Origin of the sequence: Janthinobacterium aestuarii, from assembly GCF_051380835.1 — a bacterium.
Classification (GTDB): Bacteria; Pseudomonadota; Gammaproteobacteria; order Burkholderiales; family Burkholderiaceae_D; genus Janthinobacterium; species Janthinobacterium aestuarii.
In genome coordinates this window covers 57,304-221,609 of the sequence record NZ_JBNYXU010000012.1, presented here as the reverse complement: position 1 = coordinate 221,609, position 164,306 = coordinate 57,304, and the positions used below count along the sequence as shown (strand labels likewise).

Below are 164,306 nucleotides of genomic sequence, written 5' to 3'. Positions count from 1 at the left end.
GACCATAGCAAGTTGGTCCCACCCCTTCCCATCCCGAACAGGACCGTGAAACAACTTTGCGCCGATGATAGTGCTGCAACCAGTGTGAAAGTAGGTTATCGTCAGGCTTGTTATTCGAAAAAACCCCTTCCGGTGATCCGGTTGGGGTTTTTTTACGTCTGCTGGTTTGATATGCCGTGGGTGGTGTCGGATTAGCGTAGCGTAATCCGACAAGTCAGTAGCCAAGTGACAAACGAAAAAAAGGCAGCGCTACGCGCTGCCTTTCTGTCTTTGCTTCCCTTTTATTGACCGGCCACCGCCGGCGTGGCGCCGCTACTGGCGACCCATTCGATCAGCGCATCGACAGCCGCGCGGCCGTTGCCGTTACCGACCAGGTCGCTATTGATCATGGCGACCACCACGCACAGCTGGTTGTTGGCGTCGGGGACATAGCCGGCGATGGCCACCACATTTTTCAACGTTCCCGTCTTGATGCGGGCCCGCGCGGCAGCCGGGCTGTTCAACAGGCGCTTGCGCATCGTGCCGTCCAGCGCAACGATGGGCAGGCTGGACTGGAACTCGGGCGCCCACGGGCTTTGCTGCATGGCCTGCAAGACGCCGGCCATTTGCGCAGGCGCAATGCGTCCCGTGCGCGACAAGCCGGAACCGTTGTCGACCAGCATGCCCTGGGTGTCGATCTGGTGCCGCTGGAACCATTCCTGGATCACTTGCCGCGCACGCGTAGCCGTGTCTTCCGGCGCCGCCATGGCGACGGGGCGGCTGCCCAGCCAGCCATCGCTTTGCAAGCTGCCCAGGCTCAGGAACAGGGTACGGGCCAGGGTGTTGTCGGATGTCTTGTTGATATCGCGTAGCACTTCCGGCAAGGCGCGCGCCACGTGGTCGGCCAGCATGCGCGTGCCGACCGGTTCGGCCGTCGGCGGCAAGCCTGTTGCCGGCGCTTCGCGCACCGTGCCCGTGATCGTGCCGCCCAAGCGTTTCCAGGTCGCACGGAACAAGCGGTCCGCGTAATCGTTGCGATCAAGCACATTGATGCTGGTGGCCTTGCTGCAATTTTGCGGAAAGGTGCCGTGCAGGATTACCTGCAGCTTGCCGCTCGCATCGCGCCGGTATTCGGGTGGGCGCCAGCCGTCTTCCCATCTGGCGCAATTACCCTTGATGAGTTTCATGTCGCTCGTGATGCTGACGTTCTCGAGCGCCGGTTGCATCAGGATGCTCAATTGCCGCTCCGTCGAGTTCATATTGATATCGATCAGATTGGTGTTCAGCAGCAAGGCATCGGGGATGACGTTGTAGCGGAACTCGGCCGATTCGTCGAAGGGCGGCGCACCGATATCGGGCCGGGCCGGCTGAAACAGCTGGCGGTCGAGGATCAGGTCGCCCTTGATTTTCACGATGCCCTGGTTGCGCAAGGTTTGCAGCATGTGCTCCAGCACGTCCGCATTAAAATCCGTGTCGGCGCCGCCGCGCAGGATCAAATCGCCCTTCAGTACGCCATTGATGACGTCGGCGCTGGTGCGCAACTCCGTGCGGCCGCGAAAGATGGGCCCCAGCTGCTCCAGGCCCACGGCCGTCGTCACCAGTTTCATGGTGGAGGCCGGCTGCATGCTGCGCTCGGCGCCATGCGACAGCACGGTGGTGTTGCCGCGCAAGACGATGGCGCCCATGGCATCTTCGGGAATATTCGCGCTGCGCAACAGCAGGCTGACGGATTCGGGCAATTGCGCCTGGGCAGTCGACAGGCCAAGACCCGCCAACAGTGCCGCCATCAGAACAGGACGTAACATGGTGCTCCTTAGTGGAAAAAGACGTAGGCGACAAAGACGGCGGTGATCACGCCAGCCAGATCCGCGATCAGGCCGGCCGTGATGGCATAGCGCGTCTTGCGGATGCCCACCGAGCCGAAGTACAGGGCCACGATATAGAAGGTCGTGTCGGCTGAGCCCTGGAAGACACAGGCCAGGCGGCCGACGAAGGAATCGACGCCGTAGGTATTCATGGCGTCGATCATCATGGCTTTCGAACCGGAGCCGCTGAGCGGCTTCATCATCGCCGTCGGCAAGGCGGGCACGAAGTCCGTATTGATGCCCAGGTTGGCGAAGAACCAGTTCATGCCGCTCATCAGGAAATTGAACACGCCCGCGTTGCGGATCACGCTGATGGCCACCAGCATGCCGACCAGGTAGGGAATCACGGTGATCGACGTCTGGATGCCGCCCTTTGCCCCCTCGATGAAGGCGTCATACACGTTCACTTTCTTGCGCAGCGCGCCAATAATAAATATGGCGATCACGCTGATCAACACCAGGTTGCTGACCACCTTCGAGACCAGCTCGATTTCCTGTTTCGTCAGGTATTGCGTGAAGTACCAGATCATGGCGACGATGGCGCTTGTCATGCCGCCCATCCAGCCCAGCACGACCCTGTTGAGCAAGTTGATGCGCTGCTTGATGGACACCGTGATGATGCCGACCATGGTGGCCACATAGGTGGCGATCATGCAGGGAATAAAGATGTCGGACGGGTCGGCCGCGCCGAGGATGGAGCGCTGCGCCATGATGGCCAGCGGAATCAGGGTCAGGCCCGAGGTATGCAGCACCAGAAACATGATTTGCGCATTCGTCGCCTCTTCCTTGTTCGGGTTCAAGGTCTGCAGGCTTTCCATGGCCTTCAAGCCGAACGGCGTGGCCGCATTGTCCAGGCCCAGCAGGTTGGCCGAGAAATTCATCACCATGTGCCCCGTGGCCGGATGGTCTTTCGGAATTTCCGGGAAGATGCGCGAAAAGAACGGTGCGATCACTTTCGCCAGCCAGCCGACGATGCCCGCCTTTTCGCCGATGTTCATGATGCCGAGCCACAAGGTCATCACGCCCGCCAGCGGCAGGGCGATATCCATCACGCCCATGCGCGCCGTCTCGAACGTGCCGTCGATGATGCGCTTGAAGATATCGGTATCGCCGAGAAACAGCCACTGCAGCACTGCGGCCAGGAAGCCAACGAGGAAAAAGCCGGACCAGATGTAATTAAGTGCCATATGCGATCAGTTCTGTGTGTCGGGAGTGAAAAATGTCTGCAAACAAAGTATAGGGGCAGCCCGATACGAGTTGATGAAAGAATGCAGCAATCGCATGCCAAAAAGTTATAAGCTGGCAGCCTGTTTTCATTGGCGCCCCGCAGCGTGCCCGCGTAGTGTGGGGGATGCCCGTCGCTTACCGCTGTTCCTTACCCTTGTCTGCACTGGATTACTGATGATGTTTTTACGCAAAACCGCCTGCGCCGCCGGCCTGGCCCTGTTGACGCTTCTTACCGTACCGGCCCACGCCGCCGCCGATGCCCGCGCGAACAAGACCTTGCACCTGTTCCTCAGCACCAGCGAGACGGGTCTGGACCCGGCCGTGGCGTCCGACCTGGCCAGCCTGAATTTGATGGAAAACATCTTCGATCCGCTCTTGCGCTATGACTACCTGGCGCGCCCCGTGCAACTGCAGGGCAATACGGCGCGCGCCATGCCGACCGTGGAAGATGGCGGGCGCACGTATACCTTTCACTTACAGCCCGGCATATTCTTTACGCCCGATCCCGCCTTCAAGGGCAAGCCGCGCGAAGTGACGGCGCAGGATTATGTGTACAGCCTGACGCGGCTGTATGACCCCAGCCTGAAGTCGCCGTGGCTGTTCTTGCTGGAAGACAAGTTGGTGGGCGATGCGGCCCTGAAAACAAAATTCAGTTACGACACGCCGATCGCCGGCCTGCAGGCGCTGGACAAATACACCTTGCGCATTCGCCTGAACGGCGTCGACCCGAACTTCCTGTTTTACCTGGCCATGCCGGCGACCGCCGTGGTGGCGCGCGAAGTGGCCGAAGCGTATGCGGCGCCGGGGCAGATCGGCAACCATCCCGTGGGCACGGGGCCGTTCCTGGTGAAGGAGTGGAAACGCAGCGACAAGATCGTGCTGCAGGCCAACCCGACTTTCCGTGCCACCGTGTTCCATACGGAAACCAAGGCGCTGGCCGCCTTGCCCGTCGATGCGCGCGCCATTGCCACAGCGCTGGAAGGCAAGCAATTACCGCTGGTCGAGCGCATCGAGGTGCGTATCGTCGAGGAATATCAATCGCGCATGCTGGGTTTTTTGAAGGGCGAGTTCGATTACCTGGAGCAGGTGCCGGAATCGATGACGGATATGGTGCTGGAAAACGGCGCGCTGAAACCGGCGCTGGCCGCCAAGGGCATGCAACTGACGCGATTTCCCGTGCTGCAAACATATTACATGTGGATGAACATGGACGATCCCGTACTGGGCGGCACGAGCAAGGACAAGCTGGCCCTGCGGCGCGCCATCGCCCTCAGCTACAACAGCCGCGAAGACATCGCGCTGCTGAAAAAGGGGTTGGCCTTGCCGGCCCAGTCGCCGCTGCCACCGAATGTGCTCGGTTACGACAAGAACTACCGCAGCCCCGTCGGCTACGATCCGGCCCTGGCGCGCGCCCTGCTCGACCGCTTCGGCTACAAGGCGGGGCCAGACGGTTTCCGCACCCAGCCGGACGGCGCGCCCTTGATTCTGACCATGCATACGGAGCCGAGTACGGTGGGCCGCTTGCGTGATGAATTGTGGCGCCGCAACCTGAATGCCATCGGCGTGCGCGTGGAATTTAAAAGCGACAAGAAGACGGAAATCATCAAGGCCTCGCGGCTGGGCAAGGTGCAAATGTTCGAGACCAACTGGATCGCCGACTTCCCCGATGGTGATAACTTTATGCAATTGTTGTACGGTCCCAACAGTGGCCGCGCCAACTATGCCCGCTTCAACTTGCCCGATTACAATAAACGCTATGAGGAGGCGCGCCTGCTATCCGATACGCCGCGCCGACGCAGTCTGTACTTCGACCTGTTTCAGCTGATCCACGCTTACACGCCGTGGGTGCTGCTGACGCATCCCATTTCTGCCGACCTGCAACAACCGTGGCTAAAAAACTACAGGCGCCACCCCGTGGAATTCACGTCCTGGCGCTATCTGGACGTGGATAAAGTCAAGGGTAGCCCCGCAGGCAAGTGACCATGTCACTGAAAAGGGCATTCATTCCAAAAAGTTATGGTTAGGAAAGCATTTTTCATTGGCTGGCCGCGGATGCATCGCGCTACTCTGAAAATGAAAACAAATAAAGTCATGCGCAATTGTCATAAAAAAATGTACCGCGAGACAGACGTTGCGACATATCTATACAGCCTGACTTGAGAACTCAAGTTTCGATTGCCCAACAAGGAGAAGACCTGTGAAATTGAAAAAGCTAGCGCAGTTGGTGGCATTGATGGGGGTGGTGGGACCGGTCTTCGCACAGGAAGCGGCGGCACCAGCAATGCAACGGGTCGAAGTGACGGGCAGCAGCATCAAGCGGGTGGCCAAGGAAGGCGCGTTGCCCGTGCAAGTCATCACCTTTGAGCAGATCGAAAAACAGGGCATTACGACGACCGAGCAACTGGTGCGCACCCTGTCGGCGAATGGCACGGGTGCCGATAACATGACTTCGGGCAATAACGTGTTTGGCGCCGATGCCGACAGGGTCAGCGGCGGCGCTTCGTTCGCCTCGCTGCGCGGCCTGGGACCGTCGAGCACGCTGGTGCTGTTGAATGGCCGCCGCATCGCCACGCATGGCGCCAGCGGCAAGTCGGTCGATCTGAACTCGATCCCGCTGGGCGCGATTTCGCGCGTGGAGATTCTCAAGGATGGCGCCTCGGCCATCTACGGCACGGACGCCATCGGCGGCGTGATCAATTTCATTCTGAAGACCAATTACAGCGGCGTGGAAGCATCCGTCTCCACCAACGACACGCAGGCAGGCGGCGGCGCCACACGCCGCGCCTCGCTGCTGGCCGGCACGGGTTCGCTTGAAAGCGACCGCTACAACATCATGGCCAGCCTGACCGTCGACAAGGCGCAGCAGCTCAATGGCCGCGACCGCTCTTTCGTCAACGGCTACCAGCCGGGCCGCGGCCTGTCGCCCGATACCACGGGCACGCCGTTTGCCAATCAGATGGCGGGTACCGGAACGGCGCTGGGCACCGCGTTCCAGCTGCCAGGCGACCCAAATAAATACCTGCAAGCCAATCCGCTGAGCTTCCAGGGCAAGTGCGACACCATCGCCGGCATGTCGCAGTACCAGACGGCACTGTGGAAAGACGTGACCTCGCCGCTGCGCACCACGTATTCGTGCGCCTACGACTATGGCGCCGACTATGTGCTGCAATTCCCCGTCGAACGGGCCAATCTGTTGTCGCGCGGTACGTTCCAGCTGGCGCCCGACCACCGCATGTTTGTCGAAGTGCTCGGTTCGCGCACCAAGGCCACGGCCATTTTGACGCCGATGCAGGTGCAGGCGACGGTTGCCAACAAGAATTTGTATCCGGTCGGCGGCGCGTATTACCAGGACCTGTCGGCCTACATCCCCTCGTTCGACAAGACCAAGCCGATTTCCTACAAATGGCGCGCCAATGACGTGGGCAACCGCACGCAGGAAAACACGACAGACAATGCCCGCGTGCTGGTCGGCTTTGAAGGTAACTTTGGCAAGTGGGATTACAAGGCCGGCATTTCGCGTGCCGAAAGCAGCACCAAGACCAAGCTGACGGATGGCTATTCCTACACGGACAAGCTGTACGCGGCATTGGCCAGCGGCATCATCAATCCATGGGTGGGCGCCGGTCAGAGCCAGACGGAAGCGGCCAAGCAATTGATCGAATCGACCAAGTTCCGTGGCGACTTCCAGCACGGCAAGACGACCCTGACGCAGATCGACGGTTCCGTTTCGGGCGAGCTGTTCCAGTTGCCGGCCGGTGCGTTGGCCATGGCGGCCGGTTTTGACTTGCGCCGCGAAGGTTACAGTTTTGCGCAAGACGTCGATGCCACGCAGATTTTGCTGTCTCCAGGCAATGCCGCACTAAAAGATGCCAGCCGTACCGTCAAGGCCGTGTATGCCGAGCTGCTGGTGCCGGTCACGAAGGACCTGGAAATGCAACTGGCCATCCGCCGCGACGATTACAGCCTGGTGGGCGCGACGACGAATCCGAAAGTAGCCTTCCGCTACCAGCCGACCGACTTCCTGCTGTTCCGTGGTTCGGCCAGCAAGGGTTTCCTCGCACCAAGCTTCCAGCAGCTGTATTCCGGTTCGCTGAGCCAGGAATTGCCGAACGGCGTGGTCGACCAGGAAGGCTGCGCCAAGCATCCGGGCGTGCCCGAGTATTGCGCCATCGACCGTCTCGACTACAAGACGGGCGGCAACACGAACTTGAAGCCGGAAACGTCGAAGCAGGGCAGCGTCGGTTTTGTCATCGAGCCATTCAAGGGCTATTCGGCCTCGTTCGACTACTGGGCCATCAATACCAAGGACCGCATCCTGAACCGCACGCCGCAAATCGTGCTGGCCAACTACCAGGCGCTGAACCAGTACATCCACCGCAATCCTGACGGCACCATCGAGTACGTGCAGGCGGGCTGGATCAATGCGGCAGGCAGCCGCGTGCGCGGCCTCGACGTGGGCTTGCGTGGCGAAGGCAAGATCCAGGACGCGAAATGGACGGCGACTCTGGATGGCACGTATATGGACAGCTTCAAGTTTGCGGAATATCAAGGCCAGGAATACCAGGAACTGGTCGGCAAGTTTTACACGCGCGATCTGTACCTGCGCTGGAAACACAATGCCAGCTTTGGCGTGTCGCGCGGCGACTGGAGCGGCTTGCTGATCCAGAGTTTTTCGTCGGGCTACAAGGATCAGCTGCCGAATGGCGGCAAGGGCGCGCCGCCACCGGGCTTCAAGCCGGACGTGTCCAGCTATACCACGTATAACTTGTCGGGCACATACACGGGCTTCAAAAATACGACGATTACCGTGGGCATCCAGAACTTGTTCGACCGCGACCCGCCGTTCACCGCGCACAACGTGGATGAAGTGGTGGGTGCCGGCTGGGATCCGCGCGTGGCCGATCCACGCGGCCGTTCGCTGTCGTTCCAGCTGAAGTACAAGTTCATGTAAGGCAACCATGCCGGCGGCGATCCCGCTGGCGTGCTAACCTCGTGCGGCGGCGCCTGGCGTCGCCGTTTTTATTTCAGGAAAGGGTCGCATGTCCAGTCAGACCAATCTCAGCCGGCGCCGCTTCGGCGGCTTGCTGGCCGCCACTCTGGGGGCGGCAGGCACACCGGCGTGGGCGGCGGCCACGCAAGGGAAGGGCAAACGCATGCAACAGCAACACGCATTGATCAAGCCGGCGCGTTTGCGCCAGGGCGACCTGGTCGCCATCATCGCACCGGGCGGCTTTACGGATGAAGACGCCATCGCCAAGGCCGTGCGCAATATCGAATCGCTGGGTTTGCGCGCCAGCCTGGGCGCCAATATCCGCGCCGTGCACGGCAACTATGCGGGCACGGTGCAGCAGCGCCTCGACGATCTGCACGCGGCGTTCCGCGACCCGGATGTCAAGGCGATCTGGGCCATCCGCGGCGGCTCCGGCTGCATTTCGCTGCTGGCGCTGCTCGACTATGCCTTGATCCAGCGCAACCCGAAAGTGCTGATCGGCTATTCCGACATCACGGCCCTGCACCTGGCCGTCGGCCGCCAGACGGGCCTGGTGACCTTCCACGGTCCCGTGGCTTCGTCCACGTTTTCCGACTACACGGTGACGCAGCTGCAAAACGTGCTGATGACGCCGCAAGACAGCTACACGATCCCGATGGCGCTGGAGAATCACCGCCGCGCGCAGACGCAGCCTAACTTCGCCATCCGCACCGTGCATGGCGGCCAGGCGACGGGCCGCTTGACGGGCGGCAACCTGTGCATGGTCAGCGCGCTGGCCGGCACGCCGTATGCGGCCGATTTCCGCGAGCATATTTTGTTTCTTGAAGAAATCAACGAAGTGCCGTACCGCATCGACAGGATGTTGTGCCAGCTCGACCTGTCCGTGGGCTTCAACAAGGCGGCGGCCTTGATGCTGGGCATTTTCGAGCATTGCGAGGCGGCCGAGGGCGACACGGCGCTGACCCTCGATGCTACCCTGGACCAGCATCTGCGGCCATTGAAGGTGCCGGCTGTCAGCGGCTACTCGTTTGGCCATATCCGCCACCAGTTCACGCTACCGATGGGCATATTGGCGACCCTGGATGCGGACCGGCAAACCTTGACCTTGCTGGAGTCCGGCGTCTGCTAGCGCACGGTGCAGCAGGGCGATTGTCAGTATGCTAGTGTGATTGCAGGCGTGGCATCAGGCTGCGCCGCCTTCTTCACCGCACCCGACATGATCAACCGCCACGCCAGTACCTACATCCTCAGTCATCCGCTGGCCTTCGTGCTGCAGGTGCTGAAGGGTTTCCGCGCCAACCAGGGCTTGCTGCTGGCGGGCGCCGTCGCGTATTACTCGCTGCTGTCCATCGTGCCCTTGCTGATGCTGGTGGTGGTGGCCCTGTCGCACGTGATCGCGCAGGACGAATTGCTGCAAACCATAGGTCATTACCTGGAATGGCTGGTACCCGGGCAATCGAAGGCCATCGTGGCGGAAGTGGCGCATTTCCTCAACAACCGGGGCGTGATCGGCTGGCTCTTGCTGCTGACCATGCTGTTTTTCAGTTCCTTGGCGTTTACCGTGCTGGAAAACGCCATGAGCGTGATCTTCATCCACCGCGTGGCCATCCGCCGCCGCCATTTCCTCATTTCCGCCGTGCTGCCGTATTGCTACATCCTGTGCCTGGGTATCGGTATTTTGCTGATCACCCTGGTGGCGGGCAGCTTGCAAGTGATGGGGGAGGAAAGCGTGCGCTTCTTGCGCCATGACTGGGGCCTGGAAGGGGTATCGGGCGTGCTGCTGTATTTGCTGGGGCTGGCGGGCGAAATCCTCGTGCTCAGCTCGATCTACCTGGTCATGCCGGTGGGGCGATTATCGATCACGCATGCGCTGATCGGCGGCGTGACGGCGGCCCTGCTGTGGGAAATCGCGCGCCACGTGCTGGTCTGGTATTTCTCCACCTTGTCGCAGGTCAATATCGTGTATGGTTCGATGACGACGGCCATCGTCGTCATGTTCAGCCTGGAAATCGGCGCCACCTTGCTGCTGCTGGGGGCACAGGTGATTTCCGAATACGAGCGGGTGGCGCGTGGTGGCGAGGAAGACAAGCCGCTGGCGCTAAGGACTTGATTTAAAAAGGTTGTTGCGTCGCACAAAACCGTGTGCTATAATTCTTTCAGTGGTTGAGATTTGCTTGCAGATACTCTCGCTATCCAGTTTCAGTACGGCGACCGACAGGTGTAATGTCGATGGCGTGACTAGTACGAAAGAGTGGATTTTGTAATTCCGGATACGTTGGTCGAATTTACACTTGGAGTCACCATGCAGATAGCATGGGAGTCCGAAAATCAGGAGGCACTTTGCAGATAGCACTGGCGTCCATGAAACGATTAAAGCATTGGTAATACATTGGAACGAAGCCTGCGACCGCAGGCTTTTTTTTCGTCCGTTTGAAACCCAACGGCAGAAACTGGGGTCGGACCCTCAGGGTCCGACCCCGGGGTTGCGCCTTTGGGTTTATAGCGCCCGCGCAATCAAAATCTTCTGAATATCGCTGGTCCCCTCGTAAATCTGGCAGACGCGTACATCGCGGTAAATGCGCTCGACGGGGAAGTCGGACACATAGCCATAGCCGCCATGCACCTGGATGGCGTCGGAGCACACTTTTTCCGCCATCTCGGACGCAAACAGTTTCGCCATTGCCGCTTCCTTCAGACAAGGCAGGCCGGCATCCTTCATGGCCGCCGCATGGCGTATGAGTTGCCGCGCCGCTTCGATCTGTGTCGCCATGTCGGCCAGGCGGAATTGCACGGCCTGGTGTTCATAGATGGGTTTGTCGAAACTTTCGCGCTCGCGCGCATAGCTCAGGGCCGCTTCATACGCGGCGCGCGCCATGCCCACGGCTTGCGAGGCGATGCCGATGCGTCCGCCTTCCAGGCCGGACAGGGCGATCTTGTAGCCTTGTCCTTCTTCGCCTATCAGATTTTCCGCCGGGATGCGGCAATTGTCGAACAGGATTTGCGCCGTGTCCGACGAGTGCTGGCCCATCTTCTGTTCCAGTCCCGCCACGATGTAGCCAGGCGTGTTCGTCGGCACCCAGAAGGCGCTGATGCCGCGCTTGCCGGCCGCCTTGTCGGTGACGGCCATGACGATGGCCACGTCCGCATACTTGCCACTGGTAATGAACTGCTTGGTGCCGTTGAGCACGTATTCATTGCCGTCGAGGGCGGCCGTCGTGCGCAGGGCCGAGGCGTCGCTGCCCGTGTGCGGTTCCGTCAGGCAAAACGCACCGAGCATCGCGCCTTGCGCCAGCGGACGCAGCCATTGTTCCTTTTGCGCGTCGTTGGCGTACATCATGGCGATGCTGCAGACGGGGCAATTGTTGACGGAAATGATGGTCGAGGTGCCGCCATCGCCGGCGGCGATTTCTTCCAGCACCAGGGCCAGCGACACATAGTCGAGGCCGGCGCCACCGAGCGCTTCCGGCACGGCCACGCCAAAGGCACCCAGCGCGGCCAGTTCCTGCAGTTCTTCTTTCGGGAAATGATGTTCCTTGTCCCAGCGGGCCGCATTGGGCGCCAGGCGCTCGCGCGAAAAACTGCGCAGCGCTTCCTGGATCATCGATTGTTCTTCATTGAGTATCATGGGACGTCGTCTCGTTTGTTTTTATGGTGTGTGGTGGAATTACCAGGCGATGGGTTTGCCATCGTAGTTGCGGAACACGGCCTTGTCCGTGGCCGGCAGGCTGGCCAGGGTGGCGCGGATGCCGGCAGCGCTTTCCTCTGGCGAAATATCGGCGCCGGCGCCGCCCATGTCCGTGCGCACCCAGCCCGGGTGGAAGGCGACGCAACTGACGCCTTGCGGGCCATGCACGAGGGACGTGTCGATCAGCACGGAATTCAAGGCCGCCTTGCTGGCGCGGTACAACGAACCGCTGGGGTTGCTCCGTTCGCTCAAGGAGCCCATGTGCGAGGACAGCACGGCCAGTTTCCCTTTGACATTGCCTACCAGCGGCGCCAGGAGCGGCAGCAGCCGCATGGCCGCCAGCACGTTCGTGTGCATGACGGCATCGAAATCTGCTTGCGTAGGGGTACCGTCGTGGCGCGGGCCATACACGCCCGCGTTGAGGATGGCCACGTCGAGTTTTTCATCGTCGAGCTTCCAGCCCAGGCCGGCACAGCCGTCCACGTCCGTCACGTCGAGCCGGTGCGCTTCCGCACCCAGTTGCGTGAGGGCGTCGCAAGCGTCTTGCGTGCGCGCCGTGGCAATCACTCTCCAGCCGTCGTGCCGGTATTGACGGACGATTTCGTGGCCGATGCCGCGCGAGGCGCCGATGATCAATGCGGTAGGCATGTCTTTCTCCCTGAGTAATCAATGAAAAGGCGCGCAGCGAACGTGACTACGCCGCGCGCGCCTGTCGTCAACAGAGCAGCTTATACCAGTTCGATTGCCATCGCCGTCGCTTCGCCGCCGCCGATGCACAGGGCCGCCACGCCGCGCTTGCCGCCGGTTTTTTTCAAGGCGCCCAGCAGGGTGACGATGATGCGCGCGCCCGAGGCGCCGATCGGGTGGCCCAGCGCGCACGCGCCGCCGTGGATGTTGATCTTGCTGTGCGGAATATCAAGGTCGTGCATGGCCGCCATCGGTACGGCGGCGAACGCTTCATTGATTTCGAACAAGTCGACATTGCCGCTGCTCCAGCCCGTCTTGGCGTACAGCTTTTTCACCGCGCCGATGGGGGCCGTGGTGAATTCGTTCGGCGCCTGCGCATGCGTGGCGTGGCCGTGGATTTTCGCGATGACGGTGCAGCCGAGTTTTTTCGCCGTCGATTCGCGCATCAGCACGAGCGCTGCCGCGCCATCGTTGATCGATGAAGACGAGGCGGCCGTGATCGTGCCATCCTTCTTGAACGCCGCTTTCAAGGTCGGGATTTTTTCCAGGCGGGCTTTTTGCGGGCCTTCATCGATGCTGACGACGGTGTCGCCGCCGCGGCCGGAAACGGTCACGGGGGCGATTTCCCACTCGAAACTGCCATCCTTGGTGGCCGCCTGCGCGCGCTTCACGGATTCGATGGCGAACGCATCCTGCGCTTCGCGCGTGAAGTGGTACTGGCTGGCGCACTCTTCGGCAAACGTGCCCATCGAGCGGGCATTGCCCTTTTCATCGCGGCTGTAGGCGTCTTCCAGGCCATCCATCATCATGTGGTCATAGATCATGCCATGGCCGATGCGGTAGCCGCCGCGCGCCTTCGGCACCAGGTAAGGGGCGTTGGTCATCGATTCCATGCCGCCCGCCACCACCACGTCGGCGCTGCCGGCCAGCAAGGTGTCATGCGCGAACATGGTCGTCTGCATGGCCGAGCCGCACATTTTCGACAGGGTCACGGCGCCCGTGGAATCGGGCAAGCCGGCCTTGCGCAAGGCTTGGCGCGCGGGCGCCTGGCCTTGGCCTGCCATCAGGCAATTGCCGAAATACACGTGTTCAACGGCGTCCGGCGCCACGCCGGCCCGTTCGACGGCGGCGCGGATGGCCACGGCGCCCAGGTCGCTGGCGGTGACGTTGGCAAAGTCGCCCTGGAAGGCGCCCATGGGGGTGCGCGCGGCACCGACGATTACGACTGGATCATTCATGTTGGATCTCCGGTTAAGGGTGGGGAGGGTGACTGCATACAAAAACGCAGGTGCTGCGGATACGGGAAGACGTCCTCGATATGGCCGTCTTCGATGCGCTGCTTGCGCGCCTGCCAATATTGCGCCGTCAGCAGGTCGGCATGGTGCTGCATGAAATAGCGGCGGATGCGGGGATTGCCCAGCAGGAAGGTGCCGAATTGTTCGGGAAACACGTCGTGCTTGCCGATGGGATACCACGGTTCGGCCGACATTTCTTCCTCCTCCGTGCGCGCCTCGGGGATGACGCGGAACTGGCAATCGGTGATGTACTCGATTTCATCGTAATCGTAAAAAACGACGCGCTGATGACGGGTCACGCCAAAGTTTTTATACAGCATGTCGCCGGGAAAAATATTCGCCGCCACCAATTCCTTGATGGCGTTGCCGTACTCCACGATGGCGTGTTCGACCAGGTCGTCGCGGCCGTCCTTTTCAGCATTGCTCAGCCACATGTTCAGCGGCACCATGCGCCGTTCGATGTACAGGTGGCGGATGATGATCTGCTCGTGGTCTTCTTCAATCAGCGAGGGGGCGAACTGTTTCAGCTCGGCCAGCAATTCCTCGGCAAAACGGGCGCGGGGAAAGGCCACGTTGGAATACTCGAGCGTGTCGGCCATGCGGCCCACCCGGTCGTGGTGTTTCACCAGCAAATACTTTTGCTGGACTTGCGCGCGCGTGGTTTCCTTGGGCGGCGGGAAAAAATCCTTGATGACCTTGAAAACATACGGAAACGAGGGCAGGGCAAACACCAGCATCACGAGGCCGCGGATGCCGGGCGCGCTTTCGAAGTGGTCCGACGAATGTTTCAGATGCTGCAGGTAGTCGCGGTAAAACAAGGTCTTTCCCTGTTTTTGCAAGCCCAGTATCGTATAGATTTCGCTGCGCGGTTTGCGCGGCAGTAAGCTGCGCAGGAATTGCACATAGGCCGACGGCACTTCCATATCGACCAGGAAATACGCGCGCGTAAACGAAAACAGCACGGCGATCTGCTGGTGCTCGAACAGCACCGTGTCGAGCACGAGCTTGCCGTGGCGGTTGTGCAGGATGGGCACGACGAACGGATATTCGCGGTTGCCATTGATGCCCTTGCCGACCAGATAGGCGCCCTTGTTGCGGTAGAACAAGCTGGTCAAGACCTGGATCTGGTGGTTCGGTTCAAGCCGCTCGCCGCCGAACAGCTGCTGCAGCCGCGCTTCCACCTGCGCCACGTCACGTTCGAGGTTGGCAAATGCGCAGTCCAGCTGGAAGTTGCTCACCATGCGCGTCAGGGTGTGGCGCAAGCCATCCTGGCCCGGGTAATACACGCGGTAGGTGGGGACGGGATCCTGCGTTTCGATGTATTCGGTGGAAACGACGGGGCGCACGAAAATATAGTCGTTATTGAAATACGTGCGGTGCAGGATGTTGCAGCAGACGGAATTGAAGAAGGTTTCCGCCAGTTCCGGCTGCTTGTGTTCCGTCAGCATGCCGATGTAGTGCAGCTTGAGTTCGCGCCACACTTCGTCGCTCAACTCCGACTCTTCGTACTCATCTTCGAGCATCTGCACGCATTCCTGCACGCGCTTGTCATAAAAATCGATGCGTTCGCGGGCCGCCGTCTGCGCCGCGGCCCAGGCGCCTTGCTCGAAATACTGCTTGGCTTGCTGGCTCGTTTCGCGGAACAAACGGTAATGCTTGTCGAAGCCGTCGCGGATGGTGCGCGCGATATCGAATGCAATCTGGGAAGAGAGCAATTTCGGGAAGGCAATGTGCGTCATATCTGTGCTCGCATGAATGGCTCATCACCCAGTCGATCGTCGCGCGCCCGTGCTTACTTGGTTTCCGCAAACAGTTCGCGGCCTATCAGCATGCGGCGGATTTCGCTGGTCCCGGCGCCGATTTCATACAGCTTCGCATCGCGCCACAGGCGGCCGGCCGGATACTCGTTGATGTAGCCGTTGCCGCCCAGGGCCTGGATCGCTTCACCCGCCATCCAGGTGGCCTTCTCCGCACTATACAGAATGGCGCCGGCCGCATCCTTGCGCAACTGGCGCACGGCTTCCGGTGTGGTGGCGCGGTCGCAGGCCTGGCCCACGGCATACACATAGGCCTTGCACGCCATCATGGTCGAATACATATCGGCCAGCTTACCTTGCATCAACTGGAATTCACCGATGGCCTGGCCGAATTGCTTGCGGTCATGCACGTAAGGTACGACCAGGTCCATACAGGCTTGCATGATGCCCAGCGGTCCGCCGGACAGCACGGTGCGCTCGAAATCGAGGCCCGACATCAGCACGTTGACGCCCTTGCCCAGGCCGCCCAGCACGTTTTCGGCCGGCACTTCGCAATCCTGGAACACCAGTTCGCCCGTGTGCGAGCCGCGCATGCCCAGCTTGTCGAGCTTTTGCGCGATGGAAAAGCCCTTGAAATTCTTTTCGATCAGGAAAGCCGTCATGCCGCGCGGACCCGCTTCCAGGTCGTTTTTCGCGTACACCACCAGCACGTCCGCGTCGGGGCCGTTGGTGATCCACATCTTGGTGCCGTTCAAGACCCAGCGGTCGCCCTTGAAGTCGGCGCGCAGCTTCATGCTGACGACGTCCGAGCCCGCGTTCGGTTCCGACATGGCCAGGGCGCCGATGTGTTCGCCCGTGATCAGTTTCGGCAGGTACTTGGCTTTTTGCTCGGCCGTGCCGTTGCGCTTGATCTGGTTTACGCACAGGTTCGAGTGGGCGCCGTAGGACAGGCCGACGGAAGCCGAGGCGCGCGAGATCTCTTCCATGGCGATGATATGCGCCAGGTAGCCCATGCCGGCGCCGCCGTATTCTTCGCTGACGGTGATGCCGAGCAGGCCCATGTCGCCCATCTTGCGCCACAGGTCCATGGGGAACTGGTCCGTACGGTCGATTTCGGCCGCGCGCGGCGCGATTTCGGCGGCGGCAAATTGTTGGATCGCTTCGCGCAAGGAGGCGATGTCGTCGCCGTGGTCAAAGGTCAAGCCTGGGAGATGGAGCATGTCGTCCTCGTCGTCGTTATAAGTGTGGCGGTCATGGGTGCCGGGTCAGTGAAGCTATGATACTCAGTTGTGACGTTTACGTAAACGTAAAGTGAGGCGTGTAAAGCGCTGTGTGTGGTAAGCGCCGCCGCATCGATTTAGTTTGTTTGCGCCTTATCAAGGTTCAAGTCCGCCAGCATGCGCGCGCACGCGTCTTCATGTGCACTGATTTCCGCCAGCGCCATTTCGATATCGATGCGTTGCTGCTCCAGGGTCTGCCGGTGCTGCGCCAGCACGCCCAGGAAGCGGTCCATCTGCGCGCGCGTGTCCTTCGGCGATTCGTACATATCGACCAGGCTCTTGATCTCCGACAACGCCAAGCCCAGGCGCTTGCCGCGCAGGGTCAGTTTCAAGCGGGTGCGGTCGCGCGGCGTGTAGACGCGGCTGCGTCCGCCAGCGCCTTCGCGTTTCGGGCTGAGCAAGCCTTGGTCTTCATAGAAACGGATGGCGCGCGCCGTGATGTCGAATTCCCGCGCCAGTTCGGTAATCGTATAGGTCGTCATGGGTGCGGGCGGTGTCGGTTGCATGGATGGTCGGTCGCTGGAAGGGGGCTGAGAGGCAATGGGTGGCAAAGTGCCGTTTACGTCAACGTCAATACTATTGTAGCGTGCCCTGCCCGTGCTGCAACAAAGAAAAGAGAAGGCGTGAACGGGAGAATTTGGCGAATCAGGCAACAATTACTGAAAATAAATTGATTCTTCTCGCACAAACGCGCTTAAGATCGAGAGTTGGTGGCCAAGATGACACCAAAAAGAGCTTTCCTGGCATAACGGCGACATTCTTTTCGCTGCGATGGCAGTAGAATTTTTAGGCGCAGATTCTTTCCAATAGGCACGGTCGAAAAACAACGTTTCACCATGAGCACGTTGTTGATGTCGTTTCTATATTGGAAACAAAATGGCCCTTCTGAAAACTTTGTCTACAAGAAATTGTATGACATGGGCATTGCATGTATCGGTAGAGGAGGGCATTATCCGATACCGTACGTTGTAATGCCAAACCGAGGCTTTGAATCGTGCTGCAGTGCGAAAATCAAGGCTAGCCGCGAATTTGACCCGAAGCCACGCAGAATCGCAAGAGAAAATTCGGCCCACTTTTTGACCTGAAAAGCCCGGCCGGAGTGTTAATTGTTAATTGATACTCTTTTCAAATGTAACAATCTGTATGGTCATTCAAGAAACTGACTTTCATGTTACAACATGAAATAGTACACCTATGAATTCTTCTAACGAACGCGAAAGCTTCAGCCAGCGACTTCAGTTGGCTCTCAAAAACGCCCATTATTCTCCAGACAGCCCGACCAGACTGGCCCGGGAATTCAATATCCGTTTCGACGGGCGCCCGATTACCGTGCATGCAGCTAGGAAATGGTTAGTAGGTGAAGCAATTCCGACGCAAGAGAAATTGCGCATGATTGCCCAATGGTTGGGCGTTCCGGCGGAATGGTTGCGTTTTGGCGGCCCGGAAAGCGCCACGCCGAATGGCGAAGCGGGCAGCGCTTTGTCGCGTTTTGAGTCCGCCGATGTGAAATTGATTGCCGATTTGCAAAGATTAGATGAACATCATCGTCAAATCGCGCGAGAATTTATTCGCATGCTGGTCCGAGTCAACTACCAAAAGTAAGCATCCAGGCCCTCCCCGGCCGGCGCCGTCCGCCTTTCGCTGGCGGTGCTCCTCCTGTCCTTTTATTTGCGCAAGGTCATACTGGAGACATGATTTTGCCGCACAATAAGACCTCGCATGTTGCGCTGCAGCGGAATTATTTGACAATAATCCCGCGTGCGGCGGCGCAGCGGCCAATACCAGCGCATAATCACATCAGAAGCAGCCAGTTCATCCACTACGGAGCCGAGCATTTGAGCCGTCTTATGAAAAGTAACTACAGCAATACCGCGCAGCTGAAGGACTTGATGACCGTGCCCCCCATGACTGCCGCGCAACATGCGGAAGTGATGCGCAAACGGATCGCCCACCGCAGGATGGTTGAAGAAGCCAGGGATTTGAAGCAGGCAAGTGCCCATCAGTTCGACAAGAGGTGAGGGGTGCCTGACCAAAGCTACTGCGCGTCGCGCTTTGCGGCCGGCGATGCTCACCGTGCTTCAGCACGGTTGCGCTTCTCGGCCACAAATCACTGACGCTCGCTACGCTTTTGTCACGCATCGTGGCGTGCGTAGTTGGTGATGTAGTCTGTTAGTTTGTTGCTGATGGGTCTGGCGTTTTCAAACCATTCCACCGCGGCGCCAAGGCGTGCTCGATGCCGAGCAGGTCGATGACGCGCGCCACCGTATGGTCGACCATCTCCGCAATGCTCTGCGGGTGGTGATAAAAGCTCGGTAAGGGCGGGAAGATGATGCCGCCCATTTCGGTCACGGCCGTCATATTGCGCAGGTGCGCCAGGTTGAACGGCGTTTCGCGCACCATCAGGATCAGGCGGCGGCGCTCCTTGAGCACGACATCGGCTGCCCGCGTGATCAAATTATCCGACAAGCCGTGCGCCACGGCCGCCAGGGTCTTCATCGAGCACGGTGCGACGACCATGCCATCCGATTGAAACGAGCCGCTGGCGATACTCGCGCCGATGTCGCGCAGCTTGTGCACCACGTGCGCCTGCGCTTCGACTTCCTTGCGCCCCACGCCCGTTTCCTGGTGCAGGGTCAATACGGCCGCATCCGACAAGACCAGATGCGTCTCGACGCCGGGGATGGCGCCTAGCAATTGCAGCAGCCGCAAGCCATACACGGCGCCCGTGGCGCCCGTGATGGCCACGACGATACGGCGCGGCCGCTGCGTTTGGCTATCAGGCATCCAGCAGGGACTTCAGTTCGCCCGATTCAAACATTTCATTCATGATATCGGAACCACCGATGAACTCGCCTTTGACATACAGCTGCGGAATGGTTGGCCAGTTCGAGTAATCCTTGATGCCTTGGCGAACTTCCGGGTCATCCAGCACGTTGACGGTGGCGATGTTTTCCACGCCGCACGCTTTCAGGATCTGGATGGCGCGGCCGGAAAAGCCGCACTGCGGGAACTGGGCCGTGCCCTTCATGAACAGCACGACTGGCGTGTTCGTCACGGTTTCTTTGATCCAGGTTTGTACGTCGCTCATAGCTGCCTCTGATGGGGTAAATAAATAGATGCCGTCATTTTATAAGAAAACGCCGGCACGGGTATGCGCTCAAGTCATAAATTGGGCAAGTCAGCCACGTTGACGCTTATAAGGTCTTGCCCAGGCAGGTCGATTGTGCCGCACCCACGTATTTTCCCCAGGCAATGACGGGTGCATAGCCGTGTTTGGCATAAAACGCCACGGCGCGGGTATTCGCCACGCGCGTGGACAGGTGCAGGGCCTGGTAGCCATGCTGGCGCGCCTGCGCCTCGACATGGGCCAGCAGGGCCGCGCCCACGCCAGTCGAACCCGGGCGCGCATACATACGTTTGAGTTCGCCTACGACGCTGTCCGCTTCGCCCAGCGGGCGCAAGGCGGCGCAGCCCAGCAGTTCTCCAGCCGTATCGCGGACCAGGTAAAAGCCGCCGCGCAAGGTTGCCGCCTCGACATCGAAGGAAGAACGGCCACTGTCGCCATTGAGGCGCAGCAGCGCGTCCGACAATGCGTCGAGCAGCAGCTGCGCTTCCACGCTGGCGGCGTCCACCGCCAGGATGACGAGATCATGCCTGGCGGCCATGGACTTAGCCGCGCAGTTTGGCGAACGCGGCGGCCATGCTGCCGGCAGGCTCGGGCGCGTTGCGCGATTGCGACTGGTGCTGCGCCATGCTGCGGCGGTCGTTGCGGTCGCCACGTTGCTCGGGCTTGCTGCCCGCTTGCGGCGCGCTGTCCGTCAAACGCATGGTCAGCGCGATGCGCTTGCGCTTCTCGTCGACTTCCAGCACTTTCACGCGCACGACCTGGCCAGCCTTGACCACCGTGTGCGGATCTTTCACGAACGTGTTCGACAGGGCCGAGATGTGCACGAGGCCATCCTGGTGCACGCCGATATCGACAAAAGCGCCAAAGGCGGCCACGTTGGTGACCACGCCTTCGAGAATCATGTCCGGGCGCAAGTCGCGGATTTCTTCCACGCCTTCCTTGAAGGTGGCGGTGGTAAACTCCGGACGCGGATCGCGGCCCGGCTTTTCCAGTTCCTTCAAAATATCGGAAATGGTTGGCACGCCAAACGTTTCATCCGCGTACTTTGCCGGGCTCAAGGTTTTCAGCAAGGCCGTTTCGCCGATGACGGCCTTGATATCCTTCTTGATGTCCGCCAGGATCTTTTCCACCAGCGGGTACGATTCCGGGTGGACGGCCGAGGCGTCCAGCGGATTCTCACCGCCCATCACGCGCAGGAAGCCGGCCGCCTGTTCGTATGTTTTATCGCCCAGGCGCGGCACGGCTTTCAAGGCTGCGCGCGAAGTGAACGCGCCCTTCATGTCGCGGTAGGTGACGATGCTTTGCGCCACGCTGGCCGACAGGCCGGACACGCGCGCCAGCAGGGGAGCGGACGCCGTATTGACGTCCACGCCGACGGCATTCACGCAATCTTCCACTACCGCATCGAGCGAGCGGGCCAGCTGGCTTTGGCTCACGTCATGCTGGTACTGGCCCACACCGATCGATTTCGGGTCGATTTTCACCAGTTCGGCCAGCGGGTCTTGCAGGCGGCGCGCGATCGAGACGGCACCGCGCAGCGACACATCCATGTCCGGCAATTCTTTCGAGGCGAATTCGGACGCCGAATACACCGACGCGCCCGCTTCCGAGACGACGATCTTCGTCATCTTCGCTTCCGGATGCTGCTTGATCAGGTCCTGCGCCAGTTTATCGGTCTCGCGCGAGGCCGTGCCGTTGCCAATCGAAATCAAGGACACATTGTGCTTGGCGGCCAGGCGGCCCAGGGTGTGCAGCGAGCCGTCCCAGTCGTTCTTCGGCTGGTGCGGGTAGATCACGGCCGTGTCGACCACTTTACCGGTGGCATCGACGACAGCGACCTTGACGCCCGTGCGCAGGCCCGGATCGAGACCCATGGTGGCACGCTGGCCAGCCGGTGCGGCCAGCAGCAGCGCCTTCAAATTGGTGGCGAACACGTTGATCGCGTCGAGTTCCGAGCGTTCGCGCAGCGCGCCCATCAGTTCCGTTTCCAGGTGCATGAAGCTTTTCACGCGCCAGGTCCAGCGCGCCGTATCAAGCAACCATTTGTCGGCTGGACGGCCGAGGCTCTTGATGCCGAAACGGGCGGCGATGCGGCCTTCGCACGGATTGTGCGGCGCATCCCATTTCGGTTTTTCCGCTTCCGTATCCAGGCGCAGGGTGACGTCGAGGATGCCTTCGCGGCGGCCGCGCAACAGCGCCAGCGCGCGGTGCGAAGGGACGGTCGAGATGGTTTCCGAGTAATCGAAGTAATCGGCGAATTTTTCGCCTTCGTCCTGCTTGCCTTCCACCACTTTCGATTCGACGATGCCGTGTTCCTGCACGTATTCGCGCAAGGTTTGCAGCAGGGTCGCGTCTTCGGCGAAACGCTCCATCAGGATCTGGCGCGCGCCGTCGAGGGCCGCCTTGGTGTCAAGCACGCCCGGGTTGTTGCCGTCTGCACTCGTAAACGCGTCGCGCAGGAACTTGCCCGCTTCCGTTTCCGGCGTCAGTTCCGGGTTCTCCAGCAAGCCGTCGGCCAGCGGCATCAGGCCCGCTTCGATGGCGATCTGCGCCTTCGTGCGGCGCTTTTGCTTGTAGGGCAGGTACAAATCTTCCAGGCGCGTCTTGTCTTCCGCGTGCATGACGGCGTCCAGCAGCTCGGGCGTCATCTTGTTCTGTTCCGTGATCGACGCCACGATGGCGGCGCGCCGCTCTTCCAGCTCGCGCAGGTAGCGCAGGCGCTCTTCCAGCAGGCGCAGCTGGATATCGTCGAGGCCGCCGGTCGCTTCCTTGCGGTAACGGGCGATGAAGGGCACGGTGGCGCCTTCGTCGAGCAGTTCGATGGCGGCGGCAACCTGCACCGGTTTGGCGGCAAGTTCAAGGGCAAGACGTTGTTCGATAGTGGGCAGCATGGTTGTTTCCAGAGCGATCAAGCCTGGAATGATACGCAATCGGCGCGATTGCGCAATCTTGACAGCGCAAATGGACTGTGCGTTGACAAGCGGCCTAGCGCGCCGGCAGCAGCGGACTGGCGGGCGCGGGAGCTGGCGGCCTCTGCGGCGTGACGGATTTGCCAAAGGCATTGCCCATGCGGTGTTCGAGGGCGGCGCGGTTGTACAGGCCCAGCTGGTTCGACGGGCGCTGCATGACCGCTTCCGCGCCGGACAAGGTGGGTGGCTGCCGGTTCATGGCGTTGCTATTCGGCAATAATTTTTCATTCAGGCAAGACATCGATTGCGCGCGCTGGCCATTGACTTCCACCTCCACGCAGCCCTTATCCGGTGCGGCGGCCTTCACGACGACGGTGTGCTCGTCCGCCTGCGCGGGCAGGGCGGCGCAAGCGAATAAAACAGTCAAGAACAGGCGTGCCATGGCGGCTCCCGGAACGGTGGAATCAGCGTCCAGCATAGCAAAGTCATGTGTCGCGGCGATGACACAGGCCGGGGTGCGGGCTGATGCCATGTCATGCAGTTGTCATTTTATGAAGCTACCATCTTGCCATTCTGCTTGAACTATTGCAGTCAAGACACTTCATGAGCAGGACTTTTCGTTGCGTCCCCTGGAAAATGACACTAAGCCACCGCCGCGCCGCAAAGGGCAATGCCCTGTCCGCCTGCTTGCTGATGACATTGATGACGTTGATGACATTCGTGCGGCCGGCTGCGGGCGCGGACGGTGCTGACGCCGCCGCGCACGCAACCCTGCGCTTCGACTTGCCCGCCCAGCCGCTCGATGCGGCCCTGGTGGCGTTTGGCGAAGTGACCGGATATTCCGTGCTCGTCAGCAGCGAGCTGGCGGCCGGCAGGGTGGCGGCGCCCGTGCGCGGCGACTACACGCCGGCCGAAGCGCTGCAGCGTTTGCTGGTTGGAACCCAGCTGGGCGCGCGCTTCAGCGGCAGCAATGCGTTCACCTTGCTGGCGCTGGCCGATGCACCGGTGACGCCGGCGCCCGTACAGGCCGAAGCTGCCCCCGCCACCGTACCATTGCAAGGCTATGCGGCCGTCCTGCAGCGCTCGCTCACGCGCGCCCTGTGCCGTCTGCATCCGGACGCCTTCGGCCGCTACCGCCTGGCCTTCCAGCTATGGCTCGACGAGCGGGGCAAGGTGCGCGCCGTGCACGTGCTCGAACCGAGCGGCGTGGAACAGCGCGACCGCGCCGTGCTGCAGCGCCTGCGCAGCCTGCTGATGGATGGCGCGCCGCCGGCGGGCTTGCCGCAGCCGCTGACGATTTTACTGACGCCGCGGCCCGACCCGGATGCCGATTGCGCGCCCTACCTCTTGCCTGGGGCGCTTTGACCATGTCGGATTTGCTGAAAGCCACTTTGCGCAAGCTGTTCCTGGAACGCTACGGACAGTTTCGCCGCCATTTGCAGCGCCGCCTGGGCTCGGAAGACCTGGCCAATGACGCGCTGCATGAAACGTATTTGCGGGTCGAGCGGATGACGGCGCCCGAGGCGATCAGCTACCCGTCCGCCTACCTGATGCGCATTGCCATCAACATTGCAGAAGATCAACGCCGCGACAATGCGCGCCTGCTCAGCCTGCCCGATATCGACGACCTGTATGAGATGGCCGACGAGCTGGCCGACCCGGCCCGCACCTTCAGCGCGCGCGCCGAACTGGAAGAACTGGAACGGGCCTTGCAGGAGTTGCCGAAACGCCGGCGCGCCATCGTCATCGCCGCCCGCGTCGACCAGTTGCCGCACCGCGACATCGCCGAACGCTTTGGCATTTCCGCCCGCACCGTGGAGAAGGAATTGCGCGCGGGACTCGAACATTGTTGCGAACGCATGGGACGCGATTTCATCCAGCGCTTCGGTCCCGGCGCGGGAAAAACGTCTAAACATCATGATTGAACAAACGGAAGACGACATGGGTGTCATCCAGAAGGAAGCGCAGGCGTGGGTCGTGCGCCTGGCCTCGGGCCAGGTCAGCGAGCGCGACGCGCAAGTGTTCCGTCACTGGTGCGCGCGCAGCCGCAGGCATGCGACGGCGTTTGCCGAAGCGCGCGCCGTGTGGGGCGCCATGGCGCCGGCCGCGCGCGCCGTCAAGCGGGGGCAGGCGCCTGTCAACGTGGCGCGGCGCGCCTGGCTCGGCGGCGCCGTCGCTGCCTCGCTGGGCTTGCTGGTGCTGCGCCCGCCGACGGACCTGTGGCCGGCCGTGGCGGGTCTGGCCGCCGACTACGCCACGGGTACGGGCGAGCAGCGCGAAGTGGCGCTCGATGGCGGCGTGCTGGTGCAGATGAATACGCAGACGCGCCTCGACGCGTCACCCGTGCAGGACGGCGCCGCATCGCTGGTGCTGCTGGCCGGTGAAGCGGAATTCCAGGCCGGCGTGCGCGGCGCGGCCAGCGTGCGCGTGCAGGCGGGCGACGGCACGGTGTCGGCCGGCAGCGCGCGCTTCAATATCCGCCTGTTCGGCCAGGAAGTGTGCGTGACGTGCCTGGCGGGCCGCTTGCGCGTGGCGCAGGCCGGCAACGACGCGGAACTGGCGGCCGGCCAGCAGCTGCGTTACCGGCCCGAGCATTTCGGCATCGCCCGCGCGGTGGCCAAGGGCGACGTCAGCGCGTGGCGTCAGCGCCTGCTGGTCTTCAAACAAAGCACTCTGGCCGAGGTGGTGGATGAAGTGAACCGCTACCGTCCCGGCAAGCTGATCCTCAATGGCGACACCTTGAAACACACACGCGTGCAAGCGAGCTTTTCGCTCGACCGCCTCGACGACGTGATCGCCCTGATCCAGGACGCGTATGGCGCACGCGTGACGCGTTTGCCTGGCGGCATCGTGCTGTTTGGCTGAGCCCCGCCTTGGCGTGCCGAGGTGCTCAGCCAATTATGACATTTTCATGACCTTTTGCAGTCCCGGACCTTGTTCCCTGTCAATGCTGCTGGAAGCCGCGAATCAGTGCCTGCCGCCCGCCCCTGTGCGTGCCGCGCGCCGCCTCGCGATATCGGTCAGCAACGGAACATGAAAAGGGAATGTCGCCATGCAGCGAAGCAAGTCGGTCACGAAACACGCATCCTCCTCCGCCATGGCGGGCAGCCACAACGGGCGCCCGGTGCGCTTGAAACCGCTGGCGCTGGCCATCGCCATGCTGCTGCAGGCGGGCGGCGCGCAGGCGCAGCAGCCGTTCAGCGGCGCCTGGTTCGCGGGCAAGGGCGCGCAGCAGGGCACGGCCGCCGCCACGGGACGCTTGCCGAATGGCCAGCCGGCTACCTCGCTGAACAATCCTTTGCTGCAGCAGCAAAAGGCCGAAGGCAAGCTGCAGCAATCGCTGAACAATCTCTTGCTGGCCGCGCGCGGCATCGCCGCTGAACAGGCGGTGCAGGCGGCCGCGCGCCAGGCGGCGCTGGCCGCTGGTGGCGCGCCCGACGGCCTCGTCAAGGGCGGCTTGCAGGTCGACAGCAACAGCCTGACGGCAGGCTGGCTCAACGCCCAGGCGCCCGTGCAAACCCAGGCCGATGGCAAGACCGTCGTGAAGGTCGTGCAGACGGACGACAAGGCAATCCTGAACTGGGAAAGTTTTAACGTCGGCAAGAACACCACCTTGCAGTTCGACCAGAAATCGCACTGGTCCGTGTTGAACCGCGTCAACGATCCGCTGGCGCGCCCCAGCCAGATCCAGGGCCAGATCAAGGCCGACGGCACGGTGATGATCGTCAACCGCAACGGTATCGTGTTTACGGGCAGCAGCCAGATCGATACGCGCAGCCTGGCGGCGGCCGCCATGGGCATGAGCGACAGCCAGTTCAAGAGCGGCCTGTACGGCAAGACGCAGGGCACGGGCGCCGTGCCGACCTTCGCGAATGACTTGTTGCTGGGCCAGAATACTTTTACGCATGCGGCGGCCGAGGCGGACGTCGTCGTCGCCGCCGGCGCGCGCATCGACACGCGCAAGCCGCAAACGGTGACGGAAGGCGGCGGCTACGTGCTGCTGGCCGGCCGCGCCGTCGAGAATGCGGGCGCCATCACCACGCCGAACGGCCAGACCACCCTGGCGGCCGGCGACGCCATCGTCGTGCGCCAGGGCATGGGCACGGACAAGAACCAGTATTCGAGCACGCGCGGCAATGAAGTCGAGATGCTGCGCGTGGCCGACAGCGGCGCCGGCAGCGTCGTCAACAATGGCTTGATCCAGGCGGCCACGGGCGACATCACGCTCAGCGGCAATAGCGTGCGCCAGGATGGCGTGCTGTTGTCGAGCACGACCGTCAATGGCCGCGGCACGATCCACCTGGCGGCGGCGGGCGAGAACGCCGGCGTCACCCTGGCGCGCGGCAGCGTCAGCGCCATCGTCATCGACGACAACGGCGCCACGGCGCTCGACGTGCAGCGCGATACCTTGCTGAAAGACACGGGCAAGGGCACGGATACGCCACAAGACCGGCGCGACCAGTCGCTGGTGCGCATCGTTTCCGCCGGCAACATCGAGTTCGAAGGCGATTCGCTGACTCTGGCCACGGGCGGCCAGGTGCTGGCCGATGCGGCCCGCCGCAGCCACGTGGCGCGCGGCGCCGCCATCGACGTCTCCGGTGCCGTCGGCGTGAAGGTCGACATGAGCAGCAACAATGTGCTGATCAACGTGCAAGGCAACGAACAGCGCGACGCGCCGGGCAGCCGCGACGCCAAATACCTGAACAACAGCGACGTGTGGGTCGACCGCCGCGACTTGGTGCTGGTGCCGGCCGGCACCAACGGCTACGCCACGGACCGCTGGTACACGGCGGGCGGCTTGCTGGAAGTGAGCGGCTACCTCAATACCAGCGGCCACGGCATCGGCGAATGGGCGGCCCAGGGCGGCACCGTCGGCTTTGGCGGCGGCGAAGTGGTGACGCAGGCCGGTTCGCGCATCAATATCGCCGGCGGCTCGCTGGACGTGCAGACGGGCATGGTCAAGCAGACGTGGCTGAAAGGCGCCGATGGCGCGATGTACAAGCTGAGCACTGCCCCTGGCGACAATCTGTACACGGGCTTGTACCGCGGCTATGAAAGCACGCATGCGCGCTGGGGCGCGAACACGACGGAAACCCACGCGAATGCCTTGATCGGTCCACGCGAGCGCCTGGAAAACGGCTACACGGTGGGCCGCGATGCGGGCCGTCTGATCGTTTCCACGGGCGCCGCCGTGCTGGAAGGCGATATCGACACGTCCGTGTTCCAGGGCGAACGCCAGCAGCGCAAGCGCGATGACGGCGTCGATAGCTACAAGCAGTCGCAGACGTCGGCCGCGCGTGCCGGTCAATTGATCGTCGGCAAAATGACGCCCGTCTTCGATACGAAGGCGGGCCAGTTGCGCGACAGCCCGCAAGCCGTGCTGGAAAACGTCGAGATCGGCAAGGTGGCGCCCGTCGCCGATGGCCAGCTGCTCAGTGAAGCCTTGCCTGCCGCGCGCAGCAAGACCTTGCAGCTCGACGCGGACTGGCTCAACGGCCTGGAACTGGGCGCCCTGAATATCTACGCCTACGACAAGCTCGACGTCAACGCGGACGTGCGCGTGGCCGATGGCGGCGACATTGCCCTGCACGCCACCGACGTGGCCATCAAGGCCAATGTAAGCGCGCGCAGCGGCAGCATCGCCGCCGGTGACATCGTCTCGCGCTACCTGGCGAACGCGGGTGTCGGGTGGGTGGAAGGGACCGTGTCGCCGGAAGGGCGCGCCACGGGAACGGCGGGCGTGCGCGTGGCGCCCGGCGTGCGTCTCGATGCGCGGGGGCTGTGGAGCAACCTGGAGCTGGACCCGGGCGCGGTCGCCGGCCTGCCGTACGTGAATGGCGGCAAGGTCACATTGAAGAGTTCGGGCGGCATCGAGCTGGCCGGCGGCAGCGTCATCGACGTTTCGTCGGGCGCGGCTTTGATGAGCAATGGCAGCCTGCAGGGCGGGCGCGGCGGCGACATCGCCCTGGCCGTCGACTTGCCGCGCGAAAAAACGCCGACGGGCGCCTTGCTCAAGCTTGACGGCGAGTTGCGCGGCCATGGCGTGAAGGGCGGCGGACGCCTGACGATCGACAGCGGCACGGCCGTCAGCATCGGCGGCAAACTGCAGGACGGGGATGTGCTGCCAGGAGGAAGCAGCGCGCCCGTCGGCCTGCGCCTGGCCGATGAGTTTTTGATTGCCAAGGGCGAGAAGATTCCCTTCGATTTTGCGCTTACCAGCAGCCTGATCAAGCCGGGCCAGATCCTGGACCAGCCCGTGACGGTCGACGTGTCGGCGCAGAAACCGCTGGTGCTGGGGAGTGACCTGCTGGTGCCGCCGGGCGCGAACGTCGTCATCGACGGCACGACGTATGTCTGGGGCGGCTCCGTCGCGCCGGCCGGCAGCGTGGTGACGGCCATCAATGGCCTCGCTACGGGATTCGAGGTCTCGGCGGCGGCTTTCCCGAACGGCTTGCCCATCTTGCCGATGACGACGCAGTATGCTGCCGGCAGCATCGCCGCCGACGACGTGCACGCGCCGCGCGGCGCGCTGCTGCCGACCGGCACCATGCTGGGCCGTGACGTTGCCGTCCAGCCCATGCTGGCGCTGGACGCCAGCCTGTTCCAGAGCGGCTTTGCCGACTACGCCGTCACGGGCCGCGACGGCGTCGTGGTGGTCAAGGATGCGTATATCGATGTGAAAATGCCCGTGCTGCGCTTCAATCCCGCTACCGGCCACACGGTGGCGAGCGGCACGGATCCGGCTGCCGCGCTGGAAGTGTGGACGCCAGAGCTGTACCAGGAAGATGCGCGCAAGGGCCGCTTGACGCAGCGCGCCGGCGCCGATCTGACGCTGGCGGCCGGCAGCCCGTACGTGAAGGGCGCTCTGGCCGTGGCGCAAGGCGCCGTCGTCACGGTCGATCCTGGCCGCCAGATCAGCATGACGAGCAATGGCCAGGTCAGCATCGACGGCCGACTCGACGCCTGGGGCGGCAAGATCGCCATCCTGCCCGGCACGTTTGGCACGGGCAGCGATGCCGATGTGCCGAACGGCAAGGGACAAGCCACGTCGATCTGGATCGGCGAACACGCCGTGCTCGACGTCGCGGGCCGCGCCACCGTCGCCACCGACATGCGCGGCGGGCGCTATGGCCGCGCCGACAAGGGCGGCAGCATCGAAATCGGCGCCCGCTACAAGGCCGACGCGGCCAGCGTCGACGCGGTCGATGCCTTTGTCGTCGTGCGCCCGGGTGCGCTGCTCGACGCCAGCGGCGCGCAAGCCACTTTGGACTTGCCGAACCAGGGCGCCGTCAACGTGGCCGGCAGCGGCGGCTTGATTTCGCTCAGTTCGTACAACGGCATCTTTGCCGATGGCACGCTGCGCGCGGTGGCCGGTGGCGCCGGGGCGGCCGGCGGCACCCTGGCGATGGCGCTGGACACGCCCAATTATGGCCAGGTGAACCGCCAGACGCTGGAAGGCGATGGCGTCGACAATGCGGTGCGGGTACCGCGCGAATTCGTGCTGGCGCAAGTGCAGGGCGACAGCGTCTTGCCGGTTGATTTGCGTGCCGGCCAGCAGGATGAAGCCTTGCGCTACGGCAGTGCGCGCCTGGGCGCCGACCGCGTGCGGGCGGGCGGCTTCGATAACCTGGCCATGCATGTGAACGGCATGCTCAGCGTCGATGGCGACGTCAGCCTGGCGCTGGGCCAGAGCTTGCGCCTGAGCGCCAGTTCGCTGGGCCTGGCGCAGCAGCCGCCGCAGACGCCACAGCCCGATGCGAACGGCCAGGACAAGTTGGCTAGCCTTGCCAGCCAGGTGCGCCTGGCGGCGCCGTATGTGCGCCTGGGAACGGCCGCGCGCGCGCAGAAAGACAATTACATCGTGCCCAATGCCGTGAAGGGCTCGAAAAACTCGGGTAAGGGGCGCGGCATGCTGGGTGTGCCGCTGGTGGCCGACGGCTCCCTGCTGCAGATCGATGCGGGCATGCTCGATCTCGCGGGCGAGGTCAACATGGGCACGCGCGGCGAAATCGTGCAGAGCAGCGGCACGCCGCTGGCCGTCGAACGCGATGCCTTCGAACAGCTGACCCTGAACAGCCGCGGCGACTTGCGCATGTCGAACAACGCCGCCCTGTACCAGCCGGGCAATGCCACTCTGGTCGCCGCGCAAATCTACCCGGCCACGGGCGACAGCGGCATGGTCACGGTGGGCCAGAGCAGCCGGGTCGACGAGTACGGCAATGTGCGCGTCACGCTCGATCCGCTGCGCACGCTCACTGTTGAGCGCAGCGCCGGCAGCGCCACGCCCAACCAACCGTTTTCAGTGTTCGGCAGCCTGAGCCTGGTCGCGCCCACCATCAACCAGCACGGCGTGCTGCGCGCGCCGCTGGGCCAGATCACCCTGGGGGCCGAAGGCTTTGAAGCCAATACGGGCCACGTCAATCTGCTGCCGGGCAGCCTGACGTCCGTCAGCGCGAAAGGCTTGGCGATGCCGTACGGCGGCACGCTCGATGGCCTCAGCTACCTGTATGACGGCAACGACGTCGTCTTCAAGGGCGTGGGCAACGGCCCCGAGATCGCCTTGGTCGGCGCCGCCGTCGACGTGCAAGCAGGCGCCGTGCTCGACCTGTCGGGCGGCGGCACCCTGACGGGTGCGGCCTTCCTGGCCGGACGGGGCGGTTCCACCGATGCGCGCCTCAATCCGCTGGTGCAGATGAAGCCGAATGGCGGCTTTACCTTGCCCGGCCTGAATACCAATCCCGTATACGCCATCATTCCCGGCGTGCAGCCGGACGTGGCGCCGTTGATGGCCGAGCAGGGCGCGGGCAAGCCGGCCGTGGGGCGCCAGATCACCATAGCCGCGGGCGTGCCCGGCCTGGCGGCCGGCACCTACACTTTGCTGCCGTCGAATTTCGCCTTGCTGCCGGGCGCCTTCCGCGTGGAGCTGAACGGACTGGCCGGTGCCGTCGAGGCGGGCGGCACGGTGGCCATGCGCAATGGTTCGTATGCGACGGCGGCGCAGACGGGCATCGCCGGCACGGCCATCCGCGACGCCGTGCCGAGCCAGGCCATCCTGACGCCGGCCGACGTGCTGCGTACCTACTCGCAATACAATGAAACGGGCTATGCCGCCTTTGCCGTGGCGCAAGCCACGCGCGACGGCGTGCCGCGCACCACGCTGGAACGCGACGCCAAGGGCGTGCGGGTGCAACTGATCGCCCCGTCGCTGCACAGCATCGAGAATAACCACACGCCATTGATGATGGATGGCAGCGCCCTGTACACGCCGGCCGAGGGCGGCTTCGGCGGCTCGCTGCTGCTGGGCACGGGTGGCCATGCGGGTACCCGCTATCAAGTGCTGGCCGACGGCACGGCAGCGCAGGCGGACTTCGATGGCGTCTCCGTGCACGCTTCGCAAATCAATGCCTTCGGCGCCCAGCGCCTGGGCATCGGCGGCTTGCCGCGCGTCACCTACAGCGATTTCGCCACGGGTACCAATCAGCGGGCCAATATCGCCGCCATCAACGAATCGGCGGGCGGCATCGTGCTGCGCGACGGTGCCGTGCTGAAGGCGGCCGAAGTGTTCCTGGTGACCACGAAAACCGACGACGGCATCTTCCTCGAGCAAGGTTCCGGCATCAATACGCTGGGCCGCGGCAAGGCGGCCTGGGATTCGCGCGACGGCTTTGTGTACCAGCCGATGGGCAGCGTGCTGGCCGTCTCGAACGGCTGGCTGGACATGCTGCCGGCCGTGCGCACGCCGTCCGATTCGGATGGCCCCGGCAGCATCGACATCGGTACGTGCGCCAAGGCGGGCGGCGCCTGCGCGGGCACCACCTCGCTGTATTCGGAAGGCACCATCGCCGCCGTGACGGAACGCGCGTTTACCCTGCGCGACAACGTGCGCTACGGCACGCGCAACCTGGTGCTGGGGATGGGGGCTATCAATATCGGCAGCGCCGCGTCGCTGGCCGACGCCAGCGCCCGCGGCGCCCTGCCGGACGGCCTGGCGCTGAACCAGGACGTGCTCGACCGCCTGCTGCGCGGCGACACGAGCACGGGCGCGCCGGCGCTGGAAAGCCTGGGCTTGACGGCGCGCAATTCCTTCAACTTCTACGATTCGTCGCAGCTGTCGACCATCGATGCGGCGACGGGCAAGTCGTCGTTGTCGCGCCTGGTGCTCAACACGCCCGCCATCTACGGTTATGGCGGCACGGACGCGCTGGCGCGCATCCACACGGACACCCTCGTGTGGCAGGGCGCGACGAACGCGCCCGGCGCCGTCGTTGCCAACGGCCCCGGCACGGGCAGCGGCCGCTTGCAGATCGACGCCAAGCGCATCGAGTTCGGCTTCACGCCGGACAGCCGTCCCGACACCATCCACAACCTCGACCGTTTGATACTGGGCTTCGGCCAGGTGGCGCTCAATGCCAGCGAGCAGCTGACCGCCAACAACAAAAGCAGCCTGTCCGTCTACCAGTCGCAAAGCGCGTGGGATACGGCCACCAATGGCTACCGCTACAGCGGCGGCGATCTGCTGATCAACACGCCGCTGCTGACGGGCGCGGCCGGTTCCGTCAACCGCATCACGGCGGGCGGCGACCTCAAGGTGAGCGCGCCGGCCGGCGCGGCGGCCGCCACGCCGACGAACGCGGCGCTGGCCGGCGCCCTGGGCGCCGAAGTGGCGCTGAACGGCAACAGTGTCAGCGTGGATACGTCCGTGGTCTTGCCAAGCGGAAAACTGACCCTGTCGGCCGAGCGCGATGTGCTGCTGGGCGACAAGGCCAAGCTGGACTTGGCGGGCCGCAAGATCGATTTCTACGACACCAGCAAGTACAGCTGGGGCGGCGACGTGATCCTCGACAGCCGCGCAGGCGATGTGCGCCAGGCGGCCGCTTCCGTGATCGACGTGTCGGCCGTGAACAACCGCGCCGGCAAGCTGAGCGTGATGGCCACGGGCGACGCGGCCGGCACTGCCGACTTGCGCGGCAGCTTGCTGGGCGGCGCCAGCGGCCATTATGACGCGGGCGGCACTCTCGTGCCGTACGCGGCCGGCGGCGTGGAAATCCGCGCCCGGCAGATCGGCGACTTCGCCGGCCTGAACCAGCGCCTGAACACGGGCAAGGTATTCGGCAGCCGCAGCTTCCAGCTCAAGCAGGGCGATCTGACCATCGGCGACGAGGTCAAGGCGCGCGAAGTGAGCGTCTCCGTCGATGGCGGCAGCTTGACCGTGAGCGGCCGCATCGACGCCAGCGGCGAGCAGGTGGGCAGCATCCGTCTGGCCGGCCGCGACGGCGTCACCATCCAATCGGGCGCCGTGCTCGACGCGCATGGCACGGTGCTGCGCACAGATAGCTATGGCCAGGTGATCGAGGCGCCGAACCGCGCCGTCATCGAACTGGCCTCGCCTGGCGGCCGCCTGAGCCTGGAAAACGGCGCGCGTTTCGACCTGCGCAGCGGCGACAAGGGCGGCAACTACGGCAACTACGGCAGCATCGACCTGAACGCGCGCCGCCTCGGCGGCGCCACGGGCGACGATGTCGATATCGATGCGGCTGGCGCGCTGAACATCGCCGGCGCGCGCACCATCAACGTCAACGCTTTCTGGCAATACAAGGATGCCCCGGCCGGTACCGGCAAGGATGCGGACGGCCGCAGCTACCAGGGCATCAACCAGGCCTATCTGGACGAGAAACACGGGGACAGCCAGCTCTTCATGGCCCACGCGCTGGCCAACGGCAACTTGATGGACAGCAAATTGCGCGGCTTGCGTGGCGATGCCAACGCTTTCCACCTGCGCCCTGGCGTCGAGATCGTCAGCGCCGCGCCGGACGGCGACTTGCACATCGATGGCGACATCGACCTGTCGGGCCACCGCTACGACGGCGTCAATCCGCTGGCGCGCCTGAGCGGCGTGTACGGCTCGGGCGAGGCGGGCGCGCTGGTCGTGCGCGCCGGTGGCAAGCTCAGCGTCTTTGGCAGTATCACGGATGGCTTCGATACCCGCACCTTGCCCGTCACGTCGGACGACAAGGGTTGGCAGCTGGTGAAGGGCCGCTTGCCGTGGGGCGGCGAAGTCGTCGTACCGCAAGCGGGTCTGGTGACCCTGGCCGAAGACACGTATTTCCAATCGGGCACGAGCGTCAATTTCGCCGTGCCGATGAAGGCCATGCAGCTGCGCGGCGGCACCTTGCTGGCGGCGCGCGCCACCTTGACGGCGGAATTGAACTTGCCTGCCGGTAGTGTGCTTGGCGGTGCCGTGCGCGATGCCGACGGCAAGGTGCTGTACGCGGCCGGTACGGTCTTGCCGAAGGCGCTGGCCTTATCGAGCGGCATGCAGCTCGATCCCGGCCTGCGCCTGCCCGGCGCGGCCAGCGTGGCGGCCATGCTGTGGCCGGCAAACGTGGCCTTGCCTTTCCCGGAAGGCAAGCCGCGGGACACGGGCGATAGCGTCAATCCCGTCAACGGCGTGGTGCTGGCGGCGGCGCTGGCGCTGGACAAGGGCAGCGTGCTGCCGGCCGGCACGCTGGTCAAGCTGCCTGGCGACGCGACCATGGTGGCGCTGCGCCCTGCCGACGGCGCGGGCAAGCAGGGCCGCAACCTGGCGCTGGCGCCCATGCTGGCCCAGGGTTCGCAAGCGTGGTCGCTGCGCCTGGTGGGCGGCGCCGATACTGCCGCCGCCGATACGCGCGCGCTGCGGCCGCATGCGAAGGACGCCCATCTGATGCTGGCCGATACGCATTACGGCATGGAGGAACGGACGTCGGTCAAGCCGGGTACGGGCTTGCCAGGCACTTATATTTTCAACGAGTACGCCACCATGTTGGGGTACCCGGAAGGCGAGGTCGATATCGCAACGTGGTTTGGTACCGAAGCGAACATGCTGGAGAGTTATGCGGATCTGGTGACCAAGATTGCCGACGGCACGCCGCCCGAAATGGTGACCAAGGATGAGCCGGCGCGCCAGCTCCTGTTCAGCGTGCTGCGCACGGGCACAGGCGACCTCGATTTGCTCGCTGCCGGCGATTTCGACATGCGTTCGCTGTATGGCGTCTACACGGCGGGCACGCAGTCGGCCTCGCCGCTGGTCGATGGCAAGGATCTGTTCAACCTGCCGCGCGGCCTGAACGCCAAGGGCAAGCTGCTCGGCGCGCTGGGCGACGACAAGTTGACGCGTTTCGTCGATGGCGGCAGCGAGAGCCTGTACCGCGCCTGGTATCCCGAGCACGGCGGTAACCTGCTGCTGCGCGCCCAGGGCGACGTCAAGGGCGACACCGTGGGCACCGCCCAGCAGCGCCGCGAGGATGCCATCGGCACCCTGGGCGCGCAGCAGGACACCAGCGACATCGGCGCCTGGTTGTGGCGCCAGGGCAGCGGCAGCACGGGGGCGGGCGTGCCGACGGCATGGTGGATCAATTTCGGCACCTATGTCGCGCGTCCCGAAGGCGGCGACCTGTTTGCGGGTCTGCCGGTCGTGTCGGGCTTTACGGGCATCGGCACCCTCGGCGGCGGCAATGTGCTGCTGCAGGCGGGCGGCAACGCCGGCATGCTGACCTCGCGCGCCGATCCGGGCGGCGTGTTCGCGCCGCGCAGCCAGGGCCTGAACGTGGCCGTGGGCAGCACGGGCAGGGTCACGCCGGACGGCAAGCTGCTGCTGACGGGTGGTGGCGACCTCGACATCCGCATAGGCGGCGGGCTCAACCCTGTCGCCGAAGTGCGCAGCTTCGATGCCAACAGCGATGCCCCGAATGCCGACACGCGCTTCGAGCGCCAGTATCCGACGCTCAACAGCACCTTCACCAATCTGCGCGGCGCGCTGCGCATGGAGGCGGGCGCCGTGGGCGGCGTCGAACTGCGCTTCGACCGCGCCGATCCGAAGGAATCGCGGCCGTATGAAACGTATACGGCGGGCACGGCCATTGCCAGCGGCGGGCCCATCCTCGTGCCGGGCGACAGCGGCGTGCGCATCGATGCGCGCGGCGACCTGGTGCTGGGCGGTACGGCCGATGCGGGCCGCGTCAAGCAGTTGGGCAATGGTTCGCCGTTCAACTACCAGGGCGTCGAGCGCCAGGGCGAAGGCTGGAGCTGGTTCTCGCTGTGGACGCCGGCCACCGCCATCGACCTGTTCAGCGCGGGCGGCAATCTGACGCCGACGTCCGCCTGGATACAATCGGACATGGGCGATAACCACGCGCCAACGGATGCACGTTTTGTCATGCCGTCCGTGTTGCGCGCCGTGGCCGCCAGCGGCAGCCTGTATTACGGCAATGCCAGCCTGGGCAGGCTGAGCGAGGGCGGCAAGGTCGACATGCCGCAAAACGGCGTGATCCTGGCGCCGTCGCCGGTGGCGCCGCAATTTGTCAAGACGGGCACGGGCCAGCTGGAAATGCTGGCGGCCGACTCCATCCATGCGGCCGGCTATCCGATCACCGCATCGGGCGCCGATCCGCGCCTGTTGCCAAGTCCATTCAACCCGGGCTTCGTCGGCGCCCTGGACCCGGTCTGGTTCGGCCTGCTGCCCTTGCATAACGTCAGCGCCAACGGGCTGGCGCCCGGTGCGCTGAAATGGTTCGGTTCGTCGTCGAATGGCGCCAGCGAGGGCTCGCAGCAACTGTATCCGCTGTTCAGCATGACGGCGCCGACGGTGTCGGACTACGTGCCGGTGGGCCAGGTGCCCGCGCATTTCTATGCCAACAGCGGCGACATCGTCGGCCTGCGTACGGGCGGCATCGTGTACCGGGGAACACTAAAGGGCGAAACGGGCCCGCTGGGCGTGTGGTACGAAGGCGGCGGCGCCGTGGCCGTGCGGGCTGGGCGCGATATCGTCAATTCGGGCACGCCGCTCGGCAGCGTCGAAGGCGTGCCGGAAGGCGCGGCCGGATGGACCAGCCAGGGCTTTGTCGGCCGGCCCGATTTTCCGGACAAGCCGGTGGTCTCCGGCGTCTCGTCCGCGCGCGGCAATCTGTTCGTGCACCGCAATGCCGACGACGTCTCCGTCGTCAGCGCCGGGCGCGACATCCGCTACAGCACCTTCTATGTGGCGGGACCGGGCCAGCTGAACGTGAGCGCCGGGCGCGACCTGTATATGGCCGACAAGGCGGAATTGCGCAGCCTCGGTGCCATCGTCAACACCGGCCCCGGCGAACGCGGCAACGGCGCCGGCATCAGCGTGGCGGCCGGCGTGGGCCGCAATGGTCCCGACTATGCGGCCTTCGCGGCGCGCTACCTGGATCCGGCCAAGCTGGCCGACCCAGGCCGCCCGCTGGCCGACCAGGCCGGCAGCGCCGTGTATGTCTACGGCGGCAAGCTGACCCTGGCCGACTGGCTGCGCGGTCAGTTCGCCTACAGCGGCGACGAGGCGGGTGCGTCCGCCTTCCTCGGCACGAAACAGGCTGAACTGGAAAAGGCCGGCCAGCAGACGGGCGCCGTGCGGCGCGACCTGGCGCGCGAATATGCGCAGGTCAGCCAGCTGCACCTGGTGAACTGGCTGACGACGCGCTTCGGCGGCGACAGCGGCCTGGGCATCCGTTACGACCCGGCCACCGATGCGCGCAGCTTCTTTGCCGCCTTGCCGAAGGAGCAGCAGCAGGTCTACCTGAGCAATGTCTACTTTGCCGAACTGAAGGCGGCCGGGCGCGAGTACAACGATCCGGACGGCATGCGCCGCGGCAGCTACCTGCGCGGCCGCGAAGCGATCGCCACCCTGTTCCCGGCACAGGACAAGGCGGGCCAGAAGATCGAGTACCAGGGCGACCTGACGATGTTCAGCAGCGCGCTGTACACGGTCAACGAATACGACGGCGTTTACACGAAGCGGCCGGTCGCGGGCGTGCGCTACCTGAGCCCGCAGGAGTGGGCCGAGGCGGGCCGTCCGACGGTCAACGTGCCGCACGTGATCGTCAACGACGCGGGCATCCACACGGATGTCGGCGGCGATATCGGCATCACGGTGCCGGGCGGACGGGCGCTGATCGGCGTCGATGGCGGCTATGCGCCGGGCGAAGGCTCGGGCGTGCTGACGCAGGGCGCGGGCGAGATCCAGATGTATGCGAAGGACAGCATCCTGCTGGGCCAGAGCCGCATCTTCACCACCTTCGGCGGCAACATCCTGGCCTGGTCGGCCACGGGCGACATCAATGCGGGCCGCGGCACCAAGTCCACCGTCGTCTACACGCCGCAGCGCCGCACCTACGACAGCATCGGCCTCGTCAGCCTGTCGCCGAGCACGCCGGCCACGGGCGCCGGCATCGCCACCCTGAATCCGATCCCGGAGGTGCCGCCCGGCGACATCGACCTGATCGCCCCGCTGGGCAGCATCGACGCGGGCGAGGCGGGCATCCGCGTCTCGGGCAACGTCAACCTGGCGGCCTTGCAGGTGATCAATGCGGAAAACGTCCAGGTGCAGGGCAAGTCGGCGGGCCTGCCGGTGATCGCTACCGTGAATGTGGGCGCGCTCAGCAATGCCAGCGCGGCCGCCACGCAAGCCGTCACGGCGGCGCAAGACGTGCTGCAGCGCGAACGGGCCGCCACGCGCCAGGCGCTGCCGTCGCTGTTCACGGTGAAGGTGCTGGGCTTCGGCAACGAGCAGGCGGACGAAGCCGGTGCCGGCAAGCCTCAGGGCGGCGAGCCGCAGGCGTCCAGCTACCAGCCGGCCGGCGTGGTGCAGGTGCTGGGCGCGGGACCGTTGACGGCGCCGCAGTTGCAGGCGCTCACGCCGAACGAGCGGCGCGGCCTGCAGCCGTGAGTTTTATGAACATTTGATGACATTCGGCAGTCGTCGCGCGCGGCGGCTGTCTAGGCATCAGTAGATCAGCATTAACAGAAAAAACGCCGGCCCAGCGCCGCAACACAGGGCAACCGTTTGATTTTAAGGTGAATGGAAGATGCGTGAAATGACAACCAAGGGCAGGGGCGTGCCGCCAGCGGCGCCTGCAAGGGCCTTGACGATGCTGTGCCTGGCCATGCTGGCGCTGCCCGGCATGGCGCGTGCGCAGGACGCTGTGCCGGCCGCCGCCCCCGTGGCCGCGCCGGAACGGCAGGTGACGATCGAGGAATACCTGGTGCGCGGCAATACCGTGCTCGACGCGCGTGCCATCGAAGAAGCGGTCACGCCCTTCCTGGGGCCGGGCCGCACCCTGAAGGACGTGGAAGGGGCGCGCGACGCCCTCGTTGCCGCATATCAAGCCAGGGGCTACCAGTCCGTCTACGTGGACTTGCCGGAACAGCAGGTGGAGCAGGGCGTGGTGGTGCTGCAGGTGAGCGAAACGAAGGTGGGGCGCTTGCGCGTGGTCGGTGCGCAATACAACTCGCCGCTCGACGTGCGCCAGCAAGTGCCGGCCCTGACGGAAGGCAAGGTGCCCGATTTTACCCAGGCGCAAGTGGAATTGACGGCCCTGAACCGGGGGCCCAAGCGCCAGGTGATGCCCTTGGTCAAGCAGGGCAGCCTGCCCGGCACCATGGACGTGGACTTGAAAGTGGAGGACAGCAGCCCGTGGCGCGCCAGCGTGGGCTTGAACAACGATTACAGCGCCGATACCAAGAAGCTGCGCAGCAGCATCTCGCTCGGCCACGACAACCTGTGGCAGATGGGGCATAGCGCCACCATCAGCTTTTTCGGCACGCCGGGCGATCTGAACCAGACCAAGGTGTGGTCCGCCTCGTACGTGGCGCCCATCGGCACGCAGGGCTGGAGCGTGGAAGCGACCGGCTACCAGTCGAACAGCAACGTGGCCAGCACGGGCGGCACCAGCGTGCTGGGCAAGGGCCATGCGCTGGGCATGAAGCTCAATTACACGGTGCCCAACAGCGGCATCTGGTGGCACAGCTTTAGCGGCGGCATCGATTTCAAGGATAACCAGGAAGCGCTGCAGCTGAATGGCGCCGGTTCCAGCGTTCCCTTGAAATACGTGCCGCTCAGCGTGGCCTACAACGGCTTTGCGCAGACGGAGACGGCGACGTATGGCCTGGGCCTGTCGCTGGTGGCCGGCACGCGCGCCGCGTTCGGCTATGGCAGCAACAGCGCCGCCTACGACAACAAGCGCTACAAGGCCTCGCCCAGCTTTCTCGTGCTGAAGGGCGACGCCAACGCCACCACCACCCTGGGCAGCGGCGCGCAGCTGTACGGCAAGCTGGCGGGCCAGTTGGCCGACGCGGCGCTCGTGTCGGGCGAGCAGATGGCCGCCGGCGGCGCCAATTCCGTGCGCGGCTACCTGTCGGCCGAAGCGACGGGCGACTACGGCGTCTCCGGCACCGTCGAGTGGCGCACGCCCCAGCTGACGTATTTCAGCCGCCTGGAAAACTGGCGTCTGTTTGCCTTTGCCGATGGGGCGCGCCTGCGTCTGCGCGACCCGTTGCCGGAACAGAAAGACCTGTTCGGCCTGGCCTCGGTGGGCGTGGGCAGCAGCTTCCAGTTTCTGCGCTACCTGAATGGCCGCATCGATTTCGCTTACCCGCTGCGCGATGGCCCGCGCACGCACAAGCACGTGCGCCGCATCAATTTCAACCTGTCGGCCAGCTACTGACGGGCCAGCTCACCAGCACCGCACTTTTTTAGACTTTTCTTCGGAGAATCACTGTCATGCAACGTTTTCTTTTCCTGCTCACGATCCTGGGCACGCTCGTTCCCGGCCTGGCGCATGCCTGGTGGCAGCCCGACTGGGCTTACCGCAAACCCGTCACCGTCGACGCCGGCCCGAAGGCGGGCGCCGTGGGCGGCGATCCCGGCCGCATTCCCGTGCTGCTGCGCCTGCATTCGGGTAACTTCAACTTCGAAGGCGTCAGCGACAACGGCGCCGACCTGCGCTTCGTGGCGGGCGACGATAAAACGGTGCTGAACCACCAGATCGAGCAATTCAACCCGCTGCTGGGCATCGCCCTGATCTGGGTCGACGTGCCGGCCCTGACGGCCGGTACGCCGCAGCAGCTGTGGATGTACTACGGCAATCCGAAGGCGCCCGCCTCCGGCAACGGCCAGCGCACTTTTGACCCCGACTACAGCCTCGTGTACCACTTCACCGAGCCTGGCGTCCCCTCGCGCGACAGCACCGCCTACGGCAACCATGCGCAGACGGCCGTGCCGTCGCTCGACGGTTCCGTCATCGGCGCCGGCGCCCGCCTGGGCACCACGCCGTTGATGCTGCCCGCCTCGCCATCGCTGGCGCTGGCCGCCGGTGCGCCGTTCACGTTTTCCGCCTGGGTGCGTCCCGATAACCTGGGCGCGCAGCAAGTGCTGTATGCGCGCCGCGACGGCGCCAATGAATTGCTGATCGGCATAGACCAGGGCGTGCCCTTCGTACAGGTGAATGGCCAGCGCAGCAAGCCGGGCCAGCCTATCCAGGCCGCGCAATGGTCGCACCTGGCCGTCAAGGCCGACAAAGCCAACGTGGCCCTGTACGTGGGCGGCCGCCCGGCCGTGTCGCTGGCCACCGCGCTGCCAGCCTTTACGACGGCCGCTTCGGTCGGCGCCGATGCGCCGCCGGTCGCTTCCGGTGCCTCCGCCCTGGCCAACTTCACGGGCGCCATCGACGAGCTGCGCCTGTCGCGTACGGCCCGTCCCGATGCCCTGCTGCTGGCCGACGCCGTCTCGCAAGGTTCCGAATCGCGCCTGGCCGTGTTTGGGGCAGACGAACAGCAGGCGGGCAAGAGCCATTTCGGCTTCATCATCGCCGCCATGCCGCTCGACGCGTGGATCGTCGTCGGCGTGCTGGGCCTGATGATGGTCTTGTCGTGGATCATCATGATCGGCAAGGGCCGCAGTTATGGCGCCATCTCGCGCGCCAATGCGCAATTCATGCAGTCGTTCCATGAAGCGGCCGGCGCGCCGCTCGACCACCTGGCGCGCAGCGGCAAGCTCGGTGCTTCCGTGAAGACGGATTCCTCGCTGTGGCGTTTGTATGACGTGGCCATCGACGAGATGCGCCGCCGCCATGACCGCGGCTATGACATGAACGCCGTCTCGAACGCGACGATAGGCGCCATCCGCGCCGCCATGGATGGCGTGATGGTGCGCGAAAGCGAGCGCATGTCCAAACGCATGATCTGGCTGTCGACCACCATCGAAGGCGCGCCGTACGTCGGCCTGTTCGGTACCGTGATCGGCATCATGCTGGTGTTCGTCGTGGCGGCCATGGCCGGCGCCGTGGACATCAACTCGGTGGCGCCGGGCATGGCGGCAGCATTGCTGTGTACGGCCGCCGGCCTGGGCGTGGCCATTCCCGCCCTGTTCGGCTACAACTGGCTGTCCTCGCGTTCGGACGCTATCGTTGCCGATATGGCCGTCTTCGTCGACGAGTTCGCCACGCGCCTGGCTGAAGAGCAGGGCGACGGACGCCAGATGCGTCCCGCGCTGCATCAGGCGTGAGGGGGGCATAGCCATGGCCACCTCCGCCAAGTTTACCCCCCGCAAGCGTAGCGGCGGCATCAACATCACGCCCTTCGTCGACGTGCTGCTGGTGGTGCTGGTGATCTTCATTTTGACCAGCAACGCCAGCATTCCCGGCATCAAGGTCGACCTGCCCAAGGCCAGCTCGGCCATGGCGCTGGAAAAACCGAAGACCAAGGCCATCACCATCGACAACGCGGGCCAGGTCTTCCTCGACGCCTATCCCGTCACCCTGCCCGAGCTGGAAGAGCGCTTGCGCACGGAAAAGGCCCTGACGCCCGACTTCCCCGTGATCGTGCGCGGCGATGCCGCCGTGCAATACGCGAAAGTGGTCGAAGTGCTCGATTTGCTGCGCCGCATCGACCTGAACCAAGTGGGCCTGGTGACCGGCAAGCCGGCATGAGGAGCGCAAGGTGAAGCGTGACGACATGATGAAGATGGCCGCCCCGGAATCGTCGGGTGCGGCGCAGTGGTGGCGCCGCTGGGGCGGCGTGGCCGGCGGCGTGCTGCTGGCCGGCGCGCTGGCCGCGCTGGTCTGGTATTTGCTGTCGGACACGGCCGCCACCAAGCGCGAAGTGGCGGCGCCGCCGATGCTGATGCTGCCCCCTCCTCCACCACCGCCGCCGGAGCCGGAAAAACTGCCGGAACCGACACCGGACAAGGTGGTGCCGGAAGTGTCGGAGCCGGAACCGACGCCGGCCGACAAGCCCATGGATGACGCGCCGGAAAGCCCGTCGCCGGACAAGGGCGACCCCGTCACCATCGATGGCGCGGCGCAGGCCGGCAGCGACGCCTTCGGCATCCAGGCCGGACGCGGCGGCGGCATGACGGGCGGCGGCGGTGGCGGCGGACTCGGCGCGGGATCGTATGGCCGCTATGTGGCCAACGCGCTGCAACTGGCCTTTGCCCGCGATCCGCGCACGCGCCAGCTGGCGTTTAGCGACATCCGCGTCGACCTGTGGCTCGATACGGAAGGCAAGACGACGAAAGTGCAGCTGGTGCAAGGCACGGGCAATGCGCAGACGGATGAGCAGGTGCTGGCCATGGTGCGCGATTTCCGCGCCGACGAGCGGCCACCGGCTTCCCTGCGTTTCCCGGCCCGCGTTTCCATTAAAGGTCGGCGCCCGTAAGCGCATGAACTAATTCCTCATTTACCGAAAGAAGCGATGAATTCCTTATTTTCTTCCCCACAGCGTGCGCGCCGCCTTCCGCTGGCGCTGGCTGCCCTGGCCCTGAGTGTGGCGGCGGGCGCGGCACAAGCCCAGGCCGCGGCACCGGCCGACAGCACCATGGTCAAACTGATCCGCGGCCTGATCCAGAGCGGCGCCCTGAACAAGGATGCCGGCGAAGCGCTGCTGGCGCAGGCGCAGAGCGAAGCGCTGGCCGCTGCGCAAGCCCGTCCGGCCGCCGCGCCGGCGGCGCTGGCGCAAGTGCAGCCGGGCGACGTGCGCGTGCCGTATATTTCGCAAACCGTGCGCGAGCAGATCCGCGACGAGATCAAGGGCCAGGTCATGGCCGAGGCAAAAGCGGGCGGCTGGGCGGCGCCGAATGAAACGCCGGCCTGGACCAAGCGCATCCGCCTGGAAGGCGACGTGCGCGCGCGCTACGAATCGCGCTACTACGACATGGCCAACAGCAATATCGAGATCGACTGGCGCTCGCTCAACAGCGGCAGCGGCTACGACGTCAATTCGAACACCAACCTGGCCCTGCCGGCGTTGCTGAACACGCGCGAAGACCGCAAGCACTTGCTGCGAGCCCGCGCCCGTCTGGGCATCCTGTCCGATATTTCCGACACCACGCAAGCAGGGATCCGCCTGGCCAGCGGCAATGACGACAGCCCTGTGTCCACCACGCAAACCCTCGGTGGCGGCCTGGGCAAGAAAAACATCTGGCTGGACCAGGCCTGGCTATCGTACCAACCCGCTTCCTGGCTGAAACTGACGGCGGGCCGCTTCGACAATCCCTTCGTCTCCGGCGACGAACTGTTTTCCAGCGAACTCAATTTCGACGGTATCGCCGCCAAGGTGCAGCAGCCGGTGGGTGCCAGCAAGGACGTCACCGTCTTCGGTACCCTGGGCCTGATTCCGCTCGAGTATTCGTCCGACAATGCGCCTAGCCGCAGCCAGGCAAAAATGTCGAGCGAAAACAAATGGCTGCTGGGCGCGCAGGTGGGCGCGTCGTGGAAAATCAATAGCGACCATCAGCTGCGCGGCGCCTTGGCCTACTACAACTTCCGCAACATCAGCGGAGAATACTCGCAGCCGTGCGCGCTGTACGCGGGCGCCGATGGGTGCAGCACGGACTGGTCGCGCCCATCGAGCATGCAAAAAGGCAATAGCTTGATGTTGCTGCGCAATATCGCCTTGAACCCGCTGGACCCGGCCAATACGCCGCAGCCGCAATTCGTGGGTCTGGCCTCGAAATTCCGCCTGGCCAACCTGAATGCGCGCTGGGATAGCAAGGTGGCCGGCGGCACGGACTTGCGCATCGAAGGCGATTATGTGCGCAACATGGCCTACGACAAGAACGAGATGTGGGCGCGCGCCAAGGGCGGCATCATGAACAATTTCGGCGGCACGGGTGGCGTCTCGCAAGCCGATTTCAAGAGCGGCGGCAATGCCTACATGCTGCAAGCGACCCTGGGCAAGGCCAGCCCGGCCGCGCGCGGCGACTGGAACGTCTTATTGGGCTACAAGCGCATCGAACCCGATGCCTTGCCTGACGCCTACAACGATTCCACCTTCCACCTGGGCGGCACGAATGCGCGCGGCTACTACCTGGGCGGCGCGTATGCGCTCGACAAGAATACGTGGCTGAACGGCCGCTGGACGTCGAGCCGCGAAGTGTTCGGTTCCGCACTGTCGATCGACACGCTGCAAATCGAATTGAACGCGCGTTTCTAAGGAGCCATGATGTTGATATCCAACAAAATGCGCCTGCCTGTGCTGTTACTGAGCTTGCTGGCCGCCGGCACGGCCCAGGCGCAGGCACAAAAGGGGCAAAGCATGGAAGAGCGCTTGCGGGCCGAATTGCGCAACGTCACGGCGCAATTGCAGCAGACGCGCGGCGAGCTTGAATTGCTGAAAGCCAAGGGCGTACCGGCCGCGAAGGCGGCGCCCGTTGCGGCCGAACCTGCCAGCGATGGCTTGAAAAAGGAGCTGGCGCGCAGCCAGTCGCAGCTGGCGCACGAGCGCGCGCAGCGGGAAAAGCTGGGCGAGCAGCAACAGCGCAGCACGGCCGCCGCGCAAGAGGCAGCCGCCAGCCTGGCGCAGTACCGCCAGGCCAGCGAGCAATTGACTGCCACGGGCAAGCGGCTGGAAGCGGAGCGTGCGCGCCTGGACGGTGAAGTGACGGCCCAGCGGGGCGCCCTGGCGCGCTGCGAAAGCAAGAATGCCCAGCTGTATGCGGCCGGGCAGGACATCCTGCAAGCGTATGAAGGTCTCGGCGTGCTGGACGTCATGAAGGCGCGCCAGCCGTTCGCCGCGCAAAGCAGAGTGAAACTCGAGCAAATCGCCCAGCAATACGGCGACCAGCTGTACCAGGGCCGCTTTGATGCGCGTCAAACAGAAACGCCGGCCCCCCAATAATTTTTTTGAAATGAATGGAATGACGATGGAAAACACCAACACCTTGCTGACCACCCTGAATGCGGAACAAACGGCCGATGCCATCAAGGCGGCCGGCTGCGCCGTGACCAGCATCGAACACGACGGCGTTGTGCGCCTGCACAGCGCCAGCCATGGCATCGGCTTCCAGGTGCTGTGGGGCAATGAAGCAGCGCCTGGCCAGTACGCGGATCTGACCCTGAGCTGCCCGCTGCGCGTGCAGGGCGGCGACTTGCCGGCCGGCTTGCTGGCCGAATGGCACCGCAGCAAGCGTTTCGCCCGTGTGGCCCAGCATGGCGATTTCGTCGTGCTGGAAATGGATGTGCTGGTCGCCGGTGGCGTCAGCAAGGACTACCTGAATATCAATCTGCAACTGTGGACGCAGATGATGGGCCAGTTCTTCTTGTTTTTGCGCAACTTTACGCCGGCCGATACGCGCACCGCACCGGTAGTCGAGGCCGCCAGCGTGGCAGAAGAAGAAACTGTGCCGGCCTGATAAGCCGTCCAGTGGTGGCAAAAATGGCCCGCAACGGGCCATTTTTGCCATCTGCGGGCCTCAAGTGTCGTATTAAATACTTATTTTTTAGGCATCGCGCATTAAAACTGCTCAAAGAGCGTGTGTGAATCAAGCCAGCAACGGCTGTATGGCGGATAATATTGCCTGTTGCCGATTTGGATACGACCTTTACACAAAAATGCGCCCCATGGATTTTACCCGCGACGAAACCAGTGAAACCCCAGTTGCCCCGGCCAGCGCGCCGGGAGCGCCTTTGCCGTATGCCGTCGCCACCTGGCTGCAGCGGGTGGAGGCTGCCGCCCATCCGAAGGCCGTGCTGACGATTGCCGAGCCTGATCCCAAACTCAACCAGCACCGATTGATCTACGTGCTGGCGCCCACCAGCGGCGGCCGCCACGTGGCCCTGTGCCTGTACAAGGCGCGGCTGCGGCCGAACGGCGACGTGGCGGCGGCGTCGCCCATCAGCGAAATCTTCTCGCTGCTGTCGGCGCCCCCCACGTTTTTGACGCCGGCCGACGAAGACCTCGTGCGTTTCTTCGTGGCCATGCGCAGCGGGCAGAATTCGCAGACGGGCAGCGCCACGGAGCCGAAGGGCAAGGTGGGCGCGGCCCTGCTGAAAATGCTGGCCGAGCAGGATAAACTGTTGTGGGCCAATTCCTGGGCCGATGTCGGCAATGGCCTCGTGTACCCGTTGAAGGAAGGTCCCGTGCGTCCGGCCCGCCTGTTCTGGCGCGACGAAGGCAAGACCATGCGTCTGGGCTGGCAAGTGGACCCGCCGGAAGGCGCGAAGCACCATGGCGCCGACCAGATCGACTACATGCTGCCCACCGATCCGCCGTGGTACATCGACAATCTGTCGTGCGGCGTGCTGGAACTGAACCAGGGCGGCTCCGACATTTCCCTGGCCGACTTGCAGGCGCTGGTGGCGCAGGCGCCGCCTCTGAACGCGAACGACAAGGTTCGCGTGTCGCAACTGCTGCTGGCGCAGGGCTTGCAGCATTTGATGCCGCTGCCGCAGCCGTTGCCGCAGCGCTTGCGCAAGGACGTGCCGGCGCAACCGGTCTTGCTGCTCGATAGCGCGATGCTGGCCGATGGCAGCATCCAGCGCTGGAGCGATTTTGCCGTGCTGTCCTACGACTACGATGGCGAGCGCGTCTCGTTCGATCCGTCGCAGCGCGTGGTGCGGCAAGTGGGCGACGTGACGGAAATCATCCACAGAAACACGGTTGACGAAGCGCGCGCGCTGGCCACCCTGGCCAAGCTGCAATTCAAGAAGCCGGGCTCGGCCCCCTTGAGCGGCTTGAAGGGTGCCTTGCAACTGCCTTCCCAGGCGGAATGGCTGCGTTTTGCCGAGTCCGGCATCGACGCCTTGCTGGAGCAGGGCTGGATCGTGGAAAAGACGGCCAAGTACCGCTACGACGTGAGCGACGTGGGCGACTGGTACGCGGAAATCGACGACCAGGACCCGGACAGCGGCAACGCCTGGTTCGAGCTGGAACTGGGCATCGTCGTCAACCACGAAAGAGTCCCGCTGCTGCCCGTGCTGGTGCAGCTGATCCGCAACGCGCCCAACGATTTCAACCCGAAAGTCATCGAAGCGCATGCGGACGATGACCAGATGCTGGCGACCTTGCCGGACGGCACGCGCGTGGCCCTGCCGTGGGGCCGTGTGCGCCCCATCCTGAACACCTTGGGCGAACTGTATTTCAGCGACAAGATCAAACATGCCGTGCGCATGTCGACCCTGGACGCGGCGCGCCTGGAAGAGCTGGCACGGGGCCTGGAGATGCAATGGACGGGCGGCGAGCAGCTGCGTGCCATGGGCCGCAAGCTGAGCCAGTTCGGTTCCGTGCAAAAAGTGGCGGCCCCAGCCGGCTTGCAGGCGACCTTGCGCGATTACCAGGCCGATGGCCTGGCGTGGATGCAATTCCTGCGCGACCATGACCTGGCGGGCATCCTGGCCGATGACATGGGTCTCGGCAAGACCGTGCAAACGCTGGCGCATATCCTGGTGGAAAAGGAAGCGGGCCGTCTCACACATCCGGCCCTGGTGATTGCACCGACAAGTTTGATGGGCAACTGGCAGGACGAGGCGGCCAAGTTCGCGCCTTCCCTGAAAGTGCTGCTGCTGCAAGGCAAGGACCGCGCCCAGCAATTCGACCAGATCGATCAATGCGACCTGGTGCTGACGACCTACGCCCTGTTGCCGCGCGATGAGGAAACCTTGCGCGAGCACGATTTCCACCTGGTCATCCTCGACGAATCGCACTACATCAAGAATACGCGCAGCAAGGCGGCGCAAAGCGCGGGCCTGCTGCGCGCGCGCCACCGCCTGTGTTTGTCCGGCACGCCGCTGGAAAACCATCTGGGCGAACTGTGGTCGCAATTCCACTTCCTGCTGCCGGGCTTGCTGGGCGACGAGAAGACGTTCAACACCCAGTTCCGCCATCCGATCGAGCGCCAGGACGACCCGCTGCGCCGCATGCTGCTGAACCGCCGCATCAAGCCTTTCTTGCTGCGCCGCACGAAGGACAATGTAGCCAAGGAACTGCCGCCGAAAACGGAAATGGTGCGCAAGGTGGAATTGACGGGGCCGCAGCGCGACCTGTATGAAACCGTACGTCTTGCGATGGATCAAAAGGTACGTGAAGAAATCGACAAGAAAGGCGTGGCGCGCAGCCAGATCGTCATCCTCGAAGCGCTGCTGAAATTGCGCCAGGTGTGTTGCGACCCCCGCCTGGTGAAGTCGTTGCCGTCGAAGAAGCAGTCGGCCGGTTCGGCCAAGCTGCTCGACCTGATGCAGATGGTGGAAGACTTGCTCGACGAAGGGCGCAAGATCCTCGTCTTCTCGCAATTTACCAGCATGCTGGAATTGATCGAGGAAGAGCTCGAATCGCGCGACATTCCCTACGCGCTGTTGACGGGCGAAACGAAGGACCGGGGCGCGCAAGTGGCGGCCTTCCAGCAGGGCGCCGTGCCGATTTTCCTGATCAGCCTGAAAGCGGGCGGCGTGGGCTTGAACCTGACGGCGGCCGACACGGTGATCCATTACGACCCGTGGTGGAATCCGGCGGCGGAAAACCAGGCCACGGACCGCGCCTGGCGCATCGGCCAGGACAAGCCCGTGTTCGTCTACAAATTGATCGCGAAGGGAACGCTGGAAGAAAAAATCCAACTGCTGCAGCAAAAGAAATCGGAACTGGCGCAATCGATCCTGGCCGAAGGCGAATCGCAGAAGATGGCCCTCACGCAGGAAGACTTGCAGCAGATTTTCGCCCCGCTGGAAGATTAACGCTGCCGCACGCTTATACTTGGCGATTCTTTCTTGCCAGGTATAACGCATGCTGCCTATTTTCCTCCTGCTGCTTGCCGGCGCCATCCTCATGGCGCTGCGTTTCGTCCAGTTGCGCCGCGCCCTGCTGCGCGCGCGGGCGGGCGAAGCGCAGTTCCGCCTGCTGGCCGAACACGGGCGCGACGCGGCTTTCCTGCTCGACGCCACCACCCTGGAATTGCTCTACATCAGCCCCGCCGCGCTGCGTCTGACGGGCCATGACGCGGCTGCCTTGCGCGCGCATGCGGCGCGCCTGGCGGCCGACGTGCCGGCCCGCTTGCAACGCTGGCGCGATGGCGATACCAGCCGCCTGACCCTGCTGCGCGAAGTGGAACTGCCGCACGCGGACGGCCACCAGCTGGCGCTGGAAATCAGTTCGACCATCGTGCCCGCGGCGGCCGGGCGGGGCGTGACCTTGGCTGGCACGGTGCGCGACGTCAGCGCTGCCCAGGCGCAGGAAGCTGAACGGGAGAAGGAGCAAAAGCGCTTCGCCTCGATGCTGTCGCATGAATTCCGCACGCCGCTGGCCACCATCGACGGCGCCATCCAGCGCCTCGTCTCGACTTCCACCGAGGCGGACGAGGCCACGCGCAAGCGCTACGTGAAAATCCAGACGGCCGTCGACCGCCTGCTGGCCATGATCGACGATTATTTGTCGCCCGAACGCATGGCGGCCATCGGCCGCGAGCGGGCCGCCGACGGCATCGCGCCGCTGGCCTTGCTGCAGCAGGCGGCCGCCACCGTACCCGCCAGCCACCGCGTGCAGCTGGAGCTCGATGAAGACTTGCCGGCCAAACTGCGCTGCGACGTGCCCGGCATGGCGCTGTGCCTGAAAATCCTGCTCGACAACGCCGTCAAGTTCAGCCCGCCGGGCAGCGCCATCACCGTGTCGGCCAGGCTGGTGCCCGAAGGCGGCGTGGCGCTGTCCGTGCGCGATGCGGGGCCCGGCTTGCGGGAAGAAGAACTGGCGCGACTGTTCGACAAAGGAAGCCGAGGAACCGATGCCACGCATCCCGGCGCGGGCCTGGGCCTGTACATGGCGCGCGCCGTGGTGGACGTACATGGCGGGAGTTTACAGGGGCATAATCTGCCCGAAGGCGGTGCACTTTTCCGGATTTGGCTGCCGCTTCCCGGCTAGACTAGAAAAAAGTTGCTTCCGCTGAAGGCAACCGTGATAATTCCTTGACGTAAACCTATTGTGCCGTCCATCATGGTGTAGAAGTGAATGGCATGGTTTGCCCACGGTAGCTCACTAATGGAAGAATGGCGTTGCAATGACGAAAATACTGATCGTCGAAGACAATCTGGACTACGCCGAAGACATGGCGGAGTTTCTCGTTGAGCTCGAACACGAAGTTCATATCACCAGCTCCGCTGGCGGGATGTGGACGGCGTTGAGCCATGGCAATGTTGGCGTGGTCGTGCTGGACCTGGGCTTGCCCGATGAGGATGGCTTCAACGTCATCCCCCGCATGCGCCAGCTGTATCCGCAAATCGGCGTGCTGGTGCTGACGGGGCGCGTCGCCTTTGACAGCCGCATCCTGGGCTTGCGCCTGGGCGCCGACCACTATCTGACCAAGCCGATCAAATTCCCCGAACTGGCCGCCCACATCGAGGCGCTCGACCGCCGCGTGGGGCCGCAAGACCCTGTACCCGAGCCGGGCAAGTGGACCTTGAAAGTAAGTGCTCGCCAACTGGAACTGATGGGCGCCGTCATCGCCCTGACGGAAAAGGAATTCAACTTCCTGCACCTGCTCACCATCAACACCCGCCCCGTGCCGCGCGATGTCATCGTGGCCGGCATGGGCGGCGAAGATCCCGATGCGGGCCGCCGGGTCGACATGCTCGTCTACCGCCTGCGCAAGAAAGCCAAGACGGGCCTGGGCCAGGACTTGCCGCTGCGCAGCGCGTATGGCGAGGGTTACAGCCTCTCGGCCAGTTTCAACCTGTCCTGATTTGCCGTATTGCGCCGTCCGCAAGTGGTCGGCGCAATAAAAGGGACAGAGTCAAGCGCTTTTTTCAGTATGTCAAATAAAACAGGGTCAGAGTTGCGTCTTGTGCTCGAAAGTGTGTAAAATCAAGGCCTTAGCTTATCTTTACCGACTCTTGCCATGGCCCGTTTGCCCCGCCTCATCATTCCCGCACTGCCCCATTACGTGATCCAGCGCGGCAGCAACCGCCAGCCCGTGTTCCAGGACGCGCTTGATTACGCCCAATTCCTTTCCTGGCTGAAAACAGGCGCGAAAATGTTCAAGGTGGCCATTCACGCCTACGTTTTATTGCCTGATCAGCTACATTTATTGGCCACGCCCAGCGATGCGACGGGCCTGGGGCAGCTGATGCAGTGGCTGGGACGCTATTACGTGCCGTATTTCAACCAAAAATACGACCGCGAAGGGGCCTTGTGGCAGGGACGCTACAAAACTTCCGTCATCGATCCCGACAATTTCTTCCTCCTGTGCTGCCGCTACCTCGAATACGTGCCCGTGCAAACGGGGCTGGTGGCACATGCACTCGACCATACGTGGTCGAGCTATGCCCATCATGCCGGTGTGCGGCCCGACCCCGTCATCACCGACCACGCGCTGTACTGGGCGCTCGGCAACACGCCGTTCGACCGCGAGGCGGCCTATCTGCGCCTGTTCGAGCAAGGCCTGGGCGGCAGCCAGGTGAAAGTGGTGGAAGAGGCTGTATTGAAGGGCTGGCCGCTGGGTTCCGACGTTTTCAAGCAGGCGCTGGAGCAGAAAATGCAGCGGCAAGTGCTGCCAGCCAAGCGGGGCCGTCCCCGCAAAATCGTGGCCGAAGCGGACGCCAATTGAAACACATTCGCATTTAAAACAAAAAATGATTCTTTTATGACATTTTATTGAAATCGCTTTGACTATGTCCCTATTAAATTTTTATGGCGACGGAATCGAATTTAATTCTACTCCGACCCTAATTTTTCTGGTTGAGTTTTTTGTTGCGTTGCACTACTCTAGTTTTTCGATAGTCATATGCAGCGGAGAAGCCCATGAAAGCGCAAGGCCTGTACGACCCAGCCAATGAACACGATGCCTGCGGCGTCGGTTTCGTCGCCCATATCAAGGGCAACAAGACCCATTCGATCGTCGAACAGGGTTTGCTGATACTGAAAAACCTCGATCACCGGGGCGCCGTGGGTGCCGACGCGCTGATGGGCGATGGCGCCGGCATCCTGATCCAGATTCCCGACCAGTACTACCGCGAAGAAATGGCCAAGCAGGGCGTGGAATTGCCGCCGCCTGGCGAATACGGCGTGGGCATGGTCTTCCTGCCGAAGGAACACGCATCGCGCATCGCTTGCGAACAGGAAATCGAACGCGCCGTGCGCATCGAGGGACAAGTCGTACTGGGCTGGCGCAACGTGCCCATCGATACGGACATGCCGATGTCGCCCACCGTGCGCGCCAAGGAACCCGTCATTCGCCAGATTTTCATCGGCCGCGGCCCGGACATCATGGTCACCGACGCGCTTGAGCGCAAACTGTATGTGATCCGCAAATCGTCGGGCCACGCCATCCAGGCCTTGAAACTGCTGCACGGCAAAGAATTCTTCGTGCCATCGATGTCGGCCCGCACGATTGTCTATAAAGGCTTGCTGCTGGCCGACCAGGTGGGCGTTTACTACAAGGACTTGCAGGACGCGCGCTGCATCTCGGCCCTGGCCCTCGTGCACCAGCGTTTCTCGACGAATACCTTCCCGGAGTGGCCGCTGGCCCACCCGTACCGCCTGATCGCCCACAACGGCGAGATCAACACCGTCAAAGGCAACTTCAACTGGATGCGCGCGCGCGAAGGCGTGATGAAGTCGGCCGTGCTGGGCGACGACCTGCAGAAGCTGTTCCCCTTGATCTATGAAGGCCAGTCCGATACGGCGTGCTTCGACAATGCGCTCGAGCTGCTGTTGATGGCCGGCTATCCGATCGCCCAGGCGATGATGATGATGATTCCGGAAGCGTGGGAAAACCACACGACGATGGATGACAACCGCCGCGCCTTCTACGAATACCACGCCGCGATGATGGAACCGTGGGACGGCCCCGCCGCCATGGCGTTTACGGACGGCCGCCACATCGGCGGCACGCTGGACCGCAATGGCTTGCGCCCGGCCCGCTACATCGTCACGGACGACGACCTGGTGGTGATGGCGTCGGAATCGGGCGTATTGCCGATTCCCGAGTCGAAAATCATCCAGAAATGGCGCTTGCAGCCTGGAAAAATGTTCCTGATCGACCTGGAAGCGGGCCGCATCATCGACGACCAGGAACTGAAAAACACCTACGCCAACGCCAAGCCCTATAAAGCGTGGATCAACTCCGTGCGCATCAAGCTCGACGAGATCAAGCTGGCCGAAGGCCAGGCAAAGCTGGACCGCGCTCAGGGCGAAAAAGCCCAGCCGTCCTTGCTGGACCGCCAGCAGGCGTTCGGCTATACGCAGGAAGACTTGAAATTCCTCATGGCGCCAATGGCCGTGGCCGGCGAAGAAGCGACGGGCTCGATGGGCAATGACTCGCCGCTGGCCGTCATGTCGAACAAATTGAAGCCTTTGTATAACTACTTCAAGCAGCTGTTTGCGCAAGTGACGAACCCGCCGATCGACCCGATCCGCGAAGCGATGGTGATGTCGCTCGTGTCCTTCATCGGCCCGAAACCGAACTTGCTCGATACCAACAACGTCAATCCGCCGATGCGCCTGGAAGTGGCGCAGCCCGTGCTGGGCTTTGACGACATGGCCCGTCTGCGCAACATCAGCGCCCACACGGGCGGCAAGTTCAAGTCGTATGAACTGGACATCTGCTACCCGCTGGCCTGGGGCAAGGAAGGCGTGGAAGCATGCCTGGCCTCGCTGTGCGCGGAAGCCGTCGACGCCGTGAAATCCGGCCACAACATCCTGATTGTCTCGGACCGCGCCATTTGCGCCGACCAGGTGGCGATCCCTGCTCTGCTGGCCACGTCCACCGTGCACCAGCACCTGGTGAGCAAAGGCTTGCGCGCGTCCACGGGCCTCGTCGTGGAAACGGGCTCGGCCCGAGAAACCCACCACTTCGCTTTGCTCGCTGGCTATGGCGCGGAAGCCGTCCATCCGTACCTGGCCATGGAAACCCTGGCCGACATGGCGCATGGCTTGCCGGGCGATTTGTCGGGCGACAAAGCCATCTATAACTACACCAAGGCTGTCGGCAAGGGCTTGATGAAGGTCATGTCGAAGATGGGTATTTCGACCTACATGTCCTACTGCGGCGCGCAAATCTTCGAAGCGATCGGCTTGAACAAGTCGCTGGTCGACAAATACTTCAAGGGCACGGCGTCGAACGTGGAAGGCATCGGCGTGTTTGAAGTGGCGGAAGAAGCGCTGCGCCTGCACGCGCTGGCCTTCGGCAACGACCCCGTGCTGTCGGACAAGCTCGACGCGGGCGGCGAGTATGCGTTCCGCGTGCGCGGCGAAGACCACATGTGGACGCCGGACGCGATTGCCAAGCTGCAGCATTCCACACGCAGCAACAATTTTTCCAGCTATAAAGAGTACGCGCAAATCATCAACGACCAGAGCCGTCGCCACCTGACCCTGCGCGGCCTGTTCGAGTTCAAGCTCGACCCGACCAAGGCGATCCCGCTCGATGAAGTGGAACCGGCCAAGGAAATCGTCAAGCGTTTCGCCACGGGCGCCATGTCGCTCGGTTCGATCAGCACGGAAGCGCACGCGACCCTGGCAGTGGCCATGAACCGTATCGGCGGCAAGTCGAACACGGGCGAGGGCGGCGAAGATCCGAACCGCTACACGCAGGAATTGAAGGGCATCCCGATCCGCCAGGGCGACACCATGGCCTCCGTCGTGGGCGCCGAGCAGATCGTCGTCGACATTCCGCTGCAGGAAGGCGATTCCATGCGTTCGCGTATCAAGCAGGTGGCGTCGGGACGTTTCGGCGTCACGGCCGCCTACCTGAACTCGGCCGACCAGATCCAGATCAAGATGGCGCAAGGCGCCAAACCGGGCGAAGGCGGCCAGTTGCCAGGCCATAAAGTATCGGAATACATCGCCAGCCTGCGCTTTTCCGTGCCGGGCGTGGGCCTGATTTCGCCGCCGCCGCACCACGATATCTATTCGATCGAAGATCTGGCGCAGTTGATCCATGACTTGAAGAATGCCAATCCGCGCGCGTCGATTTCCGTGAAACTGGTGTCGGAAGTGGGGATCGGCACGGTCGCCGCCGGCGTCACCAAGGCGAAAGCCGACCATGTGGTCGTTGCCGGCCATGATGGCGGCACGGGCGCGTCGCCATTGTCGTCCGTGAAACATGCGGGCACGCCGTGGGAGCTGGGTCTGGCCGAAACGCAACAAACCTTGGTGCTGAACGGCTTGCGCAGCCGCATCCGCGTGCAGGCCGACGGCCAGATGAAAACGGGCCGCGACGTGGTCATCGCCGCCCTGCTGGGCGCCGACGAGATCGGTTTCGCCACGGCGCCGCTGGTGGTCGAAGGCTGCATCATGATGCGCAAATGCCATCTGAATACCTGTCCGGTGGGCGTGGCCACGCAAGATCCGGTGCTGCGCGCCAAGTTCTCGGGCAAACCCGAGTATGTCGTCAATTACTTCTTCTTCGTTGCCGAGGAAGCCCGTCAATTGATGGCGCAGTTGGGCATCCGCACGTATGACGAGCTGATCGGCCGTGTCGACTTGCTCGATAAATCGAAGGCGATTTCGCACTGGAAGGCGCAGGGCCTGGACTTCTCGGCCATCTTCCACAAGCCGGAAACGCCAGATGGCCAAGCCTGCCGCCACGTGGAGTTCCAGGACCATGCGCTGGAAAAGGCGCTCGACCACAAGCTGATCGCGCAAGCGCGCGCGGCGCTGGAAAAGGGCGAGCGCGTCTCGTTCATCTCGCCCGTGCGCAACCTGAACCGCACGGTGGGCACCATGCTGTCCGGCGAAGTGGCGAAGAAATACGGCCACGCCGGCTTGCCGGACGACACCATCCACATCCAGTTGCAAGGAACGGCGGGCCAGTCGGCCTGCGCCTTCCTGGCGCACGGCATCACCATCGATCTGGTGGGTGAAGGCAACGATTACGTCGGTAAAGGCTTGTCGGGCGGGCGCATCATCGTGCGGCCCAATACCGAGTTCCGCGGCTGGGCCGTGGACAACATCATCATCGGCAACACGGTGCTGTACGGCGCCATCGCCGGCGAAGCCTTCTTCAATGGCGTGGCAGGTGAACGCTTTGCCGTGCGCAACTCGGGCGCCACCACGGTGGTCGAGGGCCTGGGCGACCATGGCTGCGAATACATGACGGGCGGCACGGTGGTGGTGCTGGGCAACACGGGACGCAACTTCGCGGCCGGCATGTCGGGCGGCATCGCCTATGTGTATGACCCGGCCGGCGACTTTGCCAGCAAGTGCAACACGGCCATGGTCAGCCTGGACAAGGTCGTGTCGGCAGCGGAACAGCACGTCGACCGCGATGCCTGGCATACGCAGCACCGCGATGGCGTGCCGGAAGCGGACGAGGTCATCCTCAAGCGCCTGATCGAGCGTCATTTCAAGCACACGGGCAGCACCCGCGCCCGCGTCTTGCTCGACGACTGGGCTGCGGCGCGCGGCAAGTTCGTGAAAGTCTTCCCGAACGAATACAAGCGTGCGCTGATTGAAATGGCCGCTGACGCCGCCATGGAAGTCCAAGCCGTCGCCGCCTGAGCCAGCCAAGCTCATTGCCAAATGAATGACCAGGGAGCGGCCCGGCCGCTCCCCGCCAGCCAAATACAAAGGAACTATCGTGGGTAAAATTACCGGCTTCATGGAATTCAAGCGCCAGGACGAACACTATCTGGAGCCTGCCGCGCGCCTGAAGAACTACAAGGAATTCGTGCTGCACCTGTCGGATGCGCAAGCGACCGTGCAAGGCGCGCGCTGCATGGACTGCGGCATCCCGTTCTGCACCACGGGCTGCCCCGTGAATAACATCATTCCCGACTGGAATGACCTGGTGTACCGCGGTAACTACCGCGAAGCGCTCGACGTCTTGCATTCGACGAATAACTTCCCGGAATTTACGGGCCGCATCTGCCCGGCGCCGTGCGAATCGGCCTGCACCCTGGGCATCCACGAAGATCCGGTCGGCATCAAGTCGATCGAACATAAAATCATCGACATGGGCTGGGAGCATGGCTGGGTCACGCCGCAGCCGGCGGGATTCAGTACCGGCAAGAAAGTGGCCATCGTCGGTTCCGGTCCTGCCGGCCTGGCGGCCGCGCAGCAGCTGGCGCGCGCCGGCCACGCCGTCACCGTGTTTGAAAAGAGCGACCGGGTCGGTGGCTTGCTGCGTTACGGCATCCCCGACTTCAAGATGGAAAAATCGCACATCGACCTGCGCGTGAAACAGATGGAAGCCGAAGGCGTGGTCTTCCGCACCAGCGTGCTGGTCGGCAAGGATTTCCCTGCCCACGTGAACAACTGGGCCAAGGAAACCATTTTCCCCGAAGACCTGGAAAAAGAATTTGACGCCGTCATCATGGCCGGCGGTGCCGAACAGCCGCGCGACTTGCCCGTGCCGGGCCGCGAACTGAAAGGCGTGCATTTCGCCATGGATTTCCTGCCGCTGCAAAACAAGGTCAACGCGGGCGACAAGCTCAAGGACCAGATCAAGGCCACGGGCAAGCACGTGGTGGTGATCGGCGGCGGCGACACGGGGTCCGACTGCGTCGGCACCTCGAATCGCCATGGCGCCGCCTCGGTGGCCCAGTTCGAACTGATGCCGCAGCCGCCGGAACAGGAAAACAAGCCGCTCGTCTGGCCGTACTGGCCGACCAAGCTGCGTACCTCGTCCTCGCACGAGGAAGGCTGCGAGCGCGACTGGGCCGTGGCAACCAAGCGTTTCGAAGGCAAGGGCGGCAAGGTGGAAAAGCTGATCGCCTGCCGAGTCGAGTGGAAAGACGGGAGGATGAGCGAAGTGCCGAACTCGGAATTCGAGATGAAGGCGGACCTGGTCTTCCTGGCCATGGGTTTTGTTTCACCTGTACAACAAGTGCTGGAAGCGTTCGGCGCCGATACGGATGCGCGCGGCAATGTCAAGGCGACAACGGATGGCGCCGGCTGCTACCAGACGTCGGTGGCCAAAGTGTTTGCGGCCGGCGACATGCGCCGTGGCCAGTCGCTGGTGGTGTGGGCCATCCGCGAAGGGCGCCAGTGCGCGCGCGCCGTCGATGAGTTCCTGATGGGGGCATCGCTGCTGCCGCGCTAAAAAAACGAGCAATTGTTTGTTTTTTGACAGGGCCACGGCGCGGATCGCGACGTGGCTTTTGTTATTTTTGCCTGTCAGGTCAATGGCCGTGAGCGCGGCTCGATGGGGACGCGATATGGCGGCCGAATTTCCACTACAATATCTGACTTTCGATTCATTAGTGTTGTATTCTTCCCCTGTCCCGGGCTGTAAGCAGGGGTGTCTCAGCAGAGGTTGGCGTTTCTGCACTACAATACGCCATTAAAATAGTGAGCTTCGTCGTGCCAAATCTTGTTGAGATCCGTGATTTACACTTTGCCTATGGAGAACGTTCGATTTTATCGGGCCTTCAAATGGATTTCCCACGTGGAAAAGTTGTGGCCGTCATGGGTGGCTCCGGCAGTGGCAAGACGACCGTACTGCGTCTGATCGGCGGGCAGCTGCGCCCCAGTTCCGGTTCCGTGAATGTGGACGGCCAGATCGTGCATACGCTGGGAACCGACGAGTTATACCAGCTGCGCCGCAAGATGGGCATGCTGTTCCAGCACGGCGCCCTGTTTACGGACTTGACGGCGTTCGAGAACGTGGCGTTCCCCCTGCGCGAACACACGGACTTGAATGAAGAGCTGATCCGCACCCTGGTGCTGATGAAGCTGCACGCCGTGGGACTGCGCAATGCGGCGCAGTTGAAGCCGGCCGAGATCTCGGGCGGCATGGGCCGCCGCGTCGCGCTGGCGCGCGCCATCGCGCTCGACCCCGAACTGATCATGTATGACGAGCCGTTCGCCGGCCTGGACCCGATTTCCATGGGCGTGACGGCCAATTTGATCCGCAATCTAAACGATGCGCTGGGTTCCACGTCTATCCTGGTATCGCACGATGTGAAGGAGTGTTTCGCCATCGCTGATTACGTCTATTTTCTGTCATCGGGCAAGATCGTGGCGCACGGCACGCCGGCCGAGATGGCCGTGTCGACGCATCCCTACGTCAAGCAGTTCGTCAATGCCGAGGCCGATGGCCCCGTCCCGTTCCATTATCCGGGCAAGTCGCTGGCCGACGACCTGGGTCTGCAGGCGGGGGGCGGCCGATGATCGCGCGTTTCCTGGCGGCGATCGGAGCGTGGTTGCGTCGTTCGGTACAAGACCTTGGCTTTGCCGTGCGTTCGTTTTTCATCATCATCGCCTCGTCGGGCGGCCTGTGGCGCCGTCCGCGCCTGGTGATTGAGCAACTGTTTTTTATCGGTAACCGCTCGCTGGTGATTACCGCCGTTTCCGGCCTGTTCGTCGGCATGGTGCTGGGCTTGCAAGGGTATTACACCCTGACCACGTATGGCGCCGAGCAGTCGCTGGGCTTGCTGGTCGCGCTGTCCCTGACGCGCGAACTGGGCCCCGTCGTGACGGCGCTGCTGTTCGCCGGCCGTGCCGGCACGTCGCTGACGGCGGAAATCGGCCTGATGAAGGCGGGCGAGCAACTGTCGGCCATGGAAATGATGGCCGTGAACCCGATCCAGCGCGTGCTGGCGCCCCGTTTCTGGGCCGGCGTGATCGCCATGCCGATCCTGGGCGCCATCTTCACGGCCGTCGGCATCATCGGCAGCTACCTGGTCGGCGTGGTGCTGATCGGCGTCGACGAAGGCTCGTTCTGGTCGCAGATGCAAGGCGGCGTGGATGTCTGGAAAGAAGTGGGCAACGGCACCATCAAGAGCCTGGTGTTCGGCATCGCGGTGACCTTCATCGCGCTGTTCCAGGGGTACCAGGCACAGCCGACACCGGAAGACGTGTCCGGCGCCACCACGCGCACGGTGGTCATTTCGTCGTTGATGGTGTGGTGGCTCGACTTCATGATGACGGCATTGATGTTTAGCAAGTAATTGCCAATAGGCGACAAAATTATCGGCCTGGGCAGTGTTCTGCGCAGGTGGCGGCAAGTAAAAATTATTTAGGATTGTTTATGCAACGTAAATCTTTGGATGTCTGGGTCGGCTTGTTCGTCTTGCTCGGTGTGGCGGCATTGATGTTTCTGGCGCTCAAGGCCGGCAATATGAGCTCGCTGTCTTTCAGCAAGACGTATACCATTAGTGCCAAGTTCGACAATATTGGCGGTCTCAAGCCGCAGGCGCCCGTCAAGGGTGCTGGCGTGGTGGTGGGCCGGGTCTCGGAAATCGTCTTTGACGACAAGACCTACCAGGCGCTGGTGAAACTCGACATCGAAGATGGCTACAAATTTCCGAAAGATAGCTCGGCCAAGATTTTGACGGCCGGTTTGTTGGGTGAGCAATATATCGGCCTGGAAGCAGGCGGCGATTTGGCCAACCTGGCAGAGGGCGACAAGATTGCCCGTACTCAATCGGCCACAGTGCTGGAAGACCTGATCAATCAGTTCATCTACAGCAAGGCAGCGGAAGGAAAGGACAGCAAATGAGCGAGTCGAACAAGCAATTCCAAGGCAGTCTGGTACGTATCGGCCTGGCCATGACCATCGCCGCCAGCGTGAGCGCTTGCGCCACCGGCACCAATCCGCGCGACCCGCTGGAAGGGTATAACCGCGCCATGTTCAAGTTCAACGACACCGTTGACCAGGTGGCCTTGAAGCCGGTCGCCACGGCCTACAAGAAGGTCACGCCATCGTTCGTGCAAACGGGCGTGGGCAACTTCTTCGGCAACTTGTCCGATGTGTGGAGCGCCATGAACAACTTGCTGCAAGGCAAGGGCGAGGCGGGCTTGCAAGATGTCGTGCGCGTCAGCATGAACTCGACTTTCGGTATCTTCGGTCTGATCGACATCGCCTCGCAGGCCGGCATTCCCAAGCATAACGAAGACTTTGGCCAGACCCTGGGCTGGTATGGCGTCCAGTCCGGTCCGTACGTGATGCTGCCGCTGCTGGGGCCATCGACCGTGCGCGACACGGCGGCCCTGCCGCTCGATATCGCGGGCGACCCATGGCGCTACAAGGATCCGGCTTATGTGCGCAATATCGGCACGGTGACGCGCGTGGTTGACAAGCGCGCCGCGCTGCTCGACGCGACGAACCTGATGGAAGCGGCTGCGCTGGACCGTTATGAGTTCATCCGCGACGGCTTCCTGCAGGCGCGCGAAAGCAAGGTGTTCGATGGCGATACGGACCGCCGCGACCGTAAAGTGCCAAAAAACGACACCAGCGATTACGAGCCGGAGTACGAGGCAAAACCGCAGCCTGCCAATGACGCGCCTGCGGCCACGGCCGCCGCCGATGTGGCGCCGGCGGACCTCGTAACATCTGGTAGCAATACCGTTGCTTCCCAGGCCAGGCCGCAGGAGTAAACTGGGCGCAAGAACACCACGGCTGCGATCAACGCCAGCCGGTGCATAGCAACACCATGAAAGGTAAAACCATGAAATTGATGAAACAACTGCTGGCGATGGCCACCATCGCCTTTGCCACCGCCGCTCAGGCCGCCCCTGCTGTCGAAGCACCGGACGTCCTGGTCAAACGCATCAGCCAGGACGTGATCGACACGGCCAAGGCCGACAAGGCCATCCAGGCTGGCGATATCAAGCGCGTCACCGAATTGGTGGAAAGCAAGATCTTGCCGTACGTGGATTTCCAGCGCATGACGTCGCTGGCCGCCGGCCGCCACTGGCGCGACGCCACGCCCGACCAGCAAAAGCAGCTGGCCGCGGAATTCCGCACCTTGCTGATCTACACGTACTCGGGCGCCCTGTCGCAGATCAAGAACGAAACCGTGGAATTCAAGCCGCTGCGCGCCGACCCGGCCGACACGGAAGTGGAAGTGCGTTCGCAAGTGAACGTGGCACGCGGCGAACCTGTGCCCCTGAACTACCGCGTGGCGAAAACTCCGTCCGGCTGGAAGATCTATGACATCAACGTGCTGGGCGCGTGGCTGGTGGAAACGTACAAAAGCAGCTTCGCCAGCGAGATCAGCAAGGGCGGCATCGATGGCCTGATCAAGACCCTGGCCGCGAAAAACAAGGCCCTGGCCAGCCGTCCCGCTGCCAAAGCCAAATAATCGGCTATCATATAGCTCCTGACCCAGCTCCAGACCAGCGCAGCCCGACGCCATGCCCGACTCTCTCGACACCTTGCAGTCCCTGACTTCCCTGACCGTGCACAATGCCACTTCGGCATTGGAGCAGGGTCTGGACGCCATCCGCTCGGGTCAGACGAAGTTTGACTTGCGCAACGTCAAGGCTGTCGATTCGGCCGCCGTTTCCGTCATGCTGACGTGGCAGCGCGCCGCGCAGGATGCCGGCGGCGTGCTGGAGCTGAAAAACCTGCCGAACAACCTGAAAAACCTCACCAAGCTGTATGGCGTCTGCTCGCTCGTCTCGAGCACGTTGACGGCTGACGACTGCGCCAGCGTCGGCGGCCACGCCGAACGCAGCCCGTCCGACCTGCATCATCATTGATCCTGTCCCACTCCCCGCATCAGCAGTAGCTTTCAAGCCGGCAGGCCACCAGCGCCGCCGGATTGATCTCCAAGTGTTCCACGAATTTTCCAACTATAATTGACTGTTGCGCCGTCCTCGCCTGAAGGTGGCGCCCTGCACCGGCCTGCCGGCCTCGATGTCTCCGGCAACTGGCGCATCACACCAGACGCATTACACTTGAAACAAGCACATGACCGCAATTCAAATAACGAATGTAGAAAAGAGCTATAAATCGCTCAAGGCGCTGGGCGGCGTGTCGCTGGCCATCGAAGAAGGCGAATTTTTCGGCCTGCTCGGTCCCAACGGCGCCGGCAAGACCACCCTCATTTCCATCATCGCCGGCCTGATACGCCCCGACGCGGGCACCGTCAAGATCCATGGCCACGACGTGGTCAAGGACTTCCGCAACGCGCGCCGCAACCTGGGCGTGGTGCCGCAGGAACTGGTGTTCGACCCGTTCTTCACCGTGCGCGAAACCTTGCGCCTGCAGTCCGGCTATTTCGGCCTGCCGAACAACGACAAGTGGATCGACGAGGTCATGGAAAACCTCGACCTGACCGGCAAGGCCGACACCAACATGCGCGCGCTGTCCGGCGGCATGAAGCGCCGCGTGCTCGTGGCGCAGGCGCTGGTGCACAAGCCGCCCGTCATCGTGCTCGATGAGCCGACGGCCGGCGTCGACGTGGAACTGCGCCAGACCTTGTGGAAGTTCATCTCGCGCCTGAACCGCGAAGGCGGCCACACGGTCGTCTTGACCACCCACTACCTGGAAGAGGCGCAAGCCATGTGCCAGCGCGTGGCCATGCTGAAAACCGGCAAGGTGGTGGCGCTCGACACCATGTCGGCCCTGATCCGCCGCATCGCCGGCTCGCAACTGCAGGTGCACCTCAAAAACGGCAGCCTGCCGGACGACCTGCGGCACCTGGTGCTGCATGCGGAAGAACAGCAGGCGCCGAACAAGTTCAGCCTGCGCGTCAACGAATACAGCGAAGTCGAGAAAATCCTCGCCCGCCTGCGCGAAGCGGGTGCCGAGATCGATGAAATGCAATTGCAACAAGCCGACCTGGAAGATATTTTCTTGCAGATCATGGATAAAGGTACCGTATGATTTCGACAGGATTTCGCACCCTCGTCTACAAAGAGACGCTGCGCTTCTGGAAAGTGGCGACGCAAACCGTGGCCGCGCCCGTGCTCACGTCGATGCTGTACCTGCTGGTGTTCGGCCATGTGCTCGACGGCCGCGTGGAGCCGAGCCCCGGCGTCAGCTACACGGCCTTTCTGATTCCCGGCCTGGTGATGATGAGCGTGCTGCAAAACGCGTTCGCCAATTCCTCGTCCTCGCTGATCCAGTCGAAGATCACGGGCAACCTGGTGTTTGTGCTGCTCACTCCCCTGTCGCACTGGGAAATCTTCTCGGCGTATGTACTCGCTTCCGTCGCGCGCGGCCTGGCCGTGGGCTTTGGCGTGTTCGCCATCACCTGCTGGTTCGCCGACCTGTCGTTTGTCGCACCGCTGTGGATCGTCGTCTTCGCCTTCCTCGGCGCCGCCATGCTGGGCACCATGGGCCTGATCGCCGGCATCTGGGCCGAAAAATTCGACCAGCTGGCCGCCTTCCAGAACTTCCTGATCATGCCGGCCACCTTTTTGTCGGGCGTGTTCTATTCGATCCACTCGCTCCCCGCCTTCTGGCAGACGGTATCGCATTTGAACCCTTTCTTCTACATGATCGACGGCTTCCGCTACGGCTTCTTCGGCGTGTCCGACGTCAGCCCGTGGCTCAGTCTTTCCATCGTCGCCGGCTTCCTCGTGATCCTGGCGCTGGCGTCGATCCGCCTGCTGAAAAGCGGCTACAGATTGCGACACTAATTGCGCCGTTGATTGCGGCACATCACATCATTACATTATTCAATATCAAGGACTTATCGTGACCACCACTCCAGAACTGATCCACGGCTATCTGTCGGCCGGCCTCGAATGCACGCACCTCGAAGTGGAGGGCGATGGCCAGCACTTCCAGGCCGTGATCGTCTCGCCAGCGTTTGCCGGCAAGCGTCTGATCCAGCGCCACCAGATTGTCTACGCGGCGCTGGGCGACCGCATGCGCGAAGAAATCCACGCGCTGTCGATGAAAACCCTGACACCTGAAGAATTCCAAGGATAAGCACATGGACAAGCTCCTCATCAACGGCGGCAACCGCCTGAACGGCGACATCGCCATCTCCGGCGCGAAAAACGCCGCCCTGCCCATCCTGTGCGCCGGTCTGCTGACCGCGGGCGACCTGGATCTGACGAACGTGCCGCACCTGCACGACGTGGCCACCATGCTGAAACTGCTGGGCCAGACGGGCCTGAAAGTGCAGCAGGACGGCGACCGCGTCGTGCTCAACGGCAGCGCCATCGACACCCTGGAAGCGCCGTATGAACTGGTGAAAACCATGCGCGCCTCGATCCTCGTGCTCGGCCCCATGCTGGCGCGCTTCGGCGAAGCCAAGGTCTCGCTGCCGGGCGGCTGCGCCATCGGTTCGCGCCCCGTCGACCAGCACATCAAGGGGCTGGAAGCGCTGGGCGCCGAGATCCGCATCGAAGCGGGCTACATCTACGCCAAGTGCGCCAAGCTGAAAGGCGCGCGCATCGTCACCGACATGATCACTGTCACCGGCACAGAGAACCTGCTGATGGCCGCGACCCTGGCCGAAGGCGAGACCATCCTGGAAAACGCCGCCTGCGAACCGGAAGTGACCGACCTGGCCCACCTGCTGGTGGCCATGGGCGCGAAGATCGACGGCATCGGCACCAGCCGCCTGGTGATCCAGGGCGTGGACGCCCTGCACGGCGCCTCGCACGCGGTGATCGCCGACCGTATCGAAACGGGCACCTTCCTGTGCGCCGTGGCGGCCACCGGCGGCGATATCACCCTGCGCAACGTGCGCACCGACATCCTCGACGCGGCGCTCGACAAGCTGCGCGCCATGGGCCTGACGATGACCTTCGGCGCCGACTGGATCCGCGCCGAGATGTCGGCCCGCCCGAATCCCGTCAGCTTCCGCACCACGGAATACCCGGGCTTCCCGACCGACATGCAGGCGCAGTTCATGGCCGTCAACACGATTGCCAATGGCGCCAGCCGCGTTACCGAGACGATCTTCGAGAACCGCTTCATGCACGTGCAGGAAATGAACCGCCTGGGCGCCGACATCACCATCGAGGGCAACACGGCCATCATCGCCGGCGTCAAGCAGCTGCGCGGCGCGCCCGTGATGGCGACCGACCTGCGCGCCTCGGCGTCGCTGGTGATCGCGGCCCTGGCCGCCGATGGCGAAACGCTGATCGACCGCATCTATCACCTCGACCGCGGCTACGACCGCATGGAAGTGAAGCTGTCGGCCGTCGGCGCGAATATCGTACGCATCAAATAACAAGGAACGAGCATGAACGGATCGAACAACGGTGACAGCTCCCAGCTGATTCTGGCGCTGTCGAAAGGCCGCATTTTTGAGGACACCATGCCGCTGCTGGAAGCGGCCGGCATCAAGGTGCTGGAAAACCCGGAGACCTCGCGCAAGCTGATTTTGGCCACCAACGATCCGAACGTGCGCGTCATCATCGTGCGCGCCAGCGACGTGCCGACCTACGTGCAGTACGGCGCGGCCGACTTCGGCGTGGCGGGCAAGGATGTCTTGCTCGAGCATGGCGGCGAAGGCCTGTACCAGCCGATCGACCTGAATATCGCTTCTTGCCGCATGTCGGTGGCGGTGCAGGCCGGCTTCGACTATGAAAAGGCCGTGCACCAGGGCGCGCGATTGCGCGTGGCCACCAAGTTCGTGCACACGGCGCGCGAGCACTTCGCCGCCAAGGGCGTGCACGTCGACCTGATCAAGCTGTATGGCTCGATGGAGCTGGCGCCTTTGGTCGGCCTGTCCGACGCCATCGTCGATCTGGTCAGCACGGGCAGCACCCTGCGCGCGAACAACCTCGTCGAGGTCGAGCACATCATGGAAATTTCGTCGCGCCTGGTGGTGAACCAGGCCGCGCTCAAGCTCAAGCGCGAGCGCTTGCAGCCGATTATCGAGGCGTTTGAACGCGCTTCGCAAGCCTAGACACCTTCAGTAGCAGAAAGCCGATTATGCCGATACAGATACGCAAGCTCGATTCAAGCCAGGATGGTTTCCAACAATCGCTCGACACCTTGCTGGCGTTCGAGGCGGGCACCGATGCAGCGATTGAAACGTCGGTCGCAAAAATCCTGGCCGACGTGAAAACGCGCGGCGACGCCGCCGTGCTGGAATACACCAACCGTTTCGACCGCATCCCGCATGGCGGCGCGGCGGAAATGGCGGCCTTCGATATTTCGCAAGCCGAATTGCAGGCGGCCCTGAACGGCTTGCCATCGGCGCAGCGCGAGGCGCTGCAGATCGCCGCCCAGCGCATCCGCGCCTTCCACGAACGCCAGCGCGAGGAATTGCGCGGTTTTACCTACACCGAGCCCGACGGCACGGTGCTGGGACAGAAGATCACGCCGCTGGACCGGGTCGGCATCTACGTCCCGGGCGGCAAGGCCGCCTATCCGTCGTCCGTGCTGATGAACGCCATTCCCGCGCACGTGGCGGGCGTGGGCGAGATCATCATGGTGGTGCCGACGCCCGATGGCGTGAAAAACCAGATGGTGCTGGCCGCCGCCGCGATCGCCGGCGTGACGCGCGTGATCACCATCGGCGGCGCGCAAGCCGTCGGCGCGCTGGCGTATGGAACACAGAGCATCACCGCCGTCGATAAAATCGTCGGCCCCGGCAACGCCTACGTGGCCGCCGCCAAGCGCCGCGTGTTCGGCATCGTCGGCATCGACATGATCGCCGGGCCGTCTGAAATCCTCGTGCTGTGCGACGGTACGACGGACCCGGACTGGGTCGCGATGGATCTGTTTTCGCAGGCCGAGCACGACGAACTGGCGCAGGCGATTCTGCTGTGCCCGGACGCGGACTACATCGCGAAAGTGGAAGAGAGCATCGCCAAGCTGCTGCCGACGATGCCGCGCCAGGCCACCATCAGCACCTCGCTGGCCGATCGCGGCGCGCTGATCAAAGTGCGCAGCATGGAAGAGGCGTGCGAGATCGCCAATGCCATCGCGGCCGAGCACCTGGAAATCTCGGCGGAAAACCCGCAGCAGTGGGCCGAGCAGATCCGCCATGCGGGCGCCATGTTCCTCGGTCGCTTCTCGTCCGAATCGCTGGGCGACTATTGCTGCGGTCCCAATCACGTGTTGCCGACGTCGCGCACGGCGCGCTTTTCGTCGCCGCTGGGCGTGTACGACTTCCAGAAGCGCTCGTCCATCATTCACGTCAGTGAAGCGGGCGCGCAAACCCTGGGCCGTGTCGCCGCCACGCTGGCGTACGGCGAAGGCTTGCAGGCGCACGCGCGCAGCGCCGAACTGCGCCTGAAGCCGCAGCCATGACGAAGTTGGCGGAGCAGCCGGACTGGGTCAACCGGGTCTATTGCGAAGATGCGCTGGCGGGGCTGGCGCGCATTCCCGATGGCTCGGTGGACCTGATCCTGACGGATCCGCCGTACAACCTGGGCAAGGATTACGGCAATGCCTCGGACCAGCAGTCGGTGGCCGACTACCTGCGCTGGACTGAACAGTGGATCGATGCGGCGCTGCCCAAGCTGAAAGCCAACGGCAGCCTGTATATCTTTCTCACCTGGCGCTATTCGCCGGAGATCTTCGTCATGCTGAAGCAGCGCATGGCGATGATGAATGAAATCATCTGGGACCGCCGCGTGCCGTCGATGGGCGGCAGCGTGCGCAGCTTTTCATCGGTGCACGACACCATCGGCTTCTTCGTCAAGCGCAAGGATTACTACTTCGACCTTGACGCGGTGCGCATCGCCTACGACGCGGCCACCAAGAAAGCCCGTTCGCGCTCGATCTTCATCGGCGCCAAATGGCTGGAAGTGGGCTACAACCCGAAAGACTTGTGGAGCGTATCGCGCCTGCACAAGGAACACCCGGAGCGGGCCGACCACCCGACGCAAAAGCCGCTCGAAATCATCGAGCGCATGGTCAAGGCGTCGTGCCCGCCCGGCGGCGTGGTGCTCGACCTGTTCATGGGCAGCGGCACCACGGCCCTGGCGGCCAAGCGCTGCGGGCGCGATTTCGTCGGCTTTGAATTGAACCCCGACTACTGCGCCATCATCGAACAGCGATTGGCGGCGTTGACCCAGGAGCTGGCCGAACCGGCCACATTGGCCGCGCCGAAAGCCGCCAAGGCGGCAGCGAAAAAGCCGGCGGCTGCCAGGAAGCCGGCCGCCGCGAAGAAACCGCCCGCCGTGAAAAAAGCGCCGGCCCGCAAGGCGCGCAGCGCCGCCGTGCCGGAAGACGTCGTCATTTAGTCTCCATTTAATTTCATCAGGAGTGTTTGCAGCATGTCTTTCCTCGATCAGTTAATCAGCAACACCGTGCGCGCCGATGTGCGGGCCGTCAAAAGCTACCAGGTAGCCGATGCCAGCGGTTACATCAAACTCGATGCGATGGAAAACCCGTATCCGCTGCCGCCGCATCTGCGCGAGGAACTGGGCGCGCGCCTGGCCGGCGTGGTGCTGAACCGCTATCCGCCGTCGTACGCCAGCCTGCAGGCGGCCATCTGCGCCAAACTGGGCGTGCCCGCCGGCTACGACGTCATGCTGGGCAACGGCTCCGATGAACTCATTTCCATCCTGGCCATGGCGTGCGCGCATCAGGAGCCGGGCAAGCGCGCCGTGCTGCTGGCGCCCGTTCCCGCCTTCGTCATGTATGCACGCTCGGCGCAGTTTGCCGGCATGGATTTCGTCGGCGTGCCCTTGCAGGCCGACTTCAGCCTGGACATGCCGGCCATGCTGGCGGCCATCGAACTGCATCGCCCGGCGCTGGTGTTCCTCGCCTATCCGAACAACCCGACGGGCAACCTGTTTGCTAGCGCCGATATCGAACGCATCCTGGCGGCCTTGGGCGACACCGGCATCGCCGTCGTCGACGAAGCGTACGAGCCGTTCGCGCAGCACAGCTTCATGGGCCGTTTGCCCGAGTTCGAGAACCTGGTGGTGATGCGCACCGTGTCGAAACTGGGCCTGGCCGGCATTCGCCTCGGCTACATGTCGGCCGCGCCGGCCCTGCTGGCGCAATTCGAGAAAGTGCGCCCGCCGTACAATGTGAATGTGCTGACACAGGCGGCGGCCGAATTCGCGCTTGATCACCTCGATGTGTTGAATGCCCAGGCGGCCTTGCTCAACAGCGCGCGCGACGCGCTGGCGCTGCGCCTGGCGCAGCTGCCCGGCGTGACGGTCTTCCCCTCGAAGGCAAATTTTCTTCTGATTCGTGTGGCTGATTCCGACGATGTTTGCGCAAAACTGCTTGCCCGCCGGGTTTTAATTAAAAATATGAGTAAAATGCATGCTGCGCTGGCCAATTGCCTGCGCATCAGCGTCAGCACCCCGGAAGAGAATTCCCTTTTTTACGATGCCTTCAAGGCATCCCTCGTTTAGCCTACCGCCAGAGCCTCCCATGAACCGCACCGCAGAAATCACGCGCAACACCAATGAGACGCAAGTTCGCGTCGCCCTCAACCTCGATGGCACCGGCCAGCAAAAGCTGAACACTGGCGTGCCCTTCCTCGACCATATGCTGGACCAGATCGCCCGCCACGGCTTGATCGACCTCGATATCGAAGCGACGGGCGACGTGCATATCGACAACCACCATACGGTGGAAGACGTGGGCATCACTCTGGGCATGGCTGTGGCCAAGGCCATCGGCGACAAGAAGGGCATCCGCCGCTACGGTCATGCGTACGTGCCGCTGGACGAGGCGCTGTCGCGCGTGGTGCTCGATTTCTCGGGCCGCCCGGGCATCGAATACCACATCCCGTTTACGCGCGCCATGATCGCCGGCTTCGACGTCGACCTGACCTTGGAATTTTTCCGCGGCTTCGTCAATCATGCGGGCGTGACCTTGCATATCGACAACCTGCGCGGCACGAATGCCCACCATCAATGCGAAACCGTGTTCAAGGCCTTTGGCCGCGCGCTGCGCATGGCTGCCGAGCTCGATGAGCGCGCGGCCGGCATCATTCCATCGACCAAGGGCAGCCTGTAAGCGCCCGCGAACCACTGTAGATTCCGAGATCAAACATGAATAAAATTGTGGTGGTGGATTACGGCATGGGCAATTTGCGCTCGGTGGCGCAAGCGCTGCGTGCCGTGGCGCCGGAAGCCGACGTGCGCATTTCCGGATTGGCGCAAGACATCGACAGCGCCGACCGCATCGTCTTGCCGGGCCAGGGCGCCATGCCCGACTGCATGCGCAGCCTGCGCGAATCGGGCGTGCTCGAAGCGCTGCTGCGCGCCGCCGACAGCAAGCCCGTGCTGGGCGTGTGCATCGGCGAGCAGATGCTGTTCGACGGCAGCGAAGAGGGCGATGCGGCCGGTCTGGGCTTGCTGCCCGGCAAAGTCGTGCGCTTCCAGCTCGACGGCCAGGTGCAGGAAGACGGCTCGCGCTTCAAGGTGCCGCAAATGGGCTGGAACCAAGTGCGGCAAACGGCGTCCCATGTCATGTGGGATGGTATCGCCGACAACGCCTATTTTTACTTTGTGCACAGCTATTTTGCTCAACCTCAAGAGGCGTTGCACACGGTGGGCGAGACTGTCTATGGTGCGCCGTTCGCTTGCGCCGTCGCCCGTGATAATATTTTCGCGACACAGTTCCACCCTGAAAAAAGTGCTGCCGCTGGCTTGCAGCTGTACAAGAACTTCGTTCACTGGCAACCTTAACGTTAGCTCTCCGGCTTTTTTCCGCCCCTCACTCACTTTTAAATCACACTGACCATGCTGCTCATTCCCGCCATCGACCTGAAAGACGGTCACTGCGTACGCCTGAAACAAGGCGATATGGAACTTGCCACCGTATTTTCCGAAGACCCGGCCGACATGGCCCGCCATTGGCTGATGCAAGGCGCGCGCCGGCTGCATCTGGTCGACCTGAACGGTGCCTTTGCCGGCAAGCCGAAGAACGAGGGCGCCGTCAAGGCCATCCTGAAGGCCGTGCAAGATTTCGCCGTGGAAAACGACATCGAGGAAATCCCCGTGCAGCTGGGCGGCGGCATCCGCGACCTCGACACCATCGAGCGCTACCTCGACGCCGGCATCACCTACATCATCATCGGCACGGCGGCCGTGAAAAGCCCCGGCTTCCTGCACGATGCCTGCAGCGCCTTCCCCGGCCACATCATCGTCGGCCTCGATGCCAAGGATGGCAAGGTGGCAACGGATGGCTGGAGCAAGATGTCGGGCCACGAAGTGATCGACCTGGCGAAAAAATTCGAAGCCTACGGCGTCGAATCGATCATCTACACGGACATCGGCCGCGACGGCATGATGGGCGGCATCAATATCGACGCCACCGTCAAGCTGGCGCAAGCCGTCAAGATCCCCGTCATCGCTTCGGGCGGCCTGCACAATATCGGCGACGTGGAAGCGCTGTGCGCGGTTCAGGCCGAAGGCATCGAAGGCGTGATTTGCGGCCGTTCCATCTATGAAGGCACGATCGACCTGGCGCAGGCGCAAGAACGCGCCGACGAACTGACCGACGCCGCCGTTTAAGCCTGCCCGGCCGGGAGCGTGCCTGCGCACGCCCTGGCCTGGCGACAATCTGGATACCATCATGCTTGCAAAACGTATCATCCCCTGCCTCGACGTGACCAATGGCCGCGTCGTCAAAGGCGTCAATTTCACGGAATTGCGCGACGCCGGCGACCCGGTGGAAATCGCCCGCCGCTATGACGAGCAGGGCGCCGATGAAATCACTTTCCTCGACATTACCGCGTCCAGCGACAACCGCGGCCTGATCTTCGACATCATCGAAGCCGTGGCGTCGCAGGTGTTCATTCCGCTGACCGTGGGCGGCGGCGTGCGCGTGGTGGAAGACGTGCGCCGGCTGCTCAATGCGGGCGCCGACAAGGTCAGCATCAACACCTCGGCCGTGACGAATCCCCAGCTCGTGTACGAGGCGTCGCAAAAGCACGGCTCGCAGTGCATCGTCGTCGCCATCGACGCCAAGCAGGTGTCGCCCGGCAAGTGGGAAGTGTTTACCCATGGCGGACGCACCGCCACGGGCCTGGACGCGTTCGAATTGGCGCGTAAAATGGAAAGCCTGGGCGCCGGCGAAATCTTGCTCACCAGCATGGATCGCGACGGTACCAAGGTGGGCTTCGACCTGGGCCTGACGCGCGGCGTGTCCGACGCCGTCAGCATTCCCGTCATCGCCTCGGGCGGCGTGGGCGGTTTGCAAGACCTGGTCGACGGCATCAAGGTGGGCCGCGCGGATGCCGTGCTGGCCGCCAGCATTTTCCACTATGGCCAGCACACGGTGCAGGAAGCCAAGCGTTTCATGGCGCAGCAGGGCATTCCCATGCGTCTCGCGTAAAATCAGCAGGATAGAAGAACATGCAAAACGGAACCATCGTAGCAAGCAATGCCAAGTGGCTGAAAAAGGTCAAATGGGACGAGCACGGCCTCGTGCCCGTGATCGCGCAGGAAGCGGGCAGCAACGACGTGCTGATGTTCGCCTGGATGAACCGCGATGCGCTGGCGCGCACGGTGGAGCTGGGCGAAGCCGTGTACTGGAGCCGTTCGCGCAAGAAACTGTGGCACAAGGGCGAAGAGTCGGGCCACACGCAAAAGGTGCTGGAAATCCGCCTCGATTGCGACGAAGACGTGGTCTTGCTGAAAATCGAGCAGGCGGGCGGCATCGCCTGCCATACGGGCCGCCATTCGTGCTTCTTCCAGAAATTCGAAGGCGACGAAAAAACGGGCGAATGGCAAGTCACCGACCCCGTCCTGAAAGACCCTGAGACGATTTACGCGGAAAGCAAGAGCAAATGAGTGAAACCCTGAAGCGCCTGGCCGCCGTGATCGAATCGCGCAAGCTGGCCAATGGCGGCGACCCCGCCACCTCGTATGTCGCGCGTCTGTTTGCCAAGGGCGATGATGCGATTTTGAAAAAAATCGGCGAAGAGGCCACGGAAACCGTGATGGCCGCCAAGGATGCGCGCCGCGACAACGACCCGTCGAAGGTCCTGTACGAATGCGCCGACCTGTGGTTCCACTCGCTGGTGATGCTGGCGCAGTTCGACCTGACGCCGCAGCAGGTGCTCGACGAGCTGGCGCGCCGCGAAGGCCTGTCCGGCCTCGAGGAAAAGGCAGCGCGCAAGGATGAGCTGCGCGATGCCGGCGAAACAGACAAACACTGACCTATTGGAGCGTGCGTGGATAACTGTATTTTCTGCAAGATTGCTGCAAAACAAATTCCCTCGACCATCGTGTATGAAGACGAGGACTTGCTGGCCTTCAAGGATATCAACCCGGCCGCACCCGTGCATCTGCTGCTGATCCCGAAGCGCCACGTGGCCAGCCTGTCCGATTGCGACGACAGCCATACGGAAATGCTGGGCAAGCTGCTGCGTCTGGCGCCGAAACTCGCTGCCGAGTTCGGCTGCGCCGTCACGTATGACACCGATGGCGCGCCTGCAGGCGGCTTCAAGACCATGATCAACAGCGGCCCGAACGGCGGGCAAGAGGTGTATCACCTGCACATGCATGTGTACGGCGGTCCCCGTCCCTGGCGCGGTCAACACTGATTTCGCTGCGCGCCGGGTTCACGTGTATACTACCGGCATTGGTTGACGCTATTCGGGCACCGTCCCGCAAGGAGAATGTGATGGGTTCATTGAGTATTTGGCACTGGGTGATCGTTCTGGTCATTGTGATGCTGGTCTTCGGCACCAAGAAACTGGGCAATATCGGCGGTGATATCGGCAAGGCCGTCAAAGGCTTCAAGGATGGCGTCAAGGGCGAAGATGACGCCCCGGCAGCCAATACCCCTCCTGCTGCGCCATCGCAAGTGGCCGACAAAAGCACCATCGACGTCGAGACGAAAGAGAAAAGCAAGTCCTGATAGCGTGGCGGGGCGCTTGCCTCGTCCGGTAACGGCCCTTGTCCGCTTATGATCGATCTCGGTCTCTCTAAAATCGCCATCATCGGCGTGGTTGCGTTGATAGTCATCGGCCCTGAAAAGTTGCCGAGAGTGGCGCGCATGGCTGGCACCTTATATGGCCGCGCGCAACGCTATCTGAACCAGGTGAAATCCGAAGTCTCGCGCGAAATTGAAATGGAAGAGCTGAAAAACCTGCAGAAGGAAGTGCAGGATGCAGCCCAGTCCGTCAAGCAAAGCGTGGAGAAATCCATGCATGGCGTGGAAAATTCGATCTCCGGCAACCTGGCCGAGGTGGAAAACGCCTGGCGCGGCGATTCGAGTTCGTATGATGAGCATCACGATGCCCATGACGCCATGCTGCGCGCCACCAATGAAGACCTGGCCCGCAAGGCGCGCGAATTCCGCCGCAAGAAGCTGGTGCGCAATTCCGCCATCCCTGGCTGGTACAAGCAGCGCCATGGCGGCAAGCTGCACGTGCAGTCGGCCGCCGCCCGCGTGGCGCGCTTCCGTCCGCGCACCAGTTCCTCCTCTTTTTACTCATGAGTAGCAAATCCCCGGTGGAAGAAACTTTTATCTCGCATCTGGTCGAGCTGCGCAACCGCCTGGTCAAGGCTTCGATCGGCATCGCCGTCGTCTGCGCCATCCTGTTTTATTGGCCCGGCCCCTCGCAGATCTACGATTTTATCGCGGCCCCGATGATCGCCTCGCTGCCGGCCGGCTCGAAAATGATCGCCACCGGCGTCATTTCGCCGTTCCTGGTGCCCATGAAAGTGACGTTGGTGATCGCCTTTATCGTCGCCTTGCCCTGGGTGCTGTACCAGATGTGGGCGTTTATCGCCCCCGGCCTGTACACGCATGAAAAGCGCCTGATCGCACCGCTCGTCATCTCGTCTTCCCTGCTGTTCATGGCCGGCGTGGCCTTCTGCTATTTCTTTGTGTTTGGCCGCGTCTTCCACTTCATCAGCGACTTTTCGCCATCGTCGATCGCGGTCACGCCCGATATCGAAAACTACCTCGATTTCGTCATGTCGATGTGCCTGGCTTTTGGCGCCACGTTCGAAGTGCCCGTGGTGGTGGTGATCCTCGTGCGCATGGGCATTGTTTCTATTGCGAAACTCAAGGAAGTGCGTCCCTACATCATCGTCGGCGCCTTCGTCATTGCCGCCATCGTCACGCCGCCGGACGTGGTCAGCCAGTTCTCGCTGGCCATCCCGATGTGCCTGCTGTTCGAGCTGGGCCTGCTGGTAGCGCCCATCTTCGTCAAGGCCACCCAGGCGCCGGAAGAAGTGTCCTAGACGATTGACTACACGTACAGGCAAAAGCCGCTGACCTCCTTCGGGAGCAGCGGCTTTTTTATCGTCCGGAAAGTTGGTGGGTGCTTACTGCAGCATCAGTTTGCTGAGGATGCCCAGATTGAGCAGGATCAGGGTGCTCATCATCCAGTACACGTGTTTCATGTCCGCGCCATGGCGCAAGTCCAGGCGTTCCAGGCGGGCGTCGAATGTGTGCCCGAATGCGTCAAATTTGGCGTCGAATTTGTGTTCCAATGCGTCTAATTTGGTATCGACTTTGTGCTCCAGCGCATCGATCCTCGTATCGAGCTTCAGGTCCAGTGCATCGATCCGGGTATCGAGTCTGAGCCCCAGCGCATCGATCTTCAACTCCAGCGCGCCCACCTTGGTATCGACGTTGTGCGACACCAGCTTGATTTCCCCCAGCAGGTTGCGCTCCAGCGCCGCCAGTTCGCCATGCACGACCACGGCCGAACCCAGTACGTCGCCCAAGGCCGTCGCATGGTCTTCCGCCTGCTGCGTGGGCACGCCGGCCGAGGAGAGGCGTTTGGCGTAATCGAGGGAGTCGAACTGGATGGGCATATGCATGGACGCTCCTGTATCCAGCCTAGCAGGAAAATCGGCAATTGCCGGTGAGGAGTGCGGTGGCGCCTGCCTTCCCGTCAGCGTAATGGACAGGGATGCCGGCGGTTTGCGGCGGCGCAAACGGATGCAAAAAGGGCGCCGCGGCGCCCTTTGCAAGGAGAGGATGCGTACGAGTTAATTCATCAGTTCCTTGATGACTTTCACGGGCGCGCTGCCGTAGCTGAGGAATTGCTCGTGGAAATCCTTCAGTACGAATTTGTTGCCCAGCGCTTGCTTGCGCTGTTCGCGCAAGTCCATGATTTCGCTGTAGCCGCTGAAATAGCTGGTCAGTTGCACCGAGCTCAGCTGCACACGGCGCCATTTTTCCTTGGCTTCACGCTGGGTCTGGAAGGCCTGGCGCGTCAGCAGGTCGAGCGCTTGCGCTTCCGTCATGCCCAGCACGTGCACGCTGTAATCGAGGATGGTGTTGGTGACGCTGCGCAAGTTCCACTTCGAATACATCAGCCACATTTCCGGCGCGTTGTTGCCATAGCCCGATTCGAGCATCATGCGTTCGCCATACACGGCCCAGCCTTCGATCATGGCGCCGTTGCCGAAGATCGACTTGACCAGGGACGGGGATTTGTTGGCATACACGAGCTGCGTGTAATGGCCGGGGATGGCTTCGTGGATGTTCAGAATCTGCAAGATCCAGTGGTTGTATTCGCGCAAGCTGCTTTCCGCCTGTTCCGGCGTTTCGCCATCGAGCGGCGTCACGTTGTAATAGGTGCGGTCTTGCGGGCGGTACGGGCCGGGCGCCTCGATGCTGGCGCCAGCCACGCCGCGCTGGTAAGCGGGCGTTTCACGCACGACGAGGGGCTTTTTCGGGTCCATCGTCAGCAGGTTGTGGCTGGTCACCCATTCCTGCAATTCCGGGATCTGGCGGCGGATTTCCGGCACGAAATCGGCGGCCGCCACGTGGTTGCTCGACAGCTTGTCGATCACCATGCCGATCTTCGCCGTACGGTCCGCCGGCTTGGCCGTGGCGCCCATGGTTTTTACCCACAGCTCGTCGGACAGGCTATCCATGTGTTCGAGCAGCTTTTCGCGCGCGGCCAGGGCTTTCTGGTACATCTGCTCGGCGCTCACGCTGGCCTGGATATCGTAGGCAAATTTCTGCTCATACAAATCCTTGCCGATGCGGAAGGAGCGCGCATTGCCGTTCTGCGCCAGCGCCGCATCCTGTTCCGTCAGCCAGGCCGCATAGCCTTGCACGGCCGTGCGGGCCGCGGCGATGCGCGCGTTGTACAGCTGTTTTTCCGCCGGCGTCAGGATGGAACCCTGTGCCGTCTTGTTCAGGTCGTCAAGTACGCTGAGCACGCCTGCGCTCTGGGCGATGGCCAGCTGCGTGTGTTCGCGCGTCGGGTTGACGATGCTGGCGCGCGCGGCCGCATAGTATTGCGGCACGGTGGCGATGCGCTTGAGCAAGGTGCGCAGGCGCTGCGGCTGGGCCGCGTATTCCGTGTTCAGGATGAAGTCGATGGAACCGGCCACGTTGTACTGGGCGGGATTCCATTCGAATTCGCGGAAGGTGGTCAGATACCAGCGGTCCGATTGCAGTTTATTCGTCAGCAAGGCCAGGTCGGTACGTTGCTTGTCCGACATTTTGCCGGCATTGAGCTTGCCGAACTTGCCCAGCCATTCTTCAATGAAGGCCAGTTGCTTCTGGCGGCTGGCCGCGTCGGGAATGCTCAGGTTGGCGGCGCCATCGTACTTGCCGACGGAAATCGCGCTTTCCGGATCCAGGCGCCACAGGGCCGTAAGGAACTGGCCGCTCAGGTTATTCATGGAACGGTCGCTGCTGTTCTCGCTGGCGACGGCCGCTACCGTGGCTGCCGTTGCCGCCGTGACGACGGCCGCTTTCTTGGCGACGGTTTTCTTCTTGCTGCTGCTGGTGTTGGCCTTGCCGTTTTTCTGCGGCTTCTTCGCGGCGCTGGCCGGTGTCAGGGTAAAGGCCATCATCAATGCGGCGAGCGCAACTTTATTTTTTATCAGCATAATTTATCTCTTGAATATTTTGTCGTTTGCCATCATCAGAAAATAATAAACTGATAATATAAGTAACAAACAACTATTGAAAGGTTGGCCTTGCTTGCCTGGGCGGCCCAAAGATTAGCACTAATTGCCCCTGCGGCGCTAGACGACGATGGCGCCGCCGTGCAGCAGTTCCTGGTGGCGCGCATTGATGACAGCCACGGCATCCTTGCCGCGCGCCATGCCGGTGGCGTGGATTTCCGTTTCCTGCGTGTAGCGCTGGCTGACGCGCACCGTGTAGGACTGGAACAGCCAGCTCCAGAAGTTCGTTTCATAGACGGCTTCATCCATGTCGCGCCATTTGACGCCTGTGAGTTTCTTTTTCCACGGCAAGATGCCGGACGCCAGCCACACGCCCGCCTCATCGTAGTACAGCTGGTAGCTGCGTATCGTCAGCAGGCGGTAGCCGACGATCAGGGCCGAACCGACCAGCACGACGAAGGCGGCGCGCGTGTTGTACTTGAAGGCCAGCGGCAGGGCGGCAAAAAACAGCAGCACGGCAATCAGGAAGGTGCTGACATAGGCGGTCCAGGATTTGCCGCACAAAAAGGTGGCGCGCTGGCCGGCGCTGGTGGCGATATAGTCGGTCATGGCGTGGAAGGGCAACAGGGAAAATGGATCATCGCATGGAACGCGGTGGCGCCGTTCATTTTTTCAACCCCTCTTGCAGCATGCCCAGCATGTCATTGGCCGACATGCGCGCGGCCGCGTCGCTGCCTTCTAATAAACTGTCGGCCAGGTCGCGCTTGTGCTGGTGCAATTCGACGATGCCTTCCTCGATCGTATGCTTCGCCACCAGGCGGTAGATGGTGACGGGGCGCAATTGTCCCATACGGTGGGCGCGGTCCGAGGCCTGGTCTTCCACGGCCGGGTTCCACCACGGATCCATGTGGATCACGTAATCGGCGGCCGTCAAATTGATGCCCATGCCGCCCGCCTTCAGGCTGATCAGGAAGACATCGCCGTCGCCCGCCTGAAAGGCGTCGACGCGGCGCTTGCGTTCCTGCATCGGCGTACTGCCGTCGAGATACTGGTAGCGCACGCCATGCTGCTCGAGATGCTGGCGGATCAAGGTCAAATGGTCGACGAACTGGCTGAAGACGAGTACCTTGTGGCGGTTTTCCAGCAAGCCCGACAGCAATTGGGCGAAGGCTGCCAGCTTGCTGCTGGCCAGGCCCAGCTCGGGCGCCACCAGTTGCGGATTACAGCAGGCGCGGCGCAGCTTCATGATCTCGGCCAGGATCTGGATCGCCTTCTTGGACGCCGGCCCTTCCACCATGGCCAGCTTTTCCAGCGCTTCGCGGCGCAACGATTCGTACAGCGCCGTTTCCTGTGGCGACAATTCCACTTCCAGCACGATTTCCGTACGCGACGGCAATTCCGACAGCACTTGCGTCTTCGTGCGGCGCAAGATGAACGGCGCGATCAGGCGGCGCAGCCGCAAGCGCGCACCGGCCGCCGCCCGTTTATCCTGATCCTTCTCAATCGGCCCGGCGAAGCGTAAATTGAACTGGTCGAGGGTGCCCAGCAAACCCGGGTTGATGAAGCGGAACAGGTTCCACAATTCGCCCAGGTGGTTTTCCAGCGGCGTGCCGCTGGCCACCATGCGGAAATCGCCTTGCAGGGCCATCACGGCTTGCGAGCGCTTGGTGGCGCCATTCTTGATCGCCTGCGCTTCGTCGAGCACGATCGTATGCCAGTGCACGCCGGCAAACATGGCCGCTTCCTGTTGCAGCAAACCATAGCTGGCCACCACCACGTCGAAGGGCTGCAATGTATCGAGCATGTCGGCGCGGTCGCCGCTGCCGAACAGTTTGATGTTCAAGGTGGGCGCGAAGCGCTGCGCTTCGCTGATCCAGTTCATGCACACGGACGTGGGGGCGACGACGAGGGTGGGGCCGTTCGGTGCGCGTGACAGGATCAGCGCCAGCGCTTGTAACGTCTTGCCGAGGCCCATGTCGTCGGCCAGGCAGGCGCCCACGCCCCAGTGTGCCAGACGCGCCAGCCATTCGTAACCGGCCAGCTGGTAGTCGCGCAAGTCCGCCTGCAAGGTGCTGGGCAGCTGCGGTTGATAGTCGTCGAGCGCGCGCAGGCGCAGCAAGTGTTCGCGCCACAATTTGTCGGCGTTCACGCCGCCCGCATCGTTGGCCAGCTCTTCCAGCGCGAAAGCGGCCAGCGGGTGGATGTGCACGCCATCGGCATGCGCTTCGCCATACGCGGCCAGTTCCGACAGGCGCCGGTGCAGCTCGTCGCTGAGGGCCAGGAACTGGTTGTCGCCCAAGGCCACGAAGCGGCTTTTATTGTTCTGCATCAAGTCGAGCAGGGCGCGCAAATCCATCACCTTGTCTTCGTCGATCTGCACTTCGCCGCTGGCGGCAAACCAGTCTTTTTCACTCTTGATATTCAGGCGCATCTGGCCGCTGTCGATGCGTTTCGACACGCGCATGGTTTCGCCTTCGGGCCACGCCAATACCATGCCATTCGGGTCGAGCGCCTGTAACTCCACCAGCAGTTGCAGGCCCAGCGCTGGCTGGCCTAGCAGCCACTCGCCATGCTCTTCTTCCGCCTCTTCCAGCACCAGACATTTCCCGATCAGCTGGCGCTGCGCTTCGCGTTCCGCGTTCAGGTCGCGTCGCGCTTGCACGGCCCGGCCCGCCACATCGGCAAACACGCTCTCGGCGCCGCTGCCCGGTGCGTAATAGGCGCCATTGTCGAGCAGTGGCCGGACTAAAATTTGCATTTTCAGGCCTTGCTGGTAGGGCAGCAAATGCACGTGCAGGCGGTGGTCGGCCGTGATCGCTTCCGCGTCGCCGCCGCCGCCGCCGATATCCGATTGCACGGTGACCATGGACGAGATGGCGCCGATCGCCTGCATCACCTGTTTTTCCGCGTGCAGCGGCACGGACAGGCCCAGGCCCACGATGGCGCCGATGCGCCGGTGCTCGTCGAGGATGTGCACCACGCGCAAGCGCGTCGGCGTTTCCCTTTGCACCACGACATTGCTGCCGCTGTCGGGCAGTGGCGGCTGCATGCCCAGCCACAGCTGCCCCTCGTGCGACTTGATCAGGAGTTCGGGCGCGCCGGCGATCAGTTCCACGCGCGTGTCGGGATTGTCGAGCCAGAACACGAGTGGATGGCCCACCAGCAAGATGGCGGCCTTGTCCAGCTCGACTTCATAGCGGGGCGCCGACGAATAGTATTGCTTGAACGGCGCGATGCTGCCGGCCGCGCGCGCGTCCTGCGGCGTGAGGAAATCGATGTCGCCCGCTTCCTCGGCCAGGCGTTTGAGACCCATGGCGCGGCCCTTGCTCCAGCCGCCGCGTGCGTCGCGTTTCTGCTCGCGTACTTCCACGGCGGTGAGACCAAAGCGCGGATCGAACGCCACCAGCCACACGAGCCGCGAGACGCCGCCGATGGTCTCGGTGGGGGCGTTCTGCTGCAGGTTGATCAGCGCGCTCAGCTGGCGCTGCCACGCTTCCTGGCGCTCGAACCACGGCGCCATGTCCGTCAAACCGTGCTGCGCCCGCTTGGCCGTCGCATAGCGCTCCTGCTGCGGCTCGCCCATCAAGCCCAGCAAGCCGGCCGCCTGCGCGGCGATCAAATCGTAGCCGGCCGCGTCCGCTTGCTGCACCAGCGCTCGCAGCTGGTCCTTGCGTTCGCTCAATTGCGGTAGCGCCAGCCAGTAGTACAGCAAGGCCTGGAACAGCTGCGCCTGCAGTCCCGTTTCCCAGCTGCGCGTGGGGATGCTTTCCGCCTGCTGCACGCCGGCGCGCACGAGGCGCAAGGTATTGAGTTGCTGGTAGACGATGCTGTCGTGGTTCGGCTGCGCGTGCAGCGCGATATCGAGGTAGGTTTCCGCGTTTTTCAGCAGCTTGGCGTCGTTGCCGCGCAGCAGGGCCAGCACGTACAGGTGGCCGCCGATGCCCGTGAAGCACAGCTTGCGCTTGCCGCTTTCCTTGCGCAGTCCCTTCAAGGCCGTTTCGTAGCCGGCCACGGCGTGCGCATGTTCGCCGCGCAACAAGGCGATGCTGCTGTCGACAAACAGCGCCTGCGGCCCCTGCTGGCCCGCCAGGTAGCGGGCAGCCGCGTCGAGTTCACCGCACAGCAGAGCATCCTCGGCCAAGGCCAGCGGCAGGGCGGCGCCGATATGGTCGCCGGCGGCCGCCTGGCGCGCATGGTGGGCGCGCGCGTACGTGCGGATGGCGTGCGCCGTGGCCGGTTCGCGCGGCGCGTTGCCCAGCAGCACGGCGAGGATGTCATCCTGCAGTTGCGGCATGACGAAAGACAGCATTTCCGGCTCGAACGGCCGGCCGAAAATCTCGATCAGCGGATGCAGCTGCTGCGCTTCATAGCACGCCATGCACGCGGCCAGGATGGCGGCCACGTGGCGTACCTCGTCGTTGCGCAGCAGGGCGATGCGCAGGCGCGCCACGCCTTGCCGGTAGCTGCGCAATTCCACATAGCCATCCCAGTTGCGGCGCACGGGGTTGATCAGCTCGATGGCCTGGCACAGGTCGCGAAACACCAGGTGCTCGATGGCAGCGCGCATGGCGGGCCAGCGCAATTTTGCTTCGCAGGCAAAGCCCCGTCCCACCACTTCGGACGCCAGCGCGTGCCGCGTCAAATGCTGCAGCATGTTCGTGACGGTGAGCAGGGCGAACGGCGTGCCGTCCGGCTCGACGACATTGGCGCGCTGCAAGTGTTCATACACGGCATGCTTGCCCACCGGTTCGCCCGCGATGGCCAGCAGGGCCAGGATCATCTGTTCGTGCTGCTCCAGGGCGGCAAATTCGTCAAGCAAGAGCGGGTCTGTCATGCGGGCAAATTGGCGATGTGGACAGGGGCTGTGCCGGCCGCCACGGGCAGGCCGAACACGCGCTGGTAGAAATACAGTTCCGCGTCCAGGGTGCGCACGATGTTTTCCGCCTTGCGGAAGCCGTGCCCCTCGCCTTCCAGGGGCACATACGCGACGGGCACGCCGCGCGCCTGCAGGGCGTCGACCATCAGCTGCGACTGCTGCGGCGGCACGACCTTGTCGTCGAGGCCCTGGAAGAAAATCATCGGGCGCGACAGTTTATCCGTGTGGTGGATGGGCGAGCGCTCGCGGTATAGCGCCTCGGCTTGCGGCTGCGAAGCGATCAGGTAGTCGGTGTAGCGCGATTCGAACTTGTGCGAATCGTCGTCCAGGCCCTTCAGGTCGGATACGCCATAGTAGCTGGCGCCCGCCTTGAAGACGTCGTGGAAGGTCAATGCGCACAGGGTCGTCAGGCCGCCCGCGCTGCCGCCGCGGATGATCAGGCGCTCCGGGTCGGCCAGGCCGTTGGCGGCCAGGTAGCGCGCGCCGGCGATGCAGTCTTCCACGTCGACGATGCCCCATTGCCCGCGCAGCGCGTCGCGGTATTCGCGGCCGAAACCGCTGCTGCCGCCGTAGTTGACGTCGAGCACGCCGATGCCGCGGCTGGTCCAGTACTGCGTCGCCAGTTTCAAGGTATTGCTGGCCATGCTGGTAGGGCCGCCGTGGCTGATGACGATGACGGGCGGCAAAGTGCCCGCCGGCGCCTGCACGTCGCCATTGGTGGGCGCATAAAAGAAGGCGTAAGCCGTGCGGCCATTGTTGCTAGGAAAACTCAAGCTGCGCGGCACGGACAAATACTCGAGCGCGGGCAATCGTGCGATCGACTGCGCCAGCACTTCCAGCTCATGGTTGGACAAATCGATGCGCGCCAGTTCCAGCGCGATGGTCGGGCTGCCGCCCAAGAGCGCGACGAAGCCGGGGCCCACGCGCAGTTCGCGGATTTCCTGGTACGGGTGCGGTATCGGCTCAAGCTTGGCCGCCGCCACGTTCAATTGCGCCAGGTAGCTGACGCCGGCCTGGATATACGTGCAGACGATTTCATCGTCGGACAGAAAACCGTACATGCTGCCGCCGAAGGTCCAGTGCGGCGTGGCAAATTCCGCTTCCATCGGGCACAGCGCTTCGATGTCGGCGCCGTGCAGGCGGTACAAATTCCACCAGCCGCTGCTGTCGGAAACGAAGTGCAGCAAGCCGTTCGGCGACCATTCCGGCTGGCAAATCGACTCGCGCGCGCCGCCGGCGATCAGGCGCGGCGAACCGAGGCTGCCGTCCGCCTGCACGTCGGCCAGCCACAGTTCCGTACCTTGCCATGGCAGGCGCGGGTGGTCCCAGCTGATCCAGGCCAGCTGGCTGCCGTCCGGCGACAAACGCGGCGCCGCATAAAAATCGTGGCCCCGTGCCAGCACCGTTTCGCGCCCGTCGAAGCCGACGGCCGCCAGGCTGTTTTCCGGATGCGCATGGCCTTCTGCCGGGTGCTGTTCGCGCACGGCGATCAGGCGGGCGCGGGCCGCATCGACAACGAAGTCCGCGTGGCGCGTGTTGCCGCCCGTGGTGAACGCTTCGGGGACGCCATCGCCGGCCACGCGGTACAGGCAATTGTCGGCGAAATGCGAGAAATACACGGTATCGCCGGCCACGGCATACGCGCCGCCGCCGTATTCATGCACGCGGGTGCGCACATTGAACGGCGCCGGCGTCAATTCATCAACCTTGGCGCCACGCTGGCGCAGCAGGGTATTGCGGCCCGCCTCGCTGGCGCGCCCGGCCAGCCAGAACACGTCGGCCCCATCCGCCCCGCCCAGGGCCAGCTGCGTCAGCGGCGAGGCGCCGGCGGCGACGATGGCCGCGCTGATCGGCGATGGCCAGATGCCATAAGGGGTGCTGGATGCGGTCGAGGTCATGCGGGCTCCGTGTAGTGAGGGAATCAAGGGCCGCCAGGCAGGGTCAGGGCGCGCGGCGGCGTGCACCATCATAATGGAAGGGCAGGCACAACGAAAGTCATCGCTGTGCATGGCAAATGCTGCAAAGCGGCACCGGAATCAATGAAATGGCAGCGATTGGATGCGATAATACCGCTTCTCCAAGCTCGATTGCCTGCCATGCCACAATTTGCTCCGCTCCAGAACGATACTTTCCTGCGCGCCCTGCTGCGCCAGCCAACCGGGCACACCCCTGTCTGGCTGATGCGCCAGGCGGGCCGCTATTTGCCCGAATACCGCGCCACGCGCGAGCGGGCCGGCTCTTTCCTGGGTCTGGCAAAGAATCCCGATTACGCCACGGAAGTGACCTTGCAGCCCCTGGAGCGCTTCCCGCTCGACGCGGCGATCCTGTTTTCCGACATCCTGACGGTGCCTGACGCCATGGGTCTGGGCCTGTACTTCGCCGATGGCGAAGGCCCGAAGTTCGAGCGCCCACTGCGCACGGAACAGGACGTGAAGGCATTGCAAGTGCCGGACCTGGAGTCGCTCGACTACGTTTTCAAGGCCGTCACGCAAATCCGCACGGAATTGAATGGCCGCGTGCCGCTGATCGGTTTTTCCGGCAGCCCGTGGACCCTGGCGTGCTACATGGTGGAAGGCGGCGGCTCGAAAGAGTTCCATACCATCAAGAAGATGCTGTACAACCGCCCGGACCTGATGCACCACATCCTGGCGATCAACGCCACTTCCGTGGCGCAATACTTGAATGCGCAAATCGATGCCGGTGCGCAAGCCGTGATGATTTTCGACTCGTGGGGTGGTGCGCTGGCCGACGGCGCCTACCAGGAATTCTCGCTGGCCTACATGCAGCAAGTGGTGGCGCAGCTGAAACGCGACAAGGATGGCGTCAAGATTCCCGCCATCGTGTTTACCAAGGGCGGCGGCCAGTGGATCGAGCAGATCGCCGACATCGGTGCCGATGCCGTGGGCCTGGACTGGACCGTCAACCTGACGCGCGCGCGCCAGCTGGTTGGCCATAAAGTGGGCTTGCAGGGCAATCTCGACCCGGCCATCCTGTTTGCCAGCCCCGAGCAGATCCGCGCCGAAGTGGCGAAAGTGCTCAACGCGTTTGGCGCGCCATCGGCAGGCACGGGCCACGTGTTCAACCTGGGCCATGGTATTTCCCAGTTCACGCCGCCGGAATCCGTGGCCGCCATGGTGGAAGCCGTGCACAGCATGAGCCGCGCCATGCGCAGCGGCCAGTAAGTATTCGCTTCCCCCTGGTTCAGGGGCAAGAAAAGGCAGGCTTTCCAGCGGAAGCCTGCCTTTTTCTTTGCTGCGCCGTAGCAAGAAATACCGACTTATGCACAATTTTTTTTGCTGCGGAAATAAGAGGCACTATAAAAGCCATGCCCGGGGACGCTCTGCAAGTACTTGATTATTAAGACATAAAAAATACATTGTTCGGCGGAATTTGTTGCTATTGATAAGGTTATTCTTTCGTTCGCCTGCCTTATTCCTTCATTGTCCACAAAGTTATCAACAGATTCTGTGGATAAAATTGAAAAGTATTTTGTTAACCGATACTTAGCGCCGATGTTCAGATTTCACCTGAAGTGCATGTTGCAGTGCATGATAATTGAACAATGTTTCGCCGCTCGGCAGCTAAAAACGAACGCTTGCCCGGCAATTGTCAACTTTGCTCCATGCCGGCCCCGTTTTTCCCGCTCTGACGCCTCAAAATGGTGCTGATTTCTGTATAAATACATTACAAATGGTTCAGTTATGCACAGCGGCGGAAATGCCCTGTGGATTTGTAGCTTCCCGGGCATCAATTTTTAAGCCATTGATTTTAAAAGATTAATTTTTCTTGCGTGCCGCTCTTGACGGCGATCGAAATTTTCTGTCCACATTTTCCTGAAAGTTAATTTTGCTTTGTCCACAAAGTTATCCACAGAATTTTCTTCAGGCCCGATGACACGCTGTCCTGCCTGCCGCTAGGCGTTTGATGGGCGAAACAAGTATCATGGCCCGCTGGCTTGATGCCGGACATCCCGCCGCGCCATTGAACCTGCGGCGCGCTTTTTTATTGAGATAGGCCCACCCTCCATGTCGCAGTGCATTTTGACGTCGTGCATCCTGAAAATCGCGCTCGACACGCCCTTGAACGCCCTGTTCGACTACCGCTGGAACGCGGCGGTGGCGGAGGCCGGCGCGGACGCTGCCGCGCCGCTGCCGCAAGTGGGGCAGCTGGCGCTGGTGCCGTTCGGCCGGCGCGAAGTGATGGGGCTGATCGTCGGCGTCTCCGACAGCACCGACGTGCCCGCCGCGAAATTGAAGGACGTGCTGGCCGTGCGCAGCCAGCTGTCGCCCTTGTCGGAACAGTGGCTGGCGCTGGCTGCCTTTGCCGCCGATTACTACCAGCGCCCGCTCGGTGAAGTGGCGCTGCCGGGTTTGCCGAAGAATTTGCGCGTGCTCACCACCGTGGCGCTCGACCGCGCCATCAAGAAGCTGGGCAAGCTGGCCGACGCGCACGACGGCACGCCGCTGAACATGCCGGCGTTGAATGCCGCCCAGCAAGAAGCGGCGGATGCCATCGGCGGCGCCCAGGGCTTCAAGCCGACCCTGCTGTACGGCGTGACGGGCAGCGGCAAGACGGAAGTGTATCTGCAAGCTTGCGCCCAGGTGCTGGCGCGCGAGGACGATGCGCAAATCCTGATTCTGGTGCCGGAAATCAACCTCACGCCCCAGCTGGAAGGCAATATCCGCGCGCGCTTTCCCGGCGTCATGCTGGCGACCTTGCACAGCAGCCTGTCCGAAGGCGAGCGCATGCTGCACTGGCTGGCAGCTCACCAGGGCCAGGCGCGCATCGTGCTCGGCACGCGGCTGGCCATCCTGGCGTCGTTGCCGAAGCTCAAACTGATCGTCATCGACGAAGAGCACGATCCTTCCTACAAGCAGCAGGAAGGCTTGCGCTATTCCGCGCGCGACCTGGCCGTGTGGCGCGCCTGGCAATTGCAGATTCCCATCGTGCTCGGTTCGGCCACGCCCTCACTGGAAAGCTGGCACCACGCACAGACGGGGCGCTACCGCAAGCTGGAATTGCGCGAACGGGCCGTCAGGAATGCGGTGTTGCCGCGCGTTAAGATTCTGGACATGGAGCGCGACAAGCCGAAAGATGGCCTGACTTCGCATCTGGTAGCCGCCTTGAAACTGCGCATGGAGCGCGGGGAGCAGTCGCTGCTGTTCCTGAACCGGCGCGGCTATTCGCCCGTGATCTGTTGCGAATCGTGCGGCTGGATCAGCAATTGCACGCGTTGCACCTCGTTCATGGTGCTGCACAAGCCCGAACACCGCTTGCGCTGCCACCATTGCAGTCTGGAACTGCGCATCCCCCGCCATTGCCCCACGTGCGGCAACGTCGACTTGCAGCCGCTGGGACGCGGCACGCAGCGCGTGGAAGAAGGTTTGCAGCAATTGTTTCCGGAGGCGCGCATTTTGCGCATCGACGCCGATTCCACGCGCAAGAAGGGCAGCGCGCAGGAAGCGTTCGACACCGTGCACCGGGGCGAAGTCGATATCTTGATCGGCACGCAGATGGTGGCCAAGGGCCACGATTTCAAAAAACTGACCCTGGTCGGCATTTTGAATCCGGACACGGCCCTGTTTTCGCAGGATTACCGCGCCAGCGAACGGCTGTTCGCCCAGCTGATGCAGGTGGCGGGCCGCGCCGGGCGGGCCGCGCAGACGGAAGGGGGCAGCGTCAGTGAAGTGCTGATCCAGACGCGCTATGCGCGCCATCCGCTGTACGACGCCGTCGTCAACCACGATTACGACCATTTCGCCACCACCTTGCTGGAAGAGCGGGCGCAGGCGGCGCTACCGCCGTATCTGTTCCAGGCCCTGCTGCGCGCCGAGGCACCCGAGCTGGCCACGGCGATTGAATTCCTGCAGGCGGCGAAAGAGTGCCTGGCACACCCGCAGGTGACCATCAATGACCCGATTCCCATGAGCATGACGCGCGTCTACAACGTGGACCGCGCCCAGCTGCTGCTGGAATCGCCCTCGCGGCCCGCGCTGCAGGCGTTCTTGAAGGAATGGTTAGCCGAGCTGCGCGCCATGAAGACGCGCGTGAAATGGTCGCTGGAAGTGGACCCGCTCGATATCTGAATTACTGCAGGTAATCGCGCGCCGACTTGACGATCTGTTCCGACAGCAGTTTGGTAAACGGCGTGTCCAGGGTCCAGGAGTGCCAGCTCAGTGCTACGTCCAGGGTGCTGCCCGGCATCAGATCCACGAGACGGTCCGTCGCCAGCGCTGGCGCGGCCAGGCGCTGCGGCATCAGGCCGTAGGCCAAGCCATCCTGGACGCAGCCGCGGCGCGCCGCTTCCACCGGCAAAATGTGGTGGGGGAATGGTTCACGCATGCTCAATTGTTCAGCGAGGAAACGCGCCAGCAAGCCGTGCTGGCCCACCACGGCCGGTGCCAGTTGCACTGCCTCGGCAATAAAACCATCGCCGAACCAATGCCCGGCAAACATGGGTGTTGCCACGCAGACATAGCGCAAGGTGCCCAGCGGCGTGACGCTGGTGGCCGCCGCCGCGTCGATCGCTGTGCCGGACTCGGCTGCCACGCAGCCAAACACGGAGCCGTCGCGCACCATTTGCAAGGCGCTGTCGCTGTCGGCCAGCCGTACGTCGAGTTGGCAGCGTGGCGGCGCCAGCAGGGCCGGCAAGGTGTCGGGAAACCACGTGGCCAGGCTGTCGGCATCGATGGCGATGGCGATTTCCGGCATGCTGACGCTGTTGCCCAGGTCGATGTCGAGCGACGCTTCCATCAGTTTGACGTTGCGGTGATGCACGATCAGACGCTGGCCCAGGCCCGTCGGCACGGCTGGCTGGCCACGGATGATCAGCAATCGCCCACTGGCGTCTTCCAGCGCCTTGATGCGCTGCGAGACGGCTGACTGGGTGATACCCAGCGCCAGGGCCGCCTTGTCGAAACTGCCATGACTGGCCACGGCGTCCAGTACGGCCAGCGCGCGATAATCGAGTGATCCCATTAGCTCAGCTTATAAATTTTGAAAATGATTAGTTATACTAATGCATATATTGCTGCAAAGTAAAACCTTATTTTCAGCAAACGGGTAGTATCGAACGCTGTGAGCAACCTCAGTGGATGGATAGCACCATGAAGACGATACAAGTGGATGTGGCCGTGATCGGCAGCGGCACGGCCGGCATGACGGCGCACAGGGCGGCGCGCATGCATGACAAGCGTGTGCTGATGATCGAAAGCGGACCATACGGTACGACCTGTGCACGCGTGGGATGCATGCCCAGCAAACTCCTGATCGCGGCGGCCGAGGCGGCCCATGCGGTGGCTGCCGCGCCCGGTTTCGGCGTGCATCCGGGCCCCGTGCGCATCGATGGCCGGCAAGTGATGGCCAGGGTGCGCAGCGAGCGCGACCGCTTTGTCGGCTTCGTGCTCGACGGCGTCAATGCGATTCCCGACGAAGAAAAACTGCGCGGCCATGCGCGCTTCATCGGCCCAGGCAAGCTGCAGGTGGATGATCATACGATCGTCGAGGCCGCCAGCGTGGTGATCGCCACCGGGTCCACGCCCATCGTGCCGCCCGAGTGGCAGGCGGCGGGCGAGCGCCTCATCACCAGCGACGTCGTGTTCGAGTGGACGGATTTGCCCAGCTCGGTGGCCGTGGTTGGCAGCGGCGTCATCGGCCTGGAGCTGGGCCAGGCGCTGGCCCGCTTGGGCGTGCGCGTGACCTTGTTTGCGCGCGGCAATAAAGTCGCGCAGCTGACGGATCCGCTGGTGCTGCGCGAGGCGGATGCCGTGCTGGCGCGCGAACTCGATATCCGTTTCATGACCAAGGTCGCGCACATGACAAAAACGCTGGACGGCAGCGGCATCCTGCTGACCAGCCGCGATGACGCCGGCGTGGAAAAAACCGAGCAGTTCGAGTATGTGCTGGCCGCCATCGGCCGCGCGCCGAACGTGGACAAGATCGGCCTGGAAACGGCGCAAATCGAGCTCGACCGCCACGGCATTCCCCTGCATGACCGGCATACCATGCAGTGCGGCAAGAGCGCCATCTTCATCGCCGGCGATGCCGACAACGAACTGCCGTTGCTGCCCGAAGCGGCCGACGAGGGCCGCATCGCGGGCGACAACGCGGCGCGCTTTCCCGACGTCAAACCGGGCTTGCGCCGCACGCCGTTGACGATTGCCTTCACGGAACCGCAGATCGCCACTGTGGGTGCCACGTACCAGCAATTGTGCGTGAGCCACGCGGGCCGCTTCGCCGTCGGCGCCGTGTCGTTCGGCAACCAGGGCCGCAGCCGCGTGATGCTGCAAAACCAGGGCTTGCTGCGCGTATATGCGGAGTTCGGCAGCAAGCGTTTTCTCGGCGCCGAACTGATCGGCCCGAGGGCGGAACACCTGGGCCATCTGCTGGCCTGGGCTTGCCAAGCCCAGCTGACGGTGCCGGCCATGCTCGAGATGCCGTTCTATCACCCCGTCATCGAGGAAGGCGTGCGCACGGCCTTGCGCGAACTGGCGCTGCACCTGGAAAAAGACCCGGAACACGCGCCCGGCTGCGCCGACTGCACACCGGGACCTTGAAGGCAACTTTATGATTTACATAATTCTGTAGACAAGCTCACATGATTGCGCGATCATCGCTGCCACATTGAAATATTGATTAAAAGCAAAAAACATTTCAATTGGTATATGCCGCCCATGCCGCAATGGTAAAAAGGGAGCGGCTGGCGATGACACGGAGACGATGTGAAAATTCGGCGCATTTATGCGGGAGAACTCGCACTGGGCGTGGCCCTGCCCTGGGACGTGCACAGCGAGACGGGCGGCTTGCTGGCCAGGCTGGGCCATGTCATCAGCAGCGAGAACCAGATCGCATTGCTGCTGGCGCGCGGCGTCATCGCCGATACCAGCGCCGACGTGCCGCGCACGGCCACGGAAGCACCGTCGGCCCTGCGCATGCTGAACCTCGTCACGGCTGGCCTGGCCCTCGTCTTGCCGGTCATTGCCGCCGGGCAGGAGGACAGCCATTTATCCCTCGCGCCGCTGGCGCAGTTGGTGGAAGAGGCCGTTGCACTGGACGCCGACGTGGCGCTGGCCTGCATCCTGCACAACCAGGGCGCGGGCGACTTTGCCGTGCGCCACAGCGTCGACACGGCCGTCATCACGGCCCTGCTGGCGCGTGCCCTGAAACTCGATGACGGCGTGATCCGCAGCGTGGTGCTGGCCGCGCTGAGCATGAATGTGGGCATGCTGGAACGCCACGCCCATTTTCAGCACAAGGCGGGTCCGCTGGATGCGCAGGAACGCGCCTATTTGCGCGCCCATCCGCAAGCCGGTGTCGACTTGCTGCGCGCGGCGGGTGTGACGGACGCCGTCTGGCTGCAAGCCGTGCTGCAGCACCATGAAAATATCGATGGCAGCGGCTATCCGCTGGGCACGCAAGGCGAGGCGATCGGCATCGGCGCGCGCCTGATCATGCTGGCCGACCGTTATTGCGCGCGCGTATCGAAGCGCAGCTACCGCCAGCCCTTGCTGCCGAACGTGGCCCTGCGCGAAATGCTGATGGCCGACAGGGCCACCCTCGATGCGCCGCTGGCGTCCCTGCTGGTGCGCGAGCTGGGCATCTACCCGGTCGGCACTTTCGTGAAACTACTCAATGGGGAAATCGGCGTCGTCACGCGCAAGGGCTTGAATGCGACCACGCCCCATGTGCAGTCGCTGGTCGGCCCCCGCGGCGCGCGCCTGGACGTGCCGCTGCGGCGCGATACGCGCGTGGACTTGCATGCGATTCGCGAAGTGCTGAGCGCGGAGCAGGCGGGCTTGCAGTTTCGCCCCGATCAGCTGTGGGGCCGCAGCGCGCGAGTTTAGCCCAGGCGTTTAGTTCAGCAAGCCCGCATCGAGCCGTCCTTCGAGCGCCAGTTCGCGCATGATGCGCACCGTATCGATATCGGACTCCTTGTAGGCGGAGCGGCGGAAGTCGTCGTACAGGGCGTTGGCCGCGTCGGTGGCCGCGTCGTGGCCGTCGTCGTACTGGAAGCGCACCCACATGCTCGCTTCGTCGGGCATTTCGATGGTCATCACCAGCGAGGAGGCGCTGATATCCTGTTGCGCCGGCACTTCGTAGCGCACCTGCAGTTGCGGTATCAGCACCACCTTGTCGTTGATGACCAGCTCGCCATAGCGCAGGCTGCGCGCGAAACCGGCATCGCTGCGCTCGCTGATCTGGCATTCGTCGAGGTGCGGCACGAACAGCTTCGGCGACTCGGCGCGCAAGACGAGGCCGCGCCAGACCTGTTCCAGGGTCAAGGTGTCGATCAGCGGGTTCAAAGGATCGTTGATTTCAATCAGATGTTCAAATTTCATGGGACTGCCATTCGGTAAGTGGGCGCGCACGGGCGATATAGGCGGAATGGTACTCCAGGCGTGGCATCGCCGCACGCATTGAATCGGCCGAGATGGCGGCATATGGCGATATATCAATGCCAATGCCTGTTTTTCAGGCATGGTCCGCCATGCAAATAGCCTGCGCGACGCTGTTACAATGGGCTGCTGTTCCCTGCGGAAATACCCTGATGTCCAAAGCACCACAGTTCGGTCTGAATGCCCCCCAAAGCGAAGCGGTTACCTACCTCGACGGCCCTTGCCTCGTGCTGGCGGGCGCCGGTTCGGGCAAGACGCGCGTGATCACGCAAAAGATCGCCCATCTGATCGAAGACCGGGGCTATGACCCGCGCACTATCGCCGCGTTGACCTTCACCAACAAGGCGGCGCTGGAAATGCAGGAACGCATCGCCAAGCTGTTGAAACAGCCGCGCCAGGCCAAGCAGTTGACAGTGTCGACCTTCCACTCGCTGGGCGTGAAAATCCTGCGCCAGGAAGCCAATGGCGTGGGCTTGAAGGACCGCTTTTCCATCATGGACAGCGACGACTGCTTTTCCCTCGTGCAAGACCTCGCCATTACCACCGATAAACAGGTCATTCGTGGCATCCAGAATGCCATGTCCCTGTGGAAAAATGGCCTGATCGATCCGGACATGGCCCTGGCGCACGCCAAGGATGAGGATGAGGCGAACGCGGCGCGCATCTACCGCAGCTATGTGGCGACTTTGTCCGCCTACCAGGCCGTCGATTTCGACGATCTGATCCGCCTGCCCGTGGAACTGTTTCGCAACAACGGCCCCGTGCGCGACAAGTGGCAGCGCCGCCTGCGCTATCTGCTCGTCGACGAATACCAGGACACGAACACCTGCCAGTACGAACTGGTGAAATTGATGGTGACGGGCATCGGCAAGAAGCCGATGTTTACGGCCGTGGGCGACGACGACCAGGCAATTTACGCGTGGCGCGGCGCCACCGTGGAAAACCTGAAGACCCTGGAAACGGATTTCCCCGATCTGCGCGTGATCAAGCTCGAGCAGAATTACCGCTCCACCATGCGCGTGCTGAACGCGGCCAATGCCGTCATCGGCAACAACCCGAAGCTGTTTGAAAAGTCGCTGTGGTCCGAGCACGGCCTGGGCGAGCCGATCAAGGTGCTGGGCATGCAGACGGACGAGCAGGAGGCGGAGCAGGTCGCCATCATGATTTCGGCCGACCATTTTGAACGCAAGAATAAATTTTCCGACTACGCGATTCTGTACCGGGGCAACCACCAGGCGCGCATCATCGAGCAGTGTTTGCGCAAGGAACGCATCCCGTACACGATTTCCGGCGGCCAGAGTTTCTTCGACAAGGCCGAGATCAAGGACATCATCAGCTATCTGCGTTTGCTGGCGAATGAAGACGATGACCCTGCCTTCATCCGCGCCGTGACGACGCCGCGCCGTGGCGTGGGTCAGTCGACCCTGGAGGTGCTCGGTGCGTTCTCGGGGCAGTGGCAGTGTTCGCTGTTCCAGGCCGTGTTCAAGGGCGGCATCGAGGCCAAGCTGACGGATCGCCAGCTGGGGCCGCTGCGCGACTTCTGCAACTTCATCAACGACCTCGAATCGCGCGCCAGCCGTCCCGGCGCGGCCGGCAGCGGCGACAACGCGGCCGAAGTGCTGGACGACATGATGAAGGAAATCCATTACGAATCGTATCTGTACGATGCTTTCGAGGAACGCCAAGCGCAAAGCAAGTGGCAGAACGTGCTGGAATTCGTCAACTGGCTCAAGGAACGGGGCAGGGGCGGCAAGGACCGCGACGGCGAAGAAAAGAACGTGCTGGAACTGACGCAGATGGTGGCCTTGATGACCATGCTCGAAGGCAAGGACGAGGAGCAGGACGCCGTGCGCATGTCGACCCTGCACGCGTCGAAAGGGCTCGAGTTTCCGCACGTGTTTCTGGTGGGCGTGGAAGAGGGGATCTTGCCGCACAAGGGCGACCCTGACGCGCCAGCCGAAACCATCGCCGCGCGCATCCAGGAAGAGCGGCGGCTGATGTACGTGGGCATCACGCGGGCCCAGCGCACCTTGCACATCACGTGGTGCAAGAAGCGCAAGCGGGCTGGCGAGCAAGTCCATTGCGACCCGTCGCGCTTCATCAAGGAAATGGAACTCGACGTGGGCGACGCCGTGCCGACGGAGGCGGAAGTGATTTCGCCCAAGGAGCGGTTGGCGCGCATGAAGGCCTTGCTGGCCGCGCCGAAGGGCTAAGCGGCGTTCACGCTTCCACGGCGCCGTCTGGCGTGGTTTTCGGCACGATGGCCAGCTGCATGCCCAGCGCATCGAGCATCTTTAAGATGGTTTCAAAGCGCGGCTTGCTGCCTTCGCGCAAGGCTTTATATGCGCCTTCGCGCGTGATGTCGGCCCGGGCCGCCACCTTGCCCATGCCGTAGGCGCGCACCACGTCGTTCATGGCGGACTGGAACAGTTCGGCGTTGCCGGTGGCGACGATTTCGCTCATGTAGGCGGCCACGGCTTCCTTGCTGGTCAGGTGTTGCGTCGGATCAAATTTGCTCAATCCCAGTGCGTCGAGGTCGCCGAGGTCGAAGCCGTCAGCGTCAGTATGGTCGTTCATTTTTTTCGTGCTCCTGTCGATGGGCTGGCCGCCGCTTTTTGCTTCCGGATGGCCGCCTGTTGGGCCTTCAATGTTTGCAGTATCGCTTGCGCGTGCTTGATGTCGCGCCGCTGGCTCGACTTGTCGCCACCGAGCAGCAGCAAGATCAGGGTGCCGAGGTTGGTCTCGTGAAAATACACGCGCCAGCCGGGTCCTGTCTGTAAAAAACGCAGCTCGCACACGCCTTCGCCCACGGGCCGCCAGTCGCCCTTTTTACCGTGCTGCAAATGCTTGATGCGCGCATCGATGGCGGCGGCCGCCACGTCGTGCAAGCATTCCTCCCAGCGCCGGTATTCAGCCGTCTTGCGCGTGTCGATCAGCAGTGGTTCGGGTGACGTTGATGCGTCCATTGTAATCGTTTGTTCTCATTCGTCAAGCGGTTTGATTCAGCCATACGGAGAGAATAGGCAGAAATCGGCACCCGTCCTGGAAGAATGCCGCTTGTTTGTCCTGGCTCACGCCGCTGCGGCGGTAAAATGCCCCTTTCAGTCAGGAGTCACCGTGAGCACCATGGACAATGCAGAACAGATGGAAGTACGTTTCGTCGATATCGAAATCAAGCTGGCGCAGCAGGAGGACCTGGTCGAATCGCTGAACCAGATGGTGTACCAGCAAGGCAAGCGCATCGACCAGCTCGAGGCGATGCTGCACAAGCTGGGCGAACACGTGCGCGATGGGGCGCAGCAGGCGAATGGCGGGCTGGTCAACGAGCGTCCGCCGCATTACTAAATCAGCATCGTGACGCGGGACACATGAAAACCGTTCATCAAAGGCGGGCGCGCTACCATCGGTAGTTGCTGGTGACGCAAGTGTTTCAGGCTGTTATTATTTCAGGCTGGCCCGCGACACAATCGCGGCTCTCTTGCGTTTCTTGAAAGAAGACATGACCCGTCCAACAATGCTCGTCATCGCCGCCAGCCTGATGCTGGCGCCAGCCGCCGCCGTTTTTGCCTCCACCGCTACCGCGGCGGCAACACTGCCTGCCTCGAACCCGTTTGCGCAAGCGAGCAGCCTGCCATTCAACTATCCACCGTTTGACAAGGTGCAGGACGCCGACTACGCGCCCGCCTTTACGGCAGGCATGGCCGCCAACCTGGCGGAAATCAGTGCGATTGCGAACAACAAGAAACCTGCCACGTTCGACAACACCATCGTGGCCATGGAGCGCTCGGGCCAGTTGCTGAGCCGTGTACGCACCGTGTTTTCCGTGATGTCTGGCTCAAATACGAATGACACGATCCAGGGCCTGGAACGCGAACTGGCGCCGAAAATGGCGGCCCACAGCGACGCGATCATGCTCAACGACAAACTCTTCAAGCGCATCGATACCCTGTACGCCAAGCGCGACAAGCTGGGCCTCGATGCCGAATCGAAACGCTTGCTCGAGCGCTATCACACGGACTTCGTGCGCGCCGGCGCCAAGCTGTCGGCCGCGGACAAGGAAAAGCTGCGCGCCTACAACGGCCAGCTCGCTGCCCTGTCGACCAAGTTCGCGCAGAACGTGCTGAAGGAATTGAACGCGTCGGCCGTCGTCGTCGACACGCGCGAAGAACTGGACGGCTTGTCGCCGGCCGCCATCGAAGTGGCCGCCGGCCTGGCCAAGAAACGCGGCCTTGACGGCAAATACGTGATCGCCCTCGTCAACACGACGGGCCAGGCGCCGCTGTCGCTGCTGACCAACCGTGCCTTGCGCGAACGCATCATGGCCGCCTCGCAAGCGCGCGGCAGCCGTGGTGGCGAGTTCGACAACACCCAGGAAGTGCTGGAGCTGGCGAAACTGCGCGCCGAACGTGCCGCGCTGATGGGCTACCCGAACTACGCGGCGTATTCGCTGGAAGACCAGACGGCGCACGACACCACCGCCGTGAACGCCCTGCTGGGCGAGCTGGCGAAGCCGGCCGTCGTCAATGCGCGCCGTGAAGCGGACGATATCCAGAAGGTCATCGATGCAGGCAAAGGCGGCTTCAAGGTGGGCGCCGCCGACTGGGCCTTCTATAGCGACAAGGTACGCGCCGAACGCTACAACTTCGACGAGACGCAATTGAAACCGTACTTTGAAATGCACAGCGTGCTGACCAAGGGCGTGTTCTTTGCTGCAGGCAAGTTGTACGGTCTCACGTTCAAGCAGCGCACCGACTTGCCCGTCTACACGTCCGACATGCTGGTCTACGACGTCTTCAATGAAGACGGCACGCAGCTGGCCATCTTTACACTTGACCCTTACGCGCGCAGCAACAAGCGCGGCGGCGCCTGGGCGAATGCCTACGTGGGCCAATCGAGCTTGCTGAACCGCAAGCCAGTGATCTCGAATAACCTCAACATTCCGAAGCCGGAAGCGGGCCAGCCGACCCTGATGACGTTTGACGAAGTCAACACCATGTTCCACGAATTCGGCCATGCGCTGCATGGCATGTTTTCGAACGTGACATACCCGCGCTTCGCCGGCACCAGCGTGCCGCGCGACTTCGTCGAATACCCGTCGCAAGTCAATGAAATGTGGGCGCTGTGGCCGGAAGTGCTGCAAAACTATGCCAAGCACTATCAGACGGGCGCGGCTATTCCCGCCGAGCTGCTGGCGAAAGTGACGGCGGCCGACAATTTCAACCAGGGCTATAAAACCACGGAATACCTGGCGTCGGCCCTGCTGGACCAGCGCTGGCACCAGCTGACCCCGGCACAGATCCCGACCGACGTGCTGGCCTTTGAAAAGGCCGCCTTGACGGATGCCGGCGTCGATTTCGCCCCTGCGCCGCCGCGCTACCGCACCACCTACTTCTCGCACGCGTTCGCGGGCGGCTACTCGGCCGGCTACTACGCCTATCTGTGGTCGGAAAAGCTCGACGCCGACACGGTCGAGTGGTTCAAGGAAAACGGCGGCCTGACGCGCAAGAACGGCGACTGGTTCAGAGCTAAGTTGCTGTCGCGCGGCGGCAGCGCCGACGCGCTCGACATCTACCGCAACTTCCGCGGCCGCGATGCGAAGATCGAGCCGCTGCTGGAACGCCGTGGCCTGAACGGCAAGTAAGCCGGCAAGTAAGTCGTGTGATTCCGGTGTGAAAACCGGGTCAATGAAAAAGGCCGTCAAGCAATTGGCGGCCATTTTTATTTGGAGATTTTGATTGCAAACCGTGGTAAACCGCGCATTTGGCGTGCTGCACCACAGGATCGCCCATGTTGGATGACGCCTGTGTGACAGGCTGCTATGATCTGCCACTGGCCCGCGACGCGATCGCGGCTCTTCCCCGCGCTTTCTGAAAGATGTCATGATCCGTCCACAACTGCTCGTCATCGCCGCCAGCGTCATGCTGGCCCACGCCGCTCCGTCCGCCATGGCTGCCGCCACCGCACAATCCGCGCCTGCCGCTGCCGTCAGCGCCCAGAACCCCCTGCTCAAAGCCAGTCCGCTGCCGTTCCAGATGCCGCAGTTCGGCCTGATCAAGGATGAGCACTACGCGCCGGCGTTTGCCGAAGGCATGAAACGCCAGCTGGCCGAAGTCAATGCGATCGCCAATAACCGCCAGGCGCCCACGTTCGAAAACACCATCGTGGCCCTCGAGCGCACGGGGCAGTTGCTGCACCGCGTGAATAGCATCTTCAGCAACATGACGTCGACCAATACCAATGCCGTGCTGGAAGCGGTGGAAGTGGACGTGTCGCCAAAACTGGCCGCGCATGGCGACGCCATCACCCTGAATCCAAAACTGTTTACCCGCATCGACACCCTGTACGCCAAGCGCGACAAGCTGGGCCTCGATGCCGAATCCCTGCGCCTCTTGGCCCGCTATCACACGGATTTCGTGCGCGCCGGTGCCAAGCTGTCCGATGCGGACAAGGAAAAATTGAAAGCCTATAACGCCGAGCAGGCGGGCCTGGAAACGGCCTTCGCGCAAAACGTGCTGAAGGAAACGAATGCCAAGAGCATCGTCGTCGACACGCGCGCCGAGCTGGCCGGCATGACGGACAGCGATATCGATACGGCCGCCGCTGCCGCCAAGGAACGCGGCTTGACGGGCAAGTTCGTCATCGCTCTCGTGAACACCAGCGGTCAGCCGCCATTGGCCGTGCTGACGGATCGTAAGACACGCCAGCGCCTGATGGATGCGTCGCTGAACCGCGGCAGCCAGGGCGGCGAGTTCGACAACCGCGCCATCGTCTTGAAACTGGCGAAACTGCGCGCCGAACGGGCCACCTTGCTCGGTTACGCCAACTACGCCGCTTACTCGCTGGAAGACCAGACGGCCAAGACCACGACGGCCGTTAATACCTTGCTGTCGGAACTGGCGAAACCGGCCGTTGCCAACGCGCGCCGCGAAGCGGCCGACCTGCAGCAAGTGGTCGATGCGGAAAAAGGCGGTTTCCAGGTGGCGGCGGCTGACTGGGCCATCTACACGGACAAGCTGCGCAAGCAGCGTTTCAATTTCGATGAAAACGAGCTGAAGCCATACCTGGAATTGAACAGCGTGCTGAACAACGGCGTCTTCTTTGCCGCCAATAAACTGTACGGCATCAGTTTCAAGGAACGCAAGGATTTGGCGGTGTACAACCCGGACGTGCGCGTCTACGACGTGACGGACGCCAACGGCAAGCCGCTGGCCCTGTTCATCGCCGACTTCTATGCACGCGGCAACAAGCATGGCGGCGCGTGGATGAATGAATACGTGTCGCAATCGTCCTTGATGGGCACGCACCCCGTCGTGGCCAACCAGTTGAACATTCCGAAGCCGCCGGCCGGCCAGCCGACGCTATTGACGTTCGATGAAGTGACGACCATGTTCCACGAATTCGGCCATGCGCTGCACGGCATGTTTTCGAACGTGAAATACCCGCGCTTTGCCGGCACCAGCGTGCCGAGCGACTTCGTCGAGTATCCATCGCAAGTCAATGAAATGTGGGCCGTCTGGCCGGAAGTGCTGCAAAACTATGCCAAGCACTACCAGAGCGGTGCGGCCATGCCACAGGAATTGCTCGACAAGGTGACGGCGGCCAAGAAATTCAACCAGGGTTTCATGACGACGGAATACCTGTCGGCGGCCCTGCTGGACCAGCGCTGGCACCAGCTGACGCCGAGCCAGATCCCGACCGACGTGCTGGCCTTTGAAGCGGCGTCGCTGAAAGACGCGGGTGTCGATTACGCGCCCGTGCCGCCGCGCTACCGCACCAGCTACTTCTCGCACAGCTTCTCGGGCGGCTATTCGGCCGCGTATTACGCTTACCTGTGGTCGGAAAAGCTGGACGCGGAATCGGTCAACTGGTTCAAGGAAAACGGCGGCCTGACGCGCAAGAATGGCGACTGGTTCCGCAGCAAATTGCTGTCGCGCGGCGGCAGCGTCGATGCGCTGCAACTGTTCCGCGACTTCCGTGGCCGCGACGCCACCGTGGAACCATTGCTGGAACGCCGCGGCTTGAACGCCAAGTAAGACGTCCTCATCAGAAGCTTGCGTTGCGTTGACCTGGCGCACGCAAGCTTTCCGTGCTGGCGGCGTAGAATTGAGTAAGATGTAAACAAGAAGGCAGTCGAAAGAGTATATGAGTCAGCAAGATTTGAATGGCATCACCCTGGAAGGTATCGTGACCCGCCTGCAAGCCCACTACGGCTGGGATGGCCTGGCCAAGCACATCGATATCAATTGCTTCATCAGCGATCCCAGCATCAAGTCGAGCCTGAAGTTTTTGCGCAAGACCCCGTGGGCCAGAAGCAAGGTGGAACAATTGTTCCTGGACACGCAATTTACCGACTGACAGGAAAAAACATGGATAGCAAACTCAAGGAATCGTTGCAACAACTGCAATCGACCATCGCATCTGGCGATCCTGTGGATGAAGAAACGCATGGTTTGCTGCAAAAGCTCAATGGCGATATTCAGCAACTGCTGGAAAAGCGCGCCGCGCAGGAACAGGAAGAAGAGTCGACCACCTATGGTCTGGCTGAGCGCAGCCAGGAATTGTCGGCAAAGTTTGCCGTCAAGCATCCGAAACTGGAACCGGCGCTGCGCGAATTGGGTGAGATTTTAGCCAATATGGGTATTTGATCGGAGTCCGTCGCTTCGCGATCGCAATGCGCCCCACTGGGGCGTATTGCCCCACCGGATCTGCCCCGTTCCTCCCAAGTGATTGAAAAATAAACGTTTTTTGTACTGAAATCCAACAGTAAAAAGCAGGCCGTCAGGTTGGAAATGGCCAATTCCGGTACAATCCGTACCCTATGAGCTCCCCTACCAATTTATTTGCGACCGTTCCCAAGCGGTCTGCCCGCGCTGCCGTGGCGCCTTTCCTGCCGATGTCGCGTGCCGAGATGGACACGCTGGGCTGGGACCAGTGCGACGTCATCCTCGTCACGGGCGACGCCTACATCGACCATCCGAGTTTCGGCATGGCCCTCGTTGGCCGCCTGCTTGAAGCGCAAGGTTACAGAGTCGGCATCATCAGCCAGCCGGACTGGCTGTCGGCCGAAGCGTTCCGCATCCTCGGCAAGCCGCGCCTGTATTACGGCATTACCGCCGGCAACATGGATTCCATGGTCAACCAGTACACGGCCGACCGCAAGATCCGCTCCGACGACGCCTACACGGCGAATGCGGAACCGAACAAGCGCCCGGACCGCGCCGTCACCGTGTACGCCCAGCGCGCGCGCGAAGCGTATCCCGACGTGCCCATCGTCATCGGCAGCATCGAGGCATCGCTGCGCCGCATCGCCCATTACGATTACTGGTCGGACAAGGTCCGCCGTTCCGTCTTGCCCGATTCCAAGGCTGATTTGTTGATCTTCGGTAATGCCGAAAGGGCGCTGGTCGACCTGACCCACCGCCTGGCCGCCGGCGAATCGATCAAGGATATCCGCAACTTGCGCGGCACGGCCTTCATGGTGCCGTCCGGCTGGTTGCCCGGCGACGACTGGGGCGTGCACAATTCCACCCGTGTCGACGTGCCCGGCAAGATCGATCCGCACTACAGCCCGTATGAGATGGTGCAGGAAGACAAGACCGCCTGCGCCACGGAAAATGCGTCGAAATCGGCCGAAGTCATCAAGCCGATTCGCATCATGAGCCGCGAAGAGCGCCTGGCCATGGCCAAGGAAAAGCACGACAAGACGGTCGTGCGCCTGCCCGCCTACGACGTCGTTAAGGATGACCCCGTCATGTATGCGCACGCGTCGCGCGTGTTCCACCTGGAATCGAATCCCGGCAATGCGCGCGCCATGGTGCAGGCGCACGGCGAACGCGACGTGTGGCTCAACCCGCCGCCGCTGCCGCTGGCCATGGACGAGATGGATGGCGTGTACGACATGAACTACGCGCGCGCCCCGCACCCGAGCTATGGCAAGGCGCATATCCCGGCCTGGGAAATGATCCGCTTTTCCGTCAACATCATGCGCGGCTGCTTCGGCGGTTGCACCTTCTGTTCGATCACGGAACATGAAGGCCGCATCATCCAGAGCCGCTCGGAACCGTCGATCCTGCGTGAAATCGAGCATATCCGCGATAAAACCAAAGGCTTTACGGGCACCATTTCCGATATGGGCGGCCCGACGGCGAATATGTACCGTCTGGCCTGCAAGGAAAAAGAGATCGAAGTGTCGTGCCGCCGCCTGTCGTGCGTGTACCCGTCCATCTGCGTCAACCTGGGCACCGACCACAGCAAGCTCATTTCCCTGTACCGCAAGGCGCGCGCCATTCCCGGCATCAAGAAGGTCTTGATCAGCTCGGGCTTGCGCTACGACCTGGCCGTGCGTTCGCCCGAGTACGTGAAAGAGCTGGTCACGCACCACGTCGGCGGCCTCTTGAAGATTGCCCCTGAGCACACGGAAGAGGGCACCTTGTCGAAGATGATGAAGCCCGGCATCGGCGCGTACGACGAGTTCAAGGAAATGTTCGACCGCTTCTCGCTGGAAGCAGGCAAGAAGCAGTATCTGATCCCGTATTTCATCGCCGCCCATCCGGGCACGACGGACTTGGACATGCTGAACCTGGCCCTGTGGCTGAAGAAAAACAATTTCAAGCTAGACCAGGTGCAAACCTTCATGCCCACGCCGATGGCCATGGCCACGACGATGTACCACACGCGCAAGAATCCTTTGCGCAAGGTCACAGCGGATTCGGAAGTGGTGGAAACGGCGCGCAGCGGCAAGATCCGCCGCACGCACAAGGCGTTCCTGCGCTATCAGGACCCGGCCAACTGGCCGATCCTGCGCGAAGCGCTGGTCAACATGGGCCGTGGCGACTTGATCGGCAATGGCGACAAGCATTTGATACCCGCCTGGACGTCGTCGGAGTCGGGTGGCCTGGCCGCAGGCGAACGCAGCCGCCAGACGCATGGCGCCGGCACGCCGGACAAGTTCAAGGTCACGCCGGGCAAGAACCGCATCGCCCTGGGCGGTACGGCAGCGGCGCCCAAAGCGTCGGCCACCGAGTCGAAGGTGCGTCCATCGATCTTGTCGACCATCAAGACCAAGGCCAAGCCGGCCGCCGCGCCGATGGGCCGCGGCAGCAAGCCGCCAGCCAAGGGCGGCCATGGGGCGCCAGCACGGGGCGGGCGCAAGTAAACGACCCTGTGCCCTCGGGCATCGACTGAAAACCCGGCAATGCGACCTGCGTTGCCGGGTTTTTTGCTATCTGCGCACCAGGATGGGGCGGCGGACTGCCGTGGTGGCGGGATTTTTACCAATATTTAAAAATTGGATAGAGCAAAAGGCAATTTTCCCTTGTGGCAACTTGGTGTTTGAAAATATACTCGTTGGATATTTAGCCGTACAGCAACAAAGCTGCCATTCTGGCAAGCGCCAGCGTACGCGACTCCCAGCGTTGATATGAAAAGAGATGCCAATTGAAATGCCTTTCCTGCCAGGCCGAGAATAAGCCGGGCGCCAAATTCTGTTCTTCCTGCGGCACCACGTTTGCCGTTGCTCCTGCCGCAGCCGCTCCCGTACCAGGCAAAGCCTGTGGCCAGTGCGGCCATGATTGCAAGCTTGACGCCAAGTTCTGCCCCAAGTGCGCGTTCAGCTTTGCCGTGGCGCCCATTGCCGTGCCGCCGCCGCTGCCGGAACCCGTCATTGCGCCCGCTATCGAGCCAGTGACTGAGCCCGCCGTTGAGCTTGTTGTTGAGCCCGTCCCGGCACCCGTGCCGGAACCGGCTGCCCCACCGCCGCCACCGCCCGTGCTGGAAAAGCGCCGTGCCGCGCCCGTGCCCGAAGCTTCACCCGAGCCTGCACCCGAGCCAGCTCGCGCCCCCGATGTGCAGACGGACAGTCCACCGGCGGGCAACCGCACGAAACTGATCGCCGCCGCCGTCGCAGCGGTGGTGCTGCTGGGCGGTGCGGGCGCTTACTATTTCATGTCAGGCAAGCCGACTGTCGCGGCGCCGGAACCCGTTCCAGCCTTGCCCGCGCAGGCGGAACCTGCGCCTGCCGCCGAGCAGCCGCTGGCCATCAGCGACCCTGTGCTCGATGGTGCCACGGCGACCGAGTCTGCCACGACATCTGCGGCGGTCGCAGCCGAACCTGCGCCAGTGCCGACCGCCGTTCCTGCTCCAGCTCCGGAGCCGGCACCCGCACCCGCACCGGCCCCCGTCGCGGAAAAGCCGGTTAAGCCCGCCAAGGTGACACCGCCGCCGGCGCCCGCCAAACAGACTAGCGGCCTGGAAAGCGTGATCACGGAGAGCCTGTCGGAAGCGAGCCACTGCATGAGCCAGCGCAAATACGACTGTGCCATTGCCAATGCGAATGCCGTGCTGCGCATGGACACGGGCAACCGCCATGCACTCGACATCAAGCGCAAGGCGAAAGAAGCGCAGGACAAGGCGCTGTCGCAAATCCAGATCGAGTAAGCCGTAGCTTGCCTCTATTCCTATTTTGTTCCTTTCGGAGAATAACGTGAAAAACTTGAAACAAATTGCCAAGCCCATGGTGGCGCTGCTGGTCGTGTCTTCGATGCTGGCCGGTTGCGCCGCGCCGGGCGGGCCTGGCGCCACGGGTAATACCACCACCGCAGGCACGGACGCGGCCAGCGGCGAATGCAATACGGCCATGCTGGCCGGCATCGGCGCTGTCGTGGGGGGCTTGCTGGGCGGCGGCAACAACACCGTGCGCGGCGCGGCCCTGGGCGCCAGCCTGGGCGCGCTCGCTTGCGTGGCCTTGAATTATCAAAGCCAGCAAGTCAAGACGGCGCAGCAGGTGCAGACTGACTACAAAGTGGCCAACAAGGGCAAGCTGCCCGAGCAATCGACCTTGGTGAAATACGAGACGGGCTTTACGCCGTCGTCCGTACGTCCGGGCCAGAAGGCGCAGACCAATTCGTATATCGAAGTGGCGGCCGGCACGCGCGATCCGAACCCGCTGGTGGAAGAAGAATTGAGCCTGTACAAGCCCAATGGCGACTTGATCAAAACCGTGCGCAAGGTGGTCAGCAGCAACAACGGCAGCGGCGCCTACAAGGGTGGCTTCTCGATTCCCATGCCGGAAGGCGTGCCGCAAGGCATTTACCCGGTACGCACGGCGCTGTACCTGAATAGCAAGCGCGTCGGTGGCCAGGACGTCAAGCTGCAGATCGTCCAGCGCCAGGCGCCTGCGGCCGACCTGCAACTGGCGCTGGCCTACTAACACAGCATGACCACGGGGCGGCCAGGCAGGCCGTCCCCTTCCGATTTAATCCTTCCAGGCTAGACATGACCATTTCCACAGAAGCAGCTAAACCCCTTCCCTTTTCCTCCGCGCTCGGTTCGCTGATCGAAGCGACCGACGCCATCAAGAACTTCCGCGCGATTGCCCTGCTGGCCCTGACCTTTATCGGCGCCGTGCTCGTCGGTGGCGTACTGACGATGCTCGCCGGCAGCATGAGCAGCGTGCTGCTGGGCTTCCTGGGCGGCCTGATGGCCTTCCTCGTGATGTTTTACGGTTCCAACGCCGTGGGCATTTTGCTGATGCGCGATGTACAAGGCCAGCCTGGCATGAGCCTGGTTGATGCCGTGCTCGTCTCTCTGTACACGAGCCACCGCCTGATCGCGGTCGTCTTCCTGGAATTTCTGATCGTGCTGGCGGCCATGCTCGCCATTGCCATCGTCTTGTTCGTCTGCAAGATCCCCGTGCTCGGCCCCGTGCTGTACACGGTCGTCTTCCCGCTGTCGGCCATCGTGCTGGGTGTGCTGGTGTTTGCCCTGTTCTACGTGATGCTGCCACTGGCCGGCCCTGCCGCCTGGTCGGGCGCCACCGTGTTCCAGATCATTGCCCGCCTGAACCTGATCGTGCGCACCAAGCTGGTCTCGGTGATTCTGCTGGAAGTGCTGCTGTTCCTGATCACCTCGTTTGTGGCGCTGCTGATCTTTGGCGTGATCGGTACCGGTGTGTCGCTGACGAGCGGCATGTCGGCCGGCATCCTGGGCCTGGGCGGCCAGATGAACATGTATTCCCTTGCTTCGGGTCTGAATGGCGGTTCCGGCTACATCATCGCAGCCGGTCTGGGTGGCGGCTTGTTGCTGGCGGCCGCGGCCGTGGTGCCGGGCCTGATCTTCACCAAGGGCGTGTGCATCATTTACCTGAACGCCACGCGCAATGTCGATTTCAGCGCCTCGGAAGCGAGCCTGAACGACGGCCTGGCCACGGTCAAGAAAAAAGCCGAGGAAGCGCGTGAGCGCGCGCGTGCCCTGGCTGAACAGGCGACTGCACCAGCCGCGCCTTCGGCACCTGCAGCGCCTGCGGCACCGGCCGCTGCGCCGGCGGACAGCCTGCACTGCCCGAACTGCCAGGCACCAGTCGCGTCCGATGACGTGTTCTGCGGCGAATGCGCGCATAAACTCAAGTAAGGCAGACCATGGCGCAATTCTGTAAACAGTGCGGGACCGCCCACGCGCCCGACGCGCGCTTTTGCGATGAATGCGGCAAGGCCGTCAACGCCGCATCAGCGCCGGCGCCCGCCGCGCCCGCCAAACCGGCTGGCGCCGGTGTGCAGCGGCGCCACGTCATGATCGCCGGCGGCGTGCTGGCGGTGGTCATCGTGGCAGGTGGCGCGCTGGCGTGGCTGCTGGCGCCCGAGGCGGCATCGGCCAGCAGTTTCAGCCGCGCCATCGACGCCCATCTGGCGGCCGACGAGGCGGCGCGCGACAAGCTGCTGTGCTTTACCAACTTGCCGTACCAGAAGGAAGAAATCCGCGTGGCGTCGTACGATAGTTCCACTCGGCAATGGCTCGATATTCTCGTGCGTGGCGGCCTGTACAACGCTCCCGTCGAGCAAAGCAGCGGTGGCTGGATTGCGCAATCGCAATTTGTCTACGCGCTGGCCGCGCCCGGAAAGGCAGCTTTGCGCGGCGACAAGCTGTGCGTGGCCAAGGGCGTGAAAGTGGCCAGTGTCAACGGCTACGAGCAGGTGCGCGACATGGGCGGGCAGCAGGTGGCGATGGCGACAGCGACGCTGGCGCTGACCGATGAAGCGGCGTGGCTGGCCAAATCGCCGGACCGCGCGCTGATCCTGCAGCGCTTGCCGGGCGACGACCTGGAAGTGCAACTGCCGCTGGCGCTAGTCGACAAGCAATGGCAGGTCACCACCGACCGCGCGCAAATGCACCAGGCCGCCATGGCCATGGCGGGCGCCGCGCGCCATGCATCCGACGCGCAAGGAGCGGGCATGCTGGACAAGCTGAAAAGCCTGTTCAGCTTTGGCGGCCACCCGCTGGTGGGCAAATGGAAGACCTCGGCGGGCGAAGTCCTGGAATTCAAACGGGACAGCATGATCGACGAGCATGGCAAGGCAAGCAAGGCCACGTTTTCCGCCGAGGGCAGTATCGTGACCATCATCTCGGCAGAACGGGGCGGCATGCCCATGCAGGTCAGCCTGAGCAACAGCAACAATACGGCCACGCTCATGCTTGGCGGCATGCCGATCGCGGTGCTGCAGCGCGTACGCGATTAAACATCAGGCAGGCGGCGCAGCGTGCCGCCTGGCGCAGTTCACCAAGCCCGGCAATGCCGGGCTTTTTTACGCCCGCCCGACAGCGGCGCAAGCCAACTTATCTTGACATCAAGATAGTTCGCGTCCACACTCCATTTTTATCTTCATGTCGAGATAGTGCATGTCCGCCTCTCCTGCCCGTCCCGCCTGGGGCGATATCGTGCTCACGGCGCTGGCGCCCCTGATCTGGGGTTCCACGTATATCGTCACGTCCGAATTGCTGCCGCCGGACCGGCCTTTCACGGCGGCCCTGATCCGCGTGTTGCCGGCCGGCTTGCTGTTGCTGCTCCTCATGCGGCGCCTGCCCGCGCGGCGCGACTGGGCCCGCGTGCTGATCCTGTCGGCACTGAATATCGGCGTGTTCCAGGCGCTACTGTTCGTGGCGGCCTACCGCTTGCCAGGCGGTTTGGCGGCCGTGGTGGGCGCCATCCAGCCGCTGCTGGTGATGGGCCTGGCCTGGGGCGTGGAAGGGCGCCGTCCGGCCCGCCTGGCCTTGCTTGCCAGCGTGCTGGGCGTGGCGGGCATGGGTATTTTGTTGTTGTCGCCGCGCACCGTGTGGGAACCCATCGGTATCGCCGCCGCGCTGGGCGGCACGGCCTGCATGGCGGCCGGCACTTACCTGACGCGGCGCTGGAAGCCGGACTTGCCCGTGCTGGCGCTGACGGGCTGGCAATTGCTGCTCGGTGGCCTGATGCTGGCGCCCGTCGCCTGGCTGGCCGATGCACCCTTGCCGGCGCTGTCCTGGCAGCAAGTGTTGGCCTACGCCTACCTGTGCCTGGCCGGCGCCTTGCTGGCATATGCGCTGTGGTTTCGCGGCATCGCCAGGCTGTCGCCCGTGGCCGTCTCTTCGCTGGGACTGCTCAGCCCCCTGATGGCCGTCGTGCTGGGCTGGGCCTTGCTGGGCCAGGCCATGACGGGCTGGTCGATGCTGGGCTTGCTGCTGGTGCTGGCCAGCGTGCTGGCCGTGCAGTGGGCCAGTGCCCGTCCCGCAACAAACGTCTGATTGCTACGCATTTCTCCTCGGCAGGCTGATCGCATCGGCCTGCCTGTTTCCTTCTGGGCGCTCCCTTTTTGCTGCACCGCACATACAGTTTTGCTTGCACTGTAATAGGGCATTGAGGCACTATTCGCTTCGCGCAAACGTTTGCGCACCGTAAAATTTCATAAAAGCATGGTGTAGACGTGCTTGACCAACAACTCTGGAGACGCTCATGACATCCCGTATTCGCCTGAAAATGATTGCCGCCGCTGTCCTGGTGTGTGCCTTGCCCGCCGTGCCGGCGATGGCGCAGGCACCTGCCAAACCGAAGGTGGCGCTGGTGATGAAGTCGCTCGCCAATGAATTTTTCCTGACCATGGAAAATGGCGCCAAGGCGCATCAGAAGGCCAATGCCGCCAAGTACGACCTGCTGTCGAACGGCATCAAGGATGAGACGGATACGTCGAGCCAGATCAAGCTGGTCGAGCAAATGATCGTCTCGCGCGTCAACGCGCTGGTGATCGCCCCTGCCGACTCGAAAGCGCTGGTGCCGGTACTGAAAAAAGCCATCGACGCGGGCATCATCGTCGTCAATATCGACAACAAGCTTGACGAGGGCGCCCTGAAAGAGAAGGGCATCACCGTGCCGTTCGTCGGCCCGGACAACCGCAAGGGCGCCAAGGTCGTCGGCGACTTCCTGGCCAAGCAGATCAAGAAGGGCGACCCGGTCGGCATCATCGAAGGCGTGTCGACGACTTACAACGCGCAGCAGCGCACCCTGGGCTTCCAGGACGCCATGAACGCGGCCGGCGCGAAAGTTGTCAGCGTGCAGTCGGGCCAGTGGGAAATCGCTCCTGCCAATACGGTGGCGGCCGCCATGCTGAACGCCAACCCGAACATCAAGGCTTTGCTGTGCGGTAACGACAACATGGCTATCGGCGCCGTGTCCGCCATCAAGGCGGCCGGTAAAACGGGCAAAGTCATCGTCGTCGGCTACGACAACATCAACGCCATCAAGCCGATGCTGGCCGATGGCCGCGTGCTGGCTACCGCCGACCAGTTCGGCTCGCAGCAAGCCGTGTTCGGTATCGACACCGTGCTGAAAGCCCTGGCGCAGAAGAAGAAACAGGCCGAGCTGGGTGGCGTCATCGAAACCAAGGTCGAACTGGTCGCCAAGGGCGCCAAGTCCTGATCGTTTGATCCCGCCGGGGCCGGCGCCATAGCAACATTGCTGGCGCCGGCTCCGCCGTCTTATTCCGCGGAGTTTTATCATGCCTACCGACATCCCCCCGGCGCCATCAGCCGGCACCCCTCTATTGACCTTGGATAACATCGGCAAGTCCTATGTCGGCCCCGTGCTGGGCGGCGTGGGCTTGCGCTTTGCCCCCGGCCAGGTGCTGGCGCTGACGGGCGAAAACGGTGCTGGTAAAAGTACCCTGTCGAAGATCATCTGCGGCCTGGAGCAAGCCACCACGGGCACGATGCTGCTCGACGGCAAGCCCTATCAACCCGCCTCGCGCGGCGCCGCCGAGGCGCTGGGCATCCGCATGGTGATGCAGGAACTCAATTTGATTCCCACCCTGTCGATCGCGGAAAACCTGTACCTGAAAAATCTGCCGCAGCGTTTCGGCTTCATCGACCGCGGCCGCCTCGAACGCGACGCGCGCGAACAGATGGAAAAAGTGGGCTTGGGCGGCCTCGATCCGTGGACCCTCGTGGGCGAACTGGGCATCGGCCACCAGCAAATGATCGAAATCGCGCGCAACCTGATCGGCGCTTGCCGTTTGCTGGTGCTCGATGAGCCGACGGCCATGCTGACGCACCGCGAAGTGGAATTGCTGTTCCTGCAAATCGAGCGCCTGAAAGCCGAAGGCGTGTGCATCATCTATATTTCCCACCGCCTGGAAGAACTCAAGCGCGTGGCCGACCGCATCGCCGTGCTGCGCGATGGGCAGCTCGTGTGCGATGACGATATCGCGGGCCACTCCGCCGCCGACCTGGTCAGCCTGATGGTAGGGCGCTCGGCCGACGATGCCGTCGACCTGAGCGGGCGCACCATCGGCGCACCGCTGCTGCGCGTGCGGGGCCTGGCGCGCGGCAAGGTCGTCAACCCGACCTCGTTCGACTTGCGCGCCGGCGAAATCCTCGGCATCGCCGGCCTGATCGGCTCGGGTCGCACGGAATTGCTGCGTTTGATCTTCGGCGCCGACCGTGCCGATGCCGGCGACGTGTTCCTTGGCGATAGCGAAACACCTGCCGCCCTGGCCTCGCCGCAGGCCGCGGTGAAAGCGGGCATCGCCATGATCACGGAAGACCGCAAGGGGCAAGGCTTGTTGTTGCGCCAGTCCATCGCCGTCAACACGACCCTGGCCTCGCTCGACACCGTCAGTGGCGCCGGTTGGCTCAACGATGCGTCCGAAGCATCGGTGGCCGACGATTACATCGAGCGCCTCGGCATCCGCTCGCGCAACAGCGCGCAAACGGTGGCGGAACTGTCCGGCGGTAACCAGCAAAAAGTGGTGATCGCGCGCTGGCTGTACCGCGACTGCCCCGTGATGCTGTTCGACGAGCCCACGCGCGGCATCGATATCGGTGCCAAGTTTGATATTTATCAGGTGCTGGCCGAACAGGCGCGCCAGGGCAAGGGCCTCGTCATCGTCTCGAGCGATTTGCGCGAACTGATGCTGATCTGCGACCGCATCGCCGTCATGAGCGCCGGCAGCATCGTCGACACCTTCGAGCGCGGCGCCTGGAGCCAAGACGCGCTGCTGTCGGCCGCCTTCTCCGGTTATTTGACTCCCACTTCCACTCCAGCTGCGGCCTGATCCGCCGGAAAGATTCCCATGACCACCAATTCCTCTCCTTCGTATCTGCAGCGCAGCCTGGCCGACCTGAAAAACTATGCTGGCCTGATCGGCGCCCTGCTGGCCATGTGCGTGCTGTTCTCGTTTGCCAGCGAAAACTTCTTTACCCTGGCCACCTTGAGCACCTTGTCGAACAATATCCCGACCCTGGTCGTGATGGCTGTCGGCATGACGTTCGTGTTGATCATCGGCGGCATCGATTTGTCGGTGGGCTCCGTGATGGCGCTGGCCGCTTCCGTGCTGTCGCTGGCCGTCGTGCACTGGGGCTGGCCCGTATGGAGCGCGGCCCTGCTGGGCATGTTCGTCGCCGCCCTGTGCGGCGCCACGACGGGCCTGATCTCCGTCGGCTGGCGCATTCCCTCGTTCATCGTTTCCTTGGGCGTACTGGAAATGGCGCGCGGCATGGCGTATCAAGTGACGAACTCGCGCACGGAATACATCGGCAGCGCCGTTGACGGCATCAGCTCGCCGATCGCGTTCGGCCTGTCGCCCGCCTTCATCGCCTCGATCGCCATCGTTGTCATCGGCCATTTGGTGCTCACGCGCACGGTGCTGGGACGCCACTGGATCGGCATCGGCACGAATGAAGAAGCCGTGCGTTTGTCCGGCATCAACACAAAACCATCGAAAGTATTGGTCTTCGCCTTGATGGGTTTCCTCGCCGGCGTGGGCGCGCTGTTCCAGGTATCGCGCCTGGAAGCGGCCGACCCGAACGGCGGTGTGGGCATGGAATTGCAAGTGATCGCCGCCGTCGTGATCGGCGGCACGAGCTTGATGGGTGGACGCGGTTCCGTCATCAGCACCTTTATCGGCGTGTTGATTATTTCCGTGCTGGAAGCGGGCCTGGCGCAAGTGGGCGTGTCCGAACCCGTGAAACGTATCGTCACGGGCTTGGTGATCGTCGCGGCCGTGGTGCTCGACACCTACCGCCGCCGCGGCGAGCGTTCATAATACTGGCCCATGGCAACCATCAAACAAGTGGCGCAGGCGGCGGGGGTATCGTTTACCACCGTGTCGCACGTCCTCAACAATACCCGCCCCGTCAGCGACGAGGCGCGCCGCGCCGTGCTGGCGGCCGTGGAACAATTGCATTACGTGCCCAGCGCGCTGGCGCGGTCCTTGCGCAGCCGCAGCACGGGCACCATCGGCCTGATCATCCCCAACAATACGAATCCGTATTTTTCGGAAGTGGCGCGCGGCATCGAGGACAGCTGCTACGCGGCCGGCTACAGTGTGATTTTATGCAATTCCGATGACGACCCCGTCAAGCAGCGCGACTATCTGAACGTGCTCTTGACCAAGCGCTGCGACGGTCTGATTTTGTCCGCGCTGGCCGACAGCGACGGCGAATTGCTGCGCAAGATGAAGGTGCCGGCCGTGCTGCTCGACCGCGCGCCCAGCGACCTGTCCATCGATGCCGTGGCCGTCGACAACCGCGCTGGCGGTGCCCTGGCCGCGCGCCATTTGCTGGGCCTGGGACGCCGGCGCTTCGCTTGCATCGCCGGTCCCCGCGAAGTGAGCATTTCCAATGAGCGCATCGACGGCGTGCGCAGCGCCATGGCGGACGCGGGCGTGGTCCTGGACGACGCGCTGTGCCGCCATAGCGATTTTACGAGCGCGGGCGGCTATGCGGCCGCGCTGGACGTGCTGGCGCTGCCGCCAGGCCAGCGCCCCGACGCCTTGTTCTGCTGCAATGACTTGATGGCCTTTGGCGCCCTGCGCGCCGCCGCCGAGCGGGGCATTGCCGTGCCGGGCGAACTGGCCGTCGTCGGCTTCGACGATATCGACCTGGCCAGTTTCGTGCATCCGGCCTTGACCAGCGTGGCGCAAAATACGCGCGAGCTGGGCCACATCACGGCTGCCTGCCTGCTGGCGCGCATCGCCGACCCCGCCTTGCCGCGCCAGCAGCGCAGCATCGCGCCGGCACTGCACGTGCGCGGCTCCAGCGTCGCGGCCGCTTTAACTTCTACCGCACTTACTTCTTCACCTGCAACTGAACTGATGGGAATGACATCATGATCGTGGTTATCGGCAGCATCAATATGGACCTGGTCTTGCGCGTGCCGCGCATGCCTCTCCCCGGCGAAACCCTGACGGGCGGCGCGTTTAGAACCATCCCTGGCGGCAAGGGCGCCAACCAGGCCGTGGCCTGCGCGCGCCTGAGCGGCAAAGTGGCCGGTGCCCAGCAAGTGGCCATGGTCGCTTGCGTGGGCGACGATGCGTTTGGCGCGACCCTGCGCGCGGCGCTCGTCGGCGACGGCATCATCGACAGCCACATCACGACCTTGCCCGGTGTCGCGTCCGGCATCGCCTCGATCCTCGTCGACGACAACGGCCAGAACAGCATCGTCATTGCCGGCGGCGCCAACGATCTGCTCAGCCCCGCGCACATCGACGCGGCGCAAGGGTTAATTGAGCAGGCCGACATCGTCGTGCTGCAGCTGGAAACCCCGATGGCCACCGTCGTGCATGCCATCAAATTGGCCCGTTCGCTGGGCAAGACCGTGGTGCTGAACCCGGCCCCGGCGGCCAGCTTGCCGGAAGGCGTGCTGGAACTGGTCGATTACCTGATTCCGAATGAAATCGAAGCGGCGATGCTGGCCGGCGTCAGCCCGGAAGGCGCGGACGTCAAGGCACTGGCCGCCGCGCTGCAAAAGCTGGGCAGCGACAACGTCATCATTACCTTGGGTTCCAAGGGCGTGCACGCGGCCCTGTATGGCGGCGATTTCACGTTCCCGGCCGAAGCGGTGAAAGCCGTCGATACGACGGCCGCCGGCGACACGTTTATCGGCGGTTTTGTGGCGGGTCTGGCGTCCGGCATGGACGAGGCGGAAGCGATCCAGCAAGGCCAGCGCGCGGCTGCCTGGAGCGTCACCAAGCCCGGCGCACAAACGTCGATCCCCCACTTGCACGAGCTTTTCTGAGACCATGAAAAAATCACCGCTGCTTAATATCGCACTGTCGCAACTGATCGCGTCGCTCGGCCATGGCGACATGCTCGTCATCGGCGACGCGGGCTTGCCGTCGCAGCCGGGCGTGCCCCTGATCGACTTGGCCCTGACGCGCGGCATCCCCGGCTTTATCGATACAGTCAACACCGTGCTGAGCGAAATGCAGGTGGAATACCATTTGCTCGCCAGCGAGTTGCCGCAGCATAATCCAGCCATGGCGGCGCAGGTGGCGGCCCTGGCCTTGCCCGATGCGCGCCAGGTGACGCATGACGAGTTCAAGCAACTGTCAAAGGGTGCGCGCGCCATCGTGCGCACGGGCGAGTGCAGTCCGTACGCCAACATCATTCTGGTGGCTGGCGTCGTGTTCTAGCGCAAACAATGGTGACGTTGTTTGCCAAAAACATCAACGCTATTGTCCACACTGAAATAATTATCCATCGGCAAAAGGGGCGGCTACAATAGCCTTACCCCTGCCAGCTCGGCAGCTTCCTGTGGTGTCCCGCCATGCCGATGAAAGCATCCGACGCTTTCCGCTGCTGTTTCATTCTGCTGCTGTGCCTGGCCACGCCTGTCCGGGCGCTGGAAGCCGTCTCCCTGCACCTCAATTTCACGCATCAATTCCAGTTCGCCGGCTATTACGCGGCCATCGAGCAAGGCTATTACCGCGAGGCGGGGCTGGAGGTGACATTGGTCGAAGGCAGCGGCGTGCCGCCTGCCGAGGCAGCCGTGCTGGCGGGCCAGGCCGAATATGGCGTGGGCAACAGCACCTTGTTGCTCAGCCGCCTGGCGGGCAAGCCGGTGGTGGTGCTGGCCGTGGTGTTCCAGCATTCGCCCAGCGTGCTGCTGATGCGCCAGCAGGGCGGCGCGCCCGACGTGCGCAAGCTGGTGGGGGCGCCCGTGATGATCGGTGCGGCCGTCAATGTGGCGGCCGCCTCCGATGAAGTGTCGCTGTTCCTGGGGAAAATGGGCGTCGCGCCGCAGCAGATGCGCCACTTGCCGCCCAGCTACCGGATCGAGGATTTGATCGATGGCAAGGTCGATGCGATTGCCGCGTACTCCACCAACGAACCGGACTACCTGGACCGGGCGGGATTTTCCTATTACCAGTTTACGCCGCGCACGGCCGGCATCGATTTCTACGGCGACAACCTGTTTACCAGCGAGCAGGAACTGCGCCGCCATCCCGAGCGTGTCAAAGCGTTCCGCGCGGCCAGCCTGCGCGGCTGGCAATACGCGATGGCGCATCGCGAGGAAATGGCGCAACTGATCCACGTCAAATACAGCCAGCGCCACGACCGCGCGCACCTGCTGTACGAGGCGCAGCAGATGGAATTGCTGCTGCAGCCCGTGCTGGTGGAGCTCGGCTACATGAATCCCCAGCGTTGGCAGCATATTGCCGACACGTATGCGGCCATGGGCGTGCTGCCGCCCAAGGCCACGGACAGCCGCGCCTACAAGGGCTTCCTGTACCGCCCCGTGCCGGGCGCCGACCTGGGCTGGCTGTATTTGTCGCTGGGCCTGGCGGGCAGTCTGCTGGCCGTGTCGGCCGGCTTCCACTTCAACAACCTGGCGCGCGAGCGCCGCCGCACCGAGGAAACCATTCGCCAGGGGGAATTGCGCTTTCGCACCATGTTCGAGGAAGCACCCATGGGCATCGCCCTGATCGATACCGTGAGCGGACAGTTTCTCGATATCAATCCGCGCTATCTGGCCATCGCCGGACGCACCCTGGAACACATGAAGCAAACGAGCTGGATGGAGATCAGCCATCCCGACGACGTGGCCGGCGAGCAGGCGCACGTGGCGCAGCTGCTGGCGCGGCGCCTGCAGGGCTTCCGCCACGCCAAGCGCATCGTGCGTCCCGATGGCGGCGTCGTGTGGGTCGATGCATCGGTGACGGCCATCGCCACTGCGCGCCATGGCGGACCGCACCACTTGTGCATGCTGGAAGACGTGACGGACAAGCGGCAAACGGAAGCGCTGATCTGGCAGCAAGCCAATTTCGATACCCTGACGCAATTGCCGAACCGCCGCATGTTCCACGAGCGTTTGCGCCAGGCGCTGGCCCAGGGCCGGCGCGATGCGAGCCGCGTGGCCATCCTGTTCATCGATCTCGACCATTTCAAGGAAGTCAACGACACCCTGGGCCACCACCAGGGCGATATCTTGCTGATCGAGGCGGCGCGGCGCATCCGCGTGGGCGTGCGCGAGACGGATACGGTGGCGCGCCTGGGCGGCGATGAATTCACGGTGATCCTGTCCGACATCGACGACCTGCAGCAAGTCGACCGCATCGCGCGGCAGATACTCGACGGCTTGCTGGCGCCGTTCCTGCTGGGACAGGAGCAGGCCTTCGTCTCGGCCTCGATCGGCGTCACTCTGTATCCCGATGACGCGGGCACGATCGAGGACCTGCTCAAGCAGGCGGACCAGGCCATGTATGTGTCGAAAGGCGCGGGGCGCAACCGCTACAGCTACTTTACGCCGGCCATGCAGGTGGCGGCAGTCAACCGCATGCGCATGGGAGCGGACTTGCGCACGGCCCTGCGCGAACAGCAGATGCAGCTGTATTACCAGCCCATCGTCGAACTGCACAGCGGCAATATTGCCAAGGCTGAAGCTTTGCTGCGCTGGCACCATCCGCAGCGGGGCATCGTGTATCCGCCCGATTTCCTCACGCTGGCCGAAAGCAGCGGCCTGATCGTGGAAATCGGCGACTGGGTGCTGCGCACGGCGGCCACGCAACTGCTGCACTGGCGCGCGCAGGGCCAGGCCATCGGCTTGCCGGGACTGCAACTGTGCCTGAACCAGTCGCCGCTGGAATTGCAGCGCGAAGTGGAAGCGCCAGGCACCTGGCTGCGCCAGCTGATGGCGCTCGATGTGCCGGCCTCGGCCATCGTGCTCGACATGCGCGAAGATGTACTTTTACCCAACGGCAATAGCATGGCGCCACGCCTGCAGCACCTGCGCGAGGCGGGCCTGCAGATCGCCCTCGATGACTTCGGCAGCGGCCATGCCTCGCTGACGCAGCTGCAGCAATGCGGAATCGATTACCTGAAGCTCGACGGCGTGCTGGTGCGCAAGCTGGCGGCCGGCGCCAGCGAACTGGTGCTGTGCGAAGCCATCGTCACGATGGCCCACAAGCTGGGCTTGCAGGTCATTGCCGAAGGGGTGGAGACCGAAGAGCAGCGCGCGCGGCTGCTGGAGATCGGCTGCGATTTCGCGCAAGGCGAGCTGTTTGCGCCAGCGCTGGCCATCGAAGCGTTCGACGCGCTGCTGCACGCCCGGCGGCCCTTGCGCCCTTGAAACAGGCCCAGTCTGCCACCAGATTTCATCTGGGCCTGCGGGACGGGGCTCCCGGCTTGAACGGGCTTATACTCGATGGGCTGGCGCCTGCGCCCGGCTTTGCTGTCACCGGTACCTACACCGGGTGCGCAGGCAATCTTCTTCCATTCACTCAACTCGAGGTGACCTCATGGGCATTTTCAGCAATATCTACAACAAGATCTTCCACCATTCGTCCGATGCCGCACCGGCTGCCACGCCGGCCGCCGCCACGACAGCGCCTGCCGCAGCACCGGCCGCTCCTGCTGCCGCTCCGGCCGCTGCCGCGCCCGTGGTGGACGTGGAAGTGGTGCTGGTCGACCTGGCCAGCAAGAACGCGGAAAAACTCAATTGGCGCACGTCCATCGTCGACCTGATGAAACTGCTTCAACTCGACAGCAGTCTGGCCGCGCGCAAGGAACTGGCGCAAGAGCTGCACTTCACGGGCGATACCAACGATTCGGCCAGCATGAATATCTGGCTGCACCGCCAGGTGATGATCAAGCTGGCTGAAAACGGTGGCAAGGTACCGGAAGAACTCAAGAATTAAACACCTGGCGGCGGCAGGGGTATCCACTGTCACCGCTATCCAATCGCGTGGGAACTGCCTATCATGGAGTTCCCATAGTGTCATGATAGCTAAAACCAATTGAAACTATTGTGACAATCAATTTTGCATATGGGTTAAAACCCCTTACACTAGAGTCTTACTGATTCACCACACGAGAGGAAATGACTATGTCGCTGATTAATACCCAAGTTAAACCATTCAAGGCAACCGCATACCACAATGGCAAATTCGTCGATCTGACGGAAGCGTCGCTGAAAGGCAAGTGGTCGGTATTCGTCTTCTACCCAGCCGACTTCACCTTCGTTTGCCCAACCGAACTGGAAGATCTGGCCGATCACCACGCTGAATTCCAGAAACTGGGCGTCGATGTCTACGGCATCTCGACCGATTCGCACTTCGCGCACAAAGCATGGCACGACACTTCGGACGCGATCAAGAAAGTGCAATACGCACTGATCGGCGACCCAACCGGTACCCTGTCGCGCAATTTCGAAGTCATGATCGAAGAAGAAGGCATGGCACTGCGCGGTACCTTCGTCATCAATCCGGACGGCTTCATCAAAGTGTTGGAAGTGCATGACAACGGCATCGGCCGTGACGCATCGGAACTGTTGCGCAAAGTTAAGGCAGCTCAATACGTTGCCGCTCACCCAGGCGAAGTTTGCCCAGCCAAATGGACGGAAGGCGCAGCAACCCTGACCCCATCGCTGGACCTGGTTGGCAAGATCTAAGTCTCGATGCAACACGCAGCAAACAAGTAGTTACCGCGATGCCGGACCGGGCGTCCGGCCCGGCATTCGCCTAAATATTTGTAAAGGAAGAAAAAATCATGTTAGACGCAACCCTCAAAACCCAACTGAAATCCTACCTGGAAAAAGTGGTGTATCCGCTTGAGCTGGTCGCTTCTCTCGATGACAGCGCAAAAGCCCGCGAGATGAAGGAATTGCTCCAGGAGATAGTCCTGTTGAGCGACAAGATCACGCTGGTCGAGCGCCTTGACGCTGGCGTACGGGCCCCGTCGTTCAGCATCAACCGTGCAGGCTCCGACATCGGCGTGCGTTTCGCCGGTGTGCCGCTGGGCCACGAATTTACCTCCCTGGTGCTGGCGCTGCTGCAAGTGGGCGGCCACACCATCAAGTTTGACGAGGCCGTGATCGAGCAGATCCGCAACCTCGACGGCGATTACGAGTTTGAAACGTTTATTTCGCTTTCCTGCCATAACTGCCCGGAAGTGGTGCAGGCATTGAATGCGATGGCGGTGATCAATCCGCGCATCAAGGTCACCACCATCGATGGCGGCGTGTTCCCGAAAGAAGTGGAAGAGCGCCAAATCATGGCCGTGCCGATGATGTTCCTCAATGGCCAGCATTTTGGCCAGGGCCGCACGAATGTCGAGGAAATCCTCGCCAAGCTCGACACCAATGCCGGCGCCCGCCAGGCCGAAGCGTTGAACAAGAAAGACGTGTTTGATGTGCTGATCGTCGGCGGCGGCCCTGCCGGCGCGGCAGCGGCCATCTACGCTGCCCGCAAAGGCATCAAGACGGGCGTGCTGGCCGAGCGTTTCGGCGGCCAGGTGCTCGACACCCTTGCCATCGAAAACTTTATTTCCGTCAAGGAAACCGATGGTCCGAAGTTCGCCATGGCGCTGGAACAGCACGTCAAGGAATACGAAGTCGACATCATGAACACCCAGCGCGCCGCGAAATTGACGCCGGGCAAATTGGTGCAGATCGAAACGGCCAATGGCGCCGTGTTGAAAGCCAAGACCGTCATCCTGGCCACCGGTGCCCGCTGGCGCGAAATCAACGTGCCGGGCGAAAAGGAATACCGCAACCACGGTGTCGCCTACTGCCCGCATTGCGATGGCCCGTTGTTCAAGGGCAAGCGCGTGGCCGTGATCGGTGGCGGCAACTCGGGCGTGGAAGCGGCGATCGACCTGGCCGGTCTCGTGAAACACGTGACCCTGATCGAGTTCGGCGCGGAACTGCGTGCCGATGCGGTGCTGCAACGCAAGCTGCACAGCCTGCCTAACGTGACCGTGATCACGTCGGCGCAAACGACCGAAATCCACGGCGACGGCAAGATCGTCAATGGCCTGAGCTACACGGACCGTGTCAGCGGCGAGTCGAAAAAGGTCGAGCTGGAAGGCGTCTTCGTGCAAATCGGCCTGGTGCCGAACACGGAGTGGCTCAAAGGCACGGTGGCACTGTCGCGCCACGGCGAAATCGAAGTGGACGCCCGCGGCCAGACCTCGATCCCCGGCGTGTTTGCGGCCGGCGACGTCACCACGGTGCCGTACAAGCAGATCATCATTGCCACCGGCGAAGGCGCCAAGGCAGCTTTGTCCGCCTTTGACCACCTGATCCGCTCGGACGACGAGGAAGTGGTGGAAGAGTCCGCATCGAAAGAAGCATTGACGGCGTAAATCTTTACGCTGCAAAAAAACTGGAACGGCCGCGAGGTGGTTCCGGTTTTTTTATGGGTAGAAGAAACTTAGCTGCCCGCGTACTGGGGATTGGCAGCCACATACACTTGCACGCCGTCGACGGGCATGTCCTTCGGCGCGATGTCGCTCAGGGCGAAGACGGTCTTGTTGCTGAAGGTTTGCACGTGCCAGGTAAAACGCTGGCCGGCGCGCGCGATGGTGACGGTTTCGCCGCGCGTGACGTTGATGTGGCGGGTATCGGGTTGCAGCTCGATGCTGCGCTGGGCCGCGGCGTGCGGGGCGCTGCTGCCATAGTCGGCGGCCGTGCCCGTGGGGCCGGCCGCGATGGCCGAGGTGGCAAGGGTGGCAAAAGCGGCGCACAGAATCGCCAGGGCGCTGCGGTGGGTGTTCAACATAATTTCTCCAAGAATAAGCCTGGCGCAGCGAGTCGCCGCGCCGTGTTGTCGTTGTGGCTGCACCGGGATCGCCGGTTTTTGCAACACGGCATCCTAAGCGTTTCTTGTCGGATCTGCAAAGTCCTATTTCACAATTGCACCGTCGCTGCCAGCGGCACGGGCAAGGCCAGGGTCAGCTGCAGCTTTTTGTGCTGGCCCAGCGAGAGGGCGGTGATGTCTTGCTGCAAGGTGGACGTCATGGCAAACGCGCTCAGCTCGTCGTTCAGCAGGGACTGTTCGCTGCCCGGATACAGGGCCAGGCTGAGGCAAATTGCAGCAAAGCATGATGGGGCAGAGGACGAGGTAGGGGGAAAAGCTGCGGGGCAGGAGCGGAGTCGGGGTAGCGCTGATTCTAGTGCATTTGCGGTCCCACAATGGGAAAAGCCCTTCGGTTCGGAGAACCAAAGGGCTTTTCTTTTATTGGCGGAGCGGACGGGACTCGAACCCGCGACCCCCGACGTGACAGGCCGGTATTCTAACCAACTGAACTACCACTCCAAGCTCGTATGATCTGTGTTGCTGATCCATGAAGCACTGGATAATTTTCTGTATTGGTGGTGGGTGCTGAGAGGCTCGAACTCCCGACCTACGCCTTGTAAGGGCGCCGCTCTACCAACTGAGCTAAGCACCCGCATACCCAGAAAACTATCCCGACGTTTGTCACCACGTCTGGAAGAGGCACTATTATAGGGGGCGCTTTCGTGCTTGTGCAACTATTCTTGAGGGCGAACAGCAGTTTTTTTGCTGAAAAGCGCAAAAATATTCAGGGAAAGGGGAACTGACGTGTTTTCTGCTTCTGAAATGGGAAAAGCCCTTCGGTTCAGAGAACCAAAGGGCTTTTCTTTTATTGGCGGAGCGGACGGGACTCGAACCCGCGACCCCCGACGTGACAGGCCGGTATTCTAACCAACTGAACTACCACTCCAAGCTCGTATGATCTGTATTGCTGATCCGTGAAGCACTGGACAGTTTTCTGATTTGGTGGGTGCTGAGAGGCTCGAACTCCCGACCTACGCCTTGTAAGGGCGCCGCTCTACCAACTGAGCTAAGCACCCGTTGCTTGTCTCAGAAAACCATCCCGACGTTTGTCACCACGTCTGGAAGAGGCGCTATTATAGGATGGGCGAAATCCTTCTGCAAGCGCTTTTTTACATTACTCCGTAATATTCCACTGCGACAGCATCCACGCCATATTGAATGCGTTTTCGGCGATGGCGTTATAGCGGCCCGAAGCGCCGCCATGGCCGGCACCCATATTCGTTTTCAGCAGCAGGGGATTGCTGTCCGTCTTATACGCGCGCAGCTTGGCCACGTATTTTGCCGGTTCCCAGTACATGACCTGGCTGTCGTTCAGGCCCGTCGTCACCAGCATGGCTGGATAATTCTTGCGTGCAATGTTGTCGTAGGGCGAATAGCTGAGCATATAGTCGTAGGCCGCCTTCTGGTTCGGGTCGCCCCATTCCAGGTATTCGCCCGTGGTCAGCGGCAGGCTGGCGTCCATCATGGTGTTCATCACGTCGACGAAGGGCACGGCCGCGTGCACGGCGTGGAACAGCTCGGGACGCATATTGACGACGGCGCCCATCAGCAAGCCACCCGCGCTGCCGCCCTGGATGATGAGGCGGTTCGGGCTGGTCCATTTTTCGCGCACCAGGTACTCGGCGCTGTCGATGAAGTCATTGAAGGTGTTTTTCTTCTTCATCAGCATGCCGTCTTCATGCCAGGCTTCGCCCATGTCGGTGCCGCCGCGGATATGCGCTTGCGCATAGATGACGCCACGGTCCAGCAGGCTGATGCGGCTGATGGCAAAACTGGCTTCCGTGGAAATGCCGTACGAGCCATACGAGTACAGCAGCAGCGGCGCGGAACCGTCGAGCTTGACGCCCTTCTTGTAGACGACCCACAGTGGCACCTGCACGCCATCGCGCGCTGTTACCCACAGGCGCTGCGTCGTGTAGCGGCTGCCGTCGAAGCCGCCGACGATTTCCTGCTGTTTCAATACCGTGCGCTTGCCGTCTTGCATGTTGACGTCGATCACGGTCGGTGGCGTGACGGGCGACTGGTAGGACATGCGAAATTGTGTGGCGGAAAACTCCGGCGTACCGGCCGCCGTCGCCAGGTAGACGGGGTCGTCGAACTGCACCGTCTTCCAGTTATGCCGCGCGAAATCATGGATGCGCGCGCGGTTCAGGGCACGGGCCTTTTCCATCACCACCAGATAGCCCTGGAAGATGTCGATGGACTGGATCACGGCATCCTTGTTGTGCGGCACGACGGGTTTCCAGTTCTTCGGCTGCGGCGCGGACAGCGGCGCGCTGACGACGCGGAAATTCTTCGCCTCTTTGTTAGTCAGAATAAACAGCTGACCGTCGCGATGCTCGATGCCGTAGCGGTGGCCTTTTTCGCGTTTCAGCACGGGCTGGAAACTGCCATTCGGCGTGCTGGTCGGCAAGAGCTGCACTTCGCTGGTATCCGTGCTGTACGCGGTGAGCACAAAGTAGCGGTGGTCGCGCGTGCGGCTCACGCCGATGGCGAACTGTTCCACTGGCTCGTGGTAGACCTGCCGCAAGGTGCCGCCCAGGGGCAGGCGGAACAAGCGGTCCGCGCGCTTGGTGGTGGCGTCTTCCTGCGTCAGCATCAGGGTGGCGTTATCGGCCGCCCACGCCAGCGAGGTCACGCGCGGCATGGTGTCCGTAAGCAGCTTGCCCGTCTTCAAATCCTTGACATGCAGTTCGTACTGGCGAAAACCCGTCGTGTCGGTGGTGTAGGCCAGCAACTGTTCATTCGGGCTGATGGCAAACGCACGCACGGCAAAGAATTTGTGGCCTTCGGCCAATTGATTCTGGTCCAGCAAGATTTCTTCAACCGCTTGCGCATCGTAGGCGCCGTTCTTGCCGGCAGGACGGCGGCAGTGAATCGGGTATTGCTTGCCCGCTTCCGTGCGCGTGTAATAGTAGAAATTGCCCTGGCGCGCAGGCACGGACAGGTCCACTTCCTGCATGCGCCCCTTCACTTCCGCAGTCACCTTGTCGGCCAGCGGCTGGATCGGGGCCGTGACGGCGGCCGTGTAGGCATTTTCCGCATTCAGGTAATCGATCACGGCAGGATCGGTCTTCTTTTGCAGCCAGCGGTAGTCGTCCGTGACGACCGTGCCGTGGCGCGTTTCCTGCCAGGCCGTCTTGGCGGCGACAGGTGCGGTGGCGGTAGCGACAGTGGCGGCGTCGGCGGCCAGCGCGGATGGCGCCAGCGAGGACAGCAGCAGGGCCGGCAGGATGGATAACCAGGCGGACCGGCGGCGCGCAGCATGATGGGCGATAGACAAGGCGACTCCTTTGAATAGTTGTGTCAGGATTGTAATCTTGCTATTGGGAAAAGCAACCGCCGTGCGCGTGCGTTTCAACTTGCATCCACGGGCATTTCCAGCGATACTGTATATAACTACAGTATCCCGCCGCGAGGTGTCCTTGACTACATCTGCCTCCCCCCTTCTAGAGCCACCCGCTGCCCGCCGCTGGATTGCCCACCTGGACATGGACGCCTTCTTTGCCTCCGTGGAACTGTTGAAATATCCGGAGTTGCGCGGTGAAGCCGTCGTCATCGGCGGCGGGCGCTTGCAGCAGCCCGTGCTGCAGGATGACGGCACGCGGCAGTTTGCGCGCATGCGCGATTACGTGGGGCGCGGCGTCGTCACCACGTCGACCTATGCGGCGCGCGCGTTTGGCGTGTTTTCCGCCATGGGCATCATGAAGGCGGCCAAGCTGGCGCCCGACAGCATCCTGCTGCCGGCCGATTTCGAAGCCTACCGCGAGTATTCGGCCCGCTTCAAGCAGGCCGTGGCCCAGTTGTGCCCCATCATCCAGAACGTGGGCATCGATGAAATCTATGTCGACCTGACCGAATACGGCGAACAGGCGCCGGCCATGGCGGCGCGCCTGAAGGCGGCCGTGTCCGAGGCGACGGGCCTGTCGTGCTCGATCGGCCTGGCACCCAACAAATTGCTGGCGAAAATCTGTTCCGACCTGGAAAAACCGGACGGCCTGACCATCCTGAACCCGGAAGATATTGAAACGCGCGTGTGGCCCTTGCCGGCGAAAAAGATCAACGGCATCGGTCCGAAAGCGACGGCCAAGCTGGAAGCGCTAGGTATTTTCACCATCGGCGAACTGGCCCGGGCCGACATGGCCATGCTGCGCACGCAGTTCGGTGACCTGTACACGGGCTGGCTGCGCCAGGCGGCGCTGGGCATCGATGACCGGCCCGTGCAGACGAGCCGGGAAACCAAGTCCGTCAGCCGCGAAACGACGTTCGAGCGCGACCTGCAGGTGGTGCGCGACCGCGCCACCCTGTCGGAAAAGCTGGAAAGCCTGTGCACGCGCGTGGCCGGCGACTTGGATAAACAATCGCTGGCGGGGCGCACGGTGGGCATCAAGCTGCGCTTCGAGGATTTCAGCACCGTCACGCGCGACATCACCCTGCCCAGCGCCACGGCGGACGCTGCCGCCATCCTGCGCGCCAGCCGCGATTGCTTGCGGCGCGTGCCATTTGAAAAGAAAATCCGCCTGCTGGGCGTGCGTATCTCGACCTTGTCCGATCCGGCCATCGTGACGCGGCAGGCGCCGGCCCAGGCGGAGCTGTTTCCCGCCCTCTAGCGGCATTCCCCACGCAGCAACAACACCGCGCCAGTCCGCGCTTTTGACGGCATTCCCGTGTCGAAAGTGTAGAATGGCGTTCCCCTGGCACTACTGAAACAAACGGAAGACAAAAACTATGTGGTTCAAGAATCTTCAGATTTACCGCCTGCCCGCACCGTGGGCTTACACGCCAGAACAACTGGAAGAGGCGCTGTCCTCGAACAAATTTACGCCGGCGACCAGCATGGATCTGATGCGCCAGGGCTGGGATACGCCACGCCCGAACGGCGGCCTGGTCCACGTGGTCAACAAACAGATGCTGATCTTGCTGGGCACGGAAAAGAAACTGCTGCCGGCGACCGTCATCAACCAGGTGGCCAAGGCCCGCGCTGCCGAGATGGAAGAAGCGCAAGGCTTTGCCCCAGGCAAGAAAGCCATGAAGGAATTGAAGGAACGCGTGGCCGACGAACTGCTGCCGCGCGCCTTCAGTATCCGCAGCAACGTGTGGACGTGGATCGACCCCCTCAATGGCTGGCTGGTGGTCGATGCGGCCAGCCCGGCGAAAGCCGATGAAGTCATCAAGCTGCTGTTGAAAGCCGTCGACAAACTACCGCTGGAAAGCCTGCGCGTGCAGCGCTCGCCCGTGGCGGTGATGACGGAATGGCTGCAGGCCGACGATGCGCCTGCCGGCTTCACGGTCGACATGGATACGGAATTGCGCGCCACGGGCGAGAGCAAGGCCACCGTGCGCTACGTGCGCCACACCCTGGAAGCGGACGACGTGCGCCGCCACATCGCGGCCGGCAAGCAGTGCACGCGCCTGGCCATGACGTGGAACGACAAGATCTCGTTCGTGCTGACGGAGTCCCTGGCCATCAAGAGCGTCAAGCCGCTGGACGTGATCAAGGAAACGGAATCGAGCACGAAGAACGACGAAGAACGTTTCGACGGCGACGTGATGCTGATGACGGGCGAGCTGAGCAAGCTGATGGCCGACGTGGTCGAAGCTTTGGGCGGCGAAGCGACTGCATAAAAGCAGTTATATAGGTACGAAAAAGGAGCTGCGGCTCCTTTTTTTCGTCTGGGTATGGTGTCAGACGCAGTATAAAAAAAGGGCCTTGCAGTTGCAAGGCCCTTCGCCACTCAGTTCAGATTTACAGAATCAACTTAGAACTTGATTTGGCCCGTAATGTAGAACGAACGCATCATTGGATCGGCGTAGCGTGGGTCGAAGCCAACCTGGTGGCCCGACGACGTGCGCAGGGACAATGGTGGTGCGCGGTCAAACAGGTTCTTGATACCAGCGCGGATCGACTTCTTGCTGTCGAACACATAACGACCTTGCCAGTCGATGGTGGTGTACGAAGGCACGGCCAGACGGATCTTCTCCAGTTGTTTGGTCGCAGCATCCATTACCTCGGCCGAAGCGTCGGTATAGCCGTTACGGTAGCTGATGATGACGCTGTTAGTCAGCTTGCCCGATTCCAGGCTCAGGTTCAGCTTGGCCAGGTTACGGAACGTGACTGCATCGGTGATACCGAAGTAGTTCATGTTGGTCGTCCACTGGTCCTTGGTGCCTGGCACGGTGTAGTCGGCTTTGAGCATATGGGTGCCGCTCAGGTTCGCCGTGAAGTTGCCGAAATCAAAACGTTTGCGTGCCGTCATGTCCCAGTCGATACCACGGTTATGCGTTTGGCCGATGTTCAGCGACAGCGACTTGAATGCATAGTAGGTATTGCCGGTCGATGGTTCGGTGTAGGTGCCGAACAGGTCGCGGTACAGACTTGGGTTGTTGAAGGCCTGGGATTCGCTCACTGCCGAAACCGCGTCGGTGATCTTTACATCCCACAGGTCAGCACCGAACGAGAATGCCGAGCTTGGCTCGATACGGAAACCGACGGTGTACTGTTTCGATTTTTCTGGTTTCAGGTTTTCGTTACCACCAGCCAATTGGTTGTACTGGGTTGCTGGTGGACGGCACATGGCATCGCCTGGGAACGGGCAGTTCCATGGTTTTGCGGTGAAGCCGTTGTTGACCAGCGGCTGGCCGATGTCCAGCATGCTTGGTGCCTTGAAGCCCGTGCCGTACGAACCACGTACCAGCAATTGCTGGACTGGCTGCCAGCGTGCCGTCACTTTATAGGTGCTGGCGCTTTGGTCTTTACCGATGGATTTGTTCACTACACCGTTGTCGATTTTCGTCACGGTATCGTAACGTCCGGCCAGACTCACTTCGATCGTTTTGGTGACGGGTGCCAGCAATTCGGCAAACACACCATAGGTCTCGCGGGTCAGGTCGTAACGTGGCGACGTGTTGAAGTTGTAGATTGTGCTAGTGCTGGCACCGGCGCTTGGTGATTGCTCGTAATTGTATTCACGATAGTCGCCGCCGATACCGATGTTGGCCTTGCCGCCTGGCAGGGAGAACAGTTCACGCGAACCGTGCGCGTCGATGCCGCGCATGGTGGTCGAGGCCGTACGGATCGAACCATTGAATTGCGAGCTGTTGATCAACTTTTGCAGTTCTGGCGATGCGCTGCCAGCTGGCAGGAACGGGTTGAACAGCGGGTTGCTTTGCATGGCGACGAAGTCGGCGTTCTTGGCGTAACCGCCAACATAACGCTCGTCGATCGCGTTTTGCGACCAGGTCAAGGCCGATTCCACGTTCCACTCGCCTACTTCGCCCTCTACGCCGACGACGAAGTGCTTGGTGTCGGTGATGGTGTTGCTGGCGCGGGTGCCCCAGTCGACCATGCGATAGTTGGCGGTGACGGTTTTGATGTCCGCTTGCTGAGCTGGCGTCAGGCTAGGCTTGACGTAGGTGTTGTACAGGGCGCTGTCTTTGGCGATCGTGATCGGCACCGGGTTGGCGGCGATACGCGCGGTCAGGTCATAGCGCGACAGGGCAACTTCGGCAAACGCATTCAGGTTTTCCGTCAGTTTGTAGGTGCCGCGTGCGAACAGGCTGTCGCGTTTCGATTCTGGAACGATTTCAACCGTCGAGCCGCCATCGAAGCCGCAAGCCTGGTTATTGTTTGCCATGACGAAATTGTTTGGTGCGCAACCTTCTTTGTGCGCTGCCAGATACGGGCTGAAAGTGATGGGCAGCGTGTTCTTATCCTTGAACGCCACCGTGGCATTGGCTGGAGCCGTCGAGGAGCTGGTACGGTCGTAGATATAGTTCTTGCCACCGTAGCTGACAGGAATGTACGACGAACGGGCGAACTTGCGGTCCGTTGCTTTCAGTTTCGATTGCTCATCGTGGCGGTACGATACCAGCACGTTGAAGCGGTCTTCGTCCAGATCGCCGAAACCGTAGGTGACGTTGGTGTTCCAGGCGTTGCCGCCTTTATCTTCCGGGCCGCCGTAGGTTGCTTCCAGGGTGCCGCCTTGGACATTTTTCTTCAGAATGAAGTTGATCACGCCGGCAATGGCGTCCGAGCCATACAGGGCCGAAGCGCCGTCGGTCAGGATCTCGACGCGCTCAACCGCGCTCATCGGAATGGCGTTCAGGTTGACGGAGGTACCCGAGCCTTGTGGCGCGATGCGGCGGCCGTTCAGCAGAACCAGGGTGTAGCTTTCGCCGATGTCATGGATCGACGCGCTGGTGCGGCCACCCGAGTTGGAACCGGCGGCAACTGCGCCGATGGTGAAACCTTGCATTGCTGGCAGGCTTTGTACCAGATCAGCAACGGTGGTGGCGCCAGTACGGGCGATCGCTTCTTGCGACAGGCGCTGTACAGGCAAGGCGCCTTCCACAGCGATACGTTTGATACTCGAACCGGTAATTTCAACTTTTTGAATTGCTTCGTCCGCCATGGATTGGCCAGAGAACAAGACGCTACCTGCCAGTACGGTCAGGGCCAGGCGTACGCTGCGCACGCCAATTTTTTCTTTGAATGCCATTATAACAATTACTCCGTAGTAGTTTTAATAACGACAAGCAGTACACGAGCACGTATCAAACCATCGGATAGATGGCCAGCGGCGGCGTGTACGGTAGGCGGAACCACGTCTGTGGGAGGTGGAAGACTACTTAGCGCAATATTGTTATAAATGCACTTCTTACTTGTCGAGGCAAACATTATGTCGTCTCAGCAAGAAAAAATGCACCTCAACCGTGTCGGATTTGGCAATAAATTATGGATACAGAAGAATATTTAATTTAAATGTTAAATTACAGTCTTATATTTATTAATATCGTCGTTTTTAAAAATGATCAATGGTGTTTTTTTACAACATAAAATTATTCTATTGGCAATTCGATGTTTTACCTATAATAATTCGAGAAAAACTGTTGCTTTGCAGAATTTATGAAAGGTAAAAAAACGTAAAAAAAGCCCGTTAAAACGGGCTGGTCGAATTGTGACAGAGTGTCAGTCAGACCGTGTGCCGGTCTGCTTGCCGGGCCCCGTCTGCCAAAGGCTTACAAGGGTTGGAACACGCCGGCGGCGCGGTTCTTTTGTACATTGTCCCAGGCGAAGATCTGGCCATTCATGGCCACGTAGACGCCGGCTGGCAAGGTTTGCGCCACGCCACAGGCAAAGCCCAAGTTGAACAGGGCATCGGAGTTGTCGATTTCGTAGGGGATCATGGCGCCCGTCAAAATCACCGTTTGCTGCAGGTTTGCCGCGCCCAGCACTTGCGCCGTTTCGCGCATGGTGTCGGTGCCGTGGATGATGACGATGGCTTTTTCCTGTGCCGCGCGGCACGAGGCCAGTACGCGCTGGCGGTCCGCATCCTGCATGTCGAGCGAGTCGAGCAGTGGCAGTTGCTCCAGTGCTACGGGCGCCGTCATGCGCGCACGGGCAATCGCTGCCGGCAAATGACTGTCGGAAAAGCCCAAGGTACCGTTCAATTCGTTGTAGTGCTTGTCGAAAGTGCCGCCGGTGGCGAGTATGCGCAAAGTCATGATGTGGTCACGATGTCAGTGGAGAATGACGCGCATGATAGCGTGGATTGGCAGCGTTGCGTGAGTGCGGCCGCAGATGGGGGAGCGTGCCTGCCACCCTGCTAATGCGCCGCATCTGGAAAATTTGCCCATCTGTGAGTACACTGGTTTCTTTGTTTGCCTGCCACCCCCGACTCCGTATGAAAGCGCTCGCTCCAGGTACCGTCATTTTTCACCGCCACCGCGGTTACGGGGTGATCACGTCCGTCAATCTGCTGACGGGCTGGATCGCCGCCCGTTTCGGCAGCGAAGCGCGGACCCTGGACCTGAACCTGTCGACCGACGACGTGCAGTTCGCCGATGGCGAAGCGATCCTGTTTCGCCGCGCGCCGCCGGACCGCATGCCGCACGCGCGCCTGATGGCCATGGTGCGCGAACTGCACCAGGCAGGCTATCAAAAACTGTATCTGTATTCCTGGCCCAAGCCGTCCGGCCTGCACTGGCGCTGGCATTTGTTTACGGGGCCGCGCGACTGGATGCAGCGGCCCTGGCGCGAGGGCTGGTATGGCTCGGGTGCCGATTACAACGTCAACCCCGTGATGGGCTGGGGCGATTCCCCGGGCGCCACCACTGGCGAGCTGATCGATGCCTTGGCCCGTTTCGATCCGCAGGGGCTGGCGCAGGCGCTGGGCCGCGACGACGACCATAGCGAGTGGTTTGGCCGCGTCTGCGACGCTTTATTGCCCAATTACATGTACAGCCTGGATATGCAGCGCACCGCAGGCGAGCCCTTGCCCGACATGCCGCCCGTGCCGGTCGTCGCCGTGCGCGCTGGCGTGGCGCCATATGCAGGCCCTCAGATTGCCTGGCCGCCCGGCTGGGCCGGGCTGTGGCGTGGCCGGCACGTGCTGCCGGCGCCCGCCATCCGCATCACGGGCGAGCCGGATCTGTTGAAAGGCTTTCAGCGCTCCTGAGGGACTTGCCGCGCGTGCTGCAACACCTCGGGATTGAGCAGGCGCGTGCATTGACCTTGTGTAAAATCGATGATGTTTTGCAAGGCGTAGCGGAAATACAGTTCATAGCTGTCACGTTCGACGTAGCCCAAGTGGGGCGTGGCCAGCACGTTTGGCAACTGCTGTAGTGGCGAGCCTGGCGGCAGCGGCTCGTCCGTAAACACGTCCAGCGCGGCGGCGCCCGGGCGCCCCTGCGGCAGGGCCGCTTCCAGCGCGCCATCGGCCACCAGCTCGGCGCGGCTGGTGTTGACGAACAGGGAAGTCGGTTTCATGCGCGCCAGGTCCTCACTAGTTACCAGGCCCCGCGTCTTGTCGGACAGGCGCAGGTGCAAGGTCAATACGTCGGCTTGCTCGAAGAAGGCCTCTCGCGACTCTGCCGCCGTATCGCCAGCCGCCACGGCCGCCGCGCGGCTCGCTTCGCTGCCCCACACGAGGATACTCATGCCGAAGGCGCGGCCATAGCCGGCAATCAGTTGCCCGATTTTGCCGTAGCCCCAGATCGCCAGGGTGCGCCCTTTCAATACCGTACCGAGCGTGTTGCGCGCTGGTTCCAGCGACGACGTCTGCCACAGTCCCTCTTGCAAATGTTGCGCGTACGGCACGATCTTGCGCTGCGCCGCCATGATCAGCGCCCACGTCAGTTCGGCTGGCGCCGTAGGCGAGCCCATGCCTTCCGCAATGGCGATGCCCAACTCGGTGGCAGCCGCCACATCGATGTGGCCGCTGACCTTGCCCGTTTGCGAAATCAGTTTCAGATTCGGCAGTTTCGACAGCAAGGCCCGGTTGAAACTGCTGCGTTCGCGGATCAGTACCAGCGCGTCGAACGGCGCCAGGCGGATCGCCAGCTGACCCAGGCCCCGCGCCGTATTGCTGAACACTTTGACCTCGTGGCCGTCGAGCAACCGGAAACAATCGAGGCCGCGCACGGCATCCTGGTAATCATCGAGTATGGCAATTTTCATGGTGGATGGCCGATTTTAGTGAGGATTTGGTAGGGAAATAACAGGATACGGGAAATGCTGAATAGCCTACTACATTAGTCAAGCTATTCTCCTACATTTTTGCGAGAATAGCTGTGACGCGGGTGTACAATCGCCGGCACTTTTGCAGCTTCCTGATTATAGTGATAGCGCAAACTGTTCCTGCAGCCCGGGAGCATGATCCAGGTAAATGCCGCCGACGCGAGCGCCGCGGCGGACACGACACCAGAGCCCTGCCCGCGTGAACACGCCGCCCGCAGTGAGCCGCAGCCACCTCTCAACGATGCTGCCTGTCTTGCCGGAACGACCAGAATTTCTTTTATTGGTATTGGAGGTAATATGAATCAGCCCGTCATGGGTGGCGTCGCCGCACTCAACGTTCCAGCTTATATTAAACAACAGAAACTGATCAACTGGGTGGCCGACATTGCCGCGCTCACCAAGCCAGACCGCATTTACTGGTGCGATGGTTCGCAAGAAGAGTACGAGCGCCTGTGCGCCGAAATGGTTGCCAGCGGCACCATGAAAAAGCTCAATGCCGACAAGCGCCCGAATTCCTACCTGGCCTGCTCCGACCCGAGCGACGTGGCCCGCGTCGAAGACCGCACATATATCTGCTCGGCAACGAAAGAGGCGGCCGGCCCGACGAATAACTGGACCGAGCCTGGCGAAATGCGCCACACCCTGAACGGCCTGTTCGATGGCTGCATGCGCGGCCGCACCATGTACGTCGTGCCATTTTCGATGGGCCCGCTGGGCTCGCCAATCGCGCACATCGGCGTGGAACTGTCCGACTCGCCTTACGTCGCCGTCAACATGAAGATCATGACCCGCATGGGCCGTGCCGTGTACGACGTGCTGGGCACCGATGGCGCATTCGTTCCATGCGTGCACAGCGTGGGCGCACCGCTGGCTGCCGGCCAGGCCGACGTGAAATGGCCGTGCAACAGCACCAAGTACATCGTGCATTTCCCGGAAACGCGCGAAATCTGGTCCTTCGGTTCCGGCTATGGCGGCAACGCCTTGCTGGGCAAGAAATGTTTCGCCCTGCGCATCGCCTCGAACATGGGTTACCAGGAAGCGCAAGCATCGGACAACAACCCGGGCTGGCTGGCCGAACACATGCTGATCCTCGGCGTGGAATCGCCGGAAGGCAAGAAGCATTATGTGGCGGCAGCGTTCCCATCGGCTTGTGGCAAGACCAACTTCGCCATGCTGATCCCGCCGGCAAGCTTTAACGGCTGGAAAGTGACCACCATCGGCGACGATATCGCGTGGATCAAGCCGGGCAAGGATGGCCGTCTGTACGCGATCAACCCGGAAGCCGGCTACTTCGGCGTGGCGCCGGGCACCAACGAAAAAACCAATTACAACTGCATGGCGTCCATGCGCGACAACACGATTTTCACCAACGTGGCGCTGACCGACGATGGCGATGTCTGGTGGGAAGGCTTGACCAAGGAAGCGCCTAGCCATTTGATCGACTGGCAGGGGAAGGACTGGACGCCAGCGTCCGGCACCAAGGCGGCGCACCCGAACGCCCGCTTTACGGTGGCGGCGACGCAAAACCCGGTCATTGATGCCGCCTGGGACGATCCGGCCGGCGTGCCGATCTCGGCCTTCATCTTCGGCGGCCGTCGCTCGACCACCGTGCCGCTGGTCACGGAAGCGCGCAACTGGGTCGAAGGCGTCTACATGGCCGCCACCATGGGCTCGGAAACGACGGCCGCGGCAGTGGGCCAGATGGGCGTCGTGCGCCGCGATCCATTTGCCATGTTGCCATTTATCGGCTATAACATGAGCGATTACTTCCAGCACTGGCTGGACATGGGCGTCAAGGTGGGCAAAGTCAACCCGGCCGCCTTGCCGAAGATCTATTGCGTCAACTGGTTCCGTACGGACGAGGCTGGCAAGTTCGTCTGGCCTGGCTTTGGCGACAATATGCGCGTGCTCAAATGGATGCTGGACCGCATCGAAGGCAAGGCCGGCGGCGTGGAAAACCTGTTCGGCACGACGCCGCAGTATGGCGACCTGAACTGGGATGGCTTGCCATTCACGCAAGAACAGTTCGACACCATCACCTCGATCGACAAGGCCGCGTGGGTGGAAGAATTGAAATTGCATACGGAGTTGTTTGAAAAACTCGCGTATCATCTGCCGCAGGAATTGGCAGACAACAAGGCTGCGCTGGAAAAGCGGCTGGGTGCGTAACTAAGTTAGCGTAAAGCGGCATCTGACAAGCGTAGCGAGCGGCAGTGATTTGTGGCTAAGAAGCGCAACCGTGCTGAAGCACGGTGAGCATCGCAGGCCGCAAAGCGCGCCGCGCAGTAGCTTGTCAGGTGTTGAGAGTTGTAGTGGGGGAGAAACACGCCGGCAAAGACCGGCGTGCGATAAATGACACGCCGGCAATGACTGGGGTGCTATCAAAAGAGAAACGGCGCGGATTGCATGAGCAATCCGCGCCGTTTTTTATTGCGCTGCCGTCGTTATTGCTTGAGCAGCGGCCCCAGGTACTTGCCCGTCACGCTGGCCGGGTTCAGGGACACGTCTTCCGGCGTGCCCGTGGCGATGATCTGGCCGCCGCCGGCGCCGCCTTCCGGACCCAGGTCGACGATCCAGTCGGCCGTCTTGATGACGTCGAGGTTGTGCTCGATGATCACCAGAGTGTTGCCCTGGTCGCGCAGGCGGTGGATGACTTTCAGCAGCAAGTCGATATCGTGGAAGTGCAAGCCCGTCGTCGGTTCATCGAGGATGTACAGGGTGCGGCCCGTGTCGCGCTTGGACAGTTCCAGCGACAATTTCACGCGCTGCGCCTCGCCGCCGGACAGGGTGGTGGCGCTCTGGCCCAGCTTGATGTAGCCGAGGCCCACGTCGAGCAGGGTTTGCAGCTTGCGCGCGATCAAGGGGACGGGCTTGAAGAATTCATGCGCTTCTTCCACCGTCATGCCCAGCACTTCCGTGATGTTCTTACCCTTGTATTGCACTTCCAGGGTTTCGCGGTTGTAGCGCTTGCCGTGGCACACATCGCACGGGACGTAGACGTCGGGCAAGAAATGCATTTCGACCTTGATCACGCCATCGCCCTGGCACGCTTCGCAGCGTCCGCCCTTCACGTTGAACGAGAAGCGGCCAGCGCTGTAGCCGCGTTCCTTGGCCGTCGGCACAGTGGAGAACAAGTCGCGGATCGGCGTAAACAAGCCCGTGTACGTGGCGGGGTTCGAGCGCGGCGTGCGGCCGATCGGCGCCTGGTCGACGGAAATGACCTTGTCGAAGTGTTCCAGACCGCTGATCGACTCGTGCGGCGCCGGTTCCGTCTGCGAACCATACAAATGGCGCGACAGGGCCGGATACAGGGTATCGTTGACCAGCGACGACTTGCCTGAACCGGACACGCCCGTCACGCACGTCATCAAGCCCACCGGCAAGCTCAGCGATACCTTTTTCAGGTTGTTGCCCGTCGCGCCAGTAATGATCAGCTGCTTTTCCGGATTGCTGGCGTGGCGCTTGGCTGGCACGGCGATTTTCAGCTTGCCGTTCAGGTATTGCGCCGTCAGCGATTTCTTGTTCTTGAGAATGTCGGGCAGGGTGCCTTCGGCGATGATCTCGCCGCCGTGCACGCCCGCGCCGATGCCCATGTCGACAATGTAGTCGGCCGTACGGATGGCGTCTTCGTCATGCTCGACCACCAGCACGCTGTTGCCGATGTCGCGCAAGTGTTTCAAGGTTTCGATCAGGCGGTCATTATCGCGCTGGTGCAAGCCGATCGACGGTTCATCGAGCACATACATGACGCCCGTCAAACCGGAGCCGATTTGCGACGCCAGGCGGATACGTTGTGCTTCGCCGCCGGACAGCGTGTCGGCGCTGCGGTCCAGCGACAGGTAGTCGAGGCCCACATTGTTGAGGAATTTCAGGCGCGAAATGATTTCCTTGACCACGCGGTCGGCGATCTCTTTCTTGGCGCCCGTCAGTTTCAGCTTTTCAAAAAATTCCAGGGTTTCGCGCAGCGGTTTTTCCGCCACTTCATAGATCGCGCGCTGCTGCTTGCCCGTGCCGACCTTGACGAAGCGCGCTTCCACGCGCAGCCGCGCGCCATCGCATGAGGGGCAGCATTTTTCATTGATGAACTTGGCCAGTTCTTCCTTGACGGCCATCGAATCCGTCTCGCGGTAGCGGCGCTGCAGATTGTTGACCACGCCTTCGAACGTGTGTTCCTTGATGACGGTGCGGCCCCGTTCGTTGACATAAGTAAACGGGATCACTTGCTTGCCGGAACCGTACAGCACGGCTTGTTGTGAATTCAAGTCCAGCTGTTCGAACGGCATGTCCAGGTCGAACTCGTAATACGCGGCCAGGTTCGACAGCATCTGGAAGTAAAACTGGTTGCGGCGGTCCCAGCCCTTGACGGCGCCCGAAGCGAGCGACAGGTTCGGGAACGCGACGATGCGCTTCGGGTCAAAGAATTCAATGTGTCCCAGGCCGTCGCATTCGGGGCAGGCGCCCATCGGGTTGTTGAACGAGAACAGACGCGGTTCCAGTTCCTGCAGGGAATAGCCGCACACATTGCAGGCGAACTTGTTGGAATACACGTGCTCCTGGGCCGTATCCATTTCGTAGGCAATGGCGCGGCCATCGGCCAGGCGCAGGGCCGTCTCGAAACTTTCCGCCAGGCGCTGCTTGATCTCCTGGTTCACCTTGACCCGGTCGATGACGACGTCGATCGTGTGTTTTTCCGTTTTCTTCAGTTTCGGCAGGTCGTCGACTTCATAGATCTTGGCCGCATGCGTGCCGCTCTGTACGCGAAAGCGCACGAAGCCCTGCGCCTGCATCTGCTCGAACAGGTCCACGTGTTCGCCCTTGCGGTTGGCAACGACGGGCGCAAGTATCATCAGCTTGGTGTCTTCCGGCATGGCCAGCACGGCATCGACCATTTGCGACACGGATTGCGCGGCCAGCGCGTTTTCCGGATGGTCGGGGCAGTAGGGCGTGCCCACGCGCGCATACAGCAGGCGCAGATAATCGTGAATTTCCGTCACGGTGCCCACGGTCGAGCGCGGATTGTGCGACGTTGCCTTCTGTTCGATGGAGATGGCCGGCGATAAGCCTTCGATCAGGTCGACGTCGGGCTTTTCCATCAATTGCAAAAACTGGCGCGCATAGGCCGACAGCGACTCGACATAGCGGCGTTGGCCTTCCGCGTACAAGGTGTCGAAGGCCAGCGAGGATTTGCCGGAGCCGGACAAGCCGGTAATCACGATCAGCTTATTGCGCGGCAAATCGAGATTGATATTCTTGAGGTTATGCGTGCGAGCGCCGCGAATGCGGATCTGTTCCATGTGATTGCCTTGCTTTCAGTGAGTGGTGCGGCCGGCGCATTTGCCTGGGGGCGGATGAGGAGCCACAACGGGTCAACCTGTAACTATAGCCGGGTTTTGCTCTGCATGCCTGAGGCGTCCATGGGCGGATTGCGCCGCCGGGCGAACGTGCCCTGACAAAGTTTGATGCAGATGCGTACTGACGTTTGAATACTGTATATAATACCAGTATTCAAGTTCCTTGTTTTCCCCTGCCGTGAAAAAAACGTGCTGCCGCACGGGAGATGGCGTCCGCCAGAAAGCGGGTGCTTTGCGCCGCGTGGTCGCTTATAATCCTCGTTTAGTACACTAAACTAACGCGCGGGACACCGGCTCCCGCTGCAGTTCATCAGGAGTTATTCATGGCATCAGTCAACAAAGTCATCATCGTCGGCAATCTGGGCCGTGACCCGGAAATCCGCTACATGCCTAGCGGCGACGCGATCGCCAACATCGCCGTGGCCACTTCGTACAAATCGAAGGACCGCAACACGGGCGAACAAAAAGAATTGACAGAGTGGCACCGTATCTCGTTCTTCGGCCGCCTGGCGGAAATCGTCGGCCAATACCTGAAAAAAGGTTCGTCCGTCTACGTCGAAGGCCGTCTGCAAACCCGTAAATACACGGACAAGGACGGCGTCGAGAAGTACGCAACCGACATCATCGCGGAACAGATGCAAATGCTGGGCGGCCGTTCCGGCATGGGCGGCGACGCCGGCGGTGGCGATGACAGCTACGGTGGTGGCGGTGGCGGCGGCTACGACGCCCCGGCCCCGCGCCAGGCGCCAGCCCCGCGTCCAGCTCCGGCTCCGGCGCCACGCCCGGCACCGAAACCAGCCCCGAACTTCTCGGATATGGATGACGACATCCCGTTCTAAGCACGCTGTTCTGACGCCTGCCGTCAGACACTGCGGATAAAGAGCCTGCTTCCTCCGTGAAGCAGGCTTTTTTTATGCGCAGGGGCGCTAGAAGGCGATCCGGGGCGCATGATCACATTCCATAGCAAGAAGCGGATGGCGGCGCCGTCTCCATGCTGGTCTGATGGTGGTTTTGACGACGCCGGAGAACAGCATGGATTTTCGTATTACGGGCTTGTCGCCCGAACCTTTTCTGCCCTTTTTTTCCTTGTCCGATGCCGAGTTAACGGCGCTCGGCATGCGGCGCCAGGTGGTCGACCAACACCCCGGATTTCCTGACCGCGTAGCGCTGGTGGACGCCGAACTGGGCGAGACCGTGCTGTTATTGAATCATGTGTGCCAGCCCGCCATGACGCCTTACCGGGCTTCCCACGCCATTTTTGTCCGCGAGGGCGCCATGCAAGCGTACGATGCCGTCAACCAGGTGCCGGAATCGATGCGGCTGCGCCTGTTGTCGCTGCGCGCCTATGCTGCCGATGGCATGATGCTCGATGCCGACGTGGTGGACGGCACTGCCATGGAAGCCCTCATTGAACGACTATTTGCCAATGCGGACGTCAGTTATATTCATGTTCACAATGCCAAGCGGGGCTGTTACGCGGGCCGTATCGACCGCGTCGGCTGCTCTCTTGCTTAATCGCGCAAGCCCGTCTCCAGGCTGTAGCTGGCCACGGCATTCCTGCGCGCAGCGTTGCGCATCAGGTAAACCTGTACCGTGTACTCGCCATCGGCCGGCAGTTTTGCCAGGTAGCTGTTGCCGCCGGATGAACCGATGAACAGGGCTTCATCCTGGCCTGGCTGGCGGATGTTGAAGTAATTCGACGGTTGATTGGTCTTGAGCTTGACGCTGAGGGTTTGGCCGGCCTTGCCTGTTACCGTGTATTCGGCTGTGGCATAGCCCTTGATCTTGCCTTTCACGCTGTGCACGGTTTTTCCTGCCGTCAGTTCCACTGTTTCCTTGTGGACCGGGTCGGCGCTCCAGGCGGGCGTGGTGAAAACGAGGGCCGCCAGCAGCAGGCTGGTGCGGATGGGCCGGTGGCGATGCGGCATGGGGACGTCCTTTGAAGTGGTGCCAGCGCGCTCGCCGGCGATGCTGGCCATGTTACGCCAGGTGCCGCCATTGGCCAGTACGGCAGCGCTCGCATAGCGTGTGCCGGTGCATTTTTTTTCCTCCTTTCTTGACCTGTGCGCTTTTTCCGGGCGCGCACGTTTCAAGGCGCGGAAAAAGACGAAATTCAGGTAGGCTGAAGCGTCTCTTCTCACTACTCTGAAAGGAACGCAGCATGGGTATTTCCGGTAAAGTCGCGCTCGTCACGGGGGCCGCGCAAGGTATCGGCAAGGCCATCGCCTTGCGCCTGGCCAAGGATGGCGCCGATATCGCGCTGGTGGATCTGAACCAGGAAAAGCTCGACACGGCCGCCGCCGAAGTGCGCGCGCTGGGCCGCCGCGCCGTCACTTTTATTGCCGACGTGTCGCAGCTCGCTCAGGTCACCGAAGCGGTGGCGTTTGCCGAGCAGGAACTGGGCGGCTTCGACATCATCGTCAACAACGCCGGCATCGCGCAAGTGCAGCCGCTGCTCGACGTGACGCCGGAAGAGGTCGACCGCATCATGCGCATCAATGTGCAAGGGACGCTCTGGGGCATCCAGGCGGCCGCCAAGACCTTCAAAAAGCGAAAGCAGAAGGGCAAGATCATCAATGCCTGCTCCATCGCCGGGCATGACGGTTTTGCCTTGCTGGGCGTGTACTCGGCCACCAAGTTTGCCGTGCGCGCGCTGACGCAGGCGGCGGCCAAGGAACTGGCGGCCGATGGCATCACCGTCAACGCGTATTGCCCTGGCGTCGTCGGCACGGACATGTGGACCGAGATCGACAAGCGCATGGCCGAAGTAACGGGCGCCGAGCTGGGCGCGACGTATAAAAAATATGTGGACGGCATCGCGCTGGGACGCGCCGAGACGCCGGACGACGTGGCAGGGCTCGTCTCTTTCTTGGCCGGGCCCGATGCCGATTACATGACGGGGCAGGCGCCGCTGATCGATGGGGGATTGGTGTACCGTTGATGCCGTGAACGGGGATGCAGCGGGCCGTCCTTGCCCTGCAGATAGCGTTTCACTGTCCTCTTCTGGGCTTCCTCGCCAGGGAGGAGGGAGGAGGGACGTGGTGCTACACTCGCCATTTCAGCGACGCCATGCGGCGGAAAGACGGACCATGCCGGTATTCCAGAACATGACATTACGCGCCGTTGCACCCGGTGAAGAAAGGGCGCTGGCGCAGCTGTTCCAGCTGTACTGTTACGACAACGCCGCCTGGAGCGGCGAAGACGTGCTGGCCGATGGCCGCTACGACGTGTGCGATGCCGGGTTGGCCGAGTATGTGCATGCGCCCGGACATACGGCCGTCTGGATCGAGGTCGATGGTGCGCTGGCCGGCTTTTTCATCACCGAGCCCGGCATGGCGGGCAAGCTGCCGGTGCAGGAGTTCAGCGATATCTTTATTTTGAATAAGTACCGGCGCCGGGGTTTGGCGCTGGAAGTGGTCCGGCGCGTGCTGCTGGGCAGCGAGCAAACGTGGATGGTGGCGACGTTCCGCGCCGATGCCGCCGCCTGCGCGTTCTGGCGGCAAGCGTTTGCGCGCCTGCCGTTTGCCAGGGTCGAGGCGTACGACGATCCGCACTTGCCGCAGTTTCAGCTGTCTTTGCTGAGACCGGCGGCTTGAACTGGATTAGAAGCGTACTTTCACATACGCCGACGGTCCCGTCAGGCGGATGTTCAGGTCTGCAGCGCGTTCGCTGTCGCGGTGCAGCTTGATTTTCGAGATGCCGTAATCGGCCACGAAACCGATATTCTTGAACGGGAACCATTCCACGCCGACATTCCCGCCGTAGATGTGACCGTTGATGCGTCCGCCGTTTTTCTTGATGCCCGACGCTTCCGCGTACATGCGCAAGTCCGGCGTGAAGGCATGGCGCCAGCCCACTTCCAGCAGCGGTGCAAACGCGTGCTCGCCGATGGAATCGCGCGCCGTGGCCGTTTCGCCATTGACGACGCCGGTGGCCGTGCCTTTCAGGTTGGCATGGTAGTAGGCGGCGCCCAGGCCGATGCCAAAGGTGTCGTTGCCGCTGCCGAGCCACCATTTATACGCCAACTTGGCCAGGTCCAGCTTCAGATCGGCATTCGCCGTGGCCGTGCCCGTCACGGGCTGGCCATTGATGATGGTTTCGCCCGTCAAGGTGGGCGTGTAGGATTTGTCGTAGCGGTAGTAATCGAAGGCCAGGCCATGACGGTCGCCGATCAGCAAGTCCGCTTTTACGCGGGGAATCGTGGTGTGTCCAGGCTTCGATTCGGGCGCGTCGATGCGGCCAAATTGCGTGTCGGCGCCGATATTGATGCGCGGATCGGCGGAAAAGGCGCCTACTGAAATGCTGACACGATCCAGGGTGGGCGACGGCTCGGCCCGCGCCGTGGCGGCCGCCGTGGCGATGCCCAGCACGCCCAGCATCATGACGCCGCGCAAGGCGAGGTGGTGCGGGCGTGGTGGGGACAGGCGGGTGGACACGGACATGGCAGACATGGAGCAACTCCTCAAAATAAAGTGAAAACTGCCGCGACCCTTTGGGCGGCAGTGCAATGAGGAAATGGTAGCAATTGTTACTTTTAACTTACGTAGCCGCACGGCGCAAATTGCCGTCGGACTTGTCCTACCGCGTGTAACAGCTGGTACACACACCAGCATTGCCTGCAACGGCAGACGCGGGCAGAATGGTCTACACAAGGAGGAGACACCGCATGAGAATCGCTGCCATATCCGATATTCACGGCAACCTCGAAGCGCTTGACGCCGTGCTGGCCGACATCGCCCGGCGTGGCGTGGACGTGACCGTCAACCTTGGCGATATCGTCTCGGGCCATCTGCAGCCGCGCGCCACGGCGGCGCGCCTGATGGCGCTCGGCCTGCCCACCATCCGCGGCAACCACGAGCGCCAGTTGCTGGGCGATCCGGCCCGCATGGGTGTGTCGGATGCCTATGCGCGGGCGCAACTGCTGCCGGAACAACTGGACTGGATTGCGGCGCTGCCCGCCACCTTGCGCCTGCGGCATGATGTGCTGCTCGTGCATGGCACGCCCGCCAGCGACCTCGTGTATTTTCTCGACAGCGTCACACCGCAAGGCAGCCGCGCCGCCACGCCGCAAGAAGTGGCCGAACGCGCCGGCGAGACGGACGCCGCGCTGACCCTGTGCGGCCACACGCACATGCCGCGCCAGGTACGCCTGGATGATGGGCGGCTGATCGTCAACCCGGGCAGCGTCGGCTTGCAGGCCTACGACGACGATCATGGTTATCCGCACGTGATGGAAAACGGCACACCGCACGCACGCTATGCGATTGCCGAACAAGAAACCGATGGCCGCTGGACGGCGCAGTTATACGCCGTGGAATATGACTGGGAAAAGGCGGCCCGGCTGGCGCTGGCCAACGGCCGGCCCGACTGGGCCACGCCCTTGCGCACGGGATTCGTCGGCGCCGCCTGAATTGCTTAGCAGCTCGGTGCGCGCGTGACGGGAACGGGCGTCAGTTCCGTCTTGCCGTCCTTGGCGACTATCCGGTTGATGCTGATGCTGCAGTACTTGCCTTCCCACGAGAACGCCGCTTCGTAATCTTCGCCGGCGCGCGGCGTGAAGGTGATGTCGCCACTGCAGCTGGGCGACACGGTGTCATAGTTGATGCCGTTGACCACATAAAATGGCGAAACGTCCCGGAAGCCGATACGCAGGCTGCTGGGCTTGTCGGCGGGAACTTCATATTCGCGGAAATAGGCTTTCGAGAAAATCCCATCCTTGCGCGACAGGTTTTTCGACGTTTCCGTCTCCGCGATGCCCAGGCTGGTATTGCTGACACTGCCGATCAGGGAGCCGAAGGCGGAACCCATGCCGCCACTGGCCTTTTCCGCGCCATCGCTGAACATGCCGCGGATGCAGCTGCTGTCGCGGTACAGGAAGGCCGTGGCGCCATTCTGGCCGAACAGGCGCAGGCGGCTGATAGTCGATGTTGCCGGCGCGCTGGCCGCTTCGGCGGCGGCAGCTGCGGGGGCTTCGGTGGTGACGGCATCCTGGGCAAAACCGGAGGCACTGAGTAGCAGGGAAAACAGGGCGGCAGGATTTTTCATTGTGAATTTTAAATTATCAAAAAGAAACAATATATGCCATTTGGCAATATATTGCTGCTCTTTTTGATAAGTTTGCCACCGTGCCGCTCCTTAGCGGAACTCTTCCGCCACCAGGTTGTACTTCTGCATCTTGTGGTACAAGGTCTGTTTCGGCAAGCCGAGCACCGCACTCGCTTCGCTGACGTTGCCCGCATAGGCGCGCAGTTCCTGCTCAATCAATGCGCGTTCGAAGCCGTTCACTTGCTCCGCCAGCGACAAGGGGCTGGCCTGGCCGCTCGCCAGCAGGCTCGAGGCGCCACCGGCGATGCCGAGCACGAAGCGGTCGGCGATATTGCGCAGTTCGCGCACATTGCCGGGCCAGGAATGGGCCATCAGGTTGCGCATCTGCGCGCTCGAGACGACGGGCGCGGCGCGGTTGTAGCGGGCGGCGGCGGCCAGCACGAAGTGTTCGAACAGGATGGGAATATCCTCGCGCCGTTCGCGCAGCGGCGGCAGGTGCAGCACGATCAGATTCAAGCGGTAGTACAGGTCGCTGCGGAATTTTTGCTGCTGCGACAAGTCTTCCAGGTCCAGCTTGGCCGCCGCGATGACGCGCACGTCGACGGGCGTGGCCACGTTCGAACCGAGCCGTTCGATATAGCGTTCCTGCAGCACGCGCAGCAATTTCACTTGCAGGGACAGGGGCAGCGATTCGATCTCATCGAGGAAGAAAGTGCCCTGGTCCGCGTGCTCGATCTTGCCCACCTGCCGCTTGGCCGCGCCCGTAAACGCGCCCGGTTCGTGGCCGAAGACTTCGCTTTCGAATATGCTTTCAGGAATCGCGCCGCAGTTGACGGCGACAAAGTTGTGCTTGCGGCGGTGGCTGAAGTCATGCAGGCAGCGGGCCACCATTTCCTTGCCCGTGCCCGTGTCGCCATAGATCAGCACGTCAGCAGGTTCGTCGGCGACGTCGAGTATCAAGCGCCGTATGTCGCGCATCGCCACGGAATTGCCCAATAAGCGCGCTTCGATGCCGCCGCCGTCCTCGAGCTGGCGGCGCAGGCTGTGCACTTCCAGGGTCAGGCGCCGGGTTTCCAGCGCGCGCAGGATGACGTCGACCAGCTGGTCGGACGAATACGGTTTTTCGATGAAATCGTAGGCGCCCGTGCGCATGGCATGCACGGCCATGGTGATGTCGCCATGGCCCGTGACGAGGATCACGGGCAGGTTGGCATCGAGCGTCTTGACCGCTTGCAGCAATTCCAGGCCGCTCATGCCGGGCAGGCGCACGTCGCTCACGACGATGCCGGGGAAATCGGGCGTCAGCAGTTTATAGGCCAGCTCGGCCGAGTGAAAGGCCAGCACGTCCAGGCCGGCCAGTTGCAATGCCTGCTCGCTGCCTTCGCGTACGGTGGGGTCGTCTTCGACCAGCAAGACCTTCAAGCCGTCAAACATGTTTTTCCTCCTGCGTTGCAATCTGTAGTTCGATGGTGAAGATGGCGCCGCCGCCGGGGGCGTTTTCGGCGCGCAGCAAGCCGCCGAACTGGCGCGTGATCTGTTCGGAAATGGCCAGTCCCAAGCCCAGTCCCAGTCCTTGCGGTTTTGTCGTGAAGAACGGTTCGAACAGGTGTTCATACACTTCCGTCGACAGGCCCGGCCCCGTGTCGGCCACATGGATCAGTACGTGTTCGGGCGTGCATTCGACGGACACGCGCAGGCTGCGCACGTCGCTGCCATTCATGGCGTCAAGCGCATTGGCGTACAGATTCACCAGCACCTGTTCCAGGCGGTTGCTTTCGCACATGGCGAAGATATCTTCGGGCGGCAGTTGCAAAGTAAAACGCACATTTTCCACCTGCAGCCGCCGTTCGACGAGGAACAGGGCATTGCTGATCGCTGTGGGGATCGACACGGAGGTCAGGCTGGTCGTCGACTTGCGCGCAAAAATCTTCAATTGGCCCGTAATGGTCCCCATCCTGGCCGCAATTTGCGAGATCTTCGCCAGGTTGCGCCGCGCATCGTCGAGCCGTCCCCGCTCGAGCAGGATGACGGCGTTGTCGGACATGGTGCGCAGCGCCGTCAGTGGCTGGTTCAGTTCATGCGTGATGCTGGCCGACATTTGCCCCAGCACGGCCATCTTGCCGGCCTGAAACAGTTCATTTTGCGTGATGTGCAGCTTTTGCTCGGCCTTGCTGCGCACGTCGATTTCCTGGCTCAGGCTTTGCGTCATGGCATTGAGTTCCGACGTGCGTTCCTCGACCATGGCTTCCAGGTTGTCATAGGCATGCTGCAGATCTTCGCGGGCGCGCAATTTTTGCGCCACGGCCGCGCGGCGCTGGCGCAGGTAAAAGAACAGCAGCATGAAAAAGCCCAGCAGCACGCACGAGAACGCTGCCGCCGCGCGTGCGCTGGCCTTGGCCTGGGCCAGGTCGGACAAATAAATGAAAGTCCAGCCTTGCGGCGACTTGAGTTTGATCTGCGTCATGACGCTGGAGCTGATCTTCGGCGGCGTGTCGGCGTGTTCCTGCTCGCGCACGCTGATCACGCGGGCGCCATTGCCCAGTTGGCGGTCGGAAACGAAAGGGATGGCGGCCAGCTGCTTCGAATAGTACTGGCGCGTGCGGTTGAGTTCTTCGACGATGGCGGGCGACAGCGGCGCCAGGGTCTTGTATTTCCAGTCCGCCATGGAGCTGAGGAAGATGACGCCGTGCTCGTCTGCCAGCATGACCTTGTCGGCGCCTTGCACCCAGCGTTTTTCCAGCGTTTCCAGGTTCACCTTCACCGTTGCCAGGCCCAGCATGTGGCCATTCTGGTAGATGCCGTGGGCAAAGAAGTAACCGGGTTCCAGCCGTGTCGTACCGACGCCATAGAAGCGGCCTGGCGTGCCGCGCAGCGCGTCCTGGGCGTAGGGGCGGAATGAAATGTTGTCGCCAATAAAGCTGTCAGGCTGCTGCCAGTTGCTGGCGGCCCGCGTGTTGCCGTCGAGGTTGCTGATGAAAATCGTCGACGATTTCGCCTGGGCATTCATCTGCTCGAGATAATGGTTGACCGTATCGACCAGTACCGGATCTTCGGGGTGCTGCAGCAGACGGATCACGTCGCGGTTCAGCTCCAGGGTCTTGGGCAGGAAGTCGTATTTCTCCAGCGCATTTTCAAGGCTGCTGACATACACCTCCAGGCGCTGCGCGCCACTGGCCTGCAGCTTGCCGATGGCGATACGTTCGGTCCAGAAATACACGAGCCAGACGGTGGCCAGGCAGGCGGCCAGCACCACGCCCCAGGCCAGCGTTTCGCGGCCCGACCGTTGCGACAGGCGCTGGCGCCAGGAAAGGGAAGGTTTGGTAGTACTGCTATTCATAAAATCAGCTGCCAACTTGCAAGAACCCACAGTATCGCATTTAAATATTGCGTAAAAAGAAAAAGCCGCCGGATATGCATCCGGCGGCCCACACTTCTATTTTACGGACATCTCAACGTCCGACAAAATCGCAGCGAGCGGCAGTGATTTGTGGCCGAGAAGCGCAACCGTACTTTAGTACGGTGAGCATCGCCGGCCGCAAAGCGCGCCGCGCAGTAGATTTTGGCCGACGTCCTTAGAACGTATGGCGCATACCTAAGTTGAAACCGCTGTTACCGGTACCATCATCCGTGGCGTTGCCGACGGTGTAGGTAGCGCCGTTCTTGTTGCTGATGTGGCCGTAACCGGTGTACAGGTCGCTGCGCTTGGACAGGGCGTAGAACGCGCCGATGGCCCACTGCTGGGCATCACGGTTGGCATTGCTCTTGTCGTTGTGGCGGATGTACGACGCGACCAGCTTGGTGGCGCCGAACGGTGCGCTGAAGCCGACCAGGATGTCATTGCTCTTGCTGTTGTCGAGGGCGCGGTTGTCGGCGTAGCCGAAGTTAGCTTGCACCACGCCAAAGTCGTAGCGCGTGGCCAGCAGGGTGTTGCGCGTTTGCTGGGTCGCCAGCGCATTTTCCTGGCGGTGATGCGTCAGGGTCACGTTCAGCGGGCCGTCGATGTAATGCACGGCGCCGCCCATGCTGCGGTTTTTCGAATTGTCGCCGGCGACTTCGCCAAAACCATACGCCAGGTCGGCCGACAGCTTGCTCCAAGTCGGCGTGGTGTATTGCACCATGTTGTCGACGCGGTAATTCGTCGCCATCAGATTCGATGCCGTGCCGGCCAGGCCGATGACGAACGGATCGGCCACGTCGCGCAGGGCCAGGTAGTACGGCGAATATTGGCGGCCCAGGGTGAGGGCGCCGGCGCTGCCGGTCAGGCCGACATATGCCTGGCGGCCGAACAGCCGGCCGCCCTGGCCCGAGGTACCGGTATCGATATTGAAACCGCTTTCCAGCACGAAGGTAGCGGCCAGGCCGCCGCCCAGGTCTTCCTTGCCTTTGAATCCGATGCGCGAGCCCGAGGCGACGCCGGAAGCGACGCGGTTCAGGCGGTCTCCGGCCGCATCCTTGTCGAATACCAGCCCGGCGTCAGCCACGCCGTAGACGGTCACGCTCGATTGGGCCATGGCGCCGCTGGAGGCTGCGCCGAGGGTCAGCAGGGTAAACAGGACTTTTTTCATGAAAATCTCTCTAATAAGTTGGAATGACTACTGATCGCACTACCTGACTGCTTGTTACTCAACATGGACAACAAATAAATGGCCCGCTTGTGGCGGGCCATGGCGCTATCAGGCTTTGCTAGCGTGATCCGCTTCACCCCAATGGCTTTCCGTGTTCTGGCTGGCCGCGTTGGCCGCGGCTGCTTCTTCCTCGGTGGCCAGGCCACCTTCCCACTTGGCGACGACAGCCGTGGCGACGGCATTGCCGACCGCGTTGGTGGCCGAACGGCCCATGTCGAGGAATTGGTCGACGCCCATCAGCAGCAGCAAGCCCGCTTCCGGAATATTGAACTGGTTCAGGGTAGCGGCAATCACCACCAGCGAGGCGCGCGGTACGCCGGCCATGCCTTTCGAGGTCAGCATCAGCAGCAGCAGCATGGTGATCTGCGTGCCGATCGACAGGTCGATACCGTAGGCTTGCGCGATGAACAGCACGGCAAAGGTGCAGTACATCATCGAGCCATCGAGGTTGAAGGAGTAGCCCATCGGCAGCACGAAGCTGGAAATCTTGCGGTCCACGCCGAACTGATCGAGTGCCGTCAGCAGTTTTGGATAGGCCGCTTCCGAGCTGGCCGTCGAGAATGCCAGCAGGAATGGTTCGCGGATCAGGCCGACCAGTTTGAAGATGCGCGGACCGATGACGATGAAGCCTGCGCCGATCAGCAGTGCCCACAGGCACATCAGGCCCAGGTAGAAGCCACCCATGAACTTGGCAAACGTGACCAGCACGCCGAGGCCGTGCGTGGTGATAACGGAAGCCATCGCGGCGAACACGGCCAGTGGGGCCAGGTTCATGATGGTGCCGGTGATGCGCAGCATGACTTGTGCCAGCTGGTCGACGACGGCCGTCAGGGTCTTGCCCGATTCGCCCAGGCCGGCCAGTGCGCCGCCGAAGAAGATCGAGAACACCAGCACTTGCAGGATTTCATTGTTGGCCATGGCCTCGATCGGCGACTTCGGCACCAGGTGCGTGAAGAAATCTTTCAAGGTGAAGGCGGCCGTTTTCAAATTCGTCGAAGCGTGTACGTCCGGCAATGGCAAGCCGAGGTTGGTACCCAGCTGCATCAGGTTCGACAGCACCATGCCCAGCGCCAGCGAAACCAGCGAGGCAACGACGAACCAGCACATGGCTTTCAGGCCGATGCGGCCGGCCGTCTTGCCGTCGCCCATGTGGGCGATGCCGACCGTCAGGGTCGAGAACACCAGCAGCGCAATGATCATCTTGATCAGGCGCAGGAAGACGTCGGTGACGATGGAAATATTGCCAGCGATCTGAGCGCTGAGCTTGGCATCAGGGAAAGCGGTGTTGCATCCATAGCCGACAATAATGCCGAGGACCATGGCAATCAGGATGTACAGGGTTAATGGCCGTTTCTTTTTCATGTTGACTCCTCCGGTGAAACGCCGCTGTGAGCGGATTATTGATAGCGAGCAACTCAAGCTTGGAGTCAATATTTCTCAAAAACAAGCCCTTGCGTGCCAGCGATTATTTGCAGCAAAACCTGTACATAGCAAAGGATATGCCTGAAATTGGAATTTGGGATCTAACTTCTTAAGTTGTTGATTTAAAGTAGCTTTTTTGTTGTCAGGATGTCGCAACTTTGCACGCTTGCGCGAAATATTGGACGCACAAGCGCATCGCTGTATGACTTTTCATACGCTAGTCGCGGCGGGGCGGCGGTGCGCCAAAAAGGCAAGATTATCAGGACAATAAAAAAGCCCCTCCGAAGAGGGGCTTAATGTGGTGCAATGCGTGTTCTCGATGTTAGAACTTGATATTCGCCGTCAGGCTGAACGACCGTGGCTGGCTTGGGGTGTAGCGGAAGCCGGACTTGTTGATGGCTGCCACATAGGTCTTGTCGGCCAGGTTGTAGGCGTTCAACTGCAAGTCGAGGTTTTTGTTGACGGTATAGGTCGCCATGGCGTCGAAGACCCAGTAGGCATCGACGCGGGCCGGCGTGCCGACGGCGCCATCGGTGCCGCGCAGCATTTCACCCACGTAACGCGCGCCGCCGCCGATCTTCAGGCCAAACGGCAGGGTGTACGAGGTCCAGCTGGTGAACGCCTGTTTTGGCGTGTAGCTGAGGTTATTGATGCCGCTGGCTGTGACAACCTTGCCCGACTCGACCTTGGTATTCATGCGCGTGTAGCCGGCGCTGACCAGCCAGTTCGGCATGATCTCGCCCACCACGCCCAATTCCAGGCCTTCCACGCGCTTCTTGCCGGTCTGGTAATAAATGGTCGGGATCACCGGATCCTGTTCCACTTCATTCTTGACCGTGGTCTGGTAGACAGCGGCCGAGAACGACAGTTTTTGCTTCAGGAAGTCCCACTTGGTGCCGATTTCCTTGGTGATGGTTTCCTGCGGATCATAGCTCGGGTTTTGCGCGCTGCTGGCGCCCGTGCTCAGGGCGAAGTTGACGCCAGGCGGCGCTTTCGACGTGGCCAGCAAGGCATACACGCTGCTGTCCGGCGTCGGCTTGTACATGGCCGAGATCTTGCCGTTGGCCAAGGTGTCGCTCAGGGTCAAATGGGTAGGAATCTTCGTGCCCACTGGCAATGGCTGTACCGCGGGCGCAGTCACGGCCCCTTGCAGGGTGATTGCATCGTAGGTCGTGTTGAAGTGGTCGAAGCGCACGCCGCCGTTGAAGATCCACTTGTCGCCGAACTTGACGGTGTCGAATACATACAGGCTTTGCGTGTTGACTTCGCCTTCCGTGAAGGCGCCGCTGCGCACCGGGTTGTAGCCGGTGACTGGGTCGCGCGGATTCGGCTGGTACAGGTTCGCTGCCGGCAAGGTGCCCAGGCTGGCAGGCACATAGCTGTAGTTGGTTTGTTTTTCGCTGGTGAACTCGGCGCCCGCCACCACGGAGTGCTTCAGCACGCCCGTGTCGAACTGTGCGCTGACCACGGTCTGGTTGGTCAGGATCGTGTTTTCCTGGTCCTTCACGGTGCGCAGCGAGCGCGCCAGGGTCCAGGTCGACGGATCGGTCGGGACCGGCGTCTTCAGGTTGGCCATGCTGCCCATGAAGGCCGTCAGCAGGTAATCCTGCTTGGTCTTGCCGTAGCGCGTGGTGTTCTGGATTTGCACGTTAGGCGAGAAATCATGGTCGATGCGCAAGGTGCCCATGTCGGCCTTGACCTTGTCGTAGTCCGCAGTGGAACCGTAGAAATTCTTCGGATCGACCTTGGCCGCGCTGTTCAGGAAGGTGCGGATGACCGGTTGCTCCTTCGTGGGAGTGTCGGGCGTGCTGTAGCCGGGAAGGCCGATGGTCGGCACGCCGCCGTCGGGCACGTTGTTTTGATCCACGTGCAGGTAGCTGGCCGTGATGCGCGTCGGCTTGCCGATACCGAAGGTGACGGTGGGCGCGAAGGCCCAGCGCTTGTTCTTGACTTCATCGCGCGCCGCGTTGCCGCTGTCCTGCGTCATCAGGTTCAGGCGCAATGCCGTACCGGTATCGCTGTCGAGGACGCGGTTCCAGTCGGCCGTGGCGCGTTTCTGCTTGCCGCTGCCCGCCGTCAGCAGCGAATTGAATTTGTTTTCCATGGTGGCCGTCTTGCTGACCAGGTTGATCGAGCCGGTCGGCGAACCGCGGCCGCTATCCGTGCCCGCCGGGCCCTTCAGCACGTCGATCTGTTCGATGTTGAAGACGTCGCGCGAGATGGAGCCCACGTCGCGCACGCCATCGACATAGATGCTGCCCGACGAATCGAAACCGCGCATGTAGACGGCGTCGCCCGTGTTCGTGTTGCCGTTTTCACCGAGGAAAAAAGTACCTACGCCTGGCGTGTTGCGCAGCGCGTCCGTCAGGGTCAGCGCACCTTGCTGCTCGATCAATTCCTTCTTGATCACGACGATGGTTTGCGGCGTATTGACCAGCTCTTCCGTGTATTTCGGCGACGAGGCTTTTTCGGCCTTGAAATCATTTTCCTTGGAACCAATGACCTTGACTTCGTTCAGCATTTGCTGCGATGCCGGGGCACTTTGGCCGGCCGGGTCGGCCGCCTGGGCGGCGACGGGCAGCAGCATCACGGCCAGAGCGGCGCCGATGTGCTGGTTGAAACGGGTGGGGGCGTGTTTGCGGCTCTTGATTGCCATCTTGCTCTTTCGAAAAGGTCAGGGTAGTGGTTCCTGGCTGGCTCTGCGCCGCAGTGCTTGGGCACGCGGGCAAGTGGCTGGCGATGGAGACGGAATAGGCCGTATTGTAATAACTGGGCGCTATTTCGTAAATGAGAATCGTTATCAGTATCATTTACGCAACGGATTGGGCGTGCCGCAAAAAAAACACTGTCATGGCCCATGAATGCTTGCTTTGCGGCCTGGCCGCTGCTATGCGCGCAAGCGTTCGCCGGCGGGAGTATGATGAGCAACCTTTACAAATTTCCTCTCAGCATGCTGCAGACTCCCGATGCCTTTGTCCCCCTGATCGATGCGCCCGAACCGGCCCCGTCCGCCACGGATACGCTGACGTTTGTCTTTCACCGCGGGCGTTTGTTGTTGCGTACGCCCGAGTTATCCCTGCCCACGGCCGCCGAGGCGGCCGCGCTCGATATCGACCTGAGCCGCGCACAGCCCGTGGGCTTGTGGCAGGGCCGCTATTGCCAGACGGTCTGGACCGACGAAGAGTTGCCACCGGGTGCCGGCCTGGCCTGGCACGGCATGCGCTCGCTGTTCAATGCTGTCGACGACGCTTTCCTGGGCCTTGCCAGCCGCGCCGTGCAACTGGCCGAGTGGGCGCGCACGCACCGCCATTGCGGCGTGTGCGCCACACCCATGCAACGCACGCGCGGCGAACGCTGTTTCACGTGCGCCGCCTGCGGCATGCTCGCGTACCCGCGCATTTCGCCGGCCATGATGGTACTCATCCGCAAGGGCGAGCAGGTGTTGCTGGCCATGCACAAGCACTCGCCATCGCAGCGCTTCAGCCCGCTGGCCGGTTTCCTGGAAGCGGGTGAATCGATCGAGGAAGCCGTGCACCGCGAAGTGATGGAAGAGGTGGGCTTGCGCGTGCATAACCTGCAGTACTTCATGAGCCAGTCCTGGCCGTTTCCCCATTCGCTGATGATCGCGTTTACGGCCGATTACCTCGATGGCGAGATCCGCCTCGACGAAAACGAGATTGCCGAAGCGCGCTGGTTCGGTCCCGGCGATGCGTGGCCGGAAGCGAGTTCGAGCGTGTCGATTTCCGCGTTGCTGGTCGGCGCGCACCGTCCGCCAACGGTATAGAAAGCCGGGGCTGCTCGGGCAGCCTGCCGCATTTTCTATATACTGGCGGCAATTGAAAATTTTAGGGTGGTGTAGTATGTCTCAAGAAGAATTCTCCGAAAACGACTGGCGCCGGCTGATCAGCAGCTTTGGTGAAGATCCGCAGCGTCCTGGCTTGCTGGAAACGCCTGCGCGCGTGGCCAAGGCGTGGAAGCACTGGACGTCCGGCTATGGCCAGGATCCGGTGGACTTGCTGAAAGCGTTTGAAGATGGCGCGGAACAGTACAACGAGCTCATTGTCGTGCGCGGGATTCCCGTCTACAGCCATTGCGAACACCATCTGGCGCCGTTTTTCGGCAAGGCCACCATCGGCTACGTGCCCAACGGCAAGATCGTCGGCCTGTCGAAATTGACGCGCCTTGTCGATTGTTTCTCCAAGCGCCTGCAAGTGCAGGAACGCATGACGATGCAGATCGCCAATGCCCTGATGGAAGTGCTGGAACCGAAATCGGTGGGCGTGGTCGTACGCTGCCGCCATCTGTGCATGGAAAGCCGCGGCATCCGTACGCCGGGCGAAGAAACCATCACCTCGGCCATGCTGGGCGAGATGCAGCCGAACCTGGCGCTGCGCACGGAATTTTTGGCGTTGGCACGCGAAAGCTGATTGTTCGGCGGCGATGCGTGACGAAGGCGGCATATGCCGCCTTTTTTTATGTTCTTCCCGATTCCCGCTCCGCCAGGTAGCGCGCCGGCGGCTTGCCCACGGCCTTGCGGAACATGGTGACGAAACCGCTGGTATTTTCATAACCGAGTTCCAGCGCCACCGACTTCACGCTGTGGCCTTGCGCCAGCCGTTGCAGGGCCAGGATGACGTGCAATTGCCGGCGCCAGCGCCCCACGCTCATGCCCATTTCTTCCAATGACTGCCGGGTCATGCTGCGCTCGCTCATGCCGATGTGGCTGGCACACTCGGCCAAGGTCCTTTTATCGGCTGGCTGCGCCAGCAGCAGGGCGGCCAGGCGGCGCAGGCGAGGATCGCGCGGCATCGGCAAGTGCAAGTCTTCCACGGGCGCGGCCGCCAGTTCATCGAGCAGGGTGAGCACCAGGCGTTCCTGCGCGCCATGCAGCGTGGCCAGAGTGGGAAAAGCGGCCGCCTTGGCGATCAGTTCGCGCAGCAGGGGAGAAACGGCGACGGTGCAGCAGACGGTGGGCAAGGCCGGCGCCATGGCCGGCTCGACAAACAGGCAATAACATTGGGCCTCGCCCACGCCCTGCGCTGAATGCATCAGGCCGCCCGGTATCCACACGGCGCACTGAGGCGGCACGATCCACACGCCGCTGTCCACCTCGCAATGAATCACGCCGCGCGTCGCATACAGCAGCTGTCCCTTGCGGTGCTGGTGCGGTGCCTGTTCCGCGTCCTCGGACACGCTGGCCAGGCCCACGGCCAGCAGCGGACGCAACATGCCATCGATGTCGAAATCCATGAGGGAGGCGCCAGGGTCCAGGCCCAGCTGGGCCGTCAGCACACTGGGCAAGAGGGGATGGGGCATGAGAACACTTTGGCTGGATTGAATAATATTGTGGCTATTTTATGCAATGACGCGCAGCACCGCCAGCGCTATCGTATGGGTATCCGCAGCCCCGCTTCAACGGCAACCGCCGCCGCCAGTGTTCTGATGAAGGTAAGGAGGAACGGCAACCCCTTGAAGGAGTCATCATCATGCAGCTTGATCTATCCGCTTTTCCCCTCGTCTGGATGCGCCGCGAGGCAGCGCCTGCCCAGGCCGATATTCTTTTTGCCCAGTTTGACGCGCTGCTGGCGCGCCGCCAGGCGTTTGTCATTCTCAGCGAGGAAGGCTTTGACGAGGCTGGGCACGAACACCCGCAGGAAGAGCGCAAGCGGGCGTCACTCTGGATGAAGCAGAACAAGGCGGCCATCCGCGCGTATATCCAGGGCATGGTGCTGGTCGAACCGAGCGCCGCCAAGCGCCTGGCCGGCAAGGCTTTTGCCGTGATGTTCGGCAAGTTCTGGGGCTACCCCCTGCATTTCGGCACCAGCCGCGACGACGCGCTCGACATCGCGCAGCATTTGATCAAGGCGTGGCTGCCGCCAGCCGACGGCGGCACGGCCGCGCATCAGTAGCGATAATCGTTGACGAAGTGTTTTGTAAAGTTGTACTTGCTGCCGCCGTCGAGCAAGTCGACCAGGCGCTTCGGCGCCGAGGCCGACATGAAGGCGTCGGCGGCGCCGCCCGTGCTGCGAAATTTCATACCGGGGCTGAGGATCTGGTTGGCGCCGATTTTCAGGTGCTGAAAGCTTTTCGTTTTCTCATTGTTGAGAATAAAATGCAATTCCTGCTTGAAGGTCAGGAAGGGGATCTTCAGCCACCAGCCTTCGTCCGTACCATAGCTGGCGACGCTGGCAAAATGCGTGTTCTTGTCCGTCAAGGTGGGTTTGCCCAGGCGGTCGTTGATGCGTTTCATGGCTTCATTCTTGGTCATGCTGTGCTTTCGTCATTCATTGTGTATACGGCGTGCATTTTGACACAGGCACGCCACCCCCGCCTGCCTTGCCGCCCCCTATCTGCATGCTTTTTTACTGCAATGCAGCATCAATTCTCATCAATTGTCGCAACGCATTAACAACACCCGGCAAAAATCATTGCTTTCCAGCATTGTAAATATCGGTATTTCAAGCGTATGCTGGTGTCGTCTGAACGGTGCCGTCCGAGCACCGTCGTCGCCGCATTCCTGGCCTGCCGGGCTGGAAGCGGGCCACGCCTTTCGCCGCACATAGATAGTTGGAGACACAGCATGAAGAAATTGACGTTCCAGCAGAAGTTATGGATTCCCCTGATTTGCAGCCTGTTGTGCATCACCGTTATTTTTGTCTATAACGCCCTGGAAGTGCGCAAGATCCGCATCGAAGAACGCAGTGCCGACCTGAGCAATGCCGCCGACCTGGGCCTGGGCGCCGTCAAGATGTTCGGCGACCTGGCCGCCAGCGGCGCCTTGACGAAGGAAGAGGCGCAAAAGCAGGCCACGGCCGTCATCAAGAGCATGCGTTTCGGCGAGACCGGTTATTTGTCCATCATCAACCTCGACGCCGTCGTCGTGATGAATCCTGCCGCGCCGCAAACCGATGGCAAGAACATGTCGGATTTTAAAGATGCCAACGGTACCTATCTGTACCGCGACATCGTGGCCGTCGGCAAGAGCGATACGGGCAAGGGCTTCGTCCACTATTATTTCCCCCGTCCCGGCCAGAAGACCCCCGAACCGAAGATGAGCCGCGTAGTGGCCTACAAGCCGTGGAGCTGGACCATCGTGGTCGGCGTGTACATGGACGATATCGACGCGGCCTTCCGCCAGTCACTGCTGACTTCGCTGGGCGTGCTGGTGCTCGTATGCGGCCTCCTGGCGGCCGTCGTCGTGGTGATCAACCGCAGCTTGCGCCATGCGCTGGGCGGCGATCCCGAGTATGCGGCCGACGTGGCGGAAAAGATCGCGAATAACGATTTGAGCGGCGTCGTGCGCACGCATGCCAACGACCGCCACAGCGTGCTGTACGCGATGAAAACCATGCAAACCAACCTGGTCGATGCGATCAGTGAAATCCGCCACAGCGCCGAGACGATCGCCACGGCCTCAAGCGAGATCGCCAGCGGCAATATGGACTTGTCGGCACGCACGGAAATGCAAGCCAGTTCGCTGGAAGAAACGGCGGCCTCGATGGAGGAATTGACCTCGACCGTGACGCAAAACGCGGGCAATGCCGTGCAGGCAAATGAACTGGCGCAGTCCGCTTCCGCCGTGGCGCGCCAGGGCGGCGCCGTGGTGGCGCAAGTGATCGGCACCATGGATACGATCAACGCTTCGTCGCGCAAGATCGTCGACATCATCGGCGTCATCGATGGCATCGCCTTCCAGACGAATATCCTGGCCTTGAACGCGGCAGTGGAAGCGGCGCGCGCCGGCGAACAGGGGCGCGGCTTTGCCGTCGTGGCGTCAGAAGTGCGTAATCTTGCGCAACGCTCGGCCGGTGCGGCGAAGGAAATCAAGGAGCTGATCGGCGCTTCCGTCGACAGCATCGCGGCCGGCAGCACGCTCGTCGCACAGGCGGGCACGACCATGGATCAGGTGGTCGCTTCCGTTTCGCGCGTGACCGACATCATGGCCGACATCACGGCCGCCTCGCACGAGCAAAGCACGGGCATCGGCCACGTCAACCAGGCGATCACGGAAATGGATAGCGTGACGCAACAAAATGCGGCACTGGTGGAAGAGGCGGCGGCAGCGGCGTCGAGCATGCAGGACCAGGCGGCCGTGCTGGCGCAACTGGTGGCGCGCTTCAAACTGTCGGCGCAGGAGCCGGGCACGTCGCCGCGCCTGGCGGCCACTTCGGCTGGCGCACCGCGCGCCGTGGCGAAAAAGCCGCTGCGCAGCCTGGCGGCGCGCTGATTTACTGGGCTGGCGGCGCCGGTTCGAATTCCAGCTTGTCATCGACGACCACGAATTGCCCGACCGGCTGGCCCAGGTCGGCTTTCGGGTCGTTTTCCATTTCCGTCAGCTCATTGCAGGTATTCGTTTCCGCCTGCCACAACTGCTTGCCCATGCGGATATTCCAGATGCCATCGCCGGCCGCGAACAGCTCGACCGTGATGTCGGCCGGCGCCTTCGTCGACAGGGTATGCAGGCGCTGGCATTGCGGCAGATTCGTCGCCATCAGCTGCACTTCCACGGTATCTTGCCAAAAATAACGTTGCTGGCGGCGCACGGTCAGGGAATGGTCTTGCCCATCGAACATGTAGATGGCGAAGTCCTGGACACAGCCTGACAGCAGGACGGACAGCGTGACGATCAGGAGTTTGCGCATGGTCGGCTTTCTTTGTATGTGCTCGGGAATGTCGGGATGCCTGCGTGACGGCGCTAGTGGGTGCTTGCGCCGCCTTGTTTTTCGCTTACGTGGCATTATATCCATGCATATCAGTTGCGGCGCGACAATAGTTATGCCAAGTTCGCCTGCCCCTACTTATCTACCTGGAAAGACCACGATGATCGACCTGTATTACTGGACCACGCCCAACGGGCACAAAGTGACGATGTTCCTGGAAGAAGCGGGCATCCCCTACAACCTTATTCCTGTGCATATCGGCAAGGGCGAACAGTTCAAGCCCGAGTTTCTCGCCATCGCGCCGAATAACCGCATCCCCGCCATCGTCGACCAGGCGCCGGAAGATGGCGGCGCACCGCTGTCGCTGTTCGAGTCGGGCGCGATTTTGCAATACCTGGCCGAGAAAAGCGGGCAATTCCTGCCGGCCGACGTGCGGGGACGTGCCGAAGTCATGCAATGGCTGTTCTGGCAAATGGGCGGCCTGGGCCCCATGGCCGGGCAAAACCACCATTTCGTGCAATATGCGCCCGAACCGATCTACTACGCCATCACGCGCTACGTCAACGAAACGAACCGGCTATACGGCGTGCTGAACAAGCGCCTGGCGGACCGTGCATTCGTGGCCGGCGACAGCTACTCCATCGCCGACATGGCAATCTACCCGTGGATCGTGCCGCACGAACGCCAGCGCCAGAAGCTGGAAGATTTCCCGCACCTGGCGCGCTGGTTTGCGGCCATTGCCGCCCGTCCCGCCACCGTGCGCGCGTATGCGCGGGCGGCGGAAATCAATGTGCAGCCGACCGTCAGCGGCGACGCGAAAAGCGTGCTCTTCGGGCAGACGGCGAAGACCATCGGCCAAGCTTAATTTCCCCGGTACGTGGAAAAACCGAAAGGGCTGAGCAGCAGCGGGATGTGATAGTGCTGGTCAGTCTTTTCCACGTGAAATTGCACGGGGATTTCCGGGAAAAAAGTTTCCTGTTTCAGGCGCGCATAGTGCTCGCCTGTCTTGAACACGATGCGGTAGTCGCCCGCCTGCATGGGCGCATCCACCGGATACATGGCCGCGATGCGCCCCTGCGCATTCGTCACGGCGCTGCCCAGTTGTTGCCAGCCTTCACCGTTCTTTTGCTCCAGGGTGACCGTTACGCCCGCCGTCGGCTGTCCGCTCTGCAAGTCGAGAATGTGCACGCTCAAGGGATTGGCGGCGGCCAGGGCCATACTGGACAGGCTGGCGAAGGCCAGGGCGGCGGTGATTTGTTTCAGTGTGCTCATCGTCGTATCTTTCAGTTTAAAGGGTAGGGGAATCGAGTTCAGGGATGGCGGCCAGCGCGGCATGGGCGCAGGCCCGGTCTTGCAGGGCGCCGCCGCCACCGGCCACGCCGATGGCGCCGACCACGTCCCCCTTGGCTCGCAAGGGCAGGCCGCCGCCCAGCAGCAACAGTTCCGGCACGGTCGTCAAATTGGCCATGTCGGGATTGCCGCGCGCGGCCACTGCCAGCGCCTGGGTATCGTTTTTCGTCGACAGGGCCGTGTAAGCCTTGCGCCGGCTGGCATCCGTGTTGTGCGACCCGACGCCATCGGCGCGCTGCACGGTCACGACATTGCCGCCACGATCGAGCACGGTGACGACGATGTGCCGTCCTTGCGCCTGGCAAGCGGCCATGGCCGCATCGGCCAGCTTGTTGGCCGCCGCCAGCGAAAGATCATCGACCTTGCGCAATTGAGCGTGGGCTGGGCTGGGCAGCAGGCACAGCAGGGTACTGCCGAGTAACAGGGTTTTCATGTGGCTGTCCGTTGAGTAAAGTGACGCCAGTATGGCCAGTGTTGCCCTACGAGAAGATGATCGCCGCATGACATTTTTATCATCCGCAGCGGTCTGCGCGCGGCGTAGAATGGTTTTATATTCTTTTAGAAAGTGGCCATGCGCATCCTGGTAATCGAAGACGAACCGAAGACGGGCGACTATCTGCTGCGCGGCCTGGCCGAGTCCGGCTTTACGGTGAGCCTGGCGCGCAATGGCCGCGACGGC

129 protein-coding genes, 4 tRNA genes and 1 rRNA gene (1 of these 134 running past the window's edge) are annotated in these 164,306 nt (G+C 62.3%); 88 read left to right on the top strand and 46 right to left on the bottom strand.

The annotated features are described in order from the left end of the window. A 5S ribosomal RNA gene (gene rrf, locus ACQ4WO_RS26045) occupies nt 1-107 on the top strand; the annotation flags it as partial. Nucleotides 108-281: 174 nt separating this feature from the next. Here rrf and dacB read toward each other — a convergent pair. Both dacB and ACQ4WO_RS26035 read right to left on the bottom strand, forming a co-directional pair. Continuing rightward, entirely contained in the window at nt 282-1,784 is a 1,503-nt protein-coding gene (gene dacB / locus ACQ4WO_RS26040; protein WP_436483839.1) for a D-alanyl-D-alanine carboxypeptidase/D-alanyl-D-alanine endopeptidase, read from the bottom strand. An 8-nt stretch (nt 1,785-1,792) separates the two neighbouring features. Beyond that, nucleotides 1,793-3,031: a spore maturation protein gene (locus ACQ4WO_RS26035; protein WP_034753725.1), complete on the bottom strand. Its 1,239-nt coding sequence runs from the start codon at nt 3,029-3,031 to the stop codon at nt 1,793-1,795. 214 nt (nt 3,032-3,245) lie between these two features. Between ACQ4WO_RS26035 and ACQ4WO_RS26030 the strand changes: the two genes are divergently transcribed. From ACQ4WO_RS26030 to ACQ4WO_RS26015, 4 genes are all read left to right on the top strand, one after another. Further along, on the top strand, nt 3,246-5,051 hold the full coding sequence (locus ACQ4WO_RS26030; RefSeq protein ID WP_436483838.1) for an ABC transporter substrate-binding protein: 1,806 nt from the start codon (nt 3,246-3,248) through the stop codon (nt 5,049-5,051). Between the two features lie 217 nt (nt 5,052-5,268). Beyond that, nucleotides 5,269-8,022 carry a TonB-dependent receptor gene (locus tag ACQ4WO_RS26025; RefSeq protein ID WP_436483837.1) on the top strand — a complete coding sequence of 918 codons (2,754 nt, stop codon included), beginning with the start codon at nt 5,269-5,271 and terminating at the stop codon, nt 8,020-8,022. Between the two features lie 88 nt (nt 8,023-8,110). Continuing rightward, entirely contained in the window at nt 8,111-9,190 is a 1,080-nt protein-coding gene (locus ACQ4WO_RS26020; RefSeq protein WP_436483836.1) for a S66 peptidase family protein, read from the top strand. An 87-nt stretch (nt 9,191-9,277) separates the two neighbouring features. After that, complete coding sequence (locus ACQ4WO_RS26015; RefSeq protein ID WP_034753736.1) at nt 9,278-10,171, top strand: YihY/virulence factor BrkB family protein; 894 nt, start codon at nt 9,278-9,280, stop codon at nt 10,169-10,171. Nucleotides 10,172-10,558: 387 nt separating this feature from the next. On the opposite strand, the gene ACQ4WO_RS26010 is transcribed toward ACQ4WO_RS26015, so the two are convergent. The 6 genes from ACQ4WO_RS26010 to ACQ4WO_RS25985 form a co-directional block, all read right to left on the bottom strand. Continuing rightward, a complete protein-coding gene (locus tag ACQ4WO_RS26010; protein WP_436483835.1) occupies nt 10,559-11,686 on the bottom strand; it encodes an acyl-CoA dehydrogenase family protein in 1,128 nt (375 codons plus the stop codon). 39 nt (nt 11,687-11,725) lie between these two features. Continuing rightward, nucleotides 11,726-12,394, bottom strand: coding sequence for an SDR family oxidoreductase (locus ACQ4WO_RS26005; protein ID WP_436483834.1), 669 nt, complete (start codon nt 12,392-12,394; stop codon nt 11,726-11,728). 80 nt (nt 12,395-12,474) lie between these two features. Then, a complete protein-coding gene (locus ACQ4WO_RS26000) occupies nt 12,475-13,671 on the bottom strand; it encodes an acetyl-CoA C-acyltransferase (protein ID WP_436483833.1) in 1,197 nt (398 codons plus the stop codon). After that, complete coding sequence (aceK, locus tag ACQ4WO_RS25995) at nt 13,668-15,467, bottom strand: bifunctional isocitrate dehydrogenase kinase/phosphatase (protein WP_338680166.1); 1,800 nt, start codon at nt 15,465-15,467, stop codon at nt 13,668-13,670. Before aceK ends, ACQ4WO_RS26000 begins: the two co-directional genes overlap by 4 nt. Before the next feature lie 53 nt (nt 15,468-15,520). Further along, a complete protein-coding gene (locus ACQ4WO_RS25990) occupies nt 15,521-16,705 on the bottom strand; it encodes an isovaleryl-CoA dehydrogenase (RefSeq protein ID WP_034753750.1) in 1,185 nt (394 codons plus the stop codon). Between the two features lie 137 nt (nt 16,706-16,842). Further along, the gene (locus ACQ4WO_RS25985) at nt 16,843-17,247 is read right to left on the bottom strand and encodes a MerR family transcriptional regulator (RefSeq protein WP_034753754.1); all 405 of its coding nucleotides are present in this window, start codon (nt 17,245-17,247) and stop codon (nt 16,843-16,845) included. Between the two features lie 712 nt (nt 17,248-17,959). Between ACQ4WO_RS25985 and ACQ4WO_RS25980 the strand changes: the two genes are divergently transcribed. Next, nucleotides 17,960-18,367: a hypothetical protein gene (locus ACQ4WO_RS25980; protein ID WP_034753756.1), complete on the top strand. Its 408-nt coding sequence runs from the start codon at nt 17,960-17,962 to the stop codon at nt 18,365-18,367. Nucleotides 18,368-18,429: 62 nt separating this feature from the next. On the opposite strand, the gene ACQ4WO_RS25975 is transcribed toward ACQ4WO_RS25980, so the two are convergent. The 6 genes from ACQ4WO_RS25975 to ACQ4WO_RS25950 all read right to left on the bottom strand — a co-directional run bounded on the left by ACQ4WO_RS25975 (nt 18,430) and on the right by ACQ4WO_RS25950 (nt 23,243). Next, nucleotides 18,430-18,837, bottom strand: coding sequence for a hypothetical protein (locus tag ACQ4WO_RS25975; protein ID WP_436483844.1), 408 nt, complete (start codon nt 18,835-18,837; stop codon nt 18,430-18,432). Between the two features lie 97 nt (nt 18,838-18,934). Next, on the bottom strand, nt 18,935-19,549 hold the full coding sequence (locus ACQ4WO_RS25970; RefSeq protein WP_436483832.1) for a UbiX family flavin prenyltransferase: 615 nt from the start codon (nt 19,547-19,549) through the stop codon (nt 18,935-18,937). Continuing rightward, nucleotides 19,542-19,853: a Grx4 family monothiol glutaredoxin gene (gene grxD / locus ACQ4WO_RS25965; protein ID WP_034753766.1), complete on the bottom strand. Its 312-nt coding sequence runs from the start codon at nt 19,851-19,853 to the stop codon at nt 19,542-19,544. The genes ACQ4WO_RS25970 and grxD overlap by 8 nt, the downstream gene beginning before the upstream one ends. 106 nt (nt 19,854-19,959) lie before the next feature. After that, the gene (locus ACQ4WO_RS25960; RefSeq protein WP_436483831.1) at nt 19,960-20,430 is read right to left on the bottom strand and encodes a GNAT family N-acetyltransferase; all 471 of its coding nucleotides are present in this window, start codon (nt 20,428-20,430) and stop codon (nt 19,960-19,962) included. 4 nt (nt 20,431-20,434) lie between these two features. Further along, nucleotides 20,435-22,783, bottom strand: a complete 2,349-nt coding sequence (locus tag ACQ4WO_RS25955) for a Tex family protein (protein ID WP_436483830.1) — start codon at nt 22,781-22,783, stop codon at nt 20,435-20,437. Between the two features lie 94 nt (nt 22,784-22,877). After that, nucleotides 22,878-23,243 (bottom strand): hypothetical protein, encoded by a 366-nt coding sequence (locus ACQ4WO_RS25950; protein WP_436483829.1) that lies wholly within the window; start codon nt 23,241-23,243, stop codon nt 22,878-22,880. Nucleotides 23,244-23,503: 260 nt separating this feature from the next. On the opposite strand from ACQ4WO_RS25950, the gene ACQ4WO_RS25945 reads away from it, so the two are divergent. The 41 genes from ACQ4WO_RS25945 to tatC all read left to right on the top strand — a co-directional run bounded on the left by ACQ4WO_RS25945 (nt 23,504) and on the right by tatC (nt 77,593). Continuing rightward, a complete protein-coding gene (locus ACQ4WO_RS25945) occupies nt 23,504-24,166 on the top strand; it encodes a secretin and TonB N-terminal domain-containing protein (protein WP_436483828.1) in 663 nt (220 codons plus the stop codon). 2 nt (nt 24,167-24,168) lie between these two features. After that, a complete protein-coding gene (locus tag ACQ4WO_RS25940; RefSeq protein WP_034753775.1) occupies nt 24,169-24,726 on the top strand; it encodes an RNA polymerase sigma factor in 558 nt (185 codons plus the stop codon). Further along, nucleotides 24,719-25,666: a FecR family protein gene (locus ACQ4WO_RS25935; RefSeq protein WP_436483827.1), complete on the top strand. Its 948-nt coding sequence runs from the start codon at nt 24,719-24,721 to the stop codon at nt 25,664-25,666. Before ACQ4WO_RS25940 ends, ACQ4WO_RS25935 begins: the two co-directional genes overlap by 8 nt. A gap of 187 nt (nt 25,667-25,853) precedes the next feature. After that, nucleotides 25,854-39,524: a filamentous hemagglutinin family protein gene (locus ACQ4WO_RS25930; protein ID WP_436483826.1), complete on the top strand. Its 13,671-nt coding sequence runs from the start codon at nt 25,854-25,856 to the stop codon at nt 39,522-39,524. A 139-nt stretch (nt 39,525-39,663) separates the two neighbouring features. Continuing rightward, a complete protein-coding gene (locus ACQ4WO_RS25925; protein ID WP_436483825.1) occupies nt 39,664-41,301 on the top strand; it encodes a ShlB/FhaC/HecB family hemolysin secretion/activation protein in 1,638 nt (545 codons plus the stop codon). Nucleotides 41,302-41,357: 56 nt separating this feature from the next. Beyond that, nucleotides 41,358-43,139 (top strand): DUF2341 domain-containing protein, encoded by a 1,782-nt coding sequence (locus tag ACQ4WO_RS25920; RefSeq protein ID WP_436483824.1) that lies wholly within the window; start codon nt 41,358-41,360, stop codon nt 43,137-43,139. Between the two features lie 13 nt (nt 43,140-43,152). Next, the gene (locus tag ACQ4WO_RS25915; protein WP_034753784.1) at nt 43,153-43,563 is read left to right on the top strand and encodes an ExbD/TolR family protein; all 411 of its coding nucleotides are present in this window, start codon (nt 43,153-43,155) and stop codon (nt 43,561-43,563) included. Between the two features lie 10 nt (nt 43,564-43,573). Then, nucleotides 43,574-44,290 carry an energy transducer TonB family protein gene (locus ACQ4WO_RS25910; RefSeq protein WP_436483823.1) on the top strand — a complete coding sequence of 239 codons (717 nt, stop codon included), beginning with the start codon at nt 43,574-43,576 and terminating at the stop codon, nt 44,288-44,290. A 36-nt stretch (nt 44,291-44,326) separates the two neighbouring features. Then, complete coding sequence (locus ACQ4WO_RS25905; protein ID WP_436483822.1) at nt 44,327-46,066, top strand: putative porin; 1,740 nt, start codon at nt 44,327-44,329, stop codon at nt 46,064-46,066. Between the two features lie 6 nt (nt 46,067-46,072). Then, nucleotides 46,073-46,750 carry a hypothetical protein gene (locus ACQ4WO_RS25900; protein ID WP_436483821.1) on the top strand — a complete coding sequence of 226 codons (678 nt, stop codon included), beginning with the start codon at nt 46,073-46,075 and terminating at the stop codon, nt 46,748-46,750. Nucleotides 46,751-46,775: 25 nt separating this feature from the next. Continuing rightward, nucleotides 46,776-47,264 carry a YbjN domain-containing protein gene (locus tag ACQ4WO_RS25895; RefSeq protein WP_436483820.1) on the top strand — a complete coding sequence of 163 codons (489 nt, stop codon included), beginning with the start codon at nt 46,776-46,778 and terminating at the stop codon, nt 47,262-47,264. Nucleotides 47,265-47,472: 208 nt separating this feature from the next. After that, on the top strand, nt 47,473-50,577 hold the full coding sequence (locus ACQ4WO_RS25890) for a DEAD/DEAH box helicase (RefSeq protein ID WP_436483819.1): 3,105 nt from the start codon (nt 47,473-47,475) through the stop codon (nt 50,575-50,577). Between the two features lie 49 nt (nt 50,578-50,626). Beyond that, the gene (locus ACQ4WO_RS25885) at nt 50,627-51,754 is read left to right on the top strand and encodes a PAS domain-containing sensor histidine kinase (protein WP_436483818.1); all 1,128 of its coding nucleotides are present in this window, start codon (nt 50,627-50,629) and stop codon (nt 51,752-51,754) included. A gap of 136 nt (nt 51,755-51,890) precedes the next feature. Continuing rightward, nucleotides 51,891-52,571, top strand: coding sequence for a response regulator transcription factor (locus ACQ4WO_RS25880; RefSeq protein ID WP_034753797.1), 681 nt, complete (start codon nt 51,891-51,893; stop codon nt 52,569-52,571). Between the two features lie 156 nt (nt 52,572-52,727). After that, on the top strand, nt 52,728-53,435 hold the full coding sequence (locus ACQ4WO_RS25875; RefSeq protein WP_436483817.1) for a transposase: 708 nt from the start codon (nt 52,728-52,730) through the stop codon (nt 53,433-53,435). Between the two features lie 194 nt (nt 53,436-53,629). Continuing rightward, complete coding sequence (locus tag ACQ4WO_RS25870) at nt 53,630-58,330, top strand: glutamate synthase-related protein (protein WP_436483816.1); 4,701 nt, start codon at nt 53,630-53,632, stop codon at nt 58,328-58,330. Nucleotides 58,331-58,409: 79 nt separating this feature from the next. Next, nucleotides 58,410-59,873 carry a glutamate synthase subunit beta gene (locus ACQ4WO_RS25865; RefSeq protein WP_436483815.1) on the top strand — a complete coding sequence of 488 codons (1,464 nt, stop codon included), beginning with the start codon at nt 58,410-58,412 and terminating at the stop codon, nt 59,871-59,873. A gap of 260 nt (nt 59,874-60,133) precedes the next feature. Continuing rightward, nucleotides 60,134-60,943, top strand: coding sequence for an ABC transporter ATP-binding protein (locus ACQ4WO_RS25860; RefSeq protein ID WP_034753922.1), 810 nt, complete (start codon nt 60,134-60,136; stop codon nt 60,941-60,943). Then, complete coding sequence (gene mlaE / locus ACQ4WO_RS25855; RefSeq protein ID WP_034753807.1) at nt 60,940-61,722, top strand: lipid asymmetry maintenance ABC transporter permease subunit MlaE; 783 nt, start codon at nt 60,940-60,942, stop codon at nt 61,720-61,722. The genes ACQ4WO_RS25860 and mlaE overlap by 4 nt, the downstream gene beginning before the upstream one ends. Before the next feature lie 80 nt (nt 61,723-61,802). Continuing rightward, complete coding sequence (gene mlaD, locus ACQ4WO_RS25850; RefSeq protein WP_034753810.1) at nt 61,803-62,273, top strand: outer membrane lipid asymmetry maintenance protein MlaD; 471 nt, start codon at nt 61,803-61,805, stop codon at nt 62,271-62,273. Beyond that, a complete protein-coding gene (locus ACQ4WO_RS25845) occupies nt 62,270-63,151 on the top strand; it encodes an MlaA family lipoprotein (RefSeq protein WP_436483814.1) in 882 nt (293 codons plus the stop codon). The genes mlaD and ACQ4WO_RS25845 overlap by 4 nt, the downstream gene beginning before the upstream one ends. A gap of 71 nt (nt 63,152-63,222) precedes the next feature. Next, nucleotides 63,223-63,858, top strand: coding sequence for an MlaC/ttg2D family ABC transporter substrate-binding protein (locus ACQ4WO_RS25840; RefSeq protein ID WP_128140606.1), 636 nt, complete (start codon nt 63,223-63,225; stop codon nt 63,856-63,858). A gap of 52 nt (nt 63,859-63,910) precedes the next feature. Further along, a complete protein-coding gene (locus ACQ4WO_RS25835; RefSeq protein ID WP_436483813.1) occupies nt 63,911-64,258 on the top strand; it encodes an STAS domain-containing protein in 348 nt (115 codons plus the stop codon). Nucleotides 64,259-64,469: 211 nt separating this feature from the next. Continuing rightward, nucleotides 64,470-65,387, top strand: a complete 918-nt coding sequence (locus ACQ4WO_RS25830; RefSeq protein WP_072457445.1) for an ABC transporter ATP-binding protein — start codon at nt 64,470-64,472, stop codon at nt 65,385-65,387. After that, on the top strand, nt 65,384-66,145 hold the full coding sequence (locus ACQ4WO_RS25825; RefSeq protein WP_034753822.1) for an ABC transporter permease: 762 nt from the start codon (nt 65,384-65,386) through the stop codon (nt 66,143-66,145). Before ACQ4WO_RS25830 ends, ACQ4WO_RS25825 begins: the two co-directional genes overlap by 4 nt. A 58-nt stretch (nt 66,146-66,203) precedes the next feature. After that, nucleotides 66,204-66,440 (top strand): BolA family protein, encoded by a 237-nt coding sequence (locus tag ACQ4WO_RS25820; protein WP_034753824.1) that lies wholly within the window; start codon nt 66,204-66,206, stop codon nt 66,438-66,440. Between the two features lie 4 nt (nt 66,441-66,444). Continuing rightward, nucleotides 66,445-67,695, top strand: a complete 1,251-nt coding sequence (gene murA, locus ACQ4WO_RS25815; protein WP_070257789.1) for a UDP-N-acetylglucosamine 1-carboxyvinyltransferase — start codon at nt 66,445-66,447, stop codon at nt 67,693-67,695. Nucleotides 67,696-67,707: 12 nt separating this feature from the next. After that, the gene (gene hisG, locus ACQ4WO_RS25810) at nt 67,708-68,376 is read left to right on the top strand and encodes an ATP phosphoribosyltransferase (RefSeq protein ID WP_070219646.1); all 669 of its coding nucleotides are present in this window, start codon (nt 67,708-67,710) and stop codon (nt 68,374-68,376) included. A gap of 26 nt (nt 68,377-68,402) precedes the next feature. Beyond that, nucleotides 68,403-69,728, top strand: coding sequence for a histidinol dehydrogenase (gene hisD, locus ACQ4WO_RS25805; RefSeq protein WP_319993537.1), 1,326 nt, complete (start codon nt 68,403-68,405; stop codon nt 69,726-69,728). Further along, nucleotides 69,725-70,666, top strand: coding sequence for a DNA-methyltransferase (locus ACQ4WO_RS25800; RefSeq protein WP_436483812.1), 942 nt, complete (start codon nt 69,725-69,727; stop codon nt 70,664-70,666). The genes hisD and ACQ4WO_RS25800 overlap by 4 nt, the downstream gene beginning before the upstream one ends. A gap of 33 nt (nt 70,667-70,699) precedes the next feature. Continuing rightward, the gene (gene hisC, locus ACQ4WO_RS25795; protein WP_436483811.1) at nt 70,700-71,794 is read left to right on the top strand and encodes a histidinol-phosphate transaminase; all 1,095 of its coding nucleotides are present in this window, start codon (nt 70,700-70,702) and stop codon (nt 71,792-71,794) included. A 19-nt stretch (nt 71,795-71,813) separates the two neighbouring features. After that, nucleotides 71,814-72,404 (top strand): imidazoleglycerol-phosphate dehydratase HisB, encoded by a 591-nt coding sequence (gene hisB / locus ACQ4WO_RS25790; RefSeq protein WP_010402123.1) that lies wholly within the window; start codon nt 71,814-71,816, stop codon nt 72,402-72,404. Nucleotides 72,405-72,439: 35 nt separating this feature from the next. Then, nucleotides 72,440-73,078 (top strand): imidazole glycerol phosphate synthase subunit HisH, encoded by a 639-nt coding sequence (hisH, locus tag ACQ4WO_RS25785; protein ID WP_072457435.1) that lies wholly within the window; start codon nt 72,440-72,442, stop codon nt 73,076-73,078. A gap of 54 nt (nt 73,079-73,132) precedes the next feature. After that, a complete protein-coding gene (gene hisA, locus ACQ4WO_RS25780; protein WP_034753842.1) occupies nt 73,133-73,906 on the top strand; it encodes a 1-(5-phosphoribosyl)-5-[(5-phosphoribosylamino)methylideneamino]imidazole-4-carboxamide isomerase in 774 nt (257 codons plus the stop codon). 61 nt (nt 73,907-73,967) lie between these two features. Then, nucleotides 73,968-74,729 carry an imidazole glycerol phosphate synthase subunit HisF gene (gene hisF, locus ACQ4WO_RS25775; RefSeq protein WP_436483810.1) on the top strand — a complete coding sequence of 254 codons (762 nt, stop codon included), beginning with the start codon at nt 73,968-73,970 and terminating at the stop codon, nt 74,727-74,729. A 20-nt stretch (nt 74,730-74,749) separates the two neighbouring features. Then, nucleotides 74,750-75,187, top strand: a complete 438-nt coding sequence (hisI, locus tag ACQ4WO_RS25770) for a phosphoribosyl-AMP cyclohydrolase (protein ID WP_034753847.1) — start codon at nt 74,750-74,752, stop codon at nt 75,185-75,187. After that, complete coding sequence (locus ACQ4WO_RS25765) at nt 75,184-75,555, top strand: phosphoribosyl-ATP diphosphatase (protein ID WP_034753849.1); 372 nt, start codon at nt 75,184-75,186, stop codon at nt 75,553-75,555. Before hisI ends, ACQ4WO_RS25765 begins: the two co-directional genes overlap by 4 nt. Before the next feature lie 15 nt (nt 75,556-75,570). Beyond that, entirely contained in the window at nt 75,571-75,942 is a 372-nt protein-coding gene (locus tag ACQ4WO_RS25760; protein WP_436483809.1) for a histidine triad nucleotide-binding protein, read from the top strand. Between the two features lie 80 nt (nt 75,943-76,022). Continuing rightward, nucleotides 76,023-76,259, top strand: a complete 237-nt coding sequence (gene tatA / locus ACQ4WO_RS25755; RefSeq protein WP_034753854.1) for a Sec-independent protein translocase subunit TatA — start codon at nt 76,023-76,025, stop codon at nt 76,257-76,259. 48 nt (nt 76,260-76,307) lie between these two features. After that, nucleotides 76,308-76,841 carry a Sec-independent protein translocase protein TatB gene (gene tatB / locus ACQ4WO_RS25750; protein ID WP_436483808.1) on the top strand — a complete coding sequence of 178 codons (534 nt, stop codon included), beginning with the start codon at nt 76,308-76,310 and terminating at the stop codon, nt 76,839-76,841. After that, a complete protein-coding gene (gene tatC / locus ACQ4WO_RS25745; RefSeq protein WP_436483807.1) occupies nt 76,838-77,593 on the top strand; it encodes a twin-arginine translocase subunit TatC in 756 nt (251 codons plus the stop codon). The genes tatB and tatC overlap by 4 nt, the downstream gene beginning before the upstream one ends. Before the next feature lie 84 nt (nt 77,594-77,677). Here tatC and ACQ4WO_RS25740 read toward each other — a convergent pair whose 3' ends face one another. The 5 genes from ACQ4WO_RS25740 to ACQ4WO_RS25720 all read right to left on the bottom strand — a co-directional run bounded on the left by ACQ4WO_RS25740 (nt 77,678) and on the right by ACQ4WO_RS25720 (nt 87,004). Then, the gene (locus tag ACQ4WO_RS25740; RefSeq protein ID WP_436483806.1) at nt 77,678-78,178 is read right to left on the bottom strand and encodes a hypothetical protein; all 501 of its coding nucleotides are present in this window, start codon (nt 78,176-78,178) and stop codon (nt 77,678-77,680) included. A 171-nt stretch (nt 78,179-78,349) separates the two neighbouring features. Then, nucleotides 78,350-80,209, bottom strand: a complete 1,860-nt coding sequence (locus ACQ4WO_RS25735) for a DUF885 domain-containing protein (RefSeq protein WP_436483843.1) — start codon at nt 80,207-80,209, stop codon at nt 78,350-78,352. A 141-nt stretch (nt 80,210-80,350) separates the two neighbouring features. Continuing rightward, nucleotides 80,351-80,839 carry a hypothetical protein gene (locus ACQ4WO_RS25730; RefSeq protein ID WP_436483805.1) on the bottom strand — a complete coding sequence of 163 codons (489 nt, stop codon included), beginning with the start codon at nt 80,837-80,839 and terminating at the stop codon, nt 80,351-80,353. A gap of 55 nt (nt 80,840-80,894) precedes the next feature. Further along, nucleotides 80,895-85,064 (bottom strand): DEAD/DEAH box helicase, encoded by a 4,170-nt coding sequence (locus ACQ4WO_RS25725; RefSeq protein ID WP_436483804.1) that lies wholly within the window; start codon nt 85,062-85,064, stop codon nt 80,895-80,897. Further along, the gene (locus ACQ4WO_RS25720; RefSeq protein ID WP_436483803.1) at nt 85,061-87,004 is read right to left on the bottom strand and encodes a dipeptidyl-peptidase 5; all 1,944 of its coding nucleotides are present in this window, start codon (nt 87,002-87,004) and stop codon (nt 85,061-85,063) included. Before ACQ4WO_RS25720 ends, ACQ4WO_RS25725 begins: the two co-directional genes overlap by 4 nt. A gap of 198 nt (nt 87,005-87,202) precedes the next feature. Between ACQ4WO_RS25720 and hemE the strand changes: the two genes are divergently transcribed. Next, a complete protein-coding gene (hemE, locus tag ACQ4WO_RS25715; RefSeq protein WP_436483802.1) occupies nt 87,203-88,288 on the top strand; it encodes a uroporphyrinogen decarboxylase in 1,086 nt (361 codons plus the stop codon). An 843-nt stretch (nt 88,289-89,131) separates the two neighbouring features. Further along, the gene (locus ACQ4WO_RS25710; RefSeq protein WP_436483801.1) at nt 89,132-91,192 is read left to right on the top strand and encodes a primosomal protein N'; all 2,061 of its coding nucleotides are present in this window, start codon (nt 89,132-89,134) and stop codon (nt 91,190-91,192) included. 1 nt (nt 91,193) lies between these two features. On the opposite strand, the gene ACQ4WO_RS25705 is transcribed toward ACQ4WO_RS25710, so the two are convergent. Then, entirely contained in the window at nt 91,194-92,084 is an 891-nt protein-coding gene (locus ACQ4WO_RS25705; protein ID WP_436483800.1) for an ArgP/LysG family DNA-binding transcriptional regulator, read from the bottom strand. A 128-nt stretch (nt 92,085-92,212) separates the two neighbouring features. Between ACQ4WO_RS25705 and ACQ4WO_RS25700 the strand changes: the two genes are divergently transcribed. Both ACQ4WO_RS25700 and ACQ4WO_RS25695 read left to right on the top strand, forming a co-directional pair. Continuing rightward, a complete protein-coding gene (locus tag ACQ4WO_RS25700; protein ID WP_436483799.1) occupies nt 92,213-93,661 on the top strand; it encodes a dihydrolipoyl dehydrogenase in 1,449 nt (482 codons plus the stop codon). A gap of 165 nt (nt 93,662-93,826) precedes the next feature. Beyond that, nucleotides 93,827-94,948, top strand: a complete 1,122-nt coding sequence (locus tag ACQ4WO_RS25695) for an HD-GYP domain-containing protein (protein ID WP_436483798.1) — start codon at nt 93,827-93,829, stop codon at nt 94,946-94,948. A gap of 9 nt (nt 94,949-94,957) precedes the next feature. Here ACQ4WO_RS25695 and ACQ4WO_RS25690 read toward each other — a convergent pair whose 3' ends face one another. Next, nucleotides 94,958-95,443 carry an SRPBCC family protein gene (locus ACQ4WO_RS25690; protein WP_046683204.1) on the bottom strand — a complete coding sequence of 162 codons (486 nt, stop codon included), beginning with the start codon at nt 95,441-95,443 and terminating at the stop codon, nt 94,958-94,960. Between the two features lie 209 nt (nt 95,444-95,652). On the opposite strand from ACQ4WO_RS25690, the gene ACQ4WO_RS25685 reads away from it, so the two are divergent. Then, nucleotides 95,653-97,713: a UvrD-helicase domain-containing protein gene (locus tag ACQ4WO_RS25685; RefSeq protein ID WP_436483797.1), complete on the top strand. Its 2,061-nt coding sequence runs from the start codon at nt 95,653-95,655 to the stop codon at nt 97,711-97,713. A 7-nt stretch (nt 97,714-97,720) separates the two neighbouring features. On the opposite strand, the gene ACQ4WO_RS25680 is transcribed toward ACQ4WO_RS25685, so the two are convergent. Continuing rightward, nucleotides 97,721-98,077 (bottom strand): addiction module antidote protein, encoded by a 357-nt coding sequence (locus ACQ4WO_RS25680; RefSeq protein WP_436483796.1) that lies wholly within the window; start codon nt 98,075-98,077, stop codon nt 97,721-97,723. Next, nucleotides 98,074-98,466: a type II toxin-antitoxin system RelE/ParE family toxin gene (locus tag ACQ4WO_RS25675; protein ID WP_436483795.1), complete on the bottom strand. Its 393-nt coding sequence runs from the start codon at nt 98,464-98,466 to the stop codon at nt 98,074-98,076. Before ACQ4WO_RS25675 ends, ACQ4WO_RS25680 begins: the two co-directional genes overlap by 4 nt. 160 nt (nt 98,467-98,626) lie before the next feature. Here ACQ4WO_RS25675 and ACQ4WO_RS25670 point away from each other — a divergent pair, with 160 nt between their 5' ends. From ACQ4WO_RS25670 to ahpF, 21 genes are all read left to right on the top strand, one after another. Further along, nucleotides 98,627-98,845 carry a SlyX family protein gene (locus tag ACQ4WO_RS25670; protein WP_034753936.1) on the top strand — a complete coding sequence of 73 codons (219 nt, stop codon included), beginning with the start codon at nt 98,627-98,629 and terminating at the stop codon, nt 98,843-98,845. 154 nt (nt 98,846-98,999) lie between these two features. Beyond that, the gene (locus ACQ4WO_RS25665; protein ID WP_436483794.1) at nt 99,000-101,141 is read left to right on the top strand and encodes a M3 family metallopeptidase; all 2,142 of its coding nucleotides are present in this window, start codon (nt 99,000-99,002) and stop codon (nt 101,139-101,141) included. A 238-nt stretch (nt 101,142-101,379) separates the two neighbouring features. After that, a complete protein-coding gene (locus ACQ4WO_RS25660; protein ID WP_436483793.1) occupies nt 101,380-103,533 on the top strand; it encodes a M3 family metallopeptidase in 2,154 nt (717 codons plus the stop codon). Between the two features lie 109 nt (nt 103,534-103,642). Next, a complete protein-coding gene (locus tag ACQ4WO_RS25655; protein WP_034753881.1) occupies nt 103,643-103,855 on the top strand; it encodes a VF530 family protein in 213 nt (70 codons plus the stop codon). Between the two features lie 11 nt (nt 103,856-103,866). Continuing rightward, complete coding sequence (locus ACQ4WO_RS25650; protein WP_436475890.1) at nt 103,867-104,145, top strand: DUF4404 family protein; 279 nt, start codon at nt 103,867-103,869, stop codon at nt 104,143-104,145. Between the two features lie 248 nt (nt 104,146-104,393). Then, nucleotides 104,394-106,655, top strand: a complete 2,262-nt coding sequence (locus ACQ4WO_RS25645) for a YgiQ family radical SAM protein (protein ID WP_436483842.1) — start codon at nt 104,394-104,396, stop codon at nt 106,653-106,655. 281 nt (nt 106,656-106,936) lie between these two features. Next, nucleotides 106,937-107,935, top strand: coding sequence for a zinc ribbon domain-containing protein (locus ACQ4WO_RS25640; protein WP_436483792.1), 999 nt, complete (start codon nt 106,937-106,939; stop codon nt 107,933-107,935). A gap of 46 nt (nt 107,936-107,981) precedes the next feature. Continuing rightward, nucleotides 107,982-108,707, top strand: coding sequence for a hypothetical protein (locus ACQ4WO_RS25635; protein ID WP_436483791.1), 726 nt, complete (start codon nt 107,982-107,984; stop codon nt 108,705-108,707). A gap of 65 nt (nt 108,708-108,772) precedes the next feature. Beyond that, the gene (locus ACQ4WO_RS25630) at nt 108,773-109,906 is read left to right on the top strand and encodes a zinc ribbon domain-containing protein (RefSeq protein WP_436483790.1); all 1,134 of its coding nucleotides are present in this window, start codon (nt 108,773-108,775) and stop codon (nt 109,904-109,906) included. An 8-nt stretch (nt 109,907-109,914) separates the two neighbouring features. Next, complete coding sequence (locus ACQ4WO_RS25625) at nt 109,915-111,009, top strand: zinc ribbon domain-containing protein (RefSeq protein ID WP_436483789.1); 1,095 nt, start codon at nt 109,915-109,917, stop codon at nt 111,007-111,009. Between the two features lie 160 nt (nt 111,010-111,169). Further along, nucleotides 111,170-112,051 carry an EamA family transporter gene (locus tag ACQ4WO_RS25620; protein WP_436483788.1) on the top strand — a complete coding sequence of 294 codons (882 nt, stop codon included), beginning with the start codon at nt 111,170-111,172 and terminating at the stop codon, nt 112,049-112,051. A gap of 208 nt (nt 112,052-112,259) precedes the next feature. Then, nucleotides 112,260-113,219 (top strand): sugar ABC transporter substrate-binding protein, encoded by a 960-nt coding sequence (locus ACQ4WO_RS25615; protein ID WP_436483787.1) that lies wholly within the window; start codon nt 112,260-112,262, stop codon nt 113,217-113,219. A 79-nt stretch (nt 113,220-113,298) separates the two neighbouring features. Further along, the gene (locus ACQ4WO_RS25610; RefSeq protein WP_436483786.1) at nt 113,299-114,852 is read left to right on the top strand and encodes a sugar ABC transporter ATP-binding protein; all 1,554 of its coding nucleotides are present in this window, start codon (nt 113,299-113,301) and stop codon (nt 114,850-114,852) included. Nucleotides 114,853-114,870: 18 nt separating this feature from the next. Then, nucleotides 114,871-115,842 carry an ABC transporter permease gene (locus ACQ4WO_RS25605; protein WP_070303783.1) on the top strand — a complete coding sequence of 324 codons (972 nt, stop codon included), beginning with the start codon at nt 114,871-114,873 and terminating at the stop codon, nt 115,840-115,842. Between the two features lie 9 nt (nt 115,843-115,851). Next, on the top strand, nt 115,852-116,910 hold the full coding sequence (locus ACQ4WO_RS25600) for a LacI family DNA-binding transcriptional regulator (RefSeq protein WP_436483785.1): 1,059 nt from the start codon (nt 115,852-115,854) through the stop codon (nt 116,908-116,910). Then, complete coding sequence (gene rbsK / locus ACQ4WO_RS25595; protein ID WP_128140582.1) at nt 116,907-117,815, top strand: ribokinase; 909 nt, start codon at nt 116,907-116,909, stop codon at nt 117,813-117,815. The genes ACQ4WO_RS25600 and rbsK overlap by 4 nt, the downstream gene beginning before the upstream one ends. A gap of 4 nt (nt 117,816-117,819) precedes the next feature. Then, a complete protein-coding gene (rbsD, locus tag ACQ4WO_RS25590; RefSeq protein WP_034753900.1) occupies nt 117,820-118,212 on the top strand; it encodes a D-ribose pyranase in 393 nt (130 codons plus the stop codon). 134 nt (nt 118,213-118,346) lie between these two features. Then, the gene (locus ACQ4WO_RS25585; RefSeq protein ID WP_436483784.1) at nt 118,347-121,148 is read left to right on the top strand and encodes an EAL domain-containing protein; all 2,802 of its coding nucleotides are present in this window, start codon (nt 118,347-118,349) and stop codon (nt 121,146-121,148) included. A 169-nt stretch (nt 121,149-121,317) separates the two neighbouring features. Continuing rightward, nucleotides 121,318-121,716 (top strand): DUF3597 domain-containing protein, encoded by a 399-nt coding sequence (locus tag ACQ4WO_RS25580; protein ID WP_034753903.1) that lies wholly within the window; start codon nt 121,318-121,320, stop codon nt 121,714-121,716. 188 nt (nt 121,717-121,904) lie between these two features. Then, nucleotides 121,905-122,468: an alkyl hydroperoxide reductase subunit C gene (ahpC, locus tag ACQ4WO_RS25575; RefSeq protein WP_034753905.1), complete on the top strand. Its 564-nt coding sequence runs from the start codon at nt 121,905-121,907 to the stop codon at nt 122,466-122,468. A gap of 98 nt (nt 122,469-122,566) precedes the next feature. Next, nucleotides 122,567-124,162 (top strand): alkyl hydroperoxide reductase subunit F, encoded by a 1,596-nt coding sequence (gene ahpF / locus ACQ4WO_RS25570; RefSeq protein ID WP_436483783.1) that lies wholly within the window; start codon nt 122,567-122,569, stop codon nt 124,160-124,162. A gap of 68 nt (nt 124,163-124,230) precedes the next feature. On the opposite strand, the gene ACQ4WO_RS25565 is transcribed toward ahpF, so the two are convergent. The 6 genes from ACQ4WO_RS25565 to ACQ4WO_RS25540 all read right to left on the bottom strand — a co-directional run bounded on the left by ACQ4WO_RS25565 (nt 124,231) and on the right by ACQ4WO_RS25540 (nt 127,939). Next, a complete protein-coding gene (locus ACQ4WO_RS25565; RefSeq protein WP_436483782.1) occupies nt 124,231-124,578 on the bottom strand; it encodes a CzcE family metal-binding protein in 348 nt (115 codons plus the stop codon). A 460-nt stretch (nt 124,579-125,038) separates the two neighbouring features. Beyond that, nucleotides 125,039-125,115 (bottom strand) — tRNA-Asp (locus ACQ4WO_RS25560). 57 nt (nt 125,116-125,172) lie between these two features. Next, nucleotides 125,173-125,248, bottom strand: a tRNA-Val gene (locus ACQ4WO_RS25555). Nucleotides 125,249-125,465: 217 nt separating this feature from the next. Further along, a tRNA-Asp gene (locus ACQ4WO_RS25550) sits at nt 125,466-125,542 on the bottom strand. 54 nt (nt 125,543-125,596) lie between these two features. Then, a tRNA-Val gene (locus ACQ4WO_RS25545) sits at nt 125,597-125,672 on the bottom strand. Nucleotides 125,673-125,770: 98 nt separating this feature from the next. Next, a complete protein-coding gene (locus ACQ4WO_RS25540; protein WP_436483781.1) occupies nt 125,771-127,939 on the bottom strand; it encodes a S9 family peptidase in 2,169 nt (722 codons plus the stop codon). A gap of 142 nt (nt 127,940-128,081) precedes the next feature. On the opposite strand from ACQ4WO_RS25540, the gene dinB reads away from it, so the two are divergent. Together dinB and ACQ4WO_RS25530 are read left to right on the top strand one after the other, a co-directional pair. Beyond that, nucleotides 128,082-129,266, top strand: a complete 1,185-nt coding sequence (dinB, locus tag ACQ4WO_RS25535; RefSeq protein WP_436483780.1) for a DNA polymerase IV — start codon at nt 128,082-128,084, stop codon at nt 129,264-129,266. Nucleotides 129,267-129,384: 118 nt separating this feature from the next. Then, complete coding sequence (locus ACQ4WO_RS25530; protein WP_436483779.1) at nt 129,385-130,281, top strand: recombination-associated protein RdgC; 897 nt, start codon at nt 129,385-129,387, stop codon at nt 130,279-130,281. A gap of 134 nt (nt 130,282-130,415) precedes the next feature. On the opposite strand, the gene ACQ4WO_RS25525 is transcribed toward ACQ4WO_RS25530, so the two are convergent. Further along, nucleotides 130,416-133,154, bottom strand: coding sequence for a TonB-dependent receptor (locus tag ACQ4WO_RS25525; RefSeq protein ID WP_436483778.1), 2,739 nt, complete (start codon nt 133,152-133,154; stop codon nt 130,416-130,418). A 520-nt stretch (nt 133,155-133,674) separates the two neighbouring features. Continuing rightward, complete coding sequence (locus ACQ4WO_RS25520; RefSeq protein WP_034781194.1) at nt 133,675-134,160, bottom strand: asparaginase domain-containing protein; 486 nt, start codon at nt 134,158-134,160, stop codon at nt 133,675-133,677. A gap of 179 nt (nt 134,161-134,339) precedes the next feature. Here ACQ4WO_RS25520 and ACQ4WO_RS25515 point away from each other — a divergent pair, with 179 nt between their 5' ends. Further along, nucleotides 134,340-135,113 (top strand): L-asparaginase, encoded by a 774-nt coding sequence (locus tag ACQ4WO_RS25515; RefSeq protein ID WP_436483777.1) that lies wholly within the window; start codon nt 134,340-134,342, stop codon nt 135,111-135,113. On the opposite strand, the gene ACQ4WO_RS25510 is transcribed toward ACQ4WO_RS25515, so the two are convergent. Beyond that, on the bottom strand, nt 135,101-136,114 hold the full coding sequence (locus ACQ4WO_RS25510) for a D-2-hydroxyacid dehydrogenase family protein (RefSeq protein WP_436483776.1): 1,014 nt from the start codon (nt 136,112-136,114) through the stop codon (nt 135,101-135,103). The genes ACQ4WO_RS25515 and ACQ4WO_RS25510 overlap by 13 nt on opposite strands. 357 nt (nt 136,115-136,471) lie before the next feature. Between ACQ4WO_RS25510 and ACQ4WO_RS25505 the strand changes: the two genes are divergently transcribed. Further along, nucleotides 136,472-138,343, top strand: coding sequence for a phosphoenolpyruvate carboxykinase (GTP) (locus ACQ4WO_RS25505; RefSeq protein ID WP_436483775.1), 1,872 nt, complete (start codon nt 136,472-136,474; stop codon nt 138,341-138,343). 275 nt (nt 138,344-138,618) lie between these two features. Here the strand turns inward: ACQ4WO_RS25505 and uvrA are convergent, their stop codons facing one another. Then, entirely contained in the window at nt 138,619-141,468 is a 2,850-nt protein-coding gene (gene uvrA / locus ACQ4WO_RS25500) for an excinuclease ABC subunit UvrA (RefSeq protein WP_436483774.1), read from the bottom strand. Between the two features lie 380 nt (nt 141,469-141,848). Here uvrA and ssb point away from each other — a divergent pair, with 380 nt between their 5' ends. Continuing rightward, nucleotides 141,849-142,364, top strand: a complete 516-nt coding sequence (gene ssb / locus ACQ4WO_RS25495) for a single-stranded DNA-binding protein (RefSeq protein ID WP_034754418.1) — start codon at nt 141,849-141,851, stop codon at nt 142,362-142,364. A gap of 193 nt (nt 142,365-142,557) precedes the next feature. Next, a complete protein-coding gene (locus ACQ4WO_RS25490) occupies nt 142,558-143,040 on the top strand; it encodes a DUF1203 domain-containing protein (RefSeq protein ID WP_436483773.1) in 483 nt (160 codons plus the stop codon). Here the strand turns inward: ACQ4WO_RS25490 and ACQ4WO_RS25485 are convergent. Further along, complete coding sequence (locus ACQ4WO_RS25485) at nt 143,037-143,453, bottom strand: hypothetical protein (RefSeq protein ID WP_436483772.1); 417 nt, start codon at nt 143,451-143,453, stop codon at nt 143,037-143,039. The two genes, ACQ4WO_RS25490 and ACQ4WO_RS25485, sit on opposite strands and share 4 nt — an antisense overlap. 233 nt (nt 143,454-143,686) lie before the next feature. Here ACQ4WO_RS25485 and ACQ4WO_RS25480 point away from each other — a divergent pair, with 233 nt between their 5' ends. Both ACQ4WO_RS25480 and ACQ4WO_RS25475 read left to right on the top strand, forming a co-directional pair. Beyond that, a complete protein-coding gene (locus ACQ4WO_RS25480) occupies nt 143,687-144,466 on the top strand; it encodes an acetoin reductase (RefSeq protein WP_034754412.1) in 780 nt (259 codons plus the stop codon). 148 nt (nt 144,467-144,614) lie between these two features. Next, complete coding sequence (locus ACQ4WO_RS25475) at nt 144,615-145,121, top strand: GNAT family N-acetyltransferase (RefSeq protein WP_436483771.1); 507 nt, start codon at nt 144,615-144,617, stop codon at nt 145,119-145,121. Between the two features lie 6 nt (nt 145,122-145,127). Here the strand turns inward: ACQ4WO_RS25475 and ACQ4WO_RS25470 are convergent, their stop codons facing one another. Further along, complete coding sequence (locus ACQ4WO_RS25470; protein WP_436483770.1) at nt 145,128-145,976, bottom strand: porin family protein; 849 nt, start codon at nt 145,974-145,976, stop codon at nt 145,128-145,130. Nucleotides 145,977-146,191: 215 nt separating this feature from the next. Here ACQ4WO_RS25470 and ACQ4WO_RS25465 point away from each other — a divergent pair, with 215 nt between their 5' ends. After that, nucleotides 146,192-146,935 carry a metallophosphoesterase family protein gene (locus ACQ4WO_RS25465; RefSeq protein ID WP_436483769.1) on the top strand — a complete coding sequence of 248 codons (744 nt, stop codon included), beginning with the start codon at nt 146,192-146,194 and terminating at the stop codon, nt 146,933-146,935. A 5-nt stretch (nt 146,936-146,940) separates the two neighbouring features. Here ACQ4WO_RS25465 and ACQ4WO_RS25460 read toward each other — a convergent pair whose 3' ends face one another. From ACQ4WO_RS25460 to ACQ4WO_RS25435, 6 genes are all read right to left on the bottom strand, one after another. After that, complete coding sequence (locus ACQ4WO_RS25460) at nt 146,941-147,570, bottom strand: hypothetical protein (RefSeq protein ID WP_436483768.1); 630 nt, start codon at nt 147,568-147,570, stop codon at nt 146,941-146,943. Between the two features lie 90 nt (nt 147,571-147,660). Continuing rightward, the gene (locus ACQ4WO_RS25455; RefSeq protein WP_436483767.1) at nt 147,661-149,004 is read right to left on the bottom strand and encodes a sigma-54-dependent transcriptional regulator; all 1,344 of its coding nucleotides are present in this window, start codon (nt 149,002-149,004) and stop codon (nt 147,661-147,663) included. Beyond that, nucleotides 148,997-150,907 carry a sensor histidine kinase gene (locus ACQ4WO_RS25450; protein ID WP_436483766.1) on the bottom strand — a complete coding sequence of 637 codons (1,911 nt, stop codon included), beginning with the start codon at nt 150,905-150,907 and terminating at the stop codon, nt 148,997-148,999. Before ACQ4WO_RS25450 ends, ACQ4WO_RS25455 begins: the two co-directional genes overlap by 8 nt. A gap of 235 nt (nt 150,908-151,142) precedes the next feature. Further along, on the bottom strand, nt 151,143-152,135 hold the full coding sequence (locus tag ACQ4WO_RS25445) for a porin (protein ID WP_436483765.1): 993 nt from the start codon (nt 152,133-152,135) through the stop codon (nt 151,143-151,145). Between the two features lie 108 nt (nt 152,136-152,243). After that, on the bottom strand, nt 152,244-153,557 hold the full coding sequence (locus ACQ4WO_RS25440; RefSeq protein WP_436483764.1) for a dicarboxylate/amino acid:cation symporter: 1,314 nt from the start codon (nt 153,555-153,557) through the stop codon (nt 152,244-152,246). A 382-nt stretch (nt 153,558-153,939) separates the two neighbouring features. Next, nucleotides 153,940-156,273: a catecholate siderophore receptor Fiu gene (locus ACQ4WO_RS25435; protein WP_436483763.1), complete on the bottom strand. Its 2,334-nt coding sequence runs from the start codon at nt 156,271-156,273 to the stop codon at nt 153,940-153,942. A 294-nt stretch (nt 156,274-156,567) separates the two neighbouring features. On the opposite strand from ACQ4WO_RS25435, the gene nudC reads away from it, so the two are divergent. Next, nucleotides 156,568-157,401 (top strand): NAD(+) diphosphatase, encoded by an 834-nt coding sequence (gene nudC, locus ACQ4WO_RS25430; protein ID WP_436483841.1) that lies wholly within the window; start codon nt 156,568-156,570, stop codon nt 157,399-157,401. A gap of 76 nt (nt 157,402-157,477) precedes the next feature. Further along, a complete protein-coding gene (gene folE / locus ACQ4WO_RS25425; RefSeq protein WP_034754386.1) occupies nt 157,478-158,044 on the top strand; it encodes a GTP cyclohydrolase I FolE in 567 nt (188 codons plus the stop codon). 46 nt (nt 158,045-158,090) lie between these two features. On the opposite strand, the gene ACQ4WO_RS25420 is transcribed toward folE, so the two are convergent. Beyond that, nucleotides 158,091-158,933: an AraC family transcriptional regulator gene (locus tag ACQ4WO_RS25420; RefSeq protein ID WP_436483762.1), complete on the bottom strand. Its 843-nt coding sequence runs from the start codon at nt 158,931-158,933 to the stop codon at nt 158,091-158,093. Between the two features lie 170 nt (nt 158,934-159,103). On the opposite strand from ACQ4WO_RS25420, the gene ACQ4WO_RS25415 reads away from it, so the two are divergent. Continuing rightward, nucleotides 159,104-159,526, top strand: coding sequence for a hypothetical protein (locus tag ACQ4WO_RS25415; protein ID WP_436483761.1), 423 nt, complete (start codon nt 159,104-159,106; stop codon nt 159,524-159,526). Here the strand turns inward: ACQ4WO_RS25415 and ACQ4WO_RS25410 are convergent. Continuing rightward, nucleotides 159,520-159,885 carry a hypothetical protein gene (locus ACQ4WO_RS25410; RefSeq protein ID WP_034781254.1) on the bottom strand — a complete coding sequence of 122 codons (366 nt, stop codon included), beginning with the start codon at nt 159,883-159,885 and terminating at the stop codon, nt 159,520-159,522. The two genes, ACQ4WO_RS25415 and ACQ4WO_RS25410, sit on opposite strands and share 7 nt — an antisense overlap. 312 nt (nt 159,886-160,197) lie before the next feature. Here ACQ4WO_RS25410 and ACQ4WO_RS25405 point away from each other — a divergent pair, with 312 nt between their 5' ends. After that, nucleotides 160,198-161,844 carry a methyl-accepting chemotaxis protein gene (locus ACQ4WO_RS25405; RefSeq protein ID WP_436483760.1) on the top strand — a complete coding sequence of 549 codons (1,647 nt, stop codon included), beginning with the start codon at nt 160,198-160,200 and terminating at the stop codon, nt 161,842-161,844. 1 nt (nt 161,845) lies between these two features. Here ACQ4WO_RS25405 and ACQ4WO_RS25400 read toward each other — a convergent pair whose 3' ends face one another. Beyond that, the gene (locus tag ACQ4WO_RS25400) at nt 161,846-162,259 is read right to left on the bottom strand and encodes a hypothetical protein (protein ID WP_436483759.1); all 414 of its coding nucleotides are present in this window, start codon (nt 162,257-162,259) and stop codon (nt 161,846-161,848) included. 178 nt (nt 162,260-162,437) lie between these two features. Between ACQ4WO_RS25400 and ACQ4WO_RS25395 the strand changes: the two genes are divergently transcribed. Further along, nucleotides 162,438-163,142: a glutathione binding-like protein gene (locus ACQ4WO_RS25395; RefSeq protein ID WP_436483758.1), complete on the top strand. Its 705-nt coding sequence runs from the start codon at nt 162,438-162,440 to the stop codon at nt 163,140-163,142. Here ACQ4WO_RS25395 and uraH read toward each other — a convergent pair. Both uraH and ACQ4WO_RS25385 read right to left on the bottom strand, forming a co-directional pair. Continuing rightward, the gene (uraH, locus tag ACQ4WO_RS25390; protein ID WP_034754375.1) at nt 163,139-163,549 is read right to left on the bottom strand and encodes a hydroxyisourate hydrolase; all 411 of its coding nucleotides are present in this window, start codon (nt 163,547-163,549) and stop codon (nt 163,139-163,141) included. The two genes, ACQ4WO_RS25395 and uraH, sit on opposite strands and share 4 nt — an antisense overlap. Before the next feature lie 16 nt (nt 163,550-163,565). Then, the gene (locus ACQ4WO_RS25385) at nt 163,566-164,060 is read right to left on the bottom strand and encodes a GlcG/HbpS family heme-binding protein (RefSeq protein WP_436483757.1); all 495 of its coding nucleotides are present in this window, start codon (nt 164,058-164,060) and stop codon (nt 163,566-163,568) included. Nucleotides 164,061-164,198: 138 nt separating this feature from the next. On the opposite strand from ACQ4WO_RS25385, the gene ACQ4WO_RS25380 reads away from it, so the two are divergent. Continuing rightward, on the top strand, nt 164,199-164,306 hold the 5' end (the start) of the coding sequence (locus ACQ4WO_RS25380) for a heavy metal response regulator transcription factor (RefSeq protein WP_436483756.1). The gene runs 603 nt beyond the window's last position; the window shows 108 of its 711 coding nt (coding positions 1-108); the start codon lies at nt 164,199-164,201; its stop codon lies off the right edge, out of view.

What these genes read in the sequence shown, in the direction of transcription:
- ACQ4WO_RS25700 (WP_436483799.1), top strand. Translation starts at nt 92,213, where the DNA reads ATGAAGACGATACAAGTGGATGTGGCCGTGATCGGCAGCGGCACGGCC.
- ACQ4WO_RS25565 (WP_436483782.1), bottom strand. Translation starts at nt 124,578, where the DNA reads ATGTTGAACACCCACCGCAGCGCCCTGGCGATTCTGTGCGCCGCTTTT.
- ACQ4WO_RS25625 (WP_436483789.1), top strand. Translation starts at nt 109,915, where the DNA reads ATGGCGCAATTCTGTAAACAGTGCGGGACCGCCCACGCGCCCGACGCG.
- folE (WP_034754386.1), top strand. Translation starts at nt 157,478, where the DNA reads ATGTCTCAAGAAGAATTCTCCGAAAACGACTGGCGCCGGCTGATCAGC.
- ACQ4WO_RS25925 (WP_436483825.1), top strand. Translation starts at nt 39,664, where the DNA reads ATGCGTGAAATGACAACCAAGGGCAGGGGCGTGCCGCCAGCGGCGCCT.
- tatA (WP_034753854.1), top strand. Translation starts at nt 76,023, where the DNA reads ATGGGTTCATTGAGTATTTGGCACTGGGTGATCGTTCTGGTCATTGTG.
- hisG (WP_070219646.1), top strand. Translation starts at nt 67,708, where the DNA reads ATGAACGGATCGAACAACGGTGACAGCTCCCAGCTGATTCTGGCGCTG.
- ACQ4WO_RS25870 (WP_436483816.1), top strand. Translation starts at nt 53,630, where the DNA reads ATGAAAGCGCAAGGCCTGTACGACCCAGCCAATGAACACGATGCCTGC.
- ACQ4WO_RS25675 (WP_436483795.1), bottom strand. Translation starts at nt 98,466, where the DNA reads ATGGACGCATCAACGTCACCCGAACCACTGCTGATCGACACGCGCAAG.
- ACQ4WO_RS25970 (WP_436483832.1), bottom strand. Translation starts at nt 19,549, where the DNA reads ATGCCTGATAGCCAAACGCAGCGGCCGCGCCGTATCGTCGTGGCCATC.
- ACQ4WO_RS25650 (WP_436475890.1), top strand. Translation starts at nt 103,867, where the DNA reads ATGGATAGCAAACTCAAGGAATCGTTGCAACAACTGCAATCGACCATC.
- nudC (WP_436483841.1), top strand. Translation starts at nt 156,568, where the DNA reads ATGCTGCAGACTCCCGATGCCTTTGTCCCCCTGATCGATGCGCCCGAA.
- ACQ4WO_RS26020 (WP_436483836.1), top strand. Translation starts at nt 8,111, where the DNA reads ATGTCCAGTCAGACCAATCTCAGCCGGCGCCGCTTCGGCGGCTTGCTG.
- ACQ4WO_RS25580 (WP_034753903.1), top strand. Translation starts at nt 121,318, where the DNA reads ATGGGCATTTTCAGCAATATCTACAACAAGATCTTCCACCATTCGTCC.
- ACQ4WO_RS25655 (WP_034753881.1), top strand. Translation starts at nt 103,643, where the DNA reads ATGAGTCAGCAAGATTTGAATGGCATCACCCTGGAAGGTATCGTGACC.
- ACQ4WO_RS25740 (WP_436483806.1), bottom strand. Translation starts at nt 78,178, where the DNA reads ATGCATATGCCCATCCAGTTCGACTCCCTCGATTACGCCAAACGCCTC.
- hisA (WP_034753842.1), top strand. Translation starts at nt 73,133, where the DNA reads ATGCTGCTCATTCCCGCCATCGACCTGAAAGACGGTCACTGCGTACGC.
- tatB (WP_436483808.1), top strand. Translation starts at nt 76,308, where the DNA reads ATGATCGATCTCGGTCTCTCTAAAATCGCCATCATCGGCGTGGTTGCG.
- grxD (WP_034753766.1), bottom strand. Translation starts at nt 19,853, where the DNA reads ATGAGCGACGTACAAACCTGGATCAAAGAAACCGTGACGAACACGCCA.
- ACQ4WO_RS25845 (WP_436483814.1), top strand. Translation starts at nt 62,270, where the DNA reads ATGAGCGAGTCGAACAAGCAATTCCAAGGCAGTCTGGTACGTATCGGC.
- mlaE (WP_034753807.1), top strand. Translation starts at nt 60,940, where the DNA reads ATGATCGCGCGTTTCCTGGCGGCGATCGGAGCGTGGTTGCGTCGTTCG.
- ACQ4WO_RS25510 (WP_436483776.1), bottom strand. Translation starts at nt 136,114, where the DNA reads ATGAAAATTGCCATACTCGATGATTACCAGGATGCCGTGCGCGGCCTC.
- ssb (WP_034754418.1), top strand. Translation starts at nt 141,849, where the DNA reads ATGGCATCAGTCAACAAAGTCATCATCGTCGGCAATCTGGGCCGTGAC.
- ACQ4WO_RS25465 (WP_436483769.1), top strand. Translation starts at nt 146,192, where the DNA reads ATGAGAATCGCTGCCATATCCGATATTCACGGCAACCTCGAAGCGCTT.
- ACQ4WO_RS25410 (WP_034781254.1), bottom strand. Translation starts at nt 159,885, where the DNA reads ATGACCAAGAATGAAGCCATGAAACGCATCAACGACCGCCTGGGCAAA.
- ACQ4WO_RS25420 (WP_436483762.1), bottom strand. Translation starts at nt 158,933, where the DNA reads ATGCCCCATCCCCTCTTGCCCAGTGTGCTGACGGCCCAGCTGGGCCTG.
- ACQ4WO_RS25415 (WP_436483761.1), top strand. Translation starts at nt 159,104, where the DNA reads ATGCAGCTTGATCTATCCGCTTTTCCCCTCGTCTGGATGCGCCGCGAG.
- ACQ4WO_RS26010 (WP_436483835.1), bottom strand. Translation starts at nt 11,686, where the DNA reads ATGATACTCAATGAAGAACAATCGATGATCCAGGAAGCGCTGCGCAGT.
- ACQ4WO_RS25610 (WP_436483786.1), top strand. Translation starts at nt 113,299, where the DNA reads ATGCCTACCGACATCCCCCCGGCGCCATCAGCCGGCACCCCTCTATTG.
- ACQ4WO_RS26005 (WP_436483834.1), bottom strand. Translation starts at nt 12,394, where the DNA reads ATGCCTACCGCATTGATCATCGGCGCCTCGCGCGGCATCGGCCACGAA.
- ACQ4WO_RS25960 (WP_436483831.1), bottom strand. Translation starts at nt 20,430, where the DNA reads ATGGCCGCCAGGCATGATCTCGTCATCCTGGCGGTGGACGCCGCCAGC.
- ACQ4WO_RS25890 (WP_436483819.1), top strand. Translation starts at nt 47,473, where the DNA reads ATGGATTTTACCCGCGACGAAACCAGTGAAACCCCAGTTGCCCCGGCC.
- ACQ4WO_RS25400 (WP_436483759.1), bottom strand. Translation starts at nt 162,259, where the DNA reads ATGCGCAAACTCCTGATCGTCACGCTGTCCGTCCTGCTGTCAGGCTGT.
- ACQ4WO_RS25525 (WP_436483778.1), bottom strand. Translation starts at nt 133,154, where the DNA reads ATGGCATTCAAAGAAAAAATTGGCGTGCGCAGCGTACGCCTGGCCCTG.
- ACQ4WO_RS25665 (WP_436483794.1), top strand. Translation starts at nt 99,000, where the DNA reads ATGACCCGTCCAACAATGCTCGTCATCGCCGCCAGCCTGATGCTGGCG.
- ACQ4WO_RS25905 (WP_436483822.1), top strand. Translation starts at nt 44,327, where the DNA reads ATGAATTCCTTATTTTCTTCCCCACAGCGTGCGCGCCGCCTTCCGCTG.
- ACQ4WO_RS25950 (WP_436483829.1), bottom strand. Translation starts at nt 23,243, where the DNA reads ATGGCACGCCTGTTCTTGACTGTTTTATTCGCTTGCGCCGCCCTGCCC.
- ACQ4WO_RS25835 (WP_436483813.1), top strand. Translation starts at nt 63,911, where the DNA reads ATGCCCGACTCTCTCGACACCTTGCAGTCCCTGACTTCCCTGACCGTG.
- hisB (WP_010402123.1), top strand. Translation starts at nt 71,814, where the DNA reads ATGAACCGCACCGCAGAAATCACGCGCAACACCAATGAGACGCAAGTT.
- ACQ4WO_RS25940 (WP_034753775.1), top strand. Translation starts at nt 24,169, where the DNA reads ATGTCGGATTTGCTGAAAGCCACTTTGCGCAAGCTGTTCCTGGAACGC.
- rbsK (WP_128140582.1), top strand. Translation starts at nt 116,907, where the DNA reads ATGATCGTGGTTATCGGCAGCATCAATATGGACCTGGTCTTGCGCGTG.
- uvrA (WP_436483774.1), bottom strand. Translation starts at nt 141,468, where the DNA reads ATGGAACAGATCCGCATTCGCGGCGCTCGCACGCATAACCTCAAGAAT.
- hisF (WP_436483810.1), top strand. Translation starts at nt 73,968, where the DNA reads ATGCTTGCAAAACGTATCATCCCCTGCCTCGACGTGACCAATGGCCGC.
- ACQ4WO_RS25935 (WP_436483827.1), top strand. Translation starts at nt 24,719, where the DNA reads ATGATTGAACAAACGGAAGACGACATGGGTGTCATCCAGAAGGAAGCG.
- ACQ4WO_RS25680 (WP_436483796.1), bottom strand. Translation starts at nt 98,077, where the DNA reads ATGAACGACCATACTGACGCTGACGGCTTCGACCTCGGCGACCTCGAC.
- mlaD (WP_034753810.1), top strand. Translation starts at nt 61,803, where the DNA reads ATGCAACGTAAATCTTTGGATGTCTGGGTCGGCTTGTTCGTCTTGCTC.
- ACQ4WO_RS25670 (WP_034753936.1), top strand. Translation starts at nt 98,627, where the DNA reads ATGGACAATGCAGAACAGATGGAAGTACGTTTCGTCGATATCGAAATC.
- ACQ4WO_RS25460 (WP_436483768.1), bottom strand. Translation starts at nt 147,570, where the DNA reads ATGAAAAATCCTGCCGCCCTGTTTTCCCTGCTACTCAGTGCCTCCGGT.
- ACQ4WO_RS25445 (WP_436483765.1), bottom strand. Translation starts at nt 152,135, where the DNA reads ATGAAAAAAGTCCTGTTTACCCTGCTGACCCTCGGCGCAGCCTCCAGC.
- ACQ4WO_RS25385 (WP_436483757.1), bottom strand. Translation starts at nt 164,060, where the DNA reads ATGAAAACCCTGTTACTCGGCAGTACCCTGCTGTGCCTGCTGCCCAGC.
- ACQ4WO_RS26000 (WP_436483833.1), bottom strand. Translation starts at nt 13,671, where the DNA reads ATGAATGATCCAGTCGTAATCGTCGGTGCCGCGCGCACCCCCATGGGC.
- ACQ4WO_RS25930 (WP_436483826.1), top strand. Translation starts at nt 25,854, where the DNA reads ATGCAGCGAAGCAAGTCGGTCACGAAACACGCATCCTCCTCCGCCATG.
- ACQ4WO_RS25585 (WP_436483784.1), top strand. Translation starts at nt 118,347, where the DNA reads ATGCCGATGAAAGCATCCGACGCTTTCCGCTGCTGTTTCATTCTGCTG.
- ACQ4WO_RS26015 (WP_034753736.1), top strand. Translation starts at nt 9,278, where the DNA reads ATGATCAACCGCCACGCCAGTACCTACATCCTCAGTCATCCGCTGGCC.
- ACQ4WO_RS25615 (WP_436483787.1), top strand. Translation starts at nt 112,260, where the DNA reads ATGACATCCCGTATTCGCCTGAAAATGATTGCCGCCGCTGTCCTGGTG.
- ACQ4WO_RS25725 (WP_436483804.1), bottom strand. Translation starts at nt 85,064, where the DNA reads ATGACAGACCCGCTCTTGCTTGACGAATTTGCCGCCCTGGAGCAGCAC.
- hisD (WP_319993537.1), top strand. Translation starts at nt 68,403, where the DNA reads ATGCCGATACAGATACGCAAGCTCGATTCAAGCCAGGATGGTTTCCAA.
- ACQ4WO_RS25720 (WP_436483803.1), bottom strand. Translation starts at nt 87,004, where the DNA reads ATGACCTCGACCGCATCCAGCACCCCTTATGGCATCTGGCCATCGCCG.
- murA (WP_070257789.1), top strand. Translation starts at nt 66,445, where the DNA reads ATGGACAAGCTCCTCATCAACGGCGGCAACCGCCTGAACGGCGACATC.
- ACQ4WO_RS25945 (WP_436483828.1), top strand. Translation starts at nt 23,504, where the DNA reads ATGACGTTGATGACATTCGTGCGGCCGGCTGCGGGCGCGGACGGTGCT.
- ACQ4WO_RS25955 (WP_436483830.1), bottom strand. Translation starts at nt 22,783, where the DNA reads ATGCTGCCCACTATCGAACAACGTCTTGCCCTTGAACTTGCCGCCAAA.
- dacB (WP_436483839.1), bottom strand. Translation starts at nt 1,784, where the DNA reads ATGTTACGTCCTGTTCTGATGGCGGCACTGTTGGCGGGTCTTGGCCTG.
- ACQ4WO_RS25490 (WP_436483773.1), top strand. Translation starts at nt 142,558, where the DNA reads ATGGATTTTCGTATTACGGGCTTGTCGCCCGAACCTTTTCTGCCCTTT.
- ACQ4WO_RS25900 (WP_436483821.1), top strand. Translation starts at nt 46,073, where the DNA reads ATGATGTTGATATCCAACAAAATGCGCCTGCCTGTGCTGTTACTGAGC.
- ACQ4WO_RS25710 (WP_436483801.1), top strand. Translation starts at nt 89,132, where the DNA reads ATGTCGCAGTGCATTTTGACGTCGTGCATCCTGAAAATCGCGCTCGAC.
- ACQ4WO_RS25800 (WP_436483812.1), top strand. Translation starts at nt 69,725, where the DNA reads ATGACGAAGTTGGCGGAGCAGCCGGACTGGGTCAACCGGGTCTATTGC.
- ACQ4WO_RS25880 (WP_034753797.1), top strand. Translation starts at nt 51,891, where the DNA reads ATGACGAAAATACTGATCGTCGAAGACAATCTGGACTACGCCGAAGAC.
- ACQ4WO_RS25485 (WP_436483772.1), bottom strand. Translation starts at nt 143,453, where the DNA reads ATGCCGCATCGCCACCGGCCCATCCGCACCAGCCTGCTGCTGGCGGCC.
- hisH (WP_072457435.1), top strand. Translation starts at nt 72,440, where the DNA reads ATGAATAAAATTGTGGTGGTGGATTACGGCATGGGCAATTTGCGCTCG.
- ahpC (WP_034753905.1), top strand. Translation starts at nt 121,905, where the DNA reads ATGTCGCTGATTAATACCCAAGTTAAACCATTCAAGGCAACCGCATAC.
- ACQ4WO_RS25405 (WP_436483760.1), top strand. Translation starts at nt 160,198, where the DNA reads ATGAAGAAATTGACGTTCCAGCAGAAGTTATGGATTCCCCTGATTTGC.
- ACQ4WO_RS25450 (WP_436483766.1), bottom strand. Translation starts at nt 150,907, where the DNA reads ATGAATAGCAGTACTACCAAACCTTCCCTTTCCTGGCGCCAGCGCCTG.
- ACQ4WO_RS25480 (WP_034754412.1), top strand. Translation starts at nt 143,687, where the DNA reads ATGGGTATTTCCGGTAAAGTCGCGCTCGTCACGGGGGCCGCGCAAGGT.
- ACQ4WO_RS25980 (WP_034753756.1), top strand. Translation starts at nt 17,960, where the DNA reads ATGAATTCTTCTAACGAACGCGAAAGCTTCAGCCAGCGACTTCAGTTG.
- tatC (WP_436483807.1), top strand. Translation starts at nt 76,838, where the DNA reads ATGAGTAGCAAATCCCCGGTGGAAGAAACTTTTATCTCGCATCTGGTC.
- ACQ4WO_RS25985 (WP_034753754.1), bottom strand. Translation starts at nt 17,247, where the DNA reads ATGACGACCTATACGATTACCGAACTGGCGCGGGAATTCGACATCACG.
- ACQ4WO_RS25515 (WP_436483777.1), top strand. Translation starts at nt 134,340, where the DNA reads ATGAAAGCGCTCGCTCCAGGTACCGTCATTTTTCACCGCCACCGCGGT.
- ACQ4WO_RS25470 (WP_436483770.1), bottom strand. Translation starts at nt 145,976, where the DNA reads ATGTCTGCCATGTCCGTGTCCACCCGCCTGTCCCCACCACGCCCGCAC.
- ACQ4WO_RS25630 (WP_436483790.1), top strand. Translation starts at nt 108,773, where the DNA reads ATGACCATTTCCACAGAAGCAGCTAAACCCCTTCCCTTTTCCTCCGCG.
- ACQ4WO_RS25685 (WP_436483797.1), top strand. Translation starts at nt 95,653, where the DNA reads ATGTCCAAAGCACCACAGTTCGGTCTGAATGCCCCCCAAAGCGAAGCG.
- ACQ4WO_RS25915 (WP_034753784.1), top strand. Translation starts at nt 43,153, where the DNA reads ATGGCCACCTCCGCCAAGTTTACCCCCCGCAAGCGTAGCGGCGGCATC.
- aceK (WP_338680166.1), bottom strand. Translation starts at nt 15,467, where the DNA reads ATGACGCACATTGCCTTCCCGAAATTGCTCTCTTCCCAGATTGCATTC.
- ACQ4WO_RS25505 (WP_436483775.1), top strand. Translation starts at nt 136,472, where the DNA reads ATGAATCAGCCCGTCATGGGTGGCGTCGCCGCACTCAACGTTCCAGCT.
- rbsD (WP_034753900.1), top strand. Translation starts at nt 117,820, where the DNA reads ATGAAAAAATCACCGCTGCTTAATATCGCACTGTCGCAACTGATCGCG.
- ACQ4WO_RS25885 (WP_436483818.1), top strand. Translation starts at nt 50,627, where the DNA reads ATGCTGCCTATTTTCCTCCTGCTGCTTGCCGGCGCCATCCTCATGGCG.
- ACQ4WO_RS25645 (WP_436483842.1), top strand. Translation starts at nt 104,394, where the DNA reads ATGTCGCGTGCCGAGATGGACACGCTGGGCTGGGACCAGTGCGACGTC.
- ACQ4WO_RS25455 (WP_436483767.1), bottom strand. Translation starts at nt 149,004, where the DNA reads ATGTTTGACGGCTTGAAGGTCTTGCTGGTCGAAGACGACCCCACCGTA.
- hisC (WP_436483811.1), top strand. Translation starts at nt 70,700, where the DNA reads ATGTCTTTCCTCGATCAGTTAATCAGCAACACCGTGCGCGCCGATGTG.
- ACQ4WO_RS25895 (WP_436483820.1), top strand. Translation starts at nt 46,776, where the DNA reads ATGGAAAACACCAACACCTTGCTGACCACCCTGAATGCGGAACAAACG.
- ACQ4WO_RS25690 (WP_046683204.1), bottom strand. Translation starts at nt 95,443, where the DNA reads ATGAAATTTGAACATCTGATTGAAATCAACGATCCTTTGAACCCGCTG.
- ACQ4WO_RS25840 (WP_128140606.1), top strand. Translation starts at nt 63,223, where the DNA reads ATGAAATTGATGAAACAACTGCTGGCGATGGCCACCATCGCCTTTGCC.
- ACQ4WO_RS25530 (WP_436483779.1), top strand. Translation starts at nt 129,385, where the DNA reads ATGTGGTTCAAGAATCTTCAGATTTACCGCCTGCCCGCACCGTGGGCT.
- ACQ4WO_RS25730 (WP_436483805.1), bottom strand. Translation starts at nt 80,839, where the DNA reads ATGACCGACTATATCGCCACCAGCGCCGGCCAGCGCGCCACCTTTTTG.
- ACQ4WO_RS25620 (WP_436483788.1), top strand. Translation starts at nt 111,170, where the DNA reads ATGTCCGCCTCTCCTGCCCGTCCCGCCTGGGGCGATATCGTGCTCACG.
- ACQ4WO_RS25920 (WP_436483824.1), top strand. Translation starts at nt 41,358, where the DNA reads ATGCAACGTTTTCTTTTCCTGCTCACGATCCTGGGCACGCTCGTTCCC.
- ahpF (WP_436483783.1), top strand. Translation starts at nt 122,567, where the DNA reads ATGTTAGACGCAACCCTCAAAACCCAACTGAAATCCTACCTGGAAAAA.
- ACQ4WO_RS25435 (WP_436483763.1), bottom strand. Translation starts at nt 156,273, where the DNA reads ATGGCAATCAAGAGCCGCAAACACGCCCCCACCCGTTTCAACCAGCAC.
- ACQ4WO_RS25830 (WP_072457445.1), top strand. Translation starts at nt 64,470, where the DNA reads ATGACCGCAATTCAAATAACGAATGTAGAAAAGAGCTATAAATCGCTC.
- ACQ4WO_RS25705 (WP_436483800.1), bottom strand. Translation starts at nt 92,084, where the DNA reads ATGGGATCACTCGATTATCGCGCGCTGGCCGTACTGGACGCCGTGGCC.
- ACQ4WO_RS25600 (WP_436483785.1), top strand. Translation starts at nt 115,852, where the DNA reads ATGGCAACCATCAAACAAGTGGCGCAGGCGGCGGGGGTATCGTTTACC.
- ACQ4WO_RS25875 (WP_436483817.1), top strand. Translation starts at nt 52,728, where the DNA reads ATGGCCCGTTTGCCCCGCCTCATCATTCCCGCACTGCCCCATTACGTG.
- ACQ4WO_RS25765 (WP_034753849.1), top strand. Translation starts at nt 75,184, where the DNA reads ATGAGTGAAACCCTGAAGCGCCTGGCCGCCGTGATCGAATCGCGCAAG.
- ACQ4WO_RS25475 (WP_436483771.1), top strand. Translation starts at nt 144,615, where the DNA reads ATGCCGGTATTCCAGAACATGACATTACGCGCCGTTGCACCCGGTGAA.
- ACQ4WO_RS25605 (WP_070303783.1), top strand. Translation starts at nt 114,871, where the DNA reads ATGACCACCAATTCCTCTCCTTCGTATCTGCAGCGCAGCCTGGCCGAC.
- ACQ4WO_RS26035 (WP_034753725.1), bottom strand. Translation starts at nt 3,031, where the DNA reads ATGGCACTTAATTACATCTGGTCCGGCTTTTTCCTCGTTGGCTTCCTG.
- hemE (WP_436483802.1), top strand. Translation starts at nt 87,203, where the DNA reads ATGCCACAATTTGCTCCGCTCCAGAACGATACTTTCCTGCGCGCCCTG.
- ACQ4WO_RS25990 (WP_034753750.1), bottom strand. Translation starts at nt 16,705, where the DNA reads ATGCTCCATCTCCCAGGCTTGACCTTTGACCACGGCGACGACATCGCC.
- ACQ4WO_RS25660 (WP_436483793.1), top strand. Translation starts at nt 101,380, where the DNA reads ATGATCCGTCCACAACTGCTCGTCATCGCCGCCAGCGTCATGCTGGCC.
- uraH (WP_034754375.1), bottom strand. Translation starts at nt 163,549, where the DNA reads ATGAGCACACTGAAACAAATCACCGCCGCCCTGGCCTTCGCCAGCCTG.
- ACQ4WO_RS25520 (WP_034781194.1), bottom strand. Translation starts at nt 134,160, where the DNA reads ATGACTTTGCGCATACTCGCCACCGGCGGCACTTTCGACAAGCACTAC.
- ACQ4WO_RS26030 (WP_436483838.1), top strand. Translation starts at nt 3,246, where the DNA reads ATGATGTTTTTACGCAAAACCGCCTGCGCCGCCGGCCTGGCCCTGTTG.
- ACQ4WO_RS25395 (WP_436483758.1), top strand. Translation starts at nt 162,438, where the DNA reads ATGATCGACCTGTATTACTGGACCACGCCCAACGGGCACAAAGTGACG.
- hisI (WP_034753847.1), top strand. Translation starts at nt 74,750, where the DNA reads ATGCAAAACGGAACCATCGTAGCAAGCAATGCCAAGTGGCTGAAAAAG.
- ACQ4WO_RS25440 (WP_436483764.1), bottom strand. Translation starts at nt 153,557, where the DNA reads ATGAAAAAGAAACGGCCATTAACCCTGTACATCCTGATTGCCATGGTC.
- ACQ4WO_RS25825 (WP_034753822.1), top strand. Translation starts at nt 65,384, where the DNA reads ATGATTTCGACAGGATTTCGCACCCTCGTCTACAAAGAGACGCTGCGC.